Source organism: Paenibacillus lactis (assembly GCF_017873605.1).
In the GTDB taxonomy this organism is placed as follows: domain Bacteria; phylum Bacillota; class Bacilli; order Paenibacillales; family Paenibacillaceae; genus Paenibacillus_AQ; species Paenibacillus_AQ lactis.
The window spans coordinates 1-230,686 of sequence record NZ_JAGGKI010000004.1 but is presented as its reverse complement, the minus strand read 5'-3'; the positions used below and the strand labels follow the sequence as shown (position 1 = coordinate 230,686).

The window sequence follows — 230,686 nt, the reverse complement described above, 5'->3', positions numbered from 1 at the left end:
CAGATGGTTCGGGATTTGAACATGGACGTGAGCATCGTTCCTTGCCCGATTATTCGCGAACAAGACGGTCTCGCCCTAAGCTCCCGCAACGTTTATCTCAGCCCGGAAGAGCGGAGGCAGGCGCTCGTCTTGTCCGGCTCCCTGAAGGCGGCGCAGGCGATAATTGAGCAGAACCCCGAGGTGACGGCAGGCGAGATTCGTACGATGCTTCGGGAGCATATTACGCAGTCGCCGCTGGCCGACATCGATTACGCCGAAGTGCTCACGTTCCCGGAGCTTTCTCCTATTGCGGATTCTGAGCAGGCTTTAGGGACAGATCGTGGAGTCATTATGGCGCTCGCTGTGCGGTTCGGCCGTACGCGCCTGATCGATAATGCGTTAATTCAACCGAAAGTGGGGGATTCCCATGTTTAGAACGATGATGAAATCCAAAATCCACCGTGCGACCGTAACGGAAGCGAATTTGAACTATGTGGGCAGCATTACCATCGATGAGAATCTTATGGAAGCGGCAGATTTGCTGGAGAATGAAAAGGTTCAAATCGTGAATAATAACAATGGCGCCCGTCTGGAGACCTATGTCATTAAAGGAGAGCGCGGCAGCGGCGTGATTTGTCTTAACGGAGCTGCGGCACGGCTCGTGCAGCCGGGGGACAACGTCATCATTATTTCTTATGCCATGATGTCCAAAGAGGAATATGAGAACCATACGCCGACGGTCGTAATCGTTGACGAGAACAATAAGCCTGTAACGACTTCATACCGGGAAGTACACGCAGCTGTGCTGTAATGACCAAAATGTGTCGGGAACGCAAAGGGATGAAAAGGACCACTTCTACAAAAAATGAGTTCAGGTCGACGCACTGATCTCATTTTTTCGCTAAGGGTGGGATGCACGCTATGTTTCAACATGTATTCGCCGAAATGAACAACATGTTAGATGAAATTGTGAAGCATTACCCTACCGCAAATGGCCCTAAAAAGCAGGCGCTTGTACAAAACTGGAATATGCTGAAGAGCATGAGCGACGGCATTATTGAGGAATGGCTCCGTTTCGAGGAACGGATGGCCGTCTTCCGCGAAAATGCCGTATCTCCTCCGGTTTTTCCGCCGACCGAGGCGCCTGAGCTGCAGCATGATGCCTTCATCCGGGGACAAGGGTATTATAAGCTGCTGATGTTTGAGCCGGCGATCGCGCAGTTCAAGCTCGCTGCAGCCGTGTATCCGGATAGTCTCTTGATCAAGCTGTACATTGCATTATCCCAACTTCACTTGGGGGAGACTTCCCAGGCATCCGACGTGCTCATGTCCATCCTGCCGATGGCTGAAGACCGGAAGCTGCGGGCCATGGTGTATAACGCGCTCGGCTGCATTCAAGCCTTAAACGGATGCCAGGCGAAGGCAGAGGAATGTTTTACCCTTGCGATTCACAGCGACCCGACATTACCCGACCCGATAATCAATCTAGAGGTTTGCAAGAAAAACCGGGGTGATCTGCAGTACGGCAGTCAGCTGATCTCGCTGCTGTAAGCAGCAGTCTGAACAAGAAGCGATGCTAAGGCTCAGGGAATGAGCTGTTCAGCATCGCTTTTTGCCGTTGTTATAGAAGTACTGAATGCCTCTAGGGACATGCCAGAAATGTGAATTCCATGCAGGAGTCCGGGTCATGAGGAGCCGGTATTCTGTATGCCGGAATGTTCAAAAGCCGCAACTTCTGGTATGCTGTTAATTAGTCTGGAAGAAAGGGATTTTAACGAAATGAAATTTGCCGTATTGGATTTTGAAACCACGGGCAACCAGTCTGCCGATGAAATTATCCAGGTCGGGCTGGCCATCATCGAAGAGGATCGGGGCATCTCCCGCGTGTACGGCACGTACGTCAATCCCGGGATTCCGATTCCTCCGTTTATTACCGGTCTGACCGGAATTTCCGACAGCGATGTAGCCGATGCGCCGTCTTTGGAGGAAATGATGATGGAGCTCGTGCCCATGCTGGACGATGTGGTTCTGGTCGGGCACAATGTGGCTTTCGATTTTAACTTTTTGCAAAACGCGCTGGATCGCTGCGGTTATTTACCGTTCAGCGGCCGGATTTTAGATACGATGCACTTTTTGAAAATATGCTTCCCCTCGCTGCCATCTTATCAGCTCGGCATGGTTTCCTCGCATTTCGGCCTCGAGCATGACCGTCCGCACCAAGCGGACAGCGATGCGCTTGCCACAGCGAATGTGCTGCTGAAATGCCTGGAGGAGATCGATGAGCTTCCTCTGCTGACCATCCAGCGGCTGAGCGATCTGTTTGCGGAAGAGGACAGCGATTTGGCCTGGTTCTTTGACGGCATCCGTGTGGAGCGCGAGATGCAGGCCGTCCAGGATGGTAGCATTCATACCTACTACCGCCAATTCGCATTAGGCGTTGAGGATTGGACGGACATCGCTCCGGTCCGCGATGAAGCGGAGCCCAATCCGCTGGCGAACATGAGCTTTGATGAGTATATGGATGAGGTTCGGAGACGTTTGAAGGAAGTGCTTCCACAATATGAGAGCCGGGATGCGCAGGACATCATGTTCCAGGAAGTGATGCAGGCGCTTGATGAGGACAAGCATCTGTTGATCGAAGCCGGCACCGGTACTGGAAAATCGCTCGGATATTTGCTCCCGTCCATTTACCAAAGCGTCAAGCAGGAGCAGAAGGTGATGGTCAGCACGCATACGATCAACCTGCAGGAACAACTTCGAGACCGCGACATTCCTCTGCTTACCCAGGTAGTGCCGTTCCCTTTTAAAGCAGCCATCTTTAAGGGAAGAGGTCATTATTTGTGTTTGAGAAAATTTGAACATAAAATAAATAGGAGAGATTTTCATTCGCCGAAGGAGGACGTCATTACGGCGGCCCAAATGCTGGTATGGCTCACACAGACCGAAAGCGGCGATGATGAGGAGCTGAATCTCGGCGGCCGCGGAGGCGATTTCTGGGAAACGATCGCCAGCGATTCCGATTCATGCCTTGGACGAGGCTGCCCGTGGTTCCGCAAGTGCTACTACCATCGGGCGAAGCATGAGGCCGGCATTGCGGATGTTGTGATCACGAATCATTCCAAGCTGTTTACCGATGTAAAAGCGAACCACCAAATGCTTCCGAGCTACGAGCGGCTCGTCATCGACGAAGCCCATCATTTGGAGGATGTGGCCGGCAAGCATCTCGGGCTGCAGATGAAATATTTTACGGTGGTTCATACATTGACGCGTCTATACAAGGACAGCCGAAGCGGGCAGCTCCCTGCGCTGCGGCAGCTGCTCCAGGCTTCTCCCCATGAGAAATCCGGGGAATGGTCGGCGGTCATCGACCGGATCTATCCTGATCTGATCACGGTGAAAGAAACTTGGGACCGACTCAGCGACCAGCTGTTCGGGCTGCTTCCGGAACGCGGCGATGCTTCTCCTGGAGATGCAGGGCAATATACGCTGCGGCTCTCGCCTGCGAAGAAGCCGAAGGATTGGGGAGCGCTCGCCGAGCTGGAACAGCAGATTCACGTGACGCTGGGAGACGTCGTTCGCAAGGGAGACAAGCTGATCGCCGAGATGAAGGAAGAGCTTGACGATTACAGTGCGGACAGCCTGCTGACTGACCTGTCGGGCTTGTTTAAGGATCTGGCTGCGCATCGCGAGGATTTGCGGTCCTTCATGGCTCTGAATGACGAAGGAACCGTATACTGGATGGAGGCCAACGGCAATTTCCGCAGCAAGTCGCTGCAGCTCTACGCCGTGCCCGTTGATGTGAGCAAGCATTTGAAGGAATTGTTTTTTGACAAGAAGCGGAGCGTGATTCTGACATCGGCGACGCTGTCGGTCGATAAATCGTTTCAATTCATGATCGATAATCTAGGGCTCCAGGAGGCGGCGGACGCAGGGAATCTGAACACGGTTCAGCTGCCGTCCCCGTTCAATTACAGGGAGCAGGCGCTTCTTGTCATTCCGCGGGATTTTCCAAGCGTGAAGGGCTCCGTGGGGGATGCGGTATTTGTGGATACGCTTGTGAAGTCGCTCTCTGAAGCGGCAATAGCGACCCAAGGTCGTATGCTCGTCCTGTTTACGTCGTACCGGATGCTTCGTCAGGTGCACGAGCCGCTGAAGGAAGCGCTGGCTGCCAGCGATATTACGGTGCTTGGTCAGGGAATGGATGGTACGAGCCGTACGAAGCTGATACGCCGGTTCCAGGATAGCAGCGCGTCGGTTCTGCTCGGGACCAGCTCCTTCTGGGAGGGTGTTGACATTCCCGGAGAAGCGCTGACCTGCCTGGCGATTGTCCGGCTGCCGTTCCAGCCGCCCAACCATCCGCTGGTCGAGGCGAAGAGCGAGCTGCTGCAGCAGCAGAAGAAGAACCCGTTCATGAAGCTGTCGGTGCCGCAAGCGGTCATCCGCTTCAAGCAGGGCTTCGGGCGGCTTGTTCGGACCGCCCACGATAAGGGAATCGTGATCGTCTACGATACCCGGGTAATCGAATCGTATTATGGAAAATACTTCTTGTATTCCCTGCCCGGACCGAAAATGGAGCATATGCCGACCGAGGGGATCGTCCCCCGTATTGCGCAGTGGCTCGAGGAAAGGGAGAATGAAAAAGAGTGAACCTAAAGGGGAGCAAGGCTTTATATTGGAAGCGATGAACTATCATCCTATTAATAGGGGGAGCATGCATGAAATCGGATAAAATTTCAGAGGCCGTAGTCCGCAGATTGCCAGTCTATTTGCGCTATTTGAATGAGCTTCATAAGCGGGAGGTGTCCACCGTCTCCTCACAGGAGCTTGGGCAGAAGCTCGACCTGAACCCGGCCCAAATCCGCAAGGATTTGGCCTATTTCGGGGATTTCGGCCGGAAGGGCATCGGGTATGATGTCTCCTATCTCATTGAGAAAATCCGCCAAATCTTGAAGCTGGACCAGAAGATCAACGTTGCGCTGGTGGGTGCGGGCAATCTCGGACATGCGCTATCCAATTACAACGCGTTTCTGAAAGATAATATGAAGATTGTGGCGATTTTCGATTCGTATCCTCCGAAAATCGGGCTGAAGATCAATAACTTGACGGTGCAGCCGATGGAAGAGCTGGACAAGACGGTCCAGGAATACGGCATTCGAATCGGGATCATTACGGTACCGGATTTTGAAGCGCAAAACGTAGCCAATCAGCTGATCAACGCCGGAATCGAGGCGATTTTGAATTTTGCCCCGACGATTCTGAAGGCGCCGCCTCATATCCGCATTCACACCGCGGATTTTACGACGGATCTGCAAAGTCTGGCTTACTATTTGGACAATGGGAAGGAGGATGCGCAGCATGACAACGAAGTGGATGGTTAAGAACGGAACATTTGCCGTGCTTCAGGAAGGACAGCCGGTTCTCCGCGGGTATATGGTTGTGGAGGACGACCGCATCACGTATTTGGGGGAAGAGGAGCCTCAGGTCGATGCAGAAACCCAGGTGATGGACGGAACGCATCTGTTATTCCTTCCAGGGCTGGTCAACACGCATGGACATGCAGCCATGTCGCTGCTTCGCGGCTTTGGCGATGATCTGGCCCTGCAAGTTTGGCTGCAGGAGAAAATGTGGCCGATGGAAGCGAAGTTTACGGCCGACGATGTATTTTGGGGCACTTCGCTCTCGGTGCTCGAGATGCTGAAGGGCGGTACGACAACCTTCGTTGACATGTATGACCATATGGATCAGGTCGCCAAGGTTGTCCAAGACTCCGGAATGCGGGGAGTGCTGACAAGAGGCGTCATCGGGCTGTGTCCTCCGGAAGTACAGAAGCAGAAGCTGGATGAGGCGATTGCCTTTGCAAAGGACTGGCACGGTCAGGCGGAGGGCCGGATTACGACGATGATTTCGCCGCATGCGCCTTACACCTGCCCGCCAGACTTCATTGAGAAATTCGTTCAAGCGGCGCATGATTTGAATCTGCCGATTCATACCCATATGTCCGAAACGGCAGCCGAAGTGCAGCAGAATGTGAATGACTACGGACAGCGTCCGGTGGCCCATCTGGAGAAGCTCGGCGTGTTCTCGCGTCCGACGCTGGTTGCGCATGCGGTGCATTTGACGGACGAAGAGATTGAAATATTGGCTAAGCATGATGTCGCGGTATCCCATAACCCCGGCAGCAACCTGAAGCTGGCCAGCGGTGTTGCGCGTGTTCCCGAGCTGTTGAAAGCAGGTGTGACAGTGTCCCTAGGAACCGATGGACCAGCGAGCAATAACAACCTGGACATGTTCGAAGAAATGCGCCTGGCCGCCCTTATCCACAAGGGCGTCAGCGGCGATCCGACGGCTATTCCGGCAGCCGAAGCGCTTCGAATGGGAAGCGAGTATGGAGCACGGTCGGCATTTCTTGATAACGTAGGCAGATTGGCCGTCGGGATGAAGGCGGACATGATCGCACTGGATACCGATCAAGCGCATTTCCTGCCGCGCACGGACTACATTTCGCATTCAATTTACTCGGCCTCCGCCAAGGATGTGGAGCATGTATGGGTTGACGGCAAGCAGGTGGTTAAGCACGGCTCCTGCCTCACGCTGGATGAGGAACGGATCCGCCGTGAAGCCCAGCGTTCATTCGAGCGTCTTTCGACCCTTTAGGGCAGATTAAGGGGGAGGATCAGACGGTTTGAAAAAGAGAACAAAGTGGATTTTGCTTAGTATATCCGGGCTGCTGCTGGCGCTGCTATGCGTGCAGCTGTACTATTCCTATGTCATGAAGGACACGTGGAATGAGGAGAGCCTGGCGGTGCAAGCCGCTCGCCAGCATGGCGGCCTGGTGACGAAGGATAAGACCTACAAATCGGTATGGGGCGAGAACAACAATTATTGGGTCATCACGGGAACGAATCAGGACAAGCATCAGATCATGGTCTGGGTGAAGTTTACGGATGATAACCTTCCTGTTGAAGGCAAGGATGCGGTTCAGGCCGTGCTGCTCAGCAGCGGATTGTCCGAGGAGCAGATGCGCGAGCAGATTCGCAATGAGATGCCGGGTGCTGTGATCAAGCGGCTGCTCCCCGTGATGTATGAAGGCGAGTATACATGGCAGCTCCAATATGAGAATCAGGGCCAATTAGGTTATCGCTTCTATCGCTTCCAGGACGGACAGGCGATCGGAGAGGACATTATTCTTCCAAATCAATAAATCAGTTATACAGGAAAGAGGCTTTCTTGTACGCGATTGTACAAGGAAGCCTCTTTGTTTTGGGTTTGTAAGCGCTGTCTGAAAAATATGGAAAAACTGTTCTTAATATTTTCACAGGAAGGCATGAAAAAGTATAGATTATGTGATATACTCATTGTTGTACTCATTAGACAGAAAACGATCTATTAGTCATAGCATATGATACTGTATATAAATGTGATTTATTCTAATCTACAAATTACTACTACTGAAGGAGGCACTTCATGAAACTACGCATTGTCCCTATCATGCTGACGGTTGTCATTTCGGCATTGGTGCTCTTCGGCGGATGGTTTCTATATCAGCGTTTCGCTGTCCAGAGTCCGCTGGCCGATGTTGTTTCTCAATATGAAGGCGTGAAAAGTTCTCATATAGATATTAAACAGGATGCCGTATCTTTGAAACTCGATTTGGCTCCGGACACGAATTTGCAGGGCTTGGTTCAGCACATCAAGCGTGAAGGCAAATCCGTGATCGGCAGCCGGGAGCTTAAAATTCAAGTCGAGGACCACTCCTCGGAGGCGTTGGATGAGTGGTGGGAAAAGGCGATGCTGTCTGTTGCGGAGGCAATGGATAACAAGCAATACACCAACATCCAGAAATCCCTGGATCGGCTGGCCGCCGGTACGCCGAATCTGAGCGCAAAAGCGACGATCGACGACAACAATGTCTACATCAGCCTGTCGGATGGAAAGTCTGGTAAATTCATCATCCTGCCGCGTCAGCCCGGAACAATGGAGGTGTGGAGCCATGCCTAAATGGACGAAAGAAGTAGCGATCGGCTTTGTCCCGGTATTGCTGGTATTCCTGGCTTTTATCGGGGTGAATATCGTGCCGGTTATCATCGCGGTTGCTCTCGTAGGCGGATTGCTGTTCATCGCGAAGATGAGAGGCGGGATCGCCGTCGGAGCAGGAAATGAACGCAAACGCAAGAAAGCGGGCCCCTCGAAGCTGACCTTTGAGGAGATCGGCGGGCAGGACAATGCCAAGCAGGAGCTTCGGGAGGCGCTTGATTTTCTGATCCGTCATGAAGATATCAAGAAATTCGGAATCCGTCCGCTCAAGGGCATTCTTCTCACCGGTCCTCCGGGGACGGGGAAGACGCTCATGGCCAGAGCAGCCGCCCATTACACCAATTCCGTATTCGTGGCTGCATCGGGCAGCGAATTCGTTGAAATGTACGTCGGCGTCGGAGCCGGACGCATCCGGGATTTGTTTAAGGATGCCCGCACCCGGGCCGAGAAGGAGAATAAACAGAGCGCAATTATCTTTATCGATGAGATCGACGTCATCGGCGGGAAGCGTGAAGGCGGGCAGCAGCGCGAATATGATCAGACGCTGAACCAGCTGCTGACCGAAATGGATGGGATCTATTCGACCGAGGCGCCGCGTATTCTCGTCATCGCCGCCACGAACCGCAAGGAGATGCTGGATAGCGCCCTGCTTCGTCCGGGAAGATTTGACCGCCATATTCAGGTGGATCTGCCGGATAAGAAGGGACGAGCCCATATTCTAAGACTGCATGCGGCCAACAAACCGCTGCATGAGGATGTGGACCTTGAGAAAATCGCCGAGGAAGCGTACGGCTTCTCGGGCGCCCAGCTGGAAAGCGTCATGAACGAAGCGGCGATTTACACGATGCGCGAGAATGAGCAATTCATTCACCAGCGCCATCTGTCCATGGCCATCGATAAGGTCATGATGGGTGAGCGGTCAGACCGCGAATCCAATATCGAAGAGAAGAAGCGGGTGGCGATCCATGAGCTGGGTCATGCCATTATGGCGGAGCTCGTACGCCCCGGCAGCGTGAAGCAGGTGGCGCTCAGCCCCCGCGGCAAAGCTCTTGGCTATGTGCGTCACAATCCGCAGCAGGAGCAGTATCTCTATACGAAATCGTTCCTGGAAGAGCAGATTATGATCGCGCTTGGCGGAGCTGCCGCGGAAGAAATCTATTACGGCGGGCGGAGCACCGGCTCCAGCAATGACTTTGAGCAATCGCTTAACATTGTGGAGACGATGATGAAATCCGGTTTAACCTCGCTTGGCATCATCAACATGAATATGGTTACGACCGAGGAATTGATGCGCGAGAATAATATGATCCTAGAAGAGCTCATGTCCCGGACGAAAGGCCTGTTGGAACGGAATCGGGCGATATTCGACAATTCGCTTGACATCCTGATGAAAGAGGAAATTTTGTCCGGAGAGCAATTTCGTTGTCAATTTCGTGAAAACGCGCTTTTACCAGCATAATTTGTTATGCTGGTTATTTTTTTTTACTTTTTTCTCATGCTAAGATATTATTATATTTTGTGCTCTAAAAATGCATGTTCAAAAAAATCGGGTTTTCAGCACCAAGAAGGTTGGAAGAAGCTAGGGATTGAGGAGCGGAGCGTACGTACTGGGTACGTGAGCACCTGAAATGTTTTCGCAGAAAACATGCTTCGGAAGCTGCTACTTAAGCCCGGCTGAATTCAAGATTCGATGCCGAGTTTCTTCTTGAATCACTTCGTGATCAAAAGACGATTTTTTGGACAACCTCTAAAAATGCATTTTTCGACAAATAGGGGTACAATACTGTATAGAGATAAGGAAAGGGTGGAGTAGAAACCATGTACTTCAAAAAAATCGGCGTTGTCGGCGGCGGTACGATGGGGCAGGGCATTGCGGAAATGCTCGCCGCCAAAGGGCTCGACGTGCTGCTCGTTGAGAAATCTCCAGAGAGATTGGACTATTCATACCGCATGATCGAAACCAGTCTGGATAAACAGCTGGAGAAATGGGGCATCACGCAGGCGGAGAAGAAACTTATACTTAGCCGGATTCAGAAAGTGACGCATATCAAGGAGCTTGGCACCTGCGATATGGTCATCGAGACGATTATAGAAGATTTGGATGCAAAAAAAGAAGTATTTGAACAGCTTGACCAAGTATGTCCGAGCAATGTCATCTTGGCGAGCAATACATCCACGCTCAGCTTGACGGAGCTTGCCAGCTCCACGAAATATCCGGAGCGTGTTATTGGCATGCACTTTATACATCCCGTATCCAAGGTGGATCTCGTTGAAATTATTCGCGGCTTGAAAACGTCCGAACAGACGTTTACCGAAACGAAGCGTTTTGTCGAGGAAGTGGCTGACAAGAAGGGCATCATGGTCTATGAATCTCCGGGCTTCGTAACGACGCGCATGATTACGCTGATGATCAACGAAGCGCTGCATCTGCTACAGGAAGGCGTTGCGTCCGCGGAGGATATCGACGACGCGATGCGAATCGGCTACAACTTCCAGCACGGGCCGCTCGAGATGGCGGACCGTTTCGGTCTTGACTCCATTCTTGCCGCGCTCGAACGCATGTTCCGCGAATACGGCGAGCTGAAATACCGTCCGTCCATCGTGCTTAAGAAGATGGTGCGTGCCGGACAGCTTGGCGTGAAGACCGGCGAGGGCTTTTTCAAGTACGACAAGGATGGTGACCGGATATGAATATTCTCGTAATTAACGCGGGCAGTTCCTCGCTTAAATATCAGCTGTATAACATGACGGATGAATCCGTGCTGGCCAAAGGCCTGGTGGAGCGGATCGGGATGGATTCCTCGATTCTGACCCATAAGCCGACCGGGAAACAGGAAGTGACCGAGGTCAGTGAAATATTGGAGCATACGACCGCGATCCGCAGAGTGCTCGGCATGCTGACGAATGAAGAGCATGGCGTCATCGAATCCATCGACAGCATTCAGGCCGTCGGCCATCGGGTCGTACACGGCGGTGAGTCCTTCAAGGAATCGGCCCTGGTGGACAGCGAAGTCAAGGCGGAAATCCGCCGCCTCTTCGACCTGGCTCCGCTTCATAATCCCGCTTCCATGATGGGGATCCGGGCAGCGGAAACGAATATGCCGGGCGTTCCGCAGGTCGTTGTGTTCGATACCGCCTTCCATCAGACGATGCCGGAAAAATCATACCTGTACGCTATCCCGAGAGTTCTTTATAATAAATATAAAGTACGTCGTTACGGTGCGCACGGTACGTCCCATGCTTATGTCAGCCAAGCGGCAGCCGAGTTTCTGAACCGTCCGATCGAAGAGCTCAAGATCATTACCTGCCACATTGGCAACGGGGCTTCGCTGACTGCCGTTGACGGCGGGAAGTCGGTCGATACATCGATGGGGATGACGCCGCTTGAAGGCTTGATGATGGGGACGCGCAGCGGCGACCTGGATCCTGCCATCGTTCCTTTTGTCATGAATAAGGAAGAGCTTACCGTCAATGAAGTGAACTCGATGCTGAACAAGCACAGCGGTTTGCTCGCGATTTCCGGAATCAGCAGCGATATGCGTGAAATTACGGAAGGCATGGAAAAAGGCGAGCCGAATACGACCTTGGCATTCAATATGTATGAGTACCGGCTCCGTAAATATATCGGGTCCTACGCTGCCGCAATGAACGGCGTGGATGTCATCGTATTTACGGCAGGCGTAGGGGAAAACTCGATCGTCCTCCGCAAAAAGGTGCTTGAGCAGCTTACCTATCTCGGCGTAGAATTGGATGAGGAGCTGAACAGCATTCGTTCCGGCGAGCCTCGCCGCATTTCCACGGCGAATTCAAAGGTCGAGGTGCTTGTCATTCCTACCAATGAGGAATTGGTTATCGCTCGGGATACGCATCGTATCGTACAAGCTTTATACCGTTAATTCGCAGTGATAAAGGGAGAGATTTTAGCATGGCCACCAAAAGTGTGATTCGTCACGTCAGCCAGCATGTCGGTGAGACGGTAACCATCGGCGCTTGGATTAACAACAAGCGTTCCAGCGGCAAGATTCAATTCCTGCAGCTTCGGGACGGTACCGGATATATTCAAGGCGTAGTCGTTAAGAATGAAGTGTCCGAGCAGGTATGGAATGATGCAAAAAGCCTGACGCAGGAGAGCTCGCTCTATGTAACGGGCGTGATCCGCGAGGAGCCCCGCAGCCAATCCGGTTATGAGATGACGGTAACGGGCATCGAAATCATCCATCTGACAGAGAATTATCCGATTACGCCTAAAGAACACGGCGTCGATTTCCTGATGGATCATCGCCATCTGTGGCTTCGTACGCAGAAGCAGCGCGCGATTATGGTCATCCGGGCGGAAATTATCCGTGCGATTCAGGAGTACTTTGATACGAACGGATTTACGCTGGTGGATCCGCCGATTTTGACGCCGACATCCGCGGAAGGAACGACGAACCTGTTCCATACGAAGTATTTCGACGAGGATGCCTACCTGACGCAAAGCGGACAGCTGTACATGGAAGCGGCCGCCATGGCGCTCGGCAAGGTCTATTCCTTCGGTCCGACATTCCGGGCAGAGAAATCCAAAACCCGCCGTCACCTGATCGAGTTCTGGATGATCGAGCCGGAAATGGCCTTCACGGATCACGAGGAGAGTCTGAAGGTACAGGAGCAGTTCATCGCTCATGTCGTGCAATCGGTCGTTAAAAACTGCCGCCAGGAGCTGGAGGCGATCGGCCGCGATATTTCCAAGCTGGAAGCGATCCAGGCTCCGTTCCCGCGGATTACGTATGACGAGGCCATCGAATTCCTGCACACGCAAGGCTTCGATATTCCTTGGGGTGAGGATTTCGGCGCGCCGCATGAGACGGCCATTGCCGAAAAATACGATAAGCCGGTCTTTATTACGCATTATCCGGCCGGCATCAAGGCCTTCTACATGAAGCCGGATCCGAACCGTCCGGAAGTCGTGCTGTGCGCGGACATGATCGCCCCGGAAGGCTATGGCGAGATCATCGGCGGTTCGCAGCGGATCGACGATCCGCAGCTGCTGGAAGAGCGTTTCAAGGAGCATGACCTGTCGATGGACACCTATCAGTGGTATATGGATCTGCGTAAATACGGAACGGTTCCACATTCCGGCTTCGGGCTTGGACTGGAGCGGACGGTAGCCTGGATCTGCGGTCTGGATCATGTGCGTGAAACGATTCCGTTCCCAAGAACATTGTATCGGTTGTATCCATAAGCCGTGAGAGGTGAGTCTATGGATCACGGCAACGCCGGAGGCAACCGGGGATCGTGGGCCGATGGCGCGGCAGCGGGAATGAGCCAGGGCATGGCGATTATTCCGTATTCGCTCCTTCGCCACTACCGGAAGCTGGGCCTGACGGACCGGGAGGCGATGCTGCTGATCCATTTGATCGGATTTCAGCAGGTCGAATTCAAGGCATTTCCGTCCCTGGAGGAGCTGTCGGATGTAACCGGCATTCCGGCCGCGTCGATCGCGCCCAGCCTGCAGCGGCTCATGAAGGATGGGCTGCTCGGTATCGATGAGTACGTCGACGGAGCGCAAGGAATCCATTATGAGCGGTACAACCTGAACGGGTTGTACAAGAAGCTGGCGGATTGCATGGCCGAAGAGGATATGACCCCTCAGCCGGACCGTATCAAACCCCAGTCCCCGCTCTCGGGCCGGGGAGGGTCCGCGCCGATGGATCCCGCAGGAGCCCGGACGGTTCCGGAGAAGGAAGAGCGCAATCTGTTCACCATTTTCGAGAAGGAGTTCGGCCGCCCGCTGTCTCCGATGGAACTCGAGACGATCTCCGGGTGGGTGGATGCGGACCGTTATCCGGATGAGCTGATCCTGCTGGCCTTGAAGGAAGCGGTGTTTGCCGGAAAGCTGCATTTCCGCTACATCGACCGGATTCTGCTGGAATGGAGCCGCAATCGCGTGCGCACGGCCCAGGATGCTAAAGCCTATACGCAGAAATTCAGAAATATCGGAAGATAGACAAGCAGCACGTCCTTAGCGGGCGTGCTGTTTTTGTTTTGTGCGGGTAATCGATGCATTATTGGGGGTGGAAGTACAATTTCTTGAAAGAGCCGCCACATTCGTTTCATGAACCATGCATGGCACATGTGTTGATCCCGAGCAAGCCGTCTCAATCACTCATGTGTACTTCGGGCACGGATTTCGCTATAATGAACGTAACCTGTCGGAATTCCATTATCTTGAAGGGAGGGGCCAAATATGAAGAAGTTGACAGTGTGCTCTATGCAAAGTCTATTTGATGAACAACGGCGGTTGTTTGCATGGAGCGAGAAGATGGTTACCGCCTGATTTCCTCTTGGTGAAAAGAGGCCGTTTATCACGTGGACTTTGCATCCTTAAAATTTCGAATTTACATTTTAAGGAGCAAGGATGCCATGAAATATATAAACGCGGATATTATACTTCCTGAGGAGCTGTTGAAGGAAGTGCAGAAATATGTGCAAGGCAAGATGGTGTACATCCCGAAGCCCGAGGGGCTGCGGAAGAAATGGGGAGAGAACTCCGGAAGCAGGGCCTATTTGAAAAATAGGAACGAGGAAATCCGCCGGAAATTCACGGAGGGTGCTTCCATCGACGATCTGTCCTCACAATATTGCTTGTCGTGCGATTCGATCAAGAAAATCGTTTATACCAAAAACAACAAGTAAGCGCAAGTCACATTAGATCCACGTTCTAATGTGGCTTTTTTGTGTTTACATTGGTTCAACTCATTTGCTGCATATCCCTGGGCATGGTTGGCCGGTTAGAATCGATGATGAAGAACCGGGACGAAGAGGTGTAGATATGGAGCATGATATAAAAGTGGGGGCGGAAGAAACACAGGCAGCTTTACTGAACCAGGCTCAGAAGCTGGCAGGGTCCGCGTGCAAGCATTATGAATTGGAAGGCGCCGATGTGGAGTTTATCGGATTTTCCGAGCATGCAACCTACCGTATTCGTACGGCAGGGGAGGACAAGCATCTATTGCGGATCCACTTGGATGAGCGAAGCCAAGCGGAGATCCAGTCGGAGCTGCTCTTTCTCGAAGCATTACAAGGAGTCGAGGGCATACACGCACCCTCAGGCGTTCCTGACCGAAACGGAGAAACCGTGATAGAGCTTCGTACGGACGATGGCAATGCCTCTTCATATATAACGCTGATGAAATGGGTTGATGGGCAACCTGCTGAAGGGAGGCTCACGGATCGGCAGGTGCATAACATCGGTAAATTGCTTCGCAGCCTTCATCAGGCTGGAGAGCAGTTCGTTCCTCCATCCGGTTTTATCCGGCCGCACTGGGGAAGACAAAGCTTTGACATGGCAATGACCAGACTCTCGCGATACTACAGCAGCTTTTTAACGAAGCCGGATTGGCGTTTGTATGGACAAGCTGCAGCAAAGATCCAAACAGAGCTGGCAGGGATGAAGAAGGACAGGCATAGCTATGGACTGATCCATGCCGATCTGCACATTGGAAATATCGTATTCGACGAGGATGACCCTCGTCCGATCGACTTCGGAAGATGCGGCTCTGGATATTTTCTGTACGATACGGCAGCAATCCTGCTCGCACTGGGGCCCGAACAGCGACGGGATTTGCTCCGGGCATATGATGAAGCCCGCGAAGTGCGCCAGGATGAAGTGAGGAAATTGGAGTGCTTTTTTATCATGACGATGATGGAGAACTATAGTCACCACGCTCCCAATCCGCTGGAGTGGGAAGGCATGCGGGCTGAACAGCCGTACGCCTTGGCCTATATTCAGGCGTTTCTAAAGGGTGAGTCCTTTCTGTTCCGCAAGCTAGAACCGGTGAGAAGGCAGGATCACTAATTTTTACATGAAAATATATCCAAAATGGCAGGTGTTATTGCGGCTCTATTCCATATAGAATAGGTGGCGTAATACACTGTCGTTCTTTTTGGCAAGCGCTTTCAATTTATACTGCGCATTTGGATTTCAACCAGTCATGAATGGCGCAATAAGAGGGGGGAGCATCGAACCGATTCAACGAAAAGTTATCGAAAGGCTCGCAGTTTATGGTCGTCTACAACGGTACAGGAGGGATTTCATGTTCAAAAAGCTATGTAATATCACCTTAGCCGCTTCGCTGACATTCTCGATCGGTGGGGCTGCTTTCGCAAGCTCGCCGGGAGATCAGGCCAAGGAAGCACCAGGAAGGAAAGGCATCCAGGAACAAGCTTACAGCTGGGACCGCGCAAAAGTGGTCGGCGGCGGCTTCATTCCGGGCATTGTATTCAATCCGAGCGAGAAGGATCTCATCTATGCCCGTACCGATATTGGCGGTGCTTATCGCTGGAATCCGGAGACCGGCTCCTGGATTCAGCTAATGAATTTCGTAGGCTTCGACGAATGGAATATGCTCGGTGTGGAAAGCTTGGCAACGGACCCTGTGGATCCGGACCGATTGTATATCGCGGCCGGTACATACACGAACGACTGGACGGATATGAACGGTGTGCTGCTTCGATCGAAGGACCGCGGCGACAGCTTCGAGCGTACAGCGCTTCCATTCAAGCTTGGCGGCAATATGCCGGGCCGGTCAATGGGCGAGCGGCTCGCGATTGATCCGAACGACAATCGGGTCCTGTATTTGGGGGCGCGCAGCGGAAACGGGCTGTGGAGAAGCACAGATTACGGGAAAACCTGGGGCAAGGTGGCCAGCTTCCCGAATGACGGCAGCGCAAAGGATTATTATGGCGATATCGTCGGACCGGTATGGATTACATTCGACCCGACAACGGGCAGCCGGGGAAAAGCAACGCAGACCATTTACGTCGGAGTTGCCGATACGGTCAACAGTATTTACCGGAGCACTGATGGCGGCCAGTCATGGGAGCTGCTTCCCGGGCAGCCGCGGCAAAATTTCTTTCCGCATCACGGCGTATTAAGCTCAAATGGGAATTTGTATATTACGTATAATGAGTTTATCGGTCCATATGACGGCGGAACGGGAGCCGTATGGAAGTACAATACGAAGACGGGCCAGTGGACGGATGTCAGCCCGACAGGCAGCACCGAGCATCCGTATGGAGGCATCTCGGTGGATGCCAGACATCCGGATACGCTGATGGTGGCGACGATGAACAAGTGGTGGCCGGACGAGTTCATCTACCGCAGCACGGACGGTGGCAAAACATGGACATCGCTATGGACGCTTGACTATTCGAAGGATCCGGTAAGAGAAAACCGATTTACGATCGATTACGCGATATCTCCATGGCTGGACTGGGGAGAGAAGAAAGCGCTGCCCGAAATTTCGCCTAAGCTGGGCTGGATGATCGGCGATCTGGAGATCGATCCGTTCAATTCGGACCGCATCCTGTATGGTACGGGGGCGACGCTATACGGGACCGATAACATGACCGCACTTGATCGGGGGCAGAACGTCAACATTTCCGTGCAGGCGAACGGGATCGAAGAAACGGCGATTCTCGGCTTGATCAGTCCTCCATCGGGAGCCCCGCTGCTGAGTGCGATGGGGGATATCGGGGGCTTCCGGCATGAGGATTTGACGAAAGCGCCGCAGATGATTACCAATCCATATCTCGGTACGAGCACCGATATCGACTATGCGGAAATGAACCCCAACATCATCGTTCGGGTAGGGAATGCGGAAGGAACGGCCCCAAGAATGGGCGTTTCTATGGATAACGGGAAGACCTGGACACCGGCCGCCAATGCCTGGCCATCGGCCGAGGGCGACAAAACCGAAGGCGGATGGGTGGCCGTCGGCGCGGACGGAAGCCGGATCGTTTGGAGTCCGAAGAGCAGTTCATCCGAAAGCGTACGCCCTGTAAGCTACACCAAGGACCGGGGAGTTACCTGGCATGCTTCGCAAGGGATACCGGAAGGAGCGATCATTTCTTCCGACCGGGTAAATCCGAGCAAGTTCTATGGCATAGCCAACGGCAAGTTCTATATCAGCAACGATGGCGGCGCAACCTTTACAGCCTCTCAGGCGACGGGGCTGCCGCAGACCTTGACCAGCAAATTCAAAGCGGTTCCGGGAGCGGAAGGGGAAATATGGATTGCGGCGGCCAAAGACAACAGCAACACGCAAAGCGCTTATGGTTTATGGCACTCCACGGATTCCGGCAATAGCTTCGTCAAGCTGGAGGGTATCCAGGAAGCGGCTACCATTGGCTTCGGCAAGGCTGCACCTGGACAAAACGTGATGGCGCTATACAGCTACGCCAAAATAAACAACAAGTACGGGGTTTACCGTTCGGACAACGGGGGAGCCAGCTGGATTCGAATCAATGACGATGAGCATCAATTCGGATCGGCCAATCGCGCCATAACCGGCGATCCGCGGGTATACGGAAGGGTGTACATCGGGACCAACGGTTTGGGCATCGTGGTCGGAGATATCCAGTCCGATTCCAAGGGAAACGCGAAGCCTGGCAAACAGGATAAAGACAAAGACAAGGATAAAGATAAAACAGAAAAGCAGGATGATAAAAATAACACGGACAATAAGAACAATAAGAACAATAAGAACAGTAAAAACAATCAAGGGAATAAGAACAACGGCAAAAACAACAACGGCAATAAGAACAACTAGCAATAAGGTCTTCAGCAACATTAACAAAAACAGTTGAGCGTGAGACGAAACGTCTACGCGCAGCGGGCCGGGAAGGGATCCTTCTCGGCCTTTATTTTTGGCATCGATTCGAATTAAGGTTTCGTTTTTCTCTAAACCTGCTTCATCCAATCTATGAATACGTAAGCTCCTGCCTGATTGGAGAAGGCGTATGCTAACTTAGTGTATTGAATATGAGCCGTTTCAAGCGTATCATGAAAAGACGACAGTATTTCGGATGGGGAGAACAGTTTGCTGCATAAGAAAATATCAGGCGAATGGACCGCCTGTTTGTTATTGATGGTTATTACGGTTATTACCATCATAGGTGCACAGATGGCTGCACCTGGAATGGCATGGCTATGGGGACTGGGCCTCATTCTGGCGGGTAATGCTCTCCGTAACGCCTCGGAGGAGTTAGGCAGAGCCGCGATAACAGCTGCTTGCATTACGTTTGGATACCGGATGTACAGCGCGCTGGGAGACTACATAAAAGAATGGCTCGCCGATGACATGGGACTGGCAGTGGGGTTGTCAAGGCTAAGTTTAATCGCGTTCATTCTGCCCGTGGCCATCTTCAGCTGCTTCCAAAAAAGCAAGCCCCGTTATATGGCCGTAGGGAAATGGAGCAATCCGATCTATTTCCCATGGATCATGCGAGGGTTATACAAGGAACCGATCTGGCGATTTATCCTCATATTTACGGCCGTAACGGGAGCCGTGTTTGCCTTCCTCATCGATTGGGGGCAGCCTGGACTCATCGCTCTGATCGGATATGCGCTCCTATTCGCATCCATCAATGCCGTTCTGGAGGAGCTGCTGTGGCGCGGTTATATTCTAAGCCGCCTAACGGAAGACTTCGGCGAAATCCAAGGACTGGTGATTGCCGGAGCTGCCTTCGGTTTCTACCATCTGCACTTGGGCTTCCCGTGGATCGTCTGCTTGTTATTTTCCTTCTTTGGCATGATGATGAGCGGCGTAGCCATCCGCTCACAGGGTCTGGCTCCGGTCATCACCATGCATTTCGTCATGAATATGTGGTTTGTTCTCAGCGGGATGATCCTCTGACGGCAGCCGGTGCAAGGAATAGACGGTTAACAGCTGCGGCCGGAGATCTCAAATCGAACGATTCTCCATTTCATGCCATTGTCATTGTCACGGACAAAATGCTTGCGGAATCATCCGGCAATTGAACAAGAATTAACCGAAATCGAAAATAGCGGCAGACCTAGGGCGCCTTCGGGCCGCCCTCTTTTTATGGAGTCCGGACTCTGCGTCCAAGCACATCCTGCAATATGGTCGATTCCGTCTGTCTGAGACAAACTAGGCGCTTACTGGCAGTGCAAGCTTCTGCTTCCACGCCAAAGGGGAGACTAATTTGCCCTGTCTTGACGCACGATTCTTAGGAGTAACGAAATTTTTTTTCAAAAGTTGCAGGGGCGGGCATGCAGTCTTGCGTCTATTGATATTGGGAAGGAGGGGAGAGTTATTGAAGCTGAACGATTAATAAGACGCATCCTTCAAGGCGAGCAGGAGGCCTTTCGGGAGCTGGTTGATACGTACAGCCAGCATGTGTTCCATACCGCATTCTCGGTGCTTCGAGATGTCAAGGATGCGGAGGATGCGTCGCAGGAAGTCTTCATCCAAGTCTATAGAGCTCTCCCCCAATACCGTTCCGAAGGCTTTAAGACCTGGATCACCCGCATTGCCTTAAATAAAGCGATCGACATGAAACGTAAGCGGGATCGTAAACCGCCTGAGCATGGTGCGGGCGGAAGTGAAGAACTATTAGACAAGCTACCCTCCGCGGAAGAAGATACCGTTACTTTGCTCATTCATAAGGAGCGTAGGGAGACGCTTCGAGCGCGGATTGATGAGCTGCCTGCCAATCACCGGGAGATCATATCGGCTTTTTATTTGGAAGAGAAGAATTATGAGCAGATTAGCTCCGAGCTGAACGTGTCGGTCAAAACGGTGGAATCAAAGCTGTACCGGGCCCGGCAATGGATCCGGACGCACTGGAAGGAGGAAGAGTGGAAATGACATGGTCGATTCAAGAGCGCAAAGCAATGACAGAGCGTTATATAAAAGGGGAAGCCGCCCCGGAAGAACGGGCTTTGTATGAAGAGCGCCTGTTGTCGGACGATTCGTTGCTTGGGCTCTATATGGAGGCGCTTAGCCGCCAAGACGGATTGCCGGATCTGCCGGACCCGGCCTTATTCGCGGATCGAGTCATGAATCACGAAAAGATTAAGCCGTATCCGCGAAGAGCAGCCGCATACGCATCGGACCGGCCGAAGCGATGGTATGAGAAGGCGATCGTTCACTATGCGATTGCCGCATCCGTCACACTGCTGTTCCTGTTTACCGGTGCGTTCGAAAGACTGCAGTCGGTCAGTCCGGAGCAAGGGGCGCCGCTTTCCCGATCGCCGTCCTACAGCGATCAGCTGATAGAAAAAACATCGGGCTGGATTGACAGCCTGCTGCCCAAATAAGGATTTTTGGAAAGGAAGATGAACTGTGCAACCGCAGCGTAGCAAAATGCTTGCATTCATATTGAATTTTGTCCCTGGCCTCGGCCACTATTACTGGGGGAGAAACGGACGGGCAGTCCTCTATCCGCTGCTCTTCTTCGGCGGCTTGTTGGGAGGATTGGTGCTCACGTTTATGGCTGGCTCCAATACCGTGTTTGTCATGAGCATCCTTGGCGCATTGCTGATCTGGGGCATCAGTATGCTCGATTTACTAATGGCTCTGCTTCGTTACACGCCGGTTTCCTACGTTTATGATGAATATGGCCGGCCCATGGAAGTGCCGAACGAACGAAGCGACGATTCCGAACGCTTCTTCACGATCCTGCTGTCGTTTATACCCGGGCTGGGACATTTCCAGCTTGGCTTGATGCAGCGCGGATTGTCTTTTCTGATCGCATTCTTCGGGCTTGGCACCATCCTGGTGTTTCTGACCGGATTGACGCACGAGTCGGTATTTCTGCTCTTTCTGGGCATCTTGCCGGTGATCTGGCTGTACTGCATGTTCGATGTCGTTCAGCTCCTTAACCGTAAGCAGGCAGGAGAGTTCTTGATGGACCGGACGCTGTTCGAAGAGCTGGAGAGCGGTCGTGAGAGCGGACGACGCAGCAAAGTGTTTGCTACGATGCTGTCTGCATTCCCTGGAGCGGGGCAAATGTACCTCGGACTGCAGAAGCGGGGCCTCCAGCTGATGATCCTGTTTCTGGGCAGCATCTATGTGCTGGATGTGCTTAGACTGTCCTTGTTTCTGTTTATGATTCCGCTGATCTGGTGCTATGCCTTTTTCGACGGCCTGCAGCAGGTCAGCCGCTACGGCCGGGAGCCGCTGCGCGACCGGCCGATCATCGCCAGCACATCCGGCCAGCAGCGCTGGCTCGGTTTAGGACTTGTGCTGCTGGGCATTTACTTCGTATTTTCCAGTGTGGTCCTGCCGTATCTCGAGACGCTGTTCCCGAATCTGTACCTGGATTCCCGGATCCGGGATTTCATGAAGACGGCGATCGTTACGGTGCTGCTGATCGGCGGCGGCATCAAGCTGATGATGGCACCGAAGCAGGGAGCACGGTTCGAGGACCGGCCTTACGATGATTTCGACCGCGATTAATCGGCGGAAGGGATGAGGAGGAGATATTTGTGGTTAAAAATTTGGCGTATGTGCTGTACATTTTATTGTTTGTGGTGACATGCCTGTTCGTCGTAAACCATTACCTGCCATCGGATCCGGAGCCGTATGCGAGGATTTCCTACGTAGAGTATGAGCAGGGACATTTATAAAGGCATCCGTTAGTCATATCCAAGAAGCAAAAAACATGTAAAACGATCCTGGAGAAGGATCGCTTTACATGTTTTTTAATTTGCGTTCAACCAGGATGTAAATCAGGATAAACACGACGAGCGTTGCAATACCCGTAGCCGTAAAGCTGCCGGTCAGCCTCGCGATGGCGAGCAGGACGACCCCGAAGATCATGAGCAGCAGGCTGACGTAGGCGTTGGCGACTTTAAAACGCCGCTCGCTTTTAAGCGAAGACGTTGTTTTGTAGGCATAAAAGCTCTTGGTGCTCTTGGGGGGAACCAGGTATAGGAGCAATCCATACAAAATAAAGATGATGCCTATGGCTAATCCTTGAATCACGGAATACACACTCCTCAGGAGATGATGCCCGCTATGTGCCCCGAGCGCCTAGAAACAATCGGGGGCGTAGCGGACTTAGTTTAAAGCGGTTGCCCGGCGCCCGGGCTCGCTCACTTAGGGTTAGGGTTTACCTTGCCTGGTTACTGCCTGCAGCGTTCAGGAGAAGGCGGCGGTAGGTGTATTCAAAAATAAATTCAAACGCCTCCAGATGCTTCTTCGCCTCGAAGGCGTTCCGCCCCCAGGCATAGATGCCGTGATTCCGCAGAAGGATCCCGGGCACGGAGGGATCAAGAGCATCCGGGACAAGCGCCGCGATTTTCGGGATGTCCGCATAGTTGGGCAGAATCGGTATGGAGATGGCGGCATCCTCTTCCCAAATATTGAACGCCTTGATCAGCTCGATGCCCTGCGCAGGAACGAAGCCCTGATCACCGTACCATTCGCTGACCAGGTTGTTGTCGATCGTATGCACATGGAAAATGGCCCCGCAGCCGGTCTTGCGATAAATTTCGCAGTGGATCAAGGTTTCGGCGCTAGGCTTGAGCCCGGTCGTCTCGCACGGCTTCCCGTTACGGTCAACAAACAGATAATCCTCCGGCGTATGTACGGACTTGTCCTTTCCGCTCGCGGTTATGGCAAAGTAAAACTCCTCGGGCGTAAAGTCGCCGACGCGGACCGAGAGATTTCCGCTTGTTCCGGGAAACCAGTTGCGCGAGGCAAAAAGCTCCTTGACGCCGCGCAGGTCGTCAAGGGCTGCTTGTTTTTGTTCCAGCAGGATATCGGCAAATGCCATATCACAGCACCCCCTGTTTCAGCTTGTCGTTCAGATCGGCATAGATGTCGGTAAAGGTCTCGAACGGCACATGATGCACGCCCAACTTCCGGCACTGCTCCGTGAGCGTGGAGCGCGAGTACACCAGATCGGCCTGCTTGGCCCCTTCGAAATCGGTGAGGCTGTCTCCGATCAGAATCCGGTAATATTGATCCGCCGGGAATCGGTCCATCACGGTAACCTTGCACATGCCGCAATCGTTCGTGCACGAATCCTTGCATGGATGCGGCCATGTAATCTCGATCGTGTCCCCCTCAAAATTGGAGCCGTTGCAGAATATATGGTCTGCCGGAATGCCGTACGGCTTCAGGATCGGATCGACGAAGAAATCGATACCGCCGCTCGTGACGAAAAACTCGATGCTTTCTTGCTTCAGATACTCAAGAAAAGCGCCGAAGCCTTCGCGGATGCCGGCATGCTCGAGCACGAAGGATGTAATCTCCTCTTTCATGGAGGAAGGGAAGAGGGCGAACATCCGCCCGACCCCTTCCCGGATCGAGATCGTCCGCTCGATCGTATCCTTCATGATTCCCTCATAGCCTTCCGGTTTGAAATGCTTCATAATGGCTACAATATTGTCGTTGTTCGTGATCGTTCCGTCAAAATCGCAAAAAATGACGGGCGTTTTTCCTTGAGCTGTCATGCTTCTCCTCCCCAGATGTCCAGCGCGGCTTTCAGTTCTTCATGCTCCTCCGCATAGTGGGCAAGCGGCACGGATTTCATCGTCGCTTCGATCGCCTGAACGAAGGCTCTTCCGCCGGCTTCAGTGCCCAGCGGATGACCATGGATGCCTCCGCCGGCATTCACCACGACATCCATACCGAAGTCGCGGATAATACGCGGCACGAGTCCAGGATGGATGCCTGCCGACGGAACCGGCATGCTCCGCTTGACGCCGAGCTTGACGGTATGAAGCTCGTCCCGAATGCCGAGATTCTCTTCCCGCGGCATCGTGACCGAGCCGTAAGGCGACGGGAACAGGACCAGGTCGGCGCCGGCGATCCGCATCAGCTGGCCGAGCAGAACCGGCGCGGCGATTCCGTGATACGGAGACGGGTAGATGGCCCCCGCCAAAGCCGGATGGGCGGCGATCGGCACGTTGATGTCCGGATCGGAGCCGAGCTCGTGCAGGACGTCATACCCATAGGACAGGACGTTGAACAGCAGCGCGTTGGCGCCCGCGTCGATCGCTCGCAGCGCCTGATCCCGCAGCTTCGAAGTATGTCCTGTCAGGTTAGCTGCATACAGCAGCTTTTTGCCCGTCTGCTGCTCGACCTCGCGGGCAGCTTCGATACATAAGCGAACCCGTGTCTCGATCGGGGTCAACTCATTTTCGAACAGGATTTCATCATCCTTAATCAGGTCAACGCCGCCGAGGGCCTGGCGAATGAATTGCTCCCTAAGCTCATCTGCGCTTAGCCCGATCACCGATTTGAAGATGCTCATCAAGAGCGGACGGTCATGAACCCCGAGCAGATCGCGCACGCCGTCGATCCCGAACTTCGGACCCGGGAATGCTGACAGGAATTCCGGCGAAAGATCCAGGTTGGTCAGCTTGATGCGGCCGTCCATGGATATCTTGCCGAATACCGTCACGAGCAGGGCAGGAATGTCCCGGCTGAAGTTGATATCCGGATAGGCGATGCTGATATCGGCATAACGGCTGCCGGGCTCCCAGCCTTCATGGACCTGGATGTCCACCACTTCGCCTAGATGCTTCTGCATGGCTTCCTGCTTGGCCGCAGGCAGCTCGGTCCAGCTCCCGACCGTCATGCCAACGGCGATGGAGGTCGCCTTTTTACGAAAATCCGCCTGGTCGTCATAAATTCTGTAGGTTGCGATTGAACGGCTCATAGGGCTTGCTCCTTCAGCATCGCGCCCATTTCTTTGGAGCGCTCTGCGCAGCGGTTGACGGCAGCGATGACCGTCTCGAAGAAATCGCCGCGGTCCAGCGTTTCAAGGGCTGCTTGCGTGGAGCCGTTCGGCGATGTGATTTTTGCCCGTAGGGCTGCCGGCTGCTCGCCGGTTTGCTGCACCATTCGGGCTGCGCCCAGAATCGTCTGGAGCGTCAGGTCGCGGCTTTGTTCAGGCGATAAGCCGCCGCGGATGCCGGCAGCCGTCATCGCTTCCATCATATAGTAGAAGTAAGCTGGACCGCTTCCCGAGATGCCGGTAAGAATGTCCATTTTCTCCTCTTCAATGACGGTCACCTGGCCCACCGCTTCAAATAATGTAAGGACGAGCTGGCGCTGCTCCTCGCTGATTTCCTTGGAGAAGGAGATGCCGGTCGAGCCCAGTCCGATCGAAGCGGACGTATTCGGCATCGTGCGTGTTATTGGCTGATTCGTGCCGAGCAGCGTTTGGGTCGTATGAATCGAGAGGCCGGCAATGACCGAAATGATCAGCTGATCGGCGGACAGCATCGACCCTAGCTCCTTCAATACCTTTGCAGCATCCTTTGGTTTCATGGCCAGCACGATGACTGGGGAGGTTTTGAGAATTTGATGTTTCGCGTCCGCATCGCTGTTAAACTGGACGCCGTAGCGTTGACTGAGCTCCTCGAGACGCTGGACATTGCTGCGGTTCAGCATCGTAATGCGCTCGGGCTGTACGACATGGCGGGTTACAAGGCCCTTCACGATCGCTTCAGCCATCGAGCCCGCCCCGTAAAATGTAATGGCTTTATCGATCAGCGGGCGGTTCTGTGGGGTTTGGCACATAGTAGGTTTCCTCCTTCATGGATGATATGAATGAATGTATTTTTATTCTCGTATTTGGCCACTACCGATAATAACATATTTGGAGGAAGTAAGCGCAGGAAGGCCCATAGGTCCCCGGGCGTGCAGCTTCTGGGTGCTGATACCGATTTCGGCCCCGAAGCCGAATTCGAATCCGTCGGTAAAGCGCGTCGACGCATTATGATACACGGCGGCGGCATCGACTTCCTGAAGGAAGCGCTCGGCATTCTGCCCATTCTCCGTCACAATGCATTCGGAATGCTTGGTGCCGTATTCTGCAATGTGCGCGAGAGCCTGATCGAGATCGTCCACGATTTTAACATTTAAAACATAGTCGTTGTACTCGGTCGCATAATCCTCGGAAGAGGCTTCGCGGGCCCAAGGTGCATAAGACAGCGTGCGCGCGCAGCCGCGAAGCTCTACATTCCGTTCCTTGAAGGCTTCGGCCAAGGAATGAAGATGGGATTTGGCAAACGCCTCATGGACGAGCAGCGTCTCCATCGCATTGCAGACCGAAGGGCGCTGAACCTTGGCATTGAGGCTGATCGCGGCAGCCATGTCGGGCTGAGCCGACTCGTCGATATACGTATGGCAGATGCCGGCACCTGTTTCAATGACGGGCACGGTGGAATTCATAACGACATTCTGAATCAGCGAGCTGCCTCCGCGAGGAATAATGACATCGAGCAGCCCGTTCAGCTTCAGCATCTCGTCAACGGACGAGCGGTTCGCGTCCTCGATGAGCTGCAGGGATGCCGCAGGGAGCGCGGTCCGCTCCATCGCTTCGTGGAGGACCTCCACGATTTTGCGGTTGGACGAGAGAGCGGAGGAGCCCCCGCGGAGCACGACGGCGTTGCCCGTCTTTAGACAGAGTCCCGCCGCGTCCACCGTTACATTCGGGCGGGCTTCATAGATGATGCCGATGACGCCGAGAGGGACGCGTTTCTTTACAATATGCAGGCCGTTCGGACGCTCAATCGTCTCGAGCGTGTCGCCGATCGGGTCCGGAAGCTCCACGATCTGCCGCAGCCCCTCGGCAATGCCGAGGATCCGTTCTTCATTCAGCGCAAGCCGGTCCAGCAGGGAGGAGGACGTTCCGTTCTCCTTGCCGCGCCGGAGGTCTTCGGCATTCGCCTCCATGATATCACTGGCGCGCGCGATCAGCGCGTCGGCCATTTCAAGCAGAGCCTTATTCTTTTCATTCGTGGTCAGCTTGCCGAGCACGGCGGCGGTTTGTTTGGCAAGCTGTGCTTTTTCCCTTACTTCACTCACGGTTCATTCCTCCTTATAATCAAGCGATCGTTATGATCCAATCATCGTTATTTCAGGGTAATCCATTCGTCCCGGTGAATCACCTCAAGCCGGTGCACGTCGCCGATCAGCTCGAACACGCGGCTGCTCGGCAAGCCGATGACGGCCTGCAGCTGCTCCTCGTCATAATTGACGATGCCCCTTCCGAGCCGTTCCCGGTTCATGTTCAGCACTTCGACGACATCTCCGGCATGGAAGCTGCCTTCCAGCCGCTTGATGCCGACCGGCAGCAGGCTGTGCCCGCCGTGAAGGAGCGCTTCCTCCGCGCCCTCATCGACGATGATCCGTCCCAAGGGAGATGACATAAAGCCTAGCCACTGTTTTTTCATCGGCAGAGAGGAGAGTTGTGTTGCGAAATACGTGCCCTTCCCCTGATGCTCGTAGGCCAGCAGCAGATCTCCCGCCGCGTCCGCTCTTCCGATGAAGACCGGAACGCCGCCGCGCGTTGCGATTTTGGCTGCGTCGATCTTGGAACGCATCCCGCCGGTACCGACGCTGGTGCCTGCGCCTCCGGCCATGCCGTATATCTCTTCGGTAATTTCCTCGATCTCCTCATACCGGGTGGCATCGGGAGATTTGCGCGGATCCGCCGTATACAACCCGTCGGTATCCGTCAGGATGATGAGCTGCTGCGCTCGAACGAGGTTAGCCACGAGGGCGGAAAGCGTATCATTGTCTCCGAATTTCAGCTCATCAATCGAGACGGTGTCATTCTCGTTAATGATCGGTATGATGCCCTGCTTCAGCAGCTCCGAAATGGTCATATTCGCATTGTTCATGCGCTTCCGGTTCGCAAAATCAGTCCGGGTCAGCAAAATCTGCGCCGCCTTCAGCCGGTGCTCCGCTAGGGCATTCTGGTATGCCCTCATCAGCAGCGCCTGGCCGAGCGCAGCCGCGGCCTGCTTCTCATGAAGCAGCTTCGGCCTGCTCTCATAGCCGATCTCCCGGAAGCCTGCGGCAACCGCGCCGGAGGTCACGAGGAGAACCTCATGGCCGGCACCGCGCAGGGCTGCCAGCTCGGCAGCGAAGAAGGCGACGGAATCCAGATTCAAGCCGCCTTCCTCGGTTGTGAGGGAGCTGCTTCCGATCTTGACGACGATGCGTGAGCTCATCGCAATCACTTCCTTGTACGTATTTTTAGTCTCTAGCATTGATGGATGCATGATCATAGAAATAAAAAAACTTCCGTCCTTGAAAAAGGACGAAAGCTAGTCTTCCGCGGTACCACCTTTATTGATGAGCTATTTCATGCCCATCCGGCTTTGGCCTTGTAACAGAAGGCGCTGTCCTGCTTGAAGCAGGCCGCTCGGGGGTAGGTTTCGGAAAGGGGCCGCGCCGAGCCCTCTCAGCCAGTGGAGCTCGTTCTCTGGTTTGCGCGCCGTATGCTTTCGTACTGGTCCCGTCATCGCGTTTGACGATTCAATGTTCATGTATTGCAAGAATATCATATTGATGCCGTTTTTTCAAAGCAAAAACGAAGCTTCTAGAAGAGGCCCAGCTTGCCGATTCGATATGCCGCTTCCTGCATCCGCTCCTCACTGCTCAGCAGACCGACGCGGACATACCCTTCGCCGTGATCGCCGAAACCGACTCCCGGGGCAACGGCAACCTTGGCTTCCTCAAGGAGCAGGTTTGCAAACGCAACGGACGTATAGCCCTTGGGAACAGGCAGCCAGCTAAAGAACGAGCCTGCCGGCTTCGGCGCATCCCAGCCGATCTCCGACAACGCTGCGAAGAATGCGTCCCGCCGGCTTTGATAACGGCTTACCAGCGTTTGGACGCAATCCTGGGGGGCAGTCAGGGCAGTAGCCGCTGCTGCCTGAATTCCTCCGAACAAGCTGACGTAAATATGGTCCTGAAGCAGGTTGATCAACGAGATGATCTTCGCGTTCCCGAGAGCGAAGCCAACCCGCCAGCCGGCCATATTATACGTTTTGGACAGCGTATAGAACTCCACGCCGACGTCCTTGGCTCCCTCAGCCTGCAGAAAGCTGACAGGCTGCTTGCCGTCGAAGCCGATCGCGCCGTAAGCGAAATCGCTGGCCACAACGATTCCGTGCTTTGCGGCAAAGTCCACGGTCTCCTCGTAAAAGGACAGGGGAGCTACCGCCGAGGTCGGGTTGTTCGGATAGTTCAGGAACATCAGCTTAGCCCGCTCCCGGTCGGACGGGGCGATGCGGCTATAATCGGGAAGAAAGCCGTTGTCCGCCGTAAGCGGCATAAACTTCATTTCAGCGCGGGCAAGAGCAACGCCGGACCAGTAATCCGGATAACCCGGATCGGGCACGAGACAGACGTCCCCGGGATTAAGGAGCACTTGCGGGAGCTGGACGAGCCCGGTCTTTCCGCCGAACAGAATGGCGACCTCGGTTTCCGGATCCAGATCCACGTTATAATCCTCCTTATAACGATGGGCAATCGCTTCCTTAAGAAACGAATAGCCGGTAAACGGCGAGTATTTATGATATTGAGGATTGTCGGCTGCCTCCTTCAGGCTTGCCACGATATGAGGAGGCGTCGGCTGATCGGGATTCCCCTGGCCGAGATTAATGACGTCGTGACCCTGGGCCACCTGCCTGTTGACATTCGAGACCAGCGTCGCGAAAAACTGGGTCGGCAGCGTCGGCATTATCTCGGCCGGCTCGATATGGAATGGTTGATTAGGTTTGCTCATGGCGGATTCATCACTCCGGTTATTGAATTGCGCTTGATTCCCCTTCATTATGCATGGTTGTATCAGCGGTCTTAAAACAATTAGCATTAATTTATCACGATTTATCCGGGGTGTATAGAGGGAAATGGCGTACAGGGTTGCGGCGGCAGGCCCTTCGGGGCTATGATGATGTCAAGAACAGCCGAGGGTTCGTTTGGACAAGGACCGCTTGCGCTAAACCATGAGTATTTGACCTGATTCCTAATTCAAAAGAATATAGGCATGACAAGGGGGAACCGAAAGTGACTGGAGGAGCTAAGCCTCAATTGAATATCGCGCTCATTCAAGCTTATATCGAGATAGGCGAACCGGGCGCCAATACGAACCATTTGGCGGCGATGATGGAGAAGGCCGTATCCGCAGAAGAAAGGCCGGACGTGATCGTGCTGCCGGAAATGTGGAATACCGGGTATGCGCTGGACCGGATTGGAGAGCTTGCCGACCCGAACGGGGAGGAGACGAAGCGGCGGCTGAGCGACTTCGCCAAGCGGCATGGCGTTCATATCGTAGGCGGATCGGTAGCGGAGAAGATCGGCGATCGGATATACAACACGATGTACGTATTTGGAAGGGATGGCGAGATTACCGCAAGGTATTCGAAAATGCATCTGTTCCGTTTGATGGATGAAGAGAAGTTTCTTCATGCCGGAGAGGAAGCGGTCACCTTTGATCTGGAGGGCTTGAAAGCCGGGGCATCGATCTGCTATGACGTCCGATTTCCTGAGCTGTCCCGTACGCTGGCGCTGGCAGGCGCGAACGTGTTGTTCGTTCCGGCCGAGTGGCCGCATCCGAGACTCCATCACTGGAGGACGCTCCTGACGGCCCGGGCTATCGAGAATCAAATGTATGTCGTTGCCTGCAATCGGGTCGGCCGCAGCGGAGAGACGGAGTTTTTCGGGCATTCCTTGCTGATCGATCCTTGGGGTGAAGTGATTGCCGAAGGCGGTGAAGAGGAATCCATCGTCACCGGCACGCTGGATTGCACCCTACCAGGTGAAGTGAAGGGGCGGATTCCGGTGTTCGAGGACCGGAGGCCTCACTTGTATTTTAAGTAAGGTTTTTGCAAAAATCCAAAGCAAAAGAAAGCAAGGATGCGCACCTGAAATTTCAGTTTCATATGCGGTCAGGCGGGTATACTATGGGTAATCCGACTGAGAGGAGGTTTTCGAACGCATGGCAGAGAACAACCAATTCGACAGCCGCGGCATTGAGCAGGAAGATCAGAAGGCGCAGTTTCGCAGCTTCGTCGAGCAAGTAACGGGCGGCGGAAGCAACAGCAGGAACGAGTCCTTACAAGATCAATCGCGCACGGCGGATGAGCAAAATCGGATGATCGACCAGCACAATCTGCGAAAATAGCTCGCCGATCAAAATTCACGGCAGCTGACGCTCTTTCGCAGGTTAGGATGGCAGGCACGGTACTAGGACAGAGAAAAATAAAAAAAGCAGGCCCTTGTTATAGGTCATTGACCTTGGCAAGGGCCCTTTGCTGCGGGTTTATACGAATAGAAGGAACCCGTTTCCGATTTCGGATGAATCAGGACGGACTCCCGATTACTCACGTACGCTTTCCACCACGAGTTTATCCATGACCTGCTTGAAGGTATCGATGAAGGCGTCCGCCGCCTTCGACAAATACCGTCCATTGCGGAAGGCAACGACTAGCGTCCGGCTGGGGACCGGCTCGGCAAGCGGCAGATAGACGGGGATAAACTCGCTTCGCTTCGCTCTGGCAATGAATCGCGGGACTAGAGTAACCCCCATGCCCGTAGCGACCAGGGACTGCAAGGTTTCGATGTTATTGCTCTCGAACACCACCTTCGGCTCGAAGCCTGCTTCGCGGCAAATATCGAATGTAAGCTTCCGAAAGCCCTGACCCTTCTTCAGCACCACGAATTCCTCGTCCCGGATTTCATCAAGGGAAATCGGCCGGAGCGGGTCATGCGCCGCCCGCCGTGCCAGCTTATGCTGCGGCGGAACCGCGAGATCGATCATCTCTTCGCCGATCGGAATCCAGGATAGCGAAGGCTCGGTGAGCGGGAGCGCCAACAGGCTCAGATCAGCCTTGCCGCTCGCCGTCAGCTTCTCCAGGTTCATGGAGGTGTCCTCCAGGAGCGTGATTTCAATATCCGGATACCCTTTCTTGAACGCCGGCAGAACCCTTGGCAGCAGATGGGACCCCGTGATCGGCATGCTGCCGACGACGACCTTGCCTTTGCGAAGCTGGGAAATGTCGGACATCTCCTGCTTCAGCTGCTCGACCGCGTCCATGATCTTCTGGGCATGCTCCACAAAGCTTGCGCCTGCGTGCGTCAGCTCGACCGAGCTGGTGTTGCGCTGAAACAGCAGAACGCCAAGCTCCTTCTCCAGCTTGGACAGCTGCTGGCTCAGCGAGGGCTGGGCGATGTGGAGCTTCTCCGCGGCCCGGGAAAAGTTCTTGTCCGCTGCGATTTGCAGCGTATATTGCAGTTGTCTAAGTTCCATGAAGATCATCACCCCGTTATAGCTGTATCCTATTACATCTATAGTTATTATATCTTGGAACAATGAAGATGGAAATGATATATTACTATCAACGTAAGGATGATGCGCTGCAAAGCTTGTACCACAAGGCGATCAAGGGCGGTCATCCTGTCAATGGACGATAGAACAATGGGGTGATATTGATGGGTAAGAAGACAATGTTCGAGAAGATTTGGGATAATCACGTTATTCATCAGGAAGAGGGTAAACCGGGCATTTTGTACATCGACCTGCATCTCGTTCACGAGGTGACTTCGCCGCAGGCGTTCGAGGGACTGCGTCTCAGCGGCCGCAAAGTGCGCCGTCCGGAGCTGACATTCGCTACGATGGACCACAACGTGCCGACTAAGGACCGCTATAACATTACGGATCCGATCTCCAAGCAGCAGATCGATACGTTGACCAAGAACTGCCAGGACTTCGGCGTAACGCTGTTTGATCTGGACACCATCGATCAGGGCGTCGTTCACGTCATGGGACCGGAGCTGGGACTGACGCATCCGGGGAAAACGATCGTGTGCGGCGACAGCCACACCTCCACGCACGGGGCATTCGGAGCGCTAGCTTTCGGGATCGGCACAAGCGAGGTTGAGCATGTGCTTGCAACGCAGTGCCTTCAGCAGGCGAAAGCCAAGACGATGGAAGTGCGCTTTGTAGGCAAACGCAATCCAGGCGTAACGGCTAAGGATATGATTCTTGGCGTCATCGCAAAATACGGAACGGATTTTGCGACCGGATACGTCATTGAATACACGGGCGAGGCGATCCGGGAGCTGTCGATGGAAGAGCGGATGACGGTCTGCAACATGTCGATCGAAGGCGGAGCGAGAGCAGGGATGATCGCACCGGATGAGACGACCTTCGAATATTTGCGCGGACGTCAATACGTGCCGCAAGGCGAAGCCTTTGATGAGGCTGTAGCAGCTTGGAAAGAGCTCGTAACCGACGAGGGTGCCGAGTTCGACAAGGTTGTGGAATTCGACGTTGAATCGCTGATTCCGCAAGTAACCTGGGGAACAAGCCCGGGCATGGGAACCGACATTACGTCAACCGTTCCGAATCCGGCCGATTTCAAGACGGAAAACGAACGGAAAGCTGCTGAAAAGGCGCTTGAATACATGGCGCTCGTTCCTGGTACGCCGATGTCGGAAATTCCGATCGATTACGTGTTCATCGGCTCCTGCACCAACGGACGCATCGAAGACCTGCGTGCAGCGGCGGCGGTTGCCAAAGGCCACAAAGTGGCGGATAACGTGACGGCAATCGTCGTTCCGGGCTCGGGACGCGTCAAGCTCCAAGCCGAGAAGGAAGGGCTTGACAAAATTTTCATCGAAGCCGGTTTTGAATGGCGTGAAGCGGGCTGCAGCATGTGTCTTGCGATGAACCCGGACGTGCTTCAGCCAGGACAGCGCTGCGCTTCGACGTCGAACCGGAATTTCGAAGGACGTCAAGGCCGCGGCGGCAGAACGCATCTCGTATCTCCTGCCATGGCGGCAGCGGCGGCCGTGAAAGGCCATTTCGTTGATGTTCGCGACTGGAATTTTGTTGCTGAAGAAGTTGTAAGCTAAGAGGACGGAGGAGAAACGTATGCAAGCATTTACGAAATTAACCGGTATCGTGGCGCCTGTCGACCGCGTGAATGTCGATACCGACGCAATTATACCTAAGCAATTTCTGAAACGGATCGAGCGCACAGGGTTTGGGCAGTTCCTGTTCTATGAATGGCGCTTTGACGAGCAGGGGGAGGAAATTGAAAGTTTCCCGCTTAACCAGCCGCGTTATCAAGGCGCTTCGATCCTGATTTCGCGGGCAAACTTCGGCTGCGGTTCCTCCCGGGAGCATGCGCCTTGGGCAATCCTGGATTACGGCTTCCGCGTTGTCATTGCACCGTCGTTTGCCGATATTTTCTATAACAACTGCTTCAAGAACGGCATTCTGCCGATCAAGCTTTCCGAGGAGCAGGTGGAAGAGCTGTTCCAGCGCACCGATGCCAATGCCGGTTATCAGCTGAACGTCGATCTTGAGAGCAAGACGATTACCGATAATCAAGGATTTCATATCGACTTCGACCTTGATGAGCACCGCCGCCAGTTTCTGCTTCAGGGCTTGGACGATATCGGCTTGACGCTCCAGCACGAGAGCGAGATCGACGCTTACGAGAAGAAGCACGCATCCCGTCTGTTTGCCTAATTGCGAAGGTTTGCTCGTCAAAAGATTACAAGATTATTAAACTTCCATTTCTTATGTAGGAAATGGAAGTTTTTTTTGGTATGATGGAAGTAATATGCAGCAATTGTTCACAGAAGAGCGTGAATGTCGGTATTTGTCCGGTACATTTTTTCTCCGAAAATGCCGATTTACATAAATGATAGATTGTAAGTGGCGGTTTGTCGGTATGTCGGTTCTATATGTAGAAAATTCAATCATGGGATGATCGAGGTGGATTCATGAAGAAGTTAGGTTTTTTGTTGGCGCTGATTCTATGTTTGCTGGTGTTTCCTAAGTCCGTGGACGCGGCTTCTTCCGGCGCAGCCATTTATCTGGACGGACAGCAGCTGAATTTGTCGTCCGGCGTCAAAGTCGACAACATCAAGGGAAATGTGATGATACCGATCCGGGTCGTATCGGAGAACCTCGGATTTGACGTGCGCTGGGACAAGTCCTCGCGGTCGGTGACGGTGTCGAGTAGCGACAAGAGCGTGCGCATGGTTGTCGGCAACGCTCAAGCGGAGCTGGACGGCGAACTGGTCGATTTAAATCTTCCTCCGGTATTAAGCGGGGACACGACGCTGGTCCCGCTGCGCTTCGTCAGCCAACAAATGGGCCTGGACGTCAAGTGGGACAACGCAGCAAAAGCGGTCTACCTGACATCGCCCGTTCCTTCGTCTCCGGATGCAGGTACCTCGCCGGGGAGCGGAGGAGGTTCGGGGACGGACTCGTCTGCTCCTGGGAATAACGCCGATTTATCGACCTTGACTGGGATTTCTTTCAGCGACAATCGTTTGATGATCTCCACAGAGGGAACGGTTGCTCCGAGTGTATTTCCGATGAAGGGGCCGGACCGCATCGTGGTGGATTTGCCGAATACGGCATTTTCCGAAGCCTTTCTGGCCGATCACGTAATGAATCCCAGCAGCGGCGGCGAGATGGCCGTAACGGATTATCCCGACGTAGCCAAGATCCGGTTTGCGCTTTTCAGCCATAGCCCGTCAACAGTACGGGTTGTCATTGATTTGAACGGACCCGCGAGCTACGGGGTGACTCATGAATCGGGGCTGACGATCGTGGATCTGAATGCAGAGGGAGATATGGTGATACCGCCTGTTCCTCCGGTATCCGGAAGCGGCAAGAAGATTGTGGTCATCGACGCCGGACATGGCGGCAGTCAGCCGGGGGCGACCAGCGTGACGGGCAAATCGGAGAAGGTCATGAACCTTGACCTGGCACTCAAGGTTGAGGCCCTGCTTAAGAATGAGAAGAACATTGAAGTCGTGATGACGCGCAGCAATGATTCCACGCTAGGACTCAAGGATCGGGTGAAGATCGCCAACGATTTGAAAGCGGACATTTTCGTCTCGATCCACGGCAACAGCAGCACGTCCAGCAGTCCGAACGGCACGGAAACATATTATACGAGAGATGCGAGCAAACAGCTCGCCAATGTGATCCACAAGCATTTGGCCAAAGCGACTGGGCTGTTCGACAGGGGCGTTAAATACAGCAGCCTGCATGTAACCCGGGAAACGAAGATGCCGGCGGTCCTCCTCGAAATCGGCTTCCTGAGCAATAAGGGTGATGAAGCCCAGTTGTTTAACGAAGATTTTCAGAATCGTGTTGCACAAGGTATTGTTGAGGGTATAAAAGAATATCTTAAGTGAGGTTTTTACTTGAGGCTCATCGAACCGCAGCTACTTACATAGGACGGATAAAAAAATGATGAGACCTGAATACTTCCTTCACGTACAATTACCTGTACAAGATTTTATGAACCTAGAGGGGGACACAACGATGAACAAGAAATATTGGATGACAGGAATGCTGGCGCTGCTGCTTGTTTTTAGCGCAGGCTGCGGCCAGAAGCCGGCTGCAGCCCCCGCCGATACTCCGGAACAGACCGTGGATGCGGATCAGGCGGATCCAGGCGATCAGGCGGCTGGTCAAGATAACGAGGATGAGGCAGTAGAACCGGTTAACGCTGGAGCACCGGAGGGAACAGGCCAGACTGCGTCCGGCGGGGAAAGCACAACACCACCGGCCAGCGGAAAGGATACGCCTCCGACTGAACCTGAGAAGGTAGATGCTGCCGTCAACCCTGAGAATAAGTCGAGCATCAAGCTCTACTATACCGACCCAGAGGTAATGGAGCTTAAAGAGGCAAGCCGTGAGATCACCTACTCGGGTGACGAGGATAAGTATAAAAAAGCATTCGAGGCTCTCCAAACGAGCTCTGACGCATCCCTTAACCCGTTATGGTCGGATAAAATTACGTTGAAATCGTTAAAGTTCGATCAAGGTGCATTGACGCTCGACATCAGCAAGCCGGCTGAGGCGAATCTGGGCGCGGGAGGCGAAATGTTCGCCATTGACGCCTTGCAGAAGACCTTTTTCCAATTTGAAGAGGTCAAATCGATCGAACTGCTGGTCGACGGACAGCAGATCGAAAGCTTGATGGGGCATGTGGAGCTTGAACATCCTATGACTCGAAAATAATACTGTTGAACTACTTGGTTTCTCATATATGAAAGCCGAAACTCCTATTTCAGTGATGAAGTAGGAGTTTTTTTGGTAATATGGGAACAATTTCGCAACTTTCAGCCAGGGTCAGCGTCTAAAGTTTGTCAGGTAATGTCGGACAGGCCGATTGCAGAAACGCCAATCTATGGCAAAATAATAGGATGGTAGGGGTGAAGGATGAAGAAGTTCGGTTTTTTATTGTTTCTGGTTGTCATGATGATTGCGTTTCCTAAGATGGCGGATGCAAGTTCGTACAGCGCAAAAATTTACCTGGACGGTCAACAAATCAATGTGTCATCGGGTGCCAAGGTGGAAAACATCAATGGGACGGTCATGGTGCCGATTCGAATCGTATCCGAGAATCTTGGCTTTCAGGTTGATTGGAGTAAGGCAACCAAAACGGTAACTGTCCAAGACGGATCCCAGAAAGTAACGATGACTATCGGAAGCCAGTATGCCGACATCAACGGGCAGCGGGTCCAAATGACCAAAGCGCCGGTTCTTCGAGGCGGGACGACGATCGTTCCGATTCGATTTGTCAGTGAACAGATGGGGATGCAGGTTCGATGGGACAACGGGACAAAATCGGTGCATTTGACTTCCGGCAATGCAGGAAGCAACCCGGATGGAGCCGATGGGGCCCACACGGCCACGGTAGACGGCATAAGCTTCAGCGACAATAAACTGATGGTTGCTGTCACAGGCAATGCCAAACCGAGCATTTCGAAGCTGGGCAATCCGGACCGTATCGTCATCGATATGGTCAATACGGAGTTTTCTGACAGCTTCGGCACCATGAACGATTATGACGAAGTGAACAAATTCGGACAGATGGCGGTGTCCGGGTACTCCGACGTGAAGTCGGTTCGTTATTCTCTCTATAACAGCAGCCCTCTCACGGTTAGGATCGTGCTTGATCTGAACCAACCGGCAAACTATACGGTTTCCGGGCTTGAGAACGGCTCCGAGATCTTGACCGTGGCACTGACTGCTGCTACAGATCCATCACCGGGTACAAGCGGCAAAAAGATCGTCGTGATTGATGCCGGTCATGGTGATCATGATCCGGGGGCAATCGGCGTCACGAAGAAGAGGGAGAAGGATTTCAACCTTGCCATGGCGCTGAAGGTCGAGAAGCTGCTTGCGAATGAACCGAATATTGATGTTGTGTTGACCCGAAGCACGGATAAATTTCTCGAGCTGAAGGATCGCGCAAAATTGGCGAACGATCTGAAAGCGGACGTTTTCATATCGATACATGCGAACAGCGGCCCTTCCGCCGCAACGGGCACGGAAACGTATTATTACGACCAATCCGACAAAGCGCTGGCAGCCGCCTTGCACAAAGAAATCGTCAAGGCCATGGGCTTGAAGGACCGCGGAGTAAGATACGGCAATTTCCATGTCATTCGCGAGACGAAGATGCCGGGAGCGCTGCTGGAAGTCGGCTTCATGAGCAACAAGACCGACGAGAGCAAGCTGTTTGATCCCGCAACCCAGGATCGTGTGGCAGCTGCCATTGTTCGCGGTATTAAAAATTATTTGAATGTGAATTGATGAGACGAGTCCAGCGTAATTTGCAGGAGGTGGCGATTTTGAACAAAAAAATATGGTCGGCCGGATTTCTGGCAGCCGTCATGCTGATCGGCGCCGGCTGCGGACAGAAGCCCGGAGCTGCGCCGGACGACACGCCGGAGCAGGTAACTCCTGCACCCGAAGATCAGACAGGCCAGGGAAGCGGCGGCGTGACGAACGGCTCGGGCGGGACGTCAGGAGCCGGAAACGAAGCGACTGCGCCCGAAATGAAGACGCAGAGCATCAAAGCGTATTATACCGACCCCGAGATGATGGAGCTGGTCGAAGGTACGGCTGAGATTTCCTATAAGGATGAGCTTGGGAAATACGAGGCCGCATTCAAGACGCTCCAGCAGAGCAGCGATGCGGACAAGCTTCCGCTGTGGGAGAAAATCCAGCTTCATTCGGTACAATTCGAAAGCGGCAAGCTGACGATTGATGTAGCCGTTCCGGACGAAGCCAATCTGGGGGCCGGCGGAGAGTCGTTTGCTGTCGATGCGCTCAAGAAGACATTTTTCCAGTTCGACGAGGTGGAATCGATCCAGCTTCTCGTCGACGGACAGCAGACGGAGTCCTTGATGGGGCACGTCGATATGGAAAATCCGATGACTCGGTAATGATGGTTGAAGGAGATCACGATCTGCTGTCGAATAGTAGTATATGATGAAGCAGTAGTTAGGAGAGGGGAAAGAGAATGGTACTTAGACACAGCAAACATATTCATTCCAAAAAAGTGGTCTCCGCCGTCATGGCCGGACTTATAGCATTGGGGGGCGGCGCTTCCGCCGTATCAGCAAATGAAACGTCGGGAGGCACGGCAGCAAGCACAACGCAATCAAGCCTAAGAGCATTCAGTGATGTCGCTGCAGGCTATTGGGGAGAAAAGTACATTTATCAGTTGGCGGCACAAGGGATCGTAACGGGGAGTAGCGGAAAGTTCAGACCGAATGATCCGGTTACACAGCAGGAAGCTGTGACGATGGCGATCCGCTTTTTAAGCATGCAGGATCAGCTAGGCAGCGGCGCTGCGACATTACCGACAAATATTAAAGTTAACGATTATTTCACGCAGTACGTTCAACTGGCTTTTCAGCAAAACCTGCTCGACAAGCAAAAGGAGTCCGGTTATTCGGACGAAAAGGTCATCTGGGGTGCGCAGAAGGCATCGCGGGAATGGGTTACCGAAATGCTGGTGCGTTCCATCGGACGTACCGCGGAGGCAAATGCCGCCAAGAATAATGCGACAGGCTTTGCAGATAATGCCAAAATTTCTCCGGATCGCCTTGGCTATGTGAACGTAGCGGTAGAGTTAGGGCTGGCCCAGGGCGTCAACGGCAATAAGTTCGATCCGCAAGGAGCTGTGACTAGAGCCCAGCTGGCAACGTTCTTCAGCCGTGCGCAAGCGTATATCGATACGAAATATGCCAACCAATACGAAGGCTATATCGCTTCCTTGGATAATGGCAAGCTCGAATTGTACGTTGACGGCAAGCTGCAATCGTTCAAGCTGGATGCATCGACCGCGTACTTTACTTCGGATTCCGCGAAGAGACAGCAATTCTCCGATCTGAAACCTTATACGAAGGTTGTGGTCGTAGCGAATAACGGAACTGCGGCTTATGTGGAAACCACGGATCCTGCACAGCAAGTGGAGCGTTTCGAGCGTACATATGCACGACTGTCGCCAAATCATGTCATTTGGTTCGATACAGGCAGCACCTTTGAGGAGCTGAGCTATGATGCCAATACGCTGTTCCTCGATCAAAACGGGAATAAAATTGATCCGAAGACCCTTGCAGCAGGCAGCCTGCTTACCATCGAGCGCGAAACCTTCAGCCCGCAAAAACGAATCGTATCGATTCGCGTTAAGAGCGGGCTGGTGAATAAGTCGTCTGAGGGCGTCATCACGAGCATCGACACCGTAAATAAGACGATCACTCTGAAGGACAGCACAGGATACGAGGATACGTTTGCCTGGGACGAGAAAACCGTGATCCGTTACCAGAATCAAATTCTGACTCCGGCTGAGCTGAAGGCGGGCTACACGGTGAAATTCTCGGTGGAGAACAGCGTTCTTCAGTCCGTGGAAGTTGCGCAAAGCGTAGAACGTACCGTTCAAGGCATGCTGTATGCGGTTGAAGAGAACGGCAAGACGATCACCTACAAGCGCAATGGCAGCACGCAGCTCGAAACGAAGTTTTTGGCTGACAAGCCTGAGATTATCGTCAGCGGCGTAGCGAAGCCGGTTCTCTCGGATCTGCTGGCAGATGCCGTTTCCGGAGACAAGGTTTTGCTGACGATCAATGGGGAAGAGCAAGTGACCAAGATTGAGGTAACCGGCCGGCAGATGGAACAGCTCGATGCCGCTACCATCGTGAACTATGATCCAAAGACGCGTTGGTTGACCGTTCGTGATGCGAATAACCAGCCGCGGGTCATCATTTTGGATGAGAAGACGAAGCTCGAAGCAAGCACGGGAACGACGCTCGATAAAGTGGAGCCGCTCTTGGGCGCAGGACGCAAAGTGAGCGTGTCGGTGATCGGGACCCGGGCACTGTCGCTGGAAGTCGTATACAAGGTCGAAGGCAAGGTCAGCAGCATCAATACGTCCAAGAAAATCATCTCGATTGTGGACGCGAACGGTAAAGTGGAAGAAATTCCGTATAACACCACGCTGATCGTTGAAATTTTCGGCAAATCTTCCGCATCGCTGGCGGATGTCCGAGTAGGTGACGAAGTGTCAGCTCAATTGTCGACCAACCAGGATTATCTGCAGACGTTAAAAGTGAAGACGGCAGCCCAGTTCGAGGTTGTCTTTACGGAGCCTTCGAAGAACCGGATTCGTGTAAAAGCAAACGGAACGACCAGCGATATTTATACCGATAAAGCAACGCTGACGGGCGAGAGCGGTCAGGCTATCCTGCTTGCCGACCTCCGTCCGGGCACGCTGGTCAACATATCTCTTCAAGGTAACACGGCCGTGGCCATATCTGAAGTGAAGCTGACGCTTGGCGAGATCACGAATGTGGACGCATCCGGTAATGTGGTGACCGTGAAGGATTATGCCGGCAACAGTCAAGCCATTGGGGTAAGCGCAGGAGTGAAGGTCGTCCGCAACGGCTCGACGGCTACGAACTTGAGCACGCTTGCCGCTTCAGATCGCGTTGAAATCCGTAAGGATATTCAAGGCGTGACGATTATTAATGTGATGGAAAAGCTGGAGCGCTCCTTCTGGCAGTCCAGCAATTCCGAAATCCAGGTGAAGCGCAAATCGATCAACGATAACTATCGCTTCGCCCTGTCGGATAAAGTATTTGTTCATCAAGGTGACACGACTTTATCCGTGCAATCCCTGAAGGAAAATGATAATATTGTACTGTACCTGAACAACGGTGTCGTTGTGGAGATTGTAAAACAGTAGGATTTATCATCCGGGGATTACTTGAGACACACCGTCTTGATGCGGGGGCTTCTTCGCATCAAGATTTTTTTTTGCGGGAGGGAATTCATATTATGAATGCGGCAACGGTACGTCATATTCTGGATACAATGGCAACGATGTTTCCGGATGCACACTGCGAACTGAATCACAGCAATGCGTTTGAGCTGACCATCGCTGTGCTGCTGTCCGCCCAGTGTACGGATGAAACCGTGAATAAAGTGACCAAGGATCTGTTTCAGAAATACAAAACTCCGCTGGATTACGTATCGGTGCCGCTCGAGGAGCTGGAGCAGGATATCCGGCGGATCGGCTTATACCGTAATAAGGCGAAGCATATTCAGAACCTGTGCGCGATCCTGATCGAGCAGTACGGCGGCGAGGTGCCGGAAGCTCATGACGAGCTGGTCAAGCTGCCGGGCGTTGGACGGAAGACGGCGAATGTCGTCGTATCGAATGCTTTCGGCGTTCCGGCCATCGCTGTGGATACGCATGTCGAGCGAGTGTCCAAGCGTCTTGGTCTGGCTGCGTGGAAGGACTCGGTGCTGGAGGTGGAGAAGAAGCTGATGAAGCGGGTGCCTCGTGAGGAATGGACGATAACGCATCATCGGATTATTTTCTTCGGCAGGTACCACTGTAAAGCACAAAATCCGCAGTGCCAGATTTGCCCGCTCCTTGATGTCTGCCGTGAAGGAAAGAAGCGTATGAAAACATCGGCAGTCAGGAAGAATAAGGAACAGCCGAGAGTAAGCAAGACATAGACAAGATAAGAGGATGGGATAACACATGAAATGCATCTCCGTTTATACCGACAACTTTGAATTGTTCTCCGATATTTTCGAGCATGTGGTGGAAAGCCAAAACCAACTGAACGAGAATGAAGAGCAAGAGGTGGAAGGCGTGACCTTCAGCCATTCCGGGGACGCGCCGGAACACTATTTGGAAAGAATGTCGCAAAAGCCCGAAGTCGTGGTTATGCGCGACAAATCCCGCGGTTTAACGATTCTGCAGCACGGCAGCGTGTTTGAAATTTTGATTCCGGCGGAAGACGGAACCGTAGTATCGTAAAGCTCGTTTGACTGCGCTTCGCAATTTGGTTCATTTAAGCTGAGCACAGCGGCACGGATTTTCATAAGCGATACTTCTTCAGGACCTCAGGAAGGCGCCTGAGAGAACTTCGGGTAGCGAAAGGCGGCAGGGCATTGCTGCTAACCGTTCCCGATGTTTACGAGTGAGGTATCCAATCGATCCGATGTTTGACAAGAGGCTGTCCCGTAAGGTCTATGACCCGGGGTAGCCTTTTCGTATGTTGAGGAAGCAACGGGGGAAATGCTTGCGGGGGATATGACGTATCGTTCACCCGATGACGTAATCTCGAAGAAGCAAACGGGCACGGGGAACGAGAGGAGCATGTCGGTTAATTAGAGTCCTCTCCGGATGCGTTGTTTTCTTTCATTAATATAAGAATATAATAAGATGATCTCTGGACCGAAGGAATCGTAAACAACGGACATGTGGATAGAAAGCCGGATACATACACATCGAACAGGAGATCGGAAGACGATGAGTTAGAACCATACGAATGATTATAACGAACGGTAAGCGAGCACTGTATCTGAAGAAGGGAATAGCTTTTCCGTCGCATTCCGAACAGAAGGCAGCGACCGGAAGCATAGACTTTCGTTCGCTTTTGCAGGCGGATATCCCCACCTCCGTAACAACAGGAATCGGAAGAACCATTCATGCATCTCCTTAACATAGGGGAGTGAAATCAACCACCGCATGTAGTGCATTGTACTTTAAAGTCACAAGCAAGTAGTTCACCCACCATCCACGGGGGATCAGGCTGCATAATTTTTGATAACGAGGCATGTCCGCTTCACGAAGCATGAAAGGATGGATTCGGGGAGGAGCTTAACGTGTTCTTCGCTCATGAAATGTCGCAAAATCGCAGCGGGATCGAAATGCGATGATTCCTTTAATGCCCAAGCGATGTTACAATAAAAAGATGTGAATAGAATGTGTCAGAAATATAAGATTCATGGATTGGAGCGAGAAAGGACATTGAAGATAGCCGAACGTGAACTGGGAGCCCATGAGCTTAGCAAGACGATGACAACGGTTAAGGACCGCTTTTTGGATTGGAATGACGAATCATCAGCGGCTCTAGCCGAGGATTTGATACGCAAGGGAGCGAGCGGGGAGCTGACGCTGGCGTTTTGCGGCCACTTCTCGGCCGGCAAGTCCAGCATGATCAATGCGCTCTGCGGCAAACCAGTGCTGCCATCCGGTCCGGTGCCGACCAGCGCCAATATCGTCACGATCCGCAGCGGCACACCGAAAGCCCTCATTCATCGCGCAGCCGATGATCATGGCGAGCCGATGACGGTGACGATCGAGGAGCTGGCTGATTATTGCAAAGAGGGCAGAGCCTATTCAGCCATTGAGGTATGGGAGGACATTCCGCTGCTCGGGGAATCCGGCGTTCTGATGGATACGCCGGGGGTAGACTCAACGGATGACGGTCACCGTTTGGCTACCCACTCCGCGCTTCATATGGCCGATGTCGTTTTTTACGTGATGGATTATAACCATGTGCAGTCGGAGAGCAATCTCTTGTTTGCGAAAAGCTTGTCGGATTGGGGAAAGCCGCTGTATCTTATCGTGAATCAGGTCGATAAGCATCGGGACCAGGAGCTGTCGATAACGGATTATTTGCAGGACGTGAAAAAGGCCTTTGCGCAGTGGAAAATTGCCTATAAAGGACTTCTCTGCACGTCGCTTAAGGTGAAGGAGCATCCTTATAACCAATGGGAGCGGCTCAAGTCGCTGATTCGTGAACTTATCGCGATTAAAGATCCGCTTCTTGGCTACAGCGTATCCTGCTCCATGCATCATGCGGCGGATCAGCATGTGGACGCTTTCGCCCGCTCTCTCCAGCCCGAGAAAGAACGGCTGCTTGAGGAAATCGGCGGTGAGGAGGCGGCAGCGGCCCTTAAGGCGCGCCTTGAAGAGCTGGAGTCACGGAAGCGGGAGGCGGAATCGCTGCCCGGAACTGCCCGCCAAGCGCTTCGCAGCGAGGCGGATTCTCTTCTTGCCAATGCGAACTTAACGCCGGCGGATGTGCGCGAGCTCGCCCGCCTGTTCTTGGAGAGCCGCCGCAGCGGGTTCAAGGTCGGCTTCCTATTCTCGGGCGGAAAGACCGAAGAAGAGAAGCGCCGCCGTCTGGAAGCGTTCCATGCCCGATTGAAGGAACAGATCTCCGCTCAGGTCGATTGGCATGTCCGACATTTGTTCCGTAGCATCACCGAGAGCTATACGGAGTGGAATACGGAATGGGAAAGCATGCTGGATCATGAGCTGCCGACGGTTCAGGAGGATATGGTTACAGGCGGGATCCAGTCGGATGCGATTGTTTCCGGGGAGTATGTGCTGAACTATTGCCGGGAGCTGGCCGAGCGCATCAAGGCCAGCTATCGCCGTGCCGTGTCGGAGCTGGCCGACCGGCTGCAGGCGGTGCTGACGGACGCTTCAGCCGTTCGTCTGCAGGAGCTGGGGCGCCAGCAGGAGGAGCTGCTGGCGCAATCAGCGGCTTCCGCCCGCTATGCTGCGCTGCAGCAGGCGGAAGCCGCCCGCGCGGCGGAGCTGGCGCAGCTGCTCCCGCCGCGCGCCTCCCTCACCCCCGGCCTCCTGCCGGAGGTGAGGGAGCCGGAAGGGCAGCCCGCCCAGGCGGCTGCCCAAGGCGGCGCCCCGGCTGCGCAGCCGGGGCAGGGGCGCACCGCTCCGCGCCGCAGCAGCGCTGCGCCGGGGGCGCCCCAGCGGCGCCAGCAGCTTGACGCTGCGGCAGCGCAGCTGCAAGCGGCCGCCGCGCTGCTGGCGCCGTACCCCGCGCTGGGCTCCGCCGCGCGGGATTTGACCGCCCGCGCCGAGGCGCTCGCGGGCGGCTCGTTCACGATGGCGCTGTTCGGAGCGTTCAGCGCCGGCAAATCCTCCTTCGCCAACGCCTTGCTTGGCGAAGCGGTGCTGCCGGTTTCACCGCACCCGACGACGGCCGCGGTGAACCGCATTCTCGCGCCGGCTGAAGGAAAGCCTCATGGGACCGCAGCCGTGCGCATGAAGAGCCGCGAGATGTGGTGGGACGATCTGAAGTATTCCTTCAGCGTGCTGGGATTGCCAGAGCCGAGCCCGGACCGCTGGAGGGCGGCAGCGGAACAGCTGACACCATCGGGGCTGCATCCGGCAGCTTTGCCGCATTACGGATTTCTGAAGGCGGCGGCTGCCGGCTGGGAAGAGATGGAGGGCAGGCTCGGGACGACGGAGCTTGTGCAGCTGCCGGAATACCGCGGATATGTCGCCGATGAGCGGAAATCCTGCTTCGTGGACGGGATTGATCTGTATTACAGCTGCCCGCTCACCGAGCAGGGGATCGTCCTGGTCGATACGCCGGGAGCAGACTCGCTGCATGCCCGGCATACGGGCGTCACGTTCAGCTATATTAAAAACGCCGATGCGATTGTCTATGTGACGTATTATAATCATGCCTTTTCCAAAGCGGACCGCCAGTTCCTGTCCCAGCTCGGACGGGTGAAGGACAGCTTCGCGCTTGATAAAATGTTCTTTATCGTAAATGCCGCCGATCTTGCCCAGTCTGAAGAGGAGCTGGGGGAAGTCATCAAGCACGTGCGCAGCAATTTGACGGCGAACGGCGTCGGCAGTCCGCATCTTTATCCGGTGTCGAGTCAATCGGCCTTAACCGGGAAGCTGCAGGACGATGCCGGAATCCTCGCCGCATCGGGGTTTCCGGCATTCGAGGAGGCGCTTGGGCGCTTTGCCGCGGTTGAATTGCCGAAGCTGTCGCTGCGCGCCGGGTATGATGAGGTGGCTTCCATCCGGGACCGGATTCGGACATGGGCCGAGCTTGCCGCTCAGGACGCTACGACGCGCCAGCAGAAGATCCAAGCGATGGAAGAAGTGCGAAGACAGGCGCTTGTTCGGCTAGAGCAGTTAACGGAGGATACGATGGCCCGCGATATAACGCAGGAATGCAGCGAGCTGTTGTTCCATGTGCGGCAGCGGCTCGATTACGCGATGAACCGATTCTTCCAGGAATCGTTCAACCCGTCCGTCCTCCGCGAAGACAGCGGAAATATGAAATCGGCATTTGCCGCGTGCGGCCAGGATTTGCTGCGTACGCTGTCCCTGGAGCTGGATCAGGAGCTGTGGGCGACAACGCTCCGTTTGGAGCAGGCGGGACGCAAGCTGTCCGAAGGCGCAGCCGGAAAAGCGGCAGCCGATATTCAAGCGATGGAGGAGGGATTGGCGCTCACCCTCCGGCGGGAGCCGGATTGGCCGTCTCCGGAGCTTGCCGAAACGGAGCTTTCGATCGACGGAGGCTGGCTGGCATTCTGGTCCTTGTTCAAAAATCCGAAGCACTTTTTTGAGGGCAGCGGCAGCGTCAAGCTCCGCGAAGCGGCCGAGCCGAAGGTGAAGGAGGCGATCGCCGCCGTCGTCAGCAAGCGCGAGGATCAGCTGGCGGAGCATTATGCCCGCATGGTCGCCAACTCCTTGCGCCATCATGCAGGAGCGCTTGAGGAACAGCTTCAGGAGTCGGTTGAAGCCATCATCGACTCGCTGAAGGACGGGCAATCCCCGCAAGTGTGGAATAAGCTGGCTGACGATTTGCAGGAGCTGACGGCGGCCGGACCTCTTCAAGGCTGATTCCGGCATCCTTGTTTCAACCGAGTGGGGACGATATTCCTAATCCAATTGAACAAATACGGGTCACGGATAAATCCGCGCCAAGTATGTTCCAGGTTTTGAATGGATGACAGTAGGTTCGTAAAAACGTTACACGCACCGAACGGAACATGCAAAGGTGCGTAAAAACGGTCCATTGCTTTGCAGAATAAACATCCATAGCGCAGACGTCTTCCGAGCCATGCATCATGGCGGCGGAGGCGTCTCTTTTTATGGAACCGTGAATTACCTTTTTATGTAACTTTATTTCGCGTGATTGAAGAGCAATGGCTGCACAAACCCCATGTATTTGGCGCCTGCCCCTGCACTTGCCATGTTCTAATGATGACTGCTGCCGATTAACAGCGTCGACTAATGACTGCTGTACGATCAACAGATCAACAGCGTCGACGTTCGGACGACAAGCATAGATGCAGGCTCCTGGGGACAGAAATCATAGAAAACCAACCTTCCGATACCCTTCTCCAAAAAGTCCGGAACCGGGACGAAATGCACAGTGGCTGCCCGAAGCGGTCGCTTCCGGGAGAAAGAGTAGCATAGGTGAGAATTAACGATTATTTAATCAGTAAACAAAGATAAGTTTAACTATTTGCCTTCATTAGGTCCTTTTGGCTCATTTATGACCGTTATTTCTCTTTGCCGCCCGTTCAGGTCGATGATAAACTTCATAAATGCTACATAACCTGAACGAAAAAAATCCTACGGAGGAAAATCATGAATGTTCTTAGGCAACTGCAGGGCTTCTTTTGGGAGAAACGGAGTTATCTCTTTCTCTCCATTCTCTGTCTGGCGATTGCAACGGCGCTGGGACTTGTGTACCCGTACCTCTTGCAAGTCCTGATTGACGATGCGATCAAGATGGAGAACTTCGGCATGGTTCCGCAGCTGGCACTGACCGTATTGGGGGTTGTCATCCTCAAAGCCTCCATGCAGTTTCTGCACGGCTTTTTTGGAGGGAGGCTGGGCAACTACCTCGCCTACTCGCTGCGTAACGCCTGCTACGAAAAATTGCAATTTTTATCGTTCCGTTACTATGACACGGCACGCACCGGGGACTTGATGTCGCGGCTGACCGGCGATCTGGAAGCGATCCGGATGTTTATCGGCTTCGGCTTCGCACAGCTGCTCAATCTGGTGCTGATGGTCACCTTCGGGTCCATCATGATGTTCACGATCAGCTGGAAGCTGACGCTGATCACGCTTGTCGCGATGCCGTTTCTCGTCGTCGCCGCACTCAAATTCGAATCGAAAATTCATCCGGCGTTCCAGGAGATGCGGCTTGCGCTCAGCTCGCTGACCACGGCCGTACAGGAGAACATTACGGGTGTCCGCACGGTCAAGTCTTTCGCCCGCGAGCCGCATGAAGTCGAGAAGTTCTCGGAGCGCAACGAACGCTACAAGACGAATCAGATCTTTGCATCTTCCTTGTGGGCACGCTACTTCCCGATGATGGAGCTGTTCGCAAACATCAGCGTCGTTATATTGCTCGGCGTCGGAGGAAGCCTGGTCATTAACGGATCGATGTCGGTCGGACAGCTGGCGGCATTCTTTACCCTGATTTGGTACATCATTGGACCGCTGTGGGGGATCGGCTTCCATATCAACAACTATACGCAATCGAAGGCGTCCGGCGAACGGGTGCTGGAGCTTCTGAATCAGCCGATTGACGTGAAGGACCGCGAGAATGCCGTGGATTTGGTGCCTAGCGAAGTGAAGGGGCATGTCGAATTCAACGAAGTGACTTTCGCATACGGAAACAAAATGGCGGCTGTCAAAGACATTAATTTGAATGCGCCTCCAGGCTCGGTAATCGGCCTGCTGGGCGGAACCGGATCCGGCAAATCGACGATCATTCAGCTGCTTATGCACGCGTACAACGTGAACCAGGGGACCATCATGCTGGACGGCATCAATATTAATGACATCAAGGTGCGCAGCCTGCGAAGCCAGATCGCTACCGTATTCCAGGAGACCTTCCTGTTCTCGTCGAGCATTCGCAACAACATCGCTTACGGCATGAAAGACGTGAGCATGGAGGATATCATTCGGGCTGCAAAGCTGGCGAAGGCGCATGATTTTATTATGGAAATGAAGGACGGCTACGATACGATCGTAGGCGAGCGGGGCATGGGGTTATCCGGCGGCCAGAAGCAGCGGATCGCGATTGCCCGCGCCCTGCTGAAAAATCCAAAGATTCTGATACTGGACGATGCGACGAGCGCGGTCGATATGGAGACCGAGCATGAAATCCAATCCGGTTTCCAGGAAGTCATGAAGGGAAGAACGACCTTTATTATCGCCCACCGCATCTCCTCGCTGCGCCATGCCGACGAAATTCTCGTTCTCGACGAAGGCCGGGTCGTTCAGCGCGGCAAGCATGAGGAATTGATTGCAGTACCGGGGCCATACCAGGATGTATACAAAATACAATATGCGGACCTTATCGCGAGGCAGGCTCAAGCGGGAGGGAAGCAAGGGCAGGTGCAAGCATGAACGCCAACGTAAATACAGAACCCCATCATAGGAGAAAGGCTCCCAAGTCCGAACAGGACCCGGGGGCGAAGAACGAACGCTTTGTATACAAGGATGACGATGCGATCGAGAAACCGTTTAACTGGAAGCAGCTGACGCGGCTGATCTCGTACATGAAGCCTTACGCTAAGCAAATTTTGCCGCTGGTCGGGCTGATGATGATCATCGGAACGATCACGAAGCTGGCGATTCCTTTTCTGACAAGTCAGGCCATTGACCATGCCATCGAGCCGGAAAACGGAAGTCCGAGCCTGACGCTGCTCTATCAGATTACGATAGCCGTGCTGGCCATGTACGTGATTCAATGGATCGCAGGCATCTTCCGGATCAAGTACACGAATATTATCGGGCAGCGGGTCATTTACGATCTTCGCGCCGACTTGTTCAGGCACATTCAGCGGCTGTCCTTTAACTTCTTTGACAAACGGCCGGCAGGATCGGTGCTCGTGCGGGTGACGAATGACGTCAACTCGCTGCAGGATCTGTTCACGAACGGGGTCGTCAATCTGATCATCGACTGCGTTCAGCTCGTCGGCATTGTCGTTATTCTGCTCGTTATTAACTGGAAGCTCGGTCTTGCGGTAATCGTTACGGTGCCGATCATGTTCTTCATTTCCACGAAGCTTCGCGTACGGATCCGCCGGGCGTGGCAGGACGTGCGCATCCGGAACTCCCGCATCAACTCCCACTTGAACGAGTCGATTCAAGGGATCCGGGTGACCCAGGCATACACGCAGGAAGAAGAGAACATGAAGTTCTTCGATCATATGAACCTGGACAGCAAAAAGTCTTGGGATAAGGCCTCGGCCATGAACCAGTCCTTCGGTCCGCTGATTGAAATTACGGGCGGCTTCGGAACGCTGATTCTGTTCTGGCTCGGTGCAACGCTCATACAGCAAGAGGAGCTGACGATCGGTCTCTTGATCGCCTTTACCCAATATGTCGGAAACTTCTGGGAGCCGATCAACCGACTTGGTCAAATGTATAACCAGCTGCTGGTTGCCATGGCTTCCTCGGAGCGAATCTTCGAGTTTATCGACGAGAAGCCGAGCATCGATGATAAGCCGGGCGCAGTCAAGCTGCCGAAGATTCAAGGGGACATCAAGCTTGAGAACGTTGTGTTTGAATACGAGAAGGGCCGACAGGCGCTGAAAGGAATCAATCTGGACGTAAAGGCCGGGCAATCGATCGCCCTCGTCGGACACACCGGCTCCGGCAAGAGCACCATTATCAATCTGCTGAGCCGTTTTTACGACATTACGGACGGCAAGCTTACCATCGACGGCTATGATATTCAATCGGTCACGGTGGAGAGTCTGCGCAACCAGATCGGCATCGTGCTTCAAGATACGTTTATCTTCTCCGGAACGATTCGGGACAATATCCGTTTCGGCCGGCTGGATGCAACGAACGAGGAGATCGAGCAGGTGGCCAAAGCGGTCGGCGCTCACGAATTCATCGTTCAAATGCCGAGCGGCTATGACACCGAGGTCGAAGAACGCGGGAACATGCTGTCCATGGGTCAGCGCCAGCTGCTGTCCTTCGCCAGAGCGCTCCTTGCCGATCCGAGAATCCTGATTCTGGATGAGGCGACGGCGAGCATCGATACGGAAACCGAGCTCAAAATCCAGGAAGCGCTAAAAGTCCTGCTTAAAGGCCGCACCTCCTTCATCGTGGCGCACCGTCTCTCGACGATCCGGCATGCGGATCATATCGTCGTTCTGGACCACGGACGGATTATCGAGGAAGGGAACCATAACCAGCTTATGCAGAAGCAGGGAACCTATCATGGACTTATTGAAGCGCAATACCGCTTTTTGTAAAAACGTCTTAACAAAGGTTTAACAAAACCGACACAAATGTAAAAAAAATGTCGCCTGACACTTGCAATCTTCTTCATAAACTTACAAAATAGAAATAGAGTGATTCAAGAATTTCATAGAAGAAGGGAAGCATGAGGGTATAATGAGCATCGAAAGCGTATTGTCTGCGCCTGCACTGCTGATTCGAAACTTTGAGAAGAATGATTTGGAAGCTGTCACATCCTTGATGCGAGAACTGAATTATCCGACCACGCTGAATGTGATGCGTGAACGGATGGAGAACATGTCGTGCAATCCGCTGTACTGCAACATGGTTGCTGAATTGGACGGAACCGTCGTCGGCATGATCATGCTTCGTCAAGTCAAATCCTTCGTTATGACCGAACCGGTCACTCAAATTACTTCGGTTATTGTAACCTCAAGCTGCCGCCGCCAAGGCATTGGCAAACGATTAATTCAAGCTGCAGAAACTTGGGCAAGACAGCAGGGCAGCGACCTCTTGTTTCTCACGAGCGGCAACCGGGAAGAATTAGCCCCGGCACATGCATTTTATGAACATATCGGATTTGAAAAGGCAGGCTATCAGTTTAACAAAAAGCTGTAGCCGCATCCCTTTTGTTAACCCATCCCGGGCACGGGATGGGTTTTTTCTTGTTTGATCTGAAGGATTTCCAACAATTGTGCACTTGTCGCGGGTATCAATTATGTTACAATGTGTTCGTAGATGGTTACAAAAATGTTACCAACGCTTGATCCTCTGACACCAAGAACTCACCCTCTAGAATCTATGAGGATCAAGCGGCCCAACAACAAGACTACAGGAGATGATGAATTTCATGAATAAGCAATGGATGAAGAAAGTCGCAGGCGGCAGTATCGCCGCGGTAATGGCCGTAGGCATCATGCTTCCTACAACAGCTTCCGCTGCACCGGCTGAGAACAGCCATGTTGTAAGCTGGCAGCAAAAGATTCAGCAGTTTCTGGAGTCCCAAGGCTGGGAAGGACAGTTCAAATGGGTAACTCAAATGCCTCAGGCAGAAAAGCCTGAAACCTCGAAACCAGCGGTGCCTAAACCGGAAGCGTCCAAGCCGGAAGACGAGAAGCCGCAAACTCAGCAGCCTGCGGAGAAGCCGCAAACGAGCAAGCCGGAAACAAGCACGCCGGCGAAGCCGTCCGAACCATCCGGATCGACGGGCACGAGCGAGCAATCGAGCTTTGCTTCCCAAGTTGTCGAGCTCGTTAACCAAGAACGCGCGAAGGCAGGCTTGAAGCCACTTACCGTACATGCCAAGCTGACGACAGTTGCGCTGGATAAAGCGAAGGATATGAACAATAACAATTACTTCAGCCATACTTCCCCAACCTACGGCTCGCCGTTTGATATGATGAAAGCTTACGGAATCTCTTACGGCTATGCCGGCGAGAATATTGCTAAAGGCCAGCGTTCGCCGCAAGAAGTTATGGATGCATGGATGAACAGCCAGGGACACCGTGATAATATTTTGTCTCCGAACTTTACGATGATCGGGGTAGGATACTACAACGGTTACTGGGTGCAAGAATTTATCAGCCAATAATACGGAATAATCTACAGGGGACTGTCCTGATCGCGAGAGCCTGCTCTTGCGTTTCGGGACGGTCTTTTTTTGGCTTTATGATTTGCAAATTTTTGAAAGAAGTTTTATGGTAGAGTACATGAGGATTTTTGCAGGGGGAGAGTCATGAGAACATCGTCATGGATATGGAGGATTACCGCTTGCGCCTCGGCATTGGCAACCATTGTGCTCGTCATTGGCTTTATATATGCATGGAATGATATCAACTATCCACAAGGAGAGCCTCTTGCAGCAGGGAGCGATTCGGGATCCGAATCACCCTCAGCGCCTGGTGCCGTGCCGGGGAATGGATCCGGGGCGGATCAGGAGGAGCAGGCGGGCAAGGACGAAGACACGACGACTGCACAGCCGCTGCCGGATCACCTGAACGTCACGGCGATCGGCGATTCTCTTGCCAAGGGAACGGGGGACAATACCGGGAGCGGGTTTGTCCGGCGGAGCATCGATCAGCTGAACGGTGACGGGCGATCGGCCAAGCTGCTTGCTAACTTGGCGATCAACGGGATGACAACCGAGGCGCTTCTGCCCAAGCTCGACGACAAAGGCATCCGTTACGCCCTGCAGCGGGCAAACGTAATCATGCTGTCGATCGGCGGCAACGATTTGTTTCAGAACAGCGGCCTTTTGAGCGAAGAGACCGACCCGGATGCGCTCGAGATCGACCCAGTCAAGCTGATGGCTTTGCTGCCTGAGGCCTCCGAGCGCCTGCAGTCGATTCTGCAGAAGCTTCGGGCGATTAATCCGGATGCCCGCATCATTTATGTCGGGCTGTACCACCCGTTCGCTGATTTGAAGGAATTGCAGATCCCGGGGAATATCGTTGTGTCGACATGGAATCATAGCGTAATGGAAATCGTGAATCAGGACCCGAATATGACGCTGGTCCCCACGTTTGATCTGTTTCAGCACAAGCTGGATGCCTATTTGTCATCCGACCATTTCCATCCGAATGGTGCGGGATATCAGGCCATTGCGGACCGGATCGTACAGGGCTTGAAGTAAAACGGGGATACAGGGAACCCATCGATTCATAGAAGGAGTTGGGGTCGCTTGAATGACCATTTCTCGGAAATCGTGTTATCTGTAAAGAATGTGACGAAGAAAATCGGACGAAAATGGATTATACATGATGTGACCTTCGACGTTCGCAAAGGGGAAATTTTCGGATTTCTTGGCCCGAACGGAGCGGGGAAGACGACAACGATTCGGATGCTCGTCGATCTGATCAAGCCGACCTCAGGAACGATCAAGGTGTGCGGCTATGATGTCAACCGGCAGCAGGAGCAGGCGCTGCGTCACATCGGTTCCATCGTTGAGAATCCCGAGATGTATTCTTTTCTGACCGGCTGGGAGAATCTCGAGCATTTTGCGCGCATGCAGCCGGGAATCGACCGTCAGCGGATCGCCGAAGTGGTGGATATTGTCCGGCTGGAACGGAGAATACATGATAAGGTAAGCACGTATTCGCTCGGCATGAGGCAGCGGCTTGGAATCGCACAGGCACTGTTGGGAAGACCGAAGCTGCTTATCCTGGACGAGCCGACCAACGGGCTGGATCCGAAAGGCATTAAGGAGATGCGCCATTTCATTCAACAGCTGGCGGAGGAAGGCCTCGCGGTATTCGTTTCAAGCCACCTGCTGAGCGAGATCCAGCTGCTGTGCGACCGGGTTGCCATCATTAGCGGAGGACGAGTTCTCGCCGTCGGCGAAGTCGATGCACTGATCTCCGGGAGCAACGATTATGTCGTATGGGAGCTGAAACCGGCTGCGCAAGGGAAGCGGATACTGTCGGGGCTGGAATACTGCGACATCGTGGAAGAGCCTGAGTCGGTGCTCGATGATAACCTGCTGGCAGGCATGTCGGCTGAGGCGATCGTAACGTGCATTTCTCCCGAGCATACCTTCCGCGCGGTCGAGCGGCTGGTTGCCTCAGGGGTAGAGGTTCGGGAAGTCCACCGCATGAATCCTACACTGGAGCAGCTGTTTCTCCAAATGACGGAGGGGGAGAGCCTTGAGTAACCTTGTCCCGTTGATACAGAACGAATGTTTGAAAATTATGAAAAGGAAGCGTTTTTACGTCGTCCTGCTCGTCCTGCTCGTTCTGGTGCCGATGTTTACCTATGCGCAGATGAAGGCGGCGGAGCGGAGCCAGGAGAAGTTCAACAGTGACTGGCGCCTGGAGCTTCAGCAGCGGATCACGGACAATGAAAACTCGCTCAGCAGCGATCGGGTGCCGGATGAATGGAAGAGATACCGGCAAATTTTTATTCAGCAAATGCAGTATTATTTGGAGCATGATGTGAATCCTAATCATCCAAACGGGGTTACCTTTACCCGGGAGTTCCTGAATAATGCGATATCATTATTCATTCCGCTATTGATTATGGCGATCGCATCGGATATCGTATCCGGAGAGCGCACGTCCGGAACGATCAAAATGCTGCTTACACGGCCGGTCAAACGGTGGAAAGTGCTTCTCAGCAAGCTGGTCGCCCTGCTGATGTTCGTGTCGTTGATCGTCTTATCAACGTTTATCATCGCCTATCTCATTTCGGGACTGGCTTTCGGATATAAAGGCTTTGACATCCCTGTATTTACCGGTTTTCGGATTGTCGGCTCGGAAGTGGATATGACCGGGGTGCATGCGGTGCCGCAGTGGATGTATCTGCTGATGCAAGGCGGCTTGGTTTGGTTTGTCGGCATTTGCGTGGCCATGCTGGCGTTTATGGTTTCGGTCCTTGTCCGGAGCACGGCGGCGAGCATCGTCATCATGATGGCGGCCCTGATCGCCGGCAATATCCTGACCAATATGGCCTCTGCATGGAGCAGCGCAAAATATTTGTTTATGGTAAACCTGAATTTAACGGATTATTTGGCCGGCAATTTGCCCCCGATCGAAGGGATGTCGCTGAATTTCTCCCTTGCCGTACTGGCGGTCTGGGCAGTCTGTGCGGTGATCGTTTCATTCAGCGTCTTTACGAGAAGGGATATCTTGAATTAAAATGGACAAAGCACGAAACATTTGTTTGCATTTTTACGGGAGGATATTGCAAATACCCAAAGCACGGCTTTCAATCCGCAATATATACACGAATTGGTTTGGTTCGTCTGTATATTGTACACTGGAGCGGCTGGATTCGAATTTTGCATGATCCTTGACCGAAGCATTTAAAGCTTGGTGTAAACGGATGGCACAATGAATAGAACTGAACATGATACGCGAAAATTTGAAGGAGGAGCATGAATGGTCGAACAGATCGATTTGTTTGCAGAGTCATCACCGAATGGCGGTGAAAGCCGTTCAGGATACGATGCTGACGACATTCAAGTGCTCGAAGGCCTTGTTGCGGTACGCAAACGGCCAGGCATGTACATAGGGAGCACAAGCTCGTCGGGCTTGCATCATCTAGTGTGGGAAATTGTAGATAACGCTGTCGACGAGCATTTGGCCAAGTACTGCTCGAGAATTGAACTTACATTGCATAAAGACGGGTCCGTTACCGTGTATGATAACGGACGGGGCATTCCGACCGGCATGCATAAGACCGGCATTCCAACGCCGCAGGTCGTATTTACGATCCTGCATGCGGGCGGCAAGTTCGGCGGCTCCGGATACAAGAAGTCCGGCGGCTTGCACGGTGTCGGCGCTTCGGTAACGAACGCATTATCCGAGTGGCTGGAAGTGGAGATTTACCGCGAGGGCAAGATCCACCGCCAGCGTTTCGAATATTGGCAGGACAAGAAAGGGAAAGAGCATGTCGGGGAGCCGGTTACCGGACTTGAGGTGCTTGGCAATACGTCGAAGACCGGAACGAAAGTTACGTTCAAGCCGGATGCGCGCGTTTTCTCGTCCGGCATTCAATTGAATTACGACACGCTTGCGGAGCGGCTGCAGGAGATTGCGTTCCTGAACTCGGGGCTTCGCATCGTCTTGAAGGATGAGCGCAGCGGAAACAGCGACGAGTTTTTCTACGAAGGCGGGGCCAGCCAATTCGTTCAGTTCCTGAACGAGGGCAAGGATGTGCTGCATGACGTCATCCATTTCTTTGCCGAGAAGGACGATATTGAGGTGGAAATTGCCCTTCAATATAACGCAGGTTATACGGAGACGCTGGCATCGTTCGTCAACTCGATTCCAACGCGCGGCGGCGGCACGCATGAGACCGGCTTCAAGACCGCATATACCCGCGTAATGAACGATTATGCCCGCAAGAATAATCTGTTGAAGGAAAAGGACAAGAATCTTGAAGGCAACGATCTGCGGGAAGGCATGATGGCCGTCATCAGCGTGAAGATGGCCGAGGTGGAATTCGTCGGGCAGACGAAGGACCAGCTCGGGAGCGCTTCGGCGCGCAGTGCGGTTGACAGCATCGTCACCGAGAAAATGCAAATTTTCCTCGAGGAAAATCCCCAGGTTGCCCAGACGCTGCTCAGGAAGGCCATCCAGGCTTCGAAGGCGCGCGAAGCGGCGCGGAAAGCCCGGGATGAAATGCGAAGCGGCAAGAAGCGGAGCGAAAGCTCGAATCTTGGCGGCAAGCTGACGCCGGCGCAGTCGAAGGATTTTTCAAGAACCGAGCTGTTCATCGTCGAAGGCGATTCGGCGGGCGGTTCGGCGAAGCAGGGGCGCGATTCGAAGATCCAGGCCATCCTGCCGCTTAAAGGAAAGCCGATGAATCCGGAAAAATCAAAGCTGGCCGACATTTTGAAGAATGAAGAGTACCGGGCCATCGTTTCGGCGATCGGCTCAGGAATCGGCAATGAATTTTCCTCGGCGGACAGCAATTATTCCAAGATCATTATCATGACGGACGCGGATACGGACGGCGCCCATATTCAAGTGCTGCTGCTGACGTTCTTCTACCGGTACATGAAGCCGCTGATCGACGAAGGCCGTGTCTACATCGCACAGCCTCCGCTGTATAAAATCGCCAGCAAATCCGGCAAACTGGAAACGGTCCGTTATGCGTGGACCGAAGAGCAGCTTGCGAACTACTTGAAGGAATTCAAAAATTACGAGCTGCAGCGTTATAAGGGACTTGGCGAGATGAATCCGGAGCAGCTGTGGGAAACGACGATGAATCCCGAGACGCGGACGCTGCTTCAGGTGCAGATCGAGGATGCGGCCAAGGCGGAAAGACGCGTATCAACCCTGATGGGAGATAAGGTCGATCCCCGCAAACGTTGGATCGTAGAGAACGTTAATTTTGCGGAGTTTGAGGAATAGAAGGTGGAAGCATGAGTTTATCTGAACAATTTTTGCCGGCTTACCTGGAAGAGGTTGTAGGGGACCGCTTCGGCCGGTATTCGAAATATATTATTCAGGACCGGGCGATCCCCGATGTTCGCGACGGGCTGAAGCCGGTTCAGCGCCGCATTTTGTATGCGATGTACGACTCCGGCAACACGCCGGACAAGCCCTACCGCAAATCCGCCAAGACCGTCGGTGACGTCATGGGTAATTATCACCCGCACGGTGATTCGTCCATTTACGAGGGGATGGTCCGGATGGCCCAGCCTTGGAAGATGGGGCATGTGCTGGTCGACGGACATGGCAACTGGGGCTCCCAGGACGATGACCCGGCTGCAGCGATGCGTTATACCGAGGCCCGGCTCTCGCCGATCGCGATGGAGCTTCTGCGCGATATCGAGAAGCGGACCGTGCTGTTCAAGGACAATTTCGACAATACGGCGAAGGAACCGGTCGTTCTGCCGTCCCGGTATCCGAATCTGCTTGTCAACGGGGCAAGCGGAATCTCGGCGGGCTTTGCGACGGAGATTCCGCCTCACAACTTGCGGGAAGTAATTGATGCCTGCATTGCGGTCATGCAAAAGCCCGAGATCGAGCTGTCGGAAATTATGACCTTTATCAAGGGACCGGACTTTCCGACAAGCGGCATCATCATGGGCGGCGAAGGCATCCTGGATGCCTACCGCACCGGCAAAGGCCGCGTTTACCTTCGCTCCAAGACGGAGATTGAATCGCTTCGCGGCGGCAAGCAGCAGATCGTCATTACGGAGATTCCGTATCAGGTCGTCAAGTCGAGACTGGTAACCGCGATGGAAAACATCCGGCTGGAGAAGAAGGTCGAGGGCATTGCCGAAGTGAGAGACGAGAGCGGACGCGAAGGGCTCCGCATCGTGGTTGAGCTGAAGAAGGACGCCGATGCGAACGGCATTCTTGCTTATTTGTTCAAGAAAACCGATCTGCAGATTACGTACAATTTCAATATGGTGGCGATCGTAAACAAAACCCCTCAACAGCTGGGCCTTAAAGCGATGCTGGAGGCATACATTGAGCACCAGCGCGAGGTCGTCACGCACCGAACGCAGTATGAGCTGGAGAAGGCGGAGGACCGGGCGCACGTATTGGAGGGCCTGGTCAAGGCGCTGAACATTTTGGATGAGGTCATCGCGGCGATCAAAGCATCCAAGAACCGCCAGGATGCACAGAATAACCTGCAGTGGATGTTCGGCTTTACGGAGCGCCAGGCGGATTCTATTCTAACTTTGCAATTATATCGCCTAACGAATCTTGAGATCCATTCGCTGCAAAAAGAGCTGGACGAGCTCATGAAGAAAATCGACAACCTGCGCGGCATTCTCGCCAGCGACAAAAAGCTGATCGGGGTAATCCGCAAGGAGCTGCTCGAAATTCGCGAGAAATACGGTGTGGACCGCCGCTCCCTCATCCAGGAAGAAGTGGAAGAGATCAAGGTGAATCTTGAGGTGCTCGTCAATGCGGAGGACGTGCTTGTTACGATGTCCCATGACGGGTACATTAAGCGGACCAGCATGCTCTCCTTTACGCGAAGCGGTGGCGAGCTGGATAGCTCAGGTATCAAGGAAGGGGACCACATCACCCGTTTATTCGAAGTGAACACGCTGGACAACCTGCTGCTGTTCACAAGCCGCGGGCAATATTTCCTGCTGCCGGTTCACCAGATACCGGAATATAAGTGGAAGGATGCCGGAACGGCGATCGTCAATGTCATCCAGCTTCCGAAAGAGGATTCGATCGTATCCGCCATTCCGGTAACGAATTTCGAAGAGCCTGGAAAATCGCTCGTCTTCGTTACCCGTAAAGGGCAGTTGAAGCGAACCGAGCTGAAGGATTATGTCACCAAACGATCAGGAGCCGTCGCCGCAGCGAAAGTCGCAGCGGATGACAGCGTCATCCAGGTCGTGATGAGCGACGGAACGAAGGATATTGTGCTCATCTCCAAAGACGGCATGAGCATTCGCTTCAAGGAGCAAGAGGTGAACCCGATGGGACGCGTGTCCGGGGGCGTCCGGGGGATCCAGCTCCGTGAAGGGGACGAGGTGGTGTCCGCCCTGTGGGTGGAAGAGGATGAAGGCGAAATCTTGACGATTACCGATCTCGGTTACGGCAAACGCAGCCTGCTGATTGATTATCCGGTCCAAAGCCGAGGCGGCAAAGGAATCGCCACATTCGAGTTCAAGGAAGGCAAGCGGGTGAAGCCGAACGGCAGCACCATCGCCGGAGCATTCTATTGCAGAGAACCGATCGACATTACGGCCTACGCTGATGACGGGCAAGCCTATCCGATTCATTCCGAGAAGGTTCCGATCGCTGAACGGAAATCGACAGGCAAGCTTCTGGCCGATGTCGGCAAAAAAGGACAGATTGTGAGTCTGGTCCATTTGCCTAACAACGGACAGGACAAAGAAGTTTAGTTTCGCTAAGCTTTTGATGTAGACAAAGCATCCCTTGCGGGTCACATGTGCGTCTCTATGCGCAAGTGCGATTCGTGAAGGGATGTTTTTAATATTTTGATTTGAAGCACCGAGCGCTCCTAGGAAGTATAGACAGGGGATAACTAGATAGCGGAAAAGTTACTCGCTGTGGCTTTTTAATTTATACTTTTTGACATATGTCTTGCCATGTCGAAGGAATGTGATTATTGAAAAATGCCGTCATATCAAGGCTGGTGGGTTTTGTCGCATCGTTGGAAATTATATTTTTTAACGAAAAAAGAAGGATATTGGTAGGCGATCCGCGAACAATTAATCCAATAAACGACTTAGGAGAGTTGGCAGCCCGCACCTAACAACCGGCGGTCCATGGAGATGAGATGCAGATATCGAATGATTTCGAATCAGGTTCGATCAGACATAGCAGAAGGGATGGATGAACATGCATACTGCTGAATTCGCGAAGGTATGGTCCAAGCTGGCCAAGGATTATAAGCTTCATATGGAGGCCGGACTGGCGCCTACGTTGACCGAAGCGCAATTGACCGTGCTGGAGGTGCTTCAGGAACAGGAGCGGATGAAGCCCTCGGATTTTATCCCGTATATGGCCACCAGTCCGGCTGCGGTCACGATGCTTCTTGATCGCATGGAGAAGAATGGCTTGATCAAGCGGGAGCGTGATGAGCATGATCGGCGCATTGTGTGGGTTACGATTTCCTATAAAGGAAGCGAGGAATACAGCCGGGGCATGCGGGTGCGGGATGAGTATCTGTCACAGGTGTTGAATCGCATTTCATCGCATAATCAGCAGCTGCTGGTATATTTGCTCGGTAAGATCAGCACGTCTCCGCAGGAAGCTTTAGTGGAGGTATAGCGGCTAGCCTATCATTCGGATGACGCTATCATCCGGATGATCCTCACGCCGGCTGAAATGAAAGCAGCCCCACCCGTGTCGAGCCGAAAACGGTTCGCGAATGGGGGGCTGCTTCTTTTTTTGCTCTATGCGCTGCCAGATTTTACTCTAGCGGCCATTTAGCATCCATTATTTCAGGAGCCATAAAGCAGGGACATTGGCTGGCTCCCAGCCCGGAAGAGACGTATGGGCTTGGCGGCATTCATACGTTTTCCCGTCATAGGTTACAAGCGCCCCCTGCTGATAGGAGGTATTTGGAGCCCATGCAGGGATTTCCGGTGCCGACCCGTCCAGCGTCGTTACCTCCAGCGAATTGCTGGCGGCCGATACATTGCCGGCAGCATCGCGTGCTTTCACGGTAAACGTATAGGCTGTACTCGGCGTCAGGCCGGTGACCGTGTAGCTGAGGGCGGTGCCGGAAACGGTCGTAACCAAAGCGTCTCCGCGGTATACTTCGTACCCGGTTACGCCGACATTATCGGTTGCCGCATTCCATGCCAGCGATACGCTGGTCGATGTAAAGCCGGCGGCTCTCAGATTGGCTGGTGCGGAAGGAGCCTGCGTGTCGGGGAGCGGATCGCTTGTCGAGGCGGTCAGCGGAGCGCTTGCGGCCGAGACGTTGCCTGCCCCGTCGTGCGCCTTCACGGTAAACGTATAGGAGGTTCCTGCTTGTAACCCCGTAACCGTATGGCTCAGGGTAGTCCCGGATACCGTGGCGACCCGGGAGGAGCCTTGGTAGACTTCATAGCCGGTTACACCGACATTGTCCGTTGAGGCGTTCCAAGCGAGCGAGATAGAGCTGCTGGTCGCTCCGGTCGACCGAAGGCCGGCGGGACGCTCGGAGGCTGTGTATCCTGATTGCCACCGCCATTGTTCAAATTCACGTCGATGACGTTATAGAAGGCGTGCCCGTATCGGCGATTTCCCATACGGCGAGAATCAGATAGTAGCCGCTGCGGTCGTTCGGAACGTTGCATGTATGCGTTACCGTGTTCGGCGGTCTTTTGCCTCCGTCATTGAAGGAGCAGAACAGCTCGAGATCGGCTCTTGCCAGCGGCTTGTTGGAATCCCAGCCCTTCTTCGTAATATAATACTTCCAATCGGATGTCGCATGCGGGGCAGTCAGCACCCATTTAAAAGTGTTCGGACCGCCGTTCATGTTCACTTTGCTCCAGCGGGTCGGGGTTTGCTCATAGAGCTCGGTAAATATGCCTGCGCCCGTGATTTGCCCGTCAGCCGGTCCGCCCGTCGGGAAATTTCCTTTCCCTTCCAGGGACTGCGGTTCATAAATAATCCGGCCGCAATTTTTATTCTCGCCGAGCTTGCATTTGTAGGCACGACTGGCAGGCGATTCGATATAGCCATGTGCGGATGCAGTATTCGCCGTGATGACCATCACGAGGAAGAACAGCAGCAAACTTCCGAGAAAAATCCACAGCGGTTTCAACGACAGGCGGCGTGGAGCTTGAACGTGAACGTTTTGAATCATGAAAATCCCTCCTTCAACATGTGTACTTCTTTATGAATAGTCTGGTTGCAAGCTTCAGCCATTCTTAGGTCAAGTGCAGCGCTTTGATAACGACCAACGATGCAAATGACAGGCTGACTTCGGATCTCTCACCTCCTTAAAAATTGAATTCTATATAAACTCAAAGGGAATGAGTTTATACCATGATTGTACAAATTAACTAAATAATGTTAAACTATTCTGATAACTATTCTTCAGTATTCCTCGGGTCGTGTAAAGGATAATATTGTATTTTTGAGGGATAAAATATTTGAGTCTGATCGGGTGGCCATATAAAAAGACGAGATCCGCTTCGAAGTGAGCAGCGGATCTCGTCTTTTATGTCCAGCATGGAAAGCCGTTGGTCATGCTGTTGGTTATCATCAAATATTTCTTGTCCAACGATTCAAACGAAAGGAAATGAGCTTGATAGAGTTCCTTCTTACGATCATTGGCTTTGGAGCGTTCGCATCAACGCATCCATGGAGAACTGGGACCATGGATGAACGGCAGGGGGCGTCGATAAAATGTTAACTTCGTCTTTGGTGGTAGGGTGGGGGAATCCGACCCGTACAGACCAGAGCGCAATTTGCTGCCCGGCTTGATTCACCTTGCTGCCGTATTTTTGATCCCCATAGAGGGGGTTTTCCGCATGGCTGAATTGCACGCGGATTTGATGCGGCCGGCCCGTGTGCAGCTCGATCAGCACAAGACTTAGGCCATTCTTGGATTCAAGGACGGTGTAATCCAATAGCGCTTCCTTTGCTCCATCCGTGCCTTTGGGAACGACCCGGACCGTGTTTGTCTTCGTATCCTTCAACAGGAAATCGTGAAGCCTTCCGGAAGGCTTTGACGGAATACCGTGAACGATGGCCGCATACTGCTTATGAAAGTTCCTTGAGCGGACGGCTTCCGATAAACGGGAGGCTGCCTTGGAGGTTTTGGCAAACACCATGGCTCCTCCGACCGGACGGTCCAAGCGGTGCACCAATCCCAGATACACATTGCCCGGTTTGTTGTACCGTTCTTTGATGTCCTGCTTCAGGATGGTCAGCATATCGGGATCGCCCGTAGCATCCTCTTGGGACGGCACATTGACCGGCTTGGCTACACCGAGCACATGATTATCCTCGAAGAGAATCGGTACGCTCGGGTGCACGCGGTTAGAATCCCGGTTACTCATCGCATCAGGACTCCCATCTGCCGAGAATGCCGCATGGGAGGTTCAGTCCGGAGCGTGTGATCGGAAGACCGATTTCACCGGCGCTGATCGTACCGCCATACTTGGGCTTCATCGTCATGGAGAGCATATTGTGCAGAACGGTCGGTGAAATGCCGGTCGTATAGGAATTGATCAGCATAAACAGCGGCTGATCGGAGACGATGCTCATGCAGCTTTCGAGGAACGGGTACAGGCTCTGCTCAAGCTTCCATGTTTCGCCTCCCGGTCCGCGGCCGTAGGACGGCGGGTCCATAATGATCGCATCATATTTGTTGCCGCGGCGCTGTTCCCGCTGCACGAATTTAAATACATCATCGGTGATGTACCGAATCGGCTTATCGGCAAGGCCGGATAGAGCGGCATTTTCTTTTGCCCACTGGACCATGCCCTTCGCCGCATCGACATGCACGACCTGGGCGCCGGCATAGGCTGCCGCTACGGTTGCACCGCCGGTGTATGCGAATAGATTAAGCACCCGAATCGGCCGCTTGGCCGCTTGGATTTTGTCCATCATCCAGCGCCAGTTCGCCGCTTGCTCCGGGAACAGGCCCGTATGCTTGAAGTTCGTCGGCCGGATGTGAAATTTTAATTGATCATAGGAGATCGTCCAGCGTTCCGGCAGCTGCTTCTTCATCTCCCACTGGCCGCCTCCGGACGAGCTGCGGTGGTAGTGGCCGTGCACGTTCCGCCATAATCCGTCCTCCCGTTCGATAGGCCAGATGATCTGCGGATCCGGGCGCCGAAGAATAACATCGCCCCAACGCTCCAGCTTCTCGCCGCCGCCGGTATCAAGAACCTCGTAGTCTTGCCAATCCTGAGCTACATACATGTTGAAATCCATCCTTCAAATAGTCATTTAGATTTTATTGTACAACAAACCGGAAGCCGAATGCCACCTAGTACAGCCGGTGAGCGTGAAGGGATAGTGCTTGCTTTTACGGCCTGCTGGAATAGACGGCGCGATCCTGTCCGGTGCGCGGCTTCCGTGCTTTTTTTAGCCGAGTCCTTCGAATGAAGAGTGGAAACGAAATTCCCCCTGCATCGATTCAAGAGCGCCTCGTTGAAGCTCTGCTACCATAAAGACCTCGTCGGGCACCGTAAATTGGCGGATCTCGAAGCCGTGGGCTCTGGCCTGAACAAAGCCAAACCGCGGGTAATAGTCCTTGTGGCCGAACAAGAAGACGAGCGGATAACCGTGTGCGCCGCATCGTTTCTTGCCTTCTGCGATAAGCTGTCGGCCGACGCCCCGCTTCTGGTATTCGGGAAGAACCGCAAGCGGTCCGAGGGCGGCCACCTTATGCATCGTCCCCCCGTCATCCAAGGTGGCAGGACTGAACATAATATGGCCGACCACGATGCCGTCATCTTCAGCAACGATGGATAGCTCGGGGTCTATTTCGGGATCCTTGCGCAGCCGTTCCATTAATATTATCTCCTGCTGGCCGCCAAAGGCGCGCAGCAGAAGCTGGTGGACGCTTTCGATATCGCCTTTGTTCTCCGTTCGAATCATCATATCAAAATCTCTCCCTATCAGCGTTGGAATCGGTTCAATGTTCTATACTTGGTTGACGGTAACTCCGCCGGCATATTTATATCTCATCCGGCTTTGTCTCGATTGTAAGTCCATCAATATGTTTCCGTTTCATTAAATGTCGTTTCTTGCGGTTCTCTTTGCTCTCAAATACGATGTCGAGATCATAATCATCCGGATACAATTCTTCAGCGGCGATGAACGGCTTCAGCCGCTTGTGGTTGATCCGATGCTTAGCCTGCTGGATCATTACGCCGACATTCCCCTTGGCATCCATCGTCTCATACACGGTGCCGCTTCGCTTCAAATAAGGCACATAGACCCGGTCGCCGAGGCGGAAAAGGGGAGGAGAGGCGGCCTCTACGTTCTCCGTTGCTGTCGCTCTAGTGCCTGAACCCGAGGACGCTGGGGCCGTAGTCGAAGCTTCATCTGCCTCTGCAATCTCCGGAGCCTCTGTGGATGCCGAGCCTGCTTGTGGCAAGGCAGCTGCAGAGTCGATCTCAGCGGCTTTAGCGCTCGTCTCCCCGGCTTCCGCGATGCGGGCCGTTACCGCTTTGGCCTCCGTAATTTCACGGGATCTCGCGATAATCGATTCCGGAATCCCGAGTTTTGCCGCGATAACAAAGGCATAGCTGTGACCTGCCTCGCCAATGCGCAGCCGGTACAGCGGCTCCAGCGTCTCGGTATCGAATTCCATGCGCGCATTTTCAAATCCCGGGGTGCGTGCGGCAAAGTTTTTAATCTCGGTAAAATGGGTGGTTACGACTACAGTTGATTGACGCTTATGAAGTTCCTCCAATATGGCGATCGACAAGCCGACTCCTTCTCCGGGATCGGTCCCTGAGGCCATTTCATCCAGTAAGATCAACGTGGAGCGGCCGGCGGTTTGGAGGATCTCCCGGATGTTGCGAATATGCGCAGAGAAGGTGCTGAGCGCATGCTCGAGGCTTTGCCCGTCTCCGATATCGACCGCAACCTCGTCGAAGACGGCGCACTGGCTGCCTTCTCCAACGGGAACGAGCAGCCCTGATTGCACCATCAGCGTAATGAGTCCGACGGTTTTAAGCGCCGATGTTTTTCCGCCGGTATTGGGGCCTGTAATGATTAACGTCTTATACCGATCGCCGATCGCAAAATCCAGCGGCACCATGGAAGCGCCGATCAGCGGATGCGTAGCGCTCCGGAGCCGGATCAAGCCTTCCTGATTGATGCCGACGTTCCTGCCACCGATGGACAATGCATATTTGCCTCTGGCGATAATGAAATCATATATGCCGACGGTATCCGCATTCATTCTCAGCTCGTGCTCATACTGCTCGGTCATCGAGGTCAGCTCGCTCAGCACTTTGGTCTCCTCACGGGCTTCATCGGCATGCAGCAGATTCAGCTCCATCTGCAGCGTTTGGAGCTCGGAGGGCTCGATAAACACCGTTTGGCCGCTCGCGGATTCATCCAGCACGCTGCCATTCAACATTTTCCGGAACTCCTTCTTGATCGGCAGGACATACCGGTCGCCGCGCTTACTGATGACATGCTCCTGCATGATCCCTTTATAACGGCTGACAAGACTGTCGAGCTTGCGCTTGATCCGTTCTTCGGCAACAAGGATTTTCTTGCGGATTTTGGCCAAATCTTTGCTGGCGCCGTCAACTACCCGGCCGGCATGGATGCTGCGCTCAAGCTCGGACAGCAGCGGCTTCAGCTCATGCATGGAGGAGGCGTAAGAGCTGACGGTCGGTGCGATGGCGCTCTTGTTCTCCATATATTTGATCAGTTGACGGCAGCTGCGAAGGAACTGGATCAGATGCCCGAAATCCCGTTCGGTTAGCACATACCCGGTACCGATCAGGTCGAGAATCAGCTCGATCCCTTCAAGCGACGGTATGGGTACGCTGGCACCCGCATTCAGCAGCGCACGGGCTTCCTCGGTTTCATCCAGCCTGTGGCGAATGGCTTTCAATTGCGTGAGCGGAGTCATGTTCCGGATATGCTGGATACCCAGATACGACATGGCGAAGCGTTCAAGCTCGCCCAGGATCCGGTAATACTCTAATTTGTTTAATGCGGCAGGATTCATGTTCTTCGATTCTCCTTTTTTGTTCATAATGGCTAGGCAATAGGCTTGGTGATCGTCTCATGGGAAACGCAAATAGGGCGGAAAGTGAACATGGGGTTCACTCTCCGCCCGGGCGTGAGGCTATTCCGATTCGGTATGCTCTTAAGCTGCGCCTAAATAACCCTTGGCCTAGGCAAGGGATGACGAACCTAAAAAATCCGCGCCAAAACTGCAGCGCGGATGAGCATAGCATATCTGAATAAAGCCTAAAGGGGCTTCAATTGATATCCGCAGTTCTTAACTAATTCACCGGAGGAAATGTAGATACGCATCAAGAAATAAACATTAACCTCTACAGGTTATGTCCATTATTTACCAACCTTGACGATCATGCATTCCATCCATATGAAATTGGCTTAGTTAAGAACAACCACCGACATCAAAATCTCTCCTTTAGATAAGGTATGGTCCTACTATAAACATATTCCAGATTAATTGTCAAGGGGCAGGAGGGAAATGGCTGTGTTGGTCGAAACTGTGATATGATGAAAATGGTTTCTTAAACGAAAGATGAACAGACGGGATCCATTCGATCGCACAACATGTGAGAGGAGCTGTAGCCATGGGGAAAATGCTGGCTAGAAATGAGGTTAAAGTCGAAGCAACCTGGAATCTGGACGATTTATTCGCGTCGGAGGAGGAATTCGAATCAGGCTTGCAGGACGTGGAAGCGCAGGCAGCCCGATTGACGCGGTTTAAAGGGAGACTGGGCGAGGGGGCGCATGTGCTTCTTGAATGCTTGAACGAGCATGAAGCGCTTATGGAGCGAATCGGGAAGATATCGGCCTATGCCCATCTCCGGCAATCGGAGGATGGGACCAATCCGGCGAATCTTGCGAGAGCTGCCAAGACGGGCGATTTGGTATCGCGGATCAAATCCTCGCTGACATTCCTTGAATCGGAGCTGCTGGAGCTAGAGGAAGGCGTCATCGATACATATATCCATCAGGAGGAAGGGCTTAAGTCGTATGCTCGCAGCCTGGGGCTGCTCCTGGAAACGAAGCCGCACCGGCTCAGTCCCGAATCGGAGCGCGTTCTTGCATCGCTTAGCGAAGTGCTTGGAGCCCCGTACCGTATTTATTTGCGGGGCAAGCTGTCGGATATGACGTTCGACGATATTTCGGTACGGGAAGAAACGATGCCGGTTTCGTTCCGTTTATACGAGAACGCGTATGAGATGTCGGAGGATACCGAGCTCCGCCGTGAAGCGTATGCTTCGTTCACCAAGTCGCTCCTAGGCTCCCGGCACACATTTGCCGAAGCTTACGCGACCGAGGTGAAGAAACAGGTCGTGCTGTCCCGCTTGCGCGGCTACGAGTCCGTGACGGACATGCTCCTGCAGCCGCAGCAGGTGACCAAGGAGATGTACAATCATATCCACGATACGATTCTTTCCGAGCTTGCTCCCCATATGCGCAGGCTCATGGCCCTGAAGAAGCGGGTGCTCGGTCTGGACCGCATGCTGTTCTGCGACTTGAAGGCGCCGATGGATCCGGACTTCAATCCAAGCATAACCTATGAGGAAGCATGTGCTGCAATTACCGATTCCCTGGCGATTCTGGGTTCTGAATATACGGATATCGTCGAGACCGCATTTGCGAACCGCTGGGTGGATTATGCCGACAACATCGGTAAGTCGACGGGGGCCTTCTGTTCCTCGGTTTACGGCGTGCATTCCTATATTCTGGTGACGTGGGCGGACAACATGCGAGGCGCCTTTACGCTGGCGCATGAGATCGGCCATGCCGGCCATCTGATGCTGGCGGCCCGCAACCAGCGCATGACCAATGCTCGGCCTTCCATGTATTTTATCGAAGCCCCGTCAACGATGAACGAGCTTCTGTTGGCAGACCATCTGATGAGCAAATCCCAGGATAAGCGGATGCGCCGCTGGATCATTCTTCAGCTGCTCAGCACCTACTATCACAATTATGTTACGCATCTGCTGGAAGCTGAATTGCAGAGAAGAGTATATGCGCATGCGACGGCGGATCAGCCGATCACAGCAGATACGCTCTCGTCTTTGAAAGGCGCCGTGCTGTCCGACTTCTGGGGAGATGCACTGGAGCTGGACGAAGGCGCTAAGCTGACCTGGATGAGGCAGCCGCATTACTATATGGGCTTGTACCCGTATACCTATGCGGCAGGTCTGACGGCTTCGACGGCCGCGGCACAGCTCATTCGCGAGGAAGGGCAGCCTGCGGTCGATCGCTGGCTGCAAGTGCTTAAGGCTGGCGGCAGCATGACGCCGCTGGAGCTGATGTCACTCGCCGGAGTCGACATGACGACATCCGAGCCGATCTCTAGAGCCGTAGCCTATGTCGGATCGCTGGTGGATGAGCTGGAGTCCTTATACGCTTAAGCTATCACAAAAAAAAAGGGAGAACCGAAGGCGCGTCTCATGCCAATCGGTTCTCCTTTTTATTCATATGCTTCCTCAACGGGAGTGAGGGACGTGTCCTTTGGCTCTACGGCCCGTGTCGGTATGGAGAAATAGAACGTGGAGCCGCCGAATTCCCGGCTGTCTACCCCGATGATACCGCCCATGAGCTCGACAAGCTTCTTGCTGATCGCGAGTCCCAGCCCGGTGCCGCCGTACTTGCGGTTTAACGATGGATGGAGCTGTGAGAAGGAGAGGAACAGCTGATGCTGACGGTCGGCCGGAATGCCGATCCCGGTATCCGTAACTCGAATCGTCAGCGTAAGCTCACGGGTGCCGATGCGCCGGACGGCGTCGGCAGTCAGCGTCACGCTGCCTTGCTCCGTAAATTTGATGGCATTGCTGATCAAATTGACGAGCACCTGTCGCAGCCGCAAAGCATCCGCAACAATGACATCAGGGACGCTGTCTTCGTTCACGCTCCATGAAAGGGTTAGTCCTTTCTCGCTGGCTTTGGCATTGAACAAGTCTACGACGCTTCCCAGCAGGCTGCGGACATCGATCGGTTCCTCGCCAATCGACATTTTACCGGTCTCGATCCGGCTAAAATCGAGGATATCGTTCAAAATATGCAGGAGCGATTCACCGCTCTCCTTAAGAATGTCCGTATAATTTGCCTGTTCTTCATCGAGGTCGGTCGTCTTTAGGAGATCGATCATCCCCATTATGCCGTTCATCGGCGTACGAAGCTCATGGCTCATCATCGTCAAAAATTCCGTCTTGGCCTGATCTGCCCGCTCAGCCGATTCTTTGGCGCGTATGATCTCTTTCTCATCGGTAATATCGCGGAATACCATCACGGCACCTTTGCGCTCGCCCCGATCCCAGATCGGATTGACTTGGTAATTGGCCAGGAAGCTGGTTCCATCGCGCCGCCACAGCACGATTTCGGTTCGAAGGAGAGGCTTTCCTTGCAAGAGAGCCATCTCAAGGGGGGAGTTCCTCCCGCGGTAAAAGCTGCCGTCATGCCGAATCTCCCTGATGATTTGATCGCAGGATCTGCCGATGACATCACCCGCATCTTCCCCCAGCATGGACGCACCGGCCGGATTGATGAAGGCGACTTTGCCGTTAATGTCCAGCCCGATAAAGCCTTCGGACACCGTGTTCAGCAGCAGCGTGAGCTCGCGGCTCAGCTTCTTGATCTCCTCCATCGAACGGTTGCGCTCCGTAATGTCCCGGGTAATTCCATAAACGCCGACAACCTCTTCATCCACGATGATCGGAATGTTAACGGTATTGATTTCGATCGGATGACCATCCTTGTGAATGATCGACAGGTCATAGCTCTGCGGGTTTCCTTCCTTCGCTTGGTTAAAATGGTACTGCGTCCGCGGCAGATCCTTATCCGCCACGATGGGACCGTAATACATGCCGACAAGCTCGTCCAGCGAATAACCGGTTAATTTCTGCAAATTCGGATTGGCCGTCAAATACTCGCCTTCCAGATTCATGGAGTAGACGGCAAGCGGATTGTACTCGAACAGCGATCGGTACCGCTGCTCGCTTTCCTTCAGCTTGAATTCGATACGCTTCCGTTCGGATATATCGCGGGCGATGGAGATGATTTCACGATGCCCGTCCTGTCCCGTAATGAACTTGCAGTTCACTTCGAACCAAATGTGCCTGCCGCCTTTATGTAAGTAACGGAAGGTGATCGGGGTAAGGGAGGTCTCGTCTAAGGTTCGCTGCAAATACGCTTTGAGCGGCCCGATGTCCTCCGGATATACGTAATCGAATGCACTGGTCCCCACAAGCTCTTCAGGATTATAACCGAGGAGCGAATAACAGGAAGGCGAGCAATATAGAAAGGTACAGTCGTCAATCGTATTCCGCGATATGAAATCCAGCGAATTTTCCGTGATCAGCCTGTATTTCTTCTCGTTCTCAACCAATTGCTGCGCGATCAGTGATTCTTCGGTAATATCCTGGGCCATTCCGACCAGTTCGATCGGTTTGCCTTCGCTTCGGGCCGATACTTCCCACTGTGCCCGGAGCGTACGAATGGTGCCGCCTTCAACCTGAATCCTGTAAATAATCTCGTCGGGCTGTCCCTTGATTGCCGACAGGATCGCACGCCGGAGACGTTTGCGGTCTTCGGTGACAACCGCGGAAAGAAGGGATTTATGATCACGCTCAATCGGCTCCAGTTGGTAGCCGTAAATTCGGCGTATTTCTTCACTGAAGGATAATGTCCGGGTCACAAGATCCCATCTCCAGGAACCGATTTTGGCGATCCGCTGGGCACGGGCGAGCGTGTCTTCATCGATTTTGCGCTTGGTAATATTGCGTGCGATCGCCAGCACCTTTGTTATTTGACCTTCGGCCCCCCGGATGACGTGGAAGGAGGTTTCAAACCATAGATAGTGTCCGTCTTTATGGCGGATACTCCTGTTGAATATTTCGCTATCCGAGAACAGCTTTCCGGGCTGTTTCATTTCTTCGGAGTCGGCCGAATGGTAAAACTCGGCGCGATGCCTGCCAACCATCTCTTCCTGACGATATCCTAACAAGTGGGTTGCGGAAGGGGAGATGTATTCAATGATTCCATCGGCATTGCTGATCGAGATGAGATCTTGTCCGCTCTTCAGGATGAGCGCAAGCAGCTCCTCCTGACCGATCATCGGCAAGGGGGCTTCCTTGATCTCCGCTCGGTCAATGCAGCACAGGATGAGCGGTTCTTTCCCGTTTGCCGGTGACGCCAAGAGAGAGAACTCCGCGGTTATGGACATTGCCCGTCCATCCGCGGACTGAAATGAAATCGTCTCCTGAAGTCCATTGGCGACATCATAGCTTTCAATTCGCTGCAAAGCTTTTTGGGAGAGGCCCTTCAGAACCAGGAGCTCGCGAGGCTTTCGCGTCAGCAGCTCGGAACGCGTGGATCCAAGGATTTCGCAGAAGCGTTCGTTCATCATCACAATCTGCTCTGTCTTTAAGGATATCAAAACCGCCCCGACAGGCAGTTTGTTAAACATGGGTTCCCAGAACCAATCTTCCGTAAAATTCCTCATATCATAGGCTGCCTCCCTGAGAAATGCTCTACCATTTGATCATAGTGGATCGTTCATTGTTCTAGCAATAGATAAAAGGATACAAATCAACATGACAAAACTTATGCGAAAGAGCTTACCGGTAAGCCCTGCGCGTACGAGGTTTGGTGCAAATATGTAGGATGGTACCGAACATGCTCGCCTTTAGCGGGTATTGACCATTTTTATGGGAACCTCCGGTTTCCGCCCTTCAGAAAATAGCTCCTGCGTCTTGTGATAATCCCGCATATGTGTGCTTATACAATTCGTAACCTCCTTGTTTGGTTGTACTATACCCGTATCATTCTGCGTTTAAACTGCTTTTCAGTTGTAGGCTAACACCCTATGCGGGATAATTGCATACTATGCAGGGTAGAAGATAACGAAGGAGGAAGTTTCATGAACACATATCCATCTCAACAACAAATGCTGTTTCAATGCGATCATCATATGGCCCATTCCATGAAAAAGCATAAGGAGAACGCCCATGCTGCCTTGAAAAAGGCGATGAAGCACAAAGTTCGCGTAGAGACGCTGGATGATGAAGTCTTCGAGGGGGTCATCATCAATGTAGACGCCAAATACGTATATATCCAGATCGAGCAGGAAGGAAGCAGAGGCTTTTATCCCGGCTATCCATATCCGAGACCGCCGTTTGCGCCGTATCCGTACAATCCGTATTACAGCAACGTTATCCTGCCGCTCGCACTGTTTGACCTGCTGGCCGTCAGCCTGCTGTGGTAATTATTCATTAGTGCGCGGGGTGCTCCTGAAGGTTCTTGGACCAGGTGCACCCCTTATTTGATAGAGCGATGAAGATCGGCACCCCGCGTGTCAGTGAATAATTGCATTGACGAAAAATACGAGAAAACTGCCGTTGGTTCACGCAGCTTCTCCTCCATCTAGCGTCGATTTTTTGAAGGGAGCGGAAAAAATAATTTCAGCTATTTACATACATGCTGTATGTATGTTAGATTTAAGCCAATCATGAATAAGGAGTTGTTGATCCAGTGAACGTACAAGGCTTTTACCCGGTTATTATGTCCGGGCACATGGAGGAGAGTAAGGATTTTTATACCCGTTTATTTGGCTTTGAGGTTGTCTTTGAAGCGGACTGGTACATAAGCTTGAAAAGAAATGCCGGACCGGACAAGCTGTATGAGCTCGCCGTATTGTCTTGGAATCATGAAACGGTGCCGGCTGCTTTTCAGAGAGAGGTGCAGGGATTGATTCTCAATTTTGAGGTGGACAATGTCGACGCTGAATACGACCGGCTGATCAAGCAAGAGGGTCTCCCGCTTCATTTGGACATTCGCGACGAGGCGTTTGGCCAAAGGCATTTCATCACAAGCGATCCGAGCGGCGTGCTGATCGACATGATCCAGATTATTCCGCCATCCGAGGCCTTTGCGGACAATTACAAGGAAGACGTATGGACCGATCCGGAACCCAAGGCCGTCCAATGACACATTCCCAGCCCTTAAAGAATTATTTCGGGAGGGAGCTTGCCCTGACCCTATCGGATTTGATTCAGCCGCTCGTGGCCCGGTTTCCTGTCGACTCCTTCGTGGAGGCCGTAACCCGGCAATCCGAATCCCTTGAGCTCAAAGGGAGAGTTGCGATGATCGCGGCCGAGCTTCATCAAGCGTTGGCCATGCCGTATGAGGGCAGTTTGGAAGTGCTGCTTGACATCCTCGGCCCGGAAAATGAAACCGAGCAGGGCATGTTCACGAACGGCTATTTTTTAATGCCGGTTGCGTACTATGTCGAGCGTTACGGACTTCAGCATTTTGACCTGTCCATGCATGCCTTATATGAAATCACGAAGCGGCATACTTCGGAGTATGCCATCCGCCCTTATTTGCTGAAGTATGAGGATCAGTGCCTTGAACGATTGAAAGCGTGGAGAACGGATTCCAGCCTGCATGTCCGCCGACTCGTCAGCGAGGGGACACGTCCCCGTCTCCCTTGGGCTAAGCGGATTCCGGTTATAAAGGGGGATCCTTCGCATCACCTTGCTTTGATCGAGCCGCTGCTGAATGATCCATCGTTGTATGTCAGAAAATCCGTGGCCAATCATCTGCACGACCTAAGCAAGGATTACCGGGATTTCGTCATTACTTGGCTGGCGGAGCGACAGCACAGCGGCGGGGAGCATTTTCCTTGGATCGTCCGGCATGCGTGCAGATCATGGATGAAGGGCAGCGAAATGAAGAGCATGCACGAGCTTTTCTCTTCTGCTATATTTACAACATAGAATGAAGATTTGAAGAGAGGCATTTACGATGAAAAGAAGCAAGACGGAAGCGCAGGAGACGATGGAACGTCTGCTGCAGGTTGCAAGAGAAGAGTTCGCGGACAAAGGCTATGCAGACACCGCACTGGAGATGGTCGCGGATATCGCCCAAGTAACCCGGGGCGCGCTCTATCATCATTTTAAGAATAAAAAAGGGCTGTTTCTCGCCGTCCTGGATCTCGTACAGCGCGAAGTTTCAGAACGCGTCGCCTCGGAGGCGGGCCGTTCAAGCGAACCCTGGGAGCAGCTTCTGCTGGGCTGCCGGGCTTTTATCGCCGCGGCGGTAGAACCGCAGAACATGCGGATCATGCTGATCGATGGTCCGGCAGTCGCCGGCTGGGAGACTTGGCGCCAGATGGACGAAATCCATTCGATGCGTCATCTGCGGGAACAGCTGGATGGGATGCAGCAGAAGGGGGAGATGAAACAGCTGCCCGTCGATGCGATGACCCATGCGTTATCTGGCGCAATGAATGAATGCTCGTTGTGGGTGGCGGAAGCGGAGGATACGGCTCAGGCAGCTGATGATTCGATGCGGATTATTGAAACGATGCTGACGGGATTTAGGCGCTGACAGGCCATACTCCGATCGCGGATATCGAAATAGGAGATAAGCAGCCGGCCGGCAAGGAAAAAGCACCCGAATGGAGGGGTTCTCCAAAGTTCGGATGCTTTTTTTTAAAAAAAATTTATGCTCAGCAGAATTATGTGTGCTGCGAGGGAGGCTCAGGTCTGCAGCGTTCGAAAACCTCCTGCTGCCCTTCATCCATCCGGTCGATCAGCTTAACGATAGAGGGAGTTGTTCGCTCGTAAGATCAAGCCAATCCAATTCTTCCCGCGTCAGCTTGATCTTCGCTCCCTCATCACAGGATTTTAGTTCTTCCGCGTTTTGGGCGCCGATCAGCGCGCAGGTCGGGAAGGGCTGATTCAGGACATAAGCGAGTGCGATCTGAATCGTCGTAACCTGCTTGGCTTCGGCAAGCTTCTTGGCCCGCTCGAGCCGCTCCCAGTTGGCATCGCTATAGAACACACGGACCAGATCTGCGTTGTCCCGCACCTCGGGAGTGAATCGCCCCGTGAAAAATCCTCTGGCCTGCGACGACCAGGACAATAGCGGGAATTGCTCGGCTTCATGCCATGCGCATGTCTCTGCATCCGCAGATACGCAGCCTTTCCAGAAAGGCTCATTCGGTTTCGCAAGGCTCAAATTCGGACTGCTGAAGGAGAAGCCGACGAGTCCGTTCGCTTCCGCATATTGATTTGCCTCCCGGATCCGTTCCCAGGTCCAGTTGGACACGCCGATCGCTTTCACGGTTCCGGATTCGATATATTCGTTGAGCGCCTCCACTACCTCGCCAGCCGGAACATTCGGATCGTCGCGATGCAGTGCGTACAGATCGATATAGTCGGTCTGCAGCCGCTGCAGGCTGTCGGTGATGTCATTCTTGATATCCTTCCGGGTCACGCGCGGTCCGTTCTGGTCGTGGTGAGCGCCCTTGGTCAGAATAACAAGCTGCTCCCGGTTGCCACGCTCCTGCATATAACGACCGATCACTTCCTCGCTTTGGCCGCCGCAATAAATATGGGCCGTATCGATCGAATTGCCACCGATGGCCAGAAATGCGTCCAGATTGGCAGCTGCCCGCTCGTAGGAATCATGGTAGAAGTAGTCCGATCCTTTCATCAGCACGGAGACGGGTTTGTTCAATCCCTTGATTGAAATATACTTCATGTTCATACCTCCTTTAAAAATGTCACAGTACGATTCTTGACCGCTCATGGGCGGATTTCAGACATGCGTCAATGACCCTCATATTACGGACGGCATCTTCTGTTGTGTATCGGAGCGGCTTGCCGTCCAGTACCGCTTCGGCGATACGGTCACCCTGCTCGCTGTATGCGTTGGCGGAAGGAACCTCGATTTCCTTCCGGCCTTCACCGGTCGTCAAGAAGAAATTGGCCCCGTTCTCGGGCAGGCTGTATGCATACGGCACCTCGATTAGCCCTTCGGTCCCCACGATTTCAAGCGGATTACGGTAGGCGGCCCACATGCCGCAGTCAAAGGTCAGCGATACGGCACCTTCAAATTCGACCAGTCCGGATGCCATCATGTCGACATGATCATGCTCCGGCGAGAAGAAGGCCTGGACGGTAACGGCTTCAGGCTCTTTATCGAGCAAAATCCGGGCTGCGTTAATCGGGTAACAGCCGACGTCATAAATGGAACCGCCGCCCCAGTCCTTACGGAACCGGACGTTGCCTTGGTTGGCCGAGCTGTTAAAGGTGAAGGCGCTGCGGATGCCTCGGATCTCGCCGATCGCTCCGGATGCGATATATTCCTTCAAGATATCGTACCGCGGGTGGTAACGGTACATGAACGCTTCGGCCAGAATCACGCCGGCCTTCGCTGCGGCATCAGCCATCTCGGCGGCTTCGGCCTCCGTCAGCGCGATCGGCTTCTCGCAGAGCACATGCTTTCCGGCTTCGGCCGCTCGGATGCTCCATTCTTTATGTAAATGGTTAGGAAGGGGAATGTAGACCGCATCAATGTTAGGATCCTCGAGCAGGGCTTCATAGCTTCCATACGAGATATTTATGTTAAGCTCTTCGGCGAGTTGCCTTGCTTTATCCTCCTGCCGGCTCGCGATGGCTGCAACTTCATTGCGACGGGATTGCTGGAGTCCGGGAATGACCGCACGCTTGGCGATGCTGGCGCAGCCCAAAATGCCCCACCGTAGTTTCTTGCTCATCTTCATCAGTTCCTCCTTCGTTACTTGAGTAAGATTATATTGCGATTATAAGAGAGAATAATTAAAATTAATATAATATTATTTTGTATTGGATTAAAACAATATTGTCATCGAGGAGACCTAGGAATGAAACGCCAAATCCACTTGCTGACCCTGCCGGAGATGCCGTTCTTCTGCTTTCCCGAATCGGTGGGCATTTACCGGGAGGAGCCGGAGCACTCGGTTACGCGGGCTGCCGGGGCACTGAACAATTTCAACATTCATTACGTCGCTTCCGGTACGGGGTATGTGGAAATCGATCAGCAAGTGCATACGCTGGGGCCCGGCGAAGCCGTCCTGTATTTCCCCATGCAGGCACAGCGTTATTACAGCAGCGAAGATGACCCATGGGACGTCCGCTGGTTCCATTTTTACGGGAGCGGGCTGCAAAATTATTTGATCGAACGGGAATTTCATCGCAGTCCGCTGTGGAGTGTCCGTCAGCCTGCTGCATTTGAGGAGGCGCATGAAACGCTGTTAAAGGAGGCGGAGAGGCATCGGATGCTGAACCCGGCCCAGCTGTCGACGCTAACCTATTCGCTGCTGACGGTCTTCGTGGAGCAGGCATCCGCGCTCTCTGACCATAAATCCAGCAACTCGGGCAGCCGTATTCTCGAATTGCTGCCGATCATTCAGCAGGAAGCCGCCAAGCCGTTTATACTGGAGGAATGGGCATCAAGGATCGGGGTAAGCACCTATTACTTCTGTAAGCTCTTTCGAAACGTCATGGAAATGACGCCGATGGAATTCGTCACCAGGTGCCGCCTGCAAATGGCCAAGCAATGGCTGCTGGAACACAAGGACAAGACGATCGGACAAATTGCCGTTGAGGCTGGATATCCGAGCGTCAGCTACTTTAATAAGCGGTTTATGGAGCATGAAGGGATGACGCCGTCTTCCTACCGGCGCTTGCACGGAGGATAGTCTGGTCGTCCTGTTCCCACGTACGGGAACGAGCCCGACTTAGGTCCAGGTTCTAATCACTTCTAGAGTCGGTTTTGGCTTTGGTTTAACCGGATTACAATGGAGTTAACGAGGGATTTGACGAAATCCTGACCGATGATCAAGTTAAACGGGGGAAAGACCAATGTCCGATACAAAGAACTTATATATATTGCTAACCGATACGGGAACGATGTTTACGAGGCTGATCAAGCGAATTACGGCTGCGCCGTATAACCACGCTTCCATTGCATTGGATGGCCAGCTTAATGAGGTGTTCAGCTTCGGCCGGAAATGTGCCGATAATCCTTGGGTGGGAGGCTTTGTGGAGGAAGACGTATATGAAGGAACCTTCAGCCATTTTCCGGGTACGCGATGCGCGTTATTGCGCTTTGAGGTGACTCAGGAGCAATATGATCAGGTCCGCGCGGTGATCCAGCGCTATAAAGACGAGGAGGACGCCTACCGGTATAATCTGATCGGATTGTTCGGTGTTCTAATGAGGCTGGATATTACGAGAGAGCGGTCCTACTTCTGCTCTCAATTCGTTGCCGAGACGTTGCGCCAGAGCGGGATTCGCCTGTGGGACCGTTCGTCCACGCTGGTGACGCCGCATGATTTTCTGCTGCACCCCTCGATGGAGGTAGTGTATGAAGGCATGCTGTACGACTATCCGCTTCTAGATCAGACGAGACTGGCAAGCTTCCATCATCCGCTTCAATCGGCGGCACAGTAGAAGGCATCCTGAGGTGCTTGGCATACAGTTGGATAGGATAACGATCATCCTCTGCCGTCCGGCAGAGGATGATTTATTGTGGCCGCTACTCTCCAATGGGAGTCGAGCCGATCCTCATTCGAATCGTGTCCATACTTTCCTATTGAAGTTGTGTCGATACTTTTCAAGCTTGATTCGTCACTAGCCCATAGACAGGGATGCCGTTATTTGATGTGACCATTAGCCTGCCGGATTATCGTTTCGATCCGCTGTTCGTGTTGGAAAACGCTCTTCTTCTTCGCCAGAATTTGGCCGGAGAGGGTGAGCATCCGTGCCAAGGTATCCGATGTCCGTGACGGATCCTGCGACTTTACGGCGGCTTTAAAGTTCTTCCATTCGGTGTTCAACAGCTTGTTCGGGGTCGAGATCGCACTCTTGTCGCTTTTGATTTTGCTCTTATACGGCTCGATCCCGGATAGCACGGACCGCACTTTGGCCGCCTTGCCGGTACGTTCCTTCTTGGCTGCCGTCAGCGCCGCTTGCTTCTGCTTGATATCCTGCCTCCCAATATTCACCAGCAGCTTCATGCTGTTAGCCTGCGTCTGCAGCATCTTGGATAACGTCTTGTCCTTCAATTTCTTGGCTGCCGCAACCTGCCTGTTTAGCGCCGTGTAGCTGTCGAATAAAGGCTGATATTTACGCTTCGCCGCATTCAGCTGTTCCTCCAGATTGCGGATCTTGTCTTTATCCAGATCGCTGATCCTTCTGCGCACTTCCGAAGCCTTGGCTTCGTTGGCATAATGCAGCGAAGCGATTTTATCATCCCATTCCATGGTCTCTTTCCGTTCGGCTTTAAACGTATCATACTGCTTGAGCAGCCTGGTACCGCCCGACCCGCCGGCACGGCCTGCGGTTTCGCTTAGCTGATGGTTGATCGCATCCGTGAATTCGATCGCTGCGGCCGCGGCCTCCCGGACCGGCACTAGACCAATTATCAATTGCATCGCAAGATAGATCATGAACATTTTCTTCATCATGACAGTAATGCCCCTTCCATCCATTGGATTCGTTCCGAAAAGCCGCTCGTAAGCTCATACGAAGTCCGGGTAACAACGCAAAAAAGCACCCGGGCAGCAGGCGTCAATGCCTGGCTTACGGGTGCTTCCTTCGTAAGAATCCAGAATTAGTTTAGTAAAATATACAATATATAACCTATATTTGTCAATCATGTCTATGGTAAATTCTTTAAAAAGTTTAAGCGAGTCGAATCTTTGACAGAATCGCTGCCCATGCTTCCGTATCGCCTTCCCACGTCCTGCCTTTCGGGATGCGAACAAGCCTGGCATCTTCAGCGAACGAAGGCAGCTCCACGATGTCCGAGTCTTCTCCATGAAGAATAAATAGCATGGAAATATGGGGATTGGCATACGTTTCATGGATGGAGGCATAGATGGCTTCGGCATCCTGCTGATGTTGAATGATCCGCACGAGAAGAACGCTTTGGCCGGATGCCAGGCAATCATTAAACCGTGCGATTCTTCGATCCAGCCGTTCCCGAAATTCGGCATAGTCGTGTAGCGGCGGCTGGTCGGGCGTATTTTTAAAATCGTGAAATGACAAACAGGTTGACTGCCGATCGCGCACATAGTAGGTGTTTACGGATTTGCCGTAGATCTCCAAATGCTCGAGCTGCATAAAGCCTTCAAGCCGTCTGCGGATCATGCCGCAAAAATCGGCGGTCGATGCGAAATTGAACCAATCCCAGGGACCTGCCTGACGCCGCAGACCGTTTCGCTTGAGCTGAGCGGCAACCTGGCAGTTATGCCCTAGGCTGAAAATTGCCTCGTACCGGTACGGTTGTGTCTCCATTTCGAAGACCTCCCTTCCAATCTATCATTTCTTATTCTATGTTGATTGATAGAAAGGGTAAGGGCGCAGGAGAATTACAAGGAGCGCTTTAACCTCCTTAACCAACCGTCACAGGTAATTGTTTCGGTAAGCGGATGCGGACCGTTTCGGGCAATCTTCTTTCATTTCCGGCATTTGCATTATTGTGATAGCGGGAAGCTCCCATATACGGCGGTTTACGGTCTATTACTATGGAGCCGGCTCATTGACAGGAGTAGAGGTCAGGTGATATTCTCCAATCAAACACGGGGTTTATCCGGGAAGACAACGAAACGATCCGAATCTGCCCCCTTGCCGCGGGCCCTGCTCCGGCTTGTGAGGTCGGTTACGGCGGCAGCGAATATACCGTTAACCAGAAGCTCTTCACTTACGAAGAGTTTTTTTCATGGCGGAAGAACCGTGTACTACAGCGAAAAGAATGTGATGACAGATGTTGGTTCGACTACGAACCCGAATGAACGGTTTACTACAAAATCATTTTTCCGGAGAGTCGATGGACTACCGGCAAATCTTTGCACTCATGCTTCCGATTCTGATCGACCAGGCTTTTATCATCGGCCTTAACTTGGTCAACACGGCGATGATCAGTTCCTCGGGAGTGGCGGCGGTCAGTGCCGTCAACATGGTCGATGCGCTGAATATTTTTCTGATCAACGTATTCGTAGCGGTGGCTACCGGAGGTACGGTCGTGGTCGCACAGTATAAAGGCAGCGGCAATGGGCAGATGGTGTCCAGGGCTTCTGCGGCTACGGTCACCTCGGTGACGTTTATTGCACTAGCGATCGCGCTGCTTATCATCGGGCTGCATAATCCGATACTCCAGCTTCTGTTCGGCTCCGCTTCGCCGGAGGTATTGGAGAGTGCCCGGATCTACCTGATCGGCAGCGGAACATCCTTTCTAGGAATTGCGGTCGTACAGGCGGTATGCGGAGCGCTCAGGGGCATCGGAAAGACGCGGGCCTCGCTTGCGCTGTCGCTGATTATGAATCTGCTGTATGTGGTGCTGAATATTTTATTTATTACGCTGCTGCATATGGGGGTCTTCGGCATGACCCTGGCCATTAACATTGCCCGTTTTGCGGGCGCGGCCTGCGCGCTGTATTATTTATTCAAGGTCGACGCAACGCTGCATATCCGGCTGAAGGACTTGTTTCATTTTCCATTGTCGATGCTTCGCAAAATCATGTTTATCGGCCTTCCGTTCGCGGCAGAGCAGATGTTCTTCAACGGGGGAAAGCTGCTGACGCAGGTGTTTATCGTAAGCTTAGGCACCTATGCGATCGCTACGAATGCGATCGGCGGATCACTCGCGATGCTGACGCAAATACCCGCGAGCGCCTTGTCGCTGACGATCGTAACGGTAGTCGGCCAATGTATCGGCCGGGGGGATATTGCGGATGCCCGGAAGTTCATCCGGTCATTTCTATGGCTGGGTGCCATCTCTCTGGCGGTAATGGGACTTATCCTGATCCCGCTGTTCAATCCGCTCGTCGGATTGTTTAATCCGCCGCAGGAAATCGTGCATGAACTGTTCGTTGTCATGCTGATCAACGTGATCATTCAGGTCCCGCTGTGGTCGATCAGCTTCATACTCCCCTCCGCACTCCGGGCGGCGGGAGATTCACGGTTTACTTCCATTACCTCCATGATGACCATGTGGCTGTTTCGGGTCATCCTCGGTTACATCATGGGGATCGTGCTCGGCTGGGGCATTCTCGGCGTCTGGCTCGCCATGAACTGCGAGTGGGGCGTGCGGGGCGCGCTCTTCCTATGGCGGTTCCGCGGCAAAAAGTGGTATGCGCATAAACTGATTTAGCTATCATCCCTATATGAGCTAAGCCCCTATCGCGGGGCTTTTTTTATTTCTTCGGCTGACCTGGATCATTTTTCTAACTTGACTATATACCCGGTGGGGTATATATTATAAGCGTGCCACATCCGTATTCTTAGGCTTAATCCTTGAATTTGGATGGAATAAACCGAGGAGGTATGAGGGTGAGATACGATGATCAGATGAAGAACCGGGTAAAACGGATCGAAGGCCAGCTCCGCGGCATTCTGAGGATGATGGAGGAAGGGAAGGATTGCAGGGAAGTCATTACGCAGCTATCGGCGACGCGCGCAGCGATGGACCGGGCGATCGGCGTCATCGTCAGCGCCAACCTCGTGGACTGCGTCAAAGAGGCTGTGGAGAAAGGCCGGGATACGGAGCAGCTAGTGGTTGAAGCGGTGAATCTGCTCGTCCAGAGCAGATAACGTCACAGGCTATCTAAAAGGGCATTTGACCCAGGGATCAGAATTCGCAAAGGGTTGATGTCCATTTGTTTTATCATATTATATACTCATGGGGGTATAAATTAAATGGTTGAAACTACGAAGGAGGAATTTTGGAATGCGTGCTGATCAAGTATTGGATGCCAAAGGCTTGGCATGCCCAATGCCAATCGTTAAAACGAAGAAGGCAATGAAAGACATGGAGCAGGGACAAGTGCTCGAGATTCATGCTACTGATCCGGGCGTGAAGAGCGATTTGACGGCCTGGGCCCAATCGATGGGGAACGAACTGCTCGAGCACCGTGAGGAGGACGGCGTGTTGAAGTTTTGGATCCGCAAAGGATGATTTTTGTATCAATAAATATACCCATAGGGGTAGAAGATCACATAAAAAGGAGGAAGAGATATCGTGATCGAACAGAAGCGAACGACCATTATCTTATTCAGTGGGGATTATGATAAAGCGATGGCGGCCTACATCATTGCTAATGGCGCGGCTGCGTATGACCATGAAGTGACCATCTTTCACACCTTTTGGGGGCTGAACGCCCTGCGGAAGGATGAGGATGTGCTGCTGCCTAAGAAAAAAGGGTTCATGGAGAAAATGTTTGCCAAAATGATGCCGAGAGGCGCCAACAAAATGGGGCTGTCGAAAATGAATTTTGCCGGCATGGGACCTAAAATGATAAAGGATGTCATCAAAAAGCACAATGCGGTTCCGCTGCCGCAGCTGATCGAGATGGCGCAGGAGCAGGATGTCAAGCTGGTTGCTTGCACGATGACGATGGATCTTCTCGGCCTGCAGGCGGAAGAGCTGATGGACGGGATCGAATACGCGGGAGTGGCAGCCTATTTGGGAGATGCCCAGGATGGGAATGTAAATTTGTTTATTTAATGAATTAGGTTCCGTGGCAATTGCGAAAGTGTTCTGAGAATTAAAGCCGTTTTTCTCTAATGAAATAAGATGCATATTAACATTTTTTTATTCGAAATTATACCCCTAAGGGTATATGAAAATCCGAATGGAGGCTAGATCTTTAATGACTACAATACAATCCGATGCGAAGCTGGACGCGAAGGGGCTGGCATGTCCAATGCCGATCGTACGTACGAAGAAAGCGATGAAGGATCTCCAAGCTGGCCAGGTGCTCGAGGTCGAGGCGACGGATCCGGGATCCAAGGCCGATTTGAAAGCCTGGGCGGAAAGCGCCGGGCATCAGTATTTGGGCACGATGGAGGAAAATGGCGTACTGCAGCATTATCTTCGCAAATCGTCCGAGGAGGAAGGAGGAGAGCTCATGTATTCCAATGTGTGCGAACCTGCTGAACTGCAGAAAATGCTGGATTCCGGCGAGTCCGTTGTCGTCTTGGACGTGAGGGAGGCAGCCGAATATGCTTTCCGACACATTCCAAGCGCGGTTTCGATTCCGCTCGGAGAGCTGGAGTACCATTTAGGCGAGCTGAACAAGGATGACAGGATCTATGTAATCTGCCGGTCGGGCGCCCGCAGCGACTTGGCTTCAAAAAAGCTTGCAGACAGCGGCTTTACGCATGTCGTTAATGTCGTACCCGGCATGAGCAGCTGGAGCGGGCAGACGGCCGGCTTGGACAATGGGCAGATGAAGTAACCGGTATAAGTGACGGGAATGGTAGCTCGCACCTCGGTATTCAAAAACGATAGAGGAACTTGATGAATAACCAAACCTAACAATAGAGAGGAAGATACAGGATGGCAATTAGAGCTATGCTTCCGCAGGAAGCGGCAGAGAAGGCAATTCGCAAGAAGCCGTTATTCATTCTTGATGTTCGCAACCCCGCCGATTTTGCAGATTGGAAGATCGAGGGCGAACGATTCAAGCATCTCAACATTCCGTATTACGAGCTGATCGACGGGGTGGAGGAAATATTGGAGCAACTTCCGGCAGAAGAAGAGATTGTGGTCGTTTGCGCCAAGGAAGGCTCGTCCGTTATGGTCGCCGAATTGCTGGCCGAGCAGGGACGGAACGCTGCTTACTTGAAGGGAGGCATGAAAGGATGGAGCGAGCTTCTCATGCCGCTTAAAATCGGAGATTTGAAGGAAGGCGGCGAATTGTACCAGTTCGTTCGGATCGGCAAAGGGTGCCTGTCGTACATGTTGGTGTCCGGCCATGAAGCCGCTTTGTTCGACGCGACACGGATGACCGAGGTATATACTGATTTCGCTGCAAAAATGAATGTGCAGATCAAGCACGTCTTGGATACGCATCTGCATGCCGATCATATTTCGGGCGGGCGAGCCATCGCCGAGGCTGCAGGCGCAAAGTACTGGCTGCCTGCAAAGGACGCCGGAGAGGCGGCATTCAAGTATGAGCCGCTCGAAGACGGAGACGAGATTCTGCTTGGGAGCAGCGTGATCCGGATCGAAGCGCTCCATACCCCTGGTCATACGGCTGGTTCTACCTCATTCCTAATCGATGATCAATATTTGCTGACCGGAGATATCCTGTTCATCGATTCGATCGGCCGTCCGGACCTTGCTGGACATGCGGAGGATTGGGCGGGAGATTTGAGGAAGACGCTGTACTCCATATATAAGGAGCTGTCCGGGGAGCTAGTCGTGCTGCCGGCTCACTTCATGATCATGGACGAGCTGAACGCGGATGGGACTGTAGCGAAGAAGCTTGGCGAGCTGTTTGAAGAAAACCATGGTCTGAACATCCGGGATGAGGAGGAATTCAGATTGCTGGTCACGAAGAGCCTGCCGCAGCAGCCGAACGCCTACTTGGAGATCCGGCAGACCAATATGGGAATGATGCAGCCGAATGCGGAGCAGCAGCGGGACATGGAGATTGGGCCGAACCGATGCGCGGTTCGGTAATAAGGGCATGGAAATATGACCGTGTAAACGGTCATGCCTGATTGCAAAAGCGAAAAGGGAACCGGATGACGGTTCCCTTTTTTAAAGAATCAAGGGGGCAAGAACATGGAATGGACTGTAACTTACATCTTGGCGATATTCCTTATCGGTTTTATCGGTTCCTATATTTCGGGCATGGTAGGCATCGGCGGTTCCATCATCAAATACCCGATGCTGCTGTATATTCCGCCATTATTCGGCTTTGCGGCATTCACGGCGCACGAAGTATCCGGCATTAGTGCTGTACAGGTGTTTTTTGCCACGATCGGGGGCGTGTGGGCTTACCGGAAGGGCGGGTATTTGAATAAAACCTTAATCTTGTATATGGGTTCGGCGATTTTACTTGGCAGCCTAATTGGAGGCTTCGGTTCCAACCTTATGAGCGAAAGTTTCATCAATATCATGTACGGCATATTGGCATTGCTTGCTGCCGTCATGATGCTGATCCCCAAGAGGGGAGTGGACGAAATTCCGCTGGATCAGGTGACGTTCAACAAATGGCTTGCAGCCGGACTGGCGCTTGCGGTCGGTATCGGCGCAGGGATCGTCGGGGCGGCAGGCGCGTTTTTGCTCGTGCCGTTGATGCTGGTCGTCCTGAAAATTCCGACGCGGATGACGATTGCCACTTCGCTCGCAATCACCTTCATCTCCTCCATCGGGTCAACGGCAGGCAAGCTTGCGACAGGGCAGGTCGATTACGGCCCGGCCGCCATTATGGTCATTGCCAGCCTGATCGCTTCCCCGCTTGGCGCTTCCGCCGGAAAGCGAATGAATACGCGTGTGCTGCAGTTGATCTTGGCCATTCTCATTTTGGCGACAGCTATTAAAATTTGGCTCGATATATTGTAGCTCCGCTGTATCTTAGTATAATGGCAATAACGGATTTACCGCTGAGGAAGGCGAGCTAAATGACCCGATGCAGCTGCAGGGTTTGCTCCTAATTTGGATATGATGGGAGCAGTCCTTCATTGAAGCGGCAAGATGAGAGCGATGGAATCCTAATAAGAAGGCGGGTGGCAGGAGATGAATCCGTGGAACGAGCGTTTCCAAGGAGAGGAATATGTATACGGAACGGAGCCGAACGCTTTTGTGGTCGACATGCAGAGCCGGCTTTCATTAACCGGCCAGACACTTGCGATTGCAGAAGGGGAAGGTCGAAATGCGGTATATCTGGCCGAGCAAGGTCACGATGTAACCGTGTGGGATTACGCAGAAGCGGGGCTGAACAAAGCGAATAAGCTTGCGAAGGAGAAGGGCGTTAAGATTGCTGCCCGTCTTCAGGATCTGGAGGATGCGGCGTGGACGCCGGATCAATGGGATCAGATCGTGTGCATATTCGGACATTTTCCGAAGGCGCTGCGCCTGCGAACCCTTCGCGGCGTTAAAGAAGCGGTGAAGCCGGGGGGGTATTTCATAACCGAAGTGTATTCGATGAACCAGATTCCGTATCAAAGCGGCGGTCCGCAGGAGATGGACATGCTGTATGAGCCAGAGGATTTTTTGCGGAGCTTTGCGGATTGGAGAATCATTCATTTTTTTATGGGAGAGGTTCATCGCAGCGAAGGAGCGCTGCATCAAGGCTTGTCCCATGTCATTCAATTTGCCGGGCAGAAGCCTGCTTTCACGTAAGCACCGGAGGAAAGGAATGTGAAGGGTGTTTTCAAAGATTAGGCAAGAATCTCATGTGATGATTGAACGTTTGATCCAACAGTTTTGGCCGGAGTGGGTCGGGACGGTCAGTCAAGGCGCGGGCGGCTGGAACAATACGACGCGTTTCATCCATCAAGCAGACCGCGGCTGCGTGCTGCGCATCTATAACACCCACCGCGACAAAGACAAAATCGAATTCGAGCTTGCCGTGCTGGAGTCACTGCGGCAGAGCAAGCTCTCCTTTGACACGCCGATGCCGATCCCCTCGGCAGCAGGGGAACGGATCGTGCAGCTCCCGGACGGAAGCCAACGATATGCGGTGGTGTTTGGATTCCTTGAAGGAGAGCGACCGGAAGGGAACAGCCTCCAAGCGGCTTATTCCTTCGGGGAGAAGACGGGAGAGCTATTGAAAGCATTGGGGCGGATTGACATACCCCGTCCTCCCGCATACCGGCCGTATTATGAACTGCTCCGGTCCTATCCCGCTTGCACGAGGGAAACGATCGAGGCGTTCTGTTTGCAGCCGGAACCGGCATTTCGCGATCTGCACCAGGAGCTTCTGCGGTTACTTGATGCGTACGACGACATCTGCGGCAGACTCGGAGAGCTGAGGAAGCTCCCGCAGCAGCTGGTCCACGGGGACCTCAATTTCTCCAATTTGCTGGTCGATCCCCGTCAGCCCGAGAAGGTTACGGCGCTGCTGGACTTTGAATTTTGCACCCGGGATGTCCGGGTGATGGAGCCGGCGGTGGCGATCTCCGGATTCCTTGGATTCGAGGAGGAGCGGGAGGCCATCAGCCGATTCTGCCAAGGATTCGGGAGCCGGATCCGCTTGAGTCCGGAAGAGATTGAGGCGATCCCGGTGTTAATCCGGCTGCGTATGGTGGATGTATTTCTCCACTTCATGAGCCGGTACCATGAAGGCACGGATAGTGCCGCGGTGCTGCAAGAGCAGGTCCCGATGCTGGCGTCAGGCTTGAGGCAGCTTACGGACAGCATGGCGTGGATCCGGGAAGCTGCGGCGAGGTTTCTGCTTTGATTGCTTGAAGACAGGATTTACAGATGCAGGTCCTTCCAGTGTATTCCGCGGGAACGCTATTCAAGACGCGATCCGGAAAGCTCTCCCTCATACACCAGCATTCATTTGCATCCGGGAGCTTCGCTGCGTATGCGCACTGATTGGGCTGCCGGCAAATCGGACAGGTCGTCTGATCGACGCCAGCCTCGTCTTTCGGCTCGACAGGTTTAGTATCCATTGAATAGGAGCACCTCGATTCATGGTTCATCATTCTTAAGCGTATTCGGATACGGCCACGTTGTCCAGTAAGATCTCTGGTATGCGAACCATCACAATAACCCGGCCCTTCACCATGGAAGAGCCGGGTTTCTTAGCATTTCGTCGGTCGGCAGAAGACAAAAGCGTTACGAGAGCCGCTGGGGGAGGGCGTTATTTTTTCAACAAATTGATATGATCCAAATCCGTGCTGCTGTTAAAGATGAACTCCAGCTTGTACGCACCCCGATGATAAGTGAGCTTGGTCTGCGTGATACCGCCGTTCTTGAACGTCGTGGTGGACGCTGGGGCATACCAGTTCTGCTTCAGCATCTTCATCGTAATGCCGCCGATATTCGTTTGCCGTTCCACATTCGTGCCGAAATAACGAATCTCCCGAATCTTGTTCAGCTTATATGAAATTGCGTAACCGGGATTACCCATATTCGCGCTATATAGATCAAAATCATCTGCATGCTTGCGCGAAATGGAAGGTTCTCCGATCGTGTTGATCACGTCCTGACGGGTGCTCTTGCCAACGGTCAGTCGGCCGACCACGCCGGGAAACTGGCCTTTCAAAGCGGGTTTATAGAAGCTGTTCAGCGTCTTTAACGCTTCCTTGGCTGCATAGCTGTCGGCAGCGGCTGCCTCGGTGTGCCCGGCTGCCTCGGCATGTGGCGCGGAAAAAACGGCCGGAGTGAATCCAAGCCCCGCCAAACCGACGGTCCCTGCCACCGTAAGCGCGATGACGGCTTTTGAAATACGCTGTTCGTTGTTCATGATGTATCCTCTCCTTGTAACATGACATTACCATAAGTGATCTTCTTTAAACAAAATCTATGTTTATCGTAGTGGAAGAGAGGAGGGATTGGGTTACGAATCCATGAAAATGAAATTTCAGAATTGTGACCAATGGATAAGGGAGTAAACATAGGTATCGTAGGACTTCCCGTTCTGATGGATGTACTTCCGAAGGAGGCCTTCCTTCTCAAAGCCTAAACGGTTGAGCAAGGCATGGGAACTTCGTTGTCGATCAATGCGCTTCCGTTTCGAGGATCGGAAACATGACTAACCTCCCGTTATAAAAAACTGCCGCTCCGCTAAAGAGCGAAGGGCAGTTTGGGTTGAATGAATGTTAAGGCTATGCTATTGCTGCACGATGGCGATAATTTCGTCTTCCAGCTCCAGTCTGACCTGTTCGCTGTATGCACGAATGTTATATTCGGAGTGCAGATAACGGAGGATGGCTTCGATCAGGTTCGCTTCGATCAAATACTGCGTTCTTCCGTTTACCCATACTTCCGCCGTATATCCGGTATCCTCATCCCAGCTCAGCTCAAGCGACACGTCCGTCGGTTTCACGCCTCTGCGCTCCGCCTGATGCAGGCAGACCGCATTGACGATTTCGTCCATGCTAAGAATCATGGCTTAGTACCTATTGTTGTTATTGTTGTAACGGTCATCATCATTACGATGATGCTCGACAGCCGGCTTGCGGCGGTTTCTCACGGCGCGTACAACCATCATGATCACCATGATGAGCGCCCAAATCGCAATGAGGTTAATCAGCAAGCCCATAATCTCGCCCATGAAGCCCATGCCTGCGAACATGCTGCCGAACAGGAGCCCTGCCAGACCGCCGATCATCAGGCCTTTCATCAAGCTGCCGCCGCTGAAGAATCCGCGGTTTGCTGTATTTCCTGCAGTAGTCCCGGATTTATTCGAGTTGCTCGTGCTGTTGGATTGCTGCACGTTGCTATCGTTCTTTTTCGGGGTGTTCGAGTAGGACTTCGGTCCGGATTTGAAACCGCCGCCTCTGCGGGCGTCTACGGAATCGACCGGCGCTAGCGCTACAAAGAACAGGGTAAACGCAACTAGAATCGTAAGTACTTTTTTCATCTTGTACTGTCGTACCTCCCGGTAATTAAAATTAGAGAATAATTCGTAATACGGACGGGTCACGATAAGGTTTCAAAAAATTATTCACCATGCTTCGCTGCCGCTGTACGCTGATGCTCCTTCAGCAAGCCAAGCACCCAGTCGCACCATTTCAGCTCCGTTTCGGCCATCATCAGGCCTTTGGTTGCCAAAATGTAATTGCTGAACGCTTTGCTTCCGATTTCCCGGGTATCCTCGGGGATCCCGGCCAGAATCTGCTCGAAGTAACGCTTCTTCTCTAAATAACTGCTTCTGCGGTCCTCGTAGATATCAATCGCGATGCCGATCTCGGTTAGCCACAGGCAGAAGGTGCGCAGAGAAAGCTCATCCTTGGTGACGGCAGGCGCAATGGGCTGGTACATCCATTCGCGCAGCTTTTGCATGCCTTTCTCCGTAATCGCATAAATCTTCTTGTCCGGTTTGTCGGTCTGCTGAACCCAATGCGAGGATAGCAGCTGCTTCTCTTCCATACTGGCAAGCAGAGGATAGATTTGACTGTGCTTGGCCTGCCAAAACGGTTGGATCCGAAGCATGAGGTCATACCCCGACGACTCTCTTCTGGCGAGCAACCCTAACAAGCCGTATGACAACGTATTCATGGACATAACTCCCTTTGAAACGCATATCGTGGACACAAGGCAATGATGTTCATTGACTAGGGGTCCGATTGATAAAAAGTGTACACTGAAACTGTATGGTTTGACAACAGGGGAGAGGGGTTACGTGATGGTTTTTGGTAAAATTGTGACTAAAAAAGCACAAACGCAGCATGCGTTTGTGCTTGGAATTGACTTTTATTGCTTTATTTGCCCTCGTAACCATCGACAACAAGATCCAAAGCCCCGGTGTTCGGGTCGATGACCATGCCGTGTACCGCCACGCTTTTTGGCAGCAGCGGGTGGTTCTTGATAAGACTAACGGTGTTCCGCACGCCCTCGGTTACGTTATCGAAGCCGCGAAGCCATTTCGTGAGCCGAATGCCTGAATTTTCAAGGGTGGAGAGTACTTCGTCCGAAATGCCGCGCTCCTTCATATGGGAGATCATGACGTCAGCATCCAGCGCAGCCATGCCGCAGTCATGGTGACCGACGATGATCACTTCCTCAGCTTGAAGCTCATACAGCGCGACCAGCACGCTTCGCATGACGCTGCCGAATGGCTGGGAGATGATGGCACCGGCGTTCTTTATGATTTTGACATCGCCGTTCTTGAAATTCATTGCTTTCGGAAGCAGCTCAACCAGTCTTGTATCCATACAGGTTACAACGACGAGCTTCTTATCAGGGAAGCGGTCGGTCAGGTAAGGCTCATACTCTTTCTTCTCTACAAAGCTGCGGTTATGCTCCAGAATGCGGTCCAAATGTTTTTCCATAGGGTATCTCTCCTTCTGTATCTAAGAGTTAGGTTTAAACACGGGTGTCGGTTGCTATGATATTTGTTCCATACGTCTGATTGCGGCTTGTGAGACGAAAACTAGCGGTGCCGGCGTGCAAGTCCAGCTTAAGCTCTTCCTCGAAAAAAACCTCCTGCTTGCCATGAATGACCAGAGGGATCGAGGCGTTTGTTTGAATCACGGTATCGCCGTCGGCAGCACCGTCCACGACCTGCAGTCCCGGGACGCCGTTAACGGCACATCCGCAGCCCTCGGTATCATAGATCAGTCTCACGGCCCCAGGCCTGCTCCCGAGCATTTCCTTCAGCTTCAGGTCGGCCTCAGGGGATAGTTGGATGATCACAGTTCTAGGCCTCCCTCTATGCAGCATCTGATTTTGCTGTTTCTGAAAGTTGATTATATACCTAGCAGAACGTATCATCAATAGAGTAGTTATGAATCCAATCCAAAAAAATTTAAAAGAGCAGGTGAGCTGATTATGGAAGTGCAGGTATCTCAGCAATGGGAGCAGTTTCAGCAATTGGTACGCAAAATCATGAGCTATTATGAAGCGCTCGGGGTACTTCATTGGGATCTGCGGACAGGCGCCCCGCGCAAAGGCACGGACATCCGCTCGGAGACGATCGGCATATTATCGACGGAAGCTTTTAAACTGCAGGTCTCGGAGGAGATGGGACAGTTTCTGCAGTTTTTTGCGGATCCGAAGCACGAGGGGCAGCTGGACGAACGCCAACGCCGCATGGTAGCAGAGATACGCAAGCTCTATGAGCAGAACAAATCGATTCCGCCGGAACGCTTTAAGGAGTACTCCATTCTTGCCTCACAGTCGGAGACGAAGTGGGAGGAAGCCAAGAAGAACAGCGATTTCGCCGGATTCGAACCATACTTAACGAAGATCGTGGCATTCAAGCAGGAGTTTATCGACTATTGGGGAGTGAAAAGCACCCGATATGACACGCTTCTGGATATGTATGAGCCGGATTTGACGGTGGAGAAAGTGGACGCGATCTTTGACCGGCTTAAAGCTCGGCTTGTGCCGCTTGTGCATGCGGTTTCGGAATCGTCCTTCAAACCGGAGACCGGCTTTCTGAAGCAGCTGTTCGATATCGGCCAGCAGGATAAATTCAGCAGGTTCCTGCTTGGGCAGATGGGATATGACTTTGAGGCCGGCCGGCTTGATGAGAGCGTCCATCCGTTCGCTACCGGACTCAATCCCGGCGATGTCCGGATCACGACCCATTATTTGCAGGATGACGTTCTAAGCGCGGTGTTCAGCTCCCTGCATGAAGGCGGTCACGCCTTGTACGAGCAAAACATCGACAAGAGCTTGGCGGGCACGCCGCTGTCTTCAGGGGCATCGATGGGCATCCACGAGTCCCAGTCGCGCTTATGGGAAAACATGATCGGTCGCAGCCGGCCGTTCTGGCGCCGATACTTCGGCGATCTTCAGCAGCATTTCCCTGAACAGCTGAAGGATGTTTCGTTGGAGGATTTCTATCTGGCCGTCAATAAAGTCGAGAACTCCCTGATCCGGATCGAGGCCGATGAGCTGACTTATAATCTCCATATCATTATCCGTTATGAGATCGAGAAGCAGCTCTTTAACGAAGGGCTTTCCGTGAAGGAGCTTCCGGAAGTATGGAATTCGAAGTACAAGGAGTATCTTGGCATCATGCCTCCGAATGACGGACTCGGCGTCCTTCAGGATGTGCATTGGTCCGGCGGGGATTTCGGTTATTTCGCTTCGTACTCGCTCGGCAATATGTACGCAGCGCAAATGCTGCATACGCTCCGCAAGGAAATGCCGAATCTCGATGAGCTGATCGAGCAAGGAAATTTGGCGCCGATCAAGGAATGGCTGACGGAGAAAGTCTACCGGTTTGGAAAAACGGAGACCCCTTCGGAAATTATTTTGCGTGTAACCGGTGAAGAACTGAATCCGGACTACTTGGCCGACTATTTGGAGGCAAAATATAAAGAGATTTATAAGCTTTAATCTCATCATAAACAAGAAGCCGTATCACGGTTCCCGAAGAAATGAGCGTTGACGGTACGGTACGGATGAATTGAATGAAGCATGATAAGAAGCGGCGGTGCATAGGGATGATGTCCCAGCACCGCCGTTTTTTTTATGGTGAAAGAGCACGATTGCGGTCCTTCCACCTCTATGATGGCTAGTTAACCATTGGGCGAGTGGGTGCATATGCTGAAATGAAACGGTAGGTTAAGGGAATGGAGGGGTAGCATGAAGCGTCGAATATGGCGGGCGCTGGCGGCAAGCCTGCTGCTTGTGTGTGCCGCAGCGCTGGCAGGATGCGGAGGCGGCAGCGGCTCGGCAACGAAGGTCAAGGTGGGCGAAGTCACGCGCTCGATTTTCTATGCTCCGCAGTATGTCGCACTGGAGAAAGGTTTTTTCAAGGAAGAGGGGCTTGATGTCGAGCTGCAGACGACTCCCGGCGGCGATAAAACGATGACGGCGCTCCTGTCGGGGGCCATCGACGTTGCGCTTGTCGGGTCGGAAACTTCCATTTATGTGTATCAGCAGGGCTCGGAGGATCCGGTGATCAACTTCGGGCAGGTGACGCAGACGGACGGCACGTTTCTCATGGCGCGGAACGAAGGCGGCGAATTTGATTGGGATCAGCTGAAGGGGAGCGTGTTCCTCGGCCAGCGCAAAGGCGGGATGCCGCAGATGGCCGGAGAATTTACGCTGAAGAAAAAAGGCATCGATCCCCATGCCGATCTGGAGCTGATTCAGAATATTGATTTTGCAAACATCGCCTCGGCTTATGCCTCGGGGACAGGGGAATACGTGCAGCTGTTTGAGCCGCAAGCCTCGATATTCGAGAAAGAAGGGCGCGGCAAGGTGGTGGCATCCTTCGGCGTCGAGAGCGGAAACTTGCCGTACACCGTGTTCATGACCAAGCAAAGCTACATCGATAACCATGAGGCTACAGTGCAAAAATTTACGAATGCTCTATATAAAGCCCAGCAGTGGGTGGACGCAAACAGTCCGGAGGACATCGCCGATGCAATCATGCCGTATTTCAAGGACAGCGACCGGGATATCGTCGTCTCGTCTGTGAAGCGTTATAAGGAGCAGGGCAGCTTTGCGACGGATCCGATCGTGGATGAAGCCGAATGGAACAATCTGCTTGACGTCATGGAACAGGCGGGGGAGCTGAAGGAGCGGGTCGCACCTGACAAAATCGTCAACAACAACTTTGCTGAGAAGGCCAAACAGGCAAAGTAGCGTTTCATCTCCCATCCATGGAATGAAAGGAGAGTGCACCATGGTACCGGTAGTAGAACTGAACGATATCACGCATGTATACGTGACGGATCGGGAAGCCTCTCTGGCTGTGGAAGGAATTGATTTGAGCGTCGAGCCGGGCGAGTTCGTCAGCTTGGTCGGGCCGAGCGGCTGCGGCAAGACAACGATATTGTCCGTCATTGCCGGTCTGCTCCAGCCTACGAAAGGAACGGCGATCGTCAACGGCAAGCAGGTCAGCGGCCCGTCGCCGGAAGTCGGCTATATGCTTCAGCAGGATTACTTATTCCCGTGGCGGACCATCATGGACAACGCCTTGATCGGATTGGAATTGACGGAGCGTCTGAATCCGGACAGCCGGAGCGAGGTGCAAAGCCTGCTGAAGGAGATGGGGCTTGCGGGCAGCGGTCCATTGTACCCGGCCCAGCTGTCGGGAGGCATGAGACAGCGGGTAGCCCTGGTGCGTACGCTGGCGACGGATCCGGGGCTGCTGCTGCTCGACGAGCCTTTCTCCGCGCTGGATTATCAGACCAAGCTGCAGCTGGAGGACCTGATTGTCGAGACGCTGAGGGAGCGGGGAAAAACCGCGATCCTGGTAACCCATGACTTGTCCGAAGCGATCGCCATGAGCGACCGGGTCGTCCTGCTGAACCGCAATCCGGGACGCATTCACCGCATGTTCGCAGTGCCGGAGAACATAAGGGCTGTACAGCCGTTTTATGCCCGCAAGGAACCGGGGTTTAATGAATTATTTCATGAAATATGGGGCGAAATGCAGCGAATCGGGAAGGAGTGAAGCCATTGACAACCAATCGAGAGCGGAAAGAGCCGGCTTCTTCTTCAAACCGCTGGCTCCAGGATATTTATGATAAGCATAGAAGGAAAAAGCGCAGCATCCAGAGCCGGGTGCTCACCGTCCAGCTCAGCTTGCTGCTCCTGTTCTTCGCGTGGTGGGAGGCGGCGGGCAGAATGAAGTGGATCGACGTCCTCCTCTTCAGTTATCCTACCAAAATCTTCTCGAATATTTGGGATAACATCGTGACCGGGGAGCTGTGGGGTCATCTGGGGATTACCGTCGGAGAGACCGTTGTCGGATTTCTTCTCGGGACCCTGGTCGGCACCCTGCTTGCGGTCATCATCTGGTGGTCGCCTTTCTTGAACAAGGTGCTCGATCCTTACATGGTTGTATTCAACAGTATGCCGAAGGTGGCGCTGGGGCCGATATTCATCGTCATGTTTGGCGCGGGATTTACGGCGATTGTCGTGACGACGCTGTCGATCACGGTGATTGTGACGACACTCGTTGTATACAACAGCTTTAATGAGGTGGACTCCAATCTGATCAAGGTTGTCCGCACCTTCGGCGGCACGAAGCGGCAAGTATTCCAGCGCGTCATTCTGCCTGCTTCCTATCCGGCTATCGTATCGACCTTGAAGGTAAATGTGGGCATGGCCTGGGTTGGCGTGATCGTAGGTGAGTTCCTGGTTGCCAAATCCGGGCTTGGATATTTGATTATGTACGGATTTCAGGTATTCAACTTCACGCTCGTGCTGTCGAGTCTCCTCATTATTGCAGTCGTGGCAACGGCGATGTACCAAATCGTCGTATATATTGAAAGAAAGCTGCTGGCCCACAGGTAGCATCACGTTCAAAGACTCGCTTCCACGGCAGAGGCTGAAGCCGGTTGTGAATGACATGAAAATAAGCTAGGATGGAACAAGATTGAACTTGATTATCCACGCTTGGGGGCTTTTGATTTTCATGGGATTTCGTGTCATTAAAACCGCTGTGGCAAGTCTGCTTGCCATCCTAATAACCGATGCTTTCAATATACCGGGGGCTACGTCCGCCGGTCTTCTTGCGATCCTTGGCGTCGACGTCACCCGCAAGCGCAGCGTTATCTCCATCTCGTCGCGTTTCTTTGCGTCGCTGCTGGGGCTGGCGCTGGCTTGTATTTTATTCTATCTGCTCGGGTTCCATTATTGGGTACTGGCGCTATACATACTGCTCGCCTTTCCTCTCATATCGAGGGCGAATTTCAAGGAAGGCATCGTCACCAGCTCGGTTGTTGTGTTCCGGGTGTTCCAGGGAGAAGAGATTGCGCCGGACATTATGCTCACTCAGGTTGCGCTGCTCGTGATCGGCCTCGGCTCCGCGATGCTTGTGAATCTGGTGTACATGCCCAATAGCGAAGGAACCATGATGGACATCCGGCGTAAGGTGGACGGGCTGTTTTCCGTGATCTTCAGTCATTTCTCCCTGACTTTAAGAGATCCGGAGCATATCTGGGACGGAAAGGAAATGATCGAGGCCAACCGTCAGATCGACCGGGGGATTGAGGAGGCGAAACGGGCATCGGAGAACCAGATGATCCATCCGGACGGAGCGTGGAACATCTATTTTTATATGAGAAAGGAACAGATGGAGAATATCCAGAGCATGATGCATCAAATCTCTCAGGTATACGAGAGGCTGCCGCACGGGATTCTCGCTGCCGAGGTATTCGAGCAATTAAGCAAGGATGTCATATCCGAGGGATATACCGGCAAATCGGAAGCTTTGCTTAATGAGCTGGAGGAACGTTTCAAGAAGATGGAGCTGCCGGCCACGAGGGAGGAGTTCGAGGTCCGGTCGGCGATTCTCCAGCTGTGCCGCGAGCTTGCTTATTACTTGAATATTTCAAAGAAATACAAGGCCCCTACTGCCAAAAAACCGCAGAAGCATGCGGGTTCCGCAGGCTGAATGCGATAATTCTGAACGTTTCTTTCAATTTTTTTGGCATCATCCGAATTTATTTGGACCACTTCATTCAACATTCGCCCATGTCGTGCATACACATGTATGGAATGAGTGTAAGGAGGAGGTTCGAAGATGTCATTGAGTCATAAACACCAATGTAGAGAAATCATCACGAAGGCGATCTGCGGCAAGGGTCGTAAGTTCTCTACCGTAACACATACCGTGACTCCGCCTAATAATCCGACCAGTATTTTGGGGGCTTGGATTATAAACCATCAATACGAGGCGGTTGCCGCCGGAGACGGAATTGAGGTTATTGGTACTTACGATGTGAACATCTGGTATTCCTATGACAAAAATTCGCAGACCGACGTGGCTAAAGAGACGGTATCTTATGTAGAACGCGTACCTCTCTCCTATCTGGATCCGAAGCATCGTGCTTCAACGGTTGAAGTGTCGGCGGAAGCGACACAGGAGCCGAGTTGTGTGGAAGCTAGCGTATCCTCCAATGGCACGAGTGTCATTCTACGGGTAGAGAGAGAGTTCGCGGTAGAGCTTGTTGCCGAGACGAAGGTGGTCGTCAAAGTGTGCAGCCACCATCACGGCGACTATGAAGACAAAGAGTTCGACTACGTCCTGGGAGACGGAGACGACGATTACGAAGACCTGGACTATGAAGGTCTGGAAGATGAATTGTAAGTTAACCCTCCATCAGGGAAGCTTATAATCCAGCATATGCGGTGAAAGCAGCTTTGCGGAGGGCGGATGCCCTCTTTTTTATTTTATTTTTGAGGAGGCCGGCTAATATGGCGCTGACCATGGGAACAGCAGGGGAACAACGCGGATTTGCCGTTCTTGACGGCTCTGCTGCAGCGCGCGCTGCGGCTAGATTGTCGAGAGCCGGCATACCGTGCCGGCTTACCGCAAGGCACGAGCCGGCAGCCGGCTATGCGGCCAGATACTCGGTGCGCGTACGGGAGCTGACGGCCGAATGGATAAGGCATGATCAGACCGGAGGCGGCAGCACGCGCCATGAGCCGGAGCATGGCAGCGGAGGATATGCCGACGGCCTTCACCGGAGGCTGGAGAAGGCTGCCGTGCGTTCGCTGTACACATTGGGTGCCGAGGAAGGGGAAGTCGTTATCGCGGCTCGGCCCGGCCGCAGATATGTAGTGGAGGAAATTCGGCTCCATGGATCTCCCGGCGGGGCCGTTATGAGCGCCAAGGCTGCTCCAGCAGGACGGTACAATCGCCAGAGCTTGGGAGGTACGGAGGCGGGAGAGGGGAATCTGCTGCTCGGAATGGACCCCGAATTTATTCTGATGAAGGATAACGGGGAGATCGTCCACGCATCGGAGTTTATGCAGCGCGGGGGTCTGGCCGGCAGTGATGCCGTACGGTTTCGCGGAGAAGTCATTTACCCGCTGGCAGAGCTGCGGCCTGATCCCAAGGCGCAGCCGAAGGAGCTGATTCGCGAGCTGCAGCGGGCGATGCGTGAAGCGTATGCCCTCATAACGGACCGGACGCTGTCGTGGCGGGCGGGGGCATTGCCTTATAGGGATTTTCCGCTCGGCGGCCATATCCACTTCAGCGGCGTGCCGCTGAATATATCGCTTCTACAAGTGCTCGATAATTATTTGGCACTGCCGCTGGCTCTACTGGAAGACCCGCAGGGACGGCAGCGCAGGCCGCGCTACGGATTTCTGGGCGATTTTCGCCGCCAGCCGTACGGCGGATTCGAATACCGGACGCTCCCCAGCTTCCTGATCTCGCCCTTCGTGACCAAGTTTTCGCTAGCGATCGCATACTTGGCGGCCAAATACAGCGACCTGCTGCCTGCCAGGCCGCTGAATGCCGAGCGGTACCACCGCGCGTACTATGAAGGCGACAAGGCCGTGCTCAGGGAATGTGTTCCCGGCTGGCACCGGGATCTGTCAGCGCTGCCGGAATACCCGCAGTTTGCCTTCGAAATCGAAAAGGCGCTGTCGTATATCGAAAGCGGCCGGACGTGGGATGAGAGCAGGGATATCCGGCCGCTTTGGAATATTCCTTCGATGCCGTGAGACAAAGGATGCATTTCTGTTATAATAGAGTTCAGCTATAAACGGCATGGAGGTAAGTCATGGCTAAATATACGCCGATGATCGAGCAATATTTGAAAGTGAAGGAACAAGCGCAGGATGCGTTTCTTTTTTTCCGTCTGGGCGATTTCTATGAAATGTTTTTTGATGATGCGATTTTGGCTGCCAAGGAGCTGGAAATTACGCTGACCGGCCGCGAGGGCGGAGGCGCCGAGAAGATTCCGATGTGCGGCGTGCCTTATCATTCGGCAGAAGGCTATATTCAGCGTTTGATCGAAAAAGGCTACAAAGTGGCTATATGCGAGCAGATGGAGGATGCATCCGTCACGAAGGGCATGGTCCGCCGGGAGATCGTCCGGGTCGTCACGCCGGGAACGATCATGGAAGGCAAGGCGGTTAGCGATAAATCCAACAACTATATGGTGTGTGTAACGGAGGCGGGAGGTCTTCTGTCTCTTGCCGCATGCGATCTGTCGACCGGGGAGCTGTACGTCACCTCGGTGCCGTTCTCCGAGGAATGGCTGAGGGATGAGATCAATATTTACGAGCCGTCCGAAATTATCGGGGATGCCAAGCTGCTTGAGATCATTGCTTCCCAGGCGCTTCCCGGCAGCCGCAACGTGGTGCATACGGCATGGGAACGCCGGGAGGACGGTCTGGTCAAATCGCAATTCGGCGAGGCTGCCTGGGCCCGACTTGAGGAGGAGCGAAGAGCGTGCATCTCTCTCTTGATCTCGTACCTAAGCGAAACCCAGAAGCGTTCGCTCGGCCAGCTGACCCAGATCGATTCCTATGAACCGGGGCAATTCATGGTTCTGGATCCGTTCACCAGACGCAATCTGGAGCTGGTCGAAACGGTGCGGGAGCGGTCGAAGAAAGGCTCGCTGCTGTGGCTTCTGGATCAAACCGAGACGTCGATGGGAGCGAGGCTGCTTCGCCGCTGGATCGATAAGCCGCTCTTGTCCCGTGCGCGGATCGAGGAGCGGCTAGAGGCTGTTGAGCATTTGTACAACCAGTACATACTGCGTGAAGATTTGCGGATGGCGCTGAAGGAAATTTATGATCTCGAGCGTTTGGTAGGCCGGATCGCATTCGGCAGCGCCAACGGCCGCGATCTGAATGCGCTGAAGCTGTCGCTGCGGCAAGTCCCGGCGCTGAAGGAGCTGTGTGCGCAGTCAACCTCCAGTACGCTTCGCCGATTGGCGGAGGAGACCGATACATGCGAGGAATTGTATCAGCTTATCGAGGATGCCATCGTGGATGAACCGCCGGTTTCGGTGCGGGACGGGGGAATCATTAAGCCCGGTTACCATGAGCGGCTCGACGAGCTGCGGGAAGCGAGCACGAACGGCAAACGCTGGATCGCGGAGCTTGAAGCGAGGGAGCGCGCCGCAACGGGGATTAAGTCGCTTAAGATCGGCTACAACAAAGTGTTCGGCTATTATATTGAGGTCACGAAATCCAATTTGTCCTCATTGCCGGAAGGCCGTTATGAGCGCAAGCAGACGCTGGCGAATGCCGAGCGGTTCGTCACGCCTGAGCTTAAGGAGAAGGAAGGACTGATCCTTGAAGCGCAGGAGAAGATGGTCGATCTCGAATATGCTCTGTTCACCGAGCTGCGGGACAAGCTGAATATGCAGGTGTCCAGATTGCAGAAGCTGGCCGAAAGAATCGCTGAGATGGATGTGTATCAGTCGCTGGCTGCGGTCAGTGCGGAGCACCGGTTCGTGAAGCCGGAGCTGAGCGATGGCTATGATTATATCGTCGAAGGCGGACGCCACCCGGTGGTGGAGGCGGTGATGAAGGATTCGGCATTTATCGCCAATGGAACGGAGCTGCGCAAGGAGGGTTCTTCCATCCTGCTGATCACCGGTCCGAACATGGCGGGAAAAAGCACGTATATGCGCCAGGTTGCGCTGCTGTCGATTCTGGCCCAGATCGGCTGCTTCGTGCCGGCGGAGCGCGCTGTCATTCCGCTGGTTGACCGCATCTTTACCCGGATCGGGGCCGCTGACGATCTGATCGGAGGCCAGAGCACCTTCATGGTGGAGATGGCCGATATTCAGGTCATGACCGAGAAGGCGACGCCCCGAAGCCTCATCATTATTGACGAGCTGGGACGGGGAACCTCCACGAGCGAGGGGATGGCGATCGCCCAAGCCGTGATCGAATATGTGCATGACCATATCGGCTGTAAGGCGCTTGTGTCGACGCATTTCCATGAGCTGGCCCATCTGCAGGAAAGCCTTAAGGGGCTTAGCAACTATTCGATGGCCGTTCAGGAAAGCGGGGACAAGGTGCATTTTCTGCGCAAGCTGATTCCTGGCGCCGCCGACAGCAGCTACGGCATATACTGCGCACGGCTGGCAGGTCTTCCGGGCAGCATCATCGATCGTGCCTACGGACTGCTGCAGGGCTTGGAGCAGGCTTCCTTGGCCGCTGTCGCTTCCGAGCATGGCGCTGCGCTCCAGCGTATCGAATCAGCACAAGGAGGCACTGTAGGAGGTTATGCCAACACGCGACAGCATGACGTTGTCAGGGAAGCGGTGGAGGCAGCTGAGCCATTGGCGAGGGCAGGATCAGAAAGCCTTGAGAGCCGCGAAAACGGCAGAACCGGAGAGGTGATTCAGCTCTCGATTTTTGACGATGAGGCTGTCAGAGAGCCGCAAAATGCCGCAATCGGCAAGGAGAAAGCGGCTTTTGAGGAGGCAGGCGCCTCCGCTTCGCAGGATCCGTCCGTTCGGGCGCTCATCGAAGCGGTGAAGGGTGCAGACCTGATGAATATGACGCCGCTGCAAGCGATGCAGCTATTAAATGATCTGAAGATGAAGGCGAAGGATATGTAGCGGTGATTAGCCGAATCGCAATCGTAACCAGTCTGCATTGTGATTCAAAGCTGATTTGCATTGAGGCTCAAAGTATTAGCAGCTGCACAGAGCTCCATTGTGACCCAAAGCTGTTTTGCAATCTTAGCTACATTGTAGTCACATTGTAGTCACATTCTAGTGAAAGCTGCGCTGTAATTACAGAAGTTTTGTTCACGAAGTAAGTAATGGTAATTGAGCCTGCAGTTTATAAGACGAAATTGCATTTAAATACAGCAAGGAAACGGAGGTAGGGGATCATGGGAAAAATTCGCGTATTGGACGAGCATATTGCGAACCAGATTGCAGCCGGTGAGGTGGTTGAACGGCCTGCCTCCGTGGTGAAGGAGCTTGTGGAGAACGCGATCGATGCCGGCAGCACGAGAATCGACGTGGCCGTCGAGGAAGGCGGCCTGGACAGCATCCGCGTAACGGATAACGGCTCCGGCATCGATCCCGACGATTGCGAGACCGCCTTCTACCGGCATGCGACGAGCAAGATTGCCGAGGGGCGAGATCTGTTCCAGATCATCAGCCTCGGATTTCGGGGCGAAGCGCTCCCTTCGATCGCGGCGGTGTCCAAGGTGCGCGTCGTGACGTCGAATGAACAGGACGGCCGCGGGCGTAAAATCGAAATCGAGGGCGGCAACCTGCGTGTGAACGAAGAGACCGCTGCGCCTAAAGGGACGGATTTCCTTGTCAGGGAATTGTTTTACAACACGCCGGCAAGGCTGAAATATATGAAGACGATTCAAACGGAGCTGGGCCATATTTCCGATTATATGTACCGCTTGGCGCTGTCGAGACCGGATATCGCGTTCACGCTGCGCCATAACGGCAACACTCTCCTGCAGACGCTCGGAAACGGAGATGCTTTGCAGGTCATCGCGGCCATTTACGGCACGCAATCCGCGAAAGCGATGATGAAAATCGAAGCGGAGAATATGGACTATACTCTTCAGGGGTATATTAGCCGCCCTGATTTTACCAGAGCCAACCGGAACGGCATGTCCTTGATCGTCAATGGACGATATATTCGAAACTACGGTCTGATGCAGGCGGTGCTGAAGGGATACCATACGCTCCTGCCGATCAACCGGTACCCGCTCGTCGTGCTTCAGCTGTCGATGCACCCGTCGCTAATCGACGTAAACGTCCATCCGTCCAAGCTGGAGGTCCGCTTCAGCAAGGAGCCGGAGCTGTTCTCGTTCATAGAAGAAGCGGTTCGGAATGTGCTCCGGCAGGAGATCCTCATTCCGCGCCCGGCTAAGCAAACGATCGGCAAGAGCGATAACGCTTTTATCCAGGAGCAGCTGAATTTTCCTGCTCCATCCTATGGAGCGCCGGCTCGCGGGGAGCGTGCGGAGATCCCTCAAGACGGCTTGGGCGGCAAGCCCCCGGGTGAATCTTCTGGGCGTGAATTCCGGCGGGAGACGGCGCCGAGACCGGATTCGCTGCAAGAATCCGTAACGGGCTCTTCCGGAGACTACAAGGAATGGACTGCACAGCAGCCGCAGATGAGGGAAACGGCTGCGGCGGCCGCGTATCCTTCGAAGCCAAGCTATGAGGACCGTGCGGCGGATCGCAGATCGGCCAATGTGCCGGCCGTCACGAAGGAATGGATGGCGGCGGCATCGGGCCCGGCTCCGGACATTCCGCCGTTTCCGCAGCTAACCTATATCGGGCAGCATCATGGAACCTATATTATCGCGCAAAATGAGACCGGCCTGTATCTGATCGACCAGCACGCGGCTCATGAGCGCATTAACTACGAATACTACTATGAGCAATTCGGCAAGCCTGCGGATGCCTCGCAAGAGCTGCTGCTGCCGATAACGCTGGAGTTCACGCCTTCGGAAACGGAGAAGGTGAAGGAACGCTTGCATTGGTTCGAGAAGGCCGGCGTATACATGGAATTTTTCGGAGGGAACACCTTCCTGGTCCGTTCCCATCCGTTCTGGTTCCCGAAAGGCGATGAGAAAGCGTTGATCGAGGAAATGGCCGAGTGGGTGCTGAACGAGCGGCACATCGATATTGCCAAGCTAAGGGAAGCTTCCTCGATCATGTGCTCCTGCAAAGCCTCGATTAAAGCGAACCAGAAGCTGACCGAGCAGGAGGCCATGACGCTGATCCGGCGTTTGGCCGAATGCCGGCAGCCGTATACCTGCCCGCACGGACGACCGATTGTCGTCTCCTTCTCCCCGTACGATTTGGAGAAAATGTTCAAGCGCGTCATGTAACAGCAAGGAGGAAATTCATGATTATTACAACTGGAGAAGCGGAAGCGCCTGACATCGTTGAACGCGCCAAGCGCTTAGCCCAGGAAACCGGCTGCCGGTATGTTCCAAGAGGCGGCCAATCGTTAAGAAAGCTGGCCCGCCGGATGGGCGAAGAGGACGTGCTGGTCGTCTTGCACGAGCATGTCCGCTTAAGCGGTCCGGATGGCTCGGTCACGGAGTTTCACCCCAGCATGGGCTTCGTAAGGCTGAAGCGGGTGCTTCGCGGCAAACCGGACCCGATGCTGGAGGCTTCGCGCATGGAGGAGGGCGACTCGGTGCTCGACTGCACGGCAGGGCTGGGCGCGGACGCGCTTGTTTTTTCCGGAAAAGGCGGGCCGAACAGCCGCGTGGTTGCACTGGAGAGCTCCCTGCCGCTGTTCGCGATGCTGAAAGAGGGGCTCAGGACCTATAAGAGCCAGTTCGAGGCGAGTGATCAAGCGATGCGGCGCATTATGGTCAAGCATGGACATCATTTGGAATATTTACGGTCGCTGCCGGACCGAAGCGTCGATATCGTCTATTTTGATCCGATGTTCCGTGATCCGATTACAAGCTCTGACTCGATGAATCCGCTCAGACTCTATGCGAACGGCGAGCCGCTGGATGAGGAAAGCGTGAAGCAGGCGGTCAGAGTGGCCCGCAAAACCGTTGTCATGAAGGAAACGCGGTACAGCGGCGAGTTCGAGCGATTGGGCTTTACGGTTATGCAGCGGGGGCAGTCGAAAACTACGTACGGAGTGATATCCATTGACAGTTGAATCCAAACCGAGATTGCTTGTTCTGATCGGTCCTACAGCCGTCGGCAAAACGAAAATGAGCATCGAGATCGCCAAAGCCTTTAATTGCGAAATTATTTCCGGCGATTCCATGCAGGTATACCGCGGCATGGATATCGGGACCGCCAAAATTACGAAAGACGAGATGGAGGGGGTTCCCCACCACTTGATCGATATCCATGAACCGGATTACCCTTACTCGGTGGCGGAATTTCAGGAGCAGTCCCAGCGCTTGATTACCGAAATTACGGAGCGCGGCAAGCTGCCCTTCATCGTCGGCGGCACAGGGCTTTATGTCGAATCCGTCTGCTACGGCTACCAATTCAGCGAGAGCGGAGCGGATGAGGAATTTCGCAAGGAGCAGTTCCGTTATGCGGATGAATACGGGGCGGAGGCGCTTCACCGGAGGCTTGCGGAAGTGGACCCGGAGAGCGCGGAGCGGCTGCATCCGAACGATCTGCGCCGGGTCGTTCGTGCTTTGGAAGTATTCCATGTGACCGGCATCCCACTTTCGTCCCAGTTGGCCCCTCAGAAGAAGGAGTCTCCGTACCGATTATGCCTGGTCGGTTTGACAATGGACAGGCAAATGCTATATAACCGTATTGAAGAGCGAATCGATCTGATGTTGAAGCAGGGGCTCGTCGAAGAGGTGGCAGCGCTAATGGAGAAAGGGTTCGGCCCCGGGCTTGTTGCGATGCAGGGTCTTGGCTACAAGGAAATCGTTTCGTATCTTCAAGGGGAATGCAGCTATGAGGAAGCGGTGACGCTGCTCAAGCGCGATACCCGCCGGTTTGCGAAGAGGCAGCTATCTTGGTTCCGCCATATGAAGGACATCGAGTGGGTAGACGTCACCGACTCGGGAAATTTTTCTGCGAACTATCAAAAAATCCGTGCTATAATAGCAGGAAAGTTTCACTAATATCTTGAATATATTCTTCAAAACAATCTAATTGAACCATTGGGGGTACGGCTAATGAACAAGTCCATCAACATCCAAGATACGTTCTTGAACCAACTGCGCAAAGAGAACATCCCGGCTACGGTATACCTGACCAACGGCTTTCAGATCCGTGGAACGATCAAGGCTTTTGACAACTTTACCATCGTGATTGACAGCGACGGCCGTCAGCAAATGGTGTACAAGCATGCCATCTCCACGTTCATGCCGCAGCGCAATGTTTCCCTGATGCAGGATAGCAGCAACGATCAATAAAATTCACGGATTTTTGCACGATATGCTTGGGATAATGTCTCTATACCTGGATTTCCCTAATCATCGCTGCAATCATGAGGTCATTAGCGGCCCTGGCTTCTTGGAATGATCGCGTCCTGATTAACTTGAAACTTTTTGGTTTATATTTCGTTTAGTTTATAAGGAGTGCAGAGAGCAACCTGAGAAGGTTGTTCTTTTCTTTCCGAGAGTCTGTAATGTGTACAGAGTTTTGTATCCCGCAAGGGAGCAAGGAGGGGGACAAATGGCTGGAAGAGATAACGAGATGTCCAGGGTGAACAAAAACAAAGATAACCCGAAGGCATCCAAAGGATCCAAATCAGGGTCGAAGAAGAAGAAAAAAGGCAGAGGCAAGCGGATTGCATGGGCTTTGTTTTTTACGGCGGTTATCGCCATATTTTGCGCCCTGGCAGGGTATCTGTTTATCTTGGTCAGCGGCGAGAAGCTTCTGGATCAGAATAAGGATAAACTGACCGCTTACGGTACCTCGAAAGTATATGATCGACAAGGCAATTTAATGGGCGAATTGTCGATCCAGAAAAGCGATCCGGTTGAATACAAGGATATTCCGGAGCAACTGGTTAATGCATTTATAGCAACAGAGGATAGACGATTCTGGGAACATAACGGCGTCGACATTTGGTCGATCGGCCGCGCTGCCGTGAAGGATATTATGGCCCGTTCCATGGTGGAGGGCGGAAGTACGATCACCCAGCAACTGGCGAAAAATATTTTTCTGACCCGGGACAAAACCTTCTTCCGCAAAGCGACCGAAATGTCGATCGCGCTGGCGCTGGAGCGGAAGCACAGCAAGGAAGAGATCATTGAAATGTATTTGAACCGGATTAACTTCGGCGGACCTTACTACGGCATTAAGGCGGCTTCCGAGCGTTATTTCGGCAAATCGGATCTTAAGGATCTTGAGTTGTGGGAAATGGCAACGCTGGCCGCCATGCCGAAGGGGCCTTCCCGGTACAACCCGCTGAAAAATCCGGAGCTGTCCAAGGAGCGCCGTGCGGTCGTGCTGACGCTGATGGAGCAGCAGGGCTATATTACGGCCGAAGAGGCCGAGAAGGCGAAGAAAGTCGATTACGACTATACGCCGCCGGAAAGAAAGCAGAAATATACGGCCTTTATCGACTACGTCATGGATGAGGCTGAGGAGAAGTGGGGGCTTACCGAGGACGATTTGAATATCGGTGGCTACCAGATCTATACGACGATGGACGCGAACGCCCAGCAGGCGATGGAGGAAGAATTCAACAATCCGGCCAACTTTGAAGAGAGCCCGGATGAGGAGATCGTTCAAGGCTCCATGGTTATCATTAATCAGGAGAACGGCGGGATCGTGGCGATATCAGGCGGCAGAGAGTATATGCGCGGCGGATTCAACCGTGCGACCGACAGCCGTCGTCAGCCGGGCTCGGCACTGAAGCCGATCGTGTCGTATGCGCCGGCTCTGGAATCCGGCAACTTTACGAAGGATTCCAGGCTGAGCAACAAGAAGCAATGCTTCGGGGATTACTGTCCGAACAATCTGCATGGATACTCCGATACGATCAGCATGCCGGAAGCGATTCAGCGCTCCGAGAACATCCCGGCGGTATGGCTGCTGAACCAGATCGGGGTTAAAACCGGGGTCGAGTTCGCCAAGAGTCTGGGCATCCAGATGACGGAGGCCGACGCGAACCTGTCCCTGGCTCTTGGCGGCATGAATTCCGGAACGAACACGTTCGAGATGGCTCAAGCGTTCAGCGCATTCGCCAATGGCGGCGAGCTGAAGGAAGCATTCGCAATTAAGGAAATACGGAATAATCAAGGCAAAGTCGTGCATGAGAATAAGGGAAGCAAGGGCAAGCGTGTCATGAGCGAGTCAACGGCTTCCCAGATGACGGAAATGATGGAGCGTGTCGTTCAGGACGGAACGGGCCGGAATGCCCGGATCAGCCGTCCGGTTGCCGGTAAAACCGGTACGACGCAAAGCGGCTACGAAGGCATCAGTTCCAACCGTGACGTCTGGTTTGTCGGTTACACGCCGGAACTGACGGCGGCCGTATGGATGGGATACGACAAACCGAACAAGCAGCATCTGCTGAAGCGAAGCAGCTCAATGTCCGCAGCGCTCTGGGGCAAGATTATGGAGAAGGCGGTTCAGTCCTATGAGCCGAAAAACTTCCCGAGCACCGAGCCGGCCCCGCCGGTGGTGGAGACGCCGAAGCTAGAGCCTGTCAGCGGCCTGACCGGATCTTATGACGGCGCGAATCAGACCGTCTATCTGAGCTGGAATGGCGTTCAGGGCAGCGGCATTCAATACCGGATTTACCGCCGGGAAACCTCGGAGAGCGAATTCACGCGGATTCTGAATGCGGTGAACAGCACCTCCACGGATGATATGAGCGCGATGGAGGGGCTGACGTACGAATATTACGTAACGGCCTATGACCCGGCAACGGATCAAGAATCCGAGCGCTCGAACGTGCTGCAGATCGCTGCCGTATCCGAGCTGCCGCCGGATGATCTTGAGCCGGATCCGGGGGATATTGAGGATGTAATTCCGCCGGATGAAGGAGATGCCGGCGATGGCATCGACATACCAAATGGCGAAGACAACGGTAACGGCCAAGATAACGGCAACGGCCAAGGCAATGGAAACGGCCAGGGCAACGGCAATGGTCAAGGCAACGGAAATGGAAACGGTCAAGGCAATGGCCAAGGAAACGGCCATGACAATGGCGGTACCAATCCGCCTGCGGACGGCGGACAGGGCGATGGATCCGGGTCGGATGCGGGTGATGGCACGGGCGGCGAGGATTCGGGAACGATTGAAGGCACCACCGATTCGGGCAACGTCACGACGGTTCCCGGAACCATCGTGGAGCCGGATGTTCCGGCCACCGAGTCTGATCCTAACCAAGTTAGTCCATAATGAACAAAGAAGCCTTCGCGGATAAAAGCGAGGGCTTCTTTGTTTTGAGTGTGAAACCTAAATGTGGTAAGCTGGGAATACGATATGGGGAGGAAGAGTTCCATGAAACGTAAATTCGGAGATCGGGCAAATTGGCGCCGTATCACCCGCCGGCACTTCACTTCCCGGTATGTGGATTCCGAGCAATTCACAGGGTACCTGACCTTATACACCATATATGGCCTGAAAGAACCATTATGGAAAACCTATGGCCGCCATAAATACCGCATTGCGGACAAAGGCTACTCTTGGCTGCAGTATTATCCGAAGGACAGCCATTATATCGTTACGGCCATGTTTGACGATAAGCGAAACATCGTGCAGTGGTATATCGATATTTGCAAGAAGCAGGGCGTAACCGACCAGGGCGTACCGTGGTTTGATGATTTGTATCTGGACGTTGTGGTCGTCAGCAACGGCGAAGTATTTTTGCTGGATGAGGATGAGCTGGAGGATGCCCTGAACCGCAATGATATTACCCGCGACGACTATCGGTTGGCCAAAGTAACGGCGAAAAGCCTGCTCCGGGCGATCGATGCCCATGAATTCCCCTATTTCATGATGTCTCTGGAGCATCGGCAGCAGCTATTTCATAACGGCGAATTCAGGAGGAAGTCATAATGCGGCAGGAAATAAACGGAGAAGAGCGGGTTATACGTTCCAGGACCGGGAAGAAACTATGGATGAAGAGGGCTCTGTATGCGCTGCTTACCCTCGTTGCGGCTGGCGTATTATGGTCAGGGTATGCGTATTGGAAAATCGAAAGCGCCGTCAGCAATCCGGCTGACAAGGCGGACGTCGGCATCATACTCGGGGCATCCATGTGGGGAGATCAGCCGAGTCCGGGGCTCCGCGAACGGCTTGAGCATGCTCTCACCGAGTATAAGGAAGGGCGGTTTGGCACGTTTATCGTAACCGGCGGACTCGACAAGCCCGGCTATCCTTACACCGAAGCCGAAGGGATGCGCAATTATTTAGTAGCGGCGGGTGTTCCGGAGAGCGACATTTTTTTGGAAAACGAAGCGACCAGCACCTATGAGAATTTGCTGTACAGCCAGGCAATTATGAAAGAGCAGGGATGGAAGACCGCGATCATCATCACGCATGATTATCACGGCACTAGATCGATGGAAGTGGCGGCGACGCTCGGCTATGAGCGGCCAACGGTTTCGCTGACGAAATCTACCGTGCTACCGATGGCGAAGCATAAATCCAGGGAAGTGCTTGCCTACACGAAATGGACGGCCGATCGGCTTCTGATTGCAGCCGGGCTCCTATGAGGACGAAACTTCTAATAAGCAGGCTGTCAGTAGAATACATTGGAATAGATAGTCAGCCCTTTGGATAAAGAGGTGAGGAGCTATGAACGGGCGAGTAACGGCCGCAAACGGCCGATCTGAAGGACGGCCATCCAGACAGATTAATGTCGTGCTCCGCAGCGCGGAACCTCCGCTTATCAGCAGCGCAGTTCCCGAGCGGGAACCGTCCCCTTCGCCAAACCCTGTTTCCCAGCACAGTCTATTCCAGGAAATACAGAAGGAGCTGGATCAGCTTGTAGGTTTGGATCAAATTAAAGAGCTGGTTTTTGAAATTTATGCCCTGCTTCAGGTGGCCCAGATGAGATCAGAGGCGGGCTTGCTCAGCGGCGGTCATGTATTCCATATGATTTTCAAGGGAAATCCCGGAACTGGCAAAACGACGGTAGCCCGCATCATCGCTAAGCTGTTTCAGAAGATGGGGGTGCTCAATAAGGGGCATCTCGTCGAGGTAGAGCGGGCGGATCTCGTCGGCGAATACATCGGCCATACGGCACAGAAAACGAGAGATTTGGTGAAGAAGGCGCTGGGCGGCATTCTGTTTATCGATGAGGCGTACAGCTTGGCGCGGGGCGGCGAGAAGGATTTCGGCAAGGAAGCGATCGATACGCTGGTAAAAGCGATGGAGGATCACAAGAATCAGTTTGTGCTCATCCTGGCCGGCTACAGCGATGAGATTGATTATTTCATGAGCACGAATCCCGGCCTGCATTCCCGTTTTCCGATTCAGATGGAATTCCCGGATTATAATTTGGATCAGCTGATCCAAATCTCCGAGCTGATGGCGAAGGAGCGCGATTACATCCTGATGCCCCAGTCGCTCGGAAAGCTCAAGGAGCATCTGCAGAACGAGAAGGAGCAGCGGCTGCATGCGTTCAGCAACGCCCGTTATGTTCGCAATTTGATCGAGAAATCGATCCGCAATCAATCGGTCCGTCTTCTGAATCAGTATGTCACGGGGAATCCCGGCAAGCTGGAGCTGATGACGCTTCGGCCGGAAGACTTCAAATTAAACGGAAAATTACAATGATTTGCCGCGGTTTTTCGGCCATAATGAAGAGGTAACGCAGCATTCGCCTTGAAGGGATGGTTTAGAAGGGGCGAATGCGGGTTGTATATGTTTTAAGGTACGTTATTGTTCAAAGGAGCTGGATATATGGCAAATATAACACATGATACCTCGACCGAGATTGAAGATAAAGCGATATTGGTGAGCTTGGTGACCGATGCGGTAAAGCGCTCAGGCATCAATCCGGAGCATTCGCTGCAGGAGCTGGTGCAGCTTGCCGAGACGGCAGGCGTGACCGTGCTGGATGTCATCACGCAGAACCGCGAAACGCCGGATTCGAAGTGGTTTATCGGTAAAGGGAAAGTAGAGGAGCTGCGGATGGCAGTCGATGGCCTCGGAGCGACTACGGCCATTTTTGACCAGGAGCTTTCGGGGGCTCAGGTTCGTAATCTGGAGGAAGCGCTGGATGTGAAGATCATTGACCGGACCCAGCTGATTCTCGATATTTTTGCACAGCGGGCCAAGACGCGAGAGGGCATTATCCAGGTTGAGCTGGCGCAGCTTACCTATTTGCTGCCGCGTCTGTCGGGTCACGGCAAGAACCTGTCGCGACTCGGGGCGGGGATCGGGACACGCGGACCGGGTGAAACCAAGCTGGAGACGGACCGCCGGCATATCCGCGACCGGATCAGCGATTTGAAACGCCAGCTGGATGAAGTAACGCGGCATCGCAATCTTCACCGCGAGCGCCGCAAGAAGAGCGGTGCCGTCCAGGTAGCCTTGGTAGGCTATACGAATGCGGGGAAGTCCACCCTGCTGAACCGTCTGACCAATGCCGACGTTTACATTGAGAATCAGCTGTTCGCAACACTCGACCCGACCTCCAGAGTGCTGGAGCTCCCTAGCGGCAAGGAAGTCGTGCTGACGGATACGGTCGGATTCATTCAGAACCTGCCGCACGATCTGGTAGCGGCATTCCGCGCAACGCTTGAGGAGGCCAACGAAGCGGACCTGATTCTCCATGTGGTCGATGCGTCCTCCACGATGCGGGAGGAGCAGATGGCGGTCGTCCAATCGATTCTGGAGGACCTCGGAGCAGCGGATAAACCGCAAATTGTCCTGTTCAATAAGAAGGACGCCTGCCAGCCGGAGCAGCTAGAAATGCTGCCTTCCGGAGACGGCTACTTGAAGATCAGCGCTTATGATGACGAAGATTTGACCAGCGTCCGCGAAACGATCCAGGAGCGTTTATCCGGCGGGAACGTGACGTTCCGGATTCCGGCTGACCGGGGCGATTTAAGCTCGGTTGTGTACCGGGTAGGAGATGTCGTTGAGCAAACCTTTGACGAGTCCGATATTTTGTACGAGGTGAGGATCAACAAGGCCGATTACGAAAAAATGGGATATCTGCTGCAGGATTATGTCCAGCAATGAGCGGCATAGCGGCAGCGATCGTCTACATGGTTGTTGTCTATAGTCATGGTTGATTGTCTATCGTTAGGCTGCATGCCGGCAGTGAAACCGCGGATGATAGTATGCTTGTTGCGGGATGAAGGACGGATCGTGAAAGTAAGCGAGGCATGAATCAGAATACGAAATCAATTGCAAGTAGAGCCCCAATTCCGGGGCTTTATTTGCGGTTGGGCGGAGTTGGCCGACCCGGATACTCTTAAAAGAAATGGTTGGACCAATGATGGAATCAAGGGGAACCGCGGGTGACAGGGCAGGCCTGTCCGTGCGGCGTTATAAGGTGGTCCGCTGCCTTTTGCCTGAGGAGAGAAGTAGATCATGCAAACGGATCGAGGGGTCAACGGTCGCAACCACCAAGCGAAATATGTTAAGATGTGAGACATGATGTGTTATAGAGGAGAGAGCTGTACGAGATGGTGAAATTTTCGCAAGATTTAATGGATTTAAGCGAGCAGATTGAATGGAACATAGCAGATCGGGTACGTGAGATCGACCGGATCGTAGACTTTAACCAGTGGAAGGTGATCGATGCTTTCCAGAAATACCAGGTGAGCGACTATCACTTCGCGAATTCCACCGGTTATGGATATAATGATCGCGGGCGGGAAGTGCTGGACGAGGTGTATGCGGAAGTGTTCGGGACCGAGTCCGCGCTGGTACGTCCGCATTTTGCTTCCGGGACCCATACGATTTCGGCTGCGTTATTCGGCGTGCTGCGCCCGGGGGATGAGCTGCTGTATATTACCGGACGACCCTACGATACGCTGCATAAGGTCATCGGACAAACGGGCGATGGCACCGGCTCGCTGCGGGATTTCGGCATCGGGTATGGAGAGGTAGCGCTGACCGAAGAAGGCGGCATCGACTGGGAAGGTGTGGAGAAGGCGATTAAACCGGAGACGAAGGTTATCGGGATTCAACGCTCCAGAGGATATGATTGGCGCTCTTCTTTCACGGTGTCCCAAATTGGCGAGATGGTCAGCCGGCTCAAAGCGATTCGCGAGGATTTGATCGTGTTTGTCGACAACTGTTACGGTGAATTTACGGAAACGATGGAGCCTACCGAGGTTGGCGTGGATTTGATGGCCGGCTCGCTGATCAAAAATCCAGGAGGAGGCATTGCAGAAACCGGAGGGTATATTTGCGGCAAGGAATCCTACGTGGAACTGGCCGCTTACCGCTTGACCGCTCCCGGTATCGGACGCGAAGTGGGGGCTATGCTCGGAACGACGCGCTCGATGTATCAAGGGCTGTTTCTTGCCCCTTCCACGGTTGGACAGGCGGTGAAAGGAAGCGTATATGCAGCGGCTATGTTCGAAGCGGTCGGCTTCATAACCAAGCCAGGCTGGAAAGAGACGCGGACCGACCTGATCCAAGCGGTGTCGTTTACAAGCCCGGAGCATCTGATCGCTTTCGTGCAAGGCATTCAGAGAGCGGCAGCGGTTGACAGTCACGTCGTGCCTGAGCCGTGGGACATGCCGGGTTATGAGCATCCGGTGATTATGGCGGCAGGAACCTTTATTCAAGGAGGAAGCCTGGAGCTGTCCGCAGACGCGCCGATTCGTGAACCCTATATCGGTTATATGCAGGGCGGGCTAACCTATTCTCATGTTAAATACGGGGTACTTATGTCACTTCAACGAATGAAGGATCGCAATCTCTTGTGAGTTATTCTTACATGCGGTTGACGCAGCTGATCAGGAAATGTACAATAAGATCAGAATAGACCACTTGGAAGGTTGATGAGATATGGGTGATGAGATTCGGAGGAATATGGCGTTATTTCCGATTGGCATCGTGATGAAGCTTACGGATTTATCCGCCAGACAAATTCGTTATTATGAACAGCATAATTTGATTGTCCCCGCACGCACATCTGGTAATCAGCGCCTGTTCTCCTTCAATGATGTCGAGCGTCTCCTGGAGATCAAGGCATTGATTGAGAAGGGCGTCAATATCGCCGGCATCAAGCAGGTCATGAACCCTGTCACGAAGGAGTCCGAGGAGGCTACCGTGATCACTGCGGATACGGAAAGCAAACGCCGGGAAATGTCGGAGTCTCAGCTGCGGCGTTTACTGAAGCAGGAATTGATTACCGCTAAAAGACCGGGTCAGGTTTCATTGATTCAAGGGGAGTTATCCCGGTTTTTTAATAAATAAAGAAGCAGTTTAATTCTTGACCAAGCCATTCATGACAAAGGAGAGGGTAAAGTGAGTTATACCAAAGAGGACATACTACGCATTTGCAAAGAGGAAAATGTTCGTTTTATCCGCTTGCAGTTCACGGACTTGCTCGGGACCATTAAGAACGTTGAAATTCCGGTAAGCCAACTGCCTAAAGCGCTTGATAATAAAATGATGTTCGACGGCTCTTCCATCGAAGGTTATGTGCGTATCGAGGAATCCGATATGTATCTGTACCCGGACCTGGATACGTTTATGATTTTCCCATGGGTATCCGAAGATCGCGTTGCCCGTATGATTTGCGACGTGTATCTGCCTGACGGCACGCCTTTTCCAGGTGATCCTCGCGGTATACTCAAGCGATGCCTGAAGGAAGCCGAAGAAATGGGCTTCACCTCGATGAATGTCGGCCCAGAGCCGGAGTTCTTCTTGTTCAAGACCGATGAAAAGGGCAATCCGACGATGGAATTGAACGACCAAGGCGGATACTTTGACCTCGCCCCTACAGACCTTGGCGAGAACTGCCGCCGCGATATCGTATTGACCCTGGAAGAGATGGGCTTCGAGATCGAAGCTTCCCACCACGAGGTAGCTCCGGGGCAGCATGAAATCGACTTTAAATATGCAGACGCCGTAAAGGCGGCCGACCAGATTCAAACCTTCAAGCTGGTAGTTAAAACCATTGCCCGCCAGCATGGTCTGATCGCTACGTTTATGCCGAAGCCGCTCTTCGGTGTGAACGGTTCGGGTATGCACTGCAACCAATCGCTGTTCAAAGGCGCGGAGAATGCATTCGTTGACGAGTCGGATGAGCTCGGACTGAGCAAGACGGCGCGCCATTACATGGCCGGTATCCTGAAGCATGCCCGTGCATTCACGGTGATTACGAACCCGACGGTCAACTCGTATAAGCGTCTTGTACCAGGCTATGAAGCACCTTGCTACGTGGCATGGTCTGCGAGCAACCGCAGCCCGATGATTCGTATTCCGGCTTCCCGCGGACTGAGCACGCGGATTGAGGTTCGTAACCCGGATCCGGCCGCTAACCCGTACCTGGCCCTGGCGGTTATGCTGAAAGCCGGATTAGACGGCATTAAGCGCGAGCTGGCGCTTCCAGCGCCGATTGACCGCAACATTTACGTGATGAGTGAAGAGGAGCGCATCGAGGAAGGCATTCCAAGCTTGCCGGCCGACCTGAAGGAAGCGCTGAATGAGCTGGTCCGCAACGAGGTGATTTGCGAAGCGCTCGGCGACCATGCGCTGGCTCACTTCTACGAGCTGAAAGAAATCGAGTGGGATATGTACCGTACGCAAGTTCACCAATGGGAACGCGATCAGTACATCACCATGTATTAATAGAGGAATCCCTTGCGCCGTATGGCGTGGGGGATTTTTTTGCTTGGAGGCAATTTAATTATTGAGGTTATTTCGAAGGGTGTGCCCCCAAAACACCCCTAGAAAATCTGTTTTCTATGCCTTGTGGCAAATTCAAGCTTGGACGGCATATCCATCCATCTGAGCTCATCAGAACCAGGAAAATATTGCTAGAACATTTGTGGAAATTCTGGGTCGCTCGGAGGATACGGCATGCACCTGCGAATGACAGTTATGCTCGCTGCGGGAAGGATAAATTTTTCTTCAATAAAAGGGAACTTTTTGCCCTGAGTTGGACTCTAATTGGATGAGGTGAATCGGTTGGAGTTCGAATACGTCAAGCACATGGCTTCCATGGATACCGACACGTTAGACGCGATCATGGAGCATTACGGTAGTGACATCTGGAATTATGCATACTTTTTGACGGGGCAGCACGCGCTTGCGGACGACATTGCTCAAGAAGTCTTTATCAAAGCTTATTACGGCATACATACCTTTCGCGGACAATCCAGTTTGAAAACTTGGCTGCTTACGATCACGCGGCATACGGCTTTTCGGCACAAGAAGTCATTTTTTCTAAGGCGCGTAACCTTATTGGATCGGATTCAACCGGCAGGGCACAGCATCTCGGCGGAGACGGAGTATCTGGACAGACAATATACGGACGATATCTGGGATATCATCATGGAGCTCCCGGTTAAATTCCGAGAGGTGCTCGTACTGGATCTTCATTATGATATGCCGATTCAACAGATTGCCGAGCTGCTGGGGATTGCGGCCGGAACGGTTAAATCCAGGCTGTATCGGGCTAGGCAAAAAGTACAGAACAAACTGGGGGAGCATCAGATATGAACGAGCATAAACCTGGGTGGTATGAAAGGGCGAAGAATGGGCCGTTTGATGCCGAGTTGTTGCTGCCTGATCTAAAGAGGCGGGTGCATAAGCGTCTGAAGGAGGGGGAGGGCCGGAGTACAAGGACGCTCAAGCGTCGCAGGAATTGGACGGCAGCCATCGCCGGCGTTTTGTTGATTATCGCTATCCTTTGGATGGGGGGAGGAGATCCATTTTCGCCAAAGTCGAAGCCAGAGACGGTTCCGCTGGCGACGGAGGCAGCAAACCGGCAAGCCGGAACGGTTCGTGCGCAAGGGACCGGGCCGGAAGGGAAGCTGCTCGTCGTAGCGGAAGGAAGCGAGGCCGTTCAACGGCTCGGTGCTCCAAGCTGTTTCGGAATTGAAACGGATCTTTCTTTTTCGGGAAGGTATCATGTCATCCACGCAGCTGCAGATGGCAGCGAAACCGAAATCGGAGTGTTGGAAGATCGGACATTTATCCAGCCGAATTCGGAACCGGTTGAAATGATCCGCTTGCCGCTTCAGGATGCGGACGTATTTTTGCTTGCCCCGCAGTATCGGGATTGCCATGCCATCGAAATTTATGCTTTCGCCATGGATCGGGGAACCGGCGAAGCCTTCCCGCTTTCGTTCAAGGAAGGAGTGGGCAGCTTTGTCACTTCCTACTACAAGCCGCTGAGCCAGCCTATGGTAAGAATGAATCGATTGGTGCTGGAATCAACGGAAGGGCCGGGAGGCGAAGGCTCGCCCGATTTTGACGGGGAGCGCGAGTACAGGCTTGATCTCCGGGAGAGAGCCCTTATTCTGGAATGATGTGCAATATATAATGAGCATCCTTCGGGGTGCTTTTTTTAATAACTTTTTTAAACCCGGTTAGCTTTTAGTGCAGATTCCCATGGATATTCAAACTAGAGAACAAAACCCGCATGTGAAACATGCGGTTGATTAAAACGACTAAGAAAATATCGGGATTTGTAACTTTTTTCCTGATCAAAAATCATTGACTCCTTGGATTAGTGTAAGTAAAATCGTATAGTATACAAAGTATATTGAATTAGTCGGATTAATAGATAAGGGGGCATCGAATTTGGCACAAATGATTATCACAGGGTTATTATGCGGTGCTTTACTCGGATTTGTTATGCAGCGGGGTCGCTTTTGTCTGACAGGTGGATTCCGGGACATGTATCTTACAAAAGATAACCGGATGTTCTACGCCTTGCTGATCGCGATCAGCGTACAGAGTATCGGCGTATTCGCATTGATCCAGATGGGACTTATTCAGTTCCAAGCCGGCGAGTTTAACTGGCTGGCTACGATCCTTGGTTCTTTCATATTTGGAATCGGCATTATATTGGCCGGCGGCTGTGCGACAGGAACATGGTATCGGGCAGGGGAAGGGCTTATTGGAAGCTGGATCGCTCTTTTCGGGTACATGGGGATGAGCGCTGTTATGAAATCCGGGGCCCTGTCGCCGGTGAACAACAGCCTCAAAGGAATTTCAACACCAACGAACTCCATTCCGGCCACGTTCGGTTTATCGGTATGGCCATTTATCGCTTTACTTGCTCTGATTACTATTTTTCTTGTCGTCAAGCAGCTGCGCAAGCCAAAAGTGTTTATTCCGTCGCTGCCGCCGAAGCGTAAAGGCCTTAACCATCTATTGTTCGAGAAACGATGGCATCCGTTCGTCACCGCGATTCTCGTCGGATTGGTTGCGCTGTTGGCATGGCCGCTCAGCGAAGCGACAGGCAGAATGTCGGGGCTAGGAATTACCACGCCTTCCGCTAACATTCTTCAGTATCTGGTAACCGGAGATGGCGATAAATATTTGAATTGGGGCGTGTTCCTTGTACTGGGGATATTCCTCGGCTCGTTCATCGCAGCCAAAGGAAGCCGCGAGTTTCGCTTTCGGGCTCCTGATGCCAAGACGGCCGTATCCAGTTTTTCCGGCGGCATTTTGATGGGCTTCGGGGCAAGCTGGGCAGGCGGCTGCTCTATTGGAAACGGTCTGGTCATGACGGCGATGATGACATGGCAAGGATGGGTTTCATTATTCTTCATGATTTTAGGTACGTGGGCAGCTTCTTATTTTGTATATGTGCGACCACGTGCCAGCGCCAAGAAGAAGGCGGCAGTTTATCAAACGACAACGGCTTAGGAGGTTATATTAATGAAACAAAAATTAGCTGTACTTGGAATGGTATGTCCTTTTCCTTTGATAGAAGCGAAAGAAGCGATGGAATCTCTAAAAAGCGGCGACGAACTGGAGATTGATTTTGACTGCACGCAGGCAACGGAAAGCATTCCGCGTTGGGCTGCTGAAGCGGGCCACAAAATTACTAATTTCGTTCAGCTTACGGATGCATCCTGGTCGATTACGGTTCAGAAGAAGTAACGGATCATACTAGGTCGTGACTGAAGTTATCAACGGATAAAAAAATATATATCAAAATGGCCGGTCATTTGTTTGATCGGCCATCCCTATATCAGCCCAACTTGCTAATTTCCTTTCGTCAACGTGGAAATCTCCGCCCGAATAATAAAGCCCGCTCATCCTCTTGTTGAAAGAGGGAGCGGGCTTCTAATGTGTAGATTTTATGCTAGTGAACATCGCGGAACAATCCAATGACTTTGCCGAGGATCGTCACATGATTAAGTCGCAGCGGCTCATAACTAGGGTTCTCCGGCTGCAGCCGGATATGGTCCTTCTCCTTGTAAAAGGTCTTCACCGTTGCTTCGTCCTCTTCGGTCATGGCCACCACAATATCGCCGTTATCGGCGGTCTGCTGTTGACGTACGATCACATAATCGCCGCTGTGGATGCCTGCTTCGATCATACTGTCACCGACGACGGACAACATAAACACCTTGTCGTCCCCGACATAGTGCTGCGGCAGAGGGAAGTAATCTTCGATGTTCTCGGTCGCCGTGATCGGAACACCTGCTGTAACTTTGCCGACCACGGGAACCCGGGCGATGGTGTGGGTAAACAGGTTGCTGCTCTCGGATTCTTCCTGGCCAAGCAGCTCAATGGCTCTTGGCTTCGTAGGGTCGCGGCGGATCAAGCCTTTCTTCTCCAGGCGGTCAAGATGGCCGTGGACCGTTGAACTGGAAGCTAGTCCGACAGCCTCGCCGATTTCCCGGACAGAAGGCGGATAGCCTTTGCTACGAACTTCGTTTCGGATAAACTCTAAGATCGCCAGCTGGCGGCTGGATATTTTCGACATGCCGTATCAACCCCATTTAGTAACGTTTGGGAAAATTATAACATAGAACTGCCGTTCGTACAAACATAAGTTCTAAAATTATTGGAACAAATGTTCGATTGGGTATTGAAACAAACAGGTGTTCGTGTTATTATCGATTTGTAGTTAAGAGAACACTTGTTTGGGGGATGATATTTCATGTTGAAATATAGTACATACCGCAGCATTTATGAGAACATACCGACAGAGACGGATTCCGACTCCGAAGCCTGGATCCATCAGATAAAGTCAAAGATCGTTTCACTTCCATTAACGAAACTGCTGATCATTCTGCTCATCGTTGTATTCGGTTGGACAGGCGCATATTCCGTGTTCGCAGGAGGAACGGAAGAACCCACCGGAGAGAAGCTAGTTATTGTTCAATCGGGTGACTCCTTGTGGAAGATCGCTTCCGTTCATAAGCCAGAGAATGTGGACATACGGGTATATATCGATACCATTCGCAGAAATAACGGGCTGAAGGGTCCGGATATTCAGGCAGGCGACGTATTGTCATTGCCGGTATGGTAAGCGTCCATGCAGGTAACGGCACTCTTAGTCGTTCGGTTTAGATCTTAATATATAGTAGGAAGTGAAATTCGCCATTTCACAGATCGATGAGGTCGTATTTGAAATCTACTATATAATGATTGAATTTGTCGCACTCTTTATGATATAGATCATGACATTCATTCCTTAATATGTTTATATTCGCTGAATGCAAGAGCTTGCAAGGGTGGTCGCCTTGACAAGCTCTTTTTCACATGGTTAAGTTATAATGATATTTGAAATGGAGGAGAAACCATGGACATCGATACTTTGGTAGAACGCATCAATCTATTGGCACGTAAGCAGAAAAGCGAGGGTTTGACCGAAGAGGAAATGAAGGAACGCGCAGAGCTTCGGGAAATCTACCTTAACAATATCCGCAGAAACTTCAGACAGCAGCTGGAATCGATCGAGTGGGTCGATGAGAACGAGCAAAAAGGCGGCCCCCGTCTGAAGCACTAGGTTTTGTCGATACATCCTGAAGGACTCATTAGGGCTTCAAATGATGTTTTATTATCAAGCCGGGATGCTGCATGAACGAAGCACTGCTGCTTCCCGGATATAAATGAGTTGAGTTTAAGAAAACGATGCAGGCAAGGGAGTATATTGCCATAACATCCATTCATTTATTCAACTTTTATAGATAGCACAGGCGATATCAGATTTGGGAGGAACGATATGTCAAGATCTTGGGAACGAAAAGTCAGCAAAAATATGCAACAACTGAACAAAAAACGGAAGAAGCAGGGAATGTCCACCTATCAGGGATCTGCCATTTCCGATACAATGGACGTGTTTAAGGGACGGAAATATGTGCTGCCGATCGTATTGCTTGCCCTTGCGGCTCTTTATGCGCTTCTCGGCTCCGCGGCAGCTAAAGCGACGGGCGATAGCAATGGGGTCCTGAACTGGGTCGGTGTCGGCTTGTACATTCTGCTTGCATTGATGATTTTCCTGCGCAAGCCTTATCTGAAGATCGAACGCGCATCCGTGTCCACCATGAAGTTTAATCGGGAGCGAAGATTGGCCGCTTCGGAGATCGAGAAGATTAAAATTGCTTCTGGCTCTGTCGTCATACAAGGCAAGGGGAAAGCAGGCAACTGGGTGTTTTCGCGTATGATCAATTTGTACGACACTCAGGCGATGGGAGAACGGCTTGAAGAGTTCGCGAAGGCCCATCATATTCCGGTAGAACATCATTAATATATATAGCGCCTAAACGAACAAAGGGAGAGGGAGAACATGCCGATTACTGCCGTATTGTTTGACTTGGATGATACGTTGTTGTGGGATGAACGAAGTGTGGAAGAAGCTTTTGAAGTGACAGCCGAAGCAGGTGCCGCTGCAGCTGGGGTTGATGCCAAGGAGTTGCTGAATGCGGTACGGGAAGAAGCAAGATCGCTGTACGCATCCTATGACACCTTTGCATTTACCCAGATGATCGGGATCAATCCATTCGAAGGGCTGTGGGCGAATTTTACGGCTGGGTCGCAGCCGGAATTCCGGAAATTGCAGGAGCTCGCACCGATGTATCGGAAGGAATCCTGGCGTCGCGGTCTTGCTCGTGTTGGCGTTGAGAATGAAAGCCTTGCCGAAACGCTGGCGGAGCGGTTTGCGTCAGAGCGCAGATCCAGACCCTATGTGTATGAAGAAACATTCGACGTGCTGAAGGAGCTGCAAGGAAAGGTGCAGCTGCTGCTGCTCACAAACGGCAGCCCTGATCTTCAGCAGGAAAAGCTTGATGGTGTTCCCGAGCTGGTTCCTTATTTCGATCACATTGTCATTTCAGGCGACTTCGGCAAAGGCAAGCCGGATGTGTCGATCTTCCAGCATGCGCTTGAACTGCTTGGCGCGAAGCCTGGAGAGGCTGTCATGGTCGGCGATAAGCTGACGACGGATATCAAGGGAGGCAATGCGGCCGGACTGCATACCGTTTGGATTAATCGGGTAGATCGGCCCAAGGATCCGGCCATTGTTCCGGAATTTGAGATTAAGCATCTGTCCGAGCTACACGCCATCCTGGCTGCGCTTTAAAAACGAAAATGTCAATCGATACGTCCGAAGAAGCAAATCGTTAGTGACGAGTACATATGGCACAGCCTGGACGCGGTAATCGCGAATCCGGGCTGTTTTTCTATCGAGATCTTGTCATCACGACCCGTTAAATCCCTGTGAGAAACGTCACACAATTGTAAGCTTCGTGAGATCGAAAAAAAAGGTTCTTGGGATATAATGATGGTGAGCAGATTCTGTAAGATCCGGACCATGGCGTGCAGCATACATAGGCACGATATTGTAAAGAGGTGTAGTGCATGACAAGAAGAAAGATAGCATTGATCGCGGCGATGGTATTGATGGCAGTCGCCCTTGCAGCATGTAACGAAAGTAAGGCCGATATTGATGAAGACACGCTCGCCGAGCCGATTATCGTCGATCTGACGATAAACCCGGAAACGGTTGCAGCAGGGGAGAAGGTTTTTATTGAGGCGAAGGTCACGCAGGCCGGTCAGCCTGTGGAAGACGCGGATTCGGTTGAGATCGAAGTCACCCAGGAAGGCGGAGGCTTGTCGGCAACGGTGCCGATCGAGCATGACCAGGGAGGAATATACAAGCTGGAGAAAACCTTCGACCAGCCTGGGACCTACCGCATCATATCTCATGTAACCGCGAGAGGACAGCATTCCATGCCGCTTAAGGAGCTAACGGTAACGGAATAAACGATCGGAACATTTCAAAAAGGCAGCACCGGTACGCCGTTTTCGGGTCCGTGGGCTGCCTTTTCGTATGGAAGCATTAAAAAGCGTTCATCCATCAAGCGCTGTCGATTATTGGAATTGCGGATCCGCCACCGGTGTAGCAATCCAGCCATTCTCTTCAATAAAGAGACGTACGGCCACAATTTGCTTGTTGTCCATCAGCGTGAAGAAGTGAGGCGTATTTTCCGGAACGGAAATGACATCGCCCGGCTCAAGCTCCACATTGAAATAACCTACGTCCTCGGAGCCTTTGATAATGAAAATACCTTTACCGCCTACAATCGCCCGGATTTCATCCTCGGAGTGCGTGTGTACCTCTTCGAATTTTTGGAGCAGATCCTCAAGATTCGGAGTGGATTCGGAGAGCGTGATGATATCCCAAATTTTGTAGCCGCGTCTAGCAGCCAGGTCACGAATTTCAGGATCGAATGCGTCGAGAATACGCTGCTTATCCTCATCGCTTAGCTGAAATTTCTCTTGAAGATCAGCCGGGAACTTATCCATATTCCAATGCTCGTACAGCACTTCTTGTTTTTTCAGGAATTCACGAACATTTTCTTCCCCGCTAATGCGTTCGTTCGTATTACGAATCACGATTTCTGCCATAGGTCTAACCCTCTTTCTCCAGTTGGTTTAATATGTATTATAGACGCGTCACCGCGTTTTGTCATCTGTAAATCATGAATAATACGCGCTGTGGCGCATATTTCGCCTTTTCTATTGAAAAGGATTCTGATACACTAAGATTTAACGTTTTCCGGGGAGGTTTATGAGTTGAACAAGCCTAGCTTACAGGAAGTACTGAAAGAACGAATATTAATCCTTGACGGTGCCATGGGTACGATGATCCAGCGAGAGGACCTCACGGCTGACGATTTCGGCGGCGCCGAACTGGAAGGATGCAATGAAACACTCGTCATTTACCGGCCGGATGTCATCCAGAACATTCATGAGCAGTATCTGGCTGCAGGTGCCGATTTGATCGAAACCAATACCTTTGGCGCAACGTCGGTTGTGCTGGCGGAATACGATATACCTCAGCTTGCCCGGGAAATCAACTTGGAGGCTGCACGGCTGGCTCGGGCCGCTGCCGATAAATATTCGACGCCCGAGCAGCCGCGTTATGTTGTCGGGGCAATGGGACCTACGACAAAGACGCTGTCCGTAACGGGAGGCGTAACCTTCGCGGAGCTGATCGCAAGCTATGAAGAGCAAGCGATTGCGTTAATCGAGGGCAAGGTGGATGCCCTTCTCCTGGAAACATCGCAGGATACGCTTAATGTGAAGGCAGGCAGCATTGGAATTCGCCAAGCTTTTGAGAAGACGGGCATTACGCTGCCGATCATGATTTCCGGAACGATTGAGCCGATGGGCACCACGCTCGCCGGACAGAATATAGAAGCTTTCTATATATCACTTGAGCACTTAAATCCGATCTCGATCGGTTTGAACTGCGCGACAGGACCGGAGTTCATGCGGGACCATATCCGTTCCCTGTCCGAAATGTCCCGCAGCGCCATCAGCTGCTACCCTAATGCCGGTTTACCGGATGAGAATGGCCAGTATCACGAATCCCCTGAGTCGCTGGCACAAAAAATGGCCGCATTTGCGGAAAAGGGATGGCTGAACATCGCCGGAGGCTGCTGCGGGACGACGCCGGAGCATATCAGCGCGCTGAAGGATGCCATGAGCCGGTTTAACCCGCGCCCGCTGACGGGGACGCATCTGCCGGCGTTGTCGGGCATTGAGCCGGTGTACATTGAGCAGGACAACCGTCCTTATATGGTGGGCGAGCGCACCAACGTGCTGGGCTCCCGCAAATTCAAGCGCTTGATCGTGGAAGGGAAATACGAAGAGGCTTCCGAAATAGCAAGGGCGCAGGTTAAGAATGGTGCGCATATTATCGATATTTGCGTGCAGGATCCCGACCGCGAGGAAGCGGAGGATATGGTTAAATTTTTGGAACTGGTCGCCAAGAAGGTCAAGGTTCCACTCATGATCGATACGACGGATCCGGCGGTTATTGATATCGCGCTGCAATATTCCCAGGGTAAAGCGATTATTAACTCCATTAACCTTGAAGATGGTGAAGAAAAATTCGAAAAGGTCATTCCGCTGGTCCATAAATACGGAGCTGCGGTCGTTGTTGGAACGATCGATGAGAAGGGTCAAGCGATTACCCGCGAGGACAAGCTGAAGGTTGCGAAGCGTTCGTATGACCTGCTCGTTCATAAATACGGCGTTTCGCCGGAGGATATTATTTTCGATACGCTGGTATTTCCGGTAGGAACAGGGGATGAGCAGTACATCGGATCCGCGAAGGAGACCATTGAAGGGATTCGGCTTATTAAAGAAGCGATGCCGAAGGTCCATACGATTCTTGGAATCAGCAACGTCTCTTTTGGCTTGCCGGAGGCTGGACGCGAGGTGCTGAACTCGGTATATTTATATGAATGCACCAAGGCAGGTCTTGACTACGCGATTGTCAATACCGAGAAGCTTGAGCGTTATGCGTCGATACCCGAGGAAGAGCGGAAGCTTGCGGAGGATCTGATTTATCGCACCAACGATGAGACGCTGGCGGCATTTGTTGCGGCTTTCCGGGATAAAAAGGTGGAGAAGAAAGAGAAAGTCTCCAATCTAAGCCTGGAGGAGCGCCTTGCTTCCTATGTTGTTGAAGGCTCCAAGGAAGGTTTGATTCCCGATCTCAATGAAGCGCTGAAGAAATACGGACCGCTGGACATTATCAACGGCCCGTTGATGGCTGGAATGACCGAGGTTGGCCGCCTGTTTAACAATAATGAGCTGATCGTAGCCGAGGTGCTCCAAAGCGCTGAAGTTATGAAAGCATCGGTCGCCCATCTCGAGCCTTTTATGGAAAAAAATGAGACGTCGGTTAAAGGGAAGATCATGCTGGCGACGGTGAAGGGCGATGTCCATGACATCGGCAAAAACCTGGTCGAGATCATCCTCTCCAACAATGGTTATGAAATTGTGAATTTGGGTATAAAAGTACCACCGGAGCAAATTATCGAGGCATATCGGCGCGAAAAGCCCGATGCGATCGGGTTGTCCGGACTGCTTGTAAAGTCCGCTCAACAAATGGTCCTAACCGCGCAGGATTTGAAAAACGCTGGCATCGACGTGCCGATCATGGTAGGCGGAGCGGCGTTGACGCGAAAATTCACGAAAACGCGTATTCGTCCCGAATATGACGGCATGGTGCTGTATGCAAAGGACGCGATGGAAGGTCTGGATCTGGCAAACAAGCTGAGCGACCCGCAGCAGCGGGCCGAAATGGCCAAGGATATCGAGGCCGAGATGGAGGCGGATGCCGCTGCCCCGCAGGCCGTTAAGGTTATGCCGAAGCTTTCCCAAGGGCTTCGTTCCAAAATATCAACCGAGGCGCCGGTGTATATCCCGCCGGATATGGAGCGCCATGTGCTCCGCAATTATCCGATATCGCATATTTTGCCGTATATCAACATGCAGATGCTGTTAGGACATCACCTCGGTTTAAAAGGGTCTGTTGAGCAGCTGCTGAAGGCGAATGATCCAAAGGCGGTCTCGCTGAAGGAAACGGTTGACGGAATCCTGAATGAAGCGATCCGATCGGGGATCATTCAAGCGCATGCCATGTACCGCTTCTTCCCGGCACAGGGGAGAGGCAACGACATCATCATCTATGATCCGTCGGATCATTCAAAGATTCTGCATACGTTCACGTTCCCGAGGCAGCAGGTCGAGCCTTATCTATGCTTGGCGGATTTCTTGAAGCCTGTGGACAGCGGCATTATGGACTACGTGGGCTTTCTGGTGGTCACGGCGGGTCATGGTGTCGGCAAGCTGTCCAGCCAATGGAAGGACAAGGGAGATTATCTGCGTTCCCATGCGCTTCAAGCCGTCGCGCTGGAGACAGCCGAGGGGCTTGCCGAGCGGGTCCATCATATGATGCGGGACACGTGGGGCTTCCCGGATCCGGCGGACATGACCATGAAGCAGCGTCTTGGTGCGCGATATCAGGGAATCCGGGTATCGTTTGGGTATCCGGCTTGTCCGGATCTGGAAGATCAAGAGCCGTTGTTCCGCTTAATGCAGCCTGAGGATATCGGCGTGGCGCTGACGGAAGGATTCATGATGGAGCCGGAAGCGTCCGTATCCGCAATGGTATTCAGTCATCCTGAGGCCCATTATTTTAATGTAGATAAAGCTTAACTTGACTATACCGGTGCATCCGGTTCGAAATCCTCCGACCGTTTCGGAGGATTTCTCCGGTTTGCGACCGAAAGGGAGTAGAGAGGGATGGAACTGTATTTTTTGGGAACCAATGCCGGCGTTCCTTCACTCCAGCGCAATGTTACGTCCATTGCCCTGCGTCTCCTTGAGGAACGCAGAAGCTTATGGCTGTTTGATTGCGGGGAAGGAACGCAGCATCAAATATTGAAATCCCCTCTCAAGCTGTCCAAGCTTGAAAAGGTATTCATTACACATATGCATGGGGATCATGTCTTTGGATTGCCCGGATTGCTTTCAAGCCGAGGAGCACAGGGGGTAACCGCACCCCTGACGATCTACGGTCCTCCGGGAATCAAATCGTTCATCGAAACGTCGCTCTCGATCAGCCAATCCCGTGTGCCGTATACAATGGAAATCATCGAGCACACCGGCGGAATTATTTTTGAAGACAAGTACTTCCGCGTGGAGGCCGCAGGGCTTGATCACCGAGCGGACAGCTATGGCTACCGGGTCGTGGAGAAGGATCTGCCCGGAAGCCTCGATCCCAAACGGCTGGAGGCCTATGGTTTGAAGCCGGGTCCGCAATACGGGAAGCTGAAACGAGGCGAAAGCGTAGAGCTAGGGGACGGAAGATGGATTCATCCCGCGGATGTGCTGCTTGCACCCAAGAAGGGTAGAGTTGTGACGATTCTCGGAGATACGCGTCCTTGCCCTGGAGTAGAGGTGCTCGCGAAAGATGCGGACATCCTTGTCCATGAGGCGACCTTTATGGAGGATTTGGCCGAGTTGGCTCATGAGTACTACCATAGTACGGCCAAGCAAGCGGCAGAAGCAGCGGTGCGGGCCGGCGTGAAGTCGCTGTTTTTAACGCATTTCAGCTCAAGGTATAAAGACGTGGAGCATTTGCAGCCGCTGCTGCAAGAAGCGAAGGATGTATTTGAGAATACACGGCTCGCCGAGGATTTCGGCCTGTACCCGGTGCAGCGCAGCACCTAAGCAGGCATTTCCCCAGGAAATGAAGCATTATTTTCCGGGAAAGCGCAGAATATGACAAAGCGATTGCAGAAACGATCAAGCACGGACAGCCTTCGATTTCTTTCGACCGCCCTAGAAGCGGAAGCGAAAAAAACGAAGGCTGGTTTCGTCAAACCCTTGTCGTCTATACATCGTCCATGAGGACGGAAAGGACTCGAACGGAGGATTCCTTGCAACAGGCTGTCCCCTTCTTTACAATGGTACTAGGCTGTTTCAGGATAGCGCGAAGGACAGGACGGAATCCTGCGGGTTCGGCCCAGCTATACATAATCTCATTAAGATTCGAAGAAGCTGACCTTATACGAAATGCCAACGCTTTACGATATGAATCATTCATCGGATGAAAGACAGGAATAAAGAAGGTGCATACATCAATGGAACAACCGAAAGGGATTCTGATTGATTTGGATGGAACCCTATATCATGGAAAGATGCGAATCGAAGGGGCGGATCGACTGATCCTCCGTTTGAAGGAAAGAGGCATTCCGTACTTGTTCGTAACGAATAACTCGTCTAAAACCCCGGAGCAGGTAGCAGCCCATCTTCGGGATATGGGCATACCCGCTTTACCGGAGGAGGTCTGTACCTCATCGCTAGCGGCTGCGAAGCATATTGCGGAGGAGACGCCGGGGGCGAGAGTTGCGATGCTGGGTGAGGAAGGGCTTCGGCAAGCACTGCTCGAGCAGGGGCTTCACATCGTTGAGGAATCGCCGCAGTATGTCGTTCAAGGGATCGATCGTTCGTTTGATTATAACGCGCTTGCCCGGGCCGTTCGCTGGATTCAGGAAGGTGCCGCGTCGGTATTGACCAACCCGGATTTGCTCCTTCCATCCGACGCCGGGCTGATGCCGGGAGCGGGATCGCTTGGAGCGGCCGTGGAAGCGGCGTCCGGTGTGAAGCCGCTGGTCATCGGCAAGCCTTCATCGATTCTGATGAAATTCGCCGCGGATCGTCTCGGGGTTCAGACCGAGGATATTTACGTGGTTGGAGATAATATACGCACGGATATTGCCGCAGGCGTCCACGCCGGATGCAAAACGGTACTTGTGTTAACAGGAATTACGACGGATCAAAATATGCAGTCTCATATCGACGCCGCCGGTGTTTCGCCGGAATATATTTGCCGGGATTTAGATGAAGCGGCCCGGCTGCTGTGTCCGTAGGTAACCTTATTGAATTAGCTGATGATGCTGATGGACGAAAGGGAAGATGAATCATGCCTGAACTGCCGGAAATGGAAAATTACCGAAGATTATTGACTCAGACGATCGTTAATATTCCGATCACGAATGTCGTCGTGAACCGGGAGAAATCGCTCAATGTAACGATGGAGCAATTTACGGAGGCCCTCATGGGAAGCAGGGTTATTTTTGTGGAACGAAGAGGCAAGCATCTCGTGTTTCACCTCAATAATGGTGGCCGTCTGCTGCTGCATCTCATGCTGGGCGGCATGCTGTATTTAGGACGGAAGGATGAGGAGCGCCCATCGCGTTCTACACAGGTTGAGATCACTTTTGGAGACCAGATATTGTATTTCATCGGACTCCGCCTCGGCTATTTGCATTTTCTGACGGCAAGAGAGACCGATGAGGCGCTGAAGCATCTCGGGCCGGAGCTGATGGATCGCCGGATGAACAAAGCTCGCTTTGTCGAGCTGATCGGCAAGCGCCGGGGTGCGCTGAAGAGCACCATGGTCAATCAGCAGGTGATGGCTGGAATCGGCAATTGCTATGCGGACGAAATCGCCTTTGATGCCCGGATTCATCCGCTCTCGAAAATCCAAGACCTGTCTGCAGAGGCGCTGGAGCAGCTGTATGACAGTACGGTTAAGGTGATGACGGAAGCGACGGACGGAGGGGGCTACATGGAAATGCCGTTTCAAGCCGGCGACGCCTTGACCGGATCTTACAATGACAGGTGCAAGGTATATGACCGTGAAGGAGAGCCCTGCGTCCGTTGCGGGACACCGATTATAAAAACGGAGCATACCGGGCGGAAGGTATTCTTCTGTCCGAATTGCCAGCATGAAACCTAAGCTGCGGATCGGAAGCCATGTCAGTACCCGGGGCGGGTTTCTGGCCGCCGCCCAGCATGCCCTTTCCCTGGGATCGCTGTCGTATCAGTATTTTCCGAAAAATCCGCGCAGCCTGCACTTAAAAGCACCTGATTTTACGAATGCCGCTGCATGCGCAAAATTTTGCCGCGAGCAAAATTTGGTCTCGATCGCCCATACGCCGTACCCGACGAACATGGCGACGGGGTTCACGCGCGGTGAAGAGCATTACAGGCTGACGGTGGATTCTCTCAAGAACGACCTGGTAATCGCAGAAGCCTGCGGATCCCTTGGCATCGTCGTTCATTTCGGGCACCTCAAGAGCGATAATCCGCTGGCAGGGTATCAGAATATTATCCAATGCTTGAACGACGTGCTGGCGGATTGGAAGGGACAGACCAAGCTCCTAATTGAGAATCAGGCAGGCGATCATGGTCCAATGGGCATAACGCTGGAGGAGTGCGTGAAGATTAGGCAGCTTGCGAAATACCCTGAAAAAATAGGCTTTTGTCTCGATACCTGCCACTTGTTCGCCGCAGGGGGCTGGGATCCATCCAATACGGAGGAGCTGCTTGCCAGAGGACGCTCGCTGCAGTATTGGGAGCATCTGATTGCAGTGCACCTTAATGATTCAAAATACGGTGCCGGCTCCAGGAAAGACCGCCATGCCCGGATCGGTCAAGGGAAGATCGGTGCGGACGCGCTGAAACAGCTTGCGCTGGCGCCTGAAATTGCCGGCAAGGCACTTGTTCTGGAAAGCGAAAAAGGACCGGACGGTACGCATCGGGAAGATATCGCCACGGTATTGTCCTGGTCTTAAATCAAGGGAGAGTAGGCAATGAAGATCCATCTATATTTGGATGACTGGCGCCCCCATCCGAAAGGATTTGCTTTGGCGCGAAACGGGGAAGAATGTCTGATGATGCTCCGCGAATGTGAAGTGGACGTGCTGTCTCTGGATTATGAGCTGGGACACGATCAGATGAACGGTGGTGACGTGGTGGCGGCCATGATCGCTGAGAAGCTGCGCGCAAAAGAAATATACCTCCATACATCGAGTCCATACGGCCGCCGCAAAATGTACGAAATGCTCTATGAGCATATGCCGGAGGATGTCCGTGTCCATAATGGACCGATGCCGGAAGCGCTGATCCGCGAGATCGCCGAGGGAACGAGATGAAGGCAGTGACGGAGCGGGAATTGCTGGATCGGCTGGAGTGGCTCGAGAGGCTTGCCGGCAGAAAGATGGAAGGCGAGCCGGTCGTAGTCTTTCTGCACACGCCATTCTGCGGTACGTGCGCGGCAGCCCGCAAAATGCTCCATATCGTGGAGCATATTCTCCCGGACGTGGAGATTTTGGAGGCCGATGTCAACTTCCTTCCTGCGGTTGTAAACCGGTATCAGATTCGAAGCGTGCCTGCCTTGATGACGGCCGGCAGCACGCCGAATAAGGAGCCAGAAGTGCTGTACCGGATGGGATCGGTCGAGGATATTTTGAACTTTGTCAGGAGGGTGAAGCCATGATCAAGATGCAGTATGTATCTCTGGTTCGCGGAGAACGCCAAATCCTGCATGATGTTTCGTTGACGGTGCGGCCGGGAGAGCATTGGGTTATTCTGGGGAGGAACGGCTCCGGAAAAACGACGCTCCTCGAGCTGATGACCGGCTATCAGTTTCCCAGCAGCGGTAGGATTGAGGTGCTCGGGAATGTGTATGGTCAATGCGACGTCCGGGAGGTCCGCAAGGAAATCGGCTATATCAGCCAATCGTTAATGGAGAAGCTGACGCTGCATGATCCGGTATGGGAGGTTGTGTCCACAGGCGCCTATGCGTTCTTGCGGTTTTATCAGGAAATCCCGGCAGATGTCCGCGGTAAGGCTTACGCTCTGCTAGAGGAGATGGGCTTTGGACACCTGGCCGAACAGCCGCTTGGCACCTTATCTCAAGGGGAACGGAAAAAGGTGATGCTGGCACGTGCCTTAATGCATGACCCGAAGCTTTTAATTTTGGATGAGCCTTGTGCCGGCCTGGATCTGTACGAGCGCGAGCTAATGCTGGAGGAGATTGGCCGATTAGGAAAACGGGACGTTGCCGTCATTTACGTAACCCATCATATTGAGGAGATTGTCCCGCTATTCACCCATGTAGCGCTAATTAAGGAAGGACGGCTTGAAGGAGCCGGCCTGAAGGAAGACGTATTGAACAGCGAACTTATTAAACAAACTTATGATATCGACGCCCGGCTGGAATGGGAAAGCGGTCGTCCCTGGATCAAAGTTATTTCTGGAGGTTAATCCGATTGGACGAATGGAATGTGAATGATGAGCGGGAGCAGCAACAGGATTTCCACAGCAAGCTGGTATGCACGGCGAATCACGGTTTCGCCCCCTATGCCCAAGAGGAGCTGCGCCGGATGTTCGGCAGCTTGAAAAGCTCCGTGTTAATACCCGGCGAAGTATTTCTCGTTACATTGGCAAGATCCGTAGAAGAGGCGGTGAGGATGATTCAATCCCAGCCTCCAATATTTCTGAGGCATCTGTTTCCAGTGAATGTTGAGCTGCCTGCCGGTCAAGCGGAAGAAGCGCTTAACGAGGCGGAGCAGTATTTGCTGAATCGTGATGAGATTGGCAGGAGCCGGGTTGCGATCCAGATCCGTAAGAGTGAAAATAGCTCATGGACGGATAGTCCGGGGGCGTTACGCGATATGCTGCAAAGCCGATTGTCAGCGCTTGAGCTTGAATTTACCGTACAGGAGCCGGAGTGGATCATCTCAATCTTTGCCGATGAAGAAACCTGGTATTTGGGCGTATCGAAACCTGAGGACAATTTGTCCGACTGGAACGGAGGTGCTGTTCGCTTCCAACGCGAGGAGGGTCAGATCTCCAGAGCAAAGTTTAAGCTTCTCGAAGCCGAAAAGCAGTTCGGGATTCCTTTCCGCAGCTTCCGCCGAGCATTGGATATCGGTGCAGCCCCCGGCGGTTGGACCTCGTTTTTACTGGAGCAAGGCTTGGAGGTGACGGCTGTGGATCCGGCGCGCATGCACCCTTCCTTAGAGGGGAACCGGATGCTTCGGGTCATTCATAAAAATGCGGCGGACGTATCCTTTAAGGAGCAGGAGTTCGATCTGCTGGTCTGCGATATGAGCTGGAGTCCGAAGCAAATGGCCAGATTGGTGACAGGCCTGCTGTACAGTCTTCAGACTGGAGGGACGGCCGTCATTACCGTCAAGCTCCTGACCAAGAAGCCAATGGCGCTCATTAAGGAGATTATCGCGGTATTTGAGGAAGCCCGGATGCAGATTCAGGGTGCGAAGCAGCTGTTCCACAACCGGGATGAGATCACGCTCTATATGATTAAGTATTAAAAAAGTCTTTACAAATGAGATCAACCTGGTCTATAATGATTCCAAAATTAACCAAACAACCAAAGGGAAAGCATCCCGTTTCGTATCAATTATCGATACGACGGCGTGCCTTCCCTTTTTTTGTTGCCTATGCAGGGCGAAGGAGTGGACGAAGAATGACGCATGCTTCGAAATTGGTGCACGGCGAAGTGCTGGGCGGACGCTATGCGATTGATCGCGTTATCGGCCAAGGAGGCATGAGCTGTGTATATTTGGCGGAAGATTTGAAGCTCCCAGGAAAACGATGGGCGGTGAAGGAAAGCCAGTCCGAGCCGGCCATGCAGCGCACGGTCGAGGAGGAAGCTCGGCTGCTGGTCAAGCTCAACCATCCCCGCCTGCCGCGGATCGTCGATTTTTTTCGTACTGAAGACACCGGTTGCACCTATTTGGTGATGGATTATATTGACGGTGTAACCTTGGAGAAGTATTTCCGGGAGCGGCGGGCGGATGTCCCGCCCGAGTTTATCATGTCCCTTGCGGATCAGCTGCTGGAAGTCTTGGCTTATTTGCACAGCCATGAGCCGCAGGTCATATTCAGGGACTTAAAGCCATCGAACATTATGTTGACGAGAATGCTGGAGGTCCGATTGATTGACTTCGGGATCGCCCGTAGCTATAAGTCGGCCGGAAGCGAGGATACCGTTAAGCTCGGCACGGTCGGGTTTGCGGCACCGGAGCAGTATGGGGGGAGGCAAAGTGATGCGAGATCAGACTTATACGGTCTAGGCGCATTGCTGCTGTACCTTGCGACTGCAGGCCGATTCAGCGAATGGATCACCGGCGTGGAGCGGCATATTCGGGGAGACTTGCCGAGAGAAATGGTGCCGGTGATCCGAAAGCTGCTGCAGTATGCGCCCGAGCAGCGGTACCAGTCAACAGAAGAGGTTCGCAAAGCATTATTCCGCCAGCGAACGTTTGCGGCCGTTCAGGAGCCCAGCCCGGGGTCTGCAGCCGGAACGCTGGTTGCGGCGGTTCTAGGCGCGTCGCCGGGAGTTGGCACGACGCATACCTGCATCGCACTTGGACATTTCCTGGCAACGAAATACGGTAAAGTCGCAGTCGTAGAGATGAGTGTTAAAGCCAATGCCTTCAGCCGCATTCAGGACATTGCCGAAGGGGGGCAGGGAGGGACTAGCCGAACGTTTGAGCTGAACGGCATAGATTTCTGGCGACAAACCTCCAGGGGCGAAGTGATCCGAGTGCTCGGAGGGTGCTATGAGGCGGTCGTGCTGGACTTGGGAGCCTACCGAGATAGCGAGCGGCTGGAGGAATTTCTTCGCGCGGATTTGCCGATCGTAATCGGCTCGGGGGCGGAGTGGAGGCAGCATGACTTAGTGACCTTGGCCCGGATGCTGTCCAGACATCCTCAGCCGCATCGGATCTACGCGCTGCCGCTTGCAGGTGCGGATTCCGTTCAGCGGGTGAAGCGTGCGCTCGAAACGGAGAAGGTGGTCGGGCTTCCGCTACAGCTGGACCCTTTCGAAATGCTGGAGGATAGCGAGCGTACATACGCCGGAATTTGCCGGGATTTTATACCAACAACCGGGCGGAAACGCAAATTTCTCTTCCGCAAGAAATGACCGGATTATCGAGAAGGAGATGAAGCAATGCCGATAATTAGACGGCGCAGCCGTAAGCTGATCGTAGCCGGACTGGCGGGAGCGGCTGTAATGGGGGCGGTAGGTGGCGGCACCACGATGTATTTTATACAAGACCTGAAGGAGAAGCAGAGTATGGAGCGCTCCAAATACGAGCAGCGGATCACCGAGCTCGAACAGTCCCAGCTGCTGCATTTGAACACGATGAAGACGGCTTGGGTTCCATTGAAGGATATCCCGCCCGGACATCGGATCGAAGCGAAGGACCTAAAGGAGGTTCGCCTTCCAGCCGACGCTGCACCAGCGAATTTAGCGTCGCTTAAGGATGAGGTCGAAGGCAAGGGAGCCAAGATCGGCCTGCTGAAAGGAACACCCATTACCCGATCGATGCTGTTCGAAGAAGCGCCGACGCCGGACGATCTCAGACACCGCGAGATGAAAGCCGTGTACCTGCCGAGCAATTTAATCAAAGGGGACGTTGTTGATATCAGGGTCCAATTCCCGACGGGCCAGGATTACATTGTTTTATCCAAGAAGAAAATTGATAAGCTACAGACTCCTGCCTTCTGGACGACCTTGAGCGAGCAAGAGATTCTACTTCTATCGAGCGCGCTGGTGGATGCATACCTGCACCAGGCCACCATCTATGCGCTGACTTATGTCGAGCCTGAGCTGCAGGCGAAGGCAATTCCGACCTATCCACCGAATGAGGAGGTGGCGAAGCTGATCGCAAGCGACCCGAATATCGTCCAGAGGGCCGAGAAGCAGCTGGAGACAGCGGTGCGGAGATTACTAGAGGAGGATTTACGCGAAAGGAATACGGAACAGCAGGTTCAAATGAGCGAGATTCATGTTGTACCGGCTTTGGCCGGAACGGCGAGGAGTCCTGATTCCTGGAGCCCAGCAAGCAGCGGCGGGCAGACCACTAGCGACAGGAGCACTGGATCTTTTCCAGCCGGCGGGAGCGAGGAGGTGAATGAGCCTCGTGTCGAGAGGGACGTTGAGGCCGAGCAAATATTGGGAGGCTATGGATTGGAGACTTCCGCAACGACAGCGGCTGAAGGCACCCAAGATGATGAGCTGATATTTTCCGCTCCGTAATCTGGTGGAGTGAACGAGTAAATATGAAGGGGGCAGCATGCGTGAAAAAGTGGATATTTACGGGGATATGCGACAAAAGCGACCTGCTATTGTATATGTGCAAAATACTAGCCCATGGCGACAAAAGGGTTCTGCTTGTGGATGCCGCGCTGGATGCAAAGTATAGGTACTGTATCGGATACCAGCACCCGCAGCTTCCTGTTACGGAGTTCGCCGGGTTCGACGTGGCCGGAGGGTTCGCTACACTTTCCAGTCTTGAGCAACATTTGCTCAATGAGGACGAAAAGGACTACGACTACATCCTTATGGATGTGGAGAGAGCCGATTTTCTACATCCTGGCGATTGGCTGGACGCCGATGCTTGTATCTGGGTTAGCGGATTCGATCTGACGGGTCTGAAGAGAAGCGCGTCTCTGCTGGAGGAATTAAGTGGACAGTGGTCGGATCAAGTCTCCCCCTCGTTTCACCGTGTGTATTTGAATGTGATCGAGGATATGACGGATGAAGCCTATATTGAAGGCTATCTGAATCCGGGCAGGATGGCCTGGCTGGGCCAGCCGGTAAAAATGCCGTGGGACGAGCTGTTCTTTGGCTTGAAAATTCAAAATGAGCATGCGGGGAGATTGGTTCTGAAGCCTCTGTCCAGGCATTACAAGCGCTCCTTGATCGAGCTGATTCTTCAACTGTCCGAATGGGATCGCAGGCATGTTCGACGAGCCATGAGGCATGCGGAGAGGAGACGCGCATGAGTCTAGTTGCTGTTTGGAGTCCGTTGAATGGCGGTACCGGGAGCACAATGCTGGCCGCCGCGCTGCCAATCGTGCTAGCAATGGAATATCAGACGCGAGTCCTGCTGACCCATGGCGGACATGCCGGCGAACGGGTCGAGTTGGCATTTTCCGATCGTAAGGAAATGATGGACAATGCGCTTTCGTTCCACGATAACGGCATGGATGCTCTGGAGCGTCTTAGCACAAGCGGCAGACTGAATCCGGAAAATGTTCGTAATTATTCGGTTCCGCTTATCGCCGGGCGTCTGGATCTGCTGGGTGGGTCCCGGGTATTGAGGACAGACTTAAGTGCGAATGAGCAGGGGGCTACCTTGATGTCGAGGGTTCTGGAGGCATCCCGGCATAGCCATGATGTTACGGTAGCCGACGCAGGCAATGGTGCTCCAGGCGCTGCCGACCGGGCAATCTTAAATGCCGCCGACCTTGTTGTCATCGGTATGAATCAGAACCTGCATCTATTGGAGACGGTTCTTTCCAAGGGAGGATTGCCGGATGAAGTTAAGGAGAAGCCTTGCTTCTACAGCATCGGCCGATATGACCGGGAATGCAGTGCAACCTTGCAGAATATCAAGCGGCGTTTTGGCCTGAAAGGATATGCGGCTGGGGTGCCTTACTGCTCCGGAATGACGGATGCGTGGAATACGAGAAACGTATTAATGTACATGCAGCGCAGCCGCGGAGGATACGGACGAAAAAGATGGAATTCACTGTACTTGGCCATGCAGGGATTGGCACAAGGGATTGCGGAGGAGTGCGGACTCCCAGCCGTTCCGGCGAAAGCGAGGGCTATGCATGCTCTTGGGTAGCGCGATGAATATGGTGTGGATCATCGTTATCCTCCTATTTTTGCTGCTGCTGGTCTATTTGCGGTATCTGGAGAGAAAAGGGGCTCCTTCAGCGGTAGTCCATGACACCGATCCATACTCTATACCGGCGATGACAGCATTCGTGAAAGAAACGCTCCATCAGCTGACCCACAGTCAATTATCCGACCTGGGCTTGCATGAGGAGGAATACCGCCGGAGGTTGAATAAGCGAAGCGAGCTGCGGCGGGCGCTTAAGGGATGCGTAACCGGGGACGTGCTGGATAAAGCCTACGTGAAGGATTTCATGAAGGAGCTGCTCGTGAACAATCTGGGCGTGAACGAAACCAATATCGATCAGGCAATCCCTTTTGAGCACCCAGCCATCCTAACTCCGCAGGACCAGTTTGAGATTATCCTGTATTTGTATAAACAGAATCATGGGCAGGACGCTTTGTCCATGCTGCTCGAGACCTATGATCTTGCACGCCCGCGTGTATTGCCTGGCTATGGCAACGACAGTGTCTATGCCGTCACAGCCGATGATATTGCCTATATCTATGAGTCGGAGCAGCGCCCGCTTCGGTTTCAGGAGAAGCTGGACATTGTGGTGCAGCGTATTTACCAGGAGTATAAGGGCTTTTCCGTCATCGATGAACTCCGGGACCAGCGCATAGACGGGGTCAGCGGAGGGGTCAGCGGCGTACTCGAAGACAGCCGTATGGAAGCATTTCCTTACGGGCACGATGGGTTCGGATGGGGGAGGGGGAACTTGGAACAGGAACAGCAGGCCACCGGCTGTGAAAGCGTCTGGGTGTTCTACCGCGGGATTTCCTTGCATTTATCCTTCCTGTCTTTCGGGAGCATGTTGGAGCTGAAACGGGTCTGCCAAAATATTTATAAATATAACCATCCCGGCCAATTATCGGAGGCAAGCGGGTATAAGGTGAACGAAATGAAGGACGGATCGAGGGTTGTGGTGGTTAGACCTCCTTTTGCAGAATCGTGGGCTTTTTTTGTCCGTAAATTCGATCTGCCCAAAGCCTCGCTGGATCAGCTGATAACAGGAGACGGGTCGGAGCTCGCGGTCGGACTGCTTCAATATTTAATGAAGGGAAGCCGGATCACAGCGATTACAGGTGCGCAAGGCTCCGGCAAAACGACCCTTCTAATGGCAATGGTTGGGCATATCTATGCTACCTACACCCTTCGGGTTCAAGAGATGGCATTTGAGCTTCATTTGCGCAAAATTTACAGCAGACGGAACATTCTCAGCTTTAGGGAAACGGAGCATATAACCGGGCAAGCAGGTCTTGATCTCCAGAAAAAAACGGACGGAACGGTCAATATCCTGGGGGAAGTCGCCAGTGATGAGGTTGCGGCATGGATGATCCAGATGTCGCAGGTAGCCAGCCTATTCACCGTATTTACCCATCATGCCAAGACTTTCAAAGACCTGGTTCAATCTCTTCGCAACTCGCTATTGAAGAGCGGGGTGTTTAGGCAGGAACGAATTGCTGAGGAACAAGTTGCCGGTGTCATAAACTTTGATATTCATCTTAAGCGCGATGCTTTCGGCAATCGATATATCGAACGGATTACCGAGTGCATTCCTCTGGATCGGGGGATTCATCGTAGCGGTCGCCTCACCGCTTCCCTCGATATCGAACAGGAAACGATGGAAGGTCAGCCGGAACCTGAGCTTCAGCTTGATGATGCGGGGGCTTGTTATATATCGCGCAACGTGATCGAGTATCAAAACGGGGCTTACGTACCAGCTGCGCGCTTGACGGATCGCAGCATTCGCGAAATGACCGAGCAGATGCAGTCGGAGGATGCAAGCCGGTTCAGAGCGTTCCTTGCGGCAGGTTGGGGGGAGTCAGTTGGCACTTAAACCTATTTTGATGATTGTGTTCTTGCTGTCGCTGGCCTGCTTCGCAATTGCTTTTGGGATATCGGCTTGGATCAGCCGCAGTAAGCGGCGATCACAGATTGGCCCTTCCAATACAAGCAAGGGCGAAGGCAAAACGCTGCGCGAGTTGTATCGGCAGTGGGCACAGCTTGCCTATCAATACGGGATAAAATTGCCGTTCATCAAATCTTACATCCAGCGCATCCGGCAGCGGATCGTCCTTATCCATCCATATGATGAAATTGCACTTCGCTACGAGACCATGAAGCTGACCTTGGCAATTACAGGAACGATCGGTTTGACGGCGCTGCTGCTTATATGGAGCCGTCCGGATTGGAGCTTTATCGTCATTGTCTTGATGGCTGCGGTCGTTATCAGCAATATGCTGGTTGAAATGTTTATCCTAAGGCTTGAACGGAAACTGTTAGGACAGGCCGTCGAATTGTTTTCTGTCGTCCGCCATCATTACCAGCAGCACGGCATGGTAGAAGAGGCACTGTACGAAGCGGCTGAGAGCGCCGGGCATGAAATCTCCCTGCATGCCAACCGGATCTACAATGCTCTAGTATCGCAAGATCCTGACGACGCGCTTGAGCGTTATTATGAAATTGCTCCGAACCGGTATCTGAAAGCATTTGCCGGGATCTCCCATCTTGTGATGGAGTTCGGAGATCAGGCACGAAAACAAGGCTCGATCTATTTGCAGGGATTGAGCGGATTGTCCAAGGAAATTCAGCTCGATATCTTGAGAAGGGATAAGCTCGACTACCTGATGAAGGGATTGCATGTTATTGCCCTGGCACCGGTTTTTTTTACCAAGCCGATTGAACGTTGGGCGAGAAGCAGCTTCCCCTCCATGGATGAATTTTATATGAGCAAGCTCGGCTTTGTGACGAAGATATCCATTTACGTCATTATCGTAATTTCCTATATCCTGCTCCAGAAGCTTCAGCAGCACCGGGAGACGGACTATCGTGCCGGATTGGAACGCCCTTCCTGGGAGGAGCGGTTATATCGAGTTCCTATTGTCAGAGCCCTTGTCCGCATGGCGGCCCCGGGAATCGGGACAAGCATCTTTCACCGCCAGCTGCGCTTATTGAAGGAAAGCAATGCGCGAATCAAATTCGAATGGCTGTATGTGAGGAGATTGATGCTGTTCTTTATGGTTTTCATCCTATCGTTGAGCTTGGCCATTGGTCTGCATGTGCAAGCAAGGCATCATTTGCTCTATACCCCGGTCCCTCCCCATCCATCTTTGTTTGGTCAGATGAACGAAGTGGAGCGCGTTCAAGCAGAGAAGACAGCAGAACAGGATCGGAACGTGATGAGAAGGATAGGCATGTCTCCTGATGCGACCCCTGAACAAGTACGGAATGGGATCAGCCAATCCGGACATACGGGATTATCCGCAGAGCAGATGGATGCCGCGGTGAAGCGCATATTGTCCAAGATTAGCCGATATGAAGGAGAGTATCTAAGATGGTGGGAGCTGCTGTTTTCACTGTGCTTGGGCTGGCTCGCCTATTGCTCGCCGCTGTGGCTGCTGTATTTTCACCGCAAAGTGCGCAATATGGAGATGCGGCATGAAGTATATCAATTCCAGACGGTTATTTCGATCCTTCGCGGAATGGAGCGTATCTCGGTTGAAGGAATCCTCGAATGGATCAACCGTTTTGCTGTCATATTTAAGGTTCCGATCCAGAAATGCCTGCTTCATTATGAGCATGGTGCCCAGATGGCGCTGGAGGAGTTGAAGGAGGACGTATGGTTTCCCGAATTTCAACGATTGGTGGACAAGCTTCTGCTCGCCATGGACAAAGTGCCGATCAAAGACGTGTTTGATGATCTTGAGGGGGAGATGATCTTCAGCTTTGAGCAGCGCAAGCAGCAATATGAGGCCATGATCGACACCAAGGCTGCATGGGCAAGGATGATCGGTTTTACCCCGATGTATGCTCTGATCTTTATGTATCTCGTCATTCCATTAATCGGGATGAGCTTCACCCAGATGGAAGTTTATTATGAACAGATTCAACGGCTTTGAACGAGGGATGGAACGGAGCTCGCAAATGGCTGTCTCAACAAAAGTATAAAAATATGTAAAGAAATGAGGAGAATCAAATGAATAACGCTTCGTCTGCTTTAAAAGTCGCTGCCGGAATTTTTCTGACCATTGCCTTGATCACGATCGTAGTCATCCTGTTTATTTCTGCACAAGAAGCTACCAAAACGGCGCAAAACAACTTCTCGGACATTCAGACCGAGCTGTCGCAAGCCGCATTCACCGTATATGACGGCACGACGATTAGCGGCTCGCAAGTGACAAACGCGCTGCGCAAGTATAAGGATAAAGATCAATTCGGCATATTTATCGCTACTGGCAAGAATAGAGCGGGACAATGGTACGGGAATGTGCTGGATAACAGCGGGATGATTCTGAATCCGGATTCGAGGCAGGGCAATATCAGCTTGACCATGAACGAGAAGAGCGCGGAGTATGTAAATCCAAGCGGGAAGTTTCAGGCGAGTATCGTAAAGGATGATTCCAACGTGATCCGGGGGATCAAATTTATTCAGTAGATTGGGATAGAGGGTGATAGGATTGCGCGAGCAAACGATCCGTGCGATAGAGCTCGCAGCCGGGCTGGGTCTTTTTTTGAGCGCCTGCTTGTATGCCATGACCATGCTGTCCGTACTTGACTCCGGATTGACGGCGGCAGCCGCGATGACGGAGGAGCAAAATGTCGGGGTATCTTCGTTTTCAGCCGTATCTGAATCAATTGAACCATATTTTACGGGCAGTGAGGTGCTGTTTACGCTTCGCGAAGTACAGTCAGGGCAGCTTGAAGCGGTTATAGACGGGTTGCGGTTCGCTCCAGGGACCGAGCTCGAATCGATGGATCTCTCGGTTATCGATTTGGATGGCCGTTATGCGGCGGACTACCACCGGGAAAGCAACGGGGCGGTGGACTTAATTCGGTTTGTTAAAGTGAGGTAGGGCGAAGTGTCGAACTCGGTATCGAAATGGTTTGCAGCTTTTCTCGCACTGCTGCTTTTGTACATCGTCCCTGCAGGGGAGCTGGCCAGAAGGCAGGATGACCTATCTCGGATCGTCGTTTACCAGGCGGTGACCAAATTTGTGGATAGTGTCCGTACGAAAGGGTATATCACGCCGACCATGTATCAGGATTTTCTACAAGAGCTTGCAGCGACAGGCAATGAATATGACGTCCAGATGGAGCATCGCCATAAGAAATACCAGCCGGAGTATGCGGATCCCGCCGACCCGGACACATTTCTTAACCGGTATGTCGTTGTATATGATGCTTACTATCAGGAAGACCTCGCAGCCTATCTGTTTCCGCAGACGGATATGCCAAGGGATGACGAACGGCGGGTGTATCGTCTGACAGCCGGGGACTTGTTTCAAGTCCGGGTACAGAGCCTAAACAGAACGCCGGGGATGCTGATCATGGATGCGTTAACCGGGACGGATTCGAGTGGAAAAGCAGCCATCGTTTTTCCTTACGGAGGGCTTGTGCTTAATGAAGATTACTGACCTGGCGATCGTGTTCACAGCCATATTCTTTCCGCTTCTTCTCATCCTTGGCTTCCGTTACGAAAGCCTGGAGGATATCCGCTATGTTGAAATGAAATATACCGCCGCACTGCGATCCGCTGTGCAGGACGGCAGTACAAATTTAAACAGGAACGAAACCCAGTCTTTCGAAGCAGCCTATGATTCGAAGAAATTCATGCGGGCAGATAAAGATCAGGCAATGAAGGCGTTTGCCCAAACATTGTACATGAATATGGGCATAGAAGACGGCGATTCGGCGTCACAGGCTGCTCTATGGTGGTATATCCCCGCTCTCGTCGTATTGGACTATGACGGGTATTTCATCTACGCCTTACAGAGCTATACCAATGCAACCGGTGAAGAGGAGATGCGCCACCAATGGACTCCGAAGCTGCCGTATGCATGGTCGGATGGCGAGGGCAATAGCGTGCAGTTCACTTTGGATTCGTTTGTTCGCGTCTATGAATCAAGCTCTTCCCGCTGGTACGCCGGGTGGCGGCATGAATTGGCCGGTCAATCGGGCGTGTCCCTGCTCCAGAATGAGGAGACGTTTGAACATATTCGGCGAATCACGATCGTGAACGCCGTTCAGGATCGGCTGGCGTATTACATACAGCGTCATAATGAATCGGCTCTGCGCAACGGCATGACCTACATCTTTACGCTACCCGTCATCTCGCAGGAGGAGTGGGTGAATACGATCGATGATGTCGGCATGCTGGCCTTTGTTCAGGGAATTCCGCTGGGGGATCGCTATTATAACAACTATGCAATTGGCGGGGCAAGACTGGTTAAGTCCCCGGTATATTTCGGTGGTGTTGACGAGCGGGGGCTGAAATATTATTTCCGGGATGACTGTTCGTTTCCTTTCCAGGTAGAAGAGACGTTTTCCCATCCGAAAGAGGCGGCCGCAGCAGGTTATCGAGAGCGGAGCTGCCGTAATCCGGGGGTTCTGGCCCCCTGAAAGTTGTAGTTTCAGGGGAGAGGCTTGGTGTGATACAATAAATTCTTGACTGTGTACTTTTCGCTAACTACCAAGAAAGAATTTCATATTATACAGACAGGAGTTACTATAGCCATGAGTTTATTGACTGTAGAGAACGTATCGCATAACTTCGGGGACAGGACTCTTTTCAAAAATGTGTCCTTCCGCTTGCTGGCTGGAGAGCATGTCGGTCTTGTCGGAGCCAACGGGGTTGGCAAATCGACATTGATGAATATTTTAACCGGACAGCTGTTAAAGGACAGCGGCAAGGTAGAGTGGACGCCAAAGGTGCGCTACGGCTATCTGGACCAGCATACGAAGCTTACGCCGGGCAAGACCGTGCGTGATGTTCTTAAGGATGCGTTTCTTCCTCTGCTAGAGCTGGAGAAGGAAATGATGGAAATTACGAACAAGATGGCTGATGCCTCTCCCGAGGAGCTTGAACTGCTGCTTGAGCAAATGGGCGAGATTCAGGAGCAGCTGGATATGGGGGATTTTTATCTGCTGGACGTGAAGGTAGAAGAGATGGCCAATGGACTGGGCCTGTCTGCCATTGGACTCGACCGCGACGTCGCGACGCTGAGCGGCGGACAGCGGACGAAGGTGCTGCTCGCGAAGCTATTGCTGGAGAAGCCGAATGTGCTTCTGTTAGACGAGCCGACGAACTATTTGGATGTGGAGCATATTGAGTGGCTGACGCAATATTTAAAGCAGTATCCCTATGCTTTCATCCTGATTTCACACGATACGGAATTTATGAATCAAGTCGTGGATGTCATCTATCATTTGGAATTTGCTAAATTGACCCGTTATACCGCCAACTATGAGAAATTTCTCGAGATGGCGGATATTAACAAGAACCAGCATATCGATGCGTACGAGAAGCAGCAGGAGTTTATTAAGAAGCAAGAGGATTTCATACAACGGAACAAAGCCCGGTATTCCACTTCAGGGCGGGCCAAAAGCCGGGAGAAGCAGCTTGAGCGTCTTGAGCGGATTGACCGGCCGGAGGAAGCGGCCAAACCGGTCTTCAATTTCAAAGAAGCTCGTGCCAGCGGCAAAACCGTATTCGAAGGAATCGAGTTTGAGATTGGCTATGACCGCCCACTGCTGCCAAAAATGAGCATGACCATTGAGCGCGGAGAGAAAATTGCGATCGTGGGCTGCAACGGCGTCGGTAAATCGACCCTGCTGAAAACGATTTTGGGCAAGCTTGAGCCTTTCAGCGGCAAAACGTATCAAGGGGATTTCCTGTATCCGGCATATTTCGAGCAGGAGGTGCGCCCAGGCAACTTGACGCCGATCGATGACGTTTGGAACGAGTTCCCGCATTTGAACCAGCACGAGGTACGAGCCCATCTTGCGCGCTGCGGCCTGAAGAATGAGCATATTACCCGTCCGTTAAAGGCGCTCAGCGGCGGCGAGCAGGCCAAGGTGCGTTTGTGCAAGCTGCTGATGCGTGAAAGCAATTGGATATTGTTTGACGAACCGACAAACCACCTGGACGTAGCTGCAAAGGATGAGCTGAAGCGGGCTTTGAAGGAGTATAAGGGAACGATCCTGCTCGTCTCCCACGAGCCGGACTTTTACGAGGATTGGGTCACGAAAATCTGGAACGTCGAGGACTGGTCCAACCAGCAGGCTTAATCACCGCGTTCTTACATGAAACATTCAGGAGCGTAAAATTGCCGATCTTGAGAGGGAAATTCGCAATGGGTGTTTCGCTTGAAGGAAGGACCAGTAGATTAACAATCCATGATTTCAACATAGAAGTAGGCGGTGCTAAGGATCTCGATGTCCCTGCACCGCTTTTTCTTGTTCTCATTATTAATGAGCAAGTGTTTGATCCGATGAAATCGCTGAGATTAATGTGTGATGGATCATGTCGTACCTTCACGCAGTTTGTGATATGCTAAAGTCAATTTAACGAAGAACGGAGGGATCGTGCATGGAAGAGTTGGATCCATGTTGGGGGCTGTCATCATTATGGGGGTTCCGCATTACTAGCCCCTGCCAGACCGTGCGGATATCCCCGCCGAAAGGGGAATGACCTTGGAATCGAATAAGAATGGAAATGATGGAGAGAACGTCCTCCTTTCCGAGGAGAAGTCGGTGGTCCTTCGCGGCGGCGTGGTCTACCGGCCGGCGGGTCCGTGGACACCCAGTATACATGCCTTGCTAAGGCATTTGCGGGCGGCGGGCTTCGAATCGCTGCCGACTGTCATTGGTGCCGGCACCAATGAGGAAGGACAAGAAATGGTAAGCTATATTGAAGGAGAATTCATCCATCCCGGACCTTGGAGCGATGATGCGATCGTGGAGGTAGGCCGAATGGTTCGAAGGCTCCATGATGCTTCGGCTTCATGGAGCCCGGGTCCGCATGCGTTGTGGAAGCCCTGGTTTCTAAGGAGACTCGGGGGATCCAACCTGGTCTACAGCCATGGGGATATTGCACCGTGGAACATGGTAACGAAGGATGGTCTGCCTGCCGCCTTGATCGATTGGGAATACGCGGGGCCGGTCGATCCGCTGGTTGAGCTTGCCCGCGTGTGCTGGCTGTTTCCGCAGCTGCATGACGATGACGTCGCTATGATGAACGGACTGCCTTCACCGGAAGCGCGTGCAAGACAGGTTCGGCTGCTCGTGGACGCTTACGGTCTGGAGCCTGGCGGTAGAGCGGCTTTGCTTGATTTGATCGTTGCCGTCGTCGTCACGGAAACGGCAGAGGAAGCGATTGAAATGAAGGTCACGCCCGATAGTCTGGGGCCTCTTTGGGGGCTGGCTTGGAGAGCGAGAAGCGCAGCCTGGATATTGCGTCATCGCCGTTTGATCGAGCAAGCGTTCGAGTAAGGCGGATAAGCTCGGAACAGTCGAATGGAATCTACGGTTTAGGGATGCTTGAGAAATTGCAGGAGGGGTCTACTTGAACGGTGCGGATGAGAACAACGGAACAGTTCAGAGCAGCAAGGATATAGAGGTGGAGGGCGAAAAAGACAAGGAATATCCGGGTTCGGATCACAGCCAGCGGTATTCAAGGCAGGAACGGTTTGCTCCTTTCGGCAGAGAGGGGCAGAAGCAGCTCCTAGCCAGCCATGTTCTGGTCGTTGGAGCAGGAGCCCTTGGCAGCGCCGTGTCGGAAACGCTCGTTCGTGCGGGTGTGGGACGCGTTACGATCGCCGATCGCGATTATGTGGAGTGGAGCAATCTGCAGCGTCAGCAGCTGTTTACCGAGCAGGATGCCGAGGAACGCCTGCCTAAAGCTATTGCGGCACAAAGGCGCCTTTCCCGGATCAACTCCGGTGTCGAGGTGATCGGGAAGGTAACCGACGTTCGGGCTCAGGAATTAGCGGAGCTTTCCCAAGGTGTTCATGTGATCATGGATGCTACCGATAACTTTGAGACACGGCTGATCATAAACGACATCGCTTATAAACGCGGAATCCCATGGATCTATGGCGGCTGTGTGGGAAGCTCCGGCATGAGCTTTACGTTTTTGCCGGAGGAGACGCCTTGCTTGAACTGCCTGCTCGGTACGATTCCAATGGGCGGCGATACATGCGACGTTCATGGCATTCTTCCACAAGCGGTCCAGATGGTTGCTGCACATCAGACGATGGAGGCGATGAAGCTGCTGGCCGGGCAGCGTCACGTCCTCCGAAAGAAGATGCTTTCTTTTGACGTGTGGCGCAACGAGCGCGTGGAATTCGGTGTGGAGCGGGCAAGGAGAACGGACTGTCCCACTTGCGGCGAGCATCCGGTATATCCGTATTTGTCGGCAGCCAATGTTGAAAAAAGCGAAGTGTTGTGCGGGAGAGATACCGTTCAAATCCGGCCGGCCAGACCGAAGCGGCTCGCCCTTCGACAGCTGGCGGAGCAGCTGAACAGCCTTCGGGAAGGCAACGCGACAGCGACTCCTTATATGGTCATGTATCGGGTTAACGGGCACCGCCTAGTTATTTTTGAAGACGGGCGAACCTTAATACACGGCACATCCGATATAGCCGCAGCCAGAACGCTGTACAATAAATATGTCGGAGGCTAAGGGCCGGCAGGGGTTTGCTTGCAGAAAGGTGCAACAGTCGGGTGTAGTGGCAAGTTTGCTGGCAGAACAGTGGAACAGTCGGATGTGGTGGTAAGCTAGCTTGCGGAACAGTGCAACAGTTGGGTGTAGCGGTAGGTTTGCTTGTGGCGTTTTGGCATATCGCATGTGTTGAGGATACATGTCGTCGCTGCGACCGCATGCAGAACAGTGCAACGGTCGAGTGTAGTGGTCGTGGTAAGTTTGCCTTCAAAAGGGTCAAGAGCCGCGTGTACCAGTAATCTGCTGAATAGAATTGCTGCGCATACGTATCCTAGGCCTATGATTGATAAGGAAGTGGAGTGTTCAAGGTCGTTGGACCTTTGGGCACTCCTTTTTCGTTTTGGGTGAAATTAAAGCCGCCTCAACGCCATGCCATAGAGTAGAGAGCCTGGCAGCATAGCCATTCATGAGTGAAAACGGCGGAAATCAGACATACTTACTGTATGAAGCAGGGAACGAGTGGGAGGAGGAATTGTGGAAATATTGATCCTTATTGCGGCAGATCCATCGGATCGCTCCCGGGCGGTGTCCGGAATGCTTGAAGAGGCGGGATACCAGATCGCATTCGCTCATCATTATTCCGAAGTGGTCTCTGCCATCGAGCGCATGGACCCGGACATTCTGCTAATCGACAGCAAGCTGCCGGGGATGAGCCGGTTTAATCTGGTGGAACGGTTGACGGGGAATGGGAAGGCTGTTCCGATTATGGTGTTAGGGAATGACGGACCGGAAGAGGCGGTGCAAGCACTGGAGGCCGGCGCCCATGATTACATCCCGCAAGAATGGGATCCAAAAGAGATGCTCGCGCGCATCGCGAATTTGCTCCGCATCTTCCAGCCGGTTCAACGCGAAAATAACGAGGCAATCCAGATCGGCGATCTTGCAATCGACCCGTTAAAAAGGAGCGTTGTCCGGGGAGAGGAGCCCGTCGAGCTGACGCAGCGCGAATTCGACCTGCTGCTTTTTTTGGCTAAGCGGGCGGGACAGGTCTGTACACGTGAAGATATTTTGCGGTATGTTTGGGACTATGATTTCCATACCGGAACGAATGTGGTAGATGTATATATTCTCCATTTAAGAGAAAAGGTCGACAAAGGAAGGAAATTAAAACTGCTGCGAACGATTCGGGGCGCAGGCTATAAGCTGATGGCTCAGGATGAGATTGAAGAGACCGCAAAAAACCGCCTTCCTTGATTAGGAAGACGGTCGGTCGCTTGCTATTCAGCTATATTAAAGTACGCGGCGTGCTTTCAGGTAAGTCTTCTTCCAGTTGCCCGAGTTCAGGTTAGAAATCGTAACGCCCGGCTTGCCATAGGTGTGCAGGATTTTACCATTGCCCATGTATACGGCCACATGCGTTACGTTTCTGCCGTTAGCGCGGCTTCCGCTGGAGAAGAATACCAAATCGCCGGCTTTCAGGTTGGACTTGGAAACAGCTTTACCTACTTTGGACTGTGCAGCAGATGTCCGCGGCAGATTTACGCCATACTTCTTAAAGATATGCTTCATGAAAGAAGAGCAGTCAAACACTCTTGTTGTGGATGTGGATGCGCCGAATTTGTAAGGTGTTCCCATATATTGTTTGCCGTAGTTGACGACTTGACTTCCCTTGCTGACGGATGCGGCTTCTACAGGAGCCGGTGGAGCAACGGTAAGCACCGCCCCTACGCCCAAAGTTGCGCTCAAGCTAACGACTACAGCTTTCTTAATCCAATTCTGTCGATTCATGTTGTATAGTACCTCCATGCGTTTTTGTTTTTTGCGATGAACCGAGTATAGCAGATTTGAAACCGACTAAAATGTGGATAATCGGCGCAATCGCTTGGTGCGCATGGAATGAAAGCGAATTATTAAAAAACGATTAAAAGTTACAAAAAATTAAGAAATAGCAGTTGGGCCAAGCTGAAAAATTAAGAAAAACCCTTGCGGGGCAAGGGTTTTATCGATTGTTACGAATGGGTTAAATCCACCGAATAAAGATGACAAAAAAGTAACGATTACTGATCTTTGCTCTGGATGATGAGAAGCAGCCCGCCTTCGATATGCACGATGCCTTTTTCCTGGGACAGCCGGTTGCTGACCCCGAGTGATTGTCCCATGCGAAGCGAAGCGTTATGAAGCGGATATTCAAAGCCTTCCAGTTCGATGCCTGTGACCTCGGTGGTGAGGGGGAGCAGAGAGACGTACTTAAACCCGCGATCCTCCACAACGCAGCTTGAGCCTGTTAAGGTGATGTAATTGTTCTTATCTAATATGGAGCATGGAATGTGGTGCTGCAGCCCGCGGATCAGCATATGGATGTTAGCCAACGTATGATCCAGCCGGGTGCCGCTTGCTCCCATGATCAAGATGGATTCAGGCGACTGTTCGAGCGCCAGGTCAAAGGCAAGTTCGGTATCGGTTAGGTTTTTATCGATCGGATCGCATTCGATGATTTTTCCGCTCATCGCTTGAACCTTCGCCAATTCTTCGGGGGTGATGGAATCGAAATCCCCGACCGACAAATCCGGTTTGATCCCGTGCTCGATTAAAAACAAAGCGCCGCGATCTGCGCCGATAATGAAATCCCCGCTTCGGATCTCCTCTAAAAATTGTGCAGACAACTCCCCTCCGGTAAAGATCAGAGCGCGTGCAGGCAACATGTCATTTCCTCCTTTATTAAGAGAATTGCCATTTCATCTAGTATATAGCAGGATTCATACTTGCACAATTTAATAGGCGTGACTACAATGTAGTAGGTAATTTTTCGCGGAGCGGGGGAATCGGGAATTGTGGACATGCATGTGTTTGATGTATTCAGTATTATTGGGACGATAGCGTTCGCCATGTCCGGAGCCGTTGTGGCAATGGAAGAGGATTATGATATTCTGGGAGTTGTGGTCCTTGGTCTCGTAACCGCCTTCGGCGGAGGCATCATTAGAAACGTGCTGATCGGGGTTCCCGTGACGACCCTGTGGGGCCAAAGCGATCTGATTATACTGGCCTTGATTTCGGTATTTTGCGCGTTCGTGCTTCCTCTCGGATGGCTCCACCATTGGAAGAGAACCGAAGCGTTATTCGATGCGATCGGATTGTCCGCCTTCGCGATTCAAGGGGCGCTCTATGCGACGCAAATGAATCACCCGCTAAGCGCAGTTCTTGTCGCAGCCGTGCTGACAGGAAGCGGGGGCGGCATGGTCCGCGATCTGCTTGCCGGGCGCAAGCCGCTTGTCCTGCGGGACGAGATCTATGCAGTCTGGGCGATGGCGGCAGGAGCGGCCGTCGGTCTCGGCGCTGCGACGACGACGTGGCAGTTGTTGACGTTGTTCGTGGTCGTCATTGTATTCCGAATGCTGTCCGTTCATTATAAATGGAGACTGCCCAGAAGATCGCTTTCGCATGGAGGCGCATCGGGCGGCGGCATGAGTGCCGGCAGCTGAGAATCACTCGGGTGACAACTTTGGAGAATGATCGAATATCATCCGTTTAAACGATGTTTTTAAGGTATGATTGATGACGAGGAGGTGGAAGCGATGGTATCCGTCTTGTTTGTATGCTTGGGCAATATTTGCCGCTCGCCGATGGCGGAAGCGGTGCTTCGACACAAGATCTCTGCAAAGGGCTTGCAGGATAAAGTTAAGGTGGATTCGGCAGGCACCGGAGACTGGCATGTCGGCAAAATCCCCCATGAAGGGACACGCAAGCTGCTGGACAGCTGGAACATCAGCTATGAGGGGATGACGGCACGGCAGGTGATGAGCAAGGACTTGGAGGTGTTCGATTACGTGATCGGGATGGACGACTCCAATGTAGCTAATATGCGGAAGCTGCCAGGCGGCGGTGATGCAAGCATCATGAAGTTTATGGATTTGCTGCCTGACGAAAAGCTGAGAGAGGTGCCGGATCCTTATTTCACAGGGAATTTCGAAGAGGTGTACCGTCTCATCGATGCCGGATGCGACATCCTGCTGGACAAGATCATCCAAGAAAAGCTATAATCGATTCGAATAAAGCGGTCTGTTTTCTAAGCCGCTTATTCAACGAACCGGATTGATAGCGTAACCAAGAAGGATGTTCCATAAGATGAACAATGCACATTCCATAATAATGCGCGGTTGTTCATCTTTTTTTACAGACGAAAGCGAGGGTAAGATGCGGCAGGACCTCCCTAAATTTTTTGCCGGAATGAATCAGTCAGAACAGCCATGCAGAACGTAAAATGGCCCGACTCCCTGTAGAAGGGATCAGGCCATAGCCGCAAAGCGTAACGAATCCTTATGGATAGTCTGTACCTCTTAAGGAACGACCATCATGTCAGCCCGAGTTAGCCCAAAAAGTACATAAGGGCAGCAGGCAGCTCTTTTTGCCAGAAGCCCCAAAGGTGACGCCCGTCTTTCTCATAATAGGCTACTTTAGCCCCGCGATCTTCGAGCAAAGCCTTGGTCTGACGATTCAATTCTACGAAATTGTAGACGCCCGTATCGGTAGCGTAATTGTCTTCTTGCAGACCTACGATCATATAGATGTCGAGCCATGACAAATCCTGCTCCTGCTTGATGATGCTCTGGGACATCTCGTAGAAGGCACCGGACAAGCTGATCACTCGCGTGAACAGATGCGGGTAGCGGAGCGCCAGATGCACGGATACGCTGCCGCCAAGGGAGTCGCCTGCAAGCAGCCGCTCGCCAGCTTCTCTTCGAACAGGATAATTCTGTTCAATGAAGGGAATAATCTCTTCGGCGAAGCAGGATACGTAGGCATCGAACCGGTTGCCGAACGGTGCGTATTCTTCGGTACGGACTTTGGTATTCACTTCGACTCCGACGATAATAAAAGGTTCAACCCCTTCGTCAAGGATCAGCTGGTTAGCCCAGGTTGCAATCCGGCCGAAGTTGAAAAATTCCTCGCCGTCCTGGCAGTAGACAACAGGATAGCTGAGAATTTCGTTATAGCCGGGTGGAAGGTAGATGCGCAGCGTCCGTGATTCTTGAAGAAACCGGCTTTCAATCGTTTCCTTCACAATGGTTCGCTTCAATAGTCGTTCATTCGTCATCACTCGTCACCTTTTTCGGGTTAGTTTTTGAAATGGAGTACACAATAAGTTAAAATTACCCTATTCGTACATTCCTGTCTGCTGTACTATGATGTTTGTCATACTGTTATAGTGTTATACACCCGCTGTTATACATACAAACGTTAAGAAATCTGAAATTTTATGAGGTATTTCTTTGACGAATGGAGTAAAACAGGTGTATAATAATTCTATAACAGCGGAACTTGATATTCAAATATTTATTGAGGTGAAAAAAATGACCAAGGTTCCTTATGAAGTATATACCGAGGAAGTGGATACTCTATCTGTACTTTCCCCGGATGGCGAAATCGTAAACCAGGATCTTCTGCCAGAACTGTCGGACGATCAACTGAAAGAAATTATGTACCGCATGGTGTTTACCCGTACTTGGGACGATCGTGCCGTTAACCTCGGCCGCCAAGGTCGCCTCGGCTTCTACGCGCCGGTTTCCGGTCAAGAAGCAACGATGGTCGGCAGTGAATTTGCAATCGAGAAAGACGATTTCATCTGCCCGGGCTACCGTGATATGCCGCAGATCGTATGGCATGGTCTTCCGCTTTACCAAGCGTTCTTGTATTCCCGTGGACATCAGCATGGCGGACAAATTCCGGAAGGCGTTAACGTCCTGATGCCGCAAATCATCATCGGTGCGCAAATTTTGCACGCGATGGGTATTGCTATGGGTTATAAATTGAAGAAGCAAAAGCAAGTTGTTATTACTTACACCGGTGATGGCGGTTCGTCCGAAGGTGATTTCTATGAAGGCTTGAACTTCGCTGGCGTTTACAAGCTGCCTGTCATCTTCTTCGTACAGAACAACGGCTACGCGATTACGACTCCGTTCTCCAAGCAAACAGCAGCGCTGTCCATCGCGCACAAAGCGGTAGCTGCCGGCATCAAGGGCGTTAGAATTGACGGCATGGACGTGTTCGCGGTTATCAAAGCGGTTCGTGACGCTGCTGAGCGCGCTCGCAACGGCGAAGGCGCAACGCTGATTGAAGCCGTAACCTACCGTTTCCGTCCGCATTCCCTTTCCGACGATGCAACCAAATACCGCACGAAGGAAGAAGAGGGCGAATGGAGCGAGAAGGATCCGATCGCGCGTCTTGCGAAATATCTGGAGAAGAAGGGTCTTTGGACAGAAGAAGATACGGCTCGCGTGAAAGAAGAAGCGAAAGCGAAAGTCAACGAGCAGATCAAGAAAGCAGAACAAACGGAGAAAATGACGGTCCCAGGATTGATCGACAGCATGTTCGAGCAAACTCCGAAGCATCTTGAAGAGCAAAAAGCCGATTTCCAATAAGGAAGCTTAACCGATAATTGTTCACGGCCAATGAACGGACAATTATTCGGTTTTGTCATGGGTGCAAAGGATCAGGGATTGAATATAGCGTAAACGGCGCCTAAGTCGCTGGAATAGTGAACTGTAACACTTAAGGAGGAAATCAAGCAATGGCACAAATGAACATGAAAGAAGCGATTCGCGACGCCATGCGCGTTGAATTGAGCCGCGATCCGAACGTTGTCATCTTCGGTGAAGACGTGGGTAATGTCGGCGGTGTGTTCCGGGTAACAGAAGGCCTTCAGAAGGAGTTTGGCGAGGAACGCGTATTTGATACGCCGCTTGCCGAATCCGCGATCGGCGGTCTTGCGGTAGGTCTGGGTATTCAAGGCTTCCGTCCGATTGCCGAGATTCAATTCGTCGGTTTTATTTTCGAAGCGCTGGACCAAATCGCCGTACAGGCTGCCCGTATGCGTTACCGTTCCGGCGGACGCTACAATTCTCCAATCGTATTCCGCACACCGTTCGGCGGCGGGGTTAAAGCGGCTGAGCTGCATACCGACGCTTTGGAAGGTTTGCTTGCACAAACACCGGGTATTAAAGTTGTAGTTCCTTCCAATCCTTATGATGCAAAAGGACTTATGATCGCAGCGATCCGCGACAACGATCCTGTATTCTTCATGGAGCACTTGAACCTGTATCATGCGTTCCGCGCTGAAGTTCCGGAAGGCGAGTATACGGTCGAGCTCGGTAAAGCGAATGTGGTTCGCGAAGGCTCCGACGTAACGATTATTGCGTACGGTTTGATGGTTCACACCGCAACGAAGGCGGCTGAAGAGCTCGAGAAGAACGGAATCAAAGCGGAAATCATCGACCTGCGCACCATCGCGCCGATCGACATCGACACGGTGATTGCTTCGGTTAAGAAGACCAACCGCGCGATCGTCGTGCAGGAAGCTCAAAAATCCGCCGGCGTGGCAGCAGAAGTCATTGCACAGATCAATGAAAAGGCAATTTTGCACCTGGAAGCTCCAGTTCTGCGTGTAGCACCTCCGGACACCGTGTATCCGTTCGCTCAGATCGAGGATGCTTGGCTCCCTACCCCTGCGCGGATTGTAGATGCCGTTAATAAAGTCATGAATTTCTAATTGCAGCAAATATTTAGGGAGGTTTTTCAGTTGGCAAAATTTGAATATCGTTTTCCAGAGCTGGGCGAAGGTTTGCATGAAGGTGAAATCATCAAAATGCATATCAAGCCGGGCGACAAAGTAACAGACGACGACATCATCATGGAAGTGCAGAACGACAAAGCGGTCGTAGAAGTTCCTTGTCCCGTGAACGGTACGGTTCAAGAAGTTTTTGCCAAGGACGGCCAGGTTTGCCGCGTCGGTGAAGTGGTTGCGATCATCGATGCCGAAGGCGACATTCCTGAGCAAGCAGGCGGCCATGCGGAAGAGCAGTCCGCTCAAGAAGCTGATGCTGCAAAAGGAAGCGCGGATACCACTTCCTCGCCTGCACAAGACGCTCCGGCTGATGCGAAGCAGGGCGGAAACGGCAGCGCTAGCGCGCCTGCAGCTCCGAACCGCGAAGTGCTTGCAACGCCTAGCGTGCGCAAGTTCGCTCGTGAGCAAGGTGTGGATATTACACAAGTGCAAGGCTCCGGCAACAATGGCAAAGTGACCCGCGAAGATGTGGAAGCCTTCAAGAACGGCGGCGGTCAAGCGGCAGCAGCTCCTGCACAAGAAGCGGCTTCCGAGACGAAAGCAGCTCCTGCAGCAGCATCCGCAGCAGTGGATCCACGTGCCGAAGAAGAGCGCGTACCATTTAAAGGCATCCGCAAAGCGATCTCGAATGCCATGGTTAAATCGGCTTACACTGCTCCGCACGTAACAATCATGGACGAAGTGGACGTAACCGAGCTTGTGGCATTCCGTACCCGCATGAAGCCGATTGCCGAGAAGAAAGGCACGAAAGTTACGTATCTGCCGTTCATCGTGAAGGCTCTTGTTGCGGCTTGCCGCCAGTTCCCTGCCTTGAACGCGATGATCGACGAAGAAGCGAACGAAATTGTGTACAAAAAGTACTACAACATCGGTATTGCAACCGACACCGATAACGGCTTGATCGTACCGGTTATCAAGGATGCCGACCGTAAGAGCATCTGGATGATCGCCGACAGCATCCGTGATCTGGCGGCACGCGGCCGCGAAGGCAAGCTGGCTCCTAACGAAATGAAAGGCAGCACGATTTCCATCACGAACATCGGTTCCGCAGGCGGCATGTTCTTTACGCCGATCATCAACTTCCCAGAAGTTGCGATCCTCGGTACCGGCCGCATCAGCGAAAAAGCGGTCGTGAAGAACGGTGAAATTGTAGCGGCACCTGTCATGGCGCTGTCCCTCAGCTTTGACCACCGCATCATCGACGGCGCTACGGCTCAAAACTTTATGAACTATATTAAACAACTGCTCGCTAACCCTGAGCTGCTTGTTATGGAGGTGTAACTAATGGTAGTTGGAGATGCTTCTTTGGATATTGATACATTAGTCATTGGTGCAGGACCTGGCGGTTACGTGGCGGCGATTCGCGCCGCCCAGCTGGGCCAGAAAGTTCTGATCGTGGATAAGTCCGAGCTCGGCGGCGTCTGCTTGAACCGCGGCTGTATCCCTTCGAAAGCGCTGATCTCTGCTGCTCATCAGTATGAGGCTGCCAAGCATGCCGATGCATTCGGTATTTCCGTGGAGAACGTAAAGGTTGACTTCGCGAAAACCCAAGAGTTCAAAAACGGCGTCGTTAAAAAAATGACCGGCGGCGTTGCCGGCTTGCTGAAAGGCAACAAGGTCGAAGTATTTAACGGCGAGTGCATGTTCATCAACGAGAACGAAGCGCGAGTATTCAACGATCATGAATCTCCGCGTTACCGTTTCAAAAACTGCATCATCGCTACCGGCTCCCGTCCGATCGAGCTGAAGCCATTCCCATTCGGCGGCCGCATCCTGTCGTCCACCGAAGCGCTGAACCTGCAAGAAGTGCCTAAGAGCCTGATCGTTATCGGCGGCGGCTACATCGGCGCAGAGCTTGGCCAAATGTACTCCAAATTCGGTGCGAAGGTAACGATTATCGAAGGTATGGACAGCGTCCTTGCCGGATTCGATAAGGATATGACGAGCCTCGTAACGAAAAACATGAAGAAAACCGGCATTGAGATCATCACCGGTGCAAAAGCTGAAAGTGCGGAGCAAAACGATAAAGAAGTTACCGTTAAATACTCCGTAAACGGCGAAACCAAAGAAGTAACGGCTGAGTACCTGCTCGTAACGGTTGGACGTCGTCCAAACACCGATGGCGAGCTTGGTCTTGACCTCATCGGACTTGAGCTTGACGAGCGCGGCTTCGTGAAAGTTGACCATCAAGGCCGCACCAGCATTCCGCATATCTTCGCAATCGGCGATATTGTTGCCGGACCTGCGCTTGCCCACAAAGCTTCCTATGAAGGCAAAGTGGCTGCCGAAGTTATCTCCGGAATGCCATCGGTTGTCGATTACAAGTGCATCCCTGCCGTTGTATTTACGGATCCTGAGTGCTCCAGCGTAGGTTACACCGAAGCCCAAGCGAAGGAAAAAGGCCACAAAGTGAAGGCCGGTAAATTCCCTTACGCTGGCAACGGACGTTCCGTATCCCTGAACCACCCTGAAGGCTTCGTGAAGATCGTTGCCGAAGAAGGAACAGGACTTGTACTCGGCGCGCAAATCGTAGGTCTGGAAGCTTCCAACCTGATTGCCGAGCTTGGCCTTGCGATCGAGATGGGTGCTACGCTTGAGGATCTGGCATTGACGATCCATGCACACCCAACGCTTGGCGAAATCGTAATGGAAGCTGCGGAAGTTGTTATGGGTCATCCGATCCACATTATCTCCCGCTAATCCGTTCGAATTTTAACGGGTCATCATATATTTGCCAAGGAGGCAGAGAACGCTATAAAGGCGCGATCTGCCTCCTTTTTTAGATAACAGAAAGTATAAACCTCGGAGGAGCGGGAGGAATTTTCGTCTGCCCAACCTGCCATGAACATGATAGACTATGCATATGAGATACCAGAGAGGTGAGTTTGAAGATGAAGCAATATTTGGAGCTGCTGCAGGACATTCTGGAGCATGGAGTAGAAAAGGAAGACCGGACGGGAACAGGGACGTTGTCCGTCTTTGGAAGGCAGCTGAGGTTCGACCTGTCGCAGGGCTTTCCTCTCGTCACAACGAAACGGATCCATCTAAAATCGGTCATTCACGAGCTGCTGTGGTTTTTGAGCGGCGAAACGAATATCCGGTATTTAAAAGAAAACGGCGTGCGGATCTGGGACGAATGGGCGGATGAGAACGGTGATTTGGGTCCGGTATACGGCTCGCAATGGCGTGCGTGGAAAGCGCCGGATGGCCGCCGAATCGATCAGATCGCGAACGTCATCGAATCAATCAAGACGAATCCGGATTCGCGCCGGCATATCGTCAACGCCTGGAATGTGGCGGAAATCGACAACATGAAGCTGCCGCCGTGCCACTTCGTATTTCAATTTTACGTGGCGGGAGGCAAGCTCTCCTGCATGCTGACGATGCGCTCGGTAGACAGCTTCCTCGGCCTGCCGTTCAATATTGCGAGCTATGCGCTGCTCACGCATATGGTAGCCCAGCAGTGTGACTTGGAGCCAGGCGAATTCATCTGGTCCGGCGGGGACGTCCATATTTATTCGAATCATTTGGAGCAGGTTAAAACCCAGCTGCAGCGGGAGCCGTACGATCTTCCGAAGCTGATTATCAAACGCAAACCGGAGAGCATCTTCGACTATACCTTCGATGATTTCGAATTTGAAGGCTACCGGCATCATCCAACGATTAAAGCGACGGTTGCGGTCTAGTGGATTAGCCGGGCATCCAGTTGCCGGAAATGCAGGACAGACCGGAGGAATGGACAGTATTGCATCGGAGGGGGCAAGCATTGGGCCCCCGAAGAAAGGGGGATGGCTGACATGATTTCGATGATATGGGCCATGGGCAAGGATCAGGTGATCGGACGCAATGGAACGATGCCTTGGCATTTACCGAGGGACCTTGCCTTTTTCAAGGAGAAGACGCTTGGCAAGCCGATCGTTATGGGAAGGAAAACATGGGATTCATTCGGAAGCAAGCCGCTTCCGAAACGAACGAATATCGTACTGACCCGGGATGAGAGCTTCGCGCTTCCGCCGGAGCAGGGGATCGTCATTCACGATCTGCAGGACGCGTTGCCCTATGCCCGGGAGCAGGAGCTGATGGTGATAGGGGGCTCCCAGATATACGAGCAGATGCTGCCGCTGGCCGATCGCTTATACTGTACTTTTATCGACGAAGAGTTTGAAGGCGACACCTTTTTCCCGGAAATTGACTGGGAGCAGTGGCAGGTTGTTGAGGAAACGCCGGGAATTACGGATGAGAAGAACCCGTACGCGTACCGATTCGTCATTTATGACCGTAAGCGATAAGCGATAATCGATCATATAGATATCCTATTCTCTCCCATCTATTACCCTTGTTCGATTATGGCAGGATAGTACAAATGATCATGCATATAATCCATTTAATTGGCGAAAAGCGAAATGCTACTATATTTTTAATGTTTGTAGGTACAATTGCTTGAATTGCCTTATACTGCGCGGATTTCGGAACTGATACAAACTTTTATTAAGGATAATAAAAAAGATGAATCAGGAAAAGTGCCGTTTCTAGGCAGATTTGACGCTCGTTAGTATGCGATTATGATATGATATTTTGTGCATGGAAATCAGAATAGATAGAACGGATGGGGGAAAAGCAGGATGTCTACACCAACAGGCTTTATGGAATATCAGCGTCAGCTTCCGGCAGACCGGGACCCGGCAGAACGAGTAAAGGACTGGGAAGAGTTTCATAAACATCTAGAAGAAGAAGAGCTCCAAACCCAAGGAGCGCGCTGTATGGATTGCGGCACGCCATACTGCCATACGGGAATTGACATGATCGGGGGCACCTCGGGCTGTCCGATCCACAATCTGATCCCTGAATGGAACAACCTGGTGTATCGCGGACTGTGGAGAGAGGCCTTGGAACGTCTTCACAAAACGAATAATTTCCCTGAATTTACAGGCCGGGTATGTCCGGCGCCATGCGAAGGCTCTTGTACGGTCGGACTGATCGGCGAGCCGGTTACGATAAAATCGATTGAGCAGGCGATCATCGACAAGGGCTTCGAGGAGGGCTGGGTCGTACCTGAGCCGCCCGAGAAGCGCACAGGGCGACGGGTAGCGGTTGTAGGCTCTGGTCCTGCCGGTCTTGCGGCTGCTGCCCAGCTCAACAAGGCAGGGCATAGCGTAACCGTATACGAGCGTGCAGACCGGATTGGCGGGCTGCTGACGTATGGCATTCCCTCGATGAAGCTCGATAAGGGAGTCGTTCAGCGACGCGTTGACTTGCTGCGGGCCGAGGGGATCGAATTTGTGGTAAACACCGAAATCGGTAAAGACATTCCGGCGCAGAAGCTCACTCAGGACTACGACGCCGTCGTATTATGCGGAGGGGCGACGAAGCCTCGCGAATTCAACATCGAGGGCAGCGATCTGAAGGGCGTCCATTATGCGATGGACTACCTCAACGGAACGATTAAGAGCTATCTTGATTCCGGTCTTGCCGACGGCAACTATATCTCTGCAAAAGACAAGGACGTTATCGTCATTGGCGGAGGCGACACCGGCTCCGACTGCGTGGCCACAGCCCTCCGCCACGGCTGCAGAAGCGTGACCCAATTCGGTACGCATAAGCGGGCGCCGCTTACACGGGATCCGATCGCGAATCCTTGGCCGCAGTTCCCGAATGTGTATACGCTTGACTATGCGCATGAAGAAGCCAAAGCGCTGTTCGGCAGCGATCCGCGTGAATTTTCCATCATGACCACGAAATTTGTCGGTGATGAGGAAGGCAATTTGAAGGAGCTCCATACCGTTCAAATCGAGCGGATTGTCGACGAAACCGGTCGCAAAATCTACCAGCCGATCCCGGGAACCGAGAAGGTGTTTCCTGCCCAAATGGCACTGATTGCCATCGGATTTGACGGACCGGAGCAGACGCTTGTGCAGCAGCTCGGTCTGGAAACGGATCGCCGCTCCAACGTAAAGGCTCCGTATGGCAAATATACGACGAATGTGGATAAGGTCTTTGCAGCCGGCGATATGCGCCGCGGTCAAAGCTTGGTCGTATGGGCCATCAACGAAGGCCGCGAGGTTGCCCGCGAAGTGGATAAATATTTGATGGGTGCAACCGTTCTGGTTTAAAAACATTCTTAAATATGCTATAGTTTGTATTAGAAGAAGGACTTCGCAGCCGCGAAGTCCTTTTTGGAGTTAGCGGCCTATAGCATATTGCTGCGAACTCGGCCGGGAGGAGAATGTCAGATGAAAACACTGGTCATTGCCGAAAAGCCGGATATGGGACGGAATATCGCGGCGGTGATCGAGCCACGGGCGAAGAATCACCGCACCTATCTGGAGGGCGAGCAGTATATTATCACTTGGGCAATCGGACATCTCGTAGGTCTGGCGGAGCCGGATGCCTATGATCCGAAATACAAGCGATGGAATTTAAGAGATTTGCCAATCATACCGGAGCAATTCAAAATCGTTCCGAATCCGAAAACGAAGGATCAGCTGAAGGTCATCGGGGAAGTGGCCAAGCGTTGCAGTCACATCGTCAATGCATGCGATGCGGGGCGCGAAGGACAGTATATCTTTGCTCTGATCCAGCAGCAGCTGAAGTTAAGACAGCCTGTCAAGCGGCTGTGGATATCGGACTTAACGCCGGAAAGCATCGCTAAAGGCTTCGCCGAGCTGAAGGACGGGGCGGAATTCGAGGATTTGACGCAAGCGGCGCGTGCCCGCAGCGAGGCGGATTGGCTGATCGGCATGAACGCATCCCGTGCGTTCACCACACGCCATCAGACCCTATTATCCGTCGGACGGGTGCAGACGCCGGTGCTGGCTTTGATCTATGACCGGCAGAAGGAGATCGAGGCATTCGAGTCCCAGACCTTCTATGAAGTCAAAGCCTTGTTTCGTCAGGAAAAGCTTGAATATACGGGAACATGGCAGGGGGAACGGCTAACCTCGAAGGAGAAGTCGGACGCGATCGCTGCAAAGGTTCAAGGCAAGCAAGGGGCGGTCGCCAAATATGAAGTCAAGGAAACGAAGGAATACCCGTTCAAGCTGTATGATCTGACCTTGCTTCAGCGCGAGGCCAATGCGAAGTATGGCTATTCGGCCAAGAAGACGCTGGACCTCGCACAAGCGCTGTACGAGCGGCATAAGGTGATTTCTTATCCGCGTACCAATTCCAACTATGTGAACGAGCAAAATATCGAAGGCATGCACAAGGCGCTCCATATGCTGAAATCGACCTCCTACGGACAGATGGCGGAAGGAGCGGATCCAAAGCGTGTCCATATCAATAACAAGGCGGTTTGTAATCCGCAGCGGGTAGAGGATCACCATGCAATCCTGCCGACGCTGAAGCGGCCCGGCAATCTGAGCAAGGAAGAAGCGCATATTTACGACCTGATCATCATCCGCTTTCTTTCGCACTTTTATCCGCCTGCATTGTACAAGCAGCATACGGTGTTGACCGAGGTTGAAGGCGAAACGTTCAAGACCGGGATCAAGGAGCTGCTGTCATTAGGCTGGAAGGTGCTTATCGAGAAGGATAAGGAACAGAAGAAGTCGAAGGGATCGTCCCGCAAAGGTAAAGACGAGGAGGAGGACGAAACCCAGGAATGGAACGACCGTTCATTTGATATCGCACCGGACCGTCCGGTGTTTTGCCGGAAATCGGAAGTAAAGGAGAAGGCCACACAGCCGCCGAAGAGCTATACCGAAGGAACCTTGCTTAAAGCGATGGAGAGTGCCGGCAAGTCCATTGAGGACGATGAGCTGAGGGATGCAATGAAGGACAGCGGCCTCGGAACGCCGGCCACCCGAGCGGCAACGATCGAACGGCTGAAGAAGGTCGGTTATATTACGATGCAGGGCAAGAAAATCACGGTTACGCAGAAAGGGAGGACTGCCGTCGAGCTGATCCGCCACGCCGGCGTCGAGCTTCTTGCTTCGCCGGAAATGACCGGGCAGTGGGAGCGGAGGCTTCACCAAATATCCAAGGGAGAGGCGTCTGCAGAAACGTTCATGCAGAATGTCCAGAAGTTTACGGTTTCCATAATCAATAAAGTGTCTTCGCAGCCGCCGGCACCGCCCTCCCTGTTTGGCGGAGATGAGGACAAGCCGAAGGGAAAAGGCAGGGGAAGAAGCAGTAAGGCGGCCGCCGGGAATCCTTCGGCGGCTCGAAAGCGTCCGGAGCGGTCGCCGAATAAGCCGGATACTCCGGTTCCGTCCATTCGCGAGCCTCTTGGCCGTTGTCCAAGGCCTGGCTGCGGCGGTCAAATTATTGAGGGCCGGAAAGGATACGGCTGCGCCAACTTCAAGTCCGGATGCTCATTCGTCATCTGGAAGGAGTTTGCCGGCAAATCGATATCCCAGGCCATGCTGAAATCACTGCTCGAGCAGGGCAGAACGAAGCTGCTGGCATTTAAACGCGAGGACGGAAGCACGTATAAAGCCCGAATGGTGTTGTCATCCGGAGGCGACGGCAAGCTGTCCCTCGAAACCGAGGCGGGGACAGCGGTTCGACAGTAATAATAGCATCGATGTTAGTATAGGGATAGAATCGACTTTTAAAATAATGAAAAAAAAGGGGTACCCTGCTTAAGGTTTGTAACAACCTTCAGGGTACCCCGATTGAATTTACATGAAATGATGATGAATGACATCCGGGACTTCGGTCAGCGCGGACACCGTATACAGAACGTTATGAGGCTCTTGCTTCAGCTCTACGAGATTGTATTCCCATTCCCGCTGCTGCTTGAGATAGATGCTGTTGATGCCGGCGGTAAGTGCAGGCACGACATCGGTGCGAAGGGAATTGCCGATCATCCAGGTATGGGAGCGGTCAAAGCTTCCGGCACTGACTATTTCCTCAAGGGCTTCTATATTTTTATGCCGGCGGATGTAGATCCGGTCTCCGAAATAGTCGGCGAGCTTCATCTGCTCGATTTTACGCTGCTGAATGCGTGCTTCCCCGCCGGTATACAAGTACAGTCGATGCCCGTCGGCTTGAAGCCGCTCCAGCGTTTCCACCATACCGGGATAAGGTTCAACCTCCTGATCATAGACGCTCATGCCGAGAACGAATAGCTGCTCTTCCTCGATAGTCGACAGAGTCCGTCCGTGAGCTTCGCAGTAATGCCGATAAGTGGCGATCAAGGATTGCGGGAAGTTCGTACTGGCGAAGCCGAGCTGTTTCGTTCCGGCAATATCGATTTCGATTTGCTTGCTCCGGACCTCCTCGGTCGTCAAGCCAAAGGGTGAAAACCAATCGGTCATCCATTCGAAAAAATCCCCGAGTATCAAATCGAAGTATTTATTGCAGTGGATCAAGGTATCATCCATATCGAAGATGATATGCTGTGGTGTTATGCTCATGGTTGTCTCCTTCTTGCGGTTATTTCATGTACATCGTCGTCCGCGTCACCTTACGCGGGATCACGTCAAACGGATATAATCCTCCAGGAACATCTGAAGCTCGGAGGCTCCATCCGGACGCAGGCTGAACCGCTCGTTGTTCTCGGATTTCAAGTGGGAGCGCAGCAGCCCCGCCGCCCGAAGAATCATCAGATGATGCATCAGCTCTTCGTAAGGCTGGTTCAGATCAGCAGCCATCTCCGACACGGCCTTCGGCTCATCGGCGATGTAGCGGAGCAGGCGCAGACGCTCCGGATCGGCCAACGCTTCGGTCATGCGCAGCAGGACGACAGGCGGCTCGTCCTCATCCTCTTCCGGAATATCGATCGGATACTGAAGCAGCAGCGTATTTTCATAGAAGCAATATGTATTGATCGGGCGGAAATGGGTGCCGGGGAACAAAACGACGTTCTCTTGTGGCACCTGATCCAGAATAACGCCGCTCGTCGCGTATTCGATCAGATGCTCATCGTCCATCTTTGGAAGCAGCGTTTGTTTCTCTTCGGCATCCTCCTCAAGCAGCTGACGCAGCTCGTTCTCGACGGAGGAGAAGTAATGCGTATGCCAGAGCTTCATTAGCGGTATATAGCTTTCGCGGATTCTTGCGATTTCATCCCGGGACAAGGACGGAAGATGAGGATACAGCAGCTCGCCTAATGCATCGATTGAAGAGTTTTCGATCCAGTCCAGGAAATCGGGGATCTCCTGATGATCACCCCGGAGCATGACCAGCGCATACAGCACGTCGTAATCGGATAAAGGCCACTGCCGGGCCGCGATGAACCGCACCCTTGCATCCTCCGGCATGCGCTCGTCCATTTCGGTGATGAGCCGCTTGCCGATGTCCAGGTTATCGGTCCATTTTCTCGTTGCATATATCATGAAGCTGCCCAGCAGCTCGTATACCATGGATACATCGATACGCACTTTATATTTCATTTACAGATACCCTCCCAATTGATGGCATTGTTATTATTATGGCTTGTATCGATTGGGCTTGTCCACTATAATGTTCATTTGGCTGTTTAAATTCATTGTTTTTTCTACATAGAGGAGGCCTTGTTTTACGTGACAGAAGCTGCACAACCCCGTCAAGGGAGAACTCATTATTTCATATTAATTGCCGTCGTTGTAGCGGCGGGCCTGAGCCAGGGACTGCTGCTGCCCGTGCTGGCGATATTTCTAGAACGAATGGGGATATCATCCTCGATGAACGGCTTGAACGCCGCTGCGCTGTACGTCGGCTCTTTCGCGATGACGCTGGTTGCGGAGAGGTTGCTGGGCTTGATCGGCTTTAAAAAGCTGATCGCGTCCGGACTTGTTTTGGTGATGCTGTCGCTGCTTGCGTTCCCGCTGATCCCAAGCGTTGCGTTTTGGTTTGTGCTTAGATTGCTAGTCGGAATCGGTGACAGCGCTCTGCATTATGCAGCCCAGCTATGGGTGCTGATGATGTCAACGTCTAAGAACCGGGGCAGGAGCATCTCCTTCTACGGCATGTCTTACGGGCTAGGCTTCAGCATCGGCCCGCTTGGGATTCCGCTCCTCAAATACGGAGAGGCCGTTCCATTCGTGGTCCTTGCGGTGCAGTTTCTGTTCATACTGATCATTGTGCTGGTCAAGCTGCCGAACATCAAGCCTGAAAAAGTCGAAGGCGGCGATCAGACGTCATCCGGAAGATATATGAGAAGCTACCGTTTGGCATGGTACGCTTTGCTGCCGGCATTCCTGTACGGGTATATGGAAGCCGGTATGAACAGCAATTTTCCCGTTTACGGGTTAAGAAGCGGGTTTACGCTGGACGAAATATCGATGCTGCTGCCTTTTGTCGGGATCGGAGGGCTGCTGCTCCAGCTCCCGCTCGGCATATGGAGCGATAAGTTCGGCCGCAAGCGCGTACTGGTGATCGCAGGGATCTCCGGCGGACTGTGTTTCGCGCTCATTCCGCTGGCAGGAACGAATTTTTGGGCAACTCTCATATTGTTAACGGCTGCCGGAGGCCTCGTCGGCTCCTTCTTTTCGCTAGGACTTGCTTACGCGGCTGATATATTGCCGAAGCTGCTCCTTCCGGCAGCGAACGTCGTCGCCTCTTTTCACTTTAATGTCGGGAGCATTGCGGGCCCTAATGCGGGCGGAGCATTAATGGAGACCGGGTGGAATGGCGGCATATTTTTCCTGCTCGGAGGACTGTACATTCTATTTGGATGTGCGGGTGCGCTGTTTAAACCTGCTGCCGATTCAAAGCTGTAAATGCGAATGTTTGTTCTCATGGCAATTGCCCTCGCTTTCTTCTAAACTAGAGAGTAGGAATACGCACTTGACGGGAGAGACGATAACATGATTAAAGTGGATCGGCTGAAGAAAACGATAGGTCCTGACCGCACGCCGGTGCTGAAGGATATCACCTTTCAGATGGAGCGCGGGGAAATGATCGGACTCATCGGTGCGAGCGGAAGCGGAAAAAGCTTGATGATGAGCTGCCTGTCCATGCAGGAAAAATGGGACGGCGGCAAATTGACGATTGACGGCGAAGATATGATGAATCCCGCGGGTAAACGTAAAATTCGCCGGGAATGGGCGTATCTCGAGCAAAACCCTTCCTTAAACGTCAATCGCACTGCACTTAAAAACGTGCTGATCGGACAATCGAGCCAGACGCCATGGTGGCGGATGCTTACCGGCATGGTCCGCTCGGATGATTATATGGGAGCCATGGATACGATCGAGCATTTGGGGCTTTTGGACAAGGCCCACCGCAAAGCAGGGGAGCTAAGCGGGGGAGAAAGACAGCGGATCGCAATCGCCCGGGCGCTTGTGCACGGAGCGAAGGTGATTCTTGCGGACGAGCCCGTCACGGGCCTGGATCCGGGATCGGCCGAGCACGTGCTCAAAACGTTAAAGACCCTATGTGATGAAGAAAGGCTTACGGTCGTTACGGTGATCCCGCTGGAGCTGGCGGAAAAATACTGCACCCGCGTGATGGGGCTCGCCGGCGGAGAGCTTGTCGTCGACGTGACGGGACGGCGTTTAACTCATGGCGAGAAGTCAAGACTGTAATTATCTGTAGGTTTTATAAATGAGGCTATGGAATAGAAATGAGATGATCTGGATTGAAATATAGAGTGATACAAGCCTTGCTGTCCGGCTTGCTGCTGTTTCTGCTTAGCGGCTGCACGTTTATTCAGGATCCGGTCTCGCTGATGAAGAAGCCGGAACTGCCTGCGGATAAAGCGACGCTGCACGGCGCGATCCAGACAGCCCTTCAGAAACGGAAGACCGATACCGGGGCAATCATCAGACCAAGGAGCGACGTGGACAGCAGCTCGATCCGCATTCAGGATCTGGACAATGACGGTGTGCTGGAAGCGGTCGTCTTCTATCAGACGCCGGATGAAGAAGTGAAGATCCACGGCATGATCATGCAGCAGCAGGGAGATGCCTGGGTCAAGCTGCTGGATTTTGACGGGGAAGGGACCGTGCTGGAATCGTTTGATTTCGTAGATTTCACGAATGACGGCAAGGTCGATATCGTTGCAGGCTTCTCCCGCGGCGAGGAGAATCTTCAGAACCTGTTGATCGTCTATTCGTTCTCGGGCAACTCGCTCGAGAAGGTAGCTCCGCTGCCTTATACCCACTTTAATATCGGGGATTTGAACGGCGACAAGATCAAGGATATTACCGTCGTTTATCTCCAGCAGAAAGAGCTGTCGTACGTCAGCACGTATCAATATGACAAGTTCGAGGAAGCCTTCGTTGAGCTGGATAAGCTGGATCTCGGACCGAATATTGAAAGTTATTACAATGTTGTCGCAGGGAAAGTGGCTAAAAATAAAGAAGGTATAATTCTCGATGCTTCGGTTATATCCAATTCCTCCTATTCGAAGCTGATCATCATGGAGGATAATAAGTTTGTCGATATCCTGCAGGATGAGCTGCTGACCTTCAAAGAGCTGCCGATCGAGAGCGAAGACGTGAACGATGACGGCACTCTGGAGATTGGATTGCTGGAAAGACCGGCAGGCTGGGAGGACCGGCTCTTCGAGGAAATCCCTTACTTTACCACCTATTATCAGTGGGACGGAGAAATTCGCGAAGTGAATGAAAATGAAGGACTGCAATTCGTGCTTCAAAGATACTATGATATCAATAACCACTTCTATTTGGATTTCCCGGCCGACCTGTACAACCAGATTACGATTACCCCGGAATCCAACAAAGATTCCTATCTGAATTTCGTGATGATCGATTCTGGTGAATCAGTGGCGGAGATTAAATTTTTCACGATGGCCCAGTGGGCGGAGGCTGAGTCCGATTGGGAGATTTTAGTGAAGGAAAAAAGCCGCGTTATCGCGTACCGAAGCCACGGCGATCTAAAGCTTAGCAAAAAAGAGAACAAGCCAAGCAACAATGTGGCTCCTATCGAAAGAAAGGGGAACTAGATCTTGAGTAAAGTACTCATATTGGAAGACGAAGAATCCATTCGCAGTTTTATCGTGATCAATCTTAAACGCAACGGGTTTGAAGTTCTCGAGACCGGAGACGGTAACGAAGCGCTGCGCCTGTTGCAGTCGACGCCAGACATCGATATCGCATTGCTGGACGTCATGGTTCCCGGGATCGACGGGTTCGAGGTGTGCCGGAGAATTCGGGAGACGAATGAGCGAATCGGCATTATCTTTCTGACCGCCAAGGTTCAGGAGCAGGACAAGGTATATGCGCTGTCCGTCGGTGCCGACGACCATGTCAGCAAGCCGTTCAGTCCGACGGAGCTGATTGCAAGGCTTCAGTCCCTGCTGCGCCGGGTCAACGTTCAGCGAGCCGGAGCCGCTAAGGTATCGTTCCAGTCCGGTCCGTTCACGCTTGACCTGATATCCAAGCAATTCAAGAAGAACGGCCAGTCCGTCGAGCTGACACCGACCGAGTTTTCGCTGGTGCAGTTTTTCCTGGAAAAAGAAAATACGCCGCTTAGCCGTGATGTCCTGCTGGACCATGTTTGGGGCAAAGAATATATGGGCGACCCCAAAATCGTGGACGTCAATATTCGGAGACTGCGCCAAAAAATCGAGAGCAATCCTTCCGAGCCGGAATATCTCCAAACGGTATGGGGACACGGCTATAAATGGAAGGGTCAGGGCTAATGATCAAAAAAGGCATTCGGCGGCAAATCGTGCTGCACTACTTCCTGGTAGTGTTCATCGCCTTGCTGCTGGTTGAAGTAATCTTTCTAATCGCAATCCGAACCTATTATTACGATACGGTGTATAACCATGTCAGCAACCATATCCGCCTCTCGAACGAGTTCTATCAGCCGTTCCGGGTCACGTCGTCGGATAATGTGAATCAGCTGAGCGAGATGGTTCGGCATTTTGAGCTCTACAATACCGAGTTGCAAATTTTGAACACGTCCGGGCAGGTGCTGACGACATCGGCCGGCTTCGATCTGGAGCAAACGATCAAGACAAGTGACGTGACGCAGGCGCTCGCGGGCGACACCAGCCGTTGGGTCGGCAAACAGCCCGGTACCGGACAAATCGTAATGGCTGTTTCCCAGTCGATTCAGAACGGCTTCGATCAAACGTATATCCTTCGTTACGTAACGTCGCTGGATCTCATTAACGATCGACTGCTCAAGCTGACGTTATTCGCCGTCAGCATCGGGGCAGCGGTGCTTGCGATCGTGCTGGCGTTCAGCATCGGTCTGGCCAACTCGATCGTGAAGCCGATCAATAATATTACGACGGTATCCACCCAGATGGCCAAGGGCAAATTTAATGTCCGCATCAAGGGGGATTACAAATACGAGCTTGGCGAGCTGTCGTCTACCCTGAACTACATGGCCCAGGAAATCGTGCGGAGCAACCAGGTCAAGGATGATTTTATCTCCTCGATCTCCCATGAGCTCCGGACCCCGCTCACCAGCATCAAGGGCTGGAGCGAAACACTCGACTCGGGCGGCTATGATCCGGAGGAAACAAAGATCGGGATGCAGATTATTGCCAAGGAGACCGACCGCTTGATCGGGCTTGTGGAAGAGCTGCTGGACTTCTCCAAGCTCCAGCAGAATGAAATGAAGCTGGTGAAGGGGATCGTCAATCTGCGGGAGCTGCTGCAGGAGATCATTTTGAATCTGTGGGCGAAGGCCGAGAAGAAGGGCGTCACCATCAAGCTGGAGTCGGAAGAGAAGCCGATCATATACGGCGATGCCAACCGGCTGAAGCAGGTGTTCCTCAATATTGTGGACAATGCGGTGAAATTCTCGCATGAGAACGGCGTCATCAACCTGTACTTTACGATGGAGGAGAAGTTCGTCACGGTGACGGTCAGGGATTATGGGATCGGCATTTCGGAGGAGCATCTGCGCAGGGTGAAGGATCGCTTCTTCCAGGTCAATCCGCTCAACGGCGGCACCGGTCTTGGCCTTGCGATCACACAGCAGCTCGTTGAGCTGCACGGCGGTACGATGGAGATGGAGAGCGAGCTCGGGCACGGAACATCCGTCATTGTCAAACTGCCGCTTCCGGAAGGGAAAATTCCGGTGGCCGGCGGGCTGGAAAACGGGGAGGAAGGCATGCCCGGCCCGACCGTATAAGGCTTTGCCGAAGCGATTCGGCAAAGCCTTTTTTTAGATGACTATGAGAACGGGGGAGAACAGGATGTCGAATAAGGCATTGAGGATTTTTACCACGGCAAAAGGCAGCTTTCAGCTCGGGATGGCTGTGCAGGAGGACGCCGGCGATATGCTGTCCATGCTGCGGGAGACAGCAGAGCTGATGGTGAAGCAGGGGCTTGGGCAATGGACGCCATCCCTGTTCACGATGGAGCTTATGCAGCAGTATTTGAAGGAGCGCGAGGTTTTTCTGCTGCGGCAAGATGGTGAAGCGGCCGGGATGTTCACCCTTCAATACGGTGATCCCTCGTATTGGGGGGAGCGGGATGATCCGTCGTTCGGTTATTTGCATCGATTGACCGTTCGGCCGCAATTCCGGGGATTATCCCTCGGAGCGGGCATGCTGTCGTTCGCGGAGGAGAAGCTGCGCGCAGAGGGCAGGGCAGGCTTTCGCCTGGACTGCGTGTCCCATCTCCCGGGGCTGAACCAGTTCTATGTGGGGCAGGGATTTCAATTTGTGGCCGAGCAGGATATGGGCGGCCGAATCGTGAATTTGTACGAAAAGGTATTTGTCTGATCACGGGCTTCATGCTTAGGTAAAACAGGAAGCGGCATTGAGCTGAGCTGAAAGCACTGGGGCAATTGCGCGAAATCGGCGAAAGTATGTTTAATATCAAAAAAAGCGATCCGGCCGGATCGCTTTTTGATTATTATGGCTGGCTGCATCTATCGTCCATGGGAACGATACGATGTTAGGAAGAAGAGACGTTGGCCCGCAGCCGTCCCTTTTCGTATACATCCTGCAAAAGGCGGCTTGGCTGGGTCCGGATCGTCGGCTTTGGAAGCACGGTTTCGTAAGGGCCGACAACCACGACGTTGCCCGGCGAGCCTTTGACGACGGCGCCATCTCTGATTACGGCTCCTTCGCCAACGATGGCATGCTCAATATGGACGCCCTTTCCCACCCTGGCATTCGGCATAATGACGCTGTCCTTGACGATGGAATATTTGCCGATTTCCGCGCCGCAGAATACGACCGAATTCTTCGCCTTGCCTTCGAACGAGCAGTGCTCGTGTATAAGGCAGTCGGCGTACTCGTGATTACGGGTGCGGGTCGTGGAAGGCTTCGACATCCACGGGCGGGTGTACATTGGCCAATCGGTTCGTTCCAGCACGAGTTCGCTGGCGCGCAGCACATCCATATGGGCTTCCCACAGGCTTTCGACCGTGCCGACATCGCGCCAATAGCCCTGGAAACGGAAGGCCAGCAAGGATTCATGGCCGGACAGCATTTTAGGGATGACGTCTTTCCCGAAGTCATGGCTGGAGTTCGGGTCGGCGGCATCCTCGAGCAGGTGCTGCTTCAGATAGTCCCAACGGAACAAATAAATTCCCATCGAAGCCAGATTGCTTTTCGGCTTTGCCGGCTTCTCCGCAAATTCGATAATATTCAGATTGTCGTCCACACTCATGACGCCGAACCGGCTTGCTTCTTCCCATGGAACCTCCATCACAGAGATCGTTGCAGGCGCTCCCTGCCGCTTATGGGCCTCCAGCATCTCGCGGTAATCCATCTGATAAATGTGGTCCCCGGACAAGATCAGCACATGCTCCGGATCCTGCTCGTCAATGAATGGTATGTTTTTATATATGGCATCTGCAGTCCCTAGATATTCCTGAGTTTCCGTGTTGTGCGAAGGAAGGAGCGCAATGCCATTTGCGTTTGTACGGGCCATGCCCCAAGGCTCGCCTTCTCCGATATGCTCGTGCAGCGATTCTGCCTCGTACTGCGTCAAAACTCCGACAGTGTCAATACCGGAATTGGCGCAATTGCTGAGAGGAAAATCGATTATGCGGTAGCGGCCGCCAAATGGAACAGCGGGTTTTGCCAGCTTCGAAGTCAGAGGAGCCAATCGTTTGCCCTCACCTCCGGCTAAAAGCATAGCAATACAGTCTTTTTTCTTCATCACGTTTCCCTCCCAATGTATTTTCGAGCGTTGTACATACATAAACGTCATTTCCGGGGTTTGAAACGATTATATTGAAATGTGAAATTGAAAATTACAAAATTATTTTTCAAGGACATTTTTTATTTTCAACATGGTTAGAATGGGGTAATAGCATTAATAATCTATGGATTTTTATGACAAAGCAGGTGAAGAGTATTGAGCCAAGCAATTAGGGAAGGAAACATGACTCCGGAACAAGTGTACTTGTTTCATGAAGGAACCTGGTTCCACAGCTACCGATGCATGGGAGCGCACCCCACCCGGGAAGAAGGGGAGGAGGGCGTCCGGTTTACCGTGTGGGCTCCGCACGCTAAGCAAGTCGGGCTTGCCGGTGATTGGAACGGTTGGGACGGCAGCAAAGACACGTTATATAGGATACCCGATTCGGGAATTTGGAGTCGTTTTTTCCCCGGCATGCAAGCTGGAACATTTTACAAATACCAGCTTATGGGCCCTTATGGTGAAACATTCCTGAAGGCCGATCCTTACGCTTTCCAAGCCGAAGTCAGGCCGGCAACGGCTTCGGTGGTCACGGATTTGTCCGGTTACCGATGGAATGATGGGGCGTGGCGCCGCAGGGGCAAGTCCCCGTTTAACAAGCCATTGAACATCTATGAGATGCATATGGGCACATGGCGGCAAAAGGACGACGGCTCTTTTTATACATACCGGGAAATGGCAGAGCTTTTAATCCCTTATTTGCTGGAAATGAGCTACACCCATGTGGAATTCATGCCGCTTGCAGAGCATCCGTATGATCTTTCATGGGGGTACCAAGGCACCGGCTTTTACGCGCTGACCAGCCGGTACGGATCGCCTCACGATTTCATGTATCTGGTCGACAAGCTGCATCAGGCCGGAATCGGCGTGCTGCTGGATTGGGTGCCGGCCCATTTCGCCAAGGATGCTCACGGTCTTCGCCAATTTGACGGGACGCCGCTGTACGAATACGAGGACCCTCAGAAAGCGGAGAAGCCCGGATGGGGAACATTGTCTTTCGATTATGCCAAGCCGGAAGTCATTTCATACTTGATTTCCAATGCATTATTCTGGATGGATATGTATCACATCGACGGGCTGCGCGTGGATGCGGTGACAAGCATGATCCGGCTTGATTTCGAAAAGCCCGCAGGCCAGTACAGCATGAATGCGCAAGGGGGCTTGGAAAATCTGGAGGCGATCTCGTTTTTGCAGCAGCTGAACAAAACGGTGTTTCACTATTACCCGAATGCGCTCATGATGGCGGAGGAATCAAGCGCATGGCCGGGCGTCACCGCCCCCGTACACGAAGGCGGACTAGGCTTCAACTATAAGTGGAACATGGGCTGGATGAACGATACCCTCTCCTACATCGAGCACGATTTTGATCAGCGGCCTTCGAAGCATAACTTGCTGACTTTTCCGATGATGTACACCTACTCCGAAAATTTTACGCTGCCGCTTTCCCACGATGAGGTAGTGCATGGCAAAAGATCGCTGCTGAACAAAATGCCGGGGAGCTACGAGCAAAAATTTGCCGGACTCCGGATCTTGCTCGGATATCTCATGACCCACCCGGGCAAAAAGCTGCTGTTCATGGGCGGCGAGTTCGGCCAGTTCATCGAATGGAAGGATGAGGAGCAGCTGGATTGGCTGCTGCTGGATTATGAAAGCCATCGCAAGCATATGTATTACACAGCAGCTTTAAACCGGTTATACGTTAATGAGAAAGCGCTGTGGGAAATGGATCATGACATTCACGGATTCGAGTGGCTGAGTGCGGACGATGACAGTCAAAGCGTGATTTCCTTTATGCGAAAAGGGAAGAAGCCGGGCGATACCCTGCTCGTTGTCATCAACTTTCAGCCGCGTTCCTATGCAGCCTACCGCATCGGTGCCCCGCGTCCGGGGCAGTACATCGAAATCTTTAACTCGGATCATGCCGATTTCGGAGGAGAGGGTCTGCTGAATGTCGGAGAGATCAAAACGGAGAAGCTGGCGTGGCATCAGCAGGCGCAAAGCCTGGAGATTAAGCTGCCGCCGCTCGGCATGGTGATCTTGAAGAAGAAGCCGCCTAAGACGCGCAGGATGAAGGAGACGAAAGAGGCGAAAGAGACGAAAGCAGTTAAAACAGCTAAAGCAGCCAACACTGCGGTAACCGCAAGGGCGGGAGCTAAGGTAAAGCCGTCCGGACGGCTAATAACAAACAAGAACAGCAAGAGGGGGGAGCAGGCATGAAGCTATTATACGCCGCTTCGGAATGCGGACCATTCATCAAGACCGGAGGCTTGGCGGACGTCATCGCCGCCCTGCCGAAGGCATTGCGCAGCCTCGGCACCGAAATTCGGGTCGTGCTCCCGAAATACAAGGATATCCCCGCAGAATACCGGGAACGCATGACCCATCTCGGGGAGACCCGGGTACAGGTCGGCTGGAGACAGCAATACTGCGGGATCGAGTCTTTGGTGGAGGACGGAGTCACGATTTATTTCATCGACAATGAGTATTATTTCGGACGGGACGGCATTTACGGTTATATGGACGATGGCGAACGGTTTGCGTATTTCAACCGGGCGGTGCTCGATATGCTGCCGGTTATCGACTACCAGCCCGATGTGCTCCACTGTCATGATTGGCACACGGCGATGATCCCGCTCTTACTCGAGGACGTTTACCGCCATGACCCGTTTTACTCGGGCATTAAGACCGTCTTCACGATCCATAATTTGCTGTATCAAGGTGTGTTTCCTTATGAGGTGCTTGTGGATCTGCTGGGCATTCACAGCCGTTATTTCACGGCGGACGGCGTGGAATACTATGGGAACCTGAACTTCATGAAAGCCGGGATCATTTATTCCGATCATGTAACCACGGTGAGCCCGACCTACGCATCCGAGATCCAAACCGGATATTACGGCTACGGGCTTGACGGGCTTCTATCGGCACAAGGTGCCCGGCTCAGCGGCATCGTGAACGGGATCGATACGAAAAGCTACAATCCGGCAAACGATCCCCATCTGGCCGTCAAGTACCGGAGCGATTTGCAGAAGAAAACCCAAAATAAAATCGAGCTCCAGCAGGAGCTCGGCCTGCCGGTGGCTCCGCATGTACCGATGATATCTATGGTGACCCGCCTCGTGGATTCCAAGGGGCTCGATCTGGTGATCCGGATCCTTGATGAGCTTTTATATTACGACGAGGTTCAGTTCATCGTCCTGGGAACCGGCGATCCTTCCTATGAGCATTGGTTCCGGGAGGCGGCGAACCGCTATCCGAACAAAATGTCGGCCCAGATCCGCTTCAACGAGCCGTTATCCCGGCGGTTTTATGCCGGCAGCGATCTGTTTCTTATGCCCTCCAAATTCGAGCCTTGCGGCATCAGCCAGCTGATTGCGATGCGGTACGGCAGCGTGCCGATCGTTAGGGAAACGGGCGGGTTGAACGATACGGTCCAGTCATATAACGAGTTTACGGGAGAAGGCAACGGTTTCTCCTTCAAGAATTATAATGCGCATGATATGATGCATACGATCCGCCGCGCGGTATCCTTGTACCGTCAGCCGGAGCACTGGCGCAAAGTGACGAAGAATGCCTTGAGCGGCGATTACAGCTGGAGCGCTTCGGCCAAGCAGTATATGGATATTTATGAGCGGATCATAACCGGTTAAGTAGGCTGTACGAGCAAATCGAAAGGGACTGAATGAACAGGCGGTTGATGGCAACCTGCCTGCGATTCAGTCCCTTTCTTTTTGTTAAAATGGGGTGGATCAGTTTAGTTCTTCAGCTTTCTTCGTATAATCCGGAATCCGAACGGCTCAAGCTCGATATGCATGGTTCCTTTCTCAGGCTTGACCGGCTCTTCCGTCAAGGCATCCACCCAATCCGTCGTGACGATGGGATGGGAGAGGGTACGCGGACGGTCGCTGTTGTTCATCCAAATGATGAAGTGCATCTTATCATCCGCACGCTCATAAACGATGCTCGGGTCATGGTGCCGTGCTTGAAGGAATCGGAAGCGTCCTTGCCGCAGGGCGGGGTGTTTTTTTCGCAGAGCGATCATGCTCCCGTAGAACTCATACAGATCCCGGTCCTGCTTGTCCGGATCCCACTCCATGCATTTGCGGCAGTCCGGATCCCCGTCTCCGGTCAAACCGATCTCGTCCCCATAGAAGATGCAAGGCGTTCCCATGAACGTGAACAAAAATGCCACCGTCAGCTTCATCCGGCGTGTATCCCCGCCTACGCGGGTTAGCAGCCTCGGCGTGTCGTGACTGCAGAGCAGGTTGAAGACGACTTCGTTCGTTTGCTGAGGGTACCTCATCAGCAGCGCTCCGATCCGGTTCGCGAAGGTAAGGCCGTCCATTTGTCCGTTGAAGAACTCAAGCACCTTGTCGGCAAACGGATAATTCATGACGGAATCGAACTGATCCCCGATCAGCCACAGCAGGGAGTCGGACCATACCTCGCCTACGATGTAGGCATCCGGGTTGGCCTTTTTTACCACCTGTCTGAAATCTCTCCAGAAATGATGATCAATTTCGTTGGCCACATCCAGGCGCCAGCCGTCCAGCTTGATCTCCTTGATCCAATATTCCGCCACATCGAGCAGATACGCCTTCACCTCGGGGTTAGCGGTATTGAACTTAGGCATATTGCCGAAAAATCCGAAGGTGTCATAAGTCGGTATGCCGTCCCGGATTTCACACGGGAAATCATTCACATGAAACCACTCTGCATATCTGGATTTTTCGCCATTCTTCAGCACGTCCTGAAACGGCGGGAATTGGTCGCTGCAATGGTTGAACACCGCATCAAGCATGACACGGATCCCCTTGGCATGGCAGGTGTCGACGACCTTTTTAAGCAGCTCATTATCCCCGAAATGCGGATCAACTTGTTTGTAATCAACGGTATCGTATTTATGATTGGAAGGGGAGCGGAAGAGCGGGGTGAAGTAAATCGCATTGACTCCGAGGTGAACGAGATCATCCAGATGATCCAGCACCCCCTGCAGATCGCCGCCAAAAAAATTGTCAACCTTCGGCTGGCCTCCCCAAGGCTCCGTTCCTTCCGGGTCATTGCCGGGATCCCCGTTGGCGAAGCGTTCGGTCATAATTTGGTAAAATACCGCTTCCTTCGCCCATTCCGGTACCTTGAATACATCGATTTCATGTATGTAAGGGAACTCGAAATAACCAGCCGGGGGATGAGGATAATCCCAGCCGATGCCGCTGTCGACCATATAAACCGTTTCATCGCCGGCATGAATGCGGAAGCCGTAGGATAATCGTTTATACTTAGGTTTGACGTGACATTCGTAATAATCAAACATATCGTCGGAGGCGGACTTCTCCATGGTGATTTCGAAGTACGTCCGGTCCCAATCGTATTTGTCTCCGGTCATGGCCACAACCGAATCGATATCGTTTTTCTTGGTTCGCACCCTTAAATGGATGGTATGAGGATCATAGGCATAAGCCCATTTATCCCTTGGAACGTGATACAGCGCTTCTAACAGCATGGCTACACCTCCTTGAATTTAGCTATTAAATAACCATTCGACCAATAAAATGAAACAAAGTAGGAAAGCGCGGCTGTGCCGGTGCTGCTGCATCCCGGTGCTGCTGTCAAGAAGCTCAAGCACCCATGCGGTGCTCGTCCAACATGCGGATCCACCCTTCATGCGAAGCGGCTTACCGATCGAACGATTATAAGATGAAGCACGCCAGGGCAGATTATGCATCAAGATACTGATGCTTAAGAGACCGTGCGTTAAACGAGCGGATGCAGGATCGTTGTGCTGATGATTCAGGACATGACTCAAGAACTAGTCCTTGCTGCTTGACAAGAAAACAGTTTTCAGAAACTAAATCATCGTCCTGCTCTAATTTATCTGTGAATATATGGAATTAAATAAATGTTCTGCCTGTGCTGCTTGTCTCAAAAATGATTTATGTTAGCACAATATCTTTAATGGTATATGTACCAGCCTAAATTACATATTAACCGTTGTATGATAATTTTGCGGTATGAAGCGCGTTTGAAAACATAGCAGCTATGGAAAAATCCATGAATTTTCATTGCATATTCATGCATCGTGTTTTATAATGTCTCAGTCGCAGGTTTAAGGAAGGGAATTATGAATTGGATCAGTTAGGGGAGAAAGCACTCAAATGAAACGTAAATTTATAGCTTGGATGACCCTGTGCATGGCGGTTGTGCTTGCTTTCGGAAGCATCGTGCATGCAGAGGGCGAGAAGAAGACCATCATTCTCGGCACCAGTGCCGACTATGCGCCTTATGAATTCCACAAAACGATCGACGGCGTAGATACCATCGTCGGATTTGATATCGAAATCGCGAAGGAAATCGCCAAGGATCTTGGCGCAGAGCTCATCATCAAGGATACGTCCTTTGATGCGCTGCTGCCGGAGCTGACAAGCGGCCGGGTCGATTTCGTGATCTCGGGCATGAACCCGACGGAGGAACGGCGCAAGAGCATCGATTTTTCCGATCCGTATTATGCTGCCGAGCAGTCGGTCGTTGTCCGCAAGGGAGACGAGCAGAAATACAACACCGTTGAGAGCCTGGCAGGCGCACGAATCGGCGTTCAGAAGAGCTCGATCCAGGAAACGATCGCGAAAGAGATTCCGAATGCCCAGGTCGTCTCCCTGGATAAAATACCGGATCTGATGCTCCAACTGGACAGTGAACGCGTCGACGTCGTCTTGGCGGAGTATCCGATCGCCTTTACGAACATGAATGTCGAAACGATGGCGATTACGGATGCTAAGCCGACGACAGAGAATGACGAGTATGCCATCGGCGTCCGCAAAGGCAACCAAGAGCTTCTGGACAGCATTAACGCAACGCTCAAACGCCTGAAAGAGAATAACCAGATCCAGAAGTTCGTTGACGAAGCCAGTGATCTTGCCGCCGGACGAACGAAGGAGAACCTCAATACCTTCGAATTTTTCTGGAAGTACCGGGATTATTATGCGCAAGGCATTCAATTTACGCTGCTCATATCGGCTCTCGGCGTATTCTTCGGATTTATTCTCGGTCTCGTGATCGCGCTGCTGCGCATGTCCGGCGTCGGCATCCTGAAGTTCTTAGCTACAGCTTATATTGAAATTATGCGCGGCACGCCGATGCTCGTTCAGCTGTTTATTATCCATTACAGCCTCGCCGCGTTTGACATCAAATTTACGCCGATTCAGTCCGGGATTTTGACGCTGTCGCTGAACAGTGCGGCGTACTTGGCCGAAATTTTCCGGGCAGGTATTCAAGGCGTCGACCGCGGACAGCTGGAAGCGGCCCGTTCGCTCGGGATGACCAAGGGCAAGGCAATGCGTCATATCATTCTGCCGCAGGCATTGAAAGGGGTACTCCCGGCGATCGGCAACGAGTTCGTGGTCATTATCAAGGAATCGTCCATTGTCTCGTTCATCGGGGTATTCGATATCATGTACCAGGCTCAGATTTTGCGCGGGATGACGTATGCCGCACTGAATCCGCTGCTTGTTGCCGCATTGATTTACTTTATACTGACATTCGTTCTTTCGAAGCTTCTGGGTGTCTGGGAAAGGAAGTTGAGTGCAAGTGATAACCGTTAAGGGACTTCATAAATCGTTTGGCAAGCTGGAAATTTTAAAAGGCATCGACGTTGAAATTGCAAAAGGGGAGGTCGTCGTGGTCATCGGTCCCAGCGGCTCCGGCAAAAGCACGTTCCTTCGCTGTCTGAATCTCCTGGAGATGCCGACCAGCGGCGAGATTTCGTTCGAGGGCGAGCTGATTACGGCCAAGAACCACAATATTAACGCAACCCGCGAAAAAATGGGCATGGTATTCCAGCAGTTCAATCTGTTTCCGCACAAAACAGTGCTGCAAAACATCACGCTGGCTCCAATGCAAGTAAAGGGCGTCTCCGCCAAAGAAGCTGAAGCTACCGCCGACGAGCTTCTAAAATCTGTGGGACTGCTGGACAAGAAAAAGGCATATCCTGCCCAGCTGTCCGGCGGACAGAAGCAGCGGATCGCGATCGCAAGGGCACTCGCCATGCAGCCGCATGTCATGTTGTTCGATGAGCCGACCTCAGCGCTTGATCCGGAAATGGTCGGCGAGGTGCTTGAGGTCATGAAGAAGCTGGCAGAGGGCGGGATGACCATGGTCATCGTCACGCATGAGATGGGCTTTGCACGCGAAGTCGGCGATCGGATTTTATTCATGGACGGCGGAAAAATCATCGAAGAGGGAACGCCGGAGGAATTGTTCGGCCAGCCTTCCCATCCGCGCACAAAGGAGTTTCTAAGCAAGGTTTTGTAACTTTTTTTAATGAATCGAAAATTTCGATAACAGCGTCATACCTGAATTATTGAGGTATTGACGCTGTTTTTTTGTGCCTGTTGGTAACAATTGCATGCGCTATTGGTTACAAAATTGTGATATATTCAGTTCCGTCAGATTAACCATCGAAAAATGCTTGATTCATACATAGGAGGCATCGACATATGACACCATTGAAACAACGACCATTTAAAAAAGCACAACATGATAAGATTACCCGATTCGCCGGAAAAACGGCAAAGTGGTTCACCATGACCGCACTGGCGATTGGACTGACATTCAGCGGTGGTATGCTCCAAGCCCATGCAAGCTCTGTTCATGTCGCTAAGCAAGGAGATACCTTCTACTTCCTGTCGAAGCAGTACGGCGTGAAGCTGGACAAGCTGATGAACGCGAATCCGACCATCAAAGCGACGAATATCTACCCGGGCCTCAAGATCAAAATTCCGGGCACCGTATCCGCTAAATCGGTTGCTTCGGCAGCTCCGGTGACAGGGTTCTCGCCAACCCTGAACGTATTCCATGAGAAAAACATCGTCGAAGCTTGGGGCAAGACCTTCAACTACAGCAAGACCTTGTCCGTAAAGGCTACCGCATACTCCGCAGCAGCCAGCGAGAACGGCGGATGGGGAGCGGTGGATTACTTCGGCAACAAGCTGGAGATCGGTACGATCGCCGTTGACCCGAAGGTCATCCCGCTCGGCACGAAGGTGCTCGTCACCGGACATGAGCATCCGGGGCTTCCGAAAAAAGCTTTTGTCGCGGAAGCGCGCGATATCGGCGGAGCCATTAAAGGAAACAAGATTGATATCTTTATTCCAGGCTCGCAGTCTTTCGTCAGCAAATTCGGCATTCAGGATATCAAATTGTACATTATCGAATAGAGGTTTAACCCGTTGAATAGGGGATTGTAAATGAACATGAAAAAGGCGGCGCTGCAGGGAGATCTCTGCAGCGCCGCCTTTTTATGCGATAGGGCGCTCGGAAATCGTGGCAGGCTGGTGTCCATGATTCCAAGTGTCTCTTGAACTGTTCTATGCTTGTCGCTTGCGAACCAGAGCGGAAGCATTGCGATACTAGAGGCTTTCTAATGCTTGAAGCTCTCAGGCAATCCGAGCATTTCCGGGAGGGTGACGAAGGTATACCCCTTGTTTCGGAGCTCTTTAATGATACCGGGGAGCGCCTCGATCGTTCCGGTCAGATCGGAGCCGACTCCGCCCCCTGCGTGCTGCAGAACGATCGAGCCCGGCCCGACCGTGGATAGAATATTGCTCATGACCTCATCCTTCCCAAGACCCTTCCAATCCAATGAATCTACGTTCCAGTTTACGACTTTGAAGCCGTTCTTCCGGGCCCATTGGAGCTGCTCCTCGTTAATCTCGCCATATGGCGGACGGATAAGCCTTGGCTCGATTCCTGTAATTGATTTGATGACTTGATTGGTCCGCTCGATCTGATCCTTGAATTTATGGAGGCTCAGCTTGTTAAGCTGTGCATGGTTATAGGAATGGTTCCCGATGGCATGCCCTTCTTGATGCATGCGTTTGACCAGACCCGGATGTTTCTTGGCCCGCTCGCCGACGGCAAAGAAAGTAGCTTTAACATGATGTTCCTTCAGAACATCCAGCACTTTTCCGGTAAATCTGGGATCGGGGACGTCATCGAACGTCAAGGCGATTTTTTTTACGCGGGGCCCGCTGGTCCGGAAGGTATCCGGGTATTTTTTCATTAATTGGCTTAGCGACAGGGGTTCTCTTGAACCGCCGCCAGCGCGTTTCGCATGGTCTTCGATGGATGTGCGGGATTCGGACATGACGGAGGAAGTTTCATCCGGCTGCGAAGTCAGTCCGTTCAAAGCCGCGGCATGTCCAGGGAGAGCCGGCATGGCGAGCAGGATGCAAATCATCATCCCAAGGATGCGAAACCCTGCATGAATTCGGTTGAACATCTCGATCAGCCCCCTATAGCATTTTCTGTATGGTATTCCCAACCACCTTGAACTTTATCCATGCAGGCCTTTCGAGGCCCCTTTTTAGTTTTTGGGCGAAAAAGGTGTATAATAACGGTTGAGTGTTCATCACATACTTGGATTCGGAAGGGAGATATTCGATTGGCAGACTTATTTACACCCTATAACTTTAAAAATTTGACGCTTAAGAACCGGATCGTGATGCCACCGATGTGTCAATATTCCGTGAAAGCGGAGGACGGAATCCCGAACGACTGGCATTTCGTCCACTATGTCAGCCGCGCCGTAGGCGGTACCGGCCTGATCATTGTTGAGATGACAGGGGTCCATCCTGACGGACGCATAACGAACCAGGATACAGGCATTTGGAGCGATGAACATATTCCCGCCTATCGCCGGCTCGTTGAAGCCGTGCATTCCTACGGCACGAAGATCGGCATTCAGCTCGGCCATGCCGGAAGAAAAGCGCAGGATGCGGAGCCGTCGGTAGCACCGTCGGCCATCGCGTTCAGCTCCCAATATAAAATACCGAAGGCGCTGTCGGCCTCCGAGATCGAAGAGCTGATCCAGGCGTTTAAGGACGCGGCCCGCCGGGCGGTTGAAGCCGGATTCGACACCATTGAGATTCATGGAGCCCACGGCTATTTAATTCACCAATTCCATTCCCCGCTGACCAATCAGCGAAGCGATGAATATGGACAAGATCTTCCCCTGTTCGGCGAACGGGTCGTTCAGGCTGTGAAGGAAGTGGTTCCGGAAGGCATGCCGGTCATCATGCGCGTGTCCGCGAAGGAGTATGTCGACGGAGGCTATGACGTGGAATACTGCGCCGAGGTTTGCCGGAGATACAAGGACGCCGGGGTGGACATCTTTCATATTTCCTCAGGCGGCGAGGGCCCGATCGGATCAAGCGGAGGGCCGGAGGCAGCGCCGGGATATCAAGTGGACTTGGCTGCGGATTTCAAGCGATTGCTGAAGGTACCCGTCATTGCCGTCGGACTGCTGGATGATTATGAAGTCGCCCAAGATGTAATTTTGTCAGGCAAAGCGGATTTGGTTGCGATCGGCAGAGGCATGCTGAGAGATCCATATTGGGCCGTGCATGCTGCGAAGGCGCTCGGCGGGGAGCAGAAGGTTCCGAAGCAATATCAAAGAGGTTACTAAAAAATTTTTGAAACGTTTTGACGCGGACGGCGTAAATAATAACCATACAGCGATTATTAATGTAAAAGCGGGAGGAAGAATAAGATGTCCATATTTAAACGATTGCGCGATTTGACCATGTCCAATATTAACGCCATTATCGACAAGGCCGAAGACCCGATCAAAATGACGGATCAATATATTCGGGATATGACGGAAGACCTTGAGGATGCGGAGAAGGCCGTCGCCGCTCAGATTGCGATCGAGAAGCGCTTCAAGGCGCTATACGAAGAGCAGGCAGCTCTTGTCGAGAAGCGTACGCAGCAAGCGCATACGGCCGCCCAGGCCCAGAACGTGGAGCTTGCCCGCCGGGCGCTTGAAGAGAAGAAAGCGGCTGAAGCCAAGCGCGACGAATACAAGGCCAGCTACGATCAGAATAAACTCGCGGCAGACAACCTGCGCTCCAAGCTGGAGGAAATGCGCAAGCAGCTGACGGCTATGAAGAATAAGCGCGAAACGCTGGTTGCCCGTTACAATGCAGCCAAAGCGCAAACCGAAATCAACAAGGCGATGAACGGCTTTGGCTCCGATACGGCAGCTGCCGGCCTTAAGCGAATGGAAGAGAAGATGCTGGCAATGGAAGCAAGAGCGGAAGCGAGCAATGAAATGTCCCAGCGCGAAAAGTCCCTGGATGAAGAGTTTGAGAACCTTGGCAAAGACAAAGCGGTTGAAGATGAGCTCGCCGCTTTGATGAAGCAGTACGAGAATAAGCAATAACACATTCCGGGCAACGGACATTGGAATGACTAGGCGGGGGAGGAAGAGCTAAAGCTTGAAACAGCTTGGCTCCTCCTTCGTTTTTGTTTTCGAGATGTCGTTATCGATGAATGATCATGTGGAGGTTTGGGCGATGGATTTTGAGATGATCTTGAGCGTTCTGGTTTGGACCGCTGTTGGCGCTCTGCTGCTGTTCGTACTGATGTTCGTGGATTCCCTGTTTACGAAGTACAATGATCTGGAAGAGGTCAAGGCCGGCAACATGGCCGTAACGACCCGATTGGTCCTAAAGCTTGCGGCTCAGGGATATATATTGTCCGTGTCCATCGGAACATCCTACCATCTGCTTGAGGCGATCATGGTATCTGTGGTTTCTTTTGTCATTTTATTCGTGCTTGAGGCCTTGACGGAAAGGCTGCTGCGCCACTTTGCCAACCTCAACCTGGATAAGGGGACTCGTGATGGAAAAACGGGATACGGCTTGTTTGCAGGTTCGCTTCATGTGGTAGGCGCGTTAATCATTACCGCTTGCTTATAGAACGCATAATGGAGATTGGAGACAGGAAAGATGAGTGTGTGGAAACGAATCAGCAACTTATTTGCGAAACCTGAACCGCCCAAAGCTGAGAAAAGCATGCTGCAGCTGGCGCCGGGGGATATATGCGAAGTATCTTTGGTAACGTACGAAGTAACGGGCCGGGTACATAACCGGGGCCGGAATGCGGTTGTCCTGACGCTTCAGGATGGCGCCCGTATCGCGTATTTGCACATTGAAGAACGGGAAACGGTGCAATACGCGCTATATACGCCGATTGACGGACGCCTTGACTCTCCGGATGAAGTACCGTCCATCATTGACCTGGACGATCATGTCTTCCATCTGGAGGAGGAATACGGCGGACATGTCTCCATTGCGGGGCGAACCCCTTTCATGCAGGGCGGTGAGCAGCATGTGTGGCAATACCAATCCGATGACTACAAGCTCTTGCGAATCGAATGGCAGAACGGAAGATTTATGCTGTATGAAGGAGAGAAAGTGATCCCGGGGGATGTACGAGTCATCCGGGCGACGTAGGGAGTGGTGACATGAAGGAACGCTCTTTTTTAACGATCAAGGTGCTGCTGGTGGTCAGCCTGTTCGTATCCTTGCTCAGCGGATGCGGAGCGCCGAATGTTACGGATACGTATCCGCTCGAATCCGTGAACCGGGATGGGAACGCGACATCCTACGTGTACCGTGCGGCGGATAAGAGCGTACCGGAGGTTGCTGACGAGCTTATGTCCGCAGGCACGCCGGACCAGTCTTCACCCGTTGACAATGAGCGAATGTTTCTCGTCTACGGGGATGAGTATTACCATCTGCAGCAGGATCCGCAAAAGCCTGAGGATACGCTGATTGAAATCGATTCCAAGGAATATGTGCAGCGTAATTATGATTCAAGCTTTCTACAGGGCTACTTAACGGCGGTCCTGATCGGCAATTTGTTTGATACGTTCGGCGGCGGGAGCTACCGCGGGTATACGAGCAAAGACGTGTATAAACCGAGGGAAGGCAATTACCGCAAGCCGACGAGTCAGGACAAGAAGGCAGCGCCTCCGCTTACGGTTGACCGCAGCGGGAAGATTACCCGCAGGGGTCAGGACAAGGTCGGAACGGGAGGCGGCTTGTTTCAGCGAACTCCGGACAACGGGGGCACCCGAGGTTCGATTGAGCGAGGCGAGCGGGGAGGCGGTTTGTTCGACTCTCCTAAACGATCCTACAAAAAACCGAAAACGCGAACCGGCTCGGGCAAGATATACAGGCGGGGCCGAAGATGAATAAACAAAGAAAGCGTGCGGCAGGTTGTCCGTGCGCTTTTTTTTCGTCACTGATCGTGATATGCTGCCTTGTCAGCATGAGATGACTGTCCGGTTCAGATTTAGGAAAACCTGCTCAGGTTTTTCGGATATCGAAACACCGATTAGCTGCAACTTCCGTCGTTCACGGTTTCGTTGTTTGCCACGGATACGTGGTTCGCGTTATAACTGAATGGAGAAGTTCGTTTGCAAGCTAACAGGAAAGCGAGGTTTTTTACATGTCGGAGCATAACGCGATAGACGACTTGAGCCATCATCGTAAATTCAAGCGCCGGCCAATGCAAGTAACGGATGCCCAAGAGCTAGCGGTTTCCTATGCAGCTACAGGATTGACGGAGCATATCCGGCTTCAGGAAAGCGACGGACGCGTGCTGGCTGCCGATATGATCGCCCCGCATCCGTTCCCGGCGTTTGCCCGGTCGGGGATGGACGGGTATGCGATCCGTTCGGCGGATACGAGCCGGTGTGAGCTTGGAGAGACCGTCTGGCTGAAAGTGGTAGATGAAATTCCATGCGGATACGTATCTTCCATTCCGATTGAATCCGGTACCGCTTCGCGAATCATGACAGGCGCTCAGGTACCCGAAGGAGCGGATGCCGTTGTGATGCTGGAAGCGACGGAGATTCGGCACGAGGGTTCCGAGACAATGGTCGGGATCAAGCGGCCGCTTGCCCCAGGCAAAAATATTACCCCAATGGGCTTCGAGCTGCAGGAAGGCGATCTCATCCTGCGCAAGGGAACGAAGATCGGCCCCGGGGAAATCTCGGTCTTGGCTACTTTTGGACTTCACCAGGTTGAGGTATACCGCAAGCCCGTTGTCGGAATTTTCTCTACAGGGACGGAGCTGCTGGATATCGAATCGCCGCTGGAGCCCGGCAAAATCCGCAACAGCAACACGTATATGCTGGCTTCGCAAATCAGGGAGGCTGGCGGGGTGCCGGTGATCATGGAGGCGATTCCGGATCGCATCGAGCTCGCGAAGCAGAGGGTCGAGGAAGCGCTGGCCGAATATGATCTCGTCGTAACGACAGGCGGCGTCTCTGTCGGCGATTACGACATTATGGGGGAGCTTGTGACCTCCGGCAGTATGGAGATGCTGTTTAACAAGGTGACGATGAGGCCAGGAAGCGTGACAACCGCTGCGGTGAAAGACGGAAAGCTGTTGTTTGCCCTCTCCGGCAATCCGGGCGCGTGTTACGTCGGATTCCTGCTGTTCGTCCGGCCAGCAATTCGAAAAATGCTTGGCATGGAGCAGTTTTACTTGAAGGAATGGACGGCTGAGCTTGGAGCCGACTATGCCAAGGTGAACAACTTCACCCGGTTTGTCCGGGGACGGCTCGAGGTGCAGGGCGGGAAGCTGATAGCGACACCGGCGCTGCTGGATGAATCGAGCGTGATGATCACGATAAAGGACAGCGATTGTTTGATCGTCATTCCGCCGGAGCTGAAGGGTGCTGCGAAGGGACAAGCCGTGCAGGTTCTTGTGCTTCCGGGGGCATGGACATGAACGTTGTTCAAATATGCGGGTATAAAAACAGCGGAAAGACAACGCTGATTGCCGCCCTGCTGCCGCTCCTGAAGGAGCAGGGATTACGGGTCGCGGTGATTAAGCATGACAGCCACGGCTTTGACATCGATCATAAAGGGACGGATACCTTTCGGTTCCGCGAAGCGGGAGCGGAAGGGGTAGCGATCGCTTCGCCTGGCAGAACCGCTATCATGAAGGAGTCCGAGGCGAAACTGGAAGACCTGCTGGCCAGCTATGACGATTTCGATCTGGTTCTGATCGAGGGGTATAAGCGAGAGGGTTACCCGAAGCTGGTGCTGCTTCGGAATGCGGATGACTTGGCACTGCTGGATGAGACGGTGGCGGTACAAGCCGTCATCGTTCGCCCGGCCATGCTGAAAGAACCGTCCGTTCTGCCGAAGATCCGGCAGCGGCAGACGGTTCCTGTTCTAACCTGGGACGATACTTCGCAGATCGCTGCAATGATAATGAAGCTGTGCTGATCGCCCGTATTTTACAATTCACCCGAGCGGCGTTCAATGGCCTCGGACATCGTTTTGTCCGTCAGATGGGCGTATACTTCCGTCGTCTCCGTTGAAGCATGGCCAAGCTGCTCCTTGGTCTTGTAAATATCATTTTGCAAATAATAGTCGGTAGCAAAGGAATGCCGCAGCTTATGAACCGTCAGGGAAGGCTTGCCAAAGCGTTTGGCGTATTTGATGATCATGGCCTGAATCGCACGCTTGGTCATCCGCTGGCCTTCCTGCTGCCCGTTGCGGAGCGCGACGAACAGCGCTTTTTCCTTCTTGGGCACCTTATATCGCGATTGCCGGAGCTGCAGGTAGCATTCCAGATCGTCCTTGGCCTGCGCCCGGAAGTAGACGGGCGTTTTAAAGGTCTCGTCATTGTTGCCTTTGCGGAACACATGGAGCAGCTTGTTGCTCAGATCGATATCCGACAAATTCAAATTGACGACCTCGGACACGCGAAGTCCCGAGTTCAGGATCAAGCTGGCAATGCATGCGTCCCTGACCTTATTCTGTTCATGGGCGTAGAGCGCTTGCTTGTTGTTCGCGACATCCTGACCATAACCTTCGTGAATATACGTGATAAAGTCCTGGAGCTCTTCCTCCTCGAGAATTTTGCCCTTCAGCTTGGCGGCCGTATCCTTTGGCTTATGAATGCGTTTAATTTCCACCTTGGCCATGATGTTGCGCTTCAGCAGCGGATAGAAATCCTCATCCTCGGCAATCTGACTTAGGTAATGAAACAGAGACCGCAGGGAGGAAAGCTTGCGGGATACGGTAATTCTGGAATTGGCCCCTTCCCTGCGCGTGGTAAGGTACAGCCGATAACCCGTAATGCTGTCCATTCGCAGACGTTCCAGCTCGGCCAAGGTCACCTCGGCATTGGAAGCGGCTTCCGATAAACCTTCCGAACGCAGCCAATTGAAGAAGGTTTTATAGTCCCGCACGTATTCAAGCAGGGTTGAGGGGGACAGGTCCGGCAGCTTGTAGTCGATGAATTGCTGTACATACCAGGGCATGGTTGGAGATTTTTCATCCAGCTTCGCCCGGTCCATATCTTTTTGTATATTCATATGAGCCACCTCGATTTTGAATCATTGTTGTGTTGATTCCTATTATACGATTATACGTTCTAGTGTAACATATGGAAAATTCCTAGTCTCATAACCTCCTGCCGCGCGCTAATGTGATTTACGATTGCATTGCCTCCTTGATTGAAATGCCGTTCATCGCATAAGATGGATATGCATGGCAGTCGGCACATAATACATAACAAAATGCTTGGGAGGCGGCAGCGTGATATCCATCCAATCGGAGCGGAAAGGGATCGAACTGGTCCCAAGAAGGAAGCAAGCCGTAATCGAAAATTTGATGCAGCTGTACCTGTATGACTTTACCAAATATTTGGATATTTCCGTGAATGATAAAGGATTGTTTCCGCCCTATCCGGATTTGGATGAATTCTGGAAAAAGCGGGACAGGAAATTTCCGTTCTTGATTAAATATGACGGCAGACCCGCGGGATTCGCTCTGATAGAGCGGGTGACGGATGATCCGAAAGCGGATTATTATATGACGGAATTTTTCATCATGCAGAAATACCGGCGAAGCCGGCTCGGCACATGGGCTGCAACCCGGCTGTTCGAGCACTTCCAGGGGCGCTGGAAGGTGACGCAGGTGAGCATTAATTTTCCAGCCCAGGCTTTCTGGAGAAAGGTGATCGAGGCATATACAGGCGGAAAATACGAGGAAGTCATCGAGTCGCCGCATAATAACCCGAGCCAGTATTTTCAATCCAAGCGTTACTAGATTTGTCTAACGTTATAACCGTGCACACAATCGATCCAATTTACAACCGGGAAACAGCAAACGGAGGGATAGTTGATGTATTTACCAAGCTTCAATCTTGAGGGGAAGAGAGCCTTTGTTACGGGTGCCGGACGCGGAATCGGGCGCGCGATTGCCATCGGGCTGGCGGAGGCCGGCTGCGTTGTCGGGCTGATGTCCAGAACCCGAAGCGATTTGGAGGAGACGGCTGCGATCATTCAGAGCTTGAATAAAGGTGGAAGCATCGTGCTGCCGGGAGATTTAACGAAGCGAACGGAGATGGAAGGGGCCATCGCGGAATTCGTTTCGCAAGCCGGCGGGATCGATATTCTGGTCAATAATGCCGGAATGAATATCCGCACACCTGCTCTTGAAGTGACGGACGACGAGTGGGAGCTGATCGTGCAGACCAATCTGAAATCTGCTTTCGTTGCTTCCCAGGCGGCTGCAAGGTACATGAAGGAACAGAAGGAAGGACGCATCATCAACATCGCTTCAGTCGGCGGACATACCGCGCTTCGAACCGGGGTTGTGTACGGATCAACGAAGGCGGCCCTCATTCATATGACCAAAGTATTGGCCATGGAGTGGGCGCAATACGGCATCCAAGTCAATGCGGTCGGCCCGTGGTATTTCCGCACGCCGCTGACGGAGAAGCTGCTTAGCGACGAGGCCTATCTGAAGGACATATTGGACCGTACGCCGATGAAGCGGGTCGGGAAGCTGGAGGAGGTCGTCGGTCCCGTTGTTTTCCTGGCATCCGATGCCGCGAACTACATGACGGGACAGACGCTGCTTGTGGATGGCGGGATGAGCATTTACGGCTTTTAGAAAATTTGGGAATCCCAACTGACCCCTGTTAGAAAAGGGTTCAATAATGGGTAATAAAGTATGGAACTTTGTTAAATTTTAAGATCGGATGCTGCGATCAGACAGTAGAGGAGCGTGAAGGGATGGAACGGAGAGCGTTTGGAAACACGGATATGTCTGTCAGTATTTTGGGATTCGGCGGTGCGGAAATCGGGGAGGCCGACCAGCGCACGGTTGATCGGCTGCTGCACAGCGCCATGGATGCAGGACTGAATATGATCGATACGGCGGAATGCTACGGCAACAGCGAGGAACTGATCGGGAAGGCATTGGCCGGCAGACGGGATGATTGTTATCTGTTTACGAAATGCGGTCACGCGTCAGGGATGGATTATCCGGATTGGGATCCGGTGCTGCTTGCAAGAAGCATTGACCGCAGTCTGAAGCGCCTCAAGGTAGACTATGTCGATGTCGTCCATCTCCACAGCTGCTCTGAAGAAATTCTCCGGCGAGGAGAAGTAATCGAGGTGCTGCAGAGAGCCAAGGAGCAGGGGAAGACGCGATATATCGGATACAGCGGCGATTCGACGAGCGCCCGATATGCGGTTGAGACCGGCGTCTTTGACAGCTTTGAGACCTCAGTGAACATCGCGGATCAGGAAGCCATCGAGCTGACGATCCCCTTGGCGGTGAAGCAGGGAATGGGGATCATCGCCAAGCGCCCTATAGCGAATGTAGCCTGGAAGCATGAGCGTTTAAGCGAGGATGATTACGCGTATCCGTATTGGCTGCGGCTTCAGGAATTGAACTATGATTTTCTGAATGATGTGCAGCAGGGCGTCGAAATCGCGATGAAGTTTACATTAAGCACGCCAGGCGTCGCTACGGCTATCGTCGGTACGGGCAATCCGGACCGATGGCACCAGAATGCGCAGCTCCTGCGAGATGGCATGCTGCCCCAAGAGACCTATCAAGCGATCCGAAGCCGGTGGAAAGAGGTTGCCGGAAGTGATTGGGTCGGCAAAGTATAATGATTTCGATATTTTAGTCGCAAAAGCTCGATTCGGGATTGATGGTGACAAAGTCAGCCTTCCGTGCCCGATCCGGGCTTTTTTTTATGGTCAGAATCGGCATGGTTCTAAGCAATATTAGCACATCAACACATCTACTTATTCCAATATTACACAATATGAAAAATTCACAATAGAAACGATATTAACCTCCCTCGTATCTATCTCCTGTGCTCCAATCACGGTTACCCAAGCCTCACCTATTTACGTTTGAGCGTTGCATTTTTCGTGCTAAACAGGAGTCCTTCCGTGCAATATTCAATCAGGAGGGAAATGGAAATGAATTGGATATCCCTTGATTCCCTTGGAAATATTTCCCCCATCAGAAGATGATTATCCCCCTATCGGTCCAACAAGGCATGGACTAAAATGCTGGTAGACAGCAAGTAATACATACGTCATGAAAAAATACTTAGGGGGATTCCAAATGAAAAGGTCTTCAATGTTACTTCTGAGTGTCATGCTGATGCTCACGATGTTCCTTGCCGCTTGCGGAAACAACGGGAACAACGGTGGCACGACGCCGGCGGCGGATGGCGAGAAGCAGAACACGGAAACGCCTGCGCCTGATAAGAAGGATGACGCAGCTCCCGTTTCTCTCCGCGTGTTCTCGACGTTCGGCGGCACGGACGCAGCACGTGAAGCATTTCAGTCCGCACTGGACGAATTTACGGCAGCGCATCCGAACGTAAAGATCGAGAATGACACGATGTCCGCCAACGATGACGGATTCAGAACGAAGGTCAATACCGATATGAACAGCGGCAATGAGCCGGACCTGCTGTTCTACTTCATCGGGGCTGATGCTGAAGGCTTCGTGAATGCAGGCAAGGTCGTTCCTTTGAACGAACTCCTTGATGCCAACCCGGACTGGAAGAACGGCTTTATCCCGGATGCGCTGGAGCTTGCAAGACAGAAGGATGGCAACATCTACGCGGCTCCACTGACCGGTTTCTATGAAGGGTTGTTTGTTAACAAGAAGATTTTCGAGGAGAACGGCTTGGAGCTTCCTACCGACTGGGAGAAGCTGACGACAGCTGTGAAAACGCTGTCCAAGAAGGGCATTATTCCTTTATCCGTACCATTTGACCAATCCCACTATCTGATCGAGCATACGATTCTGTCTGCAGCCGGTCCTGAAAGCCAGGCCAAGGGCCTGATCGACAGTATCGATCCGAACTGGGAGAAGGGCTATGCAGCCATGAAGGAGCTGTATGACCTTGGAGCGTTCCCGAAAGACGCGGCTACGATTGACCTGGGCATGGCAGGAAACTACTACAGTGAAGGCCTTGCAGCCATGATTCTGGAAGGATCCTGGGCTGTCGGCGGCTGGAGCGACGAGACTCGCGACAATTCGACCGTCGTGCCATTCCCGACTGTCCCTGGCGGCGCCGGCAGCGGCAACGATATCGTCGGCGGTTTCGGATCCGGCTTCTATCTATCGAAGAAAACCTATGATGATGCAGCCAAGAAGGATGCTGCGGTTGAGCTCTTGAAGCATCTGACTTCTCCGGCAACCATTCAAAAAATCGCTTCCGCGAACGGCGGTACGCCTGCAGCTGACGTTGAAGTAACCGGCTTGCCGCAGGTTGCGCTTGACGGCTTCGCGATGGCAGCGAAGGCGAATTCGATCAGCTCTCCGGTAGACAGCAAAGTGTCGCAGGAAACATTCAGCAATCTGCGTGCGAGCGTTCAGCCAGTCGTTGAGGGCAAAAAATCGCCAACAGATGCGATCGCCGAAGCGAAAAAGGTTGAAGACGCCAACAAAAAATAATTCATGTTTGTAGAAACGGTAGAATTATAAGTGACGAAACGCCGCCCCTGTTGTTTTTCATTCGGGCGGCGTAGTCATTTCGAGAGAATTGCACAAAATAACCTCAAAGGTGATGAAAAATGAAGGGTGATCGAAAGTATATCGTACTGTTTTTATTGCCTGCGGTAGCGATCATGACAATCTTCCTGTACTATCCGTTCTTTAAGAGCTTGTACCTGAGCTTCTATCGGACCACCGGTTTCTTCGACAAGAAATTTGTCGGCTGGGCGAACTACGAGAGACTGTTCACGGATAAATTGCTCGGCGCGGCAACCTTGCATACATTAGAAATCATGCTGTATGTTATCGTGTTCCAGGTCGGTATTGCCCTCGTGCTCGCCGTCCTTGTTGACAATATTTCCAAGCTGAAATCATTCTACCGGACCGTTTTTTTCTTCCCTGTCGTCATTTCCGGTACGGCTATATCGCTATTGTTCGTCCTGTTCTACAATTACAATTTCGGCTTGCTTAACAATTTGCTTGCCCAGTTCGATATCGAGAAGGTGCTGTGGCTGGATGATAAGAATGCGTTAAAAGCGGTATCCATTCCGACCGTATGGCATTATGTCGGGTTTTATTTCGTTTTGTTCCTCACAGCGATGTCCAAAATTCCTTCGGACTATTACGAGGCAGCAAAACTCGAAGGGATATCGGCCTTCAAGAGAACGACGATGCTGACCATTCCGCTGATTATGAGCGATATCAAGGTTGTGATCACACTGGCGATCACCGGTACACTGAAAGTGTTCGAGTTCGTATGGGTGATCACGAGCGGCCAGAATGGGACCGAGGTGCTCGGAACCTATATGTACAAAAAGGCCATGGTAGACCAGAACTTCGGCTACGGTTCGACCGTGGCGATCTATATGGTGGTCTTCGGCGTCCTGCTGGCGGTCATCGCTAACCGATTGCTGAAGAGAGATGAGATTACATACTAAGCATTATAGGGGTGTACAGTTATGGAGCCAACCATCGTCGTTGAACACAAAACGCAGCGAGTGAAAAAGCGTCGGTTTAAAATAAGCACCGCTGTGATGTATATCGTATTGACCCTATGGTCTTTAACAACGATCTATCCGTTGTTCTGGATCGTCAACAACTCCTTCAAGGTTTCCAGGGACGTTATGAATAATTCCTTTGCCATCTCCTGGGATCCGGTGTTCGTAAATTATCAAAATGCGTTTGACCGTATCAATATCGGGCGCAGCTATATCAACAGCTTGATCATGTCGTTCGGCACCGTATTTCTGGTGCTTCTGCTCGGGGGATTAGCCGCCTACGTGTTATCCCGATTCAACTTTAGAGGAAAGAGAACGATTTATTCCATTTTGTACGCGACGCTGCTTATTCCTGCGTTTGCAACGGTCGTTCCCGTGTACGAGCTTCTGATCAAAACGAGTCTCGTCAATACGTACTGGGGGTTAATCTTCCCTCAGACGGCTGGCAATCTGACCTTTGCCACTCTCGTGATTGCGGGGTATATGTCCACCATTCCGAAAGAGTTGGAGGAAGCCGCCTTTATGGACGGCTGCAATCGGTGGCAGATGTTTGCCAAGATCTTCGTGCCGATCTCTCAGCCCGTATTTGCATCGGCAAGTATATTTGTTTTCATGTGGTCTTATAACGATCTCTTCTCGGCGTTGATCTTCGTAAACAAGGAGAATGTTCGCCCGATCGTGGCGCTCCTTAACGAAATCAGCTCCCAATACGGGACGGACTTCGGCTTGATGGCTACCGCCGTTTCCTTGACTGTCATCCCGGTGCTTATCGTGTATCTGTTCATATCAAAATATATTCAAAAGGGATTGACGGAAGGCGCGGTTAAAGGCTGATCCGAGCTGCGGAACCAACGAATAGGCAAGTCAAGAGCCGACCTTTGGGCCACTCGGTTGACTTGCCTATTCGTTGTGGGCTAAGAGTGCAAAATATTCGTTGACCTTGACACTAGTGTCAAGGTTTATAATGGAAGGGAATCCCTGTTTACCGAGGAGGTTTCTTCATGAAAATTAGCCAGCTGTCTAAACTGACAGGTGTAAGCGCCCGGTCGATACGCCATTACGAGAAGAAACGGCTGATTCGCCCGAAGCGCCTGGATAATGATTACCGGGAGTTTGATGAGGACGCGGTCGAAAGGGTCAAGGCCATCCAAATCTATTTGGGAATGGGATTGACGACGGATGAAATCGCGGAGGTTCTGGACTGTAATGATGATTATTCGGAAGTATATGAATACTGCGAAGAGATGATGGATTTCTACGAAGACAAGCTGGACGAAATTAATGCCAGGATTCTAAGGCTCGCTGCCGTCAAGCAGAGGCTTGAGGAGAAAATCGGCGAGATGAACCGGATGAAAGACGATGTGCCGCAGATGGCGGAGGACCGCATGTCCGAAGCCGGCTACGGCGTTATGAATTGAGGCCCGAACGGCGTTTAAAACGCCGTTCGGGCTTTTTTTCCTCCATTCAGAGCGTTGATTCGAGAGCATCGTCACCGTTTATGGAACTCAACGAGACGCGAGAAGCCTTCCTCCCCGAACCCTGCCTGAATCGCCTTGTTGGCGACTGTCAGTCCCGCACCAAGTATGCTGCTGTCAAGGCCGTGATGCTCCGCAACGTGCGTGATATGCTCCATTGAGGCAGCCGCAGAGATAATGTTCGAGCGGTCCCCTGGATAGACGCCGCGGTCGGCTTCTTCTGCAAGTTGGGTCATGATGGCAGGCATGATCGCTACGATACCATGGGCATAAGGAGCCAGATCAGAGGCTGCAATGTTCTCGGCCCGTGCAAGGGCAAGCGAATGCATATAACCGTTCATGGCCGTCCAGTAAAGATTAAGTAAGGTAATGTCGTAAGCGGCCGCACGCCCGGGATCGCTGCCGAGGTAAGACGCCTTTCCTCCCAAGCTGGCCAATGTTTGCCTATGCCGCAGGTATACATCCTCCGAGCCGCTGTATAAAATGACAGCCGTGGCCTCGCCAATGGTCGGGGTTGGCGTCATAATGGCCCCATCCACGTAATCAATGCCGTTGGCAGATGCCCAGCCGGCCATCTCCCTGGCCCGTTCCGGCGTGTCTGCCGTCAAATTGATGACGGTTCGGCCTTTCAGTTCTTCCACAGCCGGTGATAGAATGGAGCGCACGGCATTATAATCGAGCACACAGATAATGATCAGCTCGCTTGCGGCTGCTGCATCCGTCACGGATTCCGCAAGAACAGCCCCTTGCCGGGTCAGTTCATCCGATTTGCCGGGCGTGCGATTCCATACGGTCACCGGATGACCGTTCTTCAGAAAGGCGCCTGCGAGCGCTTGACCCATAGGCCCAAGTCCGAGCACCGAGACGGCTTCTTTCGTTTGCCGTTCTGAATCATTGCCAATAGGGCTGGAAAATCCCCATTCGTTAACCATTAGATGTTCCTCCTTATATGTGTCATCCGGTCTTATTCTAAACCTTGGCACTAATGTCAAAGTCAACACGGTATTCGCGAAGGCAGCAAAAAACGAGTCGCGTCACGATCTCAACGCAATTAAAAACGAATGGCATATCGACTGCTACCGGTCCGGAGCGATAGGATGTAGATTTTGAACAGAAACAACCTGATAAATTCACCATATGAAAAATTCACAATAGAAAAAAGCATTTCTCTCTCCCTAGTTCTTTTCCACAACTTCCCGCCATTAGATCTTACCTAATGCATATCGAGCATGTTTTAAATGGAGGGGTTAGAGACCCCATATTAAACAGCTTGCTGCGCGCCATCGGTGTAATGGCCCGATTTGACGGTGATGGCGCGCATTTCGCTGCTCCCGAACAATCATAGAAACCGGATCTGTACGTCGTGATAGCGTCCGCTGCTCAATTTAGGCATTTTGATTTGCAGGGAGGACTGTTTGTACGTAGCGATGCTTTGTGAGGGCTGCACGGGCGCAGGAAGCTGAATGATCTGGACATGCTCTTTCGGAAGTCCATTGATTTTAATATGTGTCCGGTTCACCTGCACCCATAAATTCTCAGGGTGAATGCGCATGGGAACATGGCATTTCACAACAAGGAATTTATGGGTATCAAAGGTTTCATAACGCAGCTCGGACGGTTTCGAGAGAATATCATTTCCTGATATAGCCTGATTGATGGTGTTTTTTACATAATCCTCTATCATGGCCGCATCCAGCTGAACGTCTTCACTCAGATTGTTCAAGTCTTTGAACGGAAACGGGTTGCTGCTGAAGAAGGAATCCTGGGTCAGCCATTCGGGACGTCGATTCTTGGAGCTCAAGTATGCTTCACCCCCTTTTGCCATTGATTCATTGTATGGGCGAATGAAGGTCGCAGTGACATCTGGGCATATATCTACATAACCTATTTAAGGACGATTCTGATTAAAGAGGTGGAATTGTGGTTTCGATTATCGGCAATATGAAGATTGTTAACGTGGGCCCCAGTTCTACGGTCTTGGTTGGAAATACCGGTGCTATTGTATTGAACAGCTCCGCGAAAACCTATTCGGGCTCCAACTCGTTCAATACCGGCGACAATATCGGTCTCAATATCGCGAATAACCAGGGCAACAGCTTAAATACGGTGGATCCGGACCTTATCGATTCCGCGAATGCTTAGTAAGGTTGTGATACATTGTGAATGTGACGGTTCATCAGAGCATTACGATTCATCAACTGCGCGTGGAAGCCGTAACGAATTCATCCGTGCTCCAGATTGGGACTGCGGGAGAAATCAGAGCCTTATCCAATATATATAATACCGGTGGTTTTACCGGACCTGCGCCAGAGTTCGAGCCTATCGATAACGCCAGCCCGATCGTTCCCCTGCCTGCTCCCGAGGAAGGATTGTACAGGCAAGAATGACGCGATTCCACCCTGCATACAATTGCAGGGGAGGGGGTTCTATGTACCCGTATCATTTAAAGCAGCTGCTGAACGGTCTTCAACTCCAAGCGGAGCAGTTACGTCGGATCGAGCAAATGGTGAAGGATTTGAGGACAGAAATGGATACGCTGCGCCAGTCCAAATCGAGTGCTGCCGACCGGATTGAATATCATTTTGATTTATTAAAAATCGAGAGGCTGGAAGGAACATTGAATATCGGAGTCATGCCTACAGGCGGCAAGCCGGAAGGGGATATTGAGGTTAACGGTCAATCTCTGGTCCCGCCGCAAGGGGGCAATGGCGGAAGCGCAGCATATACCGATATTTACGAAGACGTTACGCAATATCTGGATAATGATATCGCCGGGGAGCTTGACCGGAGTCTGAAAAAGCTTCCGGTCGATTCAGCAGGAACTAGTCTTTCCATTATTCTCGAGGACATTCGCAAACAGGTCGGGGAACGCATCAAGGTATATATGGACCAATACGGCCGGAGCGGCGAAGAGCCGGACGCCGTGCTGATGAAGCAAACCATTGCGCAGCAGGTCAAAAAGGAGATTGCTTACGCAATCAATCAGCATCTTCAACAAGTGCAGGGGAAGTGGAAAAGGAATGAAGCTGACAGTCATCAATAAGGAGCTGCATGTGGGCTCCATCCGGGTAACCGCGGTATCCAGCTCGTCCGTGCTGTTAATCGGAGATACGAAAATCATCAACAGCTCATCGATATACGATACGCCATCGGAGTCGTTGCTCGTCAGTCCGCTCGTACCGTTAGCATCGGGATCCGCTCCATGAAGCGAAACGTATTTGTGGAGAACATGCATATCATTAACATCTCGGACGGCTCGGCATGTATTTGCGGTAAATCCGAGGATCTTCATGCGTATACACAGGCACTCGCCGTACAACGGCAGGTGCCCGTCTTTTACGAGGATGAAGGCCGCTTTGAAGATTACCCTATTTTTACGAGAGATATCCCGAAATTACCGGACTCATCGGATGTAGATATGGACGTCATCCAAGAGCATAATCTGATCCGTGTGAATCGTGTCGATGTCTTGTCTGTCGCGTCCGCGTCCACGGTCCAAATAGGAACCACGGAGCAGCTTGAGCTGGAAGCGCGGGTCAAGGCCATTCGCCATTTTATAACAGACCAGCCGAAGGCGCTGGAACGTTATAAGGGCATCATTATTTTGCCCTATCCTGATTGAAAACGAATAACGAATAGGAGAGTCTGCTCGGGAAGCGGGAAGCGCCTTGCCTGATGCAGGCTCTTTTTACCGGATGATGCAGACGGCCCAGGACAGTAATGATTCCATTTATCATTTTTCCCGCCAGTCATGACGCTCCTGTGTTAAAATATGATGTGGTTAAATAACGTAATCATTCAATGCAGGGGGATCGATTCACCCTTTCCATGGCAGGATCGCAGCTCAACATGATAGAGAGAGGACCGAATATATGTTTACCATCACTTCTTTAATGCTGTTTCTAGGATCGGCGATATTGCTTATCCTGGTGCCGGGTCCGGATCTGCTGTTTGCCGTTACGCAGGGCATGACCAGCGGCAAAAGGGCCGGCATATTAAGCGCCATCGGCTTGAGCTTAGGCAATATCGTACATACGCTTGCAGCTGCGCTCGGCGTATCCATCATCATTAAAACGTCTGCGACGGTGTTTACGCTGTTTAAAATCGCGGGCGCCTGTTATTTATTCTATCTTGCCTATAAGTCGTTTAAGCACCGGAAGGATCCGATCGGTCTTCGGGAAGGCAGTCCTGAATCCGGCCGGAATTTGATCTTAAAGGGGTTTCTCATGAACGTGCTGAACCCGAAGGTGGCGATTTTCTTTCTCTCTTTCCTTCCGCAGTTCGTCAATGATAAGCAAGGTCATGCCGGTTTACAGCTCTTTATCTTAGGCATGATGTTCCTCATCCTGACCGGTCTGATATTCGGGATCTTGGCGTACTTTGCGGGGGCATTCAGCCAGCGGCTTCTATCGAAATCGCGTTTTGGCGAATGGATGAACATCCTGGGAGGGTGCATTTTCACCATCATCGGCATGAAGCTGGTATTTACCCGATTATAGGAAGGTTCATGTATTTACAAAAAAATCAGGAGGCGCATAAGAAGCGAACCTCCTGATTTTCTTATGGCAACATCCCGATTATTCGCCCTGATGGGCGGCCTCGTCTTTAATTTCCTCACGGAAGCCGGAGATGCTTCTCTTGCGGCGCTCATTGCGATCCTCGATTTGCTCCTTCTCCGAGGCAGGAATCTCATCGCCGAACTCTTCCAAATAGTCCTCAGCTTCGCGGAAGTTTTCAATGGTGTTCTGCACGGCATCCTGCAGATGCTCTACGTTATCTTCGCGATTGTCCGGTTTTGCCACGAAAATCACCCCCTGGGCATGATATGGTTTCTTGCACCTCAAAAGTTTTCCAATCCGAGGGCTCCCTTATGCATCTTGACGAACAATATCCGTAAAAAGCTACAGGATTGTAAATATTGCAAGCCGGATCTGTACTTATCTGATCGAATGAATATGTTATAATGTCGAAGAAACGCAACCTGGCTTAGTGGTATGGAAGAGGAGGAACCGTTTTGAGACCACGACGTTTTCTATTGCGGCTTAGCACGCTGGCATTCATTGTATGCATGTTAGCGTCATGTACCTCGGAGCCGGTAAAAAAACAACAGCAGCCTTCGACAGAAGGACCTCCTGAACCGATCATGCAGGATGCAGCGGAAGAAGAAGGACAGGTGATTACGCTTGTAACGCCGGAGACTAGCCAGAAAGCTCCGGAGGAGAAGAGCAAATACCAGATACATACCCGGCTGACCGACTTTCACCTGTTAAGCGAAACGACAGGCATCGCCTGGGGAATCACCAACGCTTCGCTCCGACTCTATCAGACGCAGGATTATGGTGAAACGTGGATGGACATCTCGCCTTCGTCCAATGTCGAATTCGGCAGCAAGCTGGTGTATGGGAAAGATATCGTATTTACCGATAAGGATCACGGATGGATCATACGGAACATGCAGGGCTCGACGGAGACCGTGCTGCTTCACACCTCTGACGGGGGAAAGAGCTGGAAAATATCGGCGCTTCCTAAATCCGGCATCGTGACGGCGCTATCCTTTGTGTCCTCAGAGCAAGGCTGGATCATGGCTTCAGGCAGTTCCTCCAAAGGCTTGGAGGAGAAGCTGCTGTATCGAACCAACGACGGGATCGTATGGCATGAGGTTATGCAGAATACAGAGTACCCAAGAACCCGTATACCGGGAACGGTGATTCCAAGAACAGGCTCCATGATCGGCATGAGGTTCACCAATCCTCAAGTCGGGTTTGCAACGGTGCAGGAGCTGCAATCGTCCAAGCTGTACATCACACGCGACGGCGGGAGTCAATGGAAATCTTCCGCTCAGGTATTCCAGAGCGATTCGCTCGACCGCTGCGGTTCGGTCTATGCAGGTACGCCCCAAGCGCTCGGTTTCGTTGGCGAAGAGGTCTATATCCCCGTTGTGTGCATGGTCAAAGATGCCCCTAAGTACATGGGTTATTTTACAGCCGATACTGGGAGGTCATGGAATTTGGTTTCGTTCCCAATGACGGGGGATCCGAACAAAGGCAGCATCCAACCGGTGTTCCGCAGACTGCATGACGGATGGGCAATGGTGAACGGCATCGTGTACCATACAACCGATATGGGCCGGAATTGGAAGCCGTATCCAAGGGATGAGCTGTTGACAAGCAATTTGAAAAAGTACCCGAAAGTGGTGAAAATGCAGTTTATTTCATCAGACGTCGGCTGGCTCCTGATTGAAACGGAAGACAAGAAACGCTCCCGTCTGATGATGAGCACGGATGGCGGGGTATCTTGGCAAGGTCTATAATCATGAATAAGCCAGGCTTTACCGGCGGGAGATCCGTGACGGTGAAGCCTTTTTTATATGGGATATCGAAAAGCGACGCGAACAACGCTCTCTGGTGGACAACTTTCCTAAATTTTTCGCTAAAACTTCCCTTTCGAAGGAGTTAAATTGTCCGAGTCTAAGCATATACATATTTCAAGACAAGGTGGAGGGGGGAGCCGCATGGGATCGGGATCGGAGTGGATGTTCGATTTTTTCGGCAGCGTTATGCCCATATTTTTCATCGTCGTCATCGGGATTATTATACTGTCGGCAGGGAAAGGAATATTGCAATGGAGCCAGAACAACCGACAGCCTTTGCTAACCGTCGATTCTAAAATTGTGAGCAAGCGGACCGAAGTGAAGCATACGCATCATACAGATGAAGCGATGTCGAGCCGTACTCGAACCACCTATTATTTAACGTTCGAAGTCGAAAGCGGCGACAGGATGGAGTTTGTCGTGAATGGCGAGGAATTCGGCATGTGTGCGGAAGGGGATGAGGGACTGCTGCGTTTTCAGGGGACCCGCTATTACAGCTTCGTCCGGCATCCGAAGTCGAATCGTGATACCGTCCGAGGCTATGGGCATCACAAAACCTAATTTGCAAGGATTTTAGTCGGGCTCCTCCTGTGGTATATAATGAAGGAGATAAAGGAGGAGCTCGCATGAAATTTAACAATAAATCGGTGATCATAACCGGTGCCGCAAACGGTATCGGACGCGGATTGGCGGAAGCGTATGCCTCCAGAGGCGCGCAGGTCGTATTAAGCGATATCGATGAAACGCGCGGTGAGGAGACGGCAGCTGCCTTGAGGGAGCAGGGATTTACCGCGCTCTTTGTACCTTGCGATGTCCGCAAGGAGGAGGATATCCGCCATCTGATGAATGAAGCGGTAAAGCAGTTCGGCGGAATTGATATTTTGATCAACAATGCGGGGGTTTCGCGTTTCAAGTCGCCTTTTGATTTGACCGTCCAGGATTGGGAGGATGTGCTGAACACGAATGCAAGAAGCTGCTTTTTGGCTACCCGGGAAGCGGCTGTACATATTAGGAAATCCGGCCGTGGCGGTGCCGTTGTCAACCTGTCTTCCACCCGCTCCATGATGTCGGAGCCGAACTCGGAGGCTTACGCCGCATCCAAGGGGGCGATCGTTGCATTAACCCATGCCATGGCGGTCAGCCTGGGACCGGATCGAATCCGGGTGAACTGCATCAGTCCGGGGTGGATCGAGACCGGCAGCTACAAGGAGCTTCGCCCGGAAGACCACAGCCAGCATCCGGCCGGCAGGGTCGGGGTTCCATCCGATATTGCGAAAGCATGTTTTTATCTGACCGATCCGGAGAACGATTTCGTCACGGGCACACATCTGGTCGTCGACGGCGGAATGACACGTAAAATGATATATGAGCCATGATAATGGATAAAGAGAGGGAGCCTACCCACGGAATTTGCTGTTTGGGGACGGGCTCTTTTTGCATTTATTTTTATGGTCAGCGGTGGGATTCTAAAGCCCTAGCCTGAATGCATGGATGATTAGCGCCATTCTCTCTTGTATAAAACCCTCCTATAGTATTTTTATATTCCCGTAAGGATTTTACATAATCCTCGTAAAGAAATGGTGCGGCATCCCGCTTGCCGAAAGACGCCTTCCAGCGGGAATGATACGATTTCGTGATCGATTAACATTTTTCAAGAAAGTCTGTTCATGAAAATTAATTCCAGTATGATGGAATTAATCTAATGTGGTCATCATGAATCATTCAAATCGAACTGGAGGGAAGAAAGTAGATGGGAGTATTTCCAACTAGATTGAAAGCCGAACGATCGAGCCGTACGTCCGTATTTGTTACATTGCTCCTGTCCTATCTTGTAGTGCTGCTCATTCCGGTGATCGTATTCGGAGGGCTGTATACGAGAATCGAAAGCATCATGGTCGAGAACGCCAACAACGCCAATATGGCCCTGATTGAACAGGCTAAGCAAGTGGTGGACGGTCGGCTGGATGAGATGCATCTGATCTCCCGGAATACTTCATCGCATCCGAAGCTGGACACCCTGCTCAAGTCTGGAACGCTCCAAACCGCTGAGGAACGGTATGATTATTTGAGCTTTATGAAGGAGCTGGAGCGTTATCGGAACAGCAGCAGCTTCATAACGGATTTTTATGTGTATCTTCGGAAGAGCGATACGGTGGTGAGCCCGGGCTTCAAAACGAATTCATCCATTTTGTTCTCGGAAATCTACGGCTACCCCAATTTAACGTATAAGCAGTTTCAGGACGATATCCTTCACGGCGTTCATTTTAATCGCTTTCTCCCGGTAACCGAAGTCGGCAAGGGCTTAAACAAGAAACGAATGCTAACCTATTTGCAAACGCTTCCATTCGGGGAAAAGAGCACCCCGAAGGGCGCTTTGGTGATTCTCATCGAAGAACGGCAAATCATGGGATTGCTTGAGGAGATCGTGAAAGCGAATCACGGCACGATCTACATCAAGGATGCGGAGGGGCAGGTCCTGCTCAGTGCGGGTGAGAGGAGTGAGCTCGCTAACGGGGCATCAGCTTCGGAGAGCGGGATGATGACCGTGTCTACCACTTCAGCTCGTAACGGCTGGGAGTATGTATCGCTCGTTCCCGAAAATGTATTTATGGCGAAGGTGATCATGGTCAAGCGAATGGCGGTCGGTGTTCTGGCCTTATGTCTGGCTGCCGGAATTATCGTGTGCGCATATATGACCTATCGGGCTTATCATCCTCTTCGTGACATCATTCGTTTTATCCGGCAATCCCATCCGACTAAAGGAGGGAATATCCGAAACGAATATGAGTTTATCAAATCCACCATGGCGGATTCCTTCGGCAAGCAGGTGGAGATGGAAGAGCAGCTGTTCAGGCAGACGCCGGCCATCCGCGCGAATTTCCTGCTTCGCCTGTTAAAGGGGCATGTCGATACGGATGATATTTCGCAGCAGTCCCTTTCATTCATGGGCATAACCTTCCCGCACTCAAGCTTCGCCGTGGCGCTGATTGAGCTCCGGGACGCAAGCGGCTTTATTCATCATGATTGTGAGCGGGAATGGGCGTTAATCCGATTCGTGACCGGGAAAGTGGCGGAAGAGATGCCGGGTTATGCCGCCTACGCCGTTGAGCTGGAGAAGAACGAAGTCGCCATTATTCTGAACGTTCCTGAGGAATGCGGTAAAGGAGTTGAGCTGTATGAATGGGCCGAGCAGGTGAAAAGAGTCATCGAGCAGCGCTTCCGGACGGTGACCACGATCGGAATCAGCAGCATCCATGCAGGGATGGGGCAGCTGCCAAGCTGTTATGCAGAGAGCGTAAGAGCGCTGGAGTACTCGATCTTTACAGCCTATAAACCCATTCTGTTTTATGAAGAAATGAAACGGGAAGCGGAGGTGTATTATGACTTTCCGATCGAAACGGAAATCCAGCTGATCAATGCGATGAAGAGCGGGGACGCGGTGAAAACGAAGGACATCATTCAGCAGCTGTATGAAAACAACTTTACAGGGAAGCAGATTACCCCGGAGCATGGGCGGCTGCTGTTTGCGAATCTGCTCAGTACCTTGTTTAAATTGCTGAATGCTTTGAATTTAAAGTATGAGGATATCTTGGGGACGCCTGCAAAGCCCATTGAAAACATGACGGAAGCGGGTTCTCTGGAAGAGCTGTATTCGGAGATGCAGTTTATGTTCCATCAGGTTTGCCTGTATGTAAAACAGCAGAGGGGCGATTCCTCAACGCTGCTGCTGGAAAAAATCAAAAAATACATTATCGAGCACCACGACGACGCGATGATCAGTTTGGCATCCATTGCCGAGCAGTTCAATATTACGCCGCCGTATTTATCGGCTTTCTTCAAGAAGAACAGCGGCTCGAATCTGACCGATTATTTGGCGAAGATCCGAATTGAGCGCTCCAAGGAAATGATGAAGGATGCGGGGAGCACCATCTCGCAGATCGCCCGATCAGTCGGGTATACCAGCGACGTCGGCTTTATCCGGGTATTCAAGAAATACGAAGGGATTACGCCCGGAAAATATAAGGAAACGCTGCATTCCCTATCATCCACATTAAGAAAAGATCATGCCGAATCTTAATTGGTGTTTACCGATATTGAAAATGTATGATGTACGATCCCGGCGCTTTCTCCCTAATATTAGGCAAGGGCGGCAGAGCTGTCCCGAGGCTGACACGAAAATCATGCATTCAAAAAAAGGAGGCGTCGACTATGGGAACCATTCGAAAACGTACGGCAAAAATGGCGATCTTGATCTTAATCGTGGCGATGATCGCCGGCTGCAGCGGTAAAGGCTCCGGGGCGGAGGAGCAGGGAGGCGAACAAGGCAAGGAGGTTGCATCCGGCGGTGAGGTCGGTTATCCCGGCAAGCTGACTTATTGGGTGACATTAAATGCAAACGCTTCCGCGACCATGCAGGACATGAATGGCATCGCTGCCTATCAAGAACTGGAGAAGACGACAGGTACCAAAATCACCTTCCAGCACCCTCCGGCCGGGCAGGAAGCGGATGCCTTCAATATTATGGTGTCCTCGGGCAATTTACCGGACGTCATCGAGTATGGGTGGGCAAACGTATCCGGCGGTCCGGATAAGGCGATCTCGGATGGCACGATCATCCGACTCAATGAATTGATCGAGGAGCATGCGCCGAATTTAACCAAGGTATTGAATGACAACCCGGAGTACCGGAAGCTCATTACGACCGATGACGGCAATATATACGTGTTCCCGTTCCTGCGGGGAGACGAATACTTGCTGACGTTCAACGGGCTCATTATTCGGCAGGATTGGCTGGACCAGCTCAAGCTTGAGGTCCCGGAGACGATCGATGAATGGTATGAGGTTCTGAAGGCGATCAAGACGGGCGATCCGAACGGAAACGGGAAGGCGGATGAAATCCCGCTGCTGCTTGACCTGGACATGACGGGGATCAACCATGCTTTCGTGGGTGCGTGGGGAATTACGACCGGATTCTATCAGGTCGATGGTCAGGTGAAGTACGGTCCGATCCAGCCGGAGTTCAAATCTTATCTGGAAACGATGAGCAAGTGGTATGCCGAAGGGCTGATCGATCAAGATTTTGCCGCCACGGACGCCACACTGAAGGACGCAAAGGTCACGAACAGCCAAGTGGGTGCTTTCTCGGGCTACATGGGCAGCAGTTTGGGTCGTTATACCGAGCTAATGAAGGCATCCAATCCGGATGTCAAGCTGGCGGCAGCGCCAAACGTCGTGCTGAAGAAAGGAGATATGCCGATTCTGGGTCAGAAGGACTCGGCGTATAACGGCTTTGGAGCAGCGATTACGAAGGCCAACAAAAATCCGGCCGAAACGGTGAAATGGCTCGATTACAAATACGGCGAAGAAGGGCATATGCTGTTTAACTTCGGCGTCGAAGGCGTCAGCTACGAGATGAAGGACGGGTACCCGACGTATACGGATGAAGTGATGAAGAATCCGGACGGGCTGTCCATTACCCAAGCGCTGGCCAAATACAATTTGGCGAGCTACTCCGGTCCATTCGTGCAGGACCGCCGGTATATCGAGCAATATTCCGCGCTGCCTGAGCAGAAAGCGGCGATCGAGACCTGGATGAAGGCGGACAACAGCCGCCTGATGCCGGTCATTTCCCCTACGGCTGAAGAGAGCACGCGGTATGCATCCATCATGAACGATGTAAACACCTATTACGAGGAAATGGTGAACAAATTCATTATGGGCGTGGAGCCGATCAGCGGATTCGACAAGTTCGTCGAGACGATTCAGGGTATGGGGATCGAGGAAGCGGTGAAGATCCAGCAGGCGGCGCTGGACCGTTTCAACAGCCGTTAAGCCCGTTAGGGCATGCTTCGCCATGCGGGAGGGCAGCCGGATTGGCGCTTGTCTCCCGCATGGTTCTATTTTCCAAGTCAGGGGAGGGCTGAAATTGCAGCTTAAGCAGGAGATGAACCCAATCGTCAGACCGGTGAAAAAAGAAAGCTTCAGGACCAGGGCAGCAAGGGATTTCCGGCGGAATTCCGTGATTTATCTCATGCTGCTCCCGGTGGTGGCATTCTATGCCGTATTTCATTACGGGCCCTTGTACGGCCTGCAAATCGCGTTTAAAAACTTTTCGGCCGGACTTGGCATATGGAACAGCCCCTGGGTGGGCTTCGATCATTTCATTGAATTTTTCAATGGCTTCTTCTTTGAACGCGTCGTCACCAATACGATCGTCCTGGGGCTCTATGACCTGATCTTTGTATTCCCGGCCTCGATCGTGCTGGCACTGCTGCTCAATGAAGTGAGGAATCGGATGTTCAAGCGGACGGTTCAGTCCATCACGTATATTCCGCATTTTATCTCGGTTGTGGTCGTCGTCGGCATGCTGGTGGATTTTTTGTCCGTTGACGGGCTGATCAATCAGTTGATCGCTTATTTCGGCGGCAAGCCGATATCATTCATGCGGCTGCCGGAATGGTTCCGCACCATATATACCTCGTCTGCAATATGGCAGGGAATCGGCTGGGGCTCGATCATTTATCTGGCAGCCATATCGAACATCGATCCGTCGCTGTATGAGGCGGCGAAGGTCGACGGGGCGGGACGCTGGAAGCAGATGCTTATGATTACGCTGCCCGGCATCATGCCGACGGTGATCATTTTGCTGATCCTGCGGATCGGTTCCTTCATGGCGCTGCAGGATGAGAAAATACTGATTATGTACAATCCGGTCACGTACGAAACGGCGGATGTGATCGGGACTTATGTCTACCGCAAGGGCATCTTGGAGGCGAGCTACAGCTTCAGCGCCGCGGTCGGCATGTTTAATTCCTTAATCAATTTTGTACTGCTTATAGGGGCTAATTACCTCAGCAAACGATTTACCGAAACGAAGCTGTGGTAGGGAGGGGAAGCATGCGAACTTCGAGATCTGTGAGTGAAATCCTATTCGATACGGCCAACGTCGTCTTGTTGTGCCTGTTATCCATCGTGACCTTGTATCCGTTTTTGTACGTCTTGTTTGCATCCGTCAGCACGCCCTCCGAATTCGTTCAGCATCGCGGGATTCTGCTGTGGCCCAAGGGTTTCTCGCTGGACTCCTACCGGATGGTGTTTGAGAATCCGAATATTATCCGAAGCTATCTCAACACGCTGCTGTACGTGGTTGTCGGAACGACGCTGAACATTTTCATGACCGCGCTGGGCGCATACGGCTTATCCCGGAAAAATGTCATGTGGAAAAGCACCATCATGATGCTGATCGTGCTGACGATGTTTTTTGACGGCGGACTGATCCCGAAATATTTGCTCGTAAAAAATATCGGCCTGCTGGATACGTACTGGGCGCTCATTATTCCCAGCGCCATGACGACATGGAATCTGATCATTATGCGTACGGCCTTTCAGGGGGTTCCGGTGGCACTCGAGGAGTCTGCACGGATCGATGGGGCCAATGATTGGACGATTCTGTTCCGCGTCATTATTCCGCTATCGCTGCCAGTCATCGCCGTCATGATTTTGTTCTATGGCGTATGGCATTGGAATAAATGGTTTGATGCGCTTATTTATTTGAGAGACCGAAATTTGTTCCCGCTGCAGCTGATCCTGCGCGAGATCCTCATCCAGAACGACACGAACAGCATGATGACATCCGTCGGAGGCGGCGATCGGATGCCGGTGGGCGAAACGATCAAATATGCGACCATCATGGTGGCGACGCTGCCGATTTTGTTCTTGTATCCATTTTTACAGAAATACTTCGTGAAGGGCGTCATGATCGGCGCGATCAAAGAATAGGAGGTCTTTAGGTTATGTGGGAGCAAGCGATTCGCGATGCGGTTGAGAAGACGAGAAGAAATCTGGAACGACACCCGATGAAATTTCCGCATATCACGCAGGAGCAGCGTTATGAGTGGGGGGAGAGCACGGATTGGATCGAAGGCTTCTACACAGGGATGGTCTGGCTGTGCTATGAGCACACGCAGGACCCGTTCTTTAAGGAAACAGCGCTTCTGCAGATGGATGATTTTAAAATAAGGCTGCAGGAACGCAAGCATCTGGATCATCATGATATCGGCTTTCTGTATCTGCCTTCCGCATTGGCCGCATGGATCGTGGACGGCCGGGATGAGGGGAGGGAGCTCGCGCTGAAGGCTGCGGATCACCTGATGCTCCGTTTCCGGGAAGGCGGGCAGTATATCCAGGCTTGGGGGCCTAAGGGAGACGAGAAGAACGGCGGCCGCATCATTATCGACTGCATGATGAACATTCCGCTCCTGTACTGGGCACACCAACAGACCGGAGAGGAGCGGTACTTCAACGCCGCCATAGCTCACGCAGAAAAGAGCCGTCGCTACTTGATGCGCGGGGACGATTCCTCCTACCATACCTTTTATTTCGATCAGTCCGACGGCACGCCGCTTCGAGGAGGAACGCATCAAGGCTATCATGACGGTTCTACCTGGACACGCGGACAGGCTTGGGCGATCTATGGATTCGCGCTGTCGTACCGGTACACCCGCAATCCGTTGTATCTGGAAACGGCGAAGCGTGCGGCTCGTTATTTTATTCAGCATTTGCCGGAGGATCACGTCGCGTATTGGGATTTCGATGTGCCGATCGAGCCGGGGACTCCGCGTGACAGCTCGGCTTCGGCTATAGCCGCATGCGGTATGCTGGAAATAATGGAGTTTCTCGCTGAAGGGGACGCGGACCGGGTGCTGCTGAACGAAGCGGTGCAGAAATCGATGAGCTCGCTTGTCCGGTCGTATTCCACAATGCATGAGCCTGAAGAGGAGGGGCTGATCAAACATGGCTCCTATTATGTAAGAGGAGGCATGGGGCCCGACGATTACATGGTCTGGGGCGACTATTATTATCTGGAGGCGCTGATGAGGCTAACGTCCGGTATACCGGGTTATTGGTATGAGCGAGAGTAGCTATATAAGATGAACTTAAGAATACGATGCAGGCAATAGAGAAGAGGATTGTCGAAAAAGTCGAATACTTTCTAAGGGAAACAGCTACATCGGAAGCAGGTGCAGTAATTGATGGGAGGATATCCGATGTCAATGGCCATTAAGGGCTACCTCTCTTATGATCAGGTCATCCGAACGATTCGGGTGGCCTTCTTGTTGTTCACGAAGATACGGCGTTGGCCGGGAAAATGCGGGCTGCCCCTGCCTATCCGATCAGGTAAAGAACGTTCACAAATTACTCGATAGCTTTAGGATAATCTCTTTGTTATGATGGGGATGATTAAAATTTAAGATACGTGGTGTGGAGGAGATTAGCATGTTGAAATCATTAAAGACCTCATTCTTATTAACGTTGGGTCTCCTGCTTGTGCTGGTATTTCCTACAGCAACCTGGGCCCATTCCAAACTAGAGACCAGCAGCCCGGCTGCGGATGCCAAGCTCACCGAAAGCGTGAAGGAGTTCAGCCTTACTTTCAATGAGAATATAGACGAGAATCTAAGCACGCTCAAAGTGAAGAACGAGAAGGGGGAAGAGGTCCAGCTATCCGGAACGCAGGTAAGCGGAAAGACGTTGTCCGCAGCGGTTGACGAACCGCTTCCTTCCGGAACCTATACCGTAGAATGGAAAATTGTAGGCGGCGACGGACATCCGGTCGACGGAACCTATTCCTTTCAAGTGGATGCTCCCGAGAAAGAGCCTGTCCTGGAAGAAGAGCCTGCTCCTGATGCGGCAGCAGGTACCGATAATGCATCAACGAATGGCGGCACGGCTTCGAATGGAGAAGCTGACGCGGGTCAAACGGACAGCGCAGCAGATACGGATCAGCAAGCAGATAACGGGGCGGATACCGAGCAGCAAGCAGATAACGGCGAGCCGAAGCAATCCGAAGGCGGAAATTCGACGGTTTGGATTGTAGTCGTTGTTATCGTAGTATTTATTGCGGCCTACTTCGCTATTAAAGCTTCACGCAAGAGAAAATAATGTCTTACTATTGGATAACCGAACCGCTGCTGTATTTCGCCTATGCTCTTCTTGCAGGACTGACCGTCATGGCACTGATTACAAGAAGCAGCACGCCTGGCGTGTCCGTTCCGGCCTGGCTGGGACCGGCTGCCTCCATTACGGTGGCGGCATGCAGCTTTATCCCGCTTCTCAAGATCATTATGTTCTTTAAGGATGACATCGGATTCTGGCAGTCCTTCAACAGCATCATGTTCAAATTCAGCGAAGGCGAGCGCTATGCATGGATTTTGGTGCTTTCCATCGTGATGGCCGTGTTGACGGTAACCGTGCGGCGGAACCCGGGGTCGATGCTTCGCTGGCTGATGCCTGTTGCTTTGCTGGGCATAGCGGCGGCGATGTCCTCTTTTAATCATGCGGCATCGTTGTTCGAAAGCGCCGGGCAGCTGGCCTTCTTCGGGCATTTTACGGCCATGGCGATATGGTCGGGCACCCTGCTGCTTGCGGGATGGTTCGGCAAGGCGCTGGACCGTTGGGACGCCTTTTTGAGATGGTTCCACCCGATGGCCATCATTTGCGTTATCACCGTCATTGGTTCAGGTCTGTTTCTGATGACAGGCGTCACGCCGGACCCTGTAAACAGCTGGGCTTTATCTTACGGGCAAGCGCTGCTGGTCAAGCATATCCTGATTCTGCCGCTGCTCGTGTTCGGGTTCGTTAACGGGTATTTGGTGAAGCGGAAGCTGTCCCGAGACCGGTCCTTCCAGCCGGAGCGCTGGGCGAAGTGCGAAGGAATCCTGATCGGACTGGTGTATATCGTGACCGGATACATGAACCAGCAGCCGGCGCCTCACGAGGTTGCCGATACGCTCGTCGTATACGGACCGGCACCAACCTTTGAATGGTTTCACCCGGGGTATGCATCCGGTTCGCTTACTTTTGGCTGGAGCTGGTACGGGATCGTTAGTCTAGGGATCGGCTTGGTGCTTCTATGGAACGTGATCCGGGCCTTTCGCAAAAACCGGAGCGCTCTTGAAGGGTTGCTCAGCGGGATGGCTGCCGTTATCCTTCTGTATTCCGGTCTGATGTTTTCGGTAACCGCCATATAACCAAAGGTCATGACAATGAAGGTCCTTGCTGCCTGGTGCAGCAAGGATCTTTTTTATGCCTCTGTTAATTACGGATGAATCACTCGTGGGCTGGACTGGATAATGATGGTATACTAATAGGGATTCTTGCATTCAGAAGACTTCGGGAAACGTTGGGAGTGGATTTCATGAATCGAGTACCAAAGGTGCGTTTGGCCACAAGCTCGGATGCGCCGGCTCTGGTTAACTTAAACGATGAATTTAATGGAGGAAAGATGCCGGTCGCTACCGTGGAGCGGCGCTTGCAGCATGGAGACGAGATCGTCGTGATTGCCCTTCTGAACGATGAACCGGTCGGCTTTGCTTGCGCGCAGACCTACACGTCGTTCTGCTATGAGGAGCTGCTGGCTGAGATTACGGAAATGTACGTGCAGGAACAGGCCCGGGGCATCGGGCTTGCGGGGATGATGATCGAATGCATTGAAGAGCAGCTGCGTACGCAGGGCGTCGCTACCATTAAAGTGCTGACTGGCTGCGATAATGATGCGGCGATCCGTGCTTACGGGAAATCAGGCTTCGTCAAGGAAGATGAAATCATGCTTGAGAAGCAGCTATATGTGAGCCCGGATCAGGCATAGGAAAGAGGGCTCTTTAAGCTGAGCCCACTTGAGAGGGACGCGCGCACCGATTTTTCCTCAATCGGTATGCAGACAATGAGATTCAGGCAGGCATATTCCGTTGCTACTCTTTGAACGATAACCCCCTGGCTTCCAAAGCCGTTCGCAGCTTCGGCAGTGAAGCGGGTCCCATCCCGTGAAACTTCAAAATGTCCTTCTCGCTGTAGTTCGACAGCTCCTGCAAGGTCGTGATTCCGTGATTCTCCAAGGCCCGTCTTGCAGGTGCCGAGAGCAAGGAGAGAAATCCGTTTTCAGGCTTTAGATCCTGCTCGCAAATGGGACAGGTCGGACAATCGCTGCTTTTATAATAAGTATGGCCTTGGCTGCATGTCCTTTTATTTTTGCTTGAGGTTGTCATTGCCTTTAGCTCCTTCATCTTAAAATGGGTGCTGACCGTGTTATCAACTTCACTTTCGAATACTACTTCGCTATCAGCATGAAACTTCCTTTTCCAAATTCGAATGAAATGATCCCTATTTATTATAAGTTACTATTTTCCGATAGACGAGGTGTGGCCTTTATGTTAGAGCATCCGGAGCAGCATGTAAGAGAGCTTACGATCCTTAAGACCATCGCAGAGACGCTCAACCAAAGCAGCGACATGGTGCAAATGCTGCAGACTACGCTTGAGAAGCTGCTGGCTTTGACTCAGCTTGAAACGGGCTGGCTGTTTCTGGCCGGCGATAAACCGGAGTACAGCATGATGGCAGACCGTCATTTGCCCCCTGCCTTAACTTGGGAGGGGAAGAAGCCTATGCGCTGCGGCGACTGTCTATGTCTTCGAATGTACTGGTCCGGCAGCCTGACAGAGCCGGTTACGATCATTGAGTGTGAGCGGCTGCATAATGCAATTAAAGAGAACTGGGGCGAAACTCATCAATTAACGCACCATGCGACGATCCCTCTGACAGTGCAAGGGAACCGTATCGGGATTCTCAATGTGGGTTCTCCAGGCAAAGAGCATTTTTCGGAAAGCGAGCTTGCGCTCCTGCAATCGGTCGCTTACCAGATCGGAACCGCTGTCGAGCGGGCCAGATTGTATGAACTGAGGGAGAAGCAGGCGGTGAGCAGCATGGCCCGCTTCATTGTTGATTATTATGCGAAAGCAACGAGGGTGACCAGATATCTGTGGAAGATCAACGATTTAAATCGGATGTATACGGCGATCGTCGAGCAATTGTGCGCCTCCTTTGACTGGCCGAGCGTCGCCTTGATTACGGCCGAGAAAGATGATGAGCTTTACCTGCATACCCTTTGTCATCATGGTGTGACGCACAGCCCCATGAAGCCGGTCCGTAAAAGCACGCGAAAGTCCGGCAAGGGTGAAGGAATCGTCCATCGAGCTTTTGCTGAGCAGCGAGTCGTAGCCCATGAAGGTCCTGTACGGGTTCTGCCTGGTATTGGGCCCCATCCCCATTCGGCGGCCCTGCCGTTAACCCATCAGGAGCGCACTTTTCAGACCAAGGAATCTATAGGCGTGCTTTTCATCGGGCGGGATAGCGTGCCGTTCAGCGAGCTGGAAATGGAAATTCTCGAGATGCTTGCTGAGCATATCTCACTTGCAATAGAGAAAATTTGCATTTATTACGAATGGCAGGAATTGCTTCTGGCTGAGGAGCGTAATCGTCTTGCCCGTGATCTCCATGATTCGGTCAACCAGAAGCTATTCTCCTTATCGCTCCTAGCGCAAGGGGTTCGCGAGCGGACGCTGATCGAGGATCCGAATACCGCAGAAGCGATCCATGATATCGGGCAGTTAGCCCAAGAGACGCTCGCAGAAATGCGCTCGCTTATTTGGCAGCTGCGTCCATTCGGGGAAGCAAGCGGGATCTTGTCCTCCCTAAAGGATTATGCTGAAAAGCTGGGCATCCAGATCACTTTCCTCATGAAGGAGCTCCCCGAGCTGGCGAAGGAAGTGGAAGAGGCGCTGTACCGGATCGGACAGGAGGCGCTTAACAATATCAGCAGGCATGCGGGCACGAATCGTGCCTGGATCCGGATTGCGCGGGAAGGCTCCAATGTATTCATGAAAATCTCGGATCAAGGACGGGGATTCGTCCCGGGGACCATCGAGAAAAAGCAGCGTTCGCTTGGGCTCACCAGCATGAAGGAGAGGGCTGAGGAAATCAACGGCACCTTAAGCATTAGCAGTGAGGAAGGCATGGGGACCGTTCTTACGGTGACGGTTCCTCTACAGGCCAGGAAAGAGGGAACGGATGAATAAGATAAAGGTATTGATCGTGGATGATCATCTGGTAGTATTAAGAGGTTTACGATATTTCCTGCAGACGCAGCCCATGATCGAAATCGTGGACCAGGCACTGAACGGGCTCGAGGCGCTTGAAAAAGCCGAGCTGCTGCAGCCTGACGTTATTCTGATGGATCTGGTAATGCCGGAAATGGACGGGATTGAAGCGACGAAGCAAATTATGGCCCGTTTTCCCAAAATGAAGGTCATTATACTTACCAGCTTTGCCGACCGTGATTCAGTTCTGCCGGCGATTAAAGCAGGAGCGATCGGGTACCAGCTCAAGGATATCGAGCCTAGGGTGCTGGTTGAGACAATCATCGCGGCAATGAACGGAAACCGCACGCTCCATCCGCAAGTGACGAATCAGCTGATCGCCCATGTGGCAACAGGCGACGAAGCGGCCAAAGGCATCCACATCCTGACTGCCCGCGAGCGGGATGTGCTGGAGCAAATTACGATGGGGCGAAGCAACAAGGAAATTGCGGCTGCATTGCATATTACCGAGAAGACGGTCAAGACGCATATTTCGCATATCCTCGGTAAAATGGAAGTCCAGGATCGGACCCAAGCCGCGCTGTACGCAATCAAAAATGGATGGTTCAAGACATAAATCCTTATACGACTAAGGTCGTAGATCAAGGTCTTATCTTCGGATAAGGCCTTTTTGGTATGCCAGGGTTAGACTCGTGCTGGACGTTCCGCTCTGGATTTTTCGATTTAATAGAGATAAGCACTTCACAGGATTTCTTTATACAAATCTAGATACCGGAGGGAAACAGGGATGAGTACCGTATTATTCGTCAAAGCAAATGATCGTCCGGCGGAGGAGTCTGTCAGCGTCAAAATGTATGAGGCGTTTTTGAAGTATTACAAGCAGACGCATGCGGAGGACACGATAGTCGAGGTTCATTTGCACGAGCAAGAGCTGCCGCTGCTGGGCTGGGATATGATCCAGGCTAATTACAAATCGGCCACCGGGAAGGAGCTAAGCGGGAAAGAAAAGCATATCCGTTCCATTGTGGAGAAGCATCTGGAGCAGTTCATTTCCGCTGACAAAATCCTCATAGCGTTCCCGCTGTGGAATTTGAGCGTGCCTTCCGTTCTTCATGCGTACCTGGACCTCATGCATCTTCCGGGTAAAACATTCAGATACACGGAGGCAGGACCTGTTGGACTGTTGTCGGATAAAAAAGCTGTGCTGCTGAATGCACGGGGTGGTGTATATGGGGAGGATGCCCCGTCCGAAATGGCCGTTCGTTTCGTTAAAAATCATTTGAATTTCTTCGGAATTACGAACATTTCGACCGTCATCATCGAAGGACATCATCAGTTCCCCGACCGGGGGGCAACCCTTATTGAAGAGGGAATGCGGAAGGTCGTCATGGAGGCGAAACGGTTTTAACATGAGCAGGCTGCTGGTGGAATTTTGGTGGAGTGAGTCACACATAAGTGCTCAAACCGAATATAAGAGGAGGATTACAATGACTATTTTAGTTACGGGCGCGACGGGAAGAGTGGGCCGTCAACTTATCCAAGAGCTGCTGAACGAAGGGCACCGCTTAAGAGCGCTGACCCGGAATCCGGCTTTGGCTAAATTTCCTTCGGAGGTTGAAGTATTCGCAGGTGATCTTAGCGATCCGGCAACGTTGGCGCCAGCGCTTCGTGGCGTAACCGCCCTGCATTTAATAACGACCGGGGCAGGTTATATTCCGCTTACGACAGGGGATGAGATCATACGGATGGCTGAGAAAGCCGGCGTAAAGCGCGTGACCATCCTGTGGGATGGAAGGAAGGGAACGATTGAGCAGGCCGTTGAAGCAAGCGACTTGGAGTGGACGCAGCTGCAGCCGGTGGACTTTATGTCCAATGTGTCTAGTTGGAAGGAGTCCATTCAAACGGAAGGCGTCGTTCGGGATCTATTCGGGGATTCTTTACAGGCTTCCGTCCATGAAGGAGATGTGGGTCGTGTTGCAGCTGCGGCCTTGACGAGAGACGGTCATGCAGGTAAAACGTATTCGCTCACCGGACCCGAGGTTCTGACCGTTCCCCAGAAAGTGGACATTCTGAGCAAAGTCATTGGTAAGGACATCCGGTTCGTTCAGCTAACGGAAGCAGAGGAACGTGCACGCATGGCAAAGATGGGCGTTGAGGAAGAGATTATTGACTACGTCATCAATTGGCATAAGCATCCGCCGGTCGAGGCCTATACCGTCAACTTCACAGTGGAGCAGGTTACCGGCACACCTGCCAGAACGTTCACCGATTGGGCTCGGGAGCATGCGGGTTACTTTGCAGGAGAGTCTTCGGGATAACCTTCAACGGATGGGCAATTACGCGGGGGAACCTCAAATCTTGAAACAGGAAGGGGAGATCCACGAATCCCGCGGGGAGTAGAAAAAGGCATTCCCAATCAGAGCGGAAATGACGCCTATTGCACGGCGACATTTTTCCGCTCTGATTGCGTGACATAAGCTCGTATATTGTGATGCGGTGAAACATAAACATGGTCGCCATGTTGAAAAAATCAGGGAGAGTGCGAGCCCTTTAAGACCGCTTTCACGTAGATACTCCATTTAAAAAGGGTCCATCAGTCCCCGGGTCTCCATGGAGCGACGAATATCTTTACGGTATTGTCCCGGGGTAAGCCCCATCCGCCGCTTAAATACCCTGTTGAAGGAATGGATGTCTTGATATCCGACCTGCTCGGCAACGGCACTGATCTTGGACGATGTGCTGCGCAGCAGCCTGCGGCTCATACGGATGCGAACCGTCTGCAGGTAATGATGCCATGTCATCCCGGTATACTGCAGAAACAAGCGCTGCAAATGACGCTCGCTGAAGCCGCTCGCATGCGCAAGATGCGTTAACGTCAGCTCCTTCATATAATGGTTCTCCACGTATTGCAGGACATCCTGAAAGGAATGATCGTTTGCCGGCATGGATCCGGCAGGTTCGAGCTCGGCTTTGGCTCGTTTCAATTCGATAATAAGCTGCAGCAGAAGCGCATGCAGGTAATCATTGGAGCCGGACATGGACCTGGCATTCTGCTCATACAGCGCATCGAATAATTGCTCGAAGCGATCATTTCGGTCCGCAACGGAGAGATGACCGATAACCCCCTCCTCCATCTGCTTCAAGAAGGAGACAATGCCCGGATCCGACACAAAGGCGATCAGCTTCGGCAGGAGAAGGACCGAGAAGATGCAATTGTTGACAATGAGCGTTTTTCCGTTAGCGGAGGTGGGCCTGAACACGTGAGGCACGCCGAGCGGGATGAAAAACAGCTGCCCTTTGCGGACCTTTTGCACCTGATCCTCAATGTGATGAAAGCCTTCTCCCTCCGCAATGTAGGCAATCTCCAAAAAGTCATGATTATGGTAAGAAACCGAGAAGCTTTCCGAGCTCCGATTCACAAATACCATGGCACCCTGCCGGAAAAAATAGTCTCCGCGGTACGTTTCCATCGGTCGCTTCATGGCTTGTCGCCCCTTATTCATTATCGTAAATTATGTCCATTATACCTCATCTAAATGTCCTTTTTACAATCAATACTGAACATAGCAATCCCTATAATGGAAGTTGAGCCTCTCCTTGCAGAGGAGTCTAACGAGGAAACTTTTATCTGAAAAAACATTCAAAAACGCGTACATCACTCATGAACGGAGGTATGAACATGTTGGAAGTGACGGATCTTCGGTGCGAATATTGGCATAATCCGATTGGCATCGGGGAGAGACATCCAAGATTAAGCTGGCGGCTGCAATCGGATAAGCGGGCTGTCTCGCAAAAGGCTTATGAGCTTGAAGTGGCCGAGGACGAGCAGTTTACGATCCCATGCTGGAAGTCAGGGAAGGTGGATTCGGCGCAGTCGGTTCATGTTGAACTCAGCAATTTCGAGGCAGTATCTTGTAAGCGCTATTACTATAGAGTGCGGGTTTGGGATCAAGAAGGGGAATGCTCCGAATGGTCGGAAACCTCCTATTGGGAAATGGGCAAGCTGGAAGGGGATGCATGGGATGGTCAATGGATTGCAGCCCCTTTGTCTCTAATCCCGGAGGATTCGACTCAACTGCCGCTGCTGCGGCGAGACTTTCGTCTTGAGGCCGCCGTGAAGGAGGCTAGAGTGTACGCAACCTCGCTTGGGCTGTATGAGCTGGAAATGAACGGACAGCGGGTAGGAGACAGATACTTTACGCCGGGTTGGACGAGTTACACACATACGATCCAGACGCAAACCTTTGATGTAACCCGAATGCTGAAGCAAGGTAATAATGCCATGGGCGCATGGCTGGGTAACGGCTGGTATAAAGGCAATTTAGGATGGCAGGGCGGTCGCAATATCTACGGGAGCCGGCTCGCGCTTCTGCTTGAGCTTCACGTCGTTTACGAGGATGGCCGGAAGGAGATCATCGGAACCGATTCCAGTTGGATGGCTGCGCCGGGACCGATCCTGATGTCGGAGCTCTATCATGGGGAAACCTACGATGCCCGGTTGGAGATACCCGCATGGAGCACTGGGGATGATGAAAACGGTGGGTGGCAGGCCGCTGAGGTGATTGATCATGGGTACGATATGCTGAAGCCTCAGATCAATGAACCTGTACGTGCGATCGAAACGATCCGCCCGGTACAAGTGGTCACGACCCCCGAAGGAGACACTGTCCTTGATTTCGGACAGAATTTGGTTGGCTGGGTCCGGTTTCGTGTTGCGGGTCCGGCAGGAACGTTGGTGACGCTGCAGCATGCCGAGGTGCTAGATGCAGACGGAAATTTTTATACCGAAAATCTTCGGACGGCGAAACAGACTATTTCTTATACGCTTAAAGGTGAGGGAACTGAAACGTATGCCCCGCGGTTTACGTTCCAAGGATTCCGGTACGTTCGGCTCGCGGGGTTCCCGGAACCCATTGATATGGAGGCGTTCGAAGCCGTCGTTCTTCATACCGATATGGAAGAGACGGGGACGTTTCGCTGCTCCGAGCCGCTTGTCAATCAGCTGCAGAGCAATATCCGCTGGGGCTTGAAGGGGAATTTCCTGGATATCCCGACGGATTGTCCGCAGCGCGATGAACGTCTCGGCTGGACGGGAGATGCGCAGATGTTCATCCGGACCGCCGCGTTCCTGTCGAATACGGCACCGTTCTTTACCAAGTGGTTGTCCGACTTGGCTCATGATCAGCGGGAGGATGGGGCGGTTCCGTTCGTGGTGCCCAATATTCTCGGTGATTCGTTCGGATCTGCGGCATGGGGAGATGCCGCCGTGATCTGCCCATGGACGGTTTATGTCAGCTACGGCGATGGACGGATCCTGGAGCGACAGTATGAGAGCATGAAGCAATGGGTGTCATATATTCAAGCGCAGGGCGAGCAGGAGTTTTTATGGAATACGGGGTTTCATTTTGGAGATTGGCTGGGGCTTGATGCCAAATCGGGCGACTATGTCGGCGCAACGGAGCGGGACATTATCGCTTCGGCTTATTACGCCTATTCGGTGGATTTGCTTCAGAAAACGGCAGTTGTGCTGGGTAAAGAGGATGACGCCCGGAAGTATGCCGATCTTCGCAGCAATGTAGTGAAGGCGTTCCGGGAGGAATTCGTGACGCCTGCCGGACGGCTTGCCGCTTCCACTCAAACGGCGCATGTGCTCGCGATCTTCTTCAATCTGCTGGATGAGCCGGCGGAGAAGCGGGCGGCGGCCAAGCTGCACCGCCTGCTTGAAGAGAGCAAGTTCCACTTGACGACAGGGTTTGTCGGCACGCCTTACATCAGCCATGCATTAAGCAAACATGGCATGCACGAAGCAGCCTACAAGCTGCTTCTGCAGCAAGATTTTCCATCTTGGCTGTACCCAGTCACGAAAGGCGCGACAACCATCTGGGAGCATTGGGACGGCATTAAGGAAGACGGAAGCTTCTGGAGCAGCGACATGAATTCATTCAACCATTATGCATACGGCGCCATCGGCGATTGGTTATACCGGACTGTGGCCGGCATCCAAACGGTGGAGGCTTCTCCAGGGTATAAGCACATGGTAATAGCTCCTATCCCGGGACCGGGCCTGACATGGGCGGAGGGCTCGATCAATACCATGTACGGGCCAGTGCGGTCGTTCTGGAGGCTGGAGGAGGCCGACGGCCTTATGCAGGTGGAGGTAACCATTCCGCCGAATGCGACGGCTGAGGTTCGATTGCCGGGTACAACCGATCCTGCAAGCATTACAGAGGGCGGGGGCGTGCCGCTAAGCCAAGCGGCAGGCATCCTTTCGATTAGCGCTGGTGAAGAGGATGTCGTAGTCCAAGCCGGCTCTGGGGAGTACAGCTTTCAGTACAAGTATCGTTTGCAGGTGTCGTAAGGTCACGGGGAATCGGATAACACATCCGGCTGTTTCAGACTTAGGATTCTCGTGAGTTGAGATGTGTTTGCTTAGGAATCGTGATGTTTGCGATTGTTGTTAAAGCTTGTGGATACCATTTGAAATTGTTTGCAGTGATCGAATGCTCAGTAGTGGTAAAATCTCAGGGATCGCAAAGCCTCAGTATGATAAAGTCTCAGTAATTGTAGAGTTTCAATGATTGTATAGTCTGATTGACCGTATTGTCTTTAGTACCTTAATAATTGGTTAGAGAGCCTCCTCTTGAACGGGTGTTCCGTTCGAGAGGAGGTTTTTGTTTGTATCATTTTAGAGGTGTGAAGTTCCAGACCCTTGTTTCGAGCTCCGCAGGCGCAGCAAGTCCTCAAAAGGGACTTGTGCGGGAGAAAGGGAGCTCCGCAGGCGCAGCAAGTCCTCAAAAGGGACTTGTGTGGGAGAAAGGGAGCTCCGCAGGCGCAGCAAGTCCTCAAAAGGGACGTGTGCGGGTGAAAGGGAGCTCCGCAGGCGCGGCAAGTCCTCAATAGGGACTTGTGCGGGAGAAAGGGAGCTCCGCAGGCGCGGCAAGTCCTCAAAAGGGACTTGTGCGGGTGAAAAGGAGCTCCGCAGGCGCAGCAAGTCCTCAATAGGGACTTGTGCGGGTGAAAGGGAGCTCCGCAGGCGCAGCAAGTCCTCAAAAGGGACTTGTGCGGGAGAAAGGGAGCTCCGCAGGCGCAGCAAGTCCTCAAAAGGGACTTGTGTGGGAGAAAAGGAGCTCCGCAGGCGCGGCAAGTCCTCAATTGCTCTTCTGTCAAGAAAGTAGACACCTCTAAGCTAAGCTATGCACTCGTAATAGCACTGCTCAAAACGCACCGGGGACATATACCCAATCGTA

The 230,686-nt window shown here is 52.6% G+C and carries 210 protein-coding genes and 1 pseudogene (1 of these 211 cut by a window edge); 169 read left to right on the top strand and 42 right to left on the bottom strand.

Annotated elements, in window-relative coordinates:
- The 21 genes from panC to J2Z18_RS09525 all read left to right on the top strand — a co-directional run.
- Nucleotides 1–414 carry the final stretch of a pantoate--beta-alanine ligase gene (gene panC, locus J2Z18_RS09625; protein ID WP_007129858.1) on the top strand. Its footprint begins 477 nt before the window's first position, so the window shows 414 of its 891 coding nt (coding positions 478–891); its start codon lies beyond the left edge, outside the window; its stop codon occupies nt 412–414.
- Nucleotides 407–790 (top strand): aspartate 1-decarboxylase, encoded by a 384-nt coding sequence (gene panD / locus J2Z18_RS09620; RefSeq protein ID WP_007129859.1) that lies wholly within the window; start codon nt 407–409, stop codon nt 788–790. The genes panC and panD overlap by 8 nt, the downstream gene beginning before the upstream one ends.
- A 110-nt stretch (nt 791–900) precedes the next feature.
- Nucleotides 901–1,530 carry a hypothetical protein gene (locus J2Z18_RS09615; RefSeq protein ID WP_007129860.1) on the top strand — a complete coding sequence of 210 codons (630 nt, stop codon included), beginning with the start codon at nt 901–903 and terminating at the stop codon, nt 1,528–1,530.
- 228 nt (nt 1,531–1,758) lie between these two features.
- Nucleotides 1,759–4,626: an ATP-dependent DNA helicase DinG, 3'-5' exoribonuclease type gene (gene dinG / locus J2Z18_RS09610; RefSeq protein ID WP_210094617.1), complete on the top strand. Its 2,868-nt coding sequence runs from the start codon at nt 1,759–1,761 to the stop codon at nt 4,624–4,626.
- Nucleotides 4,627–4,694: 68 nt separating this feature from the next.
- A complete protein-coding gene (locus J2Z18_RS09605; RefSeq protein WP_007129862.1) occupies nt 4,695–5,357 on the top strand; it encodes a redox-sensing transcriptional repressor Rex in 663 nt (220 codons plus the stop codon).
- Nucleotides 5,335–6,633: an amidohydrolase gene (locus J2Z18_RS09600; protein WP_007129863.1), complete on the top strand. Its 1,299-nt coding sequence runs from the start codon at nt 5,335–5,337 to the stop codon at nt 6,631–6,633. Before J2Z18_RS09605 ends, J2Z18_RS09600 begins: the two co-directional genes overlap by 23 nt.
- Before the next feature lie 28 nt (nt 6,634–6,661).
- Nucleotides 6,662–7,180, top strand: a complete 519-nt coding sequence (locus J2Z18_RS09595) for a cell wall elongation regulator TseB-like domain-containing protein (protein ID WP_007129864.1) — start codon at nt 6,662–6,664, stop codon at nt 7,178–7,180.
- 263 nt (nt 7,181–7,443) lie between these two features.
- Nucleotides 7,444–7,977, top strand: coding sequence for a hypothetical protein (locus J2Z18_RS09590; RefSeq protein WP_007129865.1), 534 nt, complete (start codon nt 7,444–7,446; stop codon nt 7,975–7,977).
- The gene (locus J2Z18_RS09585) at nt 7,970–9,472 is read left to right on the top strand and encodes an AAA family ATPase (RefSeq protein ID WP_007129866.1); all 1,503 of its coding nucleotides are present in this window, start codon (nt 7,970–7,972) and stop codon (nt 9,470–9,472) included. Before J2Z18_RS09590 ends, J2Z18_RS09585 begins: the two co-directional genes overlap by 8 nt.
- Nucleotides 9,473–9,831: 359 nt before the next feature.
- Entirely contained in the window at nt 9,832–10,704 is an 873-nt protein-coding gene (locus tag J2Z18_RS09580; RefSeq protein ID WP_007129867.1) for a 3-hydroxyacyl-CoA dehydrogenase family protein, read from the top strand.
- Nucleotides 10,701–11,909, top strand: coding sequence for an acetate/propionate family kinase (locus J2Z18_RS09575; protein WP_007129868.1), 1,209 nt, complete (start codon nt 10,701–10,703; stop codon nt 11,907–11,909). Before J2Z18_RS09580 ends, J2Z18_RS09575 begins: the two co-directional genes overlap by 4 nt.
- A gap of 29 nt (nt 11,910–11,938) precedes the next feature.
- Nucleotides 11,939–13,234, top strand: coding sequence for an asparagine--tRNA ligase (gene asnS / locus J2Z18_RS09570; protein WP_007129869.1), 1,296 nt, complete (start codon nt 11,939–11,941; stop codon nt 13,232–13,234).
- A gap of 18 nt (nt 13,235–13,252) precedes the next feature.
- Nucleotides 13,253–13,999, top strand: a complete 747-nt coding sequence (locus tag J2Z18_RS09565; RefSeq protein ID WP_007129870.1) for a DnaD domain-containing protein — start codon at nt 13,253–13,255, stop codon at nt 13,997–13,999.
- Between the two features lie 416 nt (nt 14,000–14,415).
- Nucleotides 14,416–14,688 (top strand): CD3324 family protein, encoded by a 273-nt coding sequence (locus tag J2Z18_RS09560; protein ID WP_007129871.1) that lies wholly within the window; start codon nt 14,416–14,418, stop codon nt 14,686–14,688.
- A gap of 136 nt (nt 14,689–14,824) precedes the next feature.
- Nucleotides 14,825–15,850, top strand: coding sequence for a phosphotransferase enzyme family protein (locus tag J2Z18_RS09555; protein ID WP_007129872.1), 1,026 nt, complete (start codon nt 14,825–14,827; stop codon nt 15,848–15,850).
- Between the two features lie 238 nt (nt 15,851–16,088).
- Complete coding sequence (locus tag J2Z18_RS09550; RefSeq protein WP_007129873.1) at nt 16,089–18,605, top strand: WD40/YVTN/BNR-like repeat-containing protein; 2,517 nt, start codon at nt 16,089–16,091, stop codon at nt 18,603–18,605.
- Nucleotides 18,606–18,875: 270 nt separating this feature from the next.
- The gene (locus tag J2Z18_RS09545; protein WP_007129874.1) at nt 18,876–19,691 is read left to right on the top strand and encodes a CPBP family intramembrane glutamic endopeptidase; all 816 of its coding nucleotides are present in this window, start codon (nt 18,876–18,878) and stop codon (nt 19,689–19,691) included.
- 363 nt (nt 19,692–20,054) lie between these two features.
- Nucleotides 20,055–20,666, top strand: a complete 612-nt coding sequence (locus J2Z18_RS09540; RefSeq protein WP_028403598.1) for an RNA polymerase sigma factor — start codon at nt 20,055–20,057, stop codon at nt 20,664–20,666.
- Nucleotides 20,663–21,118 carry a hypothetical protein gene (locus J2Z18_RS09535; RefSeq protein WP_210094616.1) on the top strand — a complete coding sequence of 152 codons (456 nt, stop codon included), beginning with the start codon at nt 20,663–20,665 and terminating at the stop codon, nt 21,116–21,118. Before J2Z18_RS09540 ends, J2Z18_RS09535 begins: the two co-directional genes overlap by 4 nt.
- A gap of 25 nt (nt 21,119–21,143) precedes the next feature.
- Nucleotides 21,144–22,259 carry a hypothetical protein gene (locus J2Z18_RS09530; RefSeq protein ID WP_028403596.1) on the top strand — a complete coding sequence of 372 codons (1,116 nt, stop codon included), beginning with the start codon at nt 21,144–21,146 and terminating at the stop codon, nt 22,257–22,259.
- 29 nt (nt 22,260–22,288) lie between these two features.
- Nucleotides 22,289–22,429, top strand: coding sequence for a hypothetical protein (locus tag J2Z18_RS09525; RefSeq protein WP_007129878.1), 141 nt, complete (start codon nt 22,289–22,291; stop codon nt 22,427–22,429).
- 64 nt (nt 22,430–22,493) lie between these two features.
- On the opposite strand, the gene J2Z18_RS09520 is transcribed toward J2Z18_RS09525, so the two are convergent.
- The 8 genes from J2Z18_RS09520 to J2Z18_RS09485 all read right to left on the bottom strand — a co-directional run bounded on the left by J2Z18_RS09520 (nt 22,494) and on the right by J2Z18_RS09485 (nt 30,342).
- Nucleotides 22,494–22,787: an SdpI family protein gene (locus J2Z18_RS09520; RefSeq protein WP_028403595.1), complete on the bottom strand. Its 294-nt coding sequence runs from the start codon at nt 22,785–22,787 to the stop codon at nt 22,494–22,496.
- Between the two features lie 127 nt (nt 22,788–22,914).
- Entirely contained in the window at nt 22,915–23,580 is a 666-nt protein-coding gene (locus tag J2Z18_RS09515) for a methylthioribulose 1-phosphate dehydratase (RefSeq protein ID WP_007129880.1), read from the bottom strand.
- 1 nt (nt 23,581) lies between these two features.
- The gene (locus J2Z18_RS09510; RefSeq protein WP_007129881.1) at nt 23,582–24,262 is read right to left on the bottom strand and encodes a 2-hydroxy-3-keto-5-methylthiopentenyl-1-phosphate phosphatase; all 681 of its coding nucleotides are present in this window, start codon (nt 24,260–24,262) and stop codon (nt 23,582–23,584) included.
- A complete protein-coding gene (locus J2Z18_RS09505; protein ID WP_028403594.1) occupies nt 24,259–25,473 on the bottom strand; it encodes a 2,3-diketo-5-methylthiopentyl-1-phosphate enolase in 1,215 nt (404 codons plus the stop codon). The genes J2Z18_RS09510 and J2Z18_RS09505 overlap by 4 nt, the downstream gene beginning before the upstream one ends.
- Nucleotides 25,470–26,339, bottom strand: a complete 870-nt coding sequence (proC, locus tag J2Z18_RS09500) for a pyrroline-5-carboxylate reductase (RefSeq protein ID WP_210094615.1) — start codon at nt 26,337–26,339, stop codon at nt 25,470–25,472. The genes J2Z18_RS09505 and proC overlap by 4 nt, the downstream gene beginning before the upstream one ends.
- A gap of 42 nt (nt 26,340–26,381) precedes the next feature.
- Nucleotides 26,382–27,629 (bottom strand): glutamate-5-semialdehyde dehydrogenase, encoded by a 1,248-nt coding sequence (locus J2Z18_RS09495; RefSeq protein ID WP_210094614.1) that lies wholly within the window; start codon nt 27,627–27,629, stop codon nt 26,382–26,384.
- Nucleotides 27,630–27,676: 47 nt separating this feature from the next.
- Entirely contained in the window at nt 27,677–28,780 is a 1,104-nt protein-coding gene (gene proB / locus J2Z18_RS09490; RefSeq protein ID WP_245255921.1) for a glutamate 5-kinase, read from the bottom strand.
- Nucleotides 28,781–29,151: 371 nt separating this feature from the next.
- On the bottom strand, nt 29,152–30,342 hold the full coding sequence (locus J2Z18_RS09485; protein WP_210094612.1) for a pyridoxal phosphate-dependent aminotransferase: 1,191 nt from the start codon (nt 30,340–30,342) through the stop codon (nt 29,152–29,154).
- 281 nt (nt 30,343–30,623) lie between these two features.
- Between J2Z18_RS09485 and J2Z18_RS09480 the strand changes: the two genes are divergently transcribed.
- Nucleotides 30,624–31,436 carry a carbon-nitrogen family hydrolase gene (locus J2Z18_RS09480; RefSeq protein ID WP_028403590.1) on the top strand — a complete coding sequence of 271 codons (813 nt, stop codon included), beginning with the start codon at nt 30,624–30,626 and terminating at the stop codon, nt 31,434–31,436.
- 118 nt (nt 31,437–31,554) lie between these two features.
- Nucleotides 31,555–31,740: a hypothetical protein gene (locus J2Z18_RS09475; RefSeq protein ID WP_007129888.1), complete on the top strand. Its 186-nt coding sequence runs from the start codon at nt 31,555–31,557 to the stop codon at nt 31,738–31,740.
- A gap of 195 nt (nt 31,741–31,935) precedes the next feature.
- On the opposite strand, the gene J2Z18_RS09470 is transcribed toward J2Z18_RS09475, so the two are convergent.
- On the bottom strand, nt 31,936–32,865 hold the full coding sequence (locus tag J2Z18_RS09470; RefSeq protein WP_040738633.1) for a LysR family transcriptional regulator: 930 nt from the start codon (nt 32,863–32,865) through the stop codon (nt 31,936–31,938).
- 182 nt (nt 32,866–33,047) lie between these two features.
- On the opposite strand from J2Z18_RS09470, the gene leuC reads away from it, so the two are divergent.
- The 20 genes from leuC (at nt 33,048) to J2Z18_RS09370 (ending at nt 62,967) form a co-directional block, all read left to right on the top strand.
- The gene (leuC, locus tag J2Z18_RS09465) at nt 33,048–34,472 is read left to right on the top strand and encodes a 3-isopropylmalate dehydratase large subunit (RefSeq protein ID WP_028403588.1); all 1,425 of its coding nucleotides are present in this window, start codon (nt 33,048–33,050) and stop codon (nt 34,470–34,472) included.
- A 19-nt stretch (nt 34,473–34,491) separates the two neighbouring features.
- Entirely contained in the window at nt 34,492–35,094 is a 603-nt protein-coding gene (gene leuD / locus J2Z18_RS09460) for a 3-isopropylmalate dehydratase small subunit (protein ID WP_028403587.1), read from the top strand.
- 257 nt (nt 35,095–35,351) lie between these two features.
- A complete protein-coding gene (locus tag J2Z18_RS09455) occupies nt 35,352–36,782 on the top strand; it encodes an N-acetylmuramoyl-L-alanine amidase family protein (protein ID WP_007129892.1) in 1,431 nt (476 codons plus the stop codon).
- A gap of 130 nt (nt 36,783–36,912) precedes the next feature.
- Nucleotides 36,913–37,614, top strand: coding sequence for a GerMN domain-containing protein (locus J2Z18_RS09450; RefSeq protein WP_007129893.1), 702 nt, complete (start codon nt 36,913–36,915; stop codon nt 37,612–37,614).
- A gap of 201 nt (nt 37,615–37,815) precedes the next feature.
- Nucleotides 37,816–39,195 (top strand): N-acetylmuramoyl-L-alanine amidase family protein, encoded by a 1,380-nt coding sequence (locus J2Z18_RS09445; protein ID WP_210094611.1) that lies wholly within the window; start codon nt 37,816–37,818, stop codon nt 39,193–39,195.
- Between the two features lie 38 nt (nt 39,196–39,233).
- Nucleotides 39,234–39,830 (top strand): GerMN domain-containing protein, encoded by a 597-nt coding sequence (locus J2Z18_RS09440; RefSeq protein WP_210094610.1) that lies wholly within the window; start codon nt 39,234–39,236, stop codon nt 39,828–39,830.
- A 77-nt stretch (nt 39,831–39,907) separates the two neighbouring features.
- Nucleotides 39,908–42,634, top strand: a complete 2,727-nt coding sequence (locus tag J2Z18_RS09435; RefSeq protein WP_007129896.1) for an S-layer homology domain-containing protein — start codon at nt 39,908–39,910, stop codon at nt 42,632–42,634.
- 92 nt (nt 42,635–42,726) lie between these two features.
- A complete protein-coding gene (gene nth, locus J2Z18_RS09430; RefSeq protein ID WP_007129897.1) occupies nt 42,727–43,413 on the top strand; it encodes an endonuclease III in 687 nt (228 codons plus the stop codon).
- Nucleotides 43,414–43,438: 25 nt separating this feature from the next.
- A complete protein-coding gene (locus tag J2Z18_RS09425; RefSeq protein ID WP_007129898.1) occupies nt 43,439–43,720 on the top strand; it encodes a hypothetical protein in 282 nt (93 codons plus the stop codon).
- A gap of 996 nt (nt 43,721–44,716) precedes the next feature.
- Complete coding sequence (locus J2Z18_RS09420; RefSeq protein WP_210094609.1) at nt 44,717–48,370, top strand: dynamin family protein; 3,654 nt, start codon at nt 44,717–44,719, stop codon at nt 48,368–48,370.
- 753 nt (nt 48,371–49,123) lie between these two features.
- Entirely contained in the window at nt 49,124–50,902 is a 1,779-nt protein-coding gene (locus tag J2Z18_RS09415) for an ABC transporter ATP-binding protein (protein ID WP_210094608.1), read from the top strand.
- Nucleotides 50,899–52,764 (top strand): ABC transporter ATP-binding protein, encoded by a 1,866-nt coding sequence (locus J2Z18_RS09410; protein WP_007129901.1) that lies wholly within the window; start codon nt 50,899–50,901, stop codon nt 52,762–52,764. The genes J2Z18_RS09415 and J2Z18_RS09410 overlap by 4 nt, the downstream gene beginning before the upstream one ends.
- Before the next feature lie 142 nt (nt 52,765–52,906).
- A complete protein-coding gene (locus tag J2Z18_RS09405; protein ID WP_007129902.1) occupies nt 52,907–53,368 on the top strand; it encodes a GNAT family N-acetyltransferase in 462 nt (153 codons plus the stop codon).
- 232 nt (nt 53,369–53,600) lie between these two features.
- The gene (locus tag J2Z18_RS09400; protein WP_210094607.1) at nt 53,601–54,341 is read left to right on the top strand and encodes a CAP domain-containing protein; all 741 of its coding nucleotides are present in this window, start codon (nt 53,601–53,603) and stop codon (nt 54,339–54,341) included.
- A gap of 144 nt (nt 54,342–54,485) precedes the next feature.
- Complete coding sequence (locus tag J2Z18_RS09395; RefSeq protein ID WP_007129904.1) at nt 54,486–55,382, top strand: GDSL-type esterase/lipase family protein; 897 nt, start codon at nt 54,486–54,488, stop codon at nt 55,380–55,382.
- Between the two features lie 48 nt (nt 55,383–55,430).
- Complete coding sequence (locus tag J2Z18_RS09390; RefSeq protein ID WP_007129905.1) at nt 55,431–56,399, top strand: ABC transporter ATP-binding protein; 969 nt, start codon at nt 55,431–55,433, stop codon at nt 56,397–56,399.
- Nucleotides 56,392–57,381, top strand: coding sequence for an ABC transporter permease (locus J2Z18_RS09385; RefSeq protein WP_007129906.1), 990 nt, complete (start codon nt 56,392–56,394; stop codon nt 57,379–57,381). The genes J2Z18_RS09390 and J2Z18_RS09385 overlap by 8 nt, the downstream gene beginning before the upstream one ends.
- A 243-nt stretch (nt 57,382–57,624) precedes the next feature.
- A complete protein-coding gene (parE, locus tag J2Z18_RS09380; protein WP_028403576.1) occupies nt 57,625–59,604 on the top strand; it encodes a DNA topoisomerase IV subunit B in 1,980 nt (659 codons plus the stop codon).
- 11 nt (nt 59,605–59,615) lie between these two features.
- The gene (gyrA, locus tag J2Z18_RS09375) at nt 59,616–62,075 is read left to right on the top strand and encodes a DNA gyrase subunit A (protein WP_210094606.1); all 2,460 of its coding nucleotides are present in this window, start codon (nt 59,616–59,618) and stop codon (nt 62,073–62,075) included.
- Between the two features lie 460 nt (nt 62,076–62,535).
- Entirely contained in the window at nt 62,536–62,967 is a 432-nt protein-coding gene (locus J2Z18_RS09370; RefSeq protein WP_028403574.1) for a MarR family winged helix-turn-helix transcriptional regulator, read from the top strand.
- 168 nt (nt 62,968–63,135) lie between these two features.
- Here J2Z18_RS09370 and J2Z18_RS09365 read toward each other — a convergent pair.
- The 5 genes and pseudogenes from J2Z18_RS09365 to J2Z18_RS09345 all read right to left on the bottom strand — a co-directional run bounded on the left by J2Z18_RS09365 (nt 63,136) and on the right by J2Z18_RS09345 (nt 69,343).
- Nucleotides 63,136–64,495 (bottom strand): annotated as a pseudogene (locus J2Z18_RS09365) (lytic polysaccharide monooxygenase).
- A gap of 466 nt (nt 64,496–64,961) precedes the next feature.
- Nucleotides 64,962–65,696 carry an RluA family pseudouridine synthase gene (locus J2Z18_RS09360; RefSeq protein ID WP_210094605.1) on the bottom strand — a complete coding sequence of 245 codons (735 nt, stop codon included), beginning with the start codon at nt 65,694–65,696 and terminating at the stop codon, nt 64,962–64,964.
- Nucleotides 65,697–65,700: 4 nt separating this feature from the next.
- Nucleotides 65,701–66,564, bottom strand: a complete 864-nt coding sequence (locus J2Z18_RS09355; RefSeq protein ID WP_007129912.1) for a class I SAM-dependent methyltransferase — start codon at nt 66,562–66,564, stop codon at nt 65,701–65,703.
- A 165-nt stretch (nt 66,565–66,729) separates the two neighbouring features.
- On the bottom strand, nt 66,730–67,248 hold the full coding sequence (locus tag J2Z18_RS09350; RefSeq protein ID WP_007129913.1) for a GNAT family N-acetyltransferase: 519 nt from the start codon (nt 67,246–67,248) through the stop codon (nt 66,730–66,732).
- A gap of 76 nt (nt 67,249–67,324) precedes the next feature.
- Nucleotides 67,325–69,343 (bottom strand): endonuclease MutS2, encoded by a 2,019-nt coding sequence (locus J2Z18_RS09345; RefSeq protein ID WP_210094604.1) that lies wholly within the window; start codon nt 69,341–69,343, stop codon nt 67,325–67,327.
- A 601-nt stretch (nt 69,344–69,944) separates the two neighbouring features.
- On the opposite strand from J2Z18_RS09345, the gene pepF reads away from it, so the two are divergent.
- The gene (pepF, locus tag J2Z18_RS09340; RefSeq protein ID WP_007129915.1) at nt 69,945–71,744 is read left to right on the top strand and encodes an oligoendopeptidase F; all 1,800 of its coding nucleotides are present in this window, start codon (nt 69,945–69,947) and stop codon (nt 71,742–71,744) included.
- 59 nt (nt 71,745–71,803) lie between these two features.
- Here the strand turns inward: pepF and J2Z18_RS09335 are convergent, their stop codons facing one another.
- Nucleotides 71,804–74,833 (bottom strand): PAS domain-containing protein, encoded by a 3,030-nt coding sequence (locus J2Z18_RS09335; RefSeq protein ID WP_210094603.1) that lies wholly within the window; start codon nt 74,831–74,833, stop codon nt 71,804–71,806.
- Between the two features lie 417 nt (nt 74,834–75,250).
- Here J2Z18_RS09335 and J2Z18_RS09330 point away from each other — a divergent pair, with 417 nt between their 5' ends.
- The 4 genes from J2Z18_RS09330 (at nt 75,251) to J2Z18_RS09315 (ending at nt 77,721) form a co-directional block, all read left to right on the top strand.
- Complete coding sequence (locus tag J2Z18_RS09330) at nt 75,251–75,595, top strand: hypothetical protein (RefSeq protein ID WP_007129917.1); 345 nt, start codon at nt 75,251–75,253, stop codon at nt 75,593–75,595.
- Between the two features lie 266 nt (nt 75,596–75,861).
- Nucleotides 75,862–76,317 (top strand): VOC family protein, encoded by a 456-nt coding sequence (locus J2Z18_RS09325; RefSeq protein ID WP_007129918.1) that lies wholly within the window; start codon nt 75,862–75,864, stop codon nt 76,315–76,317.
- On the top strand, nt 76,284–77,108 hold the full coding sequence (locus J2Z18_RS09320; RefSeq protein ID WP_232239199.1) for a DNA alkylation repair protein: 825 nt from the start codon (nt 76,284–76,286) through the stop codon (nt 77,106–77,108). Before J2Z18_RS09325 ends, J2Z18_RS09320 begins: the two co-directional genes overlap by 34 nt.
- 28 nt (nt 77,109–77,136) lie before the next feature.
- Nucleotides 77,137–77,721 carry a TetR/AcrR family transcriptional regulator gene (locus tag J2Z18_RS09315; RefSeq protein ID WP_007129920.1) on the top strand — a complete coding sequence of 195 codons (585 nt, stop codon included), beginning with the start codon at nt 77,137–77,139 and terminating at the stop codon, nt 77,719–77,721.
- 204 nt (nt 77,722–77,925) lie between these two features.
- Here J2Z18_RS09315 and J2Z18_RS09310 read toward each other — a convergent pair whose 3' ends face one another.
- Both J2Z18_RS09310 and J2Z18_RS09305 read right to left on the bottom strand, forming a co-directional pair.
- Nucleotides 77,926–78,879 (bottom strand): aldo/keto reductase, encoded by a 954-nt coding sequence (locus J2Z18_RS09310; protein WP_007129921.1) that lies wholly within the window; start codon nt 78,877–78,879, stop codon nt 77,926–77,928.
- 22 nt (nt 78,880–78,901) lie between these two features.
- Entirely contained in the window at nt 78,902–79,897 is a 996-nt protein-coding gene (locus J2Z18_RS09305) for a Gfo/Idh/MocA family protein (protein WP_040738639.1), read from the bottom strand.
- A gap of 126 nt (nt 79,898–80,023) precedes the next feature.
- Here J2Z18_RS09305 and J2Z18_RS09300 point away from each other — a divergent pair, with 126 nt between their 5' ends.
- Nucleotides 80,024–80,860, top strand: a complete 837-nt coding sequence (locus J2Z18_RS09300; protein WP_007129923.1) for a helix-turn-helix transcriptional regulator — start codon at nt 80,024–80,026, stop codon at nt 80,858–80,860.
- A 163-nt stretch (nt 80,861–81,023) separates the two neighbouring features.
- Nucleotides 81,024–81,614 carry a C40 family peptidase gene (locus J2Z18_RS09295; protein ID WP_007129924.1) on the top strand — a complete coding sequence of 197 codons (591 nt, stop codon included), beginning with the start codon at nt 81,024–81,026 and terminating at the stop codon, nt 81,612–81,614.
- Nucleotides 81,615–81,817: 203 nt separating this feature from the next.
- Here the strand turns inward: J2Z18_RS09295 and J2Z18_RS09290 are convergent, their stop codons facing one another.
- Nucleotides 81,818–82,630: a hypothetical protein gene (locus J2Z18_RS09290; protein WP_007129925.1), complete on the bottom strand. Its 813-nt coding sequence runs from the start codon at nt 82,628–82,630 to the stop codon at nt 81,818–81,820.
- A gap of 217 nt (nt 82,631–82,847) precedes the next feature.
- The gene (locus J2Z18_RS09285) at nt 82,848–83,462 is read right to left on the bottom strand and encodes a DUF1796 family putative cysteine peptidase (RefSeq protein ID WP_007129926.1); all 615 of its coding nucleotides are present in this window, start codon (nt 83,460–83,462) and stop codon (nt 82,848–82,850) included.
- Nucleotides 83,463–83,931: 469 nt separating this feature from the next.
- On the opposite strand from J2Z18_RS09285, the gene J2Z18_RS09280 reads away from it, so the two are divergent.
- The 9 genes from J2Z18_RS09280 to J2Z18_RS09240 all read left to right on the top strand — a co-directional run bounded on the left by J2Z18_RS09280 (nt 83,932) and on the right by J2Z18_RS09240 (nt 91,360).
- Complete coding sequence (locus J2Z18_RS09280) at nt 83,932–85,317, top strand: MATE family efflux transporter (protein ID WP_040738595.1); 1,386 nt, start codon at nt 83,932–83,934, stop codon at nt 85,315–85,317.
- A 179-nt stretch (nt 85,318–85,496) separates the two neighbouring features.
- Nucleotides 85,497–85,757 (top strand): metal-sensitive transcriptional regulator, encoded by a 261-nt coding sequence (locus J2Z18_RS09275; protein WP_007129928.1) that lies wholly within the window; start codon nt 85,497–85,499, stop codon nt 85,755–85,757.
- Between the two features lie 136 nt (nt 85,758–85,893).
- Nucleotides 85,894–86,121 (top strand): sulfurtransferase TusA family protein, encoded by a 228-nt coding sequence (locus tag J2Z18_RS09270; protein ID WP_007129929.1) that lies wholly within the window; start codon nt 85,894–85,896, stop codon nt 86,119–86,121.
- Nucleotides 86,122–86,184: 63 nt separating this feature from the next.
- Nucleotides 86,185–86,670 (top strand): DsrE/DsrF/DrsH-like family protein, encoded by a 486-nt coding sequence (locus tag J2Z18_RS09265; protein WP_007129930.1) that lies wholly within the window; start codon nt 86,185–86,187, stop codon nt 86,668–86,670.
- 145 nt (nt 86,671–86,815) lie between these two features.
- Nucleotides 86,816–87,403: a sulfurtransferase TusA family protein gene (locus J2Z18_RS09260; RefSeq protein ID WP_007129931.1), complete on the top strand. Its 588-nt coding sequence runs from the start codon at nt 86,816–86,818 to the stop codon at nt 87,401–87,403.
- Nucleotides 87,404–87,504: 101 nt separating this feature from the next.
- Entirely contained in the window at nt 87,505–88,632 is a 1,128-nt protein-coding gene (locus J2Z18_RS09255; RefSeq protein ID WP_007129932.1) for an MBL fold metallo-hydrolase, read from the top strand.
- 105 nt (nt 88,633–88,737) lie between these two features.
- Complete coding sequence (locus J2Z18_RS09250; RefSeq protein WP_007129933.1) at nt 88,738–89,520, top strand: sulfite exporter TauE/SafE family protein; 783 nt, start codon at nt 88,738–88,740, stop codon at nt 89,518–89,520.
- Between the two features lie 174 nt (nt 89,521–89,694).
- Nucleotides 89,695–90,300: a class I SAM-dependent methyltransferase gene (locus tag J2Z18_RS09245; protein WP_007129934.1), complete on the top strand. Its 606-nt coding sequence runs from the start codon at nt 89,695–89,697 to the stop codon at nt 90,298–90,300.
- Nucleotides 90,301–90,358: 58 nt separating this feature from the next.
- Nucleotides 90,359–91,360 (top strand): phosphotransferase, encoded by a 1,002-nt coding sequence (locus J2Z18_RS09240; RefSeq protein ID WP_040738597.1) that lies wholly within the window; start codon nt 90,359–90,361, stop codon nt 91,358–91,360.
- Here J2Z18_RS09240 and J2Z18_RS09235 read toward each other — a convergent pair.
- The 7 genes from J2Z18_RS09235 to J2Z18_RS09205 form a co-directional block, all read right to left on the bottom strand.
- Nucleotides 91,308–91,577: a cysteine-rich CWC family protein gene (locus J2Z18_RS09235; protein ID WP_083832617.1), complete on the bottom strand. Its 270-nt coding sequence runs from the start codon at nt 91,575–91,577 to the stop codon at nt 91,308–91,310. The two genes, J2Z18_RS09240 and J2Z18_RS09235, sit on opposite strands and share 53 nt — an antisense overlap.
- A gap of 191 nt (nt 91,578–91,768) precedes the next feature.
- Nucleotides 91,769–92,374, bottom strand: coding sequence for a YjgB family protein (locus J2Z18_RS09230; protein ID WP_007129936.1), 606 nt, complete (start codon nt 92,372–92,374; stop codon nt 91,769–91,771).
- Between the two features lie 366 nt (nt 92,375–92,740).
- Nucleotides 92,741–93,019 (bottom strand): YxcD family protein, encoded by a 279-nt coding sequence (locus J2Z18_RS09225; RefSeq protein WP_007129937.1) that lies wholly within the window; start codon nt 93,017–93,019, stop codon nt 92,741–92,743.
- A gap of 3 nt (nt 93,020–93,022) precedes the next feature.
- The gene (locus J2Z18_RS09220; protein ID WP_007129938.1) at nt 93,023–93,493 is read right to left on the bottom strand and encodes a hypothetical protein; all 471 of its coding nucleotides are present in this window, start codon (nt 93,491–93,493) and stop codon (nt 93,023–93,025) included.
- An 80-nt stretch (nt 93,494–93,573) separates the two neighbouring features.
- On the bottom strand, nt 93,574–94,131 hold the full coding sequence (locus J2Z18_RS09215; protein WP_007129939.1) for a PadR family transcriptional regulator: 558 nt from the start codon (nt 94,129–94,131) through the stop codon (nt 93,574–93,576).
- Nucleotides 94,132–94,334: 203 nt separating this feature from the next.
- Nucleotides 94,335–94,904 carry a beta-class carbonic anhydrase gene (locus tag J2Z18_RS09210; protein ID WP_007129940.1) on the bottom strand — a complete coding sequence of 190 codons (570 nt, stop codon included), beginning with the start codon at nt 94,902–94,904 and terminating at the stop codon, nt 94,335–94,337.
- Nucleotides 94,905–94,938: 34 nt separating this feature from the next.
- Complete coding sequence (locus J2Z18_RS09205; RefSeq protein WP_007129941.1) at nt 94,939–95,268, bottom strand: iron-sulfur cluster biosynthesis family protein; 330 nt, start codon at nt 95,266–95,268, stop codon at nt 94,939–94,941.
- Nucleotides 95,269–95,403: 135 nt separating this feature from the next.
- Between J2Z18_RS09205 and J2Z18_RS09200 the strand changes: the two genes are divergently transcribed.
- The 24 genes from J2Z18_RS09200 (at nt 95,404) to J2Z18_RS09085 (ending at nt 123,737) form a co-directional block, all read left to right on the top strand.
- Nucleotides 95,404–96,921, top strand: coding sequence for a carboxypeptidase M32 (locus J2Z18_RS09200; protein ID WP_007129942.1), 1,518 nt, complete (start codon nt 95,404–95,406; stop codon nt 96,919–96,921).
- 249 nt (nt 96,922–97,170) lie between these two features.
- Nucleotides 97,171–98,178 carry an ABC transporter substrate-binding protein gene (locus J2Z18_RS09195; protein WP_007129943.1) on the top strand — a complete coding sequence of 336 codons (1,008 nt, stop codon included), beginning with the start codon at nt 97,171–97,173 and terminating at the stop codon, nt 98,176–98,178.
- A 40-nt stretch (nt 98,179–98,218) separates the two neighbouring features.
- Nucleotides 98,219–98,992 carry an ABC transporter ATP-binding protein gene (locus J2Z18_RS09190; protein ID WP_007129944.1) on the top strand — a complete coding sequence of 258 codons (774 nt, stop codon included), beginning with the start codon at nt 98,219–98,221 and terminating at the stop codon, nt 98,990–98,992.
- A 65-nt stretch (nt 98,993–99,057) separates the two neighbouring features.
- Nucleotides 99,058–99,837, top strand: coding sequence for an ABC transporter permease (locus J2Z18_RS09185; protein WP_373872050.1), 780 nt, complete (start codon nt 99,058–99,060; stop codon nt 99,835–99,837).
- 121 nt (nt 99,838–99,958) lie between these two features.
- Nucleotides 99,959–100,939 (top strand): aromatic acid exporter family protein, encoded by a 981-nt coding sequence (locus J2Z18_RS09180; RefSeq protein ID WP_028403553.1) that lies wholly within the window; start codon nt 99,959–99,961, stop codon nt 100,937–100,939.
- Nucleotides 100,940–101,068: 129 nt separating this feature from the next.
- Complete coding sequence (locus J2Z18_RS09175; RefSeq protein ID WP_007129947.1) at nt 101,069–101,635, top strand: outer spore coat protein CotE; 567 nt, start codon at nt 101,069–101,071, stop codon at nt 101,633–101,635.
- 107 nt (nt 101,636–101,742) lie between these two features.
- Complete coding sequence (locus J2Z18_RS09170) at nt 101,743–102,999, top strand: putative amidoligase domain-containing protein (protein ID WP_007129948.1); 1,257 nt, start codon at nt 101,743–101,745, stop codon at nt 102,997–102,999.
- Between the two features lie 59 nt (nt 103,000–103,058).
- Entirely contained in the window at nt 103,059–105,863 is a 2,805-nt protein-coding gene (gene mutS, locus J2Z18_RS09165) for a DNA mismatch repair protein MutS (RefSeq protein ID WP_007129949.1), read from the top strand.
- 278 nt (nt 105,864–106,141) lie between these two features.
- Nucleotides 106,142–108,121, top strand: a complete 1,980-nt coding sequence (mutL, locus tag J2Z18_RS09160; protein ID WP_007129950.1) for a DNA mismatch repair endonuclease MutL — start codon at nt 106,142–106,144, stop codon at nt 108,119–108,121.
- 17 nt (nt 108,122–108,138) lie between these two features.
- The gene (locus J2Z18_RS09155; protein ID WP_007129951.1) at nt 108,139–108,918 is read left to right on the top strand and encodes a class I SAM-dependent methyltransferase; all 780 of its coding nucleotides are present in this window, start codon (nt 108,139–108,141) and stop codon (nt 108,916–108,918) included.
- Complete coding sequence (miaA, locus tag J2Z18_RS09150; protein ID WP_007129952.1) at nt 108,908–109,855, top strand: tRNA (adenosine(37)-N6)-dimethylallyltransferase MiaA; 948 nt, start codon at nt 108,908–108,910, stop codon at nt 109,853–109,855. The genes J2Z18_RS09155 and miaA overlap by 11 nt, the downstream gene beginning before the upstream one ends.
- A 54-nt stretch (nt 109,856–109,909) precedes the next feature.
- Complete coding sequence (gene hfq, locus J2Z18_RS09145; RefSeq protein ID WP_007129953.1) at nt 109,910–110,149, top strand: RNA chaperone Hfq; 240 nt, start codon at nt 109,910–109,912, stop codon at nt 110,147–110,149.
- Nucleotides 110,150–110,411: 262 nt separating this feature from the next.
- Nucleotides 110,412–113,093 (top strand): transglycosylase domain-containing protein, encoded by a 2,682-nt coding sequence (locus J2Z18_RS09140; RefSeq protein WP_007129954.1) that lies wholly within the window; start codon nt 110,412–110,414, stop codon nt 113,091–113,093.
- Between the two features lie 102 nt (nt 113,094–113,195).
- Nucleotides 113,196–113,753 carry a ribonuclease FAU-1 family protein gene (locus tag J2Z18_RS09135; protein ID WP_007129956.1) on the top strand — a complete coding sequence of 186 codons (558 nt, stop codon included), beginning with the start codon at nt 113,196–113,198 and terminating at the stop codon, nt 113,751–113,753.
- Nucleotides 113,753–114,412: a YdcF family protein gene (locus J2Z18_RS09130; protein ID WP_007129957.1), complete on the top strand. Its 660-nt coding sequence runs from the start codon at nt 113,753–113,755 to the stop codon at nt 114,410–114,412. The genes J2Z18_RS09135 and J2Z18_RS09130 overlap by 1 nt, the downstream gene beginning before the upstream one ends.
- Nucleotides 114,413–114,494: 82 nt before the next feature.
- Nucleotides 114,495–115,478 carry an AAA family ATPase gene (locus J2Z18_RS09125; protein WP_007129958.1) on the top strand — a complete coding sequence of 328 codons (984 nt, stop codon included), beginning with the start codon at nt 114,495–114,497 and terminating at the stop codon, nt 115,476–115,478.
- A 126-nt stretch (nt 115,479–115,604) separates the two neighbouring features.
- Nucleotides 115,605–116,891 carry a GTPase HflX gene (hflX, locus tag J2Z18_RS09120; protein WP_007129959.1) on the top strand — a complete coding sequence of 429 codons (1,287 nt, stop codon included), beginning with the start codon at nt 115,605–115,607 and terminating at the stop codon, nt 116,889–116,891.
- A gap of 449 nt (nt 116,892–117,340) precedes the next feature.
- A complete protein-coding gene (locus J2Z18_RS09115) occupies nt 117,341–118,594 on the top strand; it encodes a methionine gamma-lyase family protein (protein ID WP_007129960.1) in 1,254 nt (417 codons plus the stop codon).
- 82 nt (nt 118,595–118,676) lie between these two features.
- Nucleotides 118,677–119,087, top strand: coding sequence for a MerR family transcriptional regulator (locus J2Z18_RS09110; protein ID WP_007129961.1), 411 nt, complete (start codon nt 118,677–118,679; stop codon nt 119,085–119,087).
- Nucleotides 119,088–119,138: 51 nt separating this feature from the next.
- Entirely contained in the window at nt 119,139–120,467 is a 1,329-nt protein-coding gene (gene glnA / locus J2Z18_RS09105) for a type I glutamate--ammonia ligase (protein WP_007129962.1), read from the top strand.
- A 330-nt stretch (nt 120,468–120,797) separates the two neighbouring features.
- A complete protein-coding gene (locus tag J2Z18_RS09100) occupies nt 120,798–121,340 on the top strand; it encodes an RNA polymerase sigma factor (protein ID WP_321184922.1) in 543 nt (180 codons plus the stop codon).
- Nucleotides 121,337–122,152 carry a hypothetical protein gene (locus tag J2Z18_RS09095; protein ID WP_007129964.1) on the top strand — a complete coding sequence of 272 codons (816 nt, stop codon included), beginning with the start codon at nt 121,337–121,339 and terminating at the stop codon, nt 122,150–122,152. The genes J2Z18_RS09100 and J2Z18_RS09095 overlap by 4 nt, the downstream gene beginning before the upstream one ends.
- 283 nt (nt 122,153–122,435) lie before the next feature.
- The gene (locus J2Z18_RS09090; protein WP_034272143.1) at nt 122,436–123,500 is read left to right on the top strand and encodes a YeeE/YedE family protein; all 1,065 of its coding nucleotides are present in this window, start codon (nt 122,436–122,438) and stop codon (nt 123,498–123,500) included.
- 12 nt (nt 123,501–123,512) lie between these two features.
- Nucleotides 123,513–123,737 (top strand): sulfurtransferase TusA family protein, encoded by a 225-nt coding sequence (locus tag J2Z18_RS09085; RefSeq protein WP_007129966.1) that lies wholly within the window; start codon nt 123,513–123,515, stop codon nt 123,735–123,737.
- 205 nt (nt 123,738–123,942) lie between these two features.
- Here J2Z18_RS09085 and lexA read toward each other — a convergent pair whose 3' ends face one another.
- Nucleotides 123,943–124,569 (bottom strand): transcriptional repressor LexA, encoded by a 627-nt coding sequence (lexA, locus tag J2Z18_RS09080; protein ID WP_007129967.1) that lies wholly within the window; start codon nt 124,567–124,569, stop codon nt 123,943–123,945.
- Between the two features lie 177 nt (nt 124,570–124,746).
- Here lexA and J2Z18_RS09075 point away from each other — a divergent pair, with 177 nt between their 5' ends.
- The 5 genes from J2Z18_RS09075 (at nt 124,747) to J2Z18_RS09055 (ending at nt 127,853) form a co-directional block, all read left to right on the top strand.
- The gene (locus J2Z18_RS09075) at nt 124,747–125,118 is read left to right on the top strand and encodes a LysM peptidoglycan-binding domain-containing protein (RefSeq protein WP_007129968.1); all 372 of its coding nucleotides are present in this window, start codon (nt 124,747–124,749) and stop codon (nt 125,116–125,118) included.
- 273 nt (nt 125,119–125,391) lie between these two features.
- Nucleotides 125,392–125,598: a DUF896 domain-containing protein gene (locus J2Z18_RS09070; protein ID WP_007129969.1), complete on the top strand. Its 207-nt coding sequence runs from the start codon at nt 125,392–125,394 to the stop codon at nt 125,596–125,598.
- A gap of 216 nt (nt 125,599–125,814) precedes the next feature.
- The gene (locus tag J2Z18_RS09065) at nt 125,815–126,339 is read left to right on the top strand and encodes a hypothetical protein (protein WP_007129970.1); all 525 of its coding nucleotides are present in this window, start codon (nt 125,815–125,817) and stop codon (nt 126,337–126,339) included.
- 39 nt (nt 126,340–126,378) lie between these two features.
- Nucleotides 126,379–127,170, top strand: coding sequence for an HAD family hydrolase (locus J2Z18_RS09060; protein WP_007129971.1), 792 nt, complete (start codon nt 126,379–126,381; stop codon nt 127,168–127,170).
- Nucleotides 127,171–127,448: 278 nt separating this feature from the next.
- Entirely contained in the window at nt 127,449–127,853 is a 405-nt protein-coding gene (locus J2Z18_RS09055) for a FixH family protein (RefSeq protein WP_007129972.1), read from the top strand.
- 108 nt (nt 127,854–127,961) lie between these two features.
- Here the strand turns inward: J2Z18_RS09055 and mtnD are convergent, their stop codons facing one another.
- A complete protein-coding gene (mtnD, locus tag J2Z18_RS09050) occupies nt 127,962–128,498 on the bottom strand; it encodes an acireductone dioxygenase (protein ID WP_007129973.1) in 537 nt (178 codons plus the stop codon).
- A gap of 168 nt (nt 128,499–128,666) precedes the next feature.
- Here mtnD and metH point away from each other — a divergent pair, with 168 nt between their 5' ends.
- The 23 genes from metH (at nt 128,667) to J2Z18_RS08935 (ending at nt 154,664) form a co-directional block, all read left to right on the top strand.
- Nucleotides 128,667–132,107, top strand: a complete 3,441-nt coding sequence (metH, locus tag J2Z18_RS09045; RefSeq protein ID WP_007129974.1) for a methionine synthase — start codon at nt 128,667–128,669, stop codon at nt 132,105–132,107.
- A gap of 87 nt (nt 132,108–132,194) precedes the next feature.
- The gene (gene rnz / locus J2Z18_RS09040; protein WP_007129975.1) at nt 132,195–133,124 is read left to right on the top strand and encodes a ribonuclease Z; all 930 of its coding nucleotides are present in this window, start codon (nt 132,195–132,197) and stop codon (nt 133,122–133,124) included.
- A gap of 413 nt (nt 133,125–133,537) precedes the next feature.
- A complete protein-coding gene (gene nucF, locus J2Z18_RS09035; protein ID WP_007129976.1) occupies nt 133,538–134,326 on the top strand; it encodes a 5' nucleotidase NucF in 789 nt (262 codons plus the stop codon).
- 53 nt (nt 134,327–134,379) lie between these two features.
- Nucleotides 134,380–135,198, top strand: coding sequence for a DNA-formamidopyrimidine glycosylase (gene mutM, locus J2Z18_RS09030; protein ID WP_007129977.1), 819 nt, complete (start codon nt 134,380–134,382; stop codon nt 135,196–135,198).
- Nucleotides 135,188–136,036, top strand: coding sequence for a deoxyribonuclease IV (locus tag J2Z18_RS09025; RefSeq protein WP_007129978.1), 849 nt, complete (start codon nt 135,188–135,190; stop codon nt 136,034–136,036). Before mutM ends, J2Z18_RS09025 begins: the two co-directional genes overlap by 11 nt.
- 18 nt (nt 136,037–136,054) lie before the next feature.
- A complete protein-coding gene (locus J2Z18_RS09020) occupies nt 136,055–136,396 on the top strand; it encodes a cyclic-phosphate processing receiver domain-containing protein (RefSeq protein ID WP_007129979.1) in 342 nt (113 codons plus the stop codon).
- Nucleotides 136,393–136,740 (top strand): thioredoxin family protein, encoded by a 348-nt coding sequence (locus J2Z18_RS09015; protein WP_007129980.1) that lies wholly within the window; start codon nt 136,393–136,395, stop codon nt 136,738–136,740. Before J2Z18_RS09020 ends, J2Z18_RS09015 begins: the two co-directional genes overlap by 4 nt.
- Nucleotides 136,737–137,510 (top strand): ABC transporter ATP-binding protein, encoded by a 774-nt coding sequence (locus J2Z18_RS09010; RefSeq protein ID WP_007129981.1) that lies wholly within the window; start codon nt 136,737–136,739, stop codon nt 137,508–137,510. The genes J2Z18_RS09015 and J2Z18_RS09010 overlap by 4 nt, the downstream gene beginning before the upstream one ends.
- A 5-nt stretch (nt 137,511–137,515) precedes the next feature.
- Nucleotides 137,516–138,580 (top strand): SAM-dependent methyltransferase, encoded by a 1,065-nt coding sequence (locus tag J2Z18_RS09005; protein ID WP_007129982.1) that lies wholly within the window; start codon nt 137,516–137,518, stop codon nt 138,578–138,580.
- 155 nt (nt 138,581–138,735) lie between these two features.
- Nucleotides 138,736–140,199 carry a serine/threonine protein kinase gene (locus tag J2Z18_RS09000; protein ID WP_007129983.1) on the top strand — a complete coding sequence of 488 codons (1,464 nt, stop codon included), beginning with the start codon at nt 138,736–138,738 and terminating at the stop codon, nt 140,197–140,199.
- Between the two features lie 27 nt (nt 140,200–140,226).
- Entirely contained in the window at nt 140,227–141,318 is a 1,092-nt protein-coding gene (locus J2Z18_RS08995; RefSeq protein ID WP_007129984.1) for an SAF domain-containing protein, read from the top strand.
- 41 nt (nt 141,319–141,359) lie between these two features.
- The gene (locus J2Z18_RS08990) at nt 141,360–142,067 is read left to right on the top strand and encodes a ParA family protein (protein ID WP_007129985.1); all 708 of its coding nucleotides are present in this window, start codon (nt 141,360–141,362) and stop codon (nt 142,065–142,067) included.
- Entirely contained in the window at nt 142,064–142,915 is an 852-nt protein-coding gene (locus tag J2Z18_RS08985) for a CpaE/TadZ family protein (protein WP_007129986.1), read from the top strand. The genes J2Z18_RS08990 and J2Z18_RS08985 overlap by 4 nt, the downstream gene beginning before the upstream one ends.
- The gene (locus J2Z18_RS08980; RefSeq protein WP_210094602.1) at nt 142,902–144,806 is read left to right on the top strand and encodes an ATPase, T2SS/T4P/T4SS family; all 1,905 of its coding nucleotides are present in this window, start codon (nt 142,902–142,904) and stop codon (nt 144,804–144,806) included. The genes J2Z18_RS08985 and J2Z18_RS08980 overlap by 14 nt, the downstream gene beginning before the upstream one ends.
- The gene (locus J2Z18_RS08975; protein ID WP_028403532.1) at nt 144,796–146,868 is read left to right on the top strand and encodes a hypothetical protein; all 2,073 of its coding nucleotides are present in this window, start codon (nt 144,796–144,798) and stop codon (nt 146,866–146,868) included. Before J2Z18_RS08980 ends, J2Z18_RS08975 begins: the two co-directional genes overlap by 11 nt.
- Nucleotides 146,869–146,945: 77 nt before the next feature.
- Nucleotides 146,946–147,404, top strand: a complete 459-nt coding sequence (locus J2Z18_RS08970) for a hypothetical protein (RefSeq protein ID WP_007129989.1) — start codon at nt 146,946–146,948, stop codon at nt 147,402–147,404.
- Between the two features lie 22 nt (nt 147,405–147,426).
- Nucleotides 147,427–147,822, top strand: coding sequence for a hypothetical protein (locus J2Z18_RS08965; RefSeq protein WP_028403531.1), 396 nt, complete (start codon nt 147,427–147,429; stop codon nt 147,820–147,822).
- Nucleotides 147,823–147,828: 6 nt separating this feature from the next.
- Nucleotides 147,829–148,383, top strand: a complete 555-nt coding sequence (locus J2Z18_RS08960; RefSeq protein ID WP_007129991.1) for a hypothetical protein — start codon at nt 147,829–147,831, stop codon at nt 148,381–148,383.
- Nucleotides 148,370–149,368: a hypothetical protein gene (locus J2Z18_RS08955; protein WP_007129992.1), complete on the top strand. Its 999-nt coding sequence runs from the start codon at nt 148,370–148,372 to the stop codon at nt 149,366–149,368. The genes J2Z18_RS08960 and J2Z18_RS08955 overlap by 14 nt, the downstream gene beginning before the upstream one ends.
- Before the next feature lie 114 nt (nt 149,369–149,482).
- Entirely contained in the window at nt 149,483–151,036 is a 1,554-nt protein-coding gene (locus tag J2Z18_RS08950; RefSeq protein ID WP_007129993.1) for an ABC-F family ATP-binding cassette domain-containing protein, read from the top strand.
- A gap of 399 nt (nt 151,037–151,435) precedes the next feature.
- Complete coding sequence (locus J2Z18_RS08945; protein ID WP_007129996.1) at nt 151,436–152,239, top strand: phosphotransferase enzyme family protein; 804 nt, start codon at nt 151,436–151,438, stop codon at nt 152,237–152,239.
- Between the two features lie 127 nt (nt 152,240–152,366).
- The gene (locus J2Z18_RS08940; RefSeq protein WP_100085223.1) at nt 152,367–153,431 is read left to right on the top strand and encodes a ThiF family adenylyltransferase; all 1,065 of its coding nucleotides are present in this window, start codon (nt 152,367–152,369) and stop codon (nt 153,429–153,431) included.
- Nucleotides 153,432–153,944: 513 nt separating this feature from the next.
- On the top strand, nt 153,945–154,664 hold the full coding sequence (locus tag J2Z18_RS08935) for a response regulator transcription factor (protein WP_007129998.1): 720 nt from the start codon (nt 153,945–153,947) through the stop codon (nt 154,662–154,664).
- A 36-nt stretch (nt 154,665–154,700) separates the two neighbouring features.
- On the opposite strand, the gene J2Z18_RS08930 is transcribed toward J2Z18_RS08935, so the two are convergent.
- Together J2Z18_RS08930 and J2Z18_RS08925 are read right to left on the bottom strand one after the other, a co-directional pair.
- A complete protein-coding gene (locus J2Z18_RS08930) occupies nt 154,701–155,198 on the bottom strand; it encodes a C40 family peptidase (protein WP_007129999.1) in 498 nt (165 codons plus the stop codon).
- 269 nt (nt 155,199–155,467) lie between these two features.
- Nucleotides 155,468–156,112, bottom strand: coding sequence for a thiamine diphosphokinase (locus J2Z18_RS08925; protein ID WP_007130000.1), 645 nt, complete (start codon nt 156,110–156,112; stop codon nt 155,468–155,470).
- Between the two features lie 135 nt (nt 156,113–156,247).
- Here J2Z18_RS08925 and J2Z18_RS08920 point away from each other — a divergent pair, with 135 nt between their 5' ends.
- Both J2Z18_RS08920 and J2Z18_RS08915 read left to right on the top strand, forming a co-directional pair.
- On the top strand, nt 156,248–156,889 hold the full coding sequence (locus J2Z18_RS08920) for a trimeric intracellular cation channel family protein (RefSeq protein WP_007130001.1): 642 nt from the start codon (nt 156,248–156,250) through the stop codon (nt 156,887–156,889).
- A gap of 93 nt (nt 156,890–156,982) precedes the next feature.
- Entirely contained in the window at nt 156,983–157,447 is a 465-nt protein-coding gene (locus J2Z18_RS08915) for a low molecular weight protein-tyrosine-phosphatase (protein ID WP_210094696.1), read from the top strand.
- Between the two features lie 326 nt (nt 157,448–157,773).
- Here the strand turns inward: J2Z18_RS08915 and J2Z18_RS08910 are convergent, their stop codons facing one another.
- Nucleotides 157,774–158,502 carry an alpha/beta hydrolase gene (locus J2Z18_RS08910; protein ID WP_007130003.1) on the bottom strand — a complete coding sequence of 243 codons (729 nt, stop codon included), beginning with the start codon at nt 158,500–158,502 and terminating at the stop codon, nt 157,774–157,776.
- Nucleotides 158,503–158,758: 256 nt separating this feature from the next.
- Here J2Z18_RS08910 and pdhA point away from each other — a divergent pair, with 256 nt between their 5' ends.
- From pdhA to J2Z18_RS08870, 8 genes are all read left to right on the top strand, one after another.
- On the top strand, nt 158,759–159,826 hold the full coding sequence (pdhA, locus tag J2Z18_RS08905) for a pyruvate dehydrogenase (acetyl-transferring) E1 component subunit alpha (protein ID WP_028403525.1): 1,068 nt from the start codon (nt 158,759–158,761) through the stop codon (nt 159,824–159,826).
- 149 nt (nt 159,827–159,975) lie between these two features.
- The gene (locus tag J2Z18_RS08900) at nt 159,976–160,953 is read left to right on the top strand and encodes an alpha-ketoacid dehydrogenase subunit beta (protein WP_007130005.1); all 978 of its coding nucleotides are present in this window, start codon (nt 159,976–159,978) and stop codon (nt 160,951–160,953) included.
- Nucleotides 160,954–160,983: 30 nt separating this feature from the next.
- Nucleotides 160,984–162,309 carry a dihydrolipoamide acetyltransferase family protein gene (locus J2Z18_RS08895; protein WP_007130006.1) on the top strand — a complete coding sequence of 442 codons (1,326 nt, stop codon included), beginning with the start codon at nt 160,984–160,986 and terminating at the stop codon, nt 162,307–162,309.
- Between the two features lie 3 nt (nt 162,310–162,312).
- Nucleotides 162,313–163,728: a dihydrolipoyl dehydrogenase gene (lpdA, locus tag J2Z18_RS08890; RefSeq protein WP_007130007.1), complete on the top strand. Its 1,416-nt coding sequence runs from the start codon at nt 162,313–162,315 to the stop codon at nt 163,726–163,728.
- Between the two features lie 191 nt (nt 163,729–163,919).
- A complete protein-coding gene (thyA, locus tag J2Z18_RS08885; RefSeq protein ID WP_040738612.1) occupies nt 163,920–164,714 on the top strand; it encodes a thymidylate synthase in 795 nt (264 codons plus the stop codon).
- 111 nt (nt 164,715–164,825) lie between these two features.
- Nucleotides 164,826–165,317: a dihydrofolate reductase gene (locus tag J2Z18_RS08880; protein WP_210094601.1), complete on the top strand. Its 492-nt coding sequence runs from the start codon at nt 164,826–164,828 to the stop codon at nt 165,315–165,317.
- 333 nt (nt 165,318–165,650) lie between these two features.
- Complete coding sequence (locus J2Z18_RS08875) at nt 165,651–167,138, top strand: glutamate synthase subunit beta (RefSeq protein WP_007130010.1); 1,488 nt, start codon at nt 165,651–165,653, stop codon at nt 167,136–167,138.
- 120 nt (nt 167,139–167,258) lie between these two features.
- A complete protein-coding gene (locus J2Z18_RS08870) occupies nt 167,259–169,541 on the top strand; it encodes a type IA DNA topoisomerase (RefSeq protein ID WP_028403521.1) in 2,283 nt (760 codons plus the stop codon).
- 108 nt (nt 169,542–169,649) lie between these two features.
- Here the strand turns inward: J2Z18_RS08870 and J2Z18_RS08865 are convergent, their stop codons facing one another.
- The gene (locus tag J2Z18_RS08865) at nt 169,650–170,387 is read right to left on the bottom strand and encodes an HAD family hydrolase (protein ID WP_028403520.1); all 738 of its coding nucleotides are present in this window, start codon (nt 170,385–170,387) and stop codon (nt 169,650–169,652) included.
- Nucleotides 170,388–170,447: 60 nt separating this feature from the next.
- Nucleotides 170,448–171,365 (bottom strand): ArsR/SmtB family transcription factor, encoded by a 918-nt coding sequence (locus J2Z18_RS08860; RefSeq protein ID WP_028403519.1) that lies wholly within the window; start codon nt 171,363–171,365, stop codon nt 170,448–170,450.
- 129 nt (nt 171,366–171,494) lie between these two features.
- Between J2Z18_RS08860 and J2Z18_RS08855 the strand changes: the two genes are divergently transcribed.
- From J2Z18_RS08855 to J2Z18_RS08830, 6 genes are all read left to right on the top strand, one after another.
- Entirely contained in the window at nt 171,495–172,673 is a 1,179-nt protein-coding gene (locus J2Z18_RS08855) for an MFS transporter (RefSeq protein WP_210094600.1), read from the top strand.
- Nucleotides 172,674–172,760: 87 nt separating this feature from the next.
- Nucleotides 172,761–173,480, top strand: coding sequence for a phosphonate ABC transporter ATP-binding protein (locus tag J2Z18_RS08850; RefSeq protein WP_007130015.1), 720 nt, complete (start codon nt 172,761–172,763; stop codon nt 173,478–173,480).
- Between the two features lie 53 nt (nt 173,481–173,533).
- On the top strand, nt 173,534–174,862 hold the full coding sequence (locus J2Z18_RS08845) for a hypothetical protein (RefSeq protein ID WP_210094599.1): 1,329 nt from the start codon (nt 173,534–173,536) through the stop codon (nt 174,860–174,862).
- Between the two features lie 3 nt (nt 174,863–174,865).
- Nucleotides 174,866–175,561: a response regulator transcription factor gene (locus J2Z18_RS08840; protein WP_007130017.1), complete on the top strand. Its 696-nt coding sequence runs from the start codon at nt 174,866–174,868 to the stop codon at nt 175,559–175,561.
- The gene (locus J2Z18_RS08835) at nt 175,561–177,012 is read left to right on the top strand and encodes a sensor histidine kinase (RefSeq protein ID WP_007130018.1); all 1,452 of its coding nucleotides are present in this window, start codon (nt 175,561–175,563) and stop codon (nt 177,010–177,012) included. Before J2Z18_RS08840 ends, J2Z18_RS08835 begins: the two co-directional genes overlap by 1 nt.
- A 64-nt stretch (nt 177,013–177,076) precedes the next feature.
- A complete protein-coding gene (locus tag J2Z18_RS08830; RefSeq protein WP_007130019.1) occupies nt 177,077–177,607 on the top strand; it encodes a GNAT family N-acetyltransferase in 531 nt (176 codons plus the stop codon).
- Between the two features lie 175 nt (nt 177,608–177,782).
- On the opposite strand, the gene J2Z18_RS08825 is transcribed toward J2Z18_RS08830, so the two are convergent.
- Nucleotides 177,783–178,997 (bottom strand): glucose-1-phosphate adenylyltransferase, encoded by a 1,215-nt coding sequence (locus J2Z18_RS08825; protein ID WP_028403513.1) that lies wholly within the window; start codon nt 178,995–178,997, stop codon nt 177,783–177,785.
- Between the two features lie 225 nt (nt 178,998–179,222).
- Here J2Z18_RS08825 and glgB point away from each other — a divergent pair, with 225 nt between their 5' ends.
- Nucleotides 179,223–181,256, top strand: coding sequence for a 1,4-alpha-glucan branching protein GlgB (glgB, locus tag J2Z18_RS08820; protein WP_232239197.1), 2,034 nt, complete (start codon nt 179,223–179,225; stop codon nt 181,254–181,256).
- Nucleotides 181,253–182,686, top strand: a complete 1,434-nt coding sequence (glgA, locus tag J2Z18_RS08815) for a glycogen synthase GlgA (RefSeq protein ID WP_210094598.1) — start codon at nt 181,253–181,255, stop codon at nt 182,684–182,686. The genes glgB and glgA overlap by 4 nt, the downstream gene beginning before the upstream one ends.
- Nucleotides 182,687–182,790: 104 nt before the next feature.
- On the opposite strand, the gene J2Z18_RS08810 is transcribed toward glgA, so the two are convergent.
- On the bottom strand, nt 182,791–184,539 hold the full coding sequence (locus tag J2Z18_RS08810; RefSeq protein ID WP_210094597.1) for an alpha-glycosidase: 1,749 nt from the start codon (nt 184,537–184,539) through the stop codon (nt 182,791–182,793).
- Between the two features lie 652 nt (nt 184,540–185,191).
- On the opposite strand from J2Z18_RS08810, the gene J2Z18_RS08805 reads away from it, so the two are divergent.
- From J2Z18_RS08805 to J2Z18_RS08795, 3 genes are all read left to right on the top strand, one after another.
- Nucleotides 185,192–186,634 (top strand): ABC transporter substrate-binding protein/permease, encoded by a 1,443-nt coding sequence (locus tag J2Z18_RS08805; protein ID WP_007130024.1) that lies wholly within the window; start codon nt 185,192–185,194, stop codon nt 186,632–186,634.
- On the top strand, nt 186,621–187,343 hold the full coding sequence (locus J2Z18_RS08800; protein ID WP_028403508.1) for an amino acid ABC transporter ATP-binding protein: 723 nt from the start codon (nt 186,621–186,623) through the stop codon (nt 187,341–187,343). Before J2Z18_RS08805 ends, J2Z18_RS08800 begins: the two co-directional genes overlap by 14 nt.
- Before the next feature lie 185 nt (nt 187,344–187,528).
- On the top strand, nt 187,529–188,248 hold the full coding sequence (locus J2Z18_RS08795; RefSeq protein WP_007130026.1) for a 3D domain-containing protein: 720 nt from the start codon (nt 187,529–187,531) through the stop codon (nt 188,246–188,248).
- 203 nt (nt 188,249–188,451) lie between these two features.
- Here the strand turns inward: J2Z18_RS08795 and J2Z18_RS08790 are convergent, their stop codons facing one another.
- Nucleotides 188,452–189,312, bottom strand: coding sequence for a polysaccharide deacetylase family protein (locus tag J2Z18_RS08790; RefSeq protein ID WP_007130027.1), 861 nt, complete (start codon nt 189,310–189,312; stop codon nt 188,452–188,454).
- 162 nt (nt 189,313–189,474) lie between these two features.
- Here J2Z18_RS08790 and J2Z18_RS08785 point away from each other — a divergent pair, with 162 nt between their 5' ends.
- From J2Z18_RS08785 to mobB, 7 genes are all read left to right on the top strand, one after another.
- Nucleotides 189,475–190,497: an NADH:flavin oxidoreductase/NADH oxidase gene (locus J2Z18_RS08785; RefSeq protein WP_007130028.1), complete on the top strand. Its 1,023-nt coding sequence runs from the start codon at nt 189,475–189,477 to the stop codon at nt 190,495–190,497.
- Between the two features lie 84 nt (nt 190,498–190,581).
- Nucleotides 190,582–191,253 carry a PspA/IM30 family protein gene (locus J2Z18_RS08780; RefSeq protein ID WP_007130029.1) on the top strand — a complete coding sequence of 224 codons (672 nt, stop codon included), beginning with the start codon at nt 190,582–190,584 and terminating at the stop codon, nt 191,251–191,253.
- 133 nt (nt 191,254–191,386) lie between these two features.
- Nucleotides 191,387–191,791 (top strand): DUF350 domain-containing protein, encoded by a 405-nt coding sequence (locus tag J2Z18_RS08775; RefSeq protein WP_028403504.1) that lies wholly within the window; start codon nt 191,387–191,389, stop codon nt 191,789–191,791.
- A gap of 30 nt (nt 191,792–191,821) precedes the next feature.
- Nucleotides 191,822–192,328: a DUF4178 domain-containing protein gene (locus J2Z18_RS08770; protein WP_007130031.1), complete on the top strand. Its 507-nt coding sequence runs from the start codon at nt 191,822–191,824 to the stop codon at nt 192,326–192,328.
- 11 nt (nt 192,329–192,339) lie between these two features.
- The gene (locus J2Z18_RS08765) at nt 192,340–193,071 is read left to right on the top strand and encodes a DUF4247 domain-containing protein (RefSeq protein WP_007130032.1); all 732 of its coding nucleotides are present in this window, start codon (nt 192,340–192,342) and stop codon (nt 193,069–193,071) included.
- 257 nt (nt 193,072–193,328) lie between these two features.
- Nucleotides 193,329–194,618, top strand: coding sequence for a molybdopterin molybdotransferase MoeA (locus tag J2Z18_RS08760; RefSeq protein ID WP_007130033.1), 1,290 nt, complete (start codon nt 193,329–193,331; stop codon nt 194,616–194,618).
- Nucleotides 194,615–195,121 carry a molybdopterin-guanine dinucleotide biosynthesis protein B gene (mobB, locus tag J2Z18_RS08755; RefSeq protein WP_007130034.1) on the top strand — a complete coding sequence of 169 codons (507 nt, stop codon included), beginning with the start codon at nt 194,615–194,617 and terminating at the stop codon, nt 195,119–195,121. The genes J2Z18_RS08760 and mobB overlap by 4 nt, the downstream gene beginning before the upstream one ends.
- Nucleotides 195,122–195,132: 11 nt before the next feature.
- Here the strand turns inward: mobB and xerS are convergent, their stop codons facing one another.
- Nucleotides 195,133–196,218, bottom strand: a complete 1,086-nt coding sequence (gene xerS, locus J2Z18_RS08750; protein ID WP_210094596.1) for a tyrosine recombinase XerS — start codon at nt 196,216–196,218, stop codon at nt 195,133–195,135.
- 223 nt (nt 196,219–196,441) lie between these two features.
- Here xerS and J2Z18_RS08745 point away from each other — a divergent pair, with 223 nt between their 5' ends.
- From J2Z18_RS08745 to J2Z18_RS08715, 7 genes are all read left to right on the top strand, one after another.
- Nucleotides 196,442–196,954: a GNAT family N-acetyltransferase gene (locus tag J2Z18_RS08745; protein ID WP_007130036.1), complete on the top strand. Its 513-nt coding sequence runs from the start codon at nt 196,442–196,444 to the stop codon at nt 196,952–196,954.
- A 75-nt stretch (nt 196,955–197,029) separates the two neighbouring features.
- Nucleotides 197,030–197,803, top strand: coding sequence for an SDR family NAD(P)-dependent oxidoreductase (locus J2Z18_RS08740; protein ID WP_007130037.1), 774 nt, complete (start codon nt 197,030–197,032; stop codon nt 197,801–197,803).
- Between the two features lie 122 nt (nt 197,804–197,925).
- Complete coding sequence (locus J2Z18_RS08735) at nt 197,926–198,813, top strand: aldo/keto reductase (RefSeq protein ID WP_007130038.1); 888 nt, start codon at nt 197,926–197,928, stop codon at nt 198,811–198,813.
- A 466-nt stretch (nt 198,814–199,279) separates the two neighbouring features.
- The gene (locus tag J2Z18_RS08730; protein ID WP_007130039.1) at nt 199,280–200,626 is read left to right on the top strand and encodes an ABC transporter substrate-binding protein; all 1,347 of its coding nucleotides are present in this window, start codon (nt 199,280–199,282) and stop codon (nt 200,624–200,626) included.
- Between the two features lie 119 nt (nt 200,627–200,745).
- The gene (locus tag J2Z18_RS08725; RefSeq protein WP_007130040.1) at nt 200,746–201,603 is read left to right on the top strand and encodes a carbohydrate ABC transporter permease; all 858 of its coding nucleotides are present in this window, start codon (nt 200,746–200,748) and stop codon (nt 201,601–201,603) included.
- A gap of 21 nt (nt 201,604–201,624) precedes the next feature.
- Nucleotides 201,625–202,497: a carbohydrate ABC transporter permease gene (locus J2Z18_RS08720; RefSeq protein ID WP_007130041.1), complete on the top strand. Its 873-nt coding sequence runs from the start codon at nt 201,625–201,627 to the stop codon at nt 202,495–202,497.
- Nucleotides 202,498–202,664: 167 nt separating this feature from the next.
- Entirely contained in the window at nt 202,665–203,081 is a 417-nt protein-coding gene (locus tag J2Z18_RS08715) for a MerR family transcriptional regulator (protein ID WP_007130042.1), read from the top strand.
- A 71-nt stretch (nt 203,082–203,152) separates the two neighbouring features.
- On the opposite strand, the gene J2Z18_RS08710 is transcribed toward J2Z18_RS08715, so the two are convergent.
- Both J2Z18_RS08710 and J2Z18_RS08705 read right to left on the bottom strand, forming a co-directional pair.
- Complete coding sequence (locus J2Z18_RS08710; RefSeq protein ID WP_007130043.1) at nt 203,153–204,070, bottom strand: NAD(P)-dependent oxidoreductase; 918 nt, start codon at nt 204,068–204,070, stop codon at nt 203,153–203,155.
- 407 nt (nt 204,071–204,477) lie between these two features.
- A complete protein-coding gene (locus J2Z18_RS08705; RefSeq protein WP_007130044.1) occupies nt 204,478–204,939 on the bottom strand; it encodes an Hsp20/alpha crystallin family protein in 462 nt (153 codons plus the stop codon).
- 119 nt (nt 204,940–205,058) lie between these two features.
- Here J2Z18_RS08705 and J2Z18_RS08700 point away from each other — a divergent pair, with 119 nt between their 5' ends.
- From J2Z18_RS08700 to J2Z18_RS08675, 6 genes are all read left to right on the top strand, one after another.
- Nucleotides 205,059–205,280, top strand: a complete 222-nt coding sequence (locus tag J2Z18_RS08700) for a spore germination protein (protein WP_007130045.1) — start codon at nt 205,059–205,061, stop codon at nt 205,278–205,280.
- Between the two features lie 17 nt (nt 205,281–205,297).
- Nucleotides 205,298–205,525, top strand: coding sequence for a spore germination protein GerPB (locus tag J2Z18_RS08695; protein WP_040738616.1), 228 nt, complete (start codon nt 205,298–205,300; stop codon nt 205,523–205,525).
- A gap of 41 nt (nt 205,526–205,566) precedes the next feature.
- Nucleotides 205,567–206,181, top strand: coding sequence for a spore germination protein GerPC (gene gerPC / locus J2Z18_RS08690; protein ID WP_007130046.1), 615 nt, complete (start codon nt 205,567–205,569; stop codon nt 206,179–206,181).
- The gene (locus J2Z18_RS08685; RefSeq protein WP_007130047.1) at nt 206,159–206,344 is read left to right on the top strand and encodes a spore germination protein GerPD; all 186 of its coding nucleotides are present in this window, start codon (nt 206,159–206,161) and stop codon (nt 206,342–206,344) included. Before gerPC ends, J2Z18_RS08685 begins: the two co-directional genes overlap by 23 nt.
- On the top strand, nt 206,341–206,760 hold the full coding sequence (locus J2Z18_RS08680; RefSeq protein WP_007130048.1) for a spore germination protein GerPE: 420 nt from the start codon (nt 206,341–206,343) through the stop codon (nt 206,758–206,760). The genes J2Z18_RS08685 and J2Z18_RS08680 overlap by 4 nt, the downstream gene beginning before the upstream one ends.
- Nucleotides 206,761–207,010: 250 nt before the next feature.
- Nucleotides 207,011–207,637, top strand: coding sequence for a LysE family translocator (locus J2Z18_RS08675; RefSeq protein WP_007130049.1), 627 nt, complete (start codon nt 207,011–207,013; stop codon nt 207,635–207,637).
- 78 nt (nt 207,638–207,715) lie between these two features.
- On the opposite strand, the gene tlp is transcribed toward J2Z18_RS08675, so the two are convergent.
- Nucleotides 207,716–207,940 (bottom strand): small acid-soluble spore protein Tlp, encoded by a 225-nt coding sequence (gene tlp / locus J2Z18_RS08670; protein WP_007130050.1) that lies wholly within the window; start codon nt 207,938–207,940, stop codon nt 207,716–207,718.
- 212 nt (nt 207,941–208,152) lie between these two features.
- Here tlp and J2Z18_RS08665 point away from each other — a divergent pair, with 212 nt between their 5' ends.
- The 11 genes from J2Z18_RS08665 to J2Z18_RS08615 all read left to right on the top strand — a co-directional run bounded on the left by J2Z18_RS08665 (nt 208,153) and on the right by J2Z18_RS08615 (nt 221,155).
- A complete protein-coding gene (locus J2Z18_RS08665) occupies nt 208,153–209,448 on the top strand; it encodes a WD40/YVTN/BNR-like repeat-containing protein (RefSeq protein ID WP_007130051.1) in 1,296 nt (431 codons plus the stop codon).
- Between the two features lie 201 nt (nt 209,449–209,649).
- Nucleotides 209,650–210,069, top strand: a complete 420-nt coding sequence (locus J2Z18_RS08660) for a DUF2500 domain-containing protein (RefSeq protein WP_007130052.1) — start codon at nt 209,650–209,652, stop codon at nt 210,067–210,069.
- A gap of 65 nt (nt 210,070–210,134) precedes the next feature.
- On the top strand, nt 210,135–210,884 hold the full coding sequence (locus J2Z18_RS08655) for an SDR family NAD(P)-dependent oxidoreductase (protein WP_007130053.1): 750 nt from the start codon (nt 210,135–210,137) through the stop codon (nt 210,882–210,884).
- A 374-nt stretch (nt 210,885–211,258) separates the two neighbouring features.
- Nucleotides 211,259–213,586: a helix-turn-helix domain-containing protein gene (locus J2Z18_RS08650; RefSeq protein WP_007130054.1), complete on the top strand. Its 2,328-nt coding sequence runs from the start codon at nt 211,259–211,261 to the stop codon at nt 213,584–213,586.
- Between the two features lie 131 nt (nt 213,587–213,717).
- The gene (locus J2Z18_RS08645; protein ID WP_007130055.1) at nt 213,718–215,340 is read left to right on the top strand and encodes an extracellular solute-binding protein; all 1,623 of its coding nucleotides are present in this window, start codon (nt 213,718–213,720) and stop codon (nt 215,338–215,340) included.
- 112 nt (nt 215,341–215,452) lie between these two features.
- Complete coding sequence (locus J2Z18_RS08640) at nt 215,453–216,394, top strand: ABC transporter permease (protein ID WP_050954030.1); 942 nt, start codon at nt 215,453–215,455, stop codon at nt 216,392–216,394.
- Between the two features lie 11 nt (nt 216,395–216,405).
- Nucleotides 216,406–217,287, top strand: a complete 882-nt coding sequence (locus tag J2Z18_RS08635) for a carbohydrate ABC transporter permease (RefSeq protein ID WP_007130057.1) — start codon at nt 216,406–216,408, stop codon at nt 217,285–217,287.
- Between the two features lie 14 nt (nt 217,288–217,301).
- Nucleotides 217,302–218,429 carry a glycoside hydrolase family 88 protein gene (locus tag J2Z18_RS08630; protein ID WP_007130058.1) on the top strand — a complete coding sequence of 376 codons (1,128 nt, stop codon included), beginning with the start codon at nt 217,302–217,304 and terminating at the stop codon, nt 218,427–218,429.
- 355 nt (nt 218,430–218,784) lie between these two features.
- Nucleotides 218,785–219,450, top strand: a complete 666-nt coding sequence (locus J2Z18_RS08625) for a copper resistance CopC family protein (RefSeq protein ID WP_007130060.1) — start codon at nt 218,785–218,787, stop codon at nt 219,448–219,450.
- Nucleotides 219,450–220,538, top strand: coding sequence for a CopD family protein (locus tag J2Z18_RS08620; RefSeq protein WP_007130061.1), 1,089 nt, complete (start codon nt 219,450–219,452; stop codon nt 220,536–220,538). Before J2Z18_RS08625 ends, J2Z18_RS08620 begins: the two co-directional genes overlap by 1 nt.
- Before the next feature lie 167 nt (nt 220,539–220,705).
- Complete coding sequence (locus J2Z18_RS08615; RefSeq protein ID WP_007130062.1) at nt 220,706–221,155, top strand: GNAT family N-acetyltransferase; 450 nt, start codon at nt 220,706–220,708, stop codon at nt 221,153–221,155.
- Between the two features lie 103 nt (nt 221,156–221,258).
- Here J2Z18_RS08615 and J2Z18_RS08610 read toward each other — a convergent pair whose 3' ends face one another.
- A complete protein-coding gene (locus J2Z18_RS08610; RefSeq protein ID WP_007130063.1) occupies nt 221,259–221,552 on the bottom strand; it encodes an RNA polymerase alpha subunit C-terminal domain-containing protein in 294 nt (97 codons plus the stop codon).
- A 162-nt stretch (nt 221,553–221,714) separates the two neighbouring features.
- Between J2Z18_RS08610 and J2Z18_RS08605 the strand changes: the two genes are divergently transcribed.
- From J2Z18_RS08605 to J2Z18_RS08590, 4 genes are all read left to right on the top strand, one after another.
- On the top strand, nt 221,715–223,418 hold the full coding sequence (locus tag J2Z18_RS08605) for a GAF domain-containing sensor histidine kinase (protein ID WP_007130064.1): 1,704 nt from the start codon (nt 221,715–221,717) through the stop codon (nt 223,416–223,418).
- A complete protein-coding gene (locus J2Z18_RS08600; protein ID WP_007130065.1) occupies nt 223,411–224,055 on the top strand; it encodes a response regulator in 645 nt (214 codons plus the stop codon). Before J2Z18_RS08605 ends, J2Z18_RS08600 begins: the two co-directional genes overlap by 8 nt.
- A gap of 171 nt (nt 224,056–224,226) precedes the next feature.
- Nucleotides 224,227–224,847 carry an FMN-dependent NADH-azoreductase gene (locus J2Z18_RS08595; RefSeq protein ID WP_007130066.1) on the top strand — a complete coding sequence of 207 codons (621 nt, stop codon included), beginning with the start codon at nt 224,227–224,229 and terminating at the stop codon, nt 224,845–224,847.
- 79 nt (nt 224,848–224,926) lie between these two features.
- A complete protein-coding gene (locus tag J2Z18_RS08590; protein WP_007130067.1) occupies nt 224,927–225,757 on the top strand; it encodes an NmrA family NAD(P)-binding protein in 831 nt (276 codons plus the stop codon).
- A 261-nt stretch (nt 225,758–226,018) separates the two neighbouring features.
- Here the strand turns inward: J2Z18_RS08590 and J2Z18_RS08585 are convergent, their stop codons facing one another.
- Nucleotides 226,019–226,921 carry an AraC family transcriptional regulator gene (locus J2Z18_RS08585; RefSeq protein WP_007130068.1) on the bottom strand — a complete coding sequence of 301 codons (903 nt, stop codon included), beginning with the start codon at nt 226,919–226,921 and terminating at the stop codon, nt 226,019–226,021.
- Nucleotides 226,922–227,118: 197 nt separating this feature from the next.
- On the opposite strand from J2Z18_RS08585, the gene J2Z18_RS08580 reads away from it, so the two are divergent.
- Together J2Z18_RS08580 and J2Z18_RS08575 are read left to right on the top strand one after the other, a co-directional pair.
- A complete protein-coding gene (locus tag J2Z18_RS08580) occupies nt 227,119–229,797 on the top strand; it encodes a family 78 glycoside hydrolase catalytic domain (protein WP_210094595.1) in 2,679 nt (892 codons plus the stop codon).
- A gap of 317 nt (nt 229,798–230,114) precedes the next feature.
- On the top strand, nt 230,115–230,339 hold the full coding sequence (locus J2Z18_RS08575) for a hypothetical protein (RefSeq protein ID WP_040738618.1): 225 nt from the start codon (nt 230,115–230,117) through the stop codon (nt 230,337–230,339).
- Nucleotides 230,340–230,686 lie beyond the last annotated feature (347 nt).

Bases quoted from the DNA above. Each gene is read 5' to 3' on its own strand.
- glgB (WP_232239197.1), top strand. From the start codon at position 179,223: ATGACTCCGGAACAAGTGTACTTGTTTCATGAAGGAACCTGGTTCCAC.
- J2Z18_RS08590 (WP_007130067.1), top strand. From the start codon at position 224,927: ATGACTATTTTAGTTACGGGCGCGACGGGAAGAGTGGGCCGTCAACTT.
- proC (WP_210094615.1), bottom strand. From the start codon at position 26,339: ATGTGCCAAACCCCACAGAACCGCCCGCTGATCGATAAAGCCATTACA.
- J2Z18_RS09270 (WP_007129929.1), top strand. From the start codon at position 85,894: ATGCGTGCTGATCAAGTATTGGATGCCAAAGGCTTGGCATGCCCAATG.
- nth (WP_007129897.1), top strand. From the start codon at position 42,727: ATGAATGCGGCAACGGTACGTCATATTCTGGATACAATGGCAACGATG.
- J2Z18_RS09305 (WP_040738639.1), bottom strand. From the start codon at position 79,897: ATGAGCAAGAAACTACGGTGGGGCATTTTGGGCTGCGCCAGCATCGCC.
- J2Z18_RS09055 (WP_007129972.1), top strand. From the start codon at position 127,449: ATGACAAGAAGAAAGATAGCATTGATCGCGGCGATGGTATTGATGGCA.
- J2Z18_RS08650 (WP_007130054.1), top strand. From the start codon at position 211,259: ATGGGAGTATTTCCAACTAGATTGAAAGCCGAACGATCGAGCCGTACG.
- J2Z18_RS09615 (WP_007129860.1), top strand. From the start codon at position 901: ATGTTTCAACATGTATTCGCCGAAATGAACAACATGTTAGATGAAATT.
- J2Z18_RS09310 (WP_007129921.1), bottom strand. From the start codon at position 78,879: ATGAAGTATATTTCAATCAAGGGATTGAACAAACCCGTCTCCGTGCTG.
- J2Z18_RS08625 (WP_007130060.1), top strand. From the start codon at position 218,785: ATGTTGAAATCATTAAAGACCTCATTCTTATTAACGTTGGGTCTCCTG.
- J2Z18_RS09350 (WP_007129913.1), bottom strand. From the start codon at position 67,248: ATGATGATTCGAACGGAGAACAAAGGCGATATCGAAAGCGTCCACCAG.
- J2Z18_RS08980 (WP_210094602.1), top strand. From the start codon at position 142,902: ATGCTCTTGGGTAGCGCGATGAATATGGTGTGGATCATCGTTATCCTC.
- J2Z18_RS09300 (WP_007129923.1), top strand. From the start codon at position 80,024: ATGAAACGCCAAATCCACTTGCTGACCCTGCCGGAGATGCCGTTCTTC.
- J2Z18_RS08760 (WP_007130033.1), top strand. From the start codon at position 193,329: ATGTCGGAGCATAACGCGATAGACGACTTGAGCCATCATCGTAAATTC.
- mtnD (WP_007129973.1), bottom strand. From the start codon at position 128,498: ATGGCAGAAATCGTGATTCGTAATACGAACGAACGCATTAGCGGGGAA.
- J2Z18_RS09505 (WP_028403594.1), bottom strand. From the start codon at position 25,473: ATGAGCCGTTCAATCGCAACCTACAGAATTTATGACGACCAGGCGGAT.
- J2Z18_RS08740 (WP_007130037.1), top strand. From the start codon at position 197,030: ATGTATTTACCAAGCTTCAATCTTGAGGGGAAGAGAGCCTTTGTTACG.
- J2Z18_RS09175 (WP_007129947.1), top strand. From the start codon at position 101,069: ATGTCATTGAGTCATAAACACCAATGTAGAGAAATCATCACGAAGGCG.
- gyrA (WP_210094606.1), top strand. From the start codon at position 59,616: ATGAGTTTATCTGAACAATTTTTGCCGGCTTACCTGGAAGAGGTTGTA.
- J2Z18_RS09240 (WP_040738597.1), top strand. From the start codon at position 90,359: ATGATTGAACGTTTGATCCAACAGTTTTGGCCGGAGTGGGTCGGGACG.
- mutM (WP_007129977.1), top strand. From the start codon at position 134,380: ATGCCTGAACTGCCGGAAATGGAAAATTACCGAAGATTATTGACTCAG.
- J2Z18_RS09155 (WP_007129951.1), top strand. From the start codon at position 108,139: ATGATTATTACAACTGGAGAAGCGGAAGCGCCTGACATCGTTGAACGC.
- mutL (WP_007129950.1), top strand. From the start codon at position 106,142: ATGGGAAAAATTCGCGTATTGGACGAGCATATTGCGAACCAGATTGCA.
- J2Z18_RS09245 (WP_007129934.1), top strand. From the start codon at position 89,695: ATGAATCCGTGGAACGAGCGTTTCCAAGGAGAGGAATATGTATACGGA.
- panD (WP_007129859.1), top strand. From the start codon at position 407: ATGTTTAGAACGATGATGAAATCCAAAATCCACCGTGCGACCGTAACG.
- J2Z18_RS09070 (WP_007129969.1), top strand. From the start codon at position 125,392: ATGGACATCGATACTTTGGTAGAACGCATCAATCTATTGGCACGTAAG.
- rnz (WP_007129975.1), top strand. From the start codon at position 132,195: ATGGAACTGTATTTTTTGGGAACCAATGCCGGCGTTCCTTCACTCCAG.
- J2Z18_RS08870 (WP_028403521.1), top strand. From the start codon at position 167,259: ATGAAAACACTGGTCATTGCCGAAAAGCCGGATATGGGACGGAATATC.
- J2Z18_RS09025 (WP_007129978.1), top strand. From the start codon at position 135,188: ATGAAACCTAAGCTGCGGATCGGAAGCCATGTCAGTACCCGGGGCGGG.
- lexA (WP_007129967.1), bottom strand. From the start codon at position 124,569: ATGTCGAAAATATCCAGCCGCCAGCTGGCGATCTTAGAGTTTATCCGA.
- J2Z18_RS09315 (WP_007129920.1), top strand. From the start codon at position 77,137: ATGAAAAGAAGCAAGACGGAAGCGCAGGAGACGATGGAACGTCTGCTG.
- J2Z18_RS09190 (WP_007129944.1), top strand. From the start codon at position 98,219: ATGGTACCGGTAGTAGAACTGAACGATATCACGCATGTATACGTGACG.
- J2Z18_RS09130 (WP_007129957.1), top strand. From the start codon at position 113,753: ATGCGGCAGGAAATAAACGGAGAAGAGCGGGTTATACGTTCCAGGACC.
- J2Z18_RS09290 (WP_007129925.1), bottom strand. From the start codon at position 82,630: ATGATGAAGAAAATGTTCATGATCTATCTTGCGATGCAATTGATAATT.
- gerPC (WP_007130046.1), top strand. From the start codon at position 205,567: ATGTACCCGTATCATTTAAAGCAGCTGCTGAACGGTCTTCAACTCCAA.
- J2Z18_RS09140 (WP_007129954.1), top strand. From the start codon at position 110,412: ATGGCTGGAAGAGATAACGAGATGTCCAGGGTGAACAAAAACAAAGAT.
- nucF (WP_007129976.1), top strand. From the start codon at position 133,538: ATGGAACAACCGAAAGGGATTCTGATTGATTTGGATGGAACCCTATAT.
- J2Z18_RS09180 (WP_028403553.1), top strand. From the start codon at position 99,959: ATGGGATTTCGTGTCATTAAAACCGCTGTGGCAAGTCTGCTTGCCATC.
- J2Z18_RS09470 (WP_040738633.1), bottom strand. From the start codon at position 32,865: ATGGAACTTAGACAACTGCAATATACGCTGCAAATCGCAGCGGACAAG.
- J2Z18_RS08765 (WP_007130032.1), top strand. From the start codon at position 192,340: ATGAAGGAACGCTCTTTTTTAACGATCAAGGTGCTGCTGGTGGTCAGC.
- J2Z18_RS09125 (WP_007129958.1), top strand. From the start codon at position 114,495: ATGAACGGGCGAGTAACGGCCGCAAACGGCCGATCTGAAGGACGGCCA.
- J2Z18_RS09230 (WP_007129936.1), bottom strand. From the start codon at position 92,374: ATGAACAACGAACAGCGTATTTCAAAAGCCGTCATCGCGCTTACGGTG.
- J2Z18_RS08910 (WP_007130003.1), bottom strand. From the start codon at position 158,502: ATGACGAATGAACGACTATTGAAGCGAACCATTGTGAAGGAAACGATT.
- J2Z18_RS08825 (WP_028403513.1), bottom strand. From the start codon at position 178,997: ATGAAGAAAAAAGACTGTATTGCTATGCTTTTAGCCGGAGGTGAGGGC.
- J2Z18_RS09235 (WP_083832617.1), bottom strand. From the start codon at position 91,577: ATGGATACTAAACCTGTCGAGCCGAAAGACGAGGCTGGCGTCGATCAG.
- J2Z18_RS08925 (WP_007130000.1), bottom strand. From the start codon at position 156,112: ATGTTGCCTGCACGCGCTCTGATCTTTACCGGAGGGGAGTTGTCTGCA.
- J2Z18_RS09400 (WP_210094607.1), top strand. From the start codon at position 53,601: ATGAATAAGCAATGGATGAAGAAAGTCGCAGGCGGCAGTATCGCCGCG.
- J2Z18_RS09020 (WP_007129979.1), top strand. From the start codon at position 136,055: ATGAAGATCCATCTATATTTGGATGACTGGCGCCCCCATCCGAAAGGA.
- J2Z18_RS08915 (WP_210094696.1), top strand. From the start codon at position 156,983: ATGGTATCCGTCTTGTTTGTATGCTTGGGCAATATTTGCCGCTCGCCG.
- J2Z18_RS09565 (WP_007129870.1), top strand. From the start codon at position 13,253: ATGGATCACGGCAACGCCGGAGGCAACCGGGGATCGTGGGCCGATGGC.
- J2Z18_RS08805 (WP_007130024.1), top strand. From the start codon at position 185,192: ATGAAACGTAAATTTATAGCTTGGATGACCCTGTGCATGGCGGTTGTG.
- J2Z18_RS08725 (WP_007130040.1), top strand. From the start codon at position 200,746: ATGAAGGGTGATCGAAAGTATATCGTACTGTTTTTATTGCCTGCGGTA.
- J2Z18_RS09095 (WP_007129964.1), top strand. From the start codon at position 121,337: ATGAACGAGCATAAACCTGGGTGGTATGAAAGGGCGAAGAATGGGCCG.
- J2Z18_RS08790 (WP_007130027.1), bottom strand. From the start codon at position 189,312: ATGTTCAACCGAATTCATGCAGGGTTTCGCATCCTTGGGATGATGATT.
- J2Z18_RS09370 (WP_028403574.1), top strand. From the start codon at position 62,536: ATGCATACTGCTGAATTCGCGAAGGTATGGTCCAAGCTGGCCAAGGAT.
- J2Z18_RS08675 (WP_007130049.1), top strand. From the start codon at position 207,011: ATGTTTACCATCACTTCTTTAATGCTGTTTCTAGGATCGGCGATATTG.
- J2Z18_RS09200 (WP_007129942.1), top strand. From the start codon at position 95,404: ATGGAAGTGCAGGTATCTCAGCAATGGGAGCAGTTTCAGCAATTGGTA.
- proB (WP_245255921.1), bottom strand. From the start codon at position 28,780: ATGAGCTCACGCATCGTCGTCAAGATCGGAAGCAGCTCCCTCACAACC.
- leuD (WP_028403587.1), top strand. From the start codon at position 34,492: ATGCAAGCATTTACGAAATTAACCGGTATCGTGGCGCCTGTCGACCGC.
- J2Z18_RS09515 (WP_007129880.1), bottom strand. From the start codon at position 23,580: ATGGCATTTGCCGATATCCTGCTGGAACAAAAACAAGCAGCCCTTGAC.
- J2Z18_RS09510 (WP_007129881.1), bottom strand. From the start codon at position 24,262: ATGACAGCTCAAGGAAAAACGCCCGTCATTTTTTGCGATTTTGACGGA.
- J2Z18_RS08630 (WP_007130058.1), top strand. From the start codon at position 217,302: ATGTGGGAGCAAGCGATTCGCGATGCGGTTGAGAAGACGAGAAGAAAT.
- J2Z18_RS09215 (WP_007129939.1), bottom strand. From the start codon at position 94,131: ATGAATACGTTGTCATACGGCTTGTTAGGGTTGCTCGCCAGAAGAGAG.
- J2Z18_RS08640 (WP_050954030.1), top strand. From the start codon at position 215,453: ATGAACCCAATCGTCAGACCGGTGAAAAAAGAAAGCTTCAGGACCAGG.
- J2Z18_RS08850 (WP_007130015.1), top strand. From the start codon at position 172,761: ATGATTAAAGTGGATCGGCTGAAGAAAACGATAGGTCCTGACCGCACG.
- pepF (WP_007129915.1), top strand. From the start codon at position 69,945: ATGGGGAAAATGCTGGCTAGAAATGAGGTTAAAGTCGAAGCAACCTGG.
- J2Z18_RS08735 (WP_007130038.1), top strand. From the start codon at position 197,926: ATGGAACGGAGAGCGTTTGGAAACACGGATATGTCTGTCAGTATTTTG.
- J2Z18_RS09225 (WP_007129937.1), bottom strand. From the start codon at position 93,019: ATGATTCTTAGCATGGACGAAATCGTCAATGCGGTCTGCCTGCATCAG.
- hfq (WP_007129953.1), top strand. From the start codon at position 109,910: ATGAACAAGTCCATCAACATCCAAGATACGTTCTTGAACCAACTGCGC.
- J2Z18_RS08605 (WP_007130064.1), top strand. From the start codon at position 221,715: ATGTTAGAGCATCCGGAGCAGCATGTAAGAGAGCTTACGATCCTTAAG.
- J2Z18_RS09330 (WP_007129917.1), top strand. From the start codon at position 75,251: ATGAACACATATCCATCTCAACAACAAATGCTGTTTCAATGCGATCAT.
- mutS (WP_007129949.1), top strand. From the start codon at position 103,059: ATGGCTAAATATACGCCGATGATCGAGCAATATTTGAAAGTGAAGGAA.
- J2Z18_RS09110 (WP_007129961.1), top strand. From the start codon at position 118,677: ATGGGTGATGAGATTCGGAGGAATATGGCGTTATTTCCGATTGGCATC.
- J2Z18_RS09600 (WP_007129863.1), top strand. From the start codon at position 5,335: ATGACAACGAAGTGGATGGTTAAGAACGGAACATTTGCCGTGCTTCAG.
- glgA (WP_210094598.1), top strand. From the start codon at position 181,253: ATGAAGCTATTATACGCCGCTTCGGAATGCGGACCATTCATCAAGACC.
- J2Z18_RS09435 (WP_007129896.1), top strand. From the start codon at position 39,908: ATGGTACTTAGACACAGCAAACATATTCATTCCAAAAAAGTGGTCTCC.
- J2Z18_RS08900 (WP_007130005.1), top strand. From the start codon at position 159,976: ATGGCACAAATGAACATGAAAGAAGCGATTCGCGACGCCATGCGCGTT.
- xerS (WP_210094596.1), bottom strand. From the start codon at position 196,218: ATGAATATACAAAAAGATATGGACCGGGCGAAGCTGGATGAAAAATCT.
- J2Z18_RS08645 (WP_007130055.1), top strand. From the start codon at position 213,718: ATGGGAACCATTCGAAAACGTACGGCAAAAATGGCGATCTTGATCTTA.
- J2Z18_RS09425 (WP_007129898.1), top strand. From the start codon at position 43,439: ATGAAATGCATCTCCGTTTATACCGACAACTTTGAATTGTTCTCCGAT.
- lpdA (WP_007130007.1), top strand. From the start codon at position 162,313: ATGGTAGTTGGAGATGCTTCTTTGGATATTGATACATTAGTCATTGGT.
- J2Z18_RS09075 (WP_007129968.1), top strand. From the start codon at position 124,747: ATGTTGAAATATAGTACATACCGCAGCATTTATGAGAACATACCGACA.
- J2Z18_RS08595 (WP_007130066.1), top strand. From the start codon at position 224,227: ATGAGTACCGTATTATTCGTCAAAGCAAATGATCGTCCGGCGGAGGAG.
- J2Z18_RS09250 (WP_007129933.1), top strand. From the start codon at position 88,738: ATGGAATGGACTGTAACTTACATCTTGGCGATATTCCTTATCGGTTTT.
- J2Z18_RS09395 (WP_007129904.1), top strand. From the start codon at position 54,486: ATGAGAACATCGTCATGGATATGGAGGATTACCGCTTGCGCCTCGGCA.
- J2Z18_RS08660 (WP_007130052.1), top strand. From the start codon at position 209,650: ATGGGATCGGGATCGGAGTGGATGTTCGATTTTTTCGGCAGCGTTATG.
- J2Z18_RS08780 (WP_007130029.1), top strand. From the start codon at position 190,582: ATGTCCATATTTAAACGATTGCGCGATTTGACCATGTCCAATATTAAC.
- J2Z18_RS09415 (WP_210094608.1), top strand. From the start codon at position 49,124: ATGAATGTTCTTAGGCAACTGCAGGGCTTCTTTTGGGAGAAACGGAGT.
- J2Z18_RS09555 (WP_007129872.1), top strand. From the start codon at position 14,825: ATGGAGCATGATATAAAAGTGGGGGCGGAAGAAACACAGGCAGCTTTA.
- J2Z18_RS09580 (WP_007129867.1), top strand. From the start codon at position 9,832: ATGTACTTCAAAAAAATCGGCGTTGTCGGCGGCGGTACGATGGGGCAG.
- J2Z18_RS09605 (WP_007129862.1), top strand. From the start codon at position 4,695: ATGAAATCGGATAAAATTTCAGAGGCCGTAGTCCGCAGATTGCCAGTC.
- J2Z18_RS09345 (WP_210094604.1), bottom strand. From the start codon at position 69,343: ATGAATCCTGCCGCATTAAACAAATTAGAGTATTACCGGATCCTGGGC.
- J2Z18_RS09210 (WP_007129940.1), bottom strand. From the start codon at position 94,904: ATGGAAAAACATTTGGACCGCATTCTGGAGCATAACCGCAGCTTTGTA.
- asnS (WP_007129869.1), top strand. From the start codon at position 11,939: ATGGCCACCAAAAGTGTGATTCGTCACGTCAGCCAGCATGTCGGTGAG.
- J2Z18_RS09065 (WP_007129970.1), top strand. From the start codon at position 125,815: ATGTCAAGATCTTGGGAACGAAAAGTCAGCAAAAATATGCAACAACTG.
- J2Z18_RS09450 (WP_007129893.1), top strand. From the start codon at position 36,913: ATGAACAAGAAATATTGGATGACAGGAATGCTGGCGCTGCTGCTTGTT.
- J2Z18_RS09285 (WP_007129926.1), bottom strand. From the start codon at position 83,462: ATGGAGACACAACCGTACCGGTACGAGGCAATTTTCAGCCTAGGGCAT.
- J2Z18_RS09015 (WP_007129980.1), top strand. From the start codon at position 136,393: ATGAAGGCAGTGACGGAGCGGGAATTGCTGGATCGGCTGGAGTGGCTC.
- J2Z18_RS08635 (WP_007130057.1), top strand. From the start codon at position 216,406: ATGCGAACTTCGAGATCTGTGAGTGAAATCCTATTCGATACGGCCAAC.
- J2Z18_RS09575 (WP_007129868.1), top strand. From the start codon at position 10,701: ATGAATATTCTCGTAATTAACGCGGGCAGTTCCTCGCTTAAATATCAG.
- J2Z18_RS09445 (WP_210094611.1), top strand. From the start codon at position 37,816: ATGAAGAAGTTCGGTTTTTTATTGTTTCTGGTTGTCATGATGATTGCG.
- J2Z18_RS09405 (WP_007129902.1), top strand. From the start codon at position 52,907: ATGAGCATCGAAAGCGTATTGTCTGCGCCTGCACTGCTGATTCGAAAC.
- J2Z18_RS09535 (WP_210094616.1), top strand. From the start codon at position 20,663: ATGACATGGTCGATTCAAGAGCGCAAAGCAATGACAGAGCGTTATATA.
- hflX (WP_007129959.1), top strand. From the start codon at position 115,605: ATGGCAAATATAACACATGATACCTCGACCGAGATTGAAGATAAAGCG.
- thyA (WP_040738612.1), top strand. From the start codon at position 163,920: ATGAAGCAATATTTGGAGCTGCTGCAGGACATTCTGGAGCATGGAGTA.
- J2Z18_RS09000 (WP_007129983.1), top strand. From the start codon at position 138,736: ATGACGCATGCTTCGAAATTGGTGCACGGCGAAGTGCTGGGCGGACGC.
- J2Z18_RS09320 (WP_232239199.1), top strand. From the start codon at position 76,284: ATGGACCGATCCGGAACCCAAGGCCGTCCAATGACACATTCCCAGCCC.
- J2Z18_RS09280 (WP_040738595.1), top strand. From the start codon at position 83,932: ATGTTGGTTCGACTACGAACCCGAATGAACGGTTTACTACAAAATCAT.
- pdhA (WP_028403525.1), top strand. From the start codon at position 158,759: ATGACCAAGGTTCCTTATGAAGTATATACCGAGGAAGTGGATACTCTA.
- J2Z18_RS09135 (WP_007129956.1), top strand. From the start codon at position 113,196: ATGAAACGTAAATTCGGAGATCGGGCAAATTGGCGCCGTATCACCCGC.
- J2Z18_RS08720 (WP_007130041.1), top strand. From the start codon at position 201,625: ATGGAGCCAACCATCGTCGTTGAACACAAAACGCAGCGAGTGAAAAAG.
- parE (WP_028403576.1), top strand. From the start codon at position 57,625: ATGGTCGAACAGATCGATTTGTTTGCAGAGTCATCACCGAATGGCGGT.
- J2Z18_RS08985 (WP_007129986.1), top strand. From the start codon at position 142,064: ATGAGTCTAGTTGCTGTTTGGAGTCCGTTGAATGGCGGTACCGGGAGC.
- J2Z18_RS08775 (WP_028403504.1), top strand. From the start codon at position 191,387: ATGGATTTTGAGATGATCTTGAGCGTTCTGGTTTGGACCGCTGTTGGC.
- J2Z18_RS08795 (WP_007130026.1), top strand. From the start codon at position 187,529: ATGACACCATTGAAACAACGACCATTTAAAAAAGCACAACATGATAAG.
- J2Z18_RS08835 (WP_007130018.1), top strand. From the start codon at position 175,561: ATGATCAAAAAAGGCATTCGGCGGCAAATCGTGCTGCACTACTTCCTG.
- J2Z18_RS08945 (WP_007129996.1), top strand. From the start codon at position 151,436: ATGACCTTGGAATCGAATAAGAATGGAAATGATGGAGAGAACGTCCTC.
- J2Z18_RS09295 (WP_007129924.1), top strand. From the start codon at position 81,024: ATGTCCGATACAAAGAACTTATATATATTGCTAACCGATACGGGAACG.
- J2Z18_RS09060 (WP_007129971.1), top strand. From the start codon at position 126,379: ATGCCGATTACTGCCGTATTGTTTGACTTGGATGATACGTTGTTGTGG.
- J2Z18_RS09115 (WP_007129960.1), top strand. From the start codon at position 117,341: ATGGTGAAATTTTCGCAAGATTTAATGGATTTAAGCGAGCAGATTGAA.
- J2Z18_RS08810 (WP_210094597.1), bottom strand. From the start codon at position 184,539: ATGCTGTTAGAAGCGCTGTATCACGTTCCAAGGGATAAATGGGCTTAT.
- J2Z18_RS09585 (WP_007129866.1), top strand. From the start codon at position 7,970: ATGCCTAAATGGACGAAAGAAGTAGCGATCGGCTTTGTCCCGGTATTG.
- J2Z18_RS08600 (WP_007130065.1), top strand. From the start codon at position 223,411: ATGAATAAGATAAAGGTATTGATCGTGGATGATCATCTGGTAGTATTA.
- leuC (WP_028403588.1), top strand. From the start codon at position 33,048: ATGGGTAAGAAGACAATGTTCGAGAAGATTTGGGATAATCACGTTATT.
- J2Z18_RS08580 (WP_210094595.1), top strand. From the start codon at position 227,119: ATGTTGGAAGTGACGGATCTTCGGTGCGAATATTGGCATAATCCGATT.
- J2Z18_RS09170 (WP_007129948.1), top strand. From the start codon at position 101,743: ATGGCGCTGACCATGGGAACAGCAGGGGAACAACGCGGATTTGCCGTT.
- J2Z18_RS09220 (WP_007129938.1), bottom strand. From the start codon at position 93,493: ATGAAAAAAGTACTTACGATTCTAGTTGCGTTTACCCTGTTCTTTGTA.
- J2Z18_RS08880 (WP_210094601.1), top strand. From the start codon at position 164,826: ATGATTTCGATGATATGGGCCATGGGCAAGGATCAGGTGATCGGACGC.
- J2Z18_RS08970 (WP_007129989.1), top strand. From the start codon at position 146,946: ATGAATAACGCTTCGTCTGCTTTAAAAGTCGCTGCCGGAATTTTTCTG.
- J2Z18_RS08830 (WP_007130019.1), top strand. From the start codon at position 177,077: ATGTCGAATAAGGCATTGAGGATTTTTACCACGGCAAAAGGCAGCTTT.
- J2Z18_RS08685 (WP_007130047.1), top strand. From the start codon at position 206,159: ATGAAGCTGACAGTCATCAATAAGGAGCTGCATGTGGGCTCCATCCGG.
- J2Z18_RS09485 (WP_210094612.1), bottom strand. From the start codon at position 30,342: ATGAGCAAACCTAATCAACCATTCCATATCGAGCCGGCCGAGATAATG.
- J2Z18_RS09090 (WP_034272143.1), top strand. From the start codon at position 122,436: ATGATTATCACAGGGTTATTATGCGGTGCTTTACTCGGATTTGTTATG.
- J2Z18_RS09085 (WP_007129966.1), top strand. From the start codon at position 123,513: ATGAAACAAAAATTAGCTGTACTTGGAATGGTATGTCCTTTTCCTTTG.
- J2Z18_RS09195 (WP_007129943.1), top strand. From the start codon at position 97,171: ATGAAGCGTCGAATATGGCGGGCGCTGGCGGCAAGCCTGCTGCTTGTG.
- J2Z18_RS09475 (WP_007129888.1), top strand. From the start codon at position 31,555: ATGGCAGAGAACAACCAATTCGACAGCCGCGGCATTGAGCAGGAAGAT.
- J2Z18_RS08930 (WP_007129999.1), bottom strand. From the start codon at position 155,198: ATGAATCGACAGAATTGGATTAAGAAAGCTGTAGTCGTTAGCTTGAGC.
- J2Z18_RS09590 (WP_007129865.1), top strand. From the start codon at position 7,444: ATGAAACTACGCATTGTCCCTATCATGCTGACGGTTGTCATTTCGGCA.
- J2Z18_RS08955 (WP_007129992.1), top strand. From the start codon at position 148,370: ATGAAGATTACTGACCTGGCGATCGTGTTCACAGCCATATTCTTTCCG.
- J2Z18_RS08860 (WP_028403519.1), bottom strand. From the start codon at position 171,365: ATGAAATATAAAGTGCGTATCGATGTATCCATGGTATACGAGCTGCTG.
- J2Z18_RS08730 (WP_007130039.1), top strand. From the start codon at position 199,280: ATGAAAAGGTCTTCAATGTTACTTCTGAGTGTCATGCTGATGCTCACG.
- J2Z18_RS09355 (WP_007129912.1), bottom strand. From the start codon at position 66,564: ATGTATGTAGCTCAGGATTGGCAAGACTACGAGGTTCTTGATACCGGC.
- J2Z18_RS09560 (WP_007129871.1), top strand. From the start codon at position 14,416: ATGAAATATATAAACGCGGATATTATACTTCCTGAGGAGCTGTTGAAG.
- J2Z18_RS09360 (WP_210094605.1), bottom strand. From the start codon at position 65,696: ATGAGTAACCGGGATTCTAACCGCGTGCACCCGAGCGTACCGATTCTC.
- J2Z18_RS08620 (WP_007130061.1), top strand. From the start codon at position 219,450: ATGTCTTACTATTGGATAACCGAACCGCTGCTGTATTTCGCCTATGCT.
- J2Z18_RS08920 (WP_007130001.1), top strand. From the start codon at position 156,248: ATGCATGTGTTTGATGTATTCAGTATTATTGGGACGATAGCGTTCGCC.
- J2Z18_RS08950 (WP_007129993.1), top strand. From the start codon at position 149,483: ATGAGTTTATTGACTGTAGAGAACGTATCGCATAACTTCGGGGACAGG.
- J2Z18_RS09550 (WP_007129873.1), top strand. From the start codon at position 16,089: ATGTTCAAAAAGCTATGTAATATCACCTTAGCCGCTTCGCTGACATTC.
- J2Z18_RS08585 (WP_007130068.1), bottom strand. From the start codon at position 226,921: ATGAAGCGACCGATGGAAACGTACCGCGGAGACTATTTTTTCCGGCAG.
- J2Z18_RS08995 (WP_007129984.1), top strand. From the start codon at position 140,227: ATGCCGATAATTAGACGGCGCAGCCGTAAGCTGATCGTAGCCGGACTG.
- J2Z18_RS08615 (WP_007130062.1), top strand. From the start codon at position 220,706: ATGAATCGAGTACCAAAGGTGCGTTTGGCCACAAGCTCGGATGCGCCG.
- J2Z18_RS09335 (WP_210094603.1), bottom strand. From the start codon at position 74,833: ATGAGGAATTTTACGGAAGATTGGTTCTGGGAACCCATGTTTAACAAA.
- J2Z18_RS08610 (WP_007130063.1), bottom strand. From the start codon at position 221,552: ATGACAACCTCAAGCAAAAATAAAAGGACATGCAGCCAAGGCCATACT.
- J2Z18_RS08770 (WP_007130031.1), top strand. From the start codon at position 191,822: ATGAGTGTGTGGAAACGAATCAGCAACTTATTTGCGAAACCTGAACCG.
- J2Z18_RS08715 (WP_007130042.1), top strand. From the start codon at position 202,665: ATGAAAATTAGCCAGCTGTCTAAACTGACAGGTGTAAGCGCCCGGTCG.
- J2Z18_RS09255 (WP_007129932.1), top strand. From the start codon at position 87,505: ATGGCAATTAGAGCTATGCTTCCGCAGGAAGCGGCAGAGAAGGCAATT.
- J2Z18_RS09010 (WP_007129981.1), top strand. From the start codon at position 136,737: ATGATCAAGATGCAGTATGTATCTCTGGTTCGCGGAGAACGCCAAATC.
- J2Z18_RS09260 (WP_007129931.1), top strand. From the start codon at position 86,816: ATGACTACAATACAATCCGATGCGAAGCTGGACGCGAAGGGGCTGGCA.
- J2Z18_RS08875 (WP_007130010.1), top strand. From the start codon at position 165,651: ATGTCTACACCAACAGGCTTTATGGAATATCAGCGTCAGCTTCCGGCA.
- J2Z18_RS08865 (WP_028403520.1), bottom strand. From the start codon at position 170,387: ATGAGCATAACACCACAGCATATCATCTTCGATATGGATGATACCTTG.
- J2Z18_RS08710 (WP_007130043.1), bottom strand. From the start codon at position 204,070: ATGGTTAACGAATGGGGATTTTCCAGCCCTATTGGCAATGATTCAGAA.
- J2Z18_RS08680 (WP_007130048.1), top strand. From the start codon at position 206,341: ATGAAGCGAAACGTATTTGTGGAGAACATGCATATCATTAACATCTCG.
- J2Z18_RS08655 (WP_007130053.1), top strand. From the start codon at position 210,135: ATGAAATTTAACAATAAATCGGTGATCATAACCGGTGCCGCAAACGGT.
- J2Z18_RS09455 (WP_007129892.1), top strand. From the start codon at position 35,352: ATGAAGAAGTTAGGTTTTTTGTTGGCGCTGATTCTATGTTTGCTGGTG.
- mobB (WP_007130034.1), top strand. From the start codon at position 194,615: ATGAACGTTGTTCAAATATGCGGGTATAAAAACAGCGGAAAGACAACG.
- dinG (WP_210094617.1), top strand. From the start codon at position 1,759: ATGAAATTTGCCGTATTGGATTTTGAAACCACGGGCAACCAGTCTGCC.
- J2Z18_RS09410 (WP_007129901.1), top strand. From the start codon at position 50,899: ATGAACGCCAACGTAAATACAGAACCCCATCATAGGAGAAAGGCTCCC.